Annotated in this window: 205 protein-coding genes, 7 tRNA genes and 1 riboswitch (1 of these 213 cut by a window edge); of the genes, 105 read left to right on the top strand and 107 right to left on the bottom strand. The window is 69.3% G+C overall.

Going from position 1 to position 230686, the window contains the following annotated elements; genetic code table 11:
- The 11 genes from ROY82_04670 to ROY82_04620 all read left to right on the top strand — a co-directional run.
- A protein-coding gene (locus ROY82_04670) for an alpha/beta hydrolase (protein MDT3681760.1) crosses the window boundary here: on the top strand, positions 1 to 263 show its end. It extends 643 nt beyond the left edge of the window; the window shows 263 of its 906 coding nt (coding positions 644–906); its start codon lies off the left edge, out of view; its stop codon occupies positions 261 to 263.
- Between the two features lie 58 nt (positions 264 to 321).
- Positions 322 to 798: a YqeG family HAD IIIA-type phosphatase gene (locus ROY82_04665; protein MDT3681759.1), complete on the top strand. Its 477-nt coding sequence runs from the start codon at positions 322 to 324 to the stop codon at positions 796 to 798.
- 2 nt (positions 799 to 800) lie between these two features.
- On the top strand, positions 801 to 3458 hold the full coding sequence (locus ROY82_04660; protein MDT3681758.1) for an ATPase, T2SS/T4P/T4SS family: 2658 nt from the start codon (positions 801 to 803) through the stop codon (positions 3456 to 3458).
- A gap of 79 nt (positions 3459 to 3537) precedes the next feature.
- Positions 3538 to 4740, top strand: a complete 1203-nt coding sequence (locus tag ROY82_04655) for a type IV pilus twitching motility protein PilT (GenBank protein MDT3681757.1) — start codon at positions 3538 to 3540, stop codon at positions 4738 to 4740.
- A 281-nt stretch (positions 4741 to 5021) separates the two neighbouring features.
- Positions 5022 to 6449, top strand: a complete 1428-nt coding sequence (gene leuC, locus ROY82_04650; protein ID MDT3681756.1) for a 3-isopropylmalate dehydratase large subunit — start codon at positions 5022 to 5024, stop codon at positions 6447 to 6449.
- Positions 6450 to 7049 (top strand): 3-isopropylmalate dehydratase small subunit, encoded by a 600-nt coding sequence (gene leuD, locus ROY82_04645; GenBank protein ID MDT3681755.1) that lies wholly within the window; start codon positions 6450 to 6452, stop codon positions 7047 to 7049.
- Positions 7046 to 8119, top strand: a complete 1074-nt coding sequence (leuB, locus tag ROY82_04640; GenBank protein MDT3681754.1) for a 3-isopropylmalate dehydrogenase — start codon at positions 7046 to 7048, stop codon at positions 8117 to 8119. The genes leuD and leuB overlap by 4 nt, the downstream gene beginning before the upstream one ends.
- A 52-nt stretch (positions 8120 to 8171) precedes the next feature.
- Complete coding sequence (ilvD, locus tag ROY82_04635) at positions 8172 to 9866, top strand: dihydroxy-acid dehydratase (GenBank protein ID MDT3681753.1); 1695 nt, start codon at positions 8172 to 8174, stop codon at positions 9864 to 9866.
- Between the two features lie 28 nt (positions 9867 to 9894).
- A complete protein-coding gene (locus tag ROY82_04630) occupies positions 9895 to 10665 on the top strand; it encodes a ThuA domain-containing protein (GenBank protein ID MDT3681752.1) in 771 nt (256 codons plus the stop codon).
- Positions 10662 to 11687 (top strand): Gfo/Idh/MocA family oxidoreductase, encoded by a 1026-nt coding sequence (locus ROY82_04625; GenBank protein ID MDT3681751.1) that lies wholly within the window; start codon positions 10662 to 10664, stop codon positions 11685 to 11687. The genes ROY82_04630 and ROY82_04625 overlap by 4 nt, the downstream gene beginning before the upstream one ends.
- Positions 11688 to 11697: 10 nt before the next feature.
- A complete protein-coding gene (locus tag ROY82_04620; protein ID MDT3681750.1) occupies positions 11698 to 12081 on the top strand; it encodes a metallopeptidase family protein in 384 nt (127 codons plus the stop codon).
- An 85-nt stretch (positions 12082 to 12166) separates the two neighbouring features.
- Here the strand turns inward: ROY82_04620 and ROY82_04615 are convergent, their stop codons facing one another.
- The 3 genes from ROY82_04615 to ROY82_04605 are packed head-to-tail and all read right to left on the bottom strand — an operon-like array spanning position 12167 to position 14367.
- Positions 12167 to 13063, bottom strand: a complete 897-nt coding sequence (locus ROY82_04615; protein ID MDT3681749.1) for a hypothetical protein — start codon at positions 13061 to 13063, stop codon at positions 12167 to 12169.
- A 30-nt stretch (positions 13064 to 13093) separates the two neighbouring features.
- Complete coding sequence (gene ispD, locus ROY82_04610; protein ID MDT3681748.1) at positions 13094 to 13762, bottom strand: 2-C-methyl-D-erythritol 4-phosphate cytidylyltransferase; 669 nt, start codon at positions 13760 to 13762, stop codon at positions 13094 to 13096.
- The gene (locus ROY82_04605; GenBank protein ID MDT3681747.1) at positions 13759 to 14367 is read right to left on the bottom strand and encodes a UbiX family flavin prenyltransferase; all 609 of its coding nucleotides are present in this window, start codon (positions 14365 to 14367) and stop codon (positions 13759 to 13761) included. The genes ispD and ROY82_04605 overlap by 4 nt, the downstream gene beginning before the upstream one ends.
- Positions 14368 to 14456: 89 nt before the next feature.
- Here ROY82_04605 and ROY82_04600 point away from each other — a divergent pair, with 89 nt between their 5' ends.
- Positions 14457 to 14741, top strand: coding sequence for a PspC domain-containing protein (locus tag ROY82_04600; protein MDT3681746.1), 285 nt, complete (start codon positions 14457 to 14459; stop codon positions 14739 to 14741).
- Between the two features lie 26 nt (positions 14742 to 14767).
- Here ROY82_04600 and ROY82_04595 read toward each other — a convergent pair whose 3' ends face one another.
- Positions 14768 to 16525, bottom strand: a complete 1758-nt coding sequence (locus tag ROY82_04595) for an E3 binding domain-containing protein (protein ID MDT3681745.1) — start codon at positions 16523 to 16525, stop codon at positions 14768 to 14770.
- Positions 16526 to 16700: 175 nt separating this feature from the next.
- Entirely contained in the window at positions 16701 to 17987 is a 1287-nt protein-coding gene (locus ROY82_04590) for a PASTA domain-containing protein (protein MDT3681744.1), read from the bottom strand.
- 133 nt (positions 17988 to 18120) lie between these two features.
- Between ROY82_04590 and ROY82_04585 the strand changes: the two genes are divergently transcribed.
- Positions 18121 to 18747 (top strand): hypothetical protein, encoded by a 627-nt coding sequence (locus tag ROY82_04585; GenBank protein MDT3681743.1) that lies wholly within the window; start codon positions 18121 to 18123, stop codon positions 18745 to 18747.
- On the opposite strand, the gene ROY82_04580 is transcribed toward ROY82_04585, so the two are convergent.
- The 11 genes from ROY82_04580 to ROY82_04530 form a co-directional block, all read right to left on the bottom strand.
- On the bottom strand, positions 18748 to 19278 hold the full coding sequence (locus ROY82_04580; GenBank protein MDT3681742.1) for a DUF5698 domain-containing protein: 531 nt from the start codon (positions 19276 to 19278) through the stop codon (positions 18748 to 18750).
- The gene (locus tag ROY82_04575; GenBank protein MDT3681741.1) at positions 19275 to 20174 is read right to left on the bottom strand and encodes an ROK family protein; all 900 of its coding nucleotides are present in this window, start codon (positions 20172 to 20174) and stop codon (positions 19275 to 19277) included. Before ROY82_04575 ends, ROY82_04580 begins: the two co-directional genes overlap by 4 nt.
- Positions 20175 to 21368: an acetate/propionate family kinase gene (locus tag ROY82_04570; GenBank protein ID MDT3681740.1), complete on the bottom strand. Its 1194-nt coding sequence runs from the start codon at positions 21366 to 21368 to the stop codon at positions 20175 to 20177.
- A complete protein-coding gene (locus ROY82_04565; protein MDT3681739.1) occupies positions 21365 to 22096 on the bottom strand; it encodes a metallophosphoesterase in 732 nt (243 codons plus the stop codon). The genes ROY82_04570 and ROY82_04565 overlap by 4 nt, the downstream gene beginning before the upstream one ends.
- Positions 22097 to 22162: 66 nt before the next feature.
- Complete coding sequence (gene folK, locus ROY82_04560) at positions 22163 to 22666, bottom strand: 2-amino-4-hydroxy-6-hydroxymethyldihydropteridine diphosphokinase (GenBank protein MDT3681738.1); 504 nt, start codon at positions 22664 to 22666, stop codon at positions 22163 to 22165.
- Positions 22659 to 23111, bottom strand: coding sequence for a dihydroneopterin aldolase (folB, locus tag ROY82_04555; GenBank protein MDT3681737.1), 453 nt, complete (start codon positions 23109 to 23111; stop codon positions 22659 to 22661). The genes folK and folB overlap by 8 nt, the downstream gene beginning before the upstream one ends.
- Entirely contained in the window at positions 23108 to 23986 is an 879-nt protein-coding gene (folP, locus tag ROY82_04550; GenBank protein ID MDT3681736.1) for a dihydropteroate synthase, read from the bottom strand. Before folP ends, folB begins: the two co-directional genes overlap by 4 nt.
- Positions 23983 to 25176 (bottom strand): UDP-N-acetylglucosamine 2-epimerase (non-hydrolyzing), encoded by a 1194-nt coding sequence (gene wecB / locus ROY82_04545; protein ID MDT3681735.1) that lies wholly within the window; start codon positions 25174 to 25176, stop codon positions 23983 to 23985. Before wecB ends, folP begins: the two co-directional genes overlap by 4 nt.
- A complete protein-coding gene (locus ROY82_04540; GenBank protein ID MDT3681734.1) occupies positions 25173 to 26273 on the bottom strand; it encodes an MraY family glycosyltransferase in 1101 nt (366 codons plus the stop codon). The genes wecB and ROY82_04540 overlap by 4 nt, the downstream gene beginning before the upstream one ends.
- Positions 26274 to 26351: 78 nt before the next feature.
- Complete coding sequence (gene upp, locus ROY82_04535; GenBank protein MDT3681733.1) at positions 26352 to 26996, bottom strand: uracil phosphoribosyltransferase; 645 nt, start codon at positions 26994 to 26996, stop codon at positions 26352 to 26354.
- Between the two features lie 79 nt (positions 26997 to 27075).
- Positions 27076 to 27166, bottom strand: a tRNA-Ser gene (locus ROY82_04530).
- A gap of 149 nt (positions 27167 to 27315) precedes the next feature.
- On the opposite strand from ROY82_04530, the gene ROY82_04525 reads away from it, so the two are divergent.
- Positions 27316 to 27389, top strand: a tRNA-Gln gene (locus ROY82_04525).
- 74 nt (positions 27390 to 27463) lie between these two features.
- Positions 27464 to 27537 (top strand) — tRNA-Gln (locus tag ROY82_04520).
- An 11-nt stretch (positions 27538 to 27548) separates the two neighbouring features.
- Here ROY82_04520 and ROY82_04515 read toward each other — a convergent pair.
- Together ROY82_04515 and ROY82_04510 are read right to left on the bottom strand one after the other, a co-directional pair.
- Positions 27549 to 28430 carry a 3-hydroxyacyl-CoA dehydrogenase family protein gene (locus ROY82_04515; protein MDT3681732.1) on the bottom strand — a complete coding sequence of 294 codons (882 nt, stop codon included), beginning with the start codon at positions 28428 to 28430 and terminating at the stop codon, positions 27549 to 27551.
- A 109-nt stretch (positions 28431 to 28539) separates the two neighbouring features.
- A complete protein-coding gene (locus ROY82_04510; GenBank protein MDT3681731.1) occupies positions 28540 to 29340 on the bottom strand; it encodes a class I SAM-dependent methyltransferase in 801 nt (266 codons plus the stop codon).
- 315 nt (positions 29341 to 29655) lie between these two features.
- On the opposite strand from ROY82_04510, the gene ROY82_04505 reads away from it, so the two are divergent.
- Complete coding sequence (locus ROY82_04505; GenBank protein ID MDT3681730.1) at positions 29656 to 30972, top strand: aspartate aminotransferase family protein; 1317 nt, start codon at positions 29656 to 29658, stop codon at positions 30970 to 30972.
- Positions 30973 to 31064: 92 nt separating this feature from the next.
- Here ROY82_04505 and ROY82_04500 read toward each other — a convergent pair whose 3' ends face one another.
- Complete coding sequence (locus ROY82_04500) at positions 31065 to 31940, bottom strand: sulfurtransferase (GenBank protein MDT3681729.1); 876 nt, start codon at positions 31938 to 31940, stop codon at positions 31065 to 31067.
- A gap of 97 nt (positions 31941 to 32037) precedes the next feature.
- Between ROY82_04500 and rpe the strand changes: the two genes are divergently transcribed.
- A complete protein-coding gene (gene rpe / locus ROY82_04495; protein MDT3681728.1) occupies positions 32038 to 32709 on the top strand; it encodes a ribulose-phosphate 3-epimerase in 672 nt (223 codons plus the stop codon).
- A gap of 124 nt (positions 32710 to 32833) precedes the next feature.
- Here the strand turns inward: rpe and ROY82_04490 are convergent, their stop codons facing one another.
- The 3 genes from ROY82_04490 to ROY82_04480 all read right to left on the bottom strand — a co-directional run bounded on the left by ROY82_04490 (position 32834) and on the right by ROY82_04480 (position 35333).
- Positions 32834 to 33787 (bottom strand): acetyl-CoA carboxylase carboxyltransferase subunit alpha, encoded by a 954-nt coding sequence (locus ROY82_04490; protein ID MDT3681727.1) that lies wholly within the window; start codon positions 33785 to 33787, stop codon positions 32834 to 32836.
- Positions 33771 to 34658 (bottom strand): acetyl-CoA carboxylase, carboxyltransferase subunit beta, encoded by an 888-nt coding sequence (gene accD / locus ROY82_04485; protein ID MDT3681726.1) that lies wholly within the window; start codon positions 34656 to 34658, stop codon positions 33771 to 33773. Before accD ends, ROY82_04490 begins: the two co-directional genes overlap by 17 nt.
- Before the next feature lie 132 nt (positions 34659 to 34790).
- Positions 34791 to 35333, bottom strand: a complete 543-nt coding sequence (locus tag ROY82_04480) for a polymer-forming cytoskeletal protein (GenBank protein ID MDT3681725.1) — start codon at positions 35331 to 35333, stop codon at positions 34791 to 34793.
- A 78-nt stretch (positions 35334 to 35411) separates the two neighbouring features.
- Between ROY82_04480 and ROY82_04475 the strand changes: the two genes are divergently transcribed.
- Together ROY82_04475 and nrdR are read left to right on the top strand one after the other, a co-directional pair.
- On the top strand, positions 35412 to 36656 hold the full coding sequence (locus ROY82_04475; protein ID MDT3681724.1) for an SDR family NAD(P)-dependent oxidoreductase: 1245 nt from the start codon (positions 35412 to 35414) through the stop codon (positions 36654 to 36656).
- A gap of 6 nt (positions 36657 to 36662) precedes the next feature.
- Entirely contained in the window at positions 36663 to 37121 is a 459-nt protein-coding gene (gene nrdR, locus ROY82_04470; GenBank protein ID MDT3681723.1) for a transcriptional regulator NrdR, read from the top strand.
- A gap of 60 nt (positions 37122 to 37181) precedes the next feature.
- Here the strand turns inward: nrdR and ROY82_04465 are convergent, their stop codons facing one another.
- The 5 genes from ROY82_04465 to ROY82_04445 form a co-directional block, all read right to left on the bottom strand.
- Entirely contained in the window at positions 37182 to 40070 is a 2889-nt protein-coding gene (locus ROY82_04465; GenBank protein MDT3681722.1) for an SMC family ATPase, read from the bottom strand.
- Positions 40067 to 41227 carry an exonuclease SbcCD subunit D C-terminal domain-containing protein gene (locus ROY82_04460; GenBank protein ID MDT3681721.1) on the bottom strand — a complete coding sequence of 387 codons (1161 nt, stop codon included), beginning with the start codon at positions 41225 to 41227 and terminating at the stop codon, positions 40067 to 40069. Before ROY82_04460 ends, ROY82_04465 begins: the two co-directional genes overlap by 4 nt.
- Before the next feature lie 113 nt (positions 41228 to 41340).
- Complete coding sequence (locus ROY82_04455) at positions 41341 to 43293, bottom strand: ATP-binding protein (protein ID MDT3681720.1); 1953 nt, start codon at positions 43291 to 43293, stop codon at positions 41341 to 41343.
- Entirely contained in the window at positions 43286 to 44380 is a 1095-nt protein-coding gene (locus ROY82_04450) for a hypothetical protein (GenBank protein MDT3681719.1), read from the bottom strand. Before ROY82_04450 ends, ROY82_04455 begins: the two co-directional genes overlap by 8 nt.
- Entirely contained in the window at positions 44377 to 46770 is a 2394-nt protein-coding gene (locus ROY82_04445) for a penicillin acylase family protein (GenBank protein ID MDT3681718.1), read from the bottom strand. Before ROY82_04445 ends, ROY82_04450 begins: the two co-directional genes overlap by 4 nt.
- Before the next feature lie 202 nt (positions 46771 to 46972).
- On the opposite strand from ROY82_04445, the gene rplM reads away from it, so the two are divergent.
- The 8 genes from rplM to fba all read left to right on the top strand — a co-directional run bounded on the left by rplM (position 46973) and on the right by fba (position 53340).
- Entirely contained in the window at positions 46973 to 47398 is a 426-nt protein-coding gene (gene rplM / locus ROY82_04440; GenBank protein MDT3681717.1) for a 50S ribosomal protein L13, read from the top strand.
- Positions 47398 to 47784 carry a 30S ribosomal protein S9 gene (gene rpsI / locus ROY82_04435; GenBank protein MDT3681716.1) on the top strand — a complete coding sequence of 129 codons (387 nt, stop codon included), beginning with the start codon at positions 47398 to 47400 and terminating at the stop codon, positions 47782 to 47784. The genes rplM and rpsI overlap by 1 nt, the downstream gene beginning before the upstream one ends.
- 133 nt (positions 47785 to 47917) lie before the next feature.
- The gene (locus ROY82_04430; GenBank protein ID MDT3681715.1) at positions 47918 to 48721 is read left to right on the top strand and encodes an undecaprenyl-diphosphate phosphatase; all 804 of its coding nucleotides are present in this window, start codon (positions 47918 to 47920) and stop codon (positions 48719 to 48721) included.
- Between the two features lie 96 nt (positions 48722 to 48817).
- Entirely contained in the window at positions 48818 to 50392 is a 1575-nt protein-coding gene (gene gltX, locus ROY82_04425; protein MDT3681714.1) for a glutamate--tRNA ligase, read from the top strand.
- Entirely contained in the window at positions 50389 to 51321 is a 933-nt protein-coding gene (ftsY, locus tag ROY82_04420) for a signal recognition particle-docking protein FtsY (GenBank protein ID MDT3681713.1), read from the top strand. The genes gltX and ftsY overlap by 4 nt, the downstream gene beginning before the upstream one ends.
- 10 nt (positions 51322 to 51331) lie before the next feature.
- Positions 51332 to 52099 (top strand): futalosine hydrolase, encoded by a 768-nt coding sequence (gene mqnB, locus ROY82_04415; GenBank protein MDT3681712.1) that lies wholly within the window; start codon positions 51332 to 51334, stop codon positions 52097 to 52099.
- Positions 52099 to 52392, top strand: coding sequence for a hypothetical protein (locus ROY82_04410; GenBank protein ID MDT3681711.1), 294 nt, complete (start codon positions 52099 to 52101; stop codon positions 52390 to 52392). The genes mqnB and ROY82_04410 overlap by 1 nt, the downstream gene beginning before the upstream one ends.
- Before the next feature lie 24 nt (positions 52393 to 52416).
- Positions 52417 to 53340: a class II fructose-1,6-bisphosphate aldolase gene (fba, locus tag ROY82_04405; GenBank protein ID MDT3681710.1), complete on the top strand. Its 924-nt coding sequence runs from the start codon at positions 52417 to 52419 to the stop codon at positions 53338 to 53340.
- Between the two features lie 55 nt (positions 53341 to 53395).
- Here the strand turns inward: fba and ROY82_04400 are convergent, their stop codons facing one another.
- The 3 genes from ROY82_04400 to ROY82_04390 form a co-directional block, all read right to left on the bottom strand.
- The gene (locus tag ROY82_04400; protein MDT3681709.1) at positions 53396 to 54976 is read right to left on the bottom strand and encodes an NFACT RNA binding domain-containing protein; all 1581 of its coding nucleotides are present in this window, start codon (positions 54974 to 54976) and stop codon (positions 53396 to 53398) included.
- Between the two features lie 28 nt (positions 54977 to 55004).
- Positions 55005 to 56447 (bottom strand): hypothetical protein, encoded by a 1443-nt coding sequence (locus tag ROY82_04395; GenBank protein MDT3681708.1) that lies wholly within the window; start codon positions 56445 to 56447, stop codon positions 55005 to 55007.
- A gap of 62 nt (positions 56448 to 56509) precedes the next feature.
- Positions 56510 to 57265, bottom strand: a complete 756-nt coding sequence (locus ROY82_04390) for a PIG-L deacetylase family protein (protein ID MDT3681707.1) — start codon at positions 57263 to 57265, stop codon at positions 56510 to 56512.
- 138 nt (positions 57266 to 57403) lie between these two features.
- On the opposite strand from ROY82_04390, the gene ROY82_04385 reads away from it, so the two are divergent.
- Positions 57404 to 59116, top strand: a complete 1713-nt coding sequence (locus ROY82_04385) for a SulP family inorganic anion transporter (protein MDT3681706.1) — start codon at positions 57404 to 57406, stop codon at positions 59114 to 59116.
- Between the two features lie 29 nt (positions 59117 to 59145).
- On the opposite strand, the gene clpB is transcribed toward ROY82_04385, so the two are convergent.
- The 4 genes from clpB to ROY82_04365 form a co-directional block, all read right to left on the bottom strand.
- A complete protein-coding gene (gene clpB, locus ROY82_04380; protein ID MDT3681705.1) occupies positions 59146 to 61731 on the bottom strand; it encodes an ATP-dependent chaperone ClpB in 2586 nt (861 codons plus the stop codon).
- 141 nt (positions 61732 to 61872) lie between these two features.
- On the bottom strand, positions 61873 to 63240 hold the full coding sequence (locus tag ROY82_04375; protein ID MDT3681704.1) for an NAD(P)(+) transhydrogenase (Re/Si-specific) subunit beta: 1368 nt from the start codon (positions 63238 to 63240) through the stop codon (positions 61873 to 61875).
- Between the two features lie 7 nt (positions 63241 to 63247).
- A complete protein-coding gene (locus ROY82_04370) occupies positions 63248 to 63523 on the bottom strand; it encodes an NAD(P) transhydrogenase subunit alpha (protein MDT3681703.1) in 276 nt (91 codons plus the stop codon).
- A 5-nt stretch (positions 63524 to 63528) separates the two neighbouring features.
- On the bottom strand, positions 63529 to 64671 hold the full coding sequence (locus tag ROY82_04365) for an NAD(P) transhydrogenase subunit alpha (protein ID MDT3681702.1): 1143 nt from the start codon (positions 64669 to 64671) through the stop codon (positions 63529 to 63531).
- A gap of 92 nt (positions 64672 to 64763) precedes the next feature.
- On the opposite strand from ROY82_04365, the gene pfkA reads away from it, so the two are divergent.
- On the top strand, positions 64764 to 65741 hold the full coding sequence (gene pfkA / locus ROY82_04360; GenBank protein MDT3681701.1) for a 6-phosphofructokinase: 978 nt from the start codon (positions 64764 to 64766) through the stop codon (positions 65739 to 65741).
- Positions 65742 to 65810: 69 nt separating this feature from the next.
- Here pfkA and tyrS read toward each other — a convergent pair whose 3' ends face one another.
- A complete protein-coding gene (gene tyrS / locus ROY82_04355; GenBank protein ID MDT3681700.1) occupies positions 65811 to 67064 on the bottom strand; it encodes a tyrosine--tRNA ligase in 1254 nt (417 codons plus the stop codon).
- A gap of 156 nt (positions 67065 to 67220) precedes the next feature.
- On the opposite strand from tyrS, the gene gnd reads away from it, so the two are divergent.
- The 3 genes from gnd to rocF are packed head-to-tail and all read left to right on the top strand — an operon-like array spanning position 67221 to position 70600.
- On the top strand, positions 67221 to 68123 hold the full coding sequence (gene gnd, locus ROY82_04350) for a decarboxylating 6-phosphogluconate dehydrogenase (GenBank protein MDT3681699.1): 903 nt from the start codon (positions 67221 to 67223) through the stop codon (positions 68121 to 68123).
- Entirely contained in the window at positions 68123 to 69664 is a 1542-nt protein-coding gene (gene zwf / locus ROY82_04345; GenBank protein ID MDT3681698.1) for a glucose-6-phosphate dehydrogenase, read from the top strand. The genes gnd and zwf overlap by 1 nt, the downstream gene beginning before the upstream one ends.
- 42 nt (positions 69665 to 69706) lie before the next feature.
- Positions 69707 to 70600, top strand: a complete 894-nt coding sequence (gene rocF, locus ROY82_04340; protein MDT3681697.1) for an arginase — start codon at positions 69707 to 69709, stop codon at positions 70598 to 70600.
- An 18-nt stretch (positions 70601 to 70618) separates the two neighbouring features.
- Here the strand turns inward: rocF and ROY82_04335 are convergent, their stop codons facing one another.
- A complete protein-coding gene (locus ROY82_04335) occupies positions 70619 to 71551 on the bottom strand; it encodes a patatin-like phospholipase family protein (protein MDT3681696.1) in 933 nt (310 codons plus the stop codon).
- An 86-nt stretch (positions 71552 to 71637) separates the two neighbouring features.
- On the opposite strand from ROY82_04335, the gene ROY82_04330 reads away from it, so the two are divergent.
- Together ROY82_04330 and ROY82_04325 are read left to right on the top strand one after the other, a co-directional pair.
- Entirely contained in the window at positions 71638 to 72531 is an 894-nt protein-coding gene (locus ROY82_04330; protein ID MDT3681695.1) for a glycosyltransferase family 2 protein, read from the top strand.
- Between the two features lie 2 nt (positions 72532 to 72533).
- On the top strand, positions 72534 to 73349 hold the full coding sequence (locus tag ROY82_04325; protein ID MDT3681694.1) for a hypothetical protein: 816 nt from the start codon (positions 72534 to 72536) through the stop codon (positions 73347 to 73349).
- A gap of 2 nt (positions 73350 to 73351) precedes the next feature.
- Here ROY82_04325 and ROY82_04320 read toward each other — a convergent pair whose 3' ends face one another.
- Entirely contained in the window at positions 73352 to 74320 is a 969-nt protein-coding gene (locus ROY82_04320) for a histidine kinase dimerization/phospho-acceptor domain-containing protein (GenBank protein MDT3681693.1), read from the bottom strand.
- Complete coding sequence (locus ROY82_04315; GenBank protein MDT3681692.1) at positions 74321 to 74989, bottom strand: response regulator transcription factor; 669 nt, start codon at positions 74987 to 74989, stop codon at positions 74321 to 74323.
- A gap of 182 nt (positions 74990 to 75171) precedes the next feature.
- Between ROY82_04315 and phoU the strand changes: the two genes are divergently transcribed.
- From phoU to gatC, 8 genes are all read left to right on the top strand, one after another.
- The gene (gene phoU, locus ROY82_04310) at positions 75172 to 75825 is read left to right on the top strand and encodes a phosphate signaling complex protein PhoU (GenBank protein ID MDT3681691.1); all 654 of its coding nucleotides are present in this window, start codon (positions 75172 to 75174) and stop codon (positions 75823 to 75825) included.
- Positions 75826 to 75896: 71 nt separating this feature from the next.
- Positions 75897 to 76799: an N-acetylmuramoyl-L-alanine amidase gene (locus ROY82_04305; protein ID MDT3681690.1), complete on the top strand. Its 903-nt coding sequence runs from the start codon at positions 75897 to 75899 to the stop codon at positions 76797 to 76799.
- Between the two features lie 12 nt (positions 76800 to 76811).
- Complete coding sequence (locus ROY82_04300; protein ID MDT3681689.1) at positions 76812 to 77225, top strand: FixH family protein; 414 nt, start codon at positions 76812 to 76814, stop codon at positions 77223 to 77225.
- Complete coding sequence (locus ROY82_04295; protein MDT3681688.1) at positions 77222 to 78766, top strand: hypothetical protein; 1545 nt, start codon at positions 77222 to 77224, stop codon at positions 78764 to 78766. Before ROY82_04300 ends, ROY82_04295 begins: the two co-directional genes overlap by 4 nt.
- On the top strand, positions 78763 to 79662 hold the full coding sequence (locus ROY82_04290; GenBank protein MDT3681687.1) for a M15 family metallopeptidase: 900 nt from the start codon (positions 78763 to 78765) through the stop codon (positions 79660 to 79662). The genes ROY82_04295 and ROY82_04290 overlap by 4 nt, the downstream gene beginning before the upstream one ends.
- Positions 79652 to 80338, top strand: coding sequence for a hypothetical protein (locus tag ROY82_04285; GenBank protein ID MDT3681686.1), 687 nt, complete (start codon positions 79652 to 79654; stop codon positions 80336 to 80338). Before ROY82_04290 ends, ROY82_04285 begins: the two co-directional genes overlap by 11 nt.
- The gene (locus ROY82_04280) at positions 80335 to 81066 is read left to right on the top strand and encodes a DUF554 domain-containing protein (GenBank protein ID MDT3681685.1); all 732 of its coding nucleotides are present in this window, start codon (positions 80335 to 80337) and stop codon (positions 81064 to 81066) included. Before ROY82_04285 ends, ROY82_04280 begins: the two co-directional genes overlap by 4 nt.
- 20 nt (positions 81067 to 81086) lie before the next feature.
- Complete coding sequence (gene gatC / locus ROY82_04275; protein MDT3681684.1) at positions 81087 to 81380, top strand: Asp-tRNA(Asn)/Glu-tRNA(Gln) amidotransferase subunit GatC; 294 nt, start codon at positions 81087 to 81089, stop codon at positions 81378 to 81380.
- Between the two features lie 79 nt (positions 81381 to 81459).
- Here gatC and serS read toward each other — a convergent pair whose 3' ends face one another.
- Positions 81460 to 82740, bottom strand: coding sequence for a serine--tRNA ligase (gene serS, locus ROY82_04270; protein MDT3681683.1), 1281 nt, complete (start codon positions 82738 to 82740; stop codon positions 81460 to 81462).
- 138 nt (positions 82741 to 82878) lie between these two features.
- Here serS and ROY82_04265 point away from each other — a divergent pair, with 138 nt between their 5' ends.
- From ROY82_04265 to ROY82_04255, 3 genes are read left to right on the top strand one after another with little or no spacing between them, the layout of a single operon-like run.
- On the top strand, positions 82879 to 83973 hold the full coding sequence (locus ROY82_04265) for an HD domain-containing protein (protein ID MDT3681682.1): 1095 nt from the start codon (positions 82879 to 82881) through the stop codon (positions 83971 to 83973).
- Between the two features lie 49 nt (positions 83974 to 84022).
- Positions 84023 to 84727, top strand: coding sequence for a DUF3108 domain-containing protein (locus ROY82_04260; GenBank protein MDT3681681.1), 705 nt, complete (start codon positions 84023 to 84025; stop codon positions 84725 to 84727).
- 14 nt (positions 84728 to 84741) lie between these two features.
- A complete protein-coding gene (locus ROY82_04255) occupies positions 84742 to 86163 on the top strand; it encodes a Mur ligase family protein (GenBank protein ID MDT3681680.1) in 1422 nt (473 codons plus the stop codon).
- A gap of 32 nt (positions 86164 to 86195) precedes the next feature.
- Here ROY82_04255 and ROY82_04250 read toward each other — a convergent pair whose 3' ends face one another.
- From ROY82_04250 to ROY82_04175, 16 genes are all read right to left on the bottom strand, one after another.
- Positions 86196 to 87362: a PilT/PilU family type 4a pilus ATPase gene (locus ROY82_04250; protein ID MDT3681679.1), complete on the bottom strand. Its 1167-nt coding sequence runs from the start codon at positions 87360 to 87362 to the stop codon at positions 86196 to 86198.
- 93 nt (positions 87363 to 87455) lie between these two features.
- The gene (locus tag ROY82_04245) at positions 87456 to 88241 is read right to left on the bottom strand and encodes an amino acid ABC transporter ATP-binding protein (GenBank protein MDT3681678.1); all 786 of its coding nucleotides are present in this window, start codon (positions 88239 to 88241) and stop codon (positions 87456 to 87458) included.
- A 34-nt stretch (positions 88242 to 88275) separates the two neighbouring features.
- Positions 88276 to 89493, bottom strand: a complete 1218-nt coding sequence (locus ROY82_04240; protein MDT3681677.1) for an amino acid ABC transporter permease — start codon at positions 89491 to 89493, stop codon at positions 88276 to 88278.
- A 1-nt stretch (position 89494) separates the two neighbouring features.
- Entirely contained in the window at positions 89495 to 91306 is a 1812-nt protein-coding gene (locus ROY82_04235; GenBank protein ID MDT3681676.1) for an ABC transporter permease subunit, read from the bottom strand.
- Between the two features lie 161 nt (positions 91307 to 91467).
- Positions 91468 to 92493, bottom strand: coding sequence for an amino acid ABC transporter substrate-binding protein (locus tag ROY82_04230; GenBank protein ID MDT3681675.1), 1026 nt, complete (start codon positions 92491 to 92493; stop codon positions 91468 to 91470).
- Positions 92494 to 92746: 253 nt separating this feature from the next.
- On the bottom strand, positions 92747 to 93382 hold the full coding sequence (locus tag ROY82_04225) for a V-type ATP synthase subunit D (protein MDT3681674.1): 636 nt from the start codon (positions 93380 to 93382) through the stop codon (positions 92747 to 92749).
- 17 nt (positions 93383 to 93399) lie between these two features.
- Positions 93400 to 94824, bottom strand: coding sequence for a V-type ATP synthase subunit B (locus ROY82_04220; protein MDT3681673.1), 1425 nt, complete (start codon positions 94822 to 94824; stop codon positions 93400 to 93402).
- 13 nt (positions 94825 to 94837) lie between these two features.
- Positions 94838 to 96577, bottom strand: a complete 1740-nt coding sequence (locus tag ROY82_04215; protein ID MDT3681672.1) for a V-type ATP synthase subunit A — start codon at positions 96575 to 96577, stop codon at positions 94838 to 94840.
- 15 nt (positions 96578 to 96592) lie between these two features.
- Positions 96593 to 96919 carry a V-type ATP synthase subunit F gene (locus ROY82_04210; protein MDT3681671.1) on the bottom strand — a complete coding sequence of 109 codons (327 nt, stop codon included), beginning with the start codon at positions 96917 to 96919 and terminating at the stop codon, positions 96593 to 96595.
- Positions 96912 to 97940 carry a V-type ATPase subunit gene (locus ROY82_04205; GenBank protein ID MDT3681670.1) on the bottom strand — a complete coding sequence of 343 codons (1029 nt, stop codon included), beginning with the start codon at positions 97938 to 97940 and terminating at the stop codon, positions 96912 to 96914. The genes ROY82_04210 and ROY82_04205 overlap by 8 nt, the downstream gene beginning before the upstream one ends.
- 6 nt (positions 97941 to 97946) lie before the next feature.
- Positions 97947 to 98537, bottom strand: coding sequence for a V-type ATP synthase subunit E (locus tag ROY82_04200; GenBank protein ID MDT3681669.1), 591 nt, complete (start codon positions 98535 to 98537; stop codon positions 97947 to 97949).
- 2 nt (positions 98538 to 98539) lie between these two features.
- Positions 98540 to 98851, bottom strand: coding sequence for a V-type ATP synthase subunit K (locus ROY82_04195; GenBank protein ID MDT3681668.1), 312 nt, complete (start codon positions 98849 to 98851; stop codon positions 98540 to 98542).
- Positions 98851 to 100839 carry a hypothetical protein gene (locus ROY82_04190; GenBank protein ID MDT3681667.1) on the bottom strand — a complete coding sequence of 663 codons (1989 nt, stop codon included), beginning with the start codon at positions 100837 to 100839 and terminating at the stop codon, positions 98851 to 98853. The genes ROY82_04195 and ROY82_04190 overlap by 1 nt, the downstream gene beginning before the upstream one ends.
- The gene (locus ROY82_04185) at positions 100836 to 101156 is read right to left on the bottom strand and encodes a V-type ATPase subunit subunit G family protein (protein ID MDT3681666.1); all 321 of its coding nucleotides are present in this window, start codon (positions 101154 to 101156) and stop codon (positions 100836 to 100838) included. Before ROY82_04185 ends, ROY82_04190 begins: the two co-directional genes overlap by 4 nt.
- Before the next feature lie 226 nt (positions 101157 to 101382).
- The gene (dnaG, locus tag ROY82_04180) at positions 101383 to 103221 is read right to left on the bottom strand and encodes a DNA primase (protein MDT3681665.1); all 1839 of its coding nucleotides are present in this window, start codon (positions 103219 to 103221) and stop codon (positions 101383 to 101385) included.
- Between the two features lie 55 nt (positions 103222 to 103276).
- Positions 103277 to 103825: a phosphoribosyltransferase family protein gene (locus ROY82_04175; GenBank protein ID MDT3681664.1), complete on the bottom strand. Its 549-nt coding sequence runs from the start codon at positions 103823 to 103825 to the stop codon at positions 103277 to 103279.
- A 184-nt stretch (positions 103826 to 104009) separates the two neighbouring features.
- Between ROY82_04175 and ruvB the strand changes: the two genes are divergently transcribed.
- The 5 genes from ruvB to ROY82_04150 all read left to right on the top strand — a co-directional run bounded on the left by ruvB (position 104010) and on the right by ROY82_04150 (position 109832).
- A complete protein-coding gene (gene ruvB / locus ROY82_04170; GenBank protein ID MDT3681663.1) occupies positions 104010 to 105023 on the top strand; it encodes a Holliday junction branch migration DNA helicase RuvB in 1014 nt (337 codons plus the stop codon).
- Positions 105024 to 105049: 26 nt separating this feature from the next.
- The gene (locus tag ROY82_04165; protein ID MDT3681662.1) at positions 105050 to 106126 is read left to right on the top strand and encodes a response regulator; all 1077 of its coding nucleotides are present in this window, start codon (positions 105050 to 105052) and stop codon (positions 106124 to 106126) included.
- A 274-nt stretch (positions 106127 to 106400) separates the two neighbouring features.
- Positions 106401 to 107675: an ABC transporter substrate-binding protein gene (locus tag ROY82_04160; protein MDT3681661.1), complete on the top strand. Its 1275-nt coding sequence runs from the start codon at positions 106401 to 106403 to the stop codon at positions 107673 to 107675.
- Between the two features lie 133 nt (positions 107676 to 107808).
- A complete protein-coding gene (locus ROY82_04155; GenBank protein MDT3681660.1) occupies positions 107809 to 108957 on the top strand; it encodes a sugar ABC transporter permease in 1149 nt (382 codons plus the stop codon).
- Positions 108954 to 109832 carry a carbohydrate ABC transporter permease gene (locus ROY82_04150; protein MDT3681659.1) on the top strand — a complete coding sequence of 293 codons (879 nt, stop codon included), beginning with the start codon at positions 108954 to 108956 and terminating at the stop codon, positions 109830 to 109832. Before ROY82_04155 ends, ROY82_04150 begins: the two co-directional genes overlap by 4 nt.
- 7 nt (positions 109833 to 109839) lie before the next feature.
- Here the strand turns inward: ROY82_04150 and ROY82_04145 are convergent, their stop codons facing one another.
- Complete coding sequence (locus ROY82_04145; GenBank protein MDT3681658.1) at positions 109840 to 111804, bottom strand: acetoacetate--CoA ligase; 1965 nt, start codon at positions 111802 to 111804, stop codon at positions 109840 to 109842.
- A gap of 81 nt (positions 111805 to 111885) precedes the next feature.
- On the opposite strand from ROY82_04145, the gene ROY82_04140 reads away from it, so the two are divergent.
- The 8 genes from ROY82_04140 to ROY82_04105 all read left to right on the top strand — a co-directional run bounded on the left by ROY82_04140 (position 111886) and on the right by ROY82_04105 (position 121984).
- A complete protein-coding gene (locus ROY82_04140) occupies positions 111886 to 113784 on the top strand; it encodes an ABC transporter transmembrane domain-containing protein (protein MDT3681657.1) in 1899 nt (632 codons plus the stop codon).
- A gap of 46 nt (positions 113785 to 113830) precedes the next feature.
- Entirely contained in the window at positions 113831 to 115909 is a 2079-nt protein-coding gene (uvrB, locus tag ROY82_04135; protein ID MDT3681656.1) for an excinuclease ABC subunit UvrB, read from the top strand.
- A 185-nt stretch (positions 115910 to 116094) separates the two neighbouring features.
- Positions 116095 to 117585 carry a hypothetical protein gene (locus ROY82_04130; protein MDT3681655.1) on the top strand — a complete coding sequence of 497 codons (1491 nt, stop codon included), beginning with the start codon at positions 116095 to 116097 and terminating at the stop codon, positions 117583 to 117585.
- Positions 117586 to 117653: 68 nt separating this feature from the next.
- Positions 117654 to 118145, top strand: coding sequence for a CarD family transcriptional regulator (locus tag ROY82_04125; GenBank protein ID MDT3681654.1), 492 nt, complete (start codon positions 117654 to 117656; stop codon positions 118143 to 118145).
- The gene (gene rsmA / locus ROY82_04120; protein ID MDT3681653.1) at positions 118142 to 119041 is read left to right on the top strand and encodes a 16S rRNA (adenine(1518)-N(6)/adenine(1519)-N(6))-dimethyltransferase RsmA; all 900 of its coding nucleotides are present in this window, start codon (positions 118142 to 118144) and stop codon (positions 119039 to 119041) included. Before ROY82_04125 ends, rsmA begins: the two co-directional genes overlap by 4 nt.
- 66 nt (positions 119042 to 119107) lie before the next feature.
- Positions 119108 to 120058 (top strand): carbohydrate kinase family protein, encoded by a 951-nt coding sequence (locus ROY82_04115; protein MDT3681652.1) that lies wholly within the window; start codon positions 119108 to 119110, stop codon positions 120056 to 120058.
- A complete protein-coding gene (locus ROY82_04110; protein MDT3681651.1) occupies positions 120045 to 121109 on the top strand; it encodes a S41 family peptidase in 1065 nt (354 codons plus the stop codon). The genes ROY82_04115 and ROY82_04110 overlap by 14 nt, the downstream gene beginning before the upstream one ends.
- Entirely contained in the window at positions 121106 to 121984 is an 879-nt protein-coding gene (locus ROY82_04105) for an MBL fold metallo-hydrolase (GenBank protein ID MDT3681650.1), read from the top strand. The genes ROY82_04110 and ROY82_04105 overlap by 4 nt, the downstream gene beginning before the upstream one ends.
- An 82-nt stretch (positions 121985 to 122066) precedes the next feature.
- Here ROY82_04105 and thrC read toward each other — a convergent pair whose 3' ends face one another.
- Positions 122067 to 123371, bottom strand: a complete 1305-nt coding sequence (gene thrC, locus ROY82_04100) for a threonine synthase (GenBank protein MDT3681649.1) — start codon at positions 123369 to 123371, stop codon at positions 122067 to 122069.
- Positions 123368 to 124420, bottom strand: a complete 1053-nt coding sequence (locus tag ROY82_04095; protein MDT3681648.1) for a homoserine dehydrogenase — start codon at positions 124418 to 124420, stop codon at positions 123368 to 123370. Before ROY82_04095 ends, thrC begins: the two co-directional genes overlap by 4 nt.
- A gap of 83 nt (positions 124421 to 124503) precedes the next feature.
- Here ROY82_04095 and ychF point away from each other — a divergent pair, with 83 nt between their 5' ends.
- Together ychF and ROY82_04085 are read left to right on the top strand one after the other, a co-directional pair.
- Positions 124504 to 125589: a redox-regulated ATPase YchF gene (ychF, locus tag ROY82_04090; GenBank protein ID MDT3681647.1), complete on the top strand. Its 1086-nt coding sequence runs from the start codon at positions 124504 to 124506 to the stop codon at positions 125587 to 125589.
- 144 nt (positions 125590 to 125733) lie between these two features.
- Positions 125734 to 126345, top strand: coding sequence for a cyclic nucleotide-binding domain-containing protein (locus tag ROY82_04085; protein ID MDT3681646.1), 612 nt, complete (start codon positions 125734 to 125736; stop codon positions 126343 to 126345).
- On the opposite strand, the gene ROY82_04080 is transcribed toward ROY82_04085, so the two are convergent.
- Complete coding sequence (locus tag ROY82_04080) at positions 126342 to 128981, bottom strand: POTRA domain-containing protein (GenBank protein ID MDT3681645.1); 2640 nt, start codon at positions 128979 to 128981, stop codon at positions 126342 to 126344. The genes ROY82_04085 and ROY82_04080 overlap by 4 nt on opposite strands.
- 117 nt (positions 128982 to 129098) lie before the next feature.
- Here ROY82_04080 and ROY82_04075 point away from each other — a divergent pair, with 117 nt between their 5' ends.
- Together ROY82_04075 and ROY82_04070 are read left to right on the top strand one after the other, a co-directional pair.
- Positions 129099 to 129950, top strand: coding sequence for a purine-nucleoside phosphorylase (locus ROY82_04075; protein ID MDT3681644.1), 852 nt, complete (start codon positions 129099 to 129101; stop codon positions 129948 to 129950).
- A 55-nt stretch (positions 129951 to 130005) separates the two neighbouring features.
- Positions 130006 to 130515, top strand: a complete 510-nt coding sequence (locus tag ROY82_04070) for a DivIVA domain-containing protein (GenBank protein MDT3681643.1) — start codon at positions 130006 to 130008, stop codon at positions 130513 to 130515.
- A 121-nt stretch (positions 130516 to 130636) separates the two neighbouring features.
- Here ROY82_04070 and ROY82_04065 read toward each other — a convergent pair whose 3' ends face one another.
- Both ROY82_04065 and ROY82_04060 read right to left on the bottom strand, forming a co-directional pair.
- Positions 130637 to 131095: an SUF system NifU family Fe-S cluster assembly protein gene (locus ROY82_04065; GenBank protein ID MDT3681642.1), complete on the bottom strand. Its 459-nt coding sequence runs from the start codon at positions 131093 to 131095 to the stop codon at positions 130637 to 130639.
- The gene (locus ROY82_04060) at positions 131092 to 132327 is read right to left on the bottom strand and encodes a cysteine desulfurase (protein ID MDT3681641.1); all 1236 of its coding nucleotides are present in this window, start codon (positions 132325 to 132327) and stop codon (positions 131092 to 131094) included. Before ROY82_04060 ends, ROY82_04065 begins: the two co-directional genes overlap by 4 nt.
- 87 nt (positions 132328 to 132414) lie before the next feature.
- Here ROY82_04060 and recF point away from each other — a divergent pair, with 87 nt between their 5' ends.
- Genes recF through gpmI form a run of 3 tightly spaced genes read left to right on the top strand, consistent with a single transcriptional unit; the run spans position 132415 to position 136011 of the window.
- On the top strand, positions 132415 to 133479 hold the full coding sequence (gene recF, locus ROY82_04055) for a DNA replication and repair protein RecF (protein MDT3681640.1): 1065 nt from the start codon (positions 132415 to 132417) through the stop codon (positions 133477 to 133479).
- Positions 133472 to 134395 carry a DUF721 domain-containing protein gene (locus ROY82_04050; GenBank protein ID MDT3681639.1) on the top strand — a complete coding sequence of 308 codons (924 nt, stop codon included), beginning with the start codon at positions 133472 to 133474 and terminating at the stop codon, positions 134393 to 134395. The genes recF and ROY82_04050 overlap by 8 nt, the downstream gene beginning before the upstream one ends.
- Positions 134396 to 134454: 59 nt before the next feature.
- Positions 134455 to 136011, top strand: a complete 1557-nt coding sequence (gene gpmI / locus ROY82_04045; protein ID MDT3681638.1) for a 2,3-bisphosphoglycerate-independent phosphoglycerate mutase — start codon at positions 134455 to 134457, stop codon at positions 136009 to 136011.
- Positions 136012 to 136077: 66 nt separating this feature from the next.
- On the opposite strand, the gene ROY82_04040 is transcribed toward gpmI, so the two are convergent.
- The 4 genes from ROY82_04040 to ROY82_04025 form a co-directional block, all read right to left on the bottom strand.
- Positions 136078 to 137352 carry an alkaline phosphatase family protein gene (locus ROY82_04040; protein ID MDT3681637.1) on the bottom strand — a complete coding sequence of 425 codons (1275 nt, stop codon included), beginning with the start codon at positions 137350 to 137352 and terminating at the stop codon, positions 136078 to 136080.
- 114 nt (positions 137353 to 137466) lie between these two features.
- Positions 137467 to 139104 carry a chaperonin GroEL gene (gene groL, locus ROY82_04035; GenBank protein ID MDT3681636.1) on the bottom strand — a complete coding sequence of 546 codons (1638 nt, stop codon included), beginning with the start codon at positions 139102 to 139104 and terminating at the stop codon, positions 137467 to 137469.
- Between the two features lie 69 nt (positions 139105 to 139173).
- Entirely contained in the window at positions 139174 to 139476 is a 303-nt protein-coding gene (groES, locus tag ROY82_04030; protein MDT3681635.1) for a co-chaperone GroES, read from the bottom strand.
- 192 nt (positions 139477 to 139668) lie between these two features.
- Complete coding sequence (locus ROY82_04025; protein MDT3681634.1) at positions 139669 to 139995, bottom strand: FUN14 domain-containing protein; 327 nt, start codon at positions 139993 to 139995, stop codon at positions 139669 to 139671.
- Between the two features lie 120 nt (positions 139996 to 140115).
- On the opposite strand from ROY82_04025, the gene ROY82_04020 reads away from it, so the two are divergent.
- From ROY82_04020 to ROY82_03995, 6 genes are all read left to right on the top strand, one after another.
- Positions 140116 to 141045, top strand: a complete 930-nt coding sequence (locus ROY82_04020; protein ID MDT3681633.1) for a pseudouridine-5'-phosphate glycosidase — start codon at positions 140116 to 140118, stop codon at positions 141043 to 141045.
- Entirely contained in the window at positions 141042 to 142163 is a 1122-nt protein-coding gene (locus ROY82_04015) for a DUF4115 domain-containing protein (protein MDT3681632.1), read from the top strand. Before ROY82_04020 ends, ROY82_04015 begins: the two co-directional genes overlap by 4 nt.
- Before the next feature lie 22 nt (positions 142164 to 142185).
- Positions 142186 to 143364, top strand: a complete 1179-nt coding sequence (locus ROY82_04010) for an ABC transporter permease (GenBank protein ID MDT3681631.1) — start codon at positions 142186 to 142188, stop codon at positions 143362 to 143364.
- Positions 143365 to 143471: 107 nt separating this feature from the next.
- On the top strand, positions 143472 to 145262 hold the full coding sequence (locus tag ROY82_04005; protein MDT3681630.1) for a DUF2207 domain-containing protein: 1791 nt from the start codon (positions 143472 to 143474) through the stop codon (positions 145260 to 145262).
- 19 nt (positions 145263 to 145281) lie between these two features.
- Positions 145282 to 146004 (top strand): ABC transporter ATP-binding protein, encoded by a 723-nt coding sequence (locus ROY82_04000; protein MDT3681629.1) that lies wholly within the window; start codon positions 145282 to 145284, stop codon positions 146002 to 146004.
- A complete protein-coding gene (locus tag ROY82_03995; protein MDT3681628.1) occupies positions 146001 to 146414 on the top strand; it encodes a DUF423 domain-containing protein in 414 nt (137 codons plus the stop codon). The genes ROY82_04000 and ROY82_03995 overlap by 4 nt, the downstream gene beginning before the upstream one ends.
- Here ROY82_03995 and ROY82_03990 read toward each other — a convergent pair.
- On the bottom strand, positions 146406 to 147827 hold the full coding sequence (locus tag ROY82_03990; protein ID MDT3681627.1) for a GH1 family beta-glucosidase: 1422 nt from the start codon (positions 147825 to 147827) through the stop codon (positions 146406 to 146408). The two genes, ROY82_03995 and ROY82_03990, sit on opposite strands and share 9 nt — an antisense overlap.
- 145 nt (positions 147828 to 147972) lie before the next feature.
- On the opposite strand from ROY82_03990, the gene ROY82_03985 reads away from it, so the two are divergent.
- Positions 147973 to 148866: a DMT family transporter gene (locus tag ROY82_03985; protein ID MDT3681626.1), complete on the top strand. Its 894-nt coding sequence runs from the start codon at positions 147973 to 147975 to the stop codon at positions 148864 to 148866.
- A gap of 310 nt (positions 148867 to 149176) precedes the next feature.
- Positions 149177 to 149683, top strand: a complete 507-nt coding sequence (locus ROY82_03980) for a CarD family transcriptional regulator (protein MDT3681625.1) — start codon at positions 149177 to 149179, stop codon at positions 149681 to 149683.
- Positions 149684 to 149721: 38 nt separating this feature from the next.
- Here ROY82_03980 and ROY82_03975 read toward each other — a convergent pair whose 3' ends face one another.
- From ROY82_03975 to ROY82_03905, 15 genes are all read right to left on the bottom strand, one after another.
- The gene (locus ROY82_03975; GenBank protein ID MDT3681624.1) at positions 149722 to 150105 is read right to left on the bottom strand and encodes a hypothetical protein; all 384 of its coding nucleotides are present in this window, start codon (positions 150103 to 150105) and stop codon (positions 149722 to 149724) included.
- Between the two features lie 148 nt (positions 150106 to 150253).
- Positions 150254 to 154870 carry a DNA-directed RNA polymerase subunit beta' gene (locus ROY82_03970; GenBank protein ID MDT3681623.1) on the bottom strand — a complete coding sequence of 1539 codons (4617 nt, stop codon included), beginning with the start codon at positions 154868 to 154870 and terminating at the stop codon, positions 150254 to 150256.
- A 41-nt stretch (positions 154871 to 154911) separates the two neighbouring features.
- Entirely contained in the window at positions 154912 to 158289 is a 3378-nt protein-coding gene (locus tag ROY82_03965) for a DNA-directed RNA polymerase subunit beta (GenBank protein MDT3681622.1), read from the bottom strand.
- A gap of 524 nt (positions 158290 to 158813) precedes the next feature.
- Positions 158814 to 159197 (bottom strand): 50S ribosomal protein L7/L12, encoded by a 384-nt coding sequence (gene rplL / locus ROY82_03960; protein ID MDT3681621.1) that lies wholly within the window; start codon positions 159195 to 159197, stop codon positions 158814 to 158816.
- 2 nt (positions 159198 to 159199) lie between these two features.
- Positions 159200 to 159733: a 50S ribosomal protein L10 gene (gene rplJ, locus ROY82_03955; protein MDT3681620.1), complete on the bottom strand. Its 534-nt coding sequence runs from the start codon at positions 159731 to 159733 to the stop codon at positions 159200 to 159202.
- A 198-nt stretch (positions 159734 to 159931) separates the two neighbouring features.
- The gene (gene rplA / locus ROY82_03950; protein ID MDT3681619.1) at positions 159932 to 160633 is read right to left on the bottom strand and encodes a 50S ribosomal protein L1; all 702 of its coding nucleotides are present in this window, start codon (positions 160631 to 160633) and stop codon (positions 159932 to 159934) included.
- Positions 160633 to 161067 (bottom strand): 50S ribosomal protein L11, encoded by a 435-nt coding sequence (rplK, locus tag ROY82_03945; protein ID MDT3681618.1) that lies wholly within the window; start codon positions 161065 to 161067, stop codon positions 160633 to 160635. The genes rplA and rplK overlap by 1 nt, the downstream gene beginning before the upstream one ends.
- 100 nt (positions 161068 to 161167) lie before the next feature.
- Positions 161168 to 161725 carry a transcription termination/antitermination protein NusG gene (nusG, locus tag ROY82_03940; GenBank protein MDT3681617.1) on the bottom strand — a complete coding sequence of 186 codons (558 nt, stop codon included), beginning with the start codon at positions 161723 to 161725 and terminating at the stop codon, positions 161168 to 161170.
- 85 nt (positions 161726 to 161810) lie between these two features.
- A complete protein-coding gene (secE, locus tag ROY82_03935; protein MDT3681616.1) occupies positions 161811 to 161993 on the bottom strand; it encodes a preprotein translocase subunit SecE in 183 nt (60 codons plus the stop codon).
- Between the two features lie 4 nt (positions 161994 to 161997).
- Positions 161998 to 162162 (bottom strand): 50S ribosomal protein L33, encoded by a 165-nt coding sequence (rpmG, locus tag ROY82_03930; GenBank protein ID MDT3681615.1) that lies wholly within the window; start codon positions 162160 to 162162, stop codon positions 161998 to 162000.
- Positions 162163 to 162354: 192 nt separating this feature from the next.
- On the bottom strand, positions 162355 to 163572 hold the full coding sequence (gene tuf, locus ROY82_03925) for an elongation factor Tu (protein ID MDT3681614.1): 1218 nt from the start codon (positions 163570 to 163572) through the stop codon (positions 162355 to 162357).
- 123 nt (positions 163573 to 163695) lie between these two features.
- Positions 163696 to 163770: transfer RNA gene (locus tag ROY82_03920), tRNA-Thr, on the bottom strand.
- A 67-nt stretch (positions 163771 to 163837) separates the two neighbouring features.
- Positions 163838 to 163913, bottom strand: a tRNA-Gly gene (locus ROY82_03915).
- Between the two features lie 115 nt (positions 163914 to 164028).
- A tRNA-Tyr gene (locus tag ROY82_03910) sits at positions 164029 to 164113 on the bottom strand.
- Between the two features lie 29 nt (positions 164114 to 164142).
- Positions 164143 to 164218, bottom strand: a tRNA-Thr gene (locus ROY82_03905).
- Between the two features lie 218 nt (positions 164219 to 164436).
- Between ROY82_03905 and ROY82_03900 the strand changes: the two genes are divergently transcribed.
- The 6 genes from ROY82_03900 to ROY82_03875 all read left to right on the top strand — a co-directional run bounded on the left by ROY82_03900 (position 164437) and on the right by ROY82_03875 (position 169100).
- Positions 164437 to 164706, top strand: a complete 270-nt coding sequence (locus ROY82_03900) for a twin-arginine translocase TatA/TatE family subunit (protein ID MDT3681613.1) — start codon at positions 164437 to 164439, stop codon at positions 164704 to 164706.
- A gap of 30 nt (positions 164707 to 164736) precedes the next feature.
- Complete coding sequence (tatC, locus tag ROY82_03895) at positions 164737 to 165471, top strand: twin-arginine translocase subunit TatC (GenBank protein MDT3681612.1); 735 nt, start codon at positions 164737 to 164739, stop codon at positions 165469 to 165471.
- Positions 165434 to 166534 carry a bifunctional 3-deoxy-7-phosphoheptulonate synthase/chorismate mutase gene (locus ROY82_03890; GenBank protein ID MDT3681611.1) on the top strand — a complete coding sequence of 367 codons (1101 nt, stop codon included), beginning with the start codon at positions 165434 to 165436 and terminating at the stop codon, positions 166532 to 166534. The genes tatC and ROY82_03890 overlap by 38 nt, the downstream gene beginning before the upstream one ends.
- Before the next feature lie 15 nt (positions 166535 to 166549).
- Positions 166550 to 167560, top strand: a complete 1011-nt coding sequence (locus tag ROY82_03885) for a 4Fe-4S binding protein (GenBank protein ID MDT3681610.1) — start codon at positions 166550 to 166552, stop codon at positions 167558 to 167560.
- Between the two features lie 75 nt (positions 167561 to 167635).
- Positions 167636 to 167878: a hypothetical protein gene (locus ROY82_03880; GenBank protein MDT3681609.1), complete on the top strand. Its 243-nt coding sequence runs from the start codon at positions 167636 to 167638 to the stop codon at positions 167876 to 167878.
- A gap of 31 nt (positions 167879 to 167909) precedes the next feature.
- On the top strand, positions 167910 to 169100 hold the full coding sequence (locus tag ROY82_03875; GenBank protein MDT3681608.1) for an acyl-CoA dehydrogenase family protein: 1191 nt from the start codon (positions 167910 to 167912) through the stop codon (positions 169098 to 169100).
- A gap of 37 nt (positions 169101 to 169137) precedes the next feature.
- On the opposite strand, the gene ROY82_03870 is transcribed toward ROY82_03875, so the two are convergent.
- The 4 genes from ROY82_03870 to ROY82_03855 form a co-directional block, all read right to left on the bottom strand.
- The gene (locus tag ROY82_03870) at positions 169138 to 169728 is read right to left on the bottom strand and encodes a hypothetical protein (GenBank protein ID MDT3681607.1); all 591 of its coding nucleotides are present in this window, start codon (positions 169726 to 169728) and stop codon (positions 169138 to 169140) included.
- A gap of 155 nt (positions 169729 to 169883) precedes the next feature.
- Positions 169884 to 170201, bottom strand: a complete 318-nt coding sequence (locus ROY82_03865) for a hypothetical protein (protein MDT3681606.1) — start codon at positions 170199 to 170201, stop codon at positions 169884 to 169886.
- Between the two features lie 4 nt (positions 170202 to 170205).
- Positions 170206 to 171087, bottom strand: a complete 882-nt coding sequence (locus ROY82_03860; GenBank protein MDT3681605.1) for a hypothetical protein — start codon at positions 171085 to 171087, stop codon at positions 170206 to 170208.
- 19 nt (positions 171088 to 171106) lie between these two features.
- A complete protein-coding gene (locus tag ROY82_03855; protein MDT3681604.1) occupies positions 171107 to 173425 on the bottom strand; it encodes a DUF1998 domain-containing protein in 2319 nt (772 codons plus the stop codon).
- 113 nt (positions 173426 to 173538) lie between these two features.
- Between ROY82_03855 and ROY82_03850 the strand changes: the two genes are divergently transcribed.
- The 3 genes from ROY82_03850 to ROY82_03840 all read left to right on the top strand — a co-directional run bounded on the left by ROY82_03850 (position 173539) and on the right by ROY82_03840 (position 177278).
- Positions 173539 to 174753: a glycosyltransferase gene (locus tag ROY82_03850; protein ID MDT3681603.1), complete on the top strand. Its 1215-nt coding sequence runs from the start codon at positions 173539 to 173541 to the stop codon at positions 174751 to 174753.
- A 145-nt stretch (positions 174754 to 174898) separates the two neighbouring features.
- A complete protein-coding gene (locus ROY82_03845) occupies positions 174899 to 176110 on the top strand; it encodes an NAD-dependent epimerase/dehydratase family protein (GenBank protein MDT3681602.1) in 1212 nt (403 codons plus the stop codon).
- A 22-nt stretch (positions 176111 to 176132) separates the two neighbouring features.
- On the top strand, positions 176133 to 177278 hold the full coding sequence (locus ROY82_03840; protein ID MDT3681601.1) for a glycosyltransferase: 1146 nt from the start codon (positions 176133 to 176135) through the stop codon (positions 177276 to 177278).
- A gap of 19 nt (positions 177279 to 177297) precedes the next feature.
- On the opposite strand, the gene ROY82_03835 is transcribed toward ROY82_03840, so the two are convergent.
- The 3 genes from ROY82_03835 to ROY82_03825 are packed head-to-tail and all read right to left on the bottom strand — an operon-like array spanning position 177298 to position 180012.
- Positions 177298 to 178074 carry an ABC transporter ATP-binding protein gene (locus ROY82_03835; protein MDT3681600.1) on the bottom strand — a complete coding sequence of 259 codons (777 nt, stop codon included), beginning with the start codon at positions 178072 to 178074 and terminating at the stop codon, positions 177298 to 177300.
- Positions 178071 to 179114 carry an iron ABC transporter permease gene (locus ROY82_03830; protein ID MDT3681599.1) on the bottom strand — a complete coding sequence of 348 codons (1044 nt, stop codon included), beginning with the start codon at positions 179112 to 179114 and terminating at the stop codon, positions 178071 to 178073. Before ROY82_03830 ends, ROY82_03835 begins: the two co-directional genes overlap by 4 nt.
- A gap of 13 nt (positions 179115 to 179127) precedes the next feature.
- Positions 179128 to 180012 carry an ABC transporter substrate-binding protein gene (locus tag ROY82_03825; GenBank protein ID MDT3681598.1) on the bottom strand — a complete coding sequence of 295 codons (885 nt, stop codon included), beginning with the start codon at positions 180010 to 180012 and terminating at the stop codon, positions 179128 to 179130.
- 98 nt (positions 180013 to 180110) lie between these two features.
- Positions 180111 to 180249: riboswitch (cobalamin riboswitch) on the bottom strand.
- 35 nt (positions 180250 to 180284) lie between these two features.
- On the opposite strand from ROY82_03825, the gene zapE reads away from it, so the two are divergent.
- Positions 180285 to 181388, top strand: coding sequence for a cell division protein ZapE (zapE, locus tag ROY82_03820; GenBank protein ID MDT3681597.1), 1104 nt, complete (start codon positions 180285 to 180287; stop codon positions 181386 to 181388).
- Here the strand turns inward: zapE and ROY82_03815 are convergent.
- Genes ROY82_03815 through aroA form a run of 4 tightly spaced genes read right to left on the bottom strand, consistent with a single transcriptional unit; the run spans position 181385 to position 185446 of the window.
- Positions 181385 to 182557, bottom strand: a complete 1173-nt coding sequence (locus ROY82_03815; protein ID MDT3681596.1) for a lipid-A-disaccharide synthase-related protein — start codon at positions 182555 to 182557, stop codon at positions 181385 to 181387. The two genes, zapE and ROY82_03815, sit on opposite strands and share 4 nt — an antisense overlap.
- A complete protein-coding gene (locus ROY82_03810) occupies positions 182554 to 183438 on the bottom strand; it encodes an NAD(+)/NADH kinase (protein ID MDT3681595.1) in 885 nt (294 codons plus the stop codon). Before ROY82_03810 ends, ROY82_03815 begins: the two co-directional genes overlap by 4 nt.
- Positions 183435 to 184142, bottom strand: coding sequence for a (d)CMP kinase (cmk, locus tag ROY82_03805; protein MDT3681594.1), 708 nt, complete (start codon positions 184140 to 184142; stop codon positions 183435 to 183437). Before cmk ends, ROY82_03810 begins: the two co-directional genes overlap by 4 nt.
- Positions 184139 to 185446, bottom strand: a complete 1308-nt coding sequence (gene aroA / locus ROY82_03800) for a 3-phosphoshikimate 1-carboxyvinyltransferase (GenBank protein MDT3681593.1) — start codon at positions 185444 to 185446, stop codon at positions 184139 to 184141. Before aroA ends, cmk begins: the two co-directional genes overlap by 4 nt.
- Positions 185447 to 185547: 101 nt before the next feature.
- On the opposite strand from aroA, the gene ROY82_03795 reads away from it, so the two are divergent.
- Positions 185548 to 185979, top strand: coding sequence for a SufE family protein (locus tag ROY82_03795; protein MDT3681592.1), 432 nt, complete (start codon positions 185548 to 185550; stop codon positions 185977 to 185979).
- Between the two features lie 88 nt (positions 185980 to 186067).
- Positions 186068 to 186286, top strand: coding sequence for a 50S ribosomal protein L31 (gene rpmE, locus ROY82_03790; GenBank protein MDT3681591.1), 219 nt, complete (start codon positions 186068 to 186070; stop codon positions 186284 to 186286).
- Positions 186287 to 186393: 107 nt separating this feature from the next.
- Here rpmE and ROY82_03785 read toward each other — a convergent pair whose 3' ends face one another.
- The gene (locus ROY82_03785; GenBank protein ID MDT3681590.1) at positions 186394 to 188211 is read right to left on the bottom strand and encodes a GAF domain-containing sensor histidine kinase; all 1818 of its coding nucleotides are present in this window, start codon (positions 188209 to 188211) and stop codon (positions 186394 to 186396) included.
- A 156-nt stretch (positions 188212 to 188367) separates the two neighbouring features.
- On the opposite strand from ROY82_03785, the gene ROY82_03780 reads away from it, so the two are divergent.
- Complete coding sequence (locus tag ROY82_03780; GenBank protein ID MDT3681589.1) at positions 188368 to 189723, top strand: TraB/GumN family protein; 1356 nt, start codon at positions 188368 to 188370, stop codon at positions 189721 to 189723.
- Between the two features lie 34 nt (positions 189724 to 189757).
- Here the strand turns inward: ROY82_03780 and ROY82_03775 are convergent, their stop codons facing one another.
- From ROY82_03775 to gmk, 4 genes are all read right to left on the bottom strand, one after another.
- Positions 189758 to 192085 (bottom strand): tetratricopeptide repeat protein, encoded by a 2328-nt coding sequence (locus ROY82_03775; GenBank protein ID MDT3681588.1) that lies wholly within the window; start codon positions 192083 to 192085, stop codon positions 189758 to 189760.
- Between the two features lie 60 nt (positions 192086 to 192145).
- Positions 192146 to 192604: an arginine repressor gene (gene argR, locus ROY82_03770; protein MDT3681587.1), complete on the bottom strand. Its 459-nt coding sequence runs from the start codon at positions 192602 to 192604 to the stop codon at positions 192146 to 192148.
- Positions 192605 to 192709: 105 nt separating this feature from the next.
- The gene (locus ROY82_03765; GenBank protein MDT3681586.1) at positions 192710 to 193015 is read right to left on the bottom strand and encodes a DNA-directed RNA polymerase subunit omega; all 306 of its coding nucleotides are present in this window, start codon (positions 193013 to 193015) and stop codon (positions 192710 to 192712) included.
- A 121-nt stretch (positions 193016 to 193136) separates the two neighbouring features.
- Complete coding sequence (gene gmk, locus ROY82_03760) at positions 193137 to 193820, bottom strand: guanylate kinase (protein ID MDT3681585.1); 684 nt, start codon at positions 193818 to 193820, stop codon at positions 193137 to 193139.
- 241 nt (positions 193821 to 194061) lie between these two features.
- On the opposite strand from gmk, the gene ROY82_03755 reads away from it, so the two are divergent.
- The 5 genes from ROY82_03755 to ROY82_03735 are packed head-to-tail and all read left to right on the top strand — an operon-like array spanning position 194062 to position 200138.
- Complete coding sequence (locus tag ROY82_03755; protein MDT3681584.1) at positions 194062 to 195759, top strand: CTP synthase; 1698 nt, start codon at positions 194062 to 194064, stop codon at positions 195757 to 195759.
- Entirely contained in the window at positions 195756 to 196397 is a 642-nt protein-coding gene (gene udk, locus ROY82_03750) for a uridine kinase (protein MDT3681583.1), read from the top strand. Before ROY82_03755 ends, udk begins: the two co-directional genes overlap by 4 nt.
- Positions 196394 to 198256, top strand: coding sequence for a DUF5693 family protein (locus ROY82_03745; protein MDT3681582.1), 1863 nt, complete (start codon positions 196394 to 196396; stop codon positions 198254 to 198256). Before udk ends, ROY82_03745 begins: the two co-directional genes overlap by 4 nt.
- An 8-nt stretch (positions 198257 to 198264) precedes the next feature.
- Positions 198265 to 199275 (top strand): polysaccharide pyruvyl transferase CsaB, encoded by a 1011-nt coding sequence (gene csaB, locus ROY82_03740; protein MDT3681581.1) that lies wholly within the window; start codon positions 198265 to 198267, stop codon positions 199273 to 199275.
- A 44-nt stretch (positions 199276 to 199319) separates the two neighbouring features.
- The gene (locus tag ROY82_03735; protein ID MDT3681580.1) at positions 199320 to 200138 is read left to right on the top strand and encodes a tetratricopeptide repeat protein; all 819 of its coding nucleotides are present in this window, start codon (positions 199320 to 199322) and stop codon (positions 200136 to 200138) included.
- 169 nt (positions 200139 to 200307) lie between these two features.
- On the opposite strand, the gene ROY82_03730 is transcribed toward ROY82_03735, so the two are convergent.
- Entirely contained in the window at positions 200308 to 201558 is a 1251-nt protein-coding gene (locus ROY82_03730; GenBank protein MDT3681579.1) for a VWA domain-containing protein, read from the bottom strand.
- Positions 201559 to 201610: 52 nt separating this feature from the next.
- Positions 201611 to 203107, bottom strand: coding sequence for a magnesium chelatase (locus ROY82_03725; GenBank protein MDT3681578.1), 1497 nt, complete (start codon positions 203105 to 203107; stop codon positions 201611 to 201613).
- Positions 203108 to 203361: 254 nt separating this feature from the next.
- On the opposite strand from ROY82_03725, the gene ROY82_03720 reads away from it, so the two are divergent.
- From ROY82_03720 to pth, 6 genes are all read left to right on the top strand, one after another.
- A complete protein-coding gene (locus tag ROY82_03720; GenBank protein MDT3681577.1) occupies positions 203362 to 204789 on the top strand; it encodes a CinA family nicotinamide mononucleotide deamidase-related protein in 1428 nt (475 codons plus the stop codon).
- A 109-nt stretch (positions 204790 to 204898) separates the two neighbouring features.
- Entirely contained in the window at positions 204899 to 205942 is a 1044-nt protein-coding gene (gene recA, locus ROY82_03715; protein ID MDT3681576.1) for a recombinase RecA, read from the top strand.
- On the top strand, positions 205939 to 207612 hold the full coding sequence (gene rny, locus ROY82_03710) for a ribonuclease Y (GenBank protein MDT3681575.1): 1674 nt from the start codon (positions 205939 to 205941) through the stop codon (positions 207610 to 207612). The genes recA and rny overlap by 4 nt, the downstream gene beginning before the upstream one ends.
- A 234-nt stretch (positions 207613 to 207846) precedes the next feature.
- Entirely contained in the window at positions 207847 to 208791 is a 945-nt protein-coding gene (locus ROY82_03705; protein ID MDT3681574.1) for a ribose-phosphate pyrophosphokinase, read from the top strand.
- A gap of 94 nt (positions 208792 to 208885) precedes the next feature.
- The gene (locus ROY82_03700) at positions 208886 to 209509 is read left to right on the top strand and encodes a 50S ribosomal protein L25 (protein ID MDT3681573.1); all 624 of its coding nucleotides are present in this window, start codon (positions 208886 to 208888) and stop codon (positions 209507 to 209509) included.
- A complete protein-coding gene (pth, locus tag ROY82_03695; GenBank protein MDT3681572.1) occupies positions 209506 to 210129 on the top strand; it encodes an aminoacyl-tRNA hydrolase in 624 nt (207 codons plus the stop codon). The genes ROY82_03700 and pth overlap by 4 nt, the downstream gene beginning before the upstream one ends.
- A gap of 4 nt (positions 210130 to 210133) precedes the next feature.
- Here pth and pstB read toward each other — a convergent pair whose 3' ends face one another.
- Genes pstB through ROY82_03675 form a run of 4 tightly spaced genes read right to left on the bottom strand, consistent with a single transcriptional unit; the run spans position 210134 to position 214154 of the window.
- Complete coding sequence (gene pstB, locus ROY82_03690) at positions 210134 to 210940, bottom strand: phosphate ABC transporter ATP-binding protein PstB (protein ID MDT3681571.1); 807 nt, start codon at positions 210938 to 210940, stop codon at positions 210134 to 210136.
- Between the two features lie 35 nt (positions 210941 to 210975).
- Positions 210976 to 212169: a phosphate ABC transporter permease PstA gene (gene pstA, locus ROY82_03685; GenBank protein MDT3681570.1), complete on the bottom strand. Its 1194-nt coding sequence runs from the start codon at positions 212167 to 212169 to the stop codon at positions 210976 to 210978.
- On the bottom strand, positions 212166 to 213116 hold the full coding sequence (pstC, locus tag ROY82_03680; protein MDT3681569.1) for a phosphate ABC transporter permease subunit PstC: 951 nt from the start codon (positions 213114 to 213116) through the stop codon (positions 212166 to 212168). The genes pstA and pstC overlap by 4 nt, the downstream gene beginning before the upstream one ends.
- Before the next feature lie 57 nt (positions 213117 to 213173).
- The gene (locus ROY82_03675) at positions 213174 to 214154 is read right to left on the bottom strand and encodes a PstS family phosphate ABC transporter substrate-binding protein (protein ID MDT3681568.1); all 981 of its coding nucleotides are present in this window, start codon (positions 214152 to 214154) and stop codon (positions 213174 to 213176) included.
- 108 nt (positions 214155 to 214262) lie between these two features.
- Between ROY82_03675 and hutU the strand changes: the two genes are divergently transcribed.
- Both hutU and hutI read left to right on the top strand, forming a co-directional pair.
- Complete coding sequence (hutU, locus tag ROY82_03670) at positions 214263 to 215945, top strand: urocanate hydratase (GenBank protein ID MDT3681567.1); 1683 nt, start codon at positions 214263 to 214265, stop codon at positions 215943 to 215945.
- Between the two features lie 36 nt (positions 215946 to 215981).
- On the top strand, positions 215982 to 217196 hold the full coding sequence (hutI, locus tag ROY82_03665) for an imidazolonepropionase (GenBank protein MDT3681566.1): 1215 nt from the start codon (positions 215982 to 215984) through the stop codon (positions 217194 to 217196).
- A 179-nt stretch (positions 217197 to 217375) separates the two neighbouring features.
- Here hutI and ROY82_03660 read toward each other — a convergent pair whose 3' ends face one another.
- The 4 genes from ROY82_03660 to ROY82_03645 all read right to left on the bottom strand — a co-directional run bounded on the left by ROY82_03660 (position 217376) and on the right by ROY82_03645 (position 224038).
- Positions 217376 to 218338 (bottom strand): arginase family protein, encoded by a 963-nt coding sequence (locus ROY82_03660; GenBank protein MDT3681565.1) that lies wholly within the window; start codon positions 218336 to 218338, stop codon positions 217376 to 217378.
- Positions 218335 to 219879: a histidine ammonia-lyase gene (gene hutH, locus ROY82_03655; protein MDT3681564.1), complete on the bottom strand. Its 1545-nt coding sequence runs from the start codon at positions 219877 to 219879 to the stop codon at positions 218335 to 218337. The genes ROY82_03660 and hutH overlap by 4 nt, the downstream gene beginning before the upstream one ends.
- 3 nt (positions 219880 to 219882) lie before the next feature.
- Positions 219883 to 222540, bottom strand: a complete 2658-nt coding sequence (locus ROY82_03650; protein MDT3681563.1) for a valine--tRNA ligase — start codon at positions 222538 to 222540, stop codon at positions 219883 to 219885.
- 442 nt (positions 222541 to 222982) lie between these two features.
- Complete coding sequence (locus ROY82_03645) at positions 222983 to 224038, bottom strand: Mrp/NBP35 family ATP-binding protein (GenBank protein MDT3681562.1); 1056 nt, start codon at positions 224036 to 224038, stop codon at positions 222983 to 222985.
- 143 nt (positions 224039 to 224181) lie between these two features.
- Between ROY82_03645 and ROY82_03640 the strand changes: the two genes are divergently transcribed.
- The 6 genes from ROY82_03640 to ROY82_03615 form a co-directional block, all read left to right on the top strand.
- Positions 224182 to 225678 carry a hypothetical protein gene (locus ROY82_03640; GenBank protein MDT3681561.1) on the top strand — a complete coding sequence of 499 codons (1497 nt, stop codon included), beginning with the start codon at positions 224182 to 224184 and terminating at the stop codon, positions 225676 to 225678.
- Positions 225679 to 225709: 31 nt separating this feature from the next.
- Positions 225710 to 227245: a glutamine-hydrolyzing GMP synthase gene (gene guaA, locus ROY82_03635; protein ID MDT3681560.1), complete on the top strand. Its 1536-nt coding sequence runs from the start codon at positions 225710 to 225712 to the stop codon at positions 227243 to 227245.
- Positions 227246 to 227262: 17 nt separating this feature from the next.
- On the top strand, positions 227263 to 227724 hold the full coding sequence (locus ROY82_03630) for an EVE domain-containing protein (protein ID MDT3681559.1): 462 nt from the start codon (positions 227263 to 227265) through the stop codon (positions 227722 to 227724).
- Positions 227725 to 227779: 55 nt separating this feature from the next.
- Positions 227780 to 228739 carry a DeoR family transcriptional regulator gene (locus tag ROY82_03625; protein ID MDT3681558.1) on the top strand — a complete coding sequence of 320 codons (960 nt, stop codon included), beginning with the start codon at positions 227780 to 227782 and terminating at the stop codon, positions 228737 to 228739.
- A 100-nt stretch (positions 228740 to 228839) separates the two neighbouring features.
- A complete protein-coding gene (locus ROY82_03620; GenBank protein MDT3681557.1) occupies positions 228840 to 229751 on the top strand; it encodes a hypothetical protein in 912 nt (303 codons plus the stop codon).
- Positions 229748 to 230686, top strand: a 939-nt coding sequence (locus tag ROY82_03615; protein MDT3681556.1) for a hypothetical protein, incomplete at its 3' end; no start/stop codon positions are given. The genes ROY82_03620 and ROY82_03615, both read left to right, overlap by 4 nt.

Below are 230686 nucleotides of genomic sequence, written 5' to 3'. Positions count from 1 at the left end.
CCCAGGAAGAGGACGACAGCGACGCGGTGTGGGGCCTCGAGGTGCTGTCGAGCCTGAAGGAGCTGGCCCGGGCGGGCACCAAGGTCGTGATACTCGCCGGCAGGTTGGACGCGACCTCCTACCCGGAACAAGTAGAGGCCGCGCTGGAGGACCTCCCGGACGCGCTCTTCAGCGCGCTTGACGCCGGGCATTACCCGTGGCTCGACGACCCGGAGACCTTCACCGACGTGCTGCGCCAGTCGCTGACGCACGCCACGTCGTGACGCCGCGCGCGTGAGTTCTTACTCTCCCCGCCCCCGTGGCGCATGCTACGCTCCCCGCGTGTTGCAACCCGACGCCCGAGTAACCTCGGTTCACGAGGTGACCCCGGCGTGGCTGGCCTCTCGAGGCATTCGAGGACTGCTGGTCGACCTCGACGACACGCTCCTTCCCGCCGCGGCCCAAGGCGTCGAGGACAGCGTTTACGAGTGGCTCGAAAGTCTGGTCGGCGCGGGAGTGAGAGTGGCCATCTTGTCCAACGGTGAGAGAGCAAGGGTGGGGGCGGTCGCGGAGCGGGCCGGAGTCCCGGCGCTGGCGTTGGCGGGGAAGCCGTTCCGTTACGCCTTCAGGCGCGCCCTGAGGCTCCTCGACCTGCCGCCCGGGCACGTCGCCATGCTGGGAGACCAACTGTTCACCGACGTCCTGGGCGCCAAGAGCGCGGGTCTCCTCGCCGTACTGGTCGAGCCGCTGTCGCCGGGTAAGCTTCCTCATACGCGCCTAGCGCGACGACTGGAAAGATGGGTGTTGAAGGAGAGATGAGCGTGGCCGTGCTATCGATCGGTGACAAGAGGCTCGGAGCCGTGTTGCTCGAGCGCGGTTACGTCACCGACGACGCCCTGCAGCAAGCGATCAGCCGCCACGGTGAGGTGGGTGGCCGGCTCGCCGACATCCTGGTGGACCTGGGTGTGCTTTCCGAGCAGCGCATCGCTCGCGCCGTTGAGGAATCGATCGGGATCCCGCTGGTCACCCTGCCGCGCGTCGACATCATGTCCGACGCCCTAGCGAAGGTGCCGGCCGACCTGGCGGCGGAGCTCCGCGCCGTGCCGTTCGCCATCGATCAGGACCGCCTGCGCGTAGCGTTCGTGGACCCGCTGGACGCCTTAGCCATCGAGGAGGTCGAGGACGCGTCGGGTTGCCTGGTGGAGCCTTACCTGGCCCTCAAGAAGGAGATGCAGTGGGCGCTCTCCACCTACTACCCCGAACTCGGCCTCGAGCCGCCGGTGGACCTCGAGGTGGATCCCGCCCAACGCCTTGGCAACCTGGCCGTAGGGGCGGGACTGCTGACCCCGGCACAACTCACGGAGGCCATCGACGAGCAACAGCGCACCGGCGGCCTGCTCGGGCGCATCCTGGTCGCGAAGGACCTCCTGACCGAGGAACAGCTCACGCGCCTGCTCGCCGACCAGTACCAGATCCCGTTCGTCGCGGAGCTGTCCGACGAGCCCATCAGCGATCGGCTCGCCGCCAAGCTCCTGAGGCTCGACGCCGTGCAGTTCTCGGCGGTCCCTTACCGCCTCGACGGCGAGAACCTCGTCGTGGCCATCGCCGACCCACGCCGCATGGCGGACGTCGAGTCGATCGTCTCGGGCGAGGTGTCGTTCGTGGCGGCTTCTGGACCCGCAGTGCAGTCGCGGATCGACGAGATGTACGCCCAGGACCAGGGTCGCCTGGGTGAGACGCTGCTGCAGAACCGGCGCCTCAAGCGCGAGCAACTGCGCCGCGCGCTCGAGGAGCAAGCCAAGCTCGGCCGCATCAAGCCGCTGGGCGAGATCCTGGTGGACCTGGGTTATGTGACCCAGACCGACGTCGACGAGGCGCTCAACAAGCAGCGCTCCGGCGGCGGGCGCCTCGAGGACACCCTGGTGCAGTCCGGCAAGATCAGCCCCGACATGCTGGCGCGGAGTCTGGCCATGCAGCTCGGCTTCGAGTTCATCGAGGAGAACGCCCTCATCGACGCCTACGCCGTCAGCCTCGTGCCGGAGCCGACGGCGCGGCGCTACACCGCCATGCCGGTTCGCCTGGAAGGCGAAGTGCTGGTGGTGGCCATGAAGGACCCCCGCCACGTCTTCGCCCTCGACGACATCCACTTGATAACGGGTCGCGAGATCCGCCCCGCCGTGGCCACCGAGGAGTCGCTCACGCGCATGCTCAACCGGTTCTACCGGGAGGGCACCGACATGGACGAGCTCGCGAAGGCCGTCGTCGAGGAGGTCGGCGCCGGCAGCGTGCAGGAGGACGAGGACACCAGCGCGATCGACGACAACGCGCTGGTCAAGGTCGTCAACAACATCATCCGCGAAGCCGTCCTGAACGACATCTCCGACATCCACATCGAGCCCAGGCCCGACAAGGTGATCGTGCGCGTGCGCAAGGACGGCTCGCTGCGCGAGTACATGACGATGCCCAAGGTGACGGCGCCCGCGCTCGCCTCGCGCATCAAGATCATGGGCGGCCTCAACATCGCCGAGCGGCGCCTGCCGCAAGACGGTCGCGTTCGGTTCAAAGACCGCAACCTCGAGGTCGACCTGCGCCTCTCGACCCTGCCCACCGTCTACGGCGAGAAGTCGGTGATGCGTATCTTGCGCAAGGCCGCCGACATCCCGGAGATCGAGCAGCTGGGCTTCGCCGACTACAACTACCAGCGCTTCACGGACGTGATCCAGAAGCCCTACGGCATGTTCCTCATCACCGGGCCGACCGGCTCGGGCAAGTCGTACACGACGTTCTCCGTCTTGAAGCGCCTGGCGACGCCCGACGTGAACGTGACCACCATCGAGGACCCGGTGGAGTACGAGATCCCGGGCATCAACCAGACGCAGGTGAACACCAAGGCGGGCCTCGACTTCGCGCGTGCCCTGCGCTCCTTCCTGCGCCAGGACCCCGACATCATCATGGTCGGTGAGATCCGCGACCACGAGACCGCCAAGATCTCGATGGAGGCCGCCCTCACCGGCCACCTCCTCATCGCCACGCTGCACACCAACGACTCCGCCGGCGCCATCACCCGGCTGCAGGAGATGGGCATAGAGCCTTTCAACGTGTCGGCGTCGCTCATCGGGGTGCTGGCCCAGCGCCTCGTGAGGCGCGTGTGCCGCGACTGCAAGGTGGCGTCCTCCGCGGACCCCGACGTCCTCAGGCGCCTGGGGCTGAGCGAACGCGAGATGGCAGGCAAGAGCCTCTACCGCGGCGTCGGCTGCGACAAGTGCGGCGGCAGCGGCTACAACGGGCGTTACGCCATCCACGAGCTGCTCGTCGTGGACGACGAGCTCGAGAAGGCGATCGTGCGCGAGGCCTCGGCGCAGGAACTGCGCGACCTGGCCATCAAGCGCGGCATGAAGACGCTCCGCGACGACGGCATCAACAAGGCGTTCGAGGGGATCACGACGCTCGAAGAGGTGCTCGCACGTACCGCCGAGTGACGCTTTGCAACGTGGCGGACCGGGCCCTATGCGCGGCCGTCGCCTGGGGCCGAGCGATCGGCTGAGAGGACGATAGAGAATGGCAGACCAGATTCGCTCGACCCAGATCCAGGCCGACATCGTCGACCTGCTGAAGCTCGCCATCGAGAGGCGCGCCTCCGACCTGCTCCTGACCGTGGGACTCCCGCCCATGCTGCGGCTCGACGGCGAGTGGCGCCCCACCGAGTACGAGGTGCTCACGACGACCATGACCCGGCGCCTCATGTACGCGCTGATGGACGAGAAGAAGCAGAGGAACTTCGAGGAACGCAAGGACCTCGACTTCTCCTTCAGCCTCTCCGGGCACGGCCGCTTCCGCGTGAACGTGTTCATGCAGCGGGGGTCGGTCGGCGGCGTCATGCGCACCATCGCGGACGAGGTCCTCACCTTCGCCGACCTCGGCCTGCCCGACGAGGTGGGCGCCATCGCGCGGCTCCCACGCGGGCTCGTGCTCGTGACCGGACCGACCGGCTCCGGCAAGTCGACGACCCTGGCGACCATGCTCAACCTCATCAACGACGAGTACTCCAAGCACATCGTGACGATCGAGGACCCCATCGAGTTCTTCCACCGCCACAAGACGTCAATCGTCAACCAGCGCGAGGTGGGTGAGGACACGGCCAACTTCGGAGCGGCCCTCAGGAGCGTGTTGCGTCAGGCGCCAGACGTGATCCTCGTCGGCGAGATGCGGGACTACGAGACCATCGGCGCCGCGGTGACCGCGGCCGAGACGGGCCACCTGGTGCTAGGGACCCTGCACACCAACACCGCGGCCGAAGCCATCGACCGCATCATCGACGTCTTCCCCGAGGCCCAACAGTCGCAGGTGCGCGTGCAGCTCGCGAACAACCTCCAAGCCATCCTCACCCAGCAGCTCCTCCCCCGCAACAGCGGCGACGGCCGCGCGTTGGCGTACGAGTTCCTCATCGCCACGCCGGGCATCCGCAACCTGATCCGCGAGGGCAAGACTCACCAGATCCCCGCCCAGATCCAGATGGGCGGAGCCATCGGCATGCTGACGATGGACGCCTGCCTGGCCGAGCTGCACCTGCGGAAGGTCATCTCCTTCGAGACCGGCCTCGCGCGCTCGGTGGACGCGAAGGAGTTCGAGCGTCTCATCACGACGGGCGGCCAGGCGCAGGGTGCCAGCGCGCCGCAGACCGCCCAACGCGCCGTCCCTCCCGCCTCGACGGGCGGCTCTCGCGGCGGCACACCGCCCGTGGGGCGCAGCGGTCGCGGCTGACGACCCTCCTCGCGCCAACCACCTGCTTGTTGACTGACGCGGCCCACGCTCATATACTTCGCCGCATGATGCGTTCGGGCGATCACCCCAGCTGCGTGAGGCGCCGCCTGGCGTTCATCCAAGGGCGCGCCGTGGTGCTCCTACCCCGGCGGGAGGCGTGAGCCGACGTTGAGCCGGCGCCCCGCGCGGCGCCACCACTCGAGCGTTTCACGACCCCCGGCTCAACCTGCGGCCGGGGGTCGTTCAGTTCCCTCAAGGCGGGTCGGTACCGGAAAGGTCTTATGAGTCAAACCAGCAGCCTCTTCGACAAGGTCTGGGAATCACACACGGTAGGCAAGTTGCGTAACGGGCAGGACCAGCTGTTCATCGACACCCACCTGATCCACGAGGTGACGAGCCCGCAGGCCTTCGGCATGCTCGCCGACCTCGGGGTGGGCGTGCTGATGCCCGAACGGACGTTCGCCACGGTCGATCACATCGTCCCGACCCACACGCGCGTCGAGCCGTTCGCCGACCCGCTCGCCGCCGCCATGATCGCCGAGTTGCGCAAGAACACGGCAGCGCACGACGTCACGTTCTTCGACATCGGCGGGGGCAAACAGGGCATCGTGCACATGGTGGGCCCCGAGCAGGGGATCACGCAACCGGGAACCACGATCGCCTGCGGTGACTCCCACACGAGCACTCACGGTGCCTTCGGCGCCATAGCGTTCGGCATCGGCACCTCGCAGGTGCGGGACGTGCTCGCCACCCAGACGTTGGCGATGAGCAAGCCCAAGCTGCGGCGCATCGAGGTGAACGGCCGCCTAAGGCCGGGCGTCTACGCGAAGGACGTCATCTTGCACATCATCCGCACCTTGGGCGTCAAGGGCGGCATCGGGTACGCCTACGAGTACGGCGGCACGACGTTCGACGCCATGACCATGGAGGAGCGGATGACCGTCTGCAACATGTCGATCGAGGGTGGGGCGCGGTGCGGCTACGTGAACCCCGACGCGACGACCTTCGCCTACCTGGAGGGGCGCCCGTACGCGCCCAAGGGTGCCGACTGGGACAGGGCGGTGGAGCGCTGGCAAGGCCTGGCGTCGGGACCCGATTGCCACTACGACGACGTCGTCGTCTTCGACGCCGCCGACGTCCCGCCCACCGTCACGTGGGGCCTCAACCCCGGCCAGGCCATCGCCGTGGACGAGCTCATCCCCACCGTCGAGGGCGCACCCGAGCACGACAAGGCCGGCGTCGCCGAGGCCCTGGCCCACATGAAGCTCGAGGGTGGCACGCCCATCAAGGGCACCAGGGTCGACGTGGCTTTCTTCGGTTCCTGCACCAACGCGCGTGTTTCCGACTTCGTGGAGGTCGCCAGGCTCATCGCGGGGCACAAGGTGCAACCGCACGTCAGGGCCATCGCGGTGCCCGGCTCACACCTCGTGAAGCTCGAGTGCGAGCGCCTCGGCGTCGACAAGGTGCTCGAGGACGCCGGCTTCGAGTGGCGTGAGGCCGGCTGCAGCATGTGCCTGGCCATGAACCCCGACAAGCTCGAGGGCGACGAACTCTGCGCGTCTTCAAGCAACCGCAACTTCAAGGGGCGTCAGGGCTCGCCGACCGGCCGCACCGTGCTGATGAGCCCCGTCATGGTGGCCGCGGCCGCCGTCACCGGCATGATCTCGGACGCCCGCGAAGTGTTCGGCACGCCGAAGGCGGTGGCGTGAGTGGCGCTCACACCGGTGACCGAGGCGCGCGGAACCGCCGTTGCCCTGATGGCCAACGACATCGACACGGACCGCATCATCCCGGCACGCTTCCTCAAGGCGGTGACCTTCGACGGCCTGGGCGACGCCCTCTTCATCGACGAGCGCTATGACGAGGCCGGTAACAGCAAGCACCATCCGCTCGACGACCCGCGCCACGCCGGCGCCGCGATCATCGTCACCGGCGACAACTTCGGCTGCGGTTCGAGCCGCGAGCACGCGCCGCAATCCATCCAGCGCGCTGGGTTCCGGGGCATCATCGCCGGCTCCTTCGCGGAGATCTTCTTCGGCAACGCGACCACCCTCGGCCTCGTCTGCGCCGTCGTGGGCGAAGCGGACCGCAAGGAGATCGCCGCCACCGTGACCGCCGACCCGAAGGCCGAGGTCGTGATCGACGTGGACAAGCAGGAAGTGCGCGTGGCGGGCCGGACGTACGCGGCGACGATCCGCGAGACGGCGCGCGAGGCCCTGCTGACCGGCTACTGGGACCCGATCGGCGAGCTATTGGAGCGCGTGCAAGGCGTGAAGGACCTCGCCCGCGGACTGGGGCACGCAGTATGAGCTTCAAGATCGCGGTGTTGCCGGGCGACTTCATCGGGCCCGAGGTGATAGACGCGGCGCTCGAATGCCTGGAGGCCCTGGCGACCGAACACGGGCTCGGCTTCGAGTTCGAGCGCCTTCCGTTCGGTGGCAGCGCCATCGAAAGCCACGGTGAGCCGCTGCCGCAGGTCACTCGCGCCGCCGCCGCGAAAGCGGACGCGGTGCTCATGGGCTCGGCGGGTGGGCCCGTGGGCGATCACCCCTGGAACCGGCTGCCCCGCGAGAAGCGCGTGGAGTCCGGGATCCTCGCGCTGCGCCGTCACTTGCAGGTGTTCGCGAACCTGCGTCCCGTGCGCGTCTTCGAGGGCCTCGAGCGCCTCTCGCCCCTGCGCGCGGAGCGCGCCCGCGGCACCGACCTGTTGATCATCAGGGAGCTCACGGGAGGCATCTACTTCGGCAAGCCGTCGTCGGTGGAGCAAGACCGCGGCGTGAGCACCATGGTCTACGAGCGCTACGAGGTCGAGCGCATCGCCCGCGTGGCCTTCGAGACCGCCCGCCAGCGACGGGGCCGGGTGACCAACGTCGACAAGGCGAACGTCCTCGACGTCTCGCAGTTCTGGCGCGACGTGGTGGTGAGCCTTCACGAGCGCGAGTTCAGCGACGTGGAACTCGACCACCTGTACGTCGACAACGCGGCCATGCAGATCGTGCGCGACCCCCGGGCGTTCGACGTCTTGGTGATGGGCAACCTCTTCGGCGACATCCTGTCGGACCTCGCCGCCGTCATCCCCGGGTCGCTGGGGTTGCTGCCCTCCGCGAGCCTGGGCGGCGCAGTTGGCCTGTACGAGCCCGTGCACGGCAGCGCTCCCGACATAGCGGGCCGGGGCCTGGCGAACCCGGTGGGCGCCATCCTCTCGGCGGCGATGATGTTGCGCTACGGCCTGGGCCAGAGCGCGGCCGCAGACGACCTGGAGCGCGCGGTCCAACTCGCGTTGGCCGACGATCCGACGGTCGACCTGGGCGGAACCAGGACCACCGCCGCGTTCACGGCCGCCGTGATCGAGAAGGTGGGGGCGAAGGCGCAAGCTTGAGCGCGGAACGGCGCGGTGGGCGGTTATACAATGCGTCAACGAAGGAGCAACCATGCCAACAGTCAAAGATCCCGTGAAGAAGCGGCGCCGCAGCGCCGTGGTGACCGAAGGCGACCAGCGCTCACCCAACCGCGCCATGTTGCGGGCGGTCGGGTTCGAGGACGCCGACTTCGGCAAGCCGATCATCGGGATAGCCAACGGGCACAGCACCATCACGCCCTGCAACTCGGGCCTGGGTGAGCTCTCGGCCGCGGCCGAGGCCGCGATCAAGGCCGCGGGCGGCATGCCGCAGATGTTCGGCACCATCACCATCTCCGACGGCATCTCGATGGGCACGGAGGGCATGAAGTGCTCGCTCGTCTCCCGCGAGGTGATCGCCGACAGCATCGAGACGGTCGGCCGCGGCCAGAGCATGGACGGCATGTTGGCGGTGGGCGGCTGCGACAAGAACATGCCGGGCGCGCTGATCGCCCTGGCGCGCCTCGACGTGCCGAGCATCTTCGTCTACGGCGGCACCATCAAGCCCGGCCACCTGAACGGTGAGGACCTGACGATCGTCAGCGTCTTCGAGGCGGTTGGCGCGCGCGCCGCCGGCCGCATGGACCTGCCGACCTTCCAGGCCGTGGAGCGCGCCGCCTGCCCCGGCCCCGGCTCGTGCGGCGGCATGTACACGGCGAACACCATGTCGTCTGCCATAGAAGCCATGGGCATGAGCCTGCCCAACTCGAGCACCATGGCCGCCGTGGACGAGGAGAAGCGCGTAAGCGCGGCGGAGAGTGGGCGCGCGCTGCTGAAGCTCATCGAGCTCGAGCTGACGCCGCGCCGGATCATGACGCGCGAGGCCTTCGAGAACGCCATCCGCGTGATCATGGCGGTGGGCGGCAGCACCAACGCGGTCTTGCACCTCCTCGCCATCGCGCATGCCATGGACGTTCCCCTCACCATCGACGACTTCGAGAGGCTCCGCACGACCACGCCCGTGCTCTGCGACCTGAAGCCTTCGGGCCACTACGTGGCCACGGACCTTCACGCCGTCGGGGGCATCCCGCTCGTCATGAAGATGCTGCTGGAGGCGGGGCTACTTCACGGCGACTGCATTACTTGCACCGGCAAGACCGTTGCAGAGAACCTCGCCGGGGTGAGCGCTTCGCCGCCCGCCGGCCAGGACGTGGTGCACCCGTTCGACCGTCCCCTCTACCCCCACGGTCACCTGAACGTCCTGCGCGGCAACCTCGCACCTGAGGGCGCCGTGGCCAAGACCACCGGCCTCAGCCACACGAGGATCAGCGGTCCGGCCAGGGTCTTCGAGAGCGAGGAGGAGTGCCTGAGCGCGATCCTCGGCGACGAGATCAGGGCGGGCGACGTCATCGTCATCCGTTACGAGGGCCCCAGGGGCGGCCCGGGGATGCGCGAGATGCTCGCCCCCACCAGCGCCATAATCGGGCGCGGCCTGGCCGATTCGGTGGGCCTCATAACCGACGGGCGCTTCTCCGGGGGCACCTACGGCTTCGTGGTCGGCCACGTCGCGCCCGAGGCAGCGGTCGGCGGCCCCATCGCGCTGGTTCGAGAGGGCGACATCATCACCATCGACTCGGAGCACAACCTCATCCAGCTGGAGGTCGACGAGGCGGAGCTGGCGAGGCGCCGCGCCGCCTGGGTCCCACCGACGCCCCGCTACCAACGGGGCGTGCTGGCCAAGTACGCCAAACAGGTCTCGAGCGCGTCACTAGGGGCCGTCACGGACTGAGCCCACCGCCCCGGGCCTAGGGAGTTCCATGCGGGTCACGATCTTCAACGAGTACTTGCACGAGCTAGAGAACGACGTCGTGCACGACATCTACCCCGAGGGGATCCACGCCACCCTCGCCGAGGCCGTCACGCGGCTCACGGGCGCCGAGGTACGAAGCGCCACGCTGCGCCAGCAGGAGCACGGCCTCTCGCAAGAAGTCATCGACGCCACCGACGTCCTGCTCTGGTGGGGCCACAAGGCGCACGAAGAGGTCGCCGACGAGGTGGTCGACCGCGTCCAGCGCGCCGTTCTCGGGGGCATGGGCCTCGTGGTCCTGCACTCCGCCCACTACTCCAAGCCGTTCAAGCGCCTCATGGGCACCAACGCCTCGCTCAAGTGGCGCGAGGCCGACGAGAAGGAGCGCCTCTGGAACCTGCAGCCCGCGCATCCCATCCTGGCCGGGATCCCCGACTACTTCGAGCTGCCCCGCGAGGAGATGTACGGCGAGCGCTTCGACGTCCCCGACCCTGACGAGCTCCTCATGCTCTCCTGGTTCCAGGGGGGCGAGGTGTTCCGCAGTCTCGCCACCTGGCGGCGCGGTCACGGCACGGTCGTCTACTTCCGGCCGGGCCACGAGACCTACCCCACCTACCACGACCCGAACGTGCAGCGGATAGTCGCCAACGCGGCAGCCTACGCCGCCGCCCGGATCAGGAAGCCGGATACGGGTAGCCCGGAGACGAGCCCCATAGAGCAAGTGCCGAACCCGGGCAAGGAGAACGTACTCAGCGCCACCACGGCCAAGCGGGAAGAGTGAACCGCCCGCTGCGCGCCGCCATCCTCGGCACCGGCGACATCTCCGCAAGCCACTACAAGGGCTACCTCGCCGCCGGCGTTGACGTCGTCGCGTTGTGCGACACGGCGCCGGCCGCGCTGGCGGCCCGGGCCGCCGCCTGGGGCGTCGGGCGCACCTATACCGACTTCCAGAAGATGTTCGAGGACGGCGGTTTCGAGCTGGTCAGCATCGCCGCCCCGACCTCCGTTCACCATCCCGCCACGCTGGCCGCCGCGGCCGCCGGCGTGCACGTTCTCGTCGAGAAGCCGATGGCGCTCGACATCCGGCTTGCCGATGAGATGATCGAGGCGTGCCACGCCGCGGGCGTGGTCCTGATGGTCGATCATCAACTACGCTCGAGCGGCCCGGCGCGCAAGGCGCGGGAGTTGATAGCCGCCGGTGTCATCGGCAGGGTCACTCACGTCCGCTTGCGGCAGGCCCACGACTGGAGCGGCCTCGGCGTGCGCCCTTCGTTCAGGACGAAAGCCTCGGCCGGTGGCGGCACGCTGCTCGACAACGGCTGCCACCTCGCCGACCTGGCCCGCTTCTTCGGTGGCACCATCAACGAGGTCTTCGCCCGCGTCGCCACCCTCAAGTACGACGTCGAGGTAGAGGACACCGCGCACGTGAGCATGCTCTACGAGGGCGGCACGCTCGGCGTGCTGGAGGCCGCCTGGACGGCGACCGGCTGGGAGGAGGGCTTCTGGGTGTACGGCACCGAGGGGGCCCTCGAGTGCACGAACCGGTACGGCGCTCAGAACCTGAGGCATGCCTACCGCGGCTCGCCCGGGACGGACTTCAGCCACACCGACCTCACCACGTTCGAGTTCAGCGGCGCACCGACGCACACCCGGCACGTGCTCGCGTTCGTGGCGGCCGTTCGCGGCGAGGCCCCGGTCGCGTGCAGCGGCGAGGACGGCCGCGAAGCGGTGCGCATCATCCTCGCGTCCTACGCCAGCAGCGAGCGCAACCTGCCCGTGACGCTCGCCGACTTCACGGGGTGAGGGTGCGGCCTTGAGCTTCGAGGAGTTCCAGGGGCTGATCGCCGAGATGGTCGACGAGATCCCGGCCGAGTTCCTCCGCGGCTTGAGCGGCGTCCACGTGCTCGAGGAGGCCCTCGTCGAACCCGACTACGACGACGTCTACCGGATGGGCGAGTACCTCGACCCCGGCGTCCAGGACTTCCTCGGGCCGGGTGAGGGCCTGGGGCGCCACGTCGCGCTCTATTACGGCTCCTTCGCCGCGCTGGCCGCCAGCGACCCGGGCTTCGACTGGGAGGACGAGGCTTGGGAGACGCTGACGCACGAGCTCAGGCATCACGTCGAGTCGTTGGCGGGCGAGGACTGGCTGATCCAAGACGACGAGTTCAGGGCGCAGGACTTCCCGAAACGCAACTGACTCCGCAACAGCGAGGACGCGCCTCACCTAGGACGCGCCTCAGCGAGGACCCGCCACAGCGTGAACCGGCCTGAGCGTGGACCCGCTACAGCGTTGCAGTCGCGGCAACCCACCAACCCGGCTCGGCGGACCGCAGGGCGGCCGCGATGGCCGCCGCGTGCTCGGCGCCCTGCGCCACCCCGAAGCAGGTCGGTCCGCTCCCCGACATGAGGACGCCCTTGAGGCCGGCGTCTCGCAGGTGGGCGAGCACGGCGCGCAACTCCGGATGGCTTCTCAGCACGCCCGGTTGCAGCCCGTTGGGCCAGCGTGGCTCCTCGCCCGCCGCCAGGCGCTCGAGCGAGCGTTCGAACCGTAGCCGCGGCGTGAAACCGATCAGGTTGGCGTAGGCGTCGGCGGCGCTGACGCCGAATCCGGGGTTCACCAGCACGAGGTGGAGGCGTGGGACGTCCAGCTCGAAGAGCCGCTCGCCGCGCCCCTTGGCCAACGCGGCCCGTGCCGTCCCCAGCATGAAGGGCACGTCGGACCCGAGCTTGGCGGCCACCCCGGCCACGTCGACGGCAGCCGGGAGCAGTCGAGCGAGGACCCTGAGCACGGCGCCGGCATCCGCGGAGCCCCCACCGAGCCCGGCGGCCACCGGTACGCGCTTGAGGAGCTTCAGCGCGACTCTCACGGGAGCGGCGGCGCCGTCCGCCTCGCGCCGCGCGCGGAGGTACCGGGCGGCCGCCCCGTGAGCCAGGTTCTCTTCTCCCTCGGCCAGCGCGACGGCTGGCAGCTCCAGCGCCAGCTCCACGTCGAGCTCCACGTGGTCCGCGGCGGCTTCCTCGACCAGCACGGTGAGCTCGTCGGCCAGCCCGACCCGCACCATGGCCGTCTCGACCTCGTGGAAGCCGTCGCCCCTGAGCGCCAGCACGGCCAGACCAAGGTTCACCTTGCCGTGGGCCGCTTCCGTCAGGGCCCCCGGAAACCCGCCGCCGGAACTCACGAGCCGACCACGGTCACCGAACGACCACGCTCACGAGCCGACCGCTCGCTCCGCGCGCCACAGTTCGAGGAGGGCGAGGCCCAGCTTCAGGTCGTCCGGGGTCGTCAGCTTGTGCAGCAGTGGGCTGCCCTCTACCAGCTCGACTCCGACGCCGAGCCGGCGCACGAGCGCCGCGTCGTCGGTGGCCTCGACGCCCGCCGCCGCCGCCGACTCGTGGGCGCGCACCAGCAGCTCCCGTGCGAACCCCTGCGGGGTCTGGATCACCCTCAGCCCCTCCCGGGGCAGGGGCGTTCCGTCGGCGACGTAGACGATGGTGTCGTGAACCCTCAGGGCCGCGGTGGCCGCCCCCGTCTCTTGGGCGGCCGCCAAGACCCGCTCCAGGGCGGCGCGGGGCAGGAACGGCCGGGCGGCGTCGTGCACCAAGACCGTCTCCGCCCGCGTGGCCGTCACCAGCAGGCGAACGGTGGCTTGCCTGGACTCGGCGCCCTCGATCACCCGCACGTCGCGGCCAACGAGCTCGCGCGCCTGCGCGGCCGCCCCGGCGGGCACGGCCACCACCACTTCGTCGACGGCGCCCCGAAGCGCCGCCACGGCGTGCTCGAGCAGGGTCGCGTCTCCCAGTCTTACGAACGCCTTGGGGCCGCGCCCCAGCCGGACGCCCGACCCGGCCGCCGGGACCAGCGCAGCAACACGGGTCACGGATCGTCGCTCCCCCAGCGCGGCGCGCGGTCGTTGTCGATGCCGAGCCGGTCGAGGGCGCGGCTCGTGATCCCTCCAACTAACTCGACCAGGGAACCGGGGCGATGGTAGAACCCAGGCGCGGCGGGGAGGATGACGGCGCCGGCGTCGTGCGCGGCAAGCATGTTGATCAACATCGGGCGCGAGTAAGGCGCCTCTCGCACCACCAGGACGAGCGGACGCCGCTCTTTCAGGGTCACGTGAGCCGCCCGCGTGATCAGCGTGTCGGCGTGTCCGTGGGCGACCCTTGCAAGCGTCCCGGCACTGCACGGCACCACCACCATGCCAAGCGTAGGGTGGCTGCCCGAAGCTATCGACGCGCCCACGTCGGAGTCCTTGAGAACGAGGTCCGCCTGCTCGATGAGCGCCTGCGCGCCGCCGTCGAGCTCGGTCGGCAGCACGCGCTTGGCGCCGCCGCTTATCACCAGTGCCGTAGGCACGCCTAGGCGTTTCAGCGTGCGCAGCATGTCGAGCGCGTACAACATGCCGCTGGCGCCGCTGACGCCGACGATCACGCGCCGCGGCCGGCCGGGTTCCGGCAGCTGGGTCCCCGTGTCGCTTGTCACGCCCACAAGGCTAACCCGAGCGCGCGTATACTCACGCCGTGGGTGCGTCGCCGAACCCGGCGTCTGACCCCGAAGCGGAGGCGAACAGAGTGCCAACGTTGAGACCAGACGGGCTCACACACGACCAGCGCCGCGCCCGGCGCCCGGCGACCGACAAGCCGTTGAGACGCAGCCGCGAGCACCGCTTGATCGGCGGAGTATGCGGGGGCATCGCGGAGTTCGTGAACGCCGATCCGCGCACGGTCAGGTTTGTCTACTTGCTCTCGGCATTGCCGTCCTTGGGCTTCACGCTCGTCGGCTACTTCCTGCTCTGGCTACTGATCCCCGGCGCGCCGGCCGGCAGCACCGCGGAGTCGGCCGAAGCGGCGGGCTGACCCGTCAGACGAGCAGCCTGACGGCCTCAGACCAGCAATCTCACTGGGGACGTGAGTAGTTCGGCCACGCGGGCCAGTAGGCGCGCTCCCTGATCCAACGGCAGGCTGCCCGTGAGGGCGAGGGTGCTGCGGTAGCCGCCAACCTCGGAATCGTAGAGTATCCGCCCTAGCGTCACGCTCGGGGCCCCGACGTCGAGGAACGCCTCGTCGACGTCCAGCATGCTGAGGTCGACGGCGACCAGCGCCACCTCGTCCTCTTCCATGCCGGCGCCTTCGAGCTCTCGCACCAGTTCGACGAACGCCATGCTCGCGGCTCCGTCCACGCGCCGGAGCATGATGCCCGCCTGGATCTCCGCCAGGGCGACCTCACCGCCGGTCAGGCCAACGTCATGCGCCGCCTTGGCCGCCGCACGTACGAGGAAGGGCGCCACGCTCAGCGGCCCGTCCTGTCCGAGTTCCAGGCCCGCCGCCAGCTGCGCGGCGGCCAGGGCGCTCAGGTCGACGTTCCGCCGCAGCAGGTTGGGAGTGTGGACGAGTGGCAGTGCCGGGGCAACCTGCTCTCGCGCGTCGAGATCGGCCTCCCCCACGCCCAGCTCGTCGAACGTCTCGACTTCTGTCTGGTCGAGCGGTTCGCTCCAAGGCTCGCCGACCCCGGTGGTGCCGTACGGACCTTCGTCGCCGGCGGCCGCGGTGCCGGCGGCGGAGAACTCGCCGGCCTCAAGCGTTTCAGGGGCCGTGGCCGGGTCGTCGGGCTCGAACGACGCAGCGCTCGGCGCCGGATCCTCGGCCTCGAACACCTCGGCACTCGGCACGTGATCCTCGGACTCGGACACCTCGGCGCTCGGCATGTGGGCTTCGAACTCCGACACCTCGGCACTAGGCACCGAAACGTCGGTCCCCAACTGCTCACCGCTCAGCTCCGAGCCTGCGGGCGCCGGCTCCTGGGCTGCAGCCGAGCCTCCGGGCTCGAACATGGCGGCACCAACGCTGGACCCGTCCTGCACCTCGCCGTCCTCCCACAGGTCGGGGGCGTCGAGCGGGACCGGCTCGTAAGGTTCGGAGTCGAGCCGCAGTTCGCTGCCGCCCCAGGCGGGAGCCGGCTCCTCCGGCGCATCCACCTGGGCGCCCCCATCCGAGTAGTCGTGAAGGGCTTCGCTTGGCTCGGCAGTCTCGTCGGCCTCGGCGCCAGCCGTAGCAAACGGAGAGTCGCCCGGTACTTCGCCCGCCGGGATGGACGGCTCGTCGCCCGGCGCGCCTTCGTCCAGGTCGTCATCCGACACCAACAGCAGGTCGTCGTCCAGGTCCGGGGTCACGAGCCCTTCGTCGTGAACGCTGATGGGTTCGGAGGGGAAACCGTCCTGCTCTACTCGCACGTCCCCGCCGTCCTCCGTCTCACCCGCACCGAACCCGGCGGGCGCCTCGACGTCGTCGTCATCGTCGTCGAAGAGGAACACGTCGTCGCCCAACTCGGCGACCTGCGCCGCCGCCTCGGCAGCAACCTCGCCGCCGGACGCTCCGCTGGACACGCTCTCCTGCGGCGTGACCGCCCTCGAGTAGTTGCCCACGGAGTCGGCCCCTACTTCAGTCCAGGCCTCCATGCCCTCCGGCAGTGGCTCCGGGGTGGGGTCTACCGCCTCCTCCCCCGCCATCACTCGGGCGAGGTAATCGAGGACGTCGCGTTCCACAACGCGACCGTCGGGACCCGTACCCTTCAGGCTCTGCCAGGCGACGTTGTTCTGTTCGGCGAGGCGTCGGGCGAGGTTCGAGATATCGGGTTGGCTCACGGGTGATCCTCCACTGCGGAAGAGCTGATTCCGGTGGCCTGAACGCGCGACACGGTACCGACAGGCCTGCGCATGATGGAACCGAGTATAGCCCGAGCCAAACTGCCGAGCGTCTGGAATATTCCCACACCGCGGCCCCCCGCCATGGACGCCAGGTTCGGGTACGGCATCGCGCTCAGGGGCGCCACGCCTGGAAGAACACGTCGTCTATGAACGTTTGGAGCATGGCTTCCTGGCCGTGAACGAGCACGGAGGTGGTGACGCTCTGCCCCGCACCCACGCGCCTGTCGAGCACCACCCGCTCACCCTCGTCGTCGGTCACCACGAGCTTCAGTTGGTAGGGCCGATCGAGAAGGCGCTTGACACCCATGTTGGTGGGGTCGAACGTGAAGGGCACGAGGCGGCTGCCGTCCGCCGCCGAGTCGGCGCCACCCGGCGCCGGCGAGGGACGAACGGGCGTCCTCAGGTCGGGCCCGGTCTGTGGGCCCGTGGGGAACAGGTCGGGAAACGCGTTGGCGGGAGGAGCGCCGTTGACGGTAAGGAATACCGGGGTGCCCGGCACCGTGTAGCCGTCGGGCTGGGCGGCTATCACACCCTCGGGCTGCTCCGGATCGGTCACGTAAGTGACGGTACCCACCCTCAGCTGCGCCGCCGTCAGCGCGAGCTGCGCGCGCCACTGTGGCATGCCCACCACGTCCGGCACCTGGATGGCGGTGGCGGTAGACAGCGAGTAGTGAAGCAGCACCGGCGTGCCCGGCGGCACCGCTGCGCCCGCGGGGGGCTCCATCGCCACCACGGCCCGTGGCCGATCGAACGACACGCTCGAGGCCAGCGTCTCCACCCTGCCGAAACCCAGTCGCTGAAGCTGCTGCACGGCGGCATCGAGGTCGGTTCCGAGCAAGTCCGGGAGTTCCACCGCGGCACGCTCCGGCCCCGAGCTGACCACGAGGCTCAGGGTCCCGCCCTCGGCTAGGCGCTGCCCTCCGGCCGGTGCTTGGCCGATGACGGTGCCGGCGGTCCTATCGCTGTGCTGATACTCCGTCGTGCCCAGTGGGAGGTTCAACTCGGACGCGCGCGCTACGGCGGTCCTCTCCGTCATGCCGCTGAGGTCGGGGAGCACTGCCGCTGCGGGGGGAGTGTTGACCCCCAGGTGGATGGACCGCAGGCGCTTGACTATGGCCCCGGCCTGGGGCGACTGGGAGGTGACCGTACCCGCCGCTACGCCCTCGACATGTTCCACGAACGCCACCGGCTCGAAGCCGTGCGAGCGCAAGACCTTGGTGGCCGCTTCGTACTGCATGCCGACCAGATCGGGAAGCACCTCCTCGCCCACCGCGAAGTAGCGCGATGCGTCGAGCACCACGAAGGCGGCGAGGACCAGCAGCACGAGCCCGGAAACCAGTAGCCAGCCCCAAGCGCGGCGGCTGGGGGCCGGATTCGTGGTCGCGGAGGCCGTGCTCACGCAGGAACTCTATCACGGCCCCGCACCGGCTCATGAGCCCTGGATAGCGTGTCCGACAGCACCTTTCGCCCACCGCCGCGGCCATCGGGCAGGCCACCCGCGTCCCCGGCTGGTTCCGGGGCTAGCATTAGGCATGCGAGACGCCCACAGCGTGATCCCGGTCGGAACGTTGCGCCACTTGGCGAAGGTGGAGGTGGAGTCCGAGTGGGAACTCGCCACCCTGGCCCGCCTGTTGGAGTTGGGCTTCGCCTGGGAGGGGCTGGCGTTACCAGCTAGCTTCGAGGAAGGCTTCTACCGCCTCAACAACCTGCCGCACCAGTTGCGGGCGCTCTACGTTGGGCTCGATCTCTCCGATCCGGACGAGGACATCGTCGAGGAGGCCGAGCCGGCAGCCGTGAGCCTGCTGGCGCAGTCGTACCTCCTCGATGAGAACGTCGATCTCCTCTACGACTCCCTCGGCTGGAGCGGCCGAAGCATGGTGAGACGGCCGGGGGCGGGGCGCGGGCGCGAGGTGGTGGGGCGCCGGGGGGCGCTACTCGCGGTAAAGCGCGTGTACCAGGACGACTGGGGCATGGACGCCGTCATGGCCAGGCTGGCCCTCCACGGCCGGCTGGGGCTCGACGCGCGGCCCGTGCTCGTCACGCCCGGACCCGAGCGGCCCGACGAGGACCTGACGGTCCGCGCCTCGCGCGCCCTGGGCGCCTCGCTCACCGCGTTCGTGGGGCCGAGCGGCGCACTGACGCGGATCGCCCCTGCTTGACTACTTGCGGATCCGCTGCGCCGGCACGGCTTGCACCGGCGTGGTCGTCTCGAAGGTCACGAACGCGGACGGGTTCACCTCTTGCAGCAGCTTGAGCACCTCAGGGATCTTGCGGCGTGGGATGACCGAGAACGCGACGCTCACGTCGCCGTCGCGCCCTCGCGCGTTCAGCAGTGTGACGTAGTGGCCTGCGCTGCGCAGGCTGTCCTCGACGGGAGGGGTATCGATGGGCGTGACCACCCGGACGATCGATTCCCCGATGGCCAGCCACCGCTCGACGCTCACGCCGAGCATGGTGCCCGTGGCGTAACCGGCCGCGTAGGCGAGGAACTTGACGGGCGAGTCCAGGTTCGCCAGGACCTGTGCGGCCGCGATCAGCCACACGAGCGACTCGAAGAAGCCGAAGAGGCCCGCCAAGCGCCTCTGGCCACGGACGAGGAAGCCGATGCGCAGCGTCCCGAGCGACACGTCCACTATGCGAAGCGAGAAGATCAGCAGGGCCGCCAGCACCAGGCTCACGGTTTCGCTCATGCGTGCCCCGCGAGTTCCCTGGCCGCCACCGCCGCGGCGCCGATGACGCCTGCGTCGCCCCCGAGGCTGGCCGTCCTGAACAGCGGAAGGGGATAGCCTTCGAGGTAATGCTCGGCCGCTGCGCGCACCTTGCCGAGGTAATACTCGCCCACGCGCGTGATGCCGCCGCCCAGCACGAAGCCCTCCGGGTCGATGATCTTGACCAGGTTGGCGAGCCCGATGCCCGTGAAGAACGCCGCGTTCTCGATGATGCCGAGGGCCTTGGGCTCCCCGGCGCGAGCGCGCTTGAAGAGTTCTCGCGTGTCCATCTCCACCCCGTAGGCGTACGTGGCGTCACGCGCCATGGAACGCCCGGCCGCGATGGCCTCCAGGCTGCCGGTGTGACCGTCGCCCCCCATGGGACCCCCGACCAGCATGGTCATGTGGCCGATCTCCCCTGCCAGGCTGTTGGCGCCCCTCACGACGCGGTCGCCTATGAAGATGCCGCCGCCTATGCCGGTGGAGATGGTGACGTAGATGCTCGAATCGAGCTCGCGGGCGGCCCCGTAAAGGTGCTCCGCGTAACCCGCCGCGTTCGCGTCGTTCTCGAGCACGACCGTCATCTTCAGGCTCCGCTCCAGTTCGTCCACCAGCGGGGCGTCGCGCATGCCGGCGATGTTGGGGGCGAAGAGTATCCGCCGCCGTGAGCGGTCCATGGGACCCGGCGAGCCGATGCCGGCGCCCGCCACCTCGTGGCCGCGCGCCAGCAACTCCTTGGCGGTACCGACGAGGGCGGCAACGACGTCCTCAAAGCCGGTTTGCGGCGTGTCGACCCTCACCGAATCGAGCACCTTGCCCCCCTCGACGGCCGCCGTGAGGATCTTCGTTCCGCCAAGGTCGAGTCCTAAAGTCACCATTCAGTTCTCCTCGTCGCCGTGACCGTTGACTGCGGCCCGCGCGGCGTTCGCGATCATGAGTTCCTCGTCGGTCTTCACGACGAGCACTGACACGCCCGACCCGTCGGCGCTGATGCGCGAGTCGGCACGGGCGTTGCGTTCCTCGTCGACGGTGATGCCCAAGAAGCCCAGTCCGCTCAACGAGGCCGAGCGCGCCCACGACGAGTTCTCCCCGACCCCGCCGGTGAAGACGACCGCGTCGAGCCCGCCCATGGCGGCCGCGAACGCGCCGATGGTCTTGCGGATACGATAAGCGAACACTTCCAGCGCCGCGGAGGCCCCCTCTTCGCCCGCCTCAGCCGCGGCCGTCACGTCGCGCAGGTCGTTCGAGATGCCCGACATGCCCTTGAGCCCCGATTCGCTGTTGAGCAGCGTGTCGACCTGCTCGGTGCTCAGCCCGTTGCGCAGCAGATAGAGCACTATGCCGGGGTCTATGTCTCCGCTGCGGGTACCCATCAGCAGGCCCTCCATGGGTGTGAAGCCCATGGTCGTGTCTACCGACACGCCCCTGTCCACCGCCGCCGCACTGGCGCCGTTGCCCAGGTGGAGCGTGACGATACGGAGTTCGGCGCGGCGCTTGCCGAGGAGTAGGGCGGCGCGGCGCGAGACGTAGTCGTGGCTGGGTCCGTGGAAACCGTAACGACGGACGCCGCGGGCGTACGCGTACTCGAGCGGCAGCCCGTAGAGGTATGCGTGACGCGGCAGTCTCGCGTGAAAGGCCGTGTCGAATACCGCCACGTGGGGCACGTCGGGCATGGCGCGGCGCGCGGCCCGCAGCGCCGCCAGGTTGCCGGGGTTGTGCAGCGGCGCCAGGGCGGCCAGTTCGGCGATCGCCTCCTCCACCTCCGCCGTGACGATGGTCGCCCTCACGAACCGCGTGCCACCGTGAACGACGCGGTGCCCGACGACTCGCGGTGCGAACCCCGGAACGAAGCGCCTATACATGTCCAGCGCGAACTCGAAGGCCGCGTCGTGGCGCTCCAGGCGGAGCCGCTCCAGCAGCGCGAACGACGCCGTGACGGTGCTCGGCCCACCGATCCGCTCCACCTGCAGCGACTCCCCTGAGGGCCACAACTTGGTCTTCAGGCTCGAGCTACCGGCGTTGACGACGAGGATCTGCTGGGCGGGGCCGCCGGCGGGCAACGGGCTGCTCACGCTCGTGCGCCAGGCGCCGCTACGGCGCCTGGGACGCCCAGGTCGGCCACGAGACGCGGCCGGAACTTGAGGGCGTCGGCGGCCACGAAGTGCACCGCGACGGCGCCCAGGTTGCGGATGATGCCTTCGGGCTGCTCGCCATGTACGTGGCCGAAAACGAGCGCGTCGGGCGCCGCCTCCTCGATCAGTCCCGTGAGTTCGTTGGGCTGGAGGCGGGAGTTGGTGGGTGGAAAGTGCAGCATCACCACGCGGTACCTTCCTTCGAGCTTGGCGGCGTGAGCCAGCGACAGGCGCAGGCGCTCGACCTCGCGGTCGTAGATCTTCTGGTCTTGCGGCGTGAAGCCGGGGCTGCCGGGGCAGACCCAGCCGCGGGTGCCGGCCACCACCACGCCCCCGACCTCCATGGCGTCGTTCTGCAGTGCCCACATCCCAGCGGGGAGCGCGCTGCGGAGCCGGCTGATCGAGGGCCACCAGTAATCGTGGTTGCCGCGTAGCAGGATCTTCTTGCCGGGCAGGTCGGCCAGGTCCTGCAGGTCGAGCATGGCCTCGTCGAGGCGCATGGCCCACGAGATGTCTCCGGGCACCAGGACGAGGTCTTCCTCGCCGACCGTCTCCCGCCAGCCCTCGAAGAAGGCCTGCGGGTGGCCGGCCCAGCCCGGACCGAAGATGTCCATCGGCTTGGGCCGGGCGCGTGAGAGGTGGGGGTCGGCGATAGCGAACAGGCGCATCGGTCGCCCAGTGTACCCGTGCCGGCCGTACGGTCGAGAGGTACAGCCGTGCCGTGACCAGCGCGCCTACCAGGCCTCGTGCGAGCGCCGCACGCCGTCTTTCACGCTGGCGAGGGCGTCGGTTGCCCGCCGACCGGTCAACGGGTGGCGCCACGTGGGCTCGACGTCGAGCAGCGGTGCCAGCACGAACGCGCGCTCCTCTATGCGCGGGTGGGGCAGCCTGACCCCGTCATGGCGTAAGGCGCCCGCCACGTCCAGCAGGTCGAGGTCGATGACGCGCGGTCCCCACCGCTCACGCCGCACGCGGCCGAGCTCCTCCTCGATGGCAAGGAGTTCCGACAGCAGTGCGGCCTCGCGCCCCAGCCAGTCGCCGGCAGCCAGGGCCACGACGGCGTTGAGGTAGGGCGGTTGGCCTGCCGGGCCACCCTGGGCGGCGCTCTCGTACAGGTGAGAGCGCGCCAGTACCGGCGCCAGGCGCGAAAGCCGGGACGCGGCCTCCCGAAGCTGCGCCGCGGGGTCGCCGAGGTTCGCGCCGAGCGCGACGAACGCCTTTGGGCTCGTGTCACTCATCCGCCGCGGGCTCCCCGCCGCCGGCCGGCGCCGTTTGCCCCCCGCCACCTGACTCCCGCGCCTCGGACCGGCTCCTGAACACCTCGACGTAGACGTCGCGGAACACGCCGGGCAGCGGCGCGTGCGGCTTGTGCACCCTTACACGAACGGCGTCGACGAGGGCCTCTTCGGTGAGCAGCAGGGTCGCGATGTGATGGGCGAGCGCCTCGATCAGCTTGTACCGGCGCCCCGTCACGGCGCTCCCGACGAGTGCGTAAACGCGTCCGTAGTCGACGGTGTGCCTGATGGAGTCGGTGCCCGAGAGGCCGAGGACGAGCTCGACGTCGACCAGGAAGCGCGCCCCTAGCTTGCCCTCCTCCTCGTGGACCCCGTGGTAGCCGAAGAACTCCATGCCGCTCAGGACTATGCGGTCGTCTCCCCGTGGACGTTCGGCGTCTTGGTTCATGTGCGCCGCTCCCCCGGGCCTGCGGCCAGGATGGCGCTCCACACCGCGAGGGCGTGCGCGTGCGCCGCCACGTCGTGAACGCGCAGAAGTGCGGCGCCGTTGGCCGCGGCCCAGAGGTGGGCGCCCAGGCTGCCGGGCACGCGCGCCGCGGGCAGTTCCTCGCCCGTGATGGAGCCGATGAAGGCCTTGCGGGACGCTCCCACCATCAGCGGGGGAGCGTGGGCCGCCAACCTGTCGGTGGCCCTCAGCAGCGCTAGGTTGTGGCCCAGGTTCTTCCCGAAGCCGATGCCGGGGTCGATGACTACGCTGGGCACGCCGGCCTGCAGCGCCGCGCCGGCTCGCTCGAGCAAGAACGCCTCGACCTCGCCCACCACGTCCCGGTACTCGGGGGCCGCCTGCATGGTGCGGGGTTCCCCGCGCATGTGGACTACTATCGCCGGTGCGCCCGCGTCGGCGCAGACTCGTGTCATGTCCGGGTCGGTGAGGCCCCCGACGTCGTTCACGATGACGGCGCCGGCCTTGAGGGCGGCGGCGGCCACTCGCGGTTTGCGCGTGTCGACGCTCACCACCACCCCCTCGCCGGCTAGGGCCTCCACCACGCCGAGCACTCGGCACAGCTCCTCTCGCTCGTCGACGCCGCTGGCGCCGGGGCGCGTGGACTCGCCGCCGACGTCGACGATGAGCGCGCCTTCGGCCTGCAACCGCAGTCCGGCGGCTACCGCCTCGGCGGTGCCCGCATGCTCACCGGCGTCGCTGAAGCTGTCGGGGGTGACGTTCAGGACCCCGACGAGCGCCGGCCCGCGCCAGTCGAGCGATCCGCGCCCGCCCGCAAGGGCCGGCCCGAAACGGAGCTGGTGTAAAGCTTCCCAAGTCACGAATCAGCGACCTCTGCGCCGTAGACCCAGTCGGCGGGCCTCTCCGCCAGCCCGAAGCGCCACGCCACCGCCGTTGCGATGCGCCCCGCGGCGCGACCGTCCCCGTACGGGTTCGGCCTCTGGCGCATACGCTCCAGTTCAGCCGGGTCGCCAAGCAGCTCTTCGAGGCCGGAGCGCACGCGCGAGGGGTCGTTGCCGATGAGCCTGATCACCCCTGCTTCCACCCCTTCCGGGCGTTCCGTCACGTTGCGCAGTACGGCGACGGGAACGCCGAGGGCCGCGCCCTCCTCCTGCAGGCCGCCCGAGTCGGTGACGATGAGCTCGGAGGCGGACATCAGCGCGATCATCTCCCGGTAGTCGTACGGCTCGGCGAGAACCACGTTCGAGACCCCGCCGAGGGCGGGAGTGACCGCCTCTCTCACGGCAGGGTTGAGGTGAACGGGGTACACGAACCGGAGCCGCGGGTGCGCCCGGGCCACGGCCGCCAGGGCCCCCGCCAGGGCGGCCATCACCGGCAGGTTCTCGCGTCGGTGCATGGTGAGCGTCACGAACGGGCCCGTGCCAAGGCCAGGCGGCAGAGCGGCGCCCGCGCTCATGAAGCGCACGGCGTCGACCGCGGTGTTGCCCGTCACGACCATCCGGTCCTCCGTCTTGCCCTCTGCCAGGAGGTTGCGCCTCGCTAGTGCGGTGGGCGGCAGGTCCATGTCGGTCACGACGTCCGTCAGGCGGCGGTTCGCCTCCTCCGGGAAGGGCTGGCCCAGGTCGAACGAGCGCAGTCCGGCCTCGACGTGCGCTACGGGGATCCCGACCAGGAAGGCCGCCAGCGCCACCGCGAAGGTGGTGGTGGTGTCGCCATGCACGAGGACGTAGTCGGCGCGGAGCCGCTCCAACGCCGCGGCGGCGGCGGGCACGATGCGCCCGATGAGGTCGGTGAGGCTCTGGCGGCGGGTCATGACGCGCAGGTCGGTGTCGGGCGCGATGCCGAACGCAGTCAGCGAGTCGGCGAGCTGCTCCTTGTGCTGCCCCGTCACCAGCGTCAGGGCCTCCAGGCCGGGCATGCCCCGCAACGCGGCTACCACCGGCGCCATCTTGTTCGCCTCGGGTCGGGTCCCGAAGGCCGACACCACCCGGGGGCGCGCCCCGTGGGGGCTCAGCGCCGCGCCCTCCGGGGGCGCTGCGGCGGGCCTCACGCCGCCGACCCGGCGTGCCGGATCTCGGCGAGCCGCAGTAGCGATACGGCGGCGATGGCCCCCACCGTCAGCACGAGCGTGACCAGCGTCAGCACGGGCGGCGTCCGCGATAGCAACATGCCGGCAACGCCAAGGGCGAGCGTTGCCGCCCACAAGAGGATCACCGTGAGGCGCTTGGAGCCCGAGCGCTCACGGATGATGTCGTGGATGTGGTCGTTGGACGCCAGCGCCGGCGAGGACCCGCGCCTGAGGCGCCTGACAGTCACCTGGGTGATGTTCAGGACCGGCAGCGCGAGCACCAAGATTGGCGCCACCACCGAGATGGCGGCGGTCACCTTCAGGGCTCCCAACACGCTCACGGCCGCCAGGACGTAGCCGAGCAGGTAGGCGCCGGAGTCGCCCATGATGATCAGGGCGGGCCCGAAGTTGTAACGCAGGAAGCCGAGCGCCGAACCCGCAAGGGCGGCCAGCAGGAGCACGGCGGCGCCGCGGTCGTCGAACTGAAGCGCCACGGCTAGGAGGCTCATGCTCGAGATGGCGGCGATCCCTGACGACAGGCCGTCGAGGCCGTCGATGAAGTTGAAGGCGTTGGTGAACCCGACCACCCAGAGGATCGTCACGAGCACCGACATGGTCTCCGGGATGAAGAGGAACGAGCCCGAGCCGAAGTAGTCGGTGACGAAGCCGATGCGCACGCCGTTCACGACGAGGATGCCTGCGGCCACCACCTGCGTGGCCAGGCGGAGCGGAGGCGGCACCTCCCACATGTCGTCGATGAAACCGACGAGCGTCATCAGCGCGCCGCCCAGCGCGGTCGCGAGGAGCTCGACCCGGTAGTCGTTTATGAGTTGCGGCGCCACCAGGCTGCCCGCCAGTACGGCCAGGAGGAACCCCCCCAGGATGGCGATGCCGCCGATGTTCGGCAGGCGGCCGGCGTGCTGCCGGACTCCGCCCCCGTGCGCGCCGCCGCCGGCCTGAACCGCCCCGATCCGCAGCGCGAACTCCCGCACCCGCGGCACGAGCCAGAGAACGGCGCCGAACGCGACTAGGAAGGAGGCCGAGGCCAGAGGGATGAAAGCCAGGAGGGTGCCGCGCACGTCTCTCAGTCTACTTGCGGCCGTAAGGCGCTCATGAGCAACCGATGACCGGTGCCCGCCGGCGGCCGCAGCCGCGGCTCAGCGGGTGCCGTAGAGTCGGTCGCCGGCGTCGCCCAGCCCCGGAACGATGTAGCCGTGCTCGTTCAACCGCTCGTCCTGCGCGGCGATGATGATGTCGACGTCCGGATGCGCCGTCCGGATCACCTTTATCCCCTCGGGAGCCGCGATGATGCAGAGGAGGCGGATGCGCGTAGCGCCCTTCTCCTTGAGGAGCTGGATGGCAGCGGCCGCGCTACCGCCGGTCGCGAGCATGGGGTCGAGCAAGAACACGTCGCGCTCGCCGACGTCGCTCGGCAACTTCGAGTAGTACTGCACCGGCTTGAGGGACTCGGGGTCCCGGTAGAGCCCGATGTGGCCCACCCTGGCCGTCGGCATGAGGCTCAAGATGCCGTCGACCATCACCAAACCGGCGCGGAGGATGCCGATGAGCGCCAGCTTCTTACCGGCCAGCCGCTGCACTCTCGCTACGGCCACCGGCGTCTCGACCGTGGCCTCCTCGAGCTCGAGATCGCGCATGGCGTCGTAGGCCATCAGCATCGAGAGTTCCTGGCACAGGGCGCGGAACTCGCGTACGCTCGTCTCCTTGTCCCTAAGGATCGAGAGCTTATGCAACACGAGCGGGTGATCGACTATCGTGACGGCCATCGCCAGGTCCTTTCGCAACTCGGGGGCCACGTGGAGCGGCCACAGCGGCCCTGCCCGGTTGGCACGAAAAGGGCCGCCCTAGAAGGCGGCCCAGCTATGGCGGAGAGGGTGGGATTCGAACCCACGGTGCAGCGAAGCCACACAACGGTTTTCGAGACCGTCCCATTCAACCACTCTGGCACCTCTCCGGACGCGCGGGAAGGGCTGAAGACGCCTCACCCGAAGCGCGAGAAGTATACCGTAATGGTGACTAGCGAGGGGGAGGGGCGGGGCGCTGCTCCCTTGACGTGCCCCTCCGGGTTGCATACACTCCCAGTTGCGCCTTGGGCAGCCGTGGTGGCCCATCGTCTAACGGCAGGACAACGGATTCTGGTTCCGTCGGTCTAGGTTCGAATCCTAGTGGGCCAGCCAAACGCACCACACCGAGCAGCACCCCCGCTGGCGGCCAGGCCAGCGACCTGAGCGCGCACCGCAGTCACGGACGTTGGCCCATCGTCTAATGGCAGGACACCCGGTTTTGGTCCGGTCGGTCGGAGTTCGAATCTCTGTGGGCCAGCCACAGCGCCTCCCCTAGGGGAGGCGCTCTCCCTTGGACGCCGCTCTGCCCGAGTAGTCGTAGAAGCCGCGACCGGACTTCCGGCCCAGGTGTCCCGCCTCGACCAGTTTGCGCAACGTCTGCGGCGCCAGGAAGCGCTCGCCTATCGCCCCCCGCATGGAATCGGCTATCAGGAGCATGGTGTCGAGCCCGATGTAGTCGGACAGCTCCAGCGGGCCCATGGGGTGATTGAGCCCGAGCTTCACGGCCGTGTCGATGTCCTCCGCCGACGCCACGCCTTCCTCCAGCATCCTCACGCCCTCGAGGAGCAACGCCGCCAGGGCGCGGGTGGTCACGAACCCCTGCCTGTCCTTCACCGTGACCGTCGTCTTGTCGCAGGCCGCGGCCAGCGCGTGAGCGGCGGCGAGCGTGGCGTCGGACGTGTGTACGCCCCTCACCACCTCGACCAACGCCATGCGTTCCGGCGGGTTGAACCAGTGCATGCCCACGACCTTGTCGGGGCGGCCGGTGGCGCCCGCGATAGCCGTCACCGACAGCTCGCTCGTGTTGCTCGCCAGCACCGCGTGGGCGGGAGCCAGCCTGTCGAGCCTGCCGAAGATCTCGCGCTTGAGTTCGAGTACCTCCGGCACGGCCTCTATCACGAAGTCTGCGTCGGTGACAGCAACCTCGAGGTCGGTGGTCGTCAGCAGCCGCCCGGCGGCAACGGCCTCGTGAGCGCGCTTGCTCGCCCTCGTCCGGGCCTGGCCCAGGGCCTCCTCGCGCGTGTCGTAGAGGCTGACGCGGTGACCGGCGACCAGGAGCACGCTGGCTATCCCGGCACCCATGGTCCCGCCGCCGATCACCGCCACGCGGGGCGCCCTCGTGCGCTCGCCGCTCGCTTCGGTCTCGTCCAACATAGGGTTCACTCCGTTCATGGGGCGTCCACCGCGCACGGACCACGAGCCCCGCCCCTGCCGCCGGGGCACGGACCGGGGCGCCGGCGGCGCGGCGCCCATATCTCCCACCCTACCCGGGCGCGGGGGCGTAAAGGTCGTAGCGCACGGTGCGGCCGCGCAGGCTGCCGCTGGGCTCCTGCCCTCCCAACGCGCCCGCCCTGAGAGGCCTCTTCACCACCACGCGGCGACGCGCGAACGCGCGGGCGGCCTCGAGGAGTTCCGCTTCCTCCCCCGCCGCGGCGCCGGTTCCGTGCTCCAAGTGGGCTCGCAACGTGGCCATCCCCTTGTTAGGCAGCGCAGCCTTGGAGGCCTCGGGGAACATGGGGTCCAAGTAGACGATCCCGGCGGGCTCCCCGGCGGCGAGGTAATCACGCGCGTCGGTCACGTGGAGGGTGACGCGCCTCGCAGAGTCTGCCGCGGCGCGCCCGAACTGCCCCGCCATGGCCCTCGCGATGGCGTCCTCGAGCAGGGCGCCGAGCAGCGGCTCGCGTTCGAGCATGACCACGGGGTGGCCCAGGGAGGCCAAATGGAAGCCGTCGGCGCCCAAGCCCGCCGTTGCGTCCACCACGCTGGGTGCGCCGCCGGGCGTCCGGCTCAGGGCCGCGCGCGCCAGCAGGTCCCGGCCGGGCCGGGTCGGGGCCAGCAACTCGGCGACGGCAGCCACCACGCGCGCGCCGCCGGGTGCCAGCAGCGCCAGGCCCGCTGGCCCCACCTCGAGAACGAGTCCCCCGTGGCCCTTGCCGGCCGCTCCAAGGCTTAGCGGGGCGCCCAGGCGCCTTGCCCACTCCTTCGCCGCCGTCTCCGTCGCCCCGGTCGCTGCAGTCACCGCGAACGCGTGGGGCGGGGACATGTCGTCAACCCCCGGCTTCACGCCTAAGATGCTACCCCCGTCCTTGCGGCGCGGCTCGGGTCCTCGCTCCCCGTCCTTGCGGCGCGGCGCGGGTCCTCGCTCCCCGTCCTTGCGGCGCGGCGCGGGTCCTCGCTCCCCGTCCTTGCGGCGCGCCTCAGGTCCTCGCTCCGCGTTCACGCAACGCCGCCCGGGCCGGCCCTTAGTGCTACGATTCAACGGACGCAGGGCGACTGGGATTACGAATCCAAGCAGTCAAGGCCCGCTGACTTTGGATGCTTTCGAATACCAAGCGAATCCCCTAAGCATCACAAGTCGCGATCGAGGGAGGTTCGGAACATGAGCCACAAGGAACTACAAGCACGCCGCCAGGCCGCCGTCACGCGCGCCGCTCAGAGCGTGCACCCCATCTACCCGGTTCGTGGCGAGGGCAGCTACGTCTGGGACGCCGACGGCAAGAAGTACCTGGACTTCTCGGCCGGCATCGCGGTCATGAACCTCGGCCACTCGCACCCCAAGGTGCTGGCGGCCGTCAAGCGCTCGGTCGACGAGTTCCAGCACCTCTGCTTCGCCGTGGGCATGCACCCCTCCTACATCGAGCTGGCCGAGCGGCTCAACGCCATCGCTCCGGGCCCCACCCCGAAGAAGACCTTCCTGGTGAACTCAGGCGCCGAAGCGGTCGAGAACACCGTCAAGATCGCCCGCGCCTACACCAAGCGGGCCGGCATCGTCGCGTTCACGCACGCGTTCCACGGCCGCACCTACATGGCCATGTCGCTCACGAACAAGGCCAACCCGTACAAGACGGGCTTCGTGATGCGCGCCGCCGAGGTCTACCGCGCCGAGTACCCGTATCACTTCCGCAACCCCTGGGGCGCCAAGACCCCGGAGGAGACCGGCGAGGCTGCCCTCAAGGCGCTCAAGAACCAGGTCAAGTACACCATCGGCGAGAGCGAGGTGGCCGCGTTCCTGATCGAACCCGAGGCGGGCGAGGGCGGCTTCATCCCTGCCCCGCGCAACTTCCTGGCAGGGCTTCGCAAGTACGCCGACGAGATCGGCGCGCTCTGGATCGACGACGAGGTGCAGACGGGCATCGGCCGTACCGGCAAGACGTGGGCGGTGGATCACTACGGGCTCGAGCCCGACCTCATCGCCTCCGCCAAGGGCCTGGGCTCCGGCTTCCCGATCGCCGCGGTCGTCGGCAAGGCGCACATCATGGACTCGCTGAACCCGGGAATGCTCGGCACCACCTTCGGGGGCAACCCCACCAGTTGCGCCGCGGCCCTGGCGACCTTGGACGTCATGGCGCAAGAGAACATCCCGGAGAAGGCGGCGCGCCTCGGCGAGGTCGCCCGAGCGCGCCTCGACGCCCTGAAGGAGCGCTACGCCGCCATCGGCGAGGTGCGCGGACTCGGCATCATGCTCGGCATCGAGTTCGTGGGTGAGGACGGCATCACTCCCGACCCCAAGACGGTGGATGCGCTTCTCGTAGAGGCGCGGAACCAGGGGCTCATCCTCCTCTCGACGGGCACCTACGGCAACGTCATCCGCCTGCTGCCACCCCTCACCATGACCGAGGACGAACTCCTCGCCGGCCTCGAGATCGTCGAGGACGCCCTCGCGAAGGTCCTTCAGGACAAGGCCGTCGTCGCCTGAGTCTTGCGGCAAACGAGTGAGTCGTTCGGAGCGCGCGAACCGTCACAGGTTCGCGCGCTCTGCCTTATCCGGCGCTCTGCTTGATTCGGTCCTCAGGGTTCCCGGCCCTGCTTGATCGGCACGCCCACCATGTTCCCCCACTCCGTCCAGGAACCGTCGTAGTTGCGCACGCGGGGGTATCCGAGCAGGTACTTGAGCACGAACCAGGTATGGCTGGAGCGCTCCGCTATCCGGCAGTAGGCCACCACGTCGTGGTGGCGCAATACCCCAGCCCCGGCATACAGGCTCTCGAGCTCCTCGGCGCTCTTGAAGGTGCCGTCCGGGTTGGCCGCGAGCGCCCACGGCACGTTGGCGGCCCCGGGGATGTGACCACCGCGAAGCGCGCCCTCTTGCGGGTAGTCGGCCATGTGCAGCTTCTCCCCCGTGTACTCGGGCTCGCTGCGGACGTCCACCAGCGAACCGGTGCCGTGGGTGACCTCGAGTAGGTGTTTCATGACGTCCGGCGCGAAGGCCCTGATCGACGCGTCCCTATACGGCACGGCGTAGTTGCCACGCGGCACGCTCGGCACGGTGGTCTCGAGCTTGCGCCCCTCGGCGACCCACTTCTGTCTGCCGCCGTCCATGAGGCGCACGTCGGCGTGGCCGTTGTACTTGAAGAACCAGAAGGCGTAGGCCGCCCACCAGTTGGACTTGTCGCCATAAAGGACGACGGTGGTGTCGTTGCTGACGCCCTTGGCCTCCATCAGCGAGGCGAAGCCTTCGGGCCCGATGAAGTCGCGCACGTCTGCCCGCTGAAGTTCCGTCAACCAGTCGAGCTTCAGGGCGCCGGGAACGTGCCCCCGGTCGTACAGCAAGACGTCCTCGTCGACCTCGAAGATGCGTAGGGCGCTGTCTTGGGGATGCGCGTCCACCCAATCGGTACTCACAAGGGCCTCTGGGTGGGCGTAGGGAAGCGGCTCGTTACCCATGCACTTCCTCCTTCGCCCGCATGCTAACCGTGGCCGCCCGGAAGGCGTCGCTCACAGGTGCCCGAAGCGCGGTGGTGGGCAAGGCTATACTCGCGAGGTGGCAAAGGTTCAGCTCGCCCCATCCATCCTCTCCGCCGACTTCTCGCGCCTGGGCGAGGCCGTGGCAGCGGTCGCCGCTGCAGGCGCGGACCTCGTGCACGTCGACGTCATGGACGGGCACTTCGTGCCGAACATCACCATCGGTCCGGCCGTCGTGGCGGCGGTCAAGCGCAACAGCGAACTGCCGCTGGACGTGCACCTGATGATCTCGGAGCCCGAACGCTACGTGACCGACTTCGTGGAGGCGGGCGCGAGCATCCTGACCGTCCACGCCGAGGCCACCCACCACCTGCACCGGCTGCTGGGGCAGGTGCGTGAGGCGGGGGCCAAGGTCGGGCTGGCGCTCAACCCACTCACCCCGCTCGACGTGCTGGAAGGCGCGCTTCCGTACCTGGACGTGGCCCTGGTCATGAGCGTGAACCCGGGCTTCGGCGGGCAGTCCTTCATCCCAGCGTCGACCCCACGGGTCGAGGCCGTCAGGCGCATGCGAGACCGCATGAACCCCAACTGCCTCATCGAGGTGGACGGCGGCGTGAACGTCAAGACTGCGCCCCTGGTGGCCGCGGCCGGCGCCGACGTGCTGGTGGCCGGCAGCGCCGTGTTCGGTGGTCACGGCACGGTGGCGGAGAACGTGGCCGCGCTGCGTGCGGCCGTGGAGCCCCAGGCCTGAAGCGCCTACGGCCTGAATCGCCCTAGGCCGTGAGGCGGCGCCGAGGGTCTTCTTAGACTTAGGGTCTTCTTAGACTTAGACGGATCACATCCGAGGGATCTTTTCGACGGTTCTCTTCGAGGCTTCAGGCGACCGCCTGGAAACTCCCCAATGACCTGAAGCGGCGGTAGCGCGAGTCGAGCAGTTGCTCGGGCGTCAGTGGCGCCAGCAGAGCCAGTTCCTCGATCAGGGCCTGCTTCACGAGTTCCATGGCCGCGTCGCGGTTGTTGTGAGCGGCGCCGAGCGGCTCGGCGATGACGCGGTCGACGACGCCCAGAGCCATCAGGTCCCGGGCCGTGATGCGTAACGCCTCGGCGGCCTTCTCGGCCTCGCCCGCGTCACGCCAGAGGATCGCCGCGCAGGACTCGGGGCTGATGACCGAGTAGATGGCGTTCTCGAGAATCAACACCCTGTTGGCCACCCCGATGGCAAGGGCGCCACCGGAGCCACCTTCCCCTATCACCACGCTAACGGCCGGCACTTTCAGGCGCGCCATGCGCTGGATGCTCTCGGCGATGACCCACGCCTGTCCCTGCTCCTCGGCGGCCAGCCCGGGGTACGCGCCCGGCGTGTCGATCAGCGAGATGACGGGCAGCCGGAACTTGTCGGCCAGGTCGAACATGCGCATGGCCTTGCGGTAACCGCTCGGGTGGCTCATGCCGAAGTTCCGGTGGATGTTCTCCTTCGTGTCGCGGCCCTTCTGCTGGGCGATGACGACCACGCTGGACCCGCCCAGGCGCGCAAGCCCCGTGACGATGGCGGGGTCGTCGCCCAGGTTGCGGTCGCCGTGAAGCTCCACGAAGCCCTCGAAGGCGTGCTGCAGGTAATCGAGACCCGTCGGCCGGCCGGGGGCACGAGCCACCTGGACCCGCTGCCAGCGCGTGAGGTTGTCGTAGGTCTCGCGCTTGAGGCCGTCGAGGCGGCCCTGCAGCGCCTCGATCTCGCTGCCCAGGTCGATCTCCTGCTGGCCGGCGTAGGCCCGCATGTCGCGGATCTTCGCCTCTAGTTCGTCGATCGGCCTCTCAAACGGCAGCGACACTGGCCACCCCCTTCTCGGGCTCGGGAAGGCTCCCACGCAGCAGCATCAGCACCTCGGCGATGCGCCCCTTGAGCGCCCGGCGGTCGACGACATCGTCGACCATGCCCTTCTGGAGGAGGAACTCCGCGCGCTGGAAGCCCTCCGGCAGGTCTTGGCGGATCGTCTGCTGTATGACTCGCGGTCCTGCGAACGAGATGAGTGCGCCGGGCTCCGCGAAGATGATGTCGCCCAGGGTCGCGAACGAGGCCGTGACACCGCCCGTCGTGGGGTCGGTCAGGACGCTCACGTAAGGCAGGTGCTTACGCGCCAACCCCTCGAGCGCCACGGTGGTCTTGGCCATCTGCATGAGGGAGAGCGCCCCTTCTTGCATACGGGCGCCACCCGACGCCGTGATCGCGACGAACGCCCGCCCCTCGTCGGTAGCGCGCTCGGCGGCGCGGGCTATCTCCTCGCCTACGACCGACCCCATGGAGCCGGCCATGAAGAAGAAGTCCATGACTACGAGCGCCACGGGCTGGCCGCTCAGGAGCGCGGCGCCCGTCACGATGGCGTCGGGCCGGCCCTGCTTCTCGCGGGCAGCCTCGAGGCGTTCCGTGTACGGCTTCGCGTCGACGAACTCGAGCGGGTCCAGCGGTTCGATGTCCCCGGACCAAGGCACGAAGGAGTCGTCGTCGGCCAGGAGCGCGATGCGCGCCTCCACCGGCATGCGGTAATGGTGGCCGCACTCGGGGCAGATGTAGGTGTTGGCAACGAGGTCCTTGCGGTAGATCTGGGCGTTGCAGCTCTCACACTTGAGCCAGAGGCCCGCCGGGCTGTTGTCGTCCTCTTTCTTGGTGGGGCGGTTCCGGCGGAACCAACGCTCAAGCGCCATCGTCACTCCTCGACCCCGGTGGAGCCTCAGTCGACGTGAGGAAACGGTCGTGCACGCCGCATGATAGCAGCCCTGCAGGGGCGTTCGGCCCAAGCGCCCCTCGGAGTGGCGCGGATTCCGGCAGCAACGGCGCTAGCTCGACTCCAGCTCGCCGACCGGTTGCGCCGTCCGGGCGGGGGCCTCCGGCTCGTCGACCGGGCCCGCCGGGGGCTCGTCGACCGGGCCCGCCGGGGGCTCGTCGGCGCGTGGTGGTGCGGTTGTCGCCTCCCGCCGCCGCCCGCCGGACTCCGGGGCCGCGCCTGCTCCAGCGTCGCCCGTCATCTCGCTCCGGCCCGTGAAGCGCGCGCCATCTTCGATGTCGAGAGCTGCGGCCTTCACGTCCCCCACGAGCTCACCGCCCTTCCAGATCTCGACCTTACCGCTGACGACGAGTTGCCCGGCCCTCACAAGGCCGATGATCTTCACCTCGTCCGCTTCCAGCCTCTCGGCCTCCACCGTCCCGGACTCCGCCACTTCCAGCACGCCGGTCACGCGGACGTTTCCCCGCACCTTCCCGTGCACGCGCACGCGGCCCTTCGCGACCAGCTCGCCGGTCAGGACGGTGTCTTGGTGGATGTAGGTGAAGGGTTCTCGGGCCGGCGCCGGTTCGGTTTCGGGGTTGCGTCGTCTGAACATCTGGCCTCCTTGTCGGCCAACTTCGCCGTGTCTTGCGCATCGGTTGAGGGTACCCTTGGTGCGTCGTATCCTACGGCAATGGAAAGCGCGAAGGTCGTCCTCGTCACCAACGTCGGCATGGGTTACGGCCGCGCCGTCGCGTTGGCGTACGGGCGGGCCAAGTACCACGTCGTCTGCGCGGACCGCGACGTGGACCTGGCCGCCAAGACCGCCGCCGAGGTCGAGGAGCTCGGCGGCCAAGCGATTCCCATCCAAGCAGACATGACGACGCAGATGGACGTCCTCGCGTCGTATCACAAGGTGATGGAGATCTTCGGGGCCCTGGGCGGCGTGGTCCACCTCGCCTCGCACGTGAGCACCACGCCGTTCGAAGACCTCGCGGAGGCGGAGTTCTTCGAGTTGCTGGCCGAGAACGTACGCTCCACCTACCTGGCGATGAAGGCCGCGGCACGCCTGTTGAGCGGCGGTTGGGTGGTGGTGGTGGCGCCGCCGGCGCTGGACTCCGTGCAGATGCACACCGTGCAGGGCGCGCTGAAGCAGATGGTGGTCGGCTTCAGCCACCGTTTCGCGTACCCGCGCGTGAACCTCGTCATACCCTCGCGGTCCCCGTCCGACCCCCGCCACGACCAGGCGCTGGTCCGGACCGTGCGCTTCCTGGGCTCACCGGAGGCGACGGGTGTGAGCGGGCAGGTCGTCGACGTGGAGCTGCCGCAACCGCCCCGGGTGGCCGAGAACCTCCTTCCCGAGGTGCTGGCCGCACTCGACGAATCGGCACGGCAGTCGGACGACGACCCCTTCGGCGGTTGGGGCGCCGCTGACGACGAGCTCGAGGACACCAACACCCTCCTGGGCGCGCCGGGGCTCAGGCGGCCGGGCCGCCCGGTCCGCGAGTTCGAGGCGGACGACTACGCAGACGAACAAGGACGTTCCGGCAATGGTCGCCAGGCGCACGGCTATCCCGGTTTCGGGCCCGGCGAAGGTTCGGATTCAGGGCTCGGGTTCGGCCCGGGCCACGAGCCGGAAACCGGCCTCGGCCCCTACGCCGGCGGGCCCGACGACGGGCCCGACGACAGCCTCGAGGACGAAGCGGATGACGACTCGGATTACTGGGCCTCCGAGATGGGCCTGCCCGAGGGTCCCGCCCTCAGGCACCTGGTGGCCGAGGAGGGCGGCGGCTCGTACGCCTCGGACCAGGAGACCGCGAACGACCTTTACGGCGACCTCAGGCGACTCGACGGCCTCGGCCTCGAAGGCGACGACCCCGCGCGCGAGGGCGACGCGGGAGACCAGCGCTGGCCCGGTAGCCGGCGCCGGCTACCCTGATCCGCCATGAGGTGCCCGTACTGTTCCGCCGAGGACACGCGCGTCATCAACTCGCGGCCGTCCGACGAGGGCGCGGCCATCAGGCGGCGGCGGGAGTGCGTGGCCTGCTCGCGCCGCTTCACCACCTACGAGCGCGCCCAGTTCGAGGCGCTCATGGTGCGCAAGCGCTCCGGCCGGCTGGAGGCGTTCAACCCCGACAAGCTCTTGGATAAGCTGCGCATAGCCTGCAACAAGCGGCCGGTGAGCGAGAAGCAGTTGCGCGAGTTCGCTTACTCGTTCGAGGACGAGACGGGCACACCCGAGATCGCCAGCGAGGAGATCGGCGGGCGCGTCCTGCAGTTCTTGCAAGACGCGGACAGCGTCTCTTACATCCGATTCCTGAGCGTCTACGGCGACTTCGAGTCGGTGGACCGCTTCATCGAGGAGATACGAGACCTCGAGGACAGAGGCGGCGCCAAGAACTGAGCCCGCGATGGCGCTTCCCGCAGCCCCGTGAGCAGCCCCCCGAGCTGCCCGCCAGGTGACTCAGGCGTCCCAGGCCACGGTCGAGCCGCCCTGGCCCTTCGTCACCACCAGCCTCGCGGGCAGGCGTTCGCTGAGTTCGGGGACGTGCGTGATGACGCCCACCATGCGCCCCTCGCTGGTCAACGACTCGAGGACCGTGGTCACGCTCTCCAAGGTGGCCCGGTCCAAGGTGCCGAAGCCCTCGTCGAGGAACAGCGCGCCGAGCGCGGCGTTGCCGGCGAGCGTGTCGGATAGCGCCAGCGCCAGGCCGAGGCTCGCGACGAAGCTCTCGCCCCCCGACAGGGTCCTGGCGCTGCGCAGCTCGCCGCCCGCCCAGGCGTCGGCGACGAGGTAATCGCCGTCGAGCAGGTGAAGGTCGAAGCGCCCGTCCGTGACGCTGCGGATGATGGCCGAGGCGCGCCGCGCCAGCCGCTGCTGCACCCGCGTCATCAAGTACTCCTGGAAGCGGTCGCTTCGCAGGTCGAGGGCGAGCTGCTTGTGGATCTCCGCCTGGCCGCGCTGCGCGGCCAGGTCGCTGCTCAGTTGCCTCTTGCGCTCCAGGCGTTCCGCGGCCGTTGCCAACCGGTCCTCCACGGTGGCCAGTTCTGCCGCCAGCTCCGTGCGCCGCTCGCGTGCCTCCTCCAACTCCTGCCCCAGCCTTTCCGCCAGGCCGATCGGGCCGAGTCGTTCCGGGTCGGGCAGCAGGGGTTGCTTCGCCAACTCGGCCCGGAGCTCCACCTCCGAGCGCTGGGCGGTGTTGAGTTCCTGCCTGTGCTCGCCCACGCGGACGGCAAGCTCCTCCATCCGCTGCTCGCCACGCACCGCGGCGCGCGCCTCGGCGAGGTCGGCGAAGCCCCCGGCGGCCGCGGCCGTTGCCACGGCGGCGGCCGCGGCCTGGGCGTCGCTGCGCGCCTGAGTGGCGCGGCTCGCCGCGTTGTCGCGGTCGGCGGCGGCACGCGCCGCCAGGCGTTCGGCCTGGGCGAGTCTGGACGCGGCCGCCTCCAGCGCCGCCCTGGTTCCCGCCAGGCCGCTCTTCAGCACCTCGGCATACTCTTCAGGCTCGAACGCCGCCGGGTCGGCGACGACCACTCCGGCCGCCCCCAGGAAGTCGAGGATCGCCCGCGCGTGAGCGGCCAGCGCTTCCAGGCGCGCACCCCTCAGTGCCTCCTCGACGCGTTTCACATCGAGCTCGCCGGCGGAACCCGCGGAACCCAGCGCACCCTGTAACCGCTCGACCGCCTCCGCTCGCGCCTCGGCGGCGGCCTCGGCGGCGGCGATCGCCTCGGAAACGGCTGTACCCGCGGCCTCGTGCCTCGCCTTGGCGCCCTCGAGGTCGGCTCTCGCCTGGCTGTAGGCGGTCCTGGCCTCGTTCAGCCGGGCTTCCGCCGCCTTGGCGGCCTCCTCGGCGGCAGCCACCTCCGAAAGCTCTCCTGCCTCCGCCAACGCGGTCACGACGTTGCCGCAAACTGGGCAGGGATCGCCAACGTGGACGTGCGCCCTGACAGTGGCCGCGGCGTCTTCGCGCAGCGCCGCATGGTGAGCCGCGGTGAGCCGTGCCGCCTCGGCCTGCAGTTGCGTGCCCTCCCGGGTCCGCCGCTCGAGGTCGCTGGTGAGTGCCGCCACGCGCGTGAGGGCGGCCGCCTCGGCCTTCTTGGCCGCTGCCAGGCGCCGCTCCGCCGCCTCCATGGCGGCCACCACGCGGACCAGCGCCGGCAGTTGCCCCTCGGCTACCTGTAGGGCGTTCCACGCGTCCTCGTCGAGCCAGCCGGCACGCGCCGCGCCGGGGGCGAGCTCCAGCCCGCCGCCCAACGTGCGCAACCGGGCGAGGGCGGGCGCCACTTCCTGCAACGCGGCCAACTCGCGCTCAATGAGCGGCGCCCGCTGCTCCAGCAGGGCCCGCGCCGCTTCGACCTCGCGGTTCGCCGCCTCGGCCTCCGCGGCGCGCGCGGTTGCGTCGGCCGCCGCGCGTTCGAGTTCCGCCGCGGCCACCAGGGCGCGCTCTTCGGCCTTGGCCTGCGCGTTGATGGCGGGCGTCAACATGTGCGCGCGGCGCGCCGCCTCCAGCTCGGCGTCCAGCGCCGCCACGGTCGGCGCCGCTGCAGTCAGCCTCTCGAGGCGGAGGCTCAGGGCGTCGAGCGCACGCTCCAACCTGGCGCGCTCCCTGGCCACGGCCAGCGACCGTTCCCGCTCCAGCAGGGCGGCGCCCGACTCCTTGGCCGCCGCCTCGAGCTCGAGCTTTCGGTCCTGGAGCGACCGGACCGCCGCCGCGCTCACCTCCTTGTAGTCCTCCTCGAGCCGCGTATTGAGGGCACCGGCCACCGCCTCGGCCTCGCGGCCGAGCCTGCTCGCCAGCTCACGCACGCGCTCCACCCTGTCGAGCCCGAGCAGCGCGACGAGCAGGCGGCGCCGCTCACCGGCATCGCCACGCAGGAACTCGTCGAAGGCTCCCTGGGGGAGGAGGACGGCGCGGGTGAATCCCGAGTAGTCGAGGCCGACGATCTCCTCGATGAGCCTGTTCGCCTCGCGCACCCGCTCGCTCTCTGGCAACTGCTGCCACCCACCGGTGGCGACCGCGTTCACGTCGGCTTTCTCTACCCGTACTTCCGTCGCCACCCCGGAAGGCTTGCGCTGCGCGGCCCGCGTCACCCGGAACAGGCCGCGAGCGGCGCGGAAGGTGAGCTGCACGAACATCGCGGTGGCTCCAGGGCTCAACAACGATTCCAGGCCGCGGCCGCCGAGCCTTGGCGTCTGGCCGTACAGGGCGTACGTGATGGCGTCGAGGAGCGTGGACTTGCCGGCGCCGGTGGGCCCGGTGACGGCGAACAGCTCCACTTCGGAGGCGCTCCAATCGATGACGGCCCGCTGCCGGTAGCAGGTGAAGCCCTCGAGTTCGAGCTTGACGGGCGTCAAGGCGTGACCTCGTCGTGCAGCTTCTCGAACAGCTTCACGAGCTCGTCTTGCCCCTGGTCGCCGCGTTCGGTTCGGAGGTACTCGCGGAAGGAGTCCACCAATGAGAGGGCCTCCAAGTCGAACGCCTCGTCGTCCTCCTCCTCGCCGGGCAGCTGCTGCTCGACCAGCAGCAGGTTGGGAAGGTCCTGCTGCAGCCGCTCCTTGAGCCCCGGGCGTGGCCGCTGCAAACGCACGACGAGCTTGAGCCAGCCGTCGAAACTCGCCAGCTCTAGGACGCGCCGTTCGAGCTCTTCCTCCGAGGCGACGACGCGCTTGAGCGGCTTGCCGGCCGCCAGCTGGTGCAGGCGGTACTCCGTCGGGCGGCCGGCCGCCAACTCCGCGAGCACCACGCTGCGGGCGTCGCCGGCCTCGCCGAAGTCGAGCTGCAGGAGGCTCCCGGGGTAGCGCGCCTTGTTCTCGGCCAGGCCCTGCACCGCCTGCGGCTTGTGGATGTGGCCGAGGGCGGCGTAGGAGACGGCTTCGGGCACTATCGACGCCGGGACCGTGTACGCGTTCGTGCTGTGGAACACGTACTCGGAGTTGGCGAGCGTGGCGCCCTCGAACGTCGTGTGCATGAGCAGCAGGTTGACGGAGCTGCCGTCCATGTCTCCCGTCAAGTTGTCGACCAGCTTGCGCATGACCTGGCGGTACTGGTCGTGCTGTTCGCCCGGGCCCCACTCGATCAGGTTGGCGGCAGCGATCATGCGGCGCTCGGATAGGAACGGTAACGCCGCCACCCTCACGCGCTCGCCACCGAGGTCCAGCTCGAACGCGCCGCCGGCGCCGGCGGGCCGGTAGGCTCCCACCACGTGCACGTTGGCGAGCCGCAGCACGCTCCCCACGGCGTCCAGCCGCTGCGGTGAGTCGTGGTTGCCGGCGATGACCACGCTGGGGATGCCGGCGCCCGAGACCTCGAGGAAGAAGTCGTAGACGGCCTCCTCGGCCGCCGCGCTGGGGTTGCGGTTGTCGTAGACGTCTCCGGCGACGACCACGAGGTCCACCGCCTCGACCTTGGCCAGCTCGGCGACCTCGGACAGGGCAGCGCGCACCTCGGCCGTGCGGTCGACGCCGTGAAGGTTCCGCCCGGCATGCCAGTCGGCCGTATGGAGCAGCTTCATGCCGGTAAGTGTAAGCGGGGGCCGCGGCAACTAGTGACGCGGGCCGCGGGCGCGGCAACTAGTGACGCGGGCCGCGGGCGCGGCAACTAGTGACGCGGGCCGCGGGCGCTGGCTTAGAGCAGCAGGCCGCCTGCCTCCTCGTCGCTCACGCGCGTGTCGCGTTCCTCGGCCCGCGTGGCCCACGCCGGGAACGGGAACGTGACGAGTACCGGGGTGGGCACGTCGGGCTGGTGCAGGATCATCGTCCCCGGCGCCAGGATGGTGGTCCGCGCCCTGGTGGAGGCGGGCATGAAGCGGTACTCGGACCGCTCGGCCTCGGCGGCGTCGAGCCGACCGGCCACGCGCACGGCGGCGTTGCCCACGATCCGCCGCTCGACCTCGCTGGCCGTCTGCTGGGCGCCTATCAGGATGACGCCTAGGCTGCGGCCGCGCTCCGCGATGTCGAGCAAGACGTCCTTGATCGGGCTCGAGCCCTCGGCCGGCGCGTACTTGTTGAGCTCGTCCAAGACGACGAACAGCTTGCCCCTGTGCCCCGCCTCCTTGGCAGCGAACAGGCCCCGCAGCGTGACGCCCACCACGAACATCTGCGCCAGGGGCGCCAACTGGTGGATGTCGATCACGTGCACCTGCTTCTGCGAACCCAGCACGTCGAGGCGAGCCGCCTCCAGCGCACGGGCGCCGAGGTCGCCGCGGATGAGCCTGGAAAGGTGCTTCTGGGCGCCGCGCAGGCGGCGGATGAACGCCTCGCGCGTGCCGCGCGACTGCCGGGCCGTCCAGCTCGGGTCGCCGCCGCTGCGTTCCCCGCCCCGCTCCACGTCGCCATCGTCGGCCCCCTCGTCCAGGAGCTTGAACTGCAGGTAGTCGACGAGTTCAGCGAAAGTCGTCAACTTCTGCCCGGAACCGCTCGCGGAGGCGGCGCCAAGGGCCTCGAACGTCAGTCCCTCCGCCTCGTCGATGCGTTGCGCCGACTTCTCGGCGCGCGCGCGCCTGGAGGCGTCGTCCCCGGGCAGTCGCTCGGGCACCTCCAGGGCGGCGGCCGTGCCCCCCTGAGCGCGGGCCAGCTGATGGAGGCGCTCCTCCACGTGCTGCAGCAAGAACTCCAGTTGCGACATGCTGCTCACGTCGGCGAACGCGAAGGGCAGCATGCGCTCGAGGCAGAACTGGCGGAGGGTCCACACGAACGGGCTAACGCCGTCGCGCTGCTGCACGTCGGCCACGAGCGTGCCCCCCGGCGTGGCCTGCGGTGGGGCGTGAAGCGCGCAGCTCTCGAAGGGGCCCGCGTGCAGCCCGAGTGCTTCGTAACGGCCCCTGGAGGCGCCGTTGCGGCTCATCCACTGCGCCTCCTCCTCCGCCACCCGCCGGTTGGGTTGGTCGATGAAGAGCAGGTCTTCACCCTTGACGTTGAACACGACCGCCCGGGCCGAGCCCGGGTCCTTGAGGAGTGGCTTGCCGTCGCGGCCCGACCGGTCGTGGAACAGCGAGTAGAGCAGGAAGAGGGCGTAGCTCGTCTTGGTGGCCACGCCCGAGATGCCCGAGATGTTGACGTGAGCGCCGCGGGTGCCGTCGACGAAGTCGAGGTTCAGGTAGGCAGGGTCGCCGCTGCGCAGCAGCCCGGCGCCGAGGCGGGCGGACATGCCGTCGACGTAGAGCGCCCGCTCCAACGCCTCACCGGTAGCCGCTAGCACGGGGTCGCCCGGCGCCGGCGGCAGGAACTCCTCGGGCTCGAGGCGCGTGACCAGCACGTGCGCGGCGTAGCTCTCGGCTGCCGGCATGAGGCCCTCGGCCACGAGGTTCGTGTCGCCCTCGAACTGCAGCCCCTCGTGCCGCCGCCTCACCTGGTCGACGACGCCGTAGAACGTAACCCCCCGCCCCCCAGGAAGGGTCGGTTGGCCGCCGACCGCTTCGCCCGCCACGCCGGGGTCCGGTTCGGTGGGGTCGGCGGTGCGGACCATGACGACGTCATCGAGCCGCACCTTGCGGCCCGGCTGAACCACGAACCAGAACGCCACCGGCGTCGCGTCCTCGGTGCCGAGCACGCGTCCGAGCGGCGCGGACCGCTCAGGCATGAGCCGCCACCCCCTCGGCCAGCGCCACCTCGATGCGGCGGCGCAGCAGGGGCGCACTGCCAAGCCGGCGGCGCAGCGTCTCCTCCAACGCGTGCACGGGCAGCAGTTGTTGCGGCGCGCGGGGGTCCTGGTGCGCGCGCGTGCCGAAGCGGGGTAGGTGCTCCGCGCTCCAGTCGGCCACGCCCTGCGCGGCGGCCAACAGCTCAGCGGGCCGCTCGCCGGCGTGGGCCTGGAGGCGCACGCTGCCGGCCAGCGAGTGAAGCCACGGGCGCGGGTCGCGCAAGCGCACGTACCACTCGAAGCGCGCGTTGCCGCCCTGCCCCACCAGGTAGATGGGCGAACGCTCGCCCTCCTCCAGCCGCTTTACCACCTCGAAGGCGGCCCCCGGCAGGCGCTGGCGCTGCACGGTCTTCAGGTAACCCACGACGCGCGCGTCGGCGCCGACGAAGGGGCGGGGGCCGTCGCAGATCAGGATGGAGGTGCCGCCCCTTGGATCCGCGCCGTCCACCTCGGCCATGCGGATGCGGAGGTTCGACGCGAGCCGGCCCTCGGCCTCGCGCATGAGCCGCTGCAGGTGCTCCACCGGGGCCTGGTAGTCGGTGCCGGCGGCCGCTACGGCCCGGTAGCGCAGCGGCGCGGCGCCGGCACCGCTGGGGATCTCGAGGTCCGGTTCGACCAGCTCGTCGGTGGCGATCACGCACCAGCGCTCGATGATGGGCTCGCCCACGAAGCGCGCGGGCGCCTCGCCTGCGAGCCGGCACTCGACCGCGCCGACGGCGCAGCCACCGAGGGCGGCGAACACCTGGCGGTCGCCTTCGAGCATGCCCCGCGCCTCCACGCGCCTGACGCCGTCCAGGAACAGGGCGCGGCCGATGCGCGTGGGTGCGGCGGGCCGGAGCCCGCGCCAGTCGCCAAGGGGAAGCTCGACCGACACCGCCGCGTCGGTGAGCGTCGCGCCGTCGTCGGGTCCGGGATCGTCGACTCCTGGGTCGCCGCCGTCCTGGAGAGATCCGGCGTGCCCCACGCCCCACGGCTCCAGCCTCAGCCGCCGGCGTGGACCGCTCGTCGCCTCGCCGGGCCCGGTCACTGCCCCGGTTGCAAGCGCAGCGTGCCGACGGCGCCCTTCTCGGCTTCACCACGCGTCATCCGCATGGGGATCATGTCGCCCTGCTGCCACCTGTCCATGAAGTCGCGGTAGCGCCTCGAGAGGAGGTTGCCCGACTGGCCCGTGCCGTGGATGAACCAGCCGCCGCCGCCGGCGAGGTCGTAGACGGCGCGGTAGCCCGGTCCGTGGGTCTGGTCGAAGTTGCCGAACTTCAGGCCGTAACCGGCAGCGTCGACGCTGAAGCCGTCGCCGCCGTTCGGCACCCGCAGGTTGGCGATGGGTGCCAAGGGCGTGCTGCCCAACACCGCGTGCTCCTGAACCGCCTGGTGCGCCTTGCCCCAGTTCCACTTCGAGGTGTCGGCCCCGAAGGCGGCGACCAGTTCGGTCCAGGCGGAGTCGAGCGCGAGCGCCGCCATCTGCTCGCAGGTCTCTATGCCGGGGGTGTTCTTGTCGTCGCACCAGTCGGGCTCGCCCGCCAAGATGGCGCGCGTGAGGTCGGGGCGTAGGTTGAAGAAGCTCGAGGTCACGTCGCCCAGGTCGTCCTGGTAGAGCGAGTACGCGAACCGCCGGTACCAGGCGGCGAAGGCCAGTGGTGCCGGCGAGCCCATGACCATGTCGCCGTCGAAGCCCACGAGCATGGCCTGGAGCTTCTTGGCCCCGTCGGTGGCGGCCGGAGCGTTCTGCGCCAGCGGGACGAACTCGCGGGCCATCAGCGACACCTGGTCGAGTTGAGTGGCGACCGAGTAATCGACGGTGGCCCGCTCCTGGCCGTCGAGCAGCGCGTTGATGCGCTCGGCGCGGTACGGAGCCGTCCAGTCGCGCGTCAGGTAGTAGGGATAGTCCTCCGGCACCACGCGCTGGTTGGCGGTGACGATGCGGCCGCTGGCGGGCTGGATCACGTGCGGCAGCGCGTCGAACGGCACCTGGCCGATCCAGTCACCCTCGCCCGTCCAGCCGCGCGTGGGCACGGCGCCGATGCCGCCGGCACGGATCGGCACGTGGGCCGGGGCGTAGTAGGCGACAACGCCGTCCACGTCCGCGTAGACGATGTTCTGCATGGGCGCCACGAAGAGCTCGAGCGCGTCTTCGAACTCGCCCCAGCTGGTGGCCGTGTTCATCCCGAGCACGCTTTCGATGGTGCGGTCGCCCGGCGCCAGCGCGGTCCAGGAGAACGCCAGGACCTCGTCCGGGCCGCCGAGGGGACCGCCGGCGACCTCTCTCGAGCGCGAGTCGACGTCGGAGATCACGGGTCCGTGACGCGTGCTGCGAACCTGCACGACGACGTCATCCTGGCCCTTCACCTTGATGACCTCCTGGCGCGTGGTGAACGGTTCGGAGCCGTCGGGGGTCAGGTAGCGCCCCGCGTCGCTGGGGTCGAGCCTCTCGAGGAACAGGTCCTGCACGTCGGCGCCGTTGTTGGTGAAGCCCCAGGCGTGACGGTCGGTGCGTCCGAGCAGCACGGCCGGGGTGCCGGGCAGCGTCGCCCCCATGACGTTGACACCGGGAGCGACGAGGTGCGCGAAGTACCAGAGCGACGGGGCCTGCAGGCTGAGGTGCGGGTCGTTGGCCAGGATGGGCTTGCCGGTCGCGGTGACGTCGCCCGAGAGCACCCAGTTGTTGGAGCCGTAGCCGTCGGGCTTCGGCGGGCCCGCGAGCTCGAGGAGCGCCGTCACGTCGAGGTCCCTCAGGTACTCGGCCGCGCCCTCCGGCACCACTACCGTGGCGGCGTCGTCGTAGCCGGGCCAGAGTTCGGCGATCATGGCGCTCACGTCGGCGGGCGCCAGCTGCTTGACGAGCTGGGCGCGGAGCAGCTCGTCGCTCCAGTTGTCACCCAGGTCCCAGGCCATCATCTTCGCCCAGACGAGCACGTCCACGGGCTCGAACGGCGCGGGTTCGAAGCCGAGCAGCAGGAACTCGACGGGCAACGCGCCCCGCCGCTGGGCGAGGTAGGCGTTGATGCCCGCCACGTAAGCGTCGATGAGGCCGCGCGCTTCGGGCGACAGGGCCTCCAGACCGCTCTCCGCCGCCTGCTCGATGCCGAGCGTCCTGATGAAGCGGTCGGTGGACACCGTGGCCTCACCGATCACCTCGGACAGGCGTCCACTACCCACGCGGCGCTGGAACTCCATCTGCCACAGCCGGTCCTGGGCGTGAACGAAGCCGAGCCCGAAGACGGCGTCGGCGTGGCTGCTCGCGTAGATGTGAGGCACGGCGTCGGCGTCCCTTACGATCTCGACGGGGCCTTCGAGTCCCTTTACCCTCACCTCGCCCGAGACCTTGGGCAACGACGTGCGGAGATAGAAGTACCCGCCGGCCACCAAGACGACGACGAGCAGGAGGAGAACCAGGACGACGCGACCTAACAACCTCATAGTCTCACCCCGTGAAGTCGGGCCTGGAGCGAAGCAGGATCAGGACCCGGATTGGCAGTGTCGCCATCTTAGCGGAGACCCGGCTGATGGCGGCGCGAGGCGGCGGCCTGTACAGGGCGCGCCGCCCCGTGGTAGAGTCCCCTTTGGCATGTTGCTTTTGCCACGTCGATAACCGGCAAAGCTTCGCAAGGACGTGACTAACGTGAAGACTTACTTTCCAACCGAGCCCAACAACGACTGGGTCGTCATCGATGCGGCCGGTCAGCGCGTGGGCCGGCTCGCAACGCAGATCGCCTCCCTGTTGAAGGGTAAGCACAAGCCCAGCTACACGCCCAACCAGCCCGGCGGCGACTTCGTCATCGTGGTCAACGCCGAGAAGGTGCAGTTCACGGGCAACAAGCTGGATCAGAAGGTCTACCGCCGCTACACGGGCTACCAGGGTGGCCTGAGGGAGACCACGGCGCGGGAGATGCTCGACAAGCATCCCGTTCGAGTTCTCGAGCACGCGGTGTGGGGCATGTTGCCCAAGACCCGCATGGGGCGCCGCCTCATCCGCCGCCTCAAGGTCTACGCCGGCGAGGCTCACCCGCACGAGGCGCAGCAGCCCAGGAAGATGGAGTTGGCTTGATGGAGCAGTTCTACGGTACCGGTCGCCGCAAGGAGGCCGTGGCCCGGGTGTTCTTACGCCCCGGTAACGGTCGCATCTCGGTCAACGGCCGCGAGTTCCAGGAGTACTTCCGCGGCATCCTGGCCGGCGTGCAGGCGCTGGAACCACTGAAGGACACCAACACCGCGGGTCGTTACGACGCCTACATCACCGTCAAGGGTGGCGGTCCGAGCGGTCAAGCCGACGCCATCAAGCTCGGCGTTGCCCGGGCGCTACTCAAGATCGACCCCAATTACCGCCCCGTCCTGAAGGACAAGGGCCACCTCACGCGCGACGCGCGCATCGTCGAGCGCAAGCTCTACGGCCTCAAGAAGGCCCGCAAGGCTCCGCAGTACAGCAAGCGCTGACCGCCGAAGGGTGAGACGCTGTCCAGCCCTGACTCGACACCGAAAGCGAGGCGCTCCGGCAGCGTCTCGCTTCTCTTTTCGCCACCCACCGCTCGCGTGAGGCGCGCGCGGTGGACATGAAGCGGGCCGCCACTTGACCGTCATCCAAGCCACCTTACTCGGCATCGTTCAGGGCCTCACGGAGTTCCTCCCCGTGTCGAGTTCGGGCCACCTGGTTCTGGCCCACTACTTCCTGGGTTGGGGCGACTCGTTGGAGCTATGGGTCGACATCGCGACCAACACCGGCACCCTGCTGGCCGTGCTGGTCTACCTGCGGCGCGACGTGGGGGCGGCCGTCACGGGGTTCGCGCGCGGCCTGGGCTCGGCCGAAGCGCGCCAGGAACCCGGCTGGCACCTCGCCCTCCTCGTCCTGGCCGGCAGCGTCCCGACGGTCATCCTGGCGCTCCTACTCAAGCCCGTGTTCGAGCGCCTTAACGCGCCGCTGCCCGTCGCCATCGCGCTCGCCGTCACCGGACTCATCCTCTGGTTCGCACCCCGCGAGGGCGGCAAGCACGCGGTGCGCAAGGTCACCTTCCTGGACGCGCTCGTGGCGGGGGTGGCTCAGGGCCTGGCCGTCGTCCCGGGCATCTCGCGCAGCGGCTCCACCATCTCGGCGCTACTCTGGCGCGGCGTCGACAAGGACTTAGCGCCCAGGCTCTCCTTCCTCCTCTACTTGGTCGTCTCCTTCGGGGTGGCCGTGGTCGGCGCCAAGGACGTGTTGGCCGCCGACATCGAACTGGCACCCCTCGCCGCCATGTTGGTGTCATCGTTCGCGGTCGGTTACCTCGCGCTGCGCGTCGTGTTCGCACTCCTGCGCCGGGGCCGATTCCGCGTCTTCTCGCCCTACCTGTGGGCGCTCTCGGCCTTCACGCTCGTCTACCTCGCCTTCGCCGGTTGAGCCCCGCGGGCCGCTGGAAATCACGCGGTGGACGGCGGCCAACGACGTTTCGCCTGGCAGGTGCCGGGCTATGATGCCCAGATAGGAGGCGCCTCCATGGAAGTCGTCACCAGGATCGCACCCTCGCCGACCGGAGACCCTCACGTCGGCACCGCCTACGTCGGACTCTTCAACTACGTCTTCGCCCGGCGGCACGGTGGGCGCTTCATCTTCCGCCTCGAGGACACGGACCGGCAACGCTACCAAGAGGGAGCGGAGGCCAGGATCCTCGAGATGTTCGAGTGGCTGGGCATAGAGCCCGACGAGAGCCCCGAGAAGGGCGGCCCTAACGGGCCTTACCGGCAGAGCGAGCGCCTGGAGACCTACCAAACCCTCGTGGCCACGCTGCTCGAGGGCGGCCGGGCCTACAGGGCCTTCGAGACCCCCGAGGAGCTAGACGAGATGCGCGTCAACCAGCGGCGCCTCGGCAAGCCGCTGGGTTACGACGGGCGTGGTCGCGGCATGCCGGCGGCCGAGCAGGCCCGGCGGCATGAGGCAGGCGAGCCGAACGTGGTGCGCCTGCAGACGCCGGACGACGGCTCGACCACGTTCGAAGACCGCCTTCGCGGCGACGTCACCATTCCGAACAGCGAGATCCGCGACCCGGTGCTGCTCAAGAGCGACGGTTATCCTACCTACCACCTCGCCAACGTCATCGACGATCACCTGATGGGCGTCACCCACGTCATCCGGGCCGAGGAGTGGGTGACGAGCACACCCATCCACGTGCTCCTCTACCAGGCCTTCGGCTGGCGGCTGCCCGAGTTCATCCACTTGCCGCTGCTGCGTAACCCCGACCACAGCAAGGTGAGCAAACGCAAGCTCGACACCTCTGTGGACTCGTACCGCCGGCAGGGGTACTTGCCGGAGGCGCTGCTCAACTTCCTGGCCAACATGGGGTGGAGCATGCCCGACGGGCGCGAGTATTTCAGCGTCGCGGACATGACCCGGGAGTTCGACATCGATCGCGTGTCGCTAGGAGGGCCGGTCTTCGACCTCAAGCGGCTGCGCAACTTCAACGCCAAGTACCTCCGCGACATCCTGCCACTCGAGGACGTGGCGCAGCGCGTGCGGCCGCTGCTCGAGGACGAGGGCTACTTGTGCGACGACGAGGACTACCTGCTCGACGTCGTCGACGTCCTGCGTCCGCGGGCCGAAACGCTGGGCGAGCTCGTGGACCAGGCGCGTTACTTCTTCACCGGCACGCTGCGCTACGACGAGCCGGCGCGCAAGCAGCTGGCGGCGGGCCAGTCCTTCTTGCAAGACGTCGAGCGCGAGCTCTCGATGCTCGAGTTCTTCGACTACGACGGCGTGGACGACATGCTCCGCGACTACGTGCAGGAGCAGGCCGTGCCCATGGGCAAGGTCCTCATGCCCCTACGTGCCGCCCTCACCGGCACCACGCAAGCGCCGGGCGTTACGGACCTGATCGTCATCCTCGGCAAGCGCGAGTCGTTGAAGCGCATCGGCCAGGCCCTCACCTTCATCGATGCCGGCCTGCCGGACGACGATCCCCAGCGCCTCGTCGAGGAGGAGCGTGCCCGCAAGGCCGCCGCCGAGGAGGCCAAGAAGAGCCGGGTGAAGAGTCACGGCGCACCGGTGCAGGCCGCGAACAAGGGCGGCGCCCAGTGAGTTGGTTCGACAGGCTCCGAGAGGGCCTGGGCCGCACCCGCGCGGCCACGTTCGGCGGCAAGGGCGCCGCCTGGGAGATGGACTGGGAGGACCTCGAGATGGCGCTGATCGGCGCCGACGTCGGCGCCAAGCTGGCCGCCACCGTCGTGGCGGAAGCGAAAGCGGAACGCGACCGCGGGACCTCGTTCAGAGAGGCGCTCGAGAAGGCCCTCCTCGATCAGCTGGAGCCGGACCGCATGCGCCAGAAGTTGCGGCGCGTCGGGTTCGCCCTCGACGTGACGCGCAAGGTCGTTGCGCCCGACGGCAAGGTCGTCATGATCGTCGGGGTCAACGGCGTGGGCAAGACGACGACCATCGCCAAGCTCGGCAACTACTACCGCTCGCACGGCCGCAGCGTCATGTTCGCGGCGGGCGACACCTTCCGCGCGGCCGGCAGCGCGCAGTTGGCCGTGTGGGGCGAGCGCCTCGGCATCCCGACCGTCACGGGCCCGGATGGCGGCGACCCCGGCGCCGTCGCGTTCGATGCGGCGCAGCAACGCAAGGCGCGCGGCACCGACCTGCTCCTGGTCGACACCGCCGGCCGCCTGCACACCAAGCACAACCTCATGGAGGAACTCAAGAAGGTGAAGCGGGTCATCGCCAAGGCGGACCCGGGGGAGCCGCGTGACACCTGGTTGGTGCTCGACGCCGTGACCGGCCAGAACGGCCTCGAGCAAGCCCGCAAGTTCCATGACGCCGTCACCCTGACGGGCGTCGTGGTCACCAAGCTCGACGGCACCGCCAAGGGTGGCATCCTGCTGCCCATCACGCGCGAGTTGGGCATCCCCATCAAGTTCATCGGCGTCGGCGAGGCCCAAGACGATCTCCAGCCTTACGACGCCGCCGCCTTCGTGCGTGCCCTGCTCGACATGCCGCCCGTGGCGGCCTGAGGTCCTGGCGGTGAGTTCTCCCGCCCCTGCCCACGGCCGCGGCGACGAAGCGGGCGTGAACGTCCTCGTCCTCGCGGCCACCCGGGGCGAGTTGGGCCCGCTGGAGGCGGCGCTCGAGGGCGGCGCGGCAACGACCGTGCCCGGCCGGCCGGTGCCGTGGTGGAACCGCGAACGGGGTCGGCTCGCCGGGGTCGAGGTAGTGCTGGGGACGACCGGTGTGGGCAAGGTCAACGCGGCGGCCGCCACCGCCATCGCACTGACCGAGCTGAGGCCGCGTCACCTGCTGCTGGTGGGGATCGGCGGCGCCTACCCGGGCACCGGACCGGAGCCGGGCCAGGTGGCGACGGCGGCCAGCGAGACCCACGTGGATAGCGGCGTGGGCCACGGCGCCGGCTGGGAGGGCCTGGACGCCATAGGCTTCCCGCTGCTGACGACGGACCCGCCGACCTACAACCGGCTCTGGTTCGATCAACGCTTCGTGGGCCGGCTGGCCGGCGCCCTGAACATAGCCGCCGTGCCGTTCGCAACGAGCGAGGCGGTGACGGCCGACGACGACCACGCGCGCTGGCTCGCCCAACGGCACGGCGTGGCCATCGAGTCGATGGAGGGCGGCGCCGTGGCTCAGGTGGCGCTGGCGTTCGGCGTGCCGATGGTGGAGATCAGGGGCGTCAGCAACGTCGTCGGCGAGCGTGACAAGAGCAGGTGGCAGGTGAAAGCGGCCATAACGAACGCCTGTGACGCCGCCCTGCGGGCCGTCGAGCTCCTGGCGGGCGGCTGATGGACCTCCTCGCCGCGGTGCCGGTCTGGGCCTACTTCGTCCTGCTCCTCCTCACGTACGTGGTCACGCACATCCTCACGTTCGACCCTGGGCGCCTGTTGCCCAAGCGCCGCGCGTTCATCGGCCGCCTGGGTTCGGCCGTGTTGCTGGTGCTGGCACTCGTGTTCTTCCAGCGCGACGACCCGGTCACCCTACTGCTGTCTCTGTCCCTGGCAGTCGCCGGTGGCTTCGTGGGCGGACGCTCGACGCTGCCACCGGCGGGCCGGGGCTCCGGCCGCAAGAGCGACGAGTAGGCCTGCTGAAAGTAGAATCGGCGCATGGGACTAGTCACCGGCCTGGAGATCCTCGCTACCGCACGCGCCGCCGGCTACGGCGTGGGCGCGTTCAACACCAACAACCTCGAGATGACGCAAGCGATCATCGAAGCGGCGGAGGAGCTCCGCAGCCCCGTCATCGTCGCCATGTCGGAGGGAGCCCTCAAGTACGGCGGGCCCGGCCTCCCGGAGATCGTCAAGTACTTCGCCGGTAAGGCGAGCGTTCCCGTTGCCATCCACCTCGATCACGGCTCCAGTTACGCGTCGTGCCTGCGCGCCATCCGCATGGGTTTCACGTCGGTGATGATCGACATGTCGCACCTGGACGAGGCCGCGAACGTGGCCGAGACCCGCCGCGTGGTCGAGGCGGCTCACGCGGTCGGGGTGACGGTAGAGGCGGAGATCGGGCGCCTGGTCGGCATCGAGGAGCACATCGAAGTCACCGCCGAAGAGGCAGCCCTCACCCGTCCGGACGAGGCGCAGCGCTTCGTGGCCGAGAGCGGCGTCGACTATCTGGCCGTGGCCATCGGTACGTCGCACGGCGCCTACAAGGGCAAGGGGCGGCCGTTCATCGACCACGCCCGCATCAGGGCAATAGCGGAGCTGGTGCAGGCTCCGCTCGTCATGCACGGCGCCTCCGGGGTGCCGGCCGAGCTGGTGACGCGGTTCCGCGCCGCCGGTGGGGTGATCGGCGACGCCAGCGGGATCCACGAGGACGACGTGCGGCAGGCCGTGACCGAGGGCATCGCGAAGATCAACACCGACACCGACTTGCGCCTGGCGTTCACGGCGAGCGTGCGGGAGGTGCTCAGGGACAGGGTGGAGGAGTTCGACCCCCGCAAGATACTCGGGCCGGCGCGCGAGCAGATGAAGCGCGTCGTGGCCGACCGGATGCGGGTATTCGGCTCGGCCGGCAAGGCCGGCTGAAGGCCTTCTGGGATCGCCTGAACCGGGCGGCAACGGCGGGCCGCGGCAGTGGCCCTCAGCCCCTCGCGCCCGCGTCGTCACGCGCGGGCGCCACCACCACCGTGCGGTGGTGCGCGAAGTTGACGGCCCCCGGCGCCCCACCCTTGGGCCGCCAGACGTTCTTGCGCTCGGTATAGTCGACGGCCACGCGGTCCTCGCGTCCGGCCTCCGAGTGGCCGGCCGCCAGCCTCGCTGCGAACAGCACCGTGTCGAACGGGACTTCCTTGCCGCCGGAGCGCACCACCACGTGCGAGCCCCGGTAACCCTGGGCGTGGAACCACAGGTCGCGGCTGCGCGCGACCCCGAACGTCACCTTGTCGTTGTCGCGGGCATTGCGGCCGACCACCACCTCGAAGCCGTGCGGGCCCTGGAACCTGATGCCCGGCACGGCTGAACGCCTGTCGGCCTGGGCGGCGCCGCTCTCGGCCGCTTGCAGCCTGGCACGCACCTCCCCGGCAGGCAGCGTGGCCGCGGCCTCGAGCGCCGCTTGGGCGGCAGCGGCCGCCGCCTCCAGTGCCGGCAGTTCGCGCAGGGCCCGCTGTGCCCGCGCCGCGCGCCTGCGGGCCTGGTCGTAGCGGGCTCTGGCGTTGCCGGCGGCGTCGAGCCGTGGGTCCAGCGTCAGCGTCTCCTCCGTACCGTCGAAGCCCGGGAGCGTGACCTGCTCGGCCCCGGCCGGCACGGCCGCCGCCCGCGCCAGGAGGAGGTCGCCCTGGCGCCGCAGCTCGCCTGCCTCCTCACCGGCCGAGACGGCGGTCACGGCGTCGGACACCTTGCGCCTGGCCAGCCTGAGCTCCTTCTTCAGCAGCCGCTCCAGCTTGTCGAGGGCCAACGTCTGACGCTCCTCGCGGGCCGCGTTCATGGGGTCGAGCACTCCGCCCCAGCGTGCCAGGAAGGCGCTCGGCCGCTGCGCCGCCTCCGCGACCAGGTGCGCCGCGTGCGCCAGCGCGTCGCCGTCCAGCTTCGTGTCGGCGGCCACGCCATCGGCCGCGGCGGCGGCCTTGAGGGCCGCCGTGAGTTCGGGCCCGACGCCGTCGACCACACTCGCCACCTGGGCGAGCCGGCTCCCGCGCAGCGCCGCGGCGATGGACTCCAAGGGGGCGCCGATCGGGTCGAGTTTGCTGTAAGGCGGCGGCGGCCGGTAGTCGAGGCCGACCCTGAGCTCGCGGTAACGATTGCGGTCGGCGAGAACCTGGCGCTCCACCCCGATCATCCTGCCGCCCTCGACGAGGACCAGGTTGGAGTTCCTGCCGGTAAGCTCCGCCACCAGCTCGACGCCCGGCACCGGCACGAACCCCTCGGACGTCCCGAAGGTCAGCCTGAGCACGCGATCGCGCGCCGGTTGGGTAGCGGCCAGGAGCGGGCCCACCGCCCGCGAGGCGAGCTGCTGCTGGAACGGCGTGCGCGGCTTGAGCGCCTCCGGCGCGCCCTCCTTCAACGCCAGGTAGGGACGCGGCGGCCGGCTACCCAACCACAGGGAGCGCCCCTCGAGGAGCGGTAGCACGGCCGTGCGGTCGTCGGGGAAACGCCAGGCCAGCCGCTCCGCCGGCAGCAGCGGCGCCAGTGCCCGCAGCTGCTCCGCGATGAGAAGGCCTTCCATCAGCTCACGGCCACTGTAATTCTCGGGGTCAGTTCAGCACGCGCTCGAAGCCGCCCAGGCGGCTCTTGGCATCGTCGACGTACTGCTTGAGCGGCAGGTACCACTCGCTGCCCGCCTCCGTGTGCTCGAGCGCCGCGCGCGCATGCTGGAGGACGCGCGCCACGTAACCGTCGCCCATCTGGGCGTAGACGTCGGCGAGCATCTGCTGCGCGGCCACCCAGAAAGGGTCGCCGGTCTGGCTGGCGCTGAGCGCCTGTTCGTACCAGGCGGCGGCGTCCTCGAGGTGGTAGTACTCGAACGCGACGCTGCCGAGGGTGATGCAAGCGGGAGCGGTGGCCCCCAGCTCGAGGGCTTCTTGTGCGAGGGTCCGTGCCGAGTCGAGCTCGCCGCAGCGCAGGCGAACGTCGGCCAGGTCGGCCAGCGCGTCCGCGCGGTGCGAGTAGGTGGGATCGGTGACGACCTCGCCGAGCAGCGCACCTGCCTCCTCCAGCCGGTCGCACTCGATGAGTGCGTAGGCCGCCTCGTGCTGCGTGAAGGCCCTGTGTTCGGCCGGGACGTTGGCGAGCGCCCTCTCGAAGGCCACGGTGGCCTCCTCGGGTCGACCCGCCGCGCTGAGGGCCTGGGCGGTGGCGAACGCCACGCTGTAGGTGGCGCCGCCGAGCTCAGCGTCGGCCGACGCCGCCTCGCGCAGGTGCTCGAGGGCGAGGTTGGGGTTGTCGAGGTCGAGGTGCGCGCGGCCTTGCAGGTAGTGGTAGACGGCGAGTTCCTCCGCCTGTAGAGCCGTGGCTTCCACGGCGGCCAGGTTTTCGAGGGCTTCCTCGGTGCGGAAGAGCTCTACGAGCGCACCCGCCAGGCTCAAACGCTCGGCGTCGCGCTCCAGTTCCGGCGCCAGCTGGACGGAGCGCGCGAACGCGTCGGCGGCGCCCTCCCACTCACCCAGGGCCTCGCTGCACTGCCCGACGAGGGACCAGCGGCGCCACTCCAGGTAGGCGGGCAGGGCGCCCTCTTCGATCGCCCTTAGGCGGCGCCCGGCGCTCTTGGCGGCGTCGACGGCGAACAGGGCGGCGGCGGCGTGATACGAGGCCACGGCGTCGAAGGCGTCCGACGGGCCGCCCCCGGGAACCTCGGGCGGCCTCTCCGGCACGTCCTTGAGCCCGCGTTTGACGTCGCTTAGCGCGGCACCGCGGTAGGCCGCGAACTCCCAGAAGAGCGCGCGGTATAGGGGGTGCGAGCCGAGCTTCGGATCGGTGCTCACCGCGCTGCGCAGCGCGGGTTGGCCGTTCCCCAAGCCCTCGTCACCGTAGAGCGCGTACACCTCCGCGAGTTGGAGCCACATGGGACCCTGGTTACCCCGAGCGCCACCACGCTTCACGGCACTTTCGAGCACCGCGAAGGCCACCTCGTACTGGCCCTTGGCCAGGGCCTCGTGAGCGGGTGCCAGGTCCGGCGCGCGTTGACGCCTGAATAGCATGAGCAACGCTACCACGGACTAGCGTCCACCACGCAGAAGATGCCACACGCGAGCGGCCTCCCTCAGAGGAAGCTGACGTGCTCCACCTCGGCACCGGCGGCCACCGGAGGGTGTGCGCGGTGGAAGGTCTCCTCCAGCAACCGGCCGGGCGAGTTGCGCATGAACCCGAGGACGGACAGGGCCTGCGTCTCGTGGCAACCCATGGCGGCGAGCTTGGGCTCGAGCTCGCCGCCCACGAGGGCGGCATGCGTGGGCGCGAGGTAGCGCCCGTGCATCTCGCTCTCGCTCAAGAACCCGGGCCGCTGGGGGCCCTCGAAGCGCCTTGCGCTCGCGAAGTAGTAGAGCCGCTCCGGCTTGACGTCGGCCGCGTTGAACGCACCTATGGCGAGGCGATGGGTGAGGCAATGGTCGGGGTGCCCATTGGACCCGTTGGGTGGGAAGGTGAGCAGCGCCCGAGGCCTGGTGCGGTTCATCACGGCGAGGACTTCGGCGAGCAGCTCAGCGAAATCAAGGCCGGCGAGGCCCGGATGTTCCGCCAGGCCGCGATCCGCGTCGGGGACGTAGTCTTGGTGGTCGAGGATGGTCACGTCCTGAACACCAAGGACGGCCAGCGACGCGCGCAGCTCCTTCTCACGCCTGTCGGCCAGCTCCGAGCGCGCGCAGAGCCCAAGGGTCCGGCCGGCGGCGCCACGGGTGAGCGTTAGAGTGGCGGTGCGCCCGGCGGCCGCCGTGCGTGCCAGGATACCTGCCGAGCCGAACACCTCGTCGTCGGGGTGCGGGACGACGAGGAGTAGGTCAGTGAGGAAGTCGGTGCTCATCCGTCAACGTTACCGCCTCCCCGGCGCCGCAGCGGAAGCGCCAGTGGTCTTGCCGTAACGGGCGCACGGGAGCATCATCGTTGACGGAGCTGTGCGGGTCTCGCGCCCTGGCGCGCGGACCCCGATAAGGAGACATCGGTGCAGACGACAACCTCCAGGCGAAGCGCAACGCTCGGGCGCGTGCTCAAGTTCCTCCCGAGGCCCGGGGACTACAGACCGAAGTACGTGCGGGTGGACGTCCTCGCGGGTATCACGGTCGCCTTCGTCGCGCTGCCGTTGGCTCTCGGGTTCGGGGTGACGGCGGGGGTCGGCGCGACGGCGGGTATCGTCACCGCGATCGTCGCCGGCGTGGTGGCCTCGTTCTTCGGCGGCTCCAACTTCCAGGTCACGGGCCCGACGGGCGCCATGACGGCCGTGCTGCTTCCCATCGTCGCGCACCATGGGCCAGGAGCGCTACCGATCCTGGGGATCGGCGCCGGGCTCGTGCTGCTCGTGCTCGCGTTCGCCGGCGTCGGCAGCTACGTGAGGTTTATCCCGTGGCCGGTCGTGACGGGCTTCACCAACGGCATCGCCGCCATCATCTTCTTGCAGCAGCTTCCGAACGTGCTCGGCGTGAAGGCGCCGCACGGGGAGAGCATCGTGCTCATCGCTTACCAGACCGCGCGCGAGTTCGTGGCCGCCCCGCAGATCCTGCCCATACTCCTGGCGCTCATCACCATCGTGGCGATGCTCGCCTGGGGGCGCGTTCCGGCTCTCTCCTTCATACCCGCCAGCATGGCCGCGCTCGTGCTGGTCACGCTCGTGTCGCTCATGCCCGCCTTCCTCGACGTTGCCCGCATCGGCGAGATCCCCAGGTCGCTTCCCATGCCCAAGCTGCCCGACCTCGCGCTGGCGGGGGCGTGGGTCGAGCTGTCGAGGGCCGCCGTCGCCGTGGCCGTCCTGGCGGCGCTGGAGAGCCTGCTCTGCGCCGTGGTCGCCGACGGCATGACGGTCGGCGAGAAGCACGACCCGGACCGCGAGCTGTTCGGCCAGGGCCTGGGGAACATCGCATCGGGGCTGTTCGGCGGTCTCCCCTCCACCGCGGCCCTCGCGCGCACCGCGGTCAACGTGCGCTCGGGCGCGCGCACGCGCCTCGCAGGCATAGTCCACGGCCTGACGCTCCTGGTCGTGATCCTCTTCCTCGCGCCGCTCGCCTCGCAGATCCCGCTGGCCGTCCTCGGCGGCATCCTCATGGTCGTCGCGGTGCGGATGGTCGAGCGCGAGGCCGCCTCGCTAATCATGCGCAGCACCAAGTCGGACGCGTTCGTGCTGCTACTGACCATGACGGTCACCATCTTGTTCGACCTCATCCTCGCCATCGAGGTCGGGCTGGTGGCCGCCGCGATCTTGTTCATCGTGCGCATGAGCAACATGTTCACCGTCGACCCGATAAAGCTCGCGGGCGACGGGCCGCACCGCGACTCCGACGAGGACGTCGAGGCCGAGCAGCGGCTGCTTGAAAAGCACGTCATCGCCTACCGCGTCGACGGGCCCGTCTTCTTCGGCGCCGCCGAGCGCTTCATCGACCAGCTCGTGAAAGTCGACAAGGGCATCAAGGTGGTGGTCTTGCGTCTGAAGCGCGTGCCCGTCATGGACGCCACGGGCGTGACCGCGCTGCGGGCGATCCACGATAGGCTCTCGCGCCGCGGCATCGCGTTGCTCATCTCCGGACTCCAGCCTCAACCCAAGGCCCTGCTGAAGCGCATGGGCGTCTACGAGGAGATCACCCGCGACGGCGCGGCCGACTTCGTGACGACGGAGCTGGCCATCGAGGTAGCGCGCGAACGGCAGCTTGCCAGGCAGTCCGGCTGACCAGCCAGGGGGCGGACCGGGCCTGCCCCTCAGTTCGCCGGCGCCAGTTCGCGCACCTCGAACCTGAACGGCGCACCGGGCTCGAGGCCCGGTTCCACCTCGACCGTATCGCCATCCGCTATGCGCCCGGCGAGGATCTCGCGGGCGAGCGGGGTCTCGAGGTAGTCCCTCACGGCCCGCTTCAGGGGGCGGGCGCCGAAGACCGGGTCGAAACCGACGCGGGCCAGCTCGTCGAGGGCCGCCTCCGAGAGCGCCAGCGTTATCCGGCGCTCGTCGAGCCGGTGCTGCAAGCGCTCGACCTGCAAGGTCGCGATCGTGCGGATCTGCCCCTGGTCGAGGGCGTGGAAGACGATGACCTCGTCCACGCGGTTCAAGAACTCGGGCCGGAAGTGGTTGCGCAACTCAGCGACCACCGTGGTCTTGAGCGTCTCGTGATCGGCGCCCAGCCTGCCGGCTTCGAGGATCTGCGGCGAGCCGATGTTGCTCGTCATTATGACCACCGTGTTGCGGAAGTCGACGGTGCGCCCCTGAGCGTCGGTGAGACGGCCGTCGTCGAGCACCTGCAACAGCGTGTTGAACACGTCCACGTGGGCCTTCTCTATCTCGTCCAAGAGGATCACCGAGTAGGGCTGGCGGCGGACGGCCTCGGTGAGTTGGCCGCCCTCCTCGTAGCCGACGTAGCCGGGAGGGGCGCCTATCAGCTTGGCGACGTTGTGGCGCTCCATGTACTCCGACATGTCGAGTCGGATCAGCTTGTCTTCGCTGTCGAAGAGCTGGGCGGCCAGGGCCTTGGCGGTCTCGGTCTTGCCGACACCGGTGGGGCCCAAGAAGATGAAGGACCCGATCGGGCGGTTGGGGTCCGCGAGCCCGGCGCGGGAGCGGCGGATGGCGTCCGCCACCGCCGTGATGGCCTCGTCCTGACCGACCACGCGCACGTGCAGTTCGTCCTCGAGTCGGAGGAGCTTCTCGCGCTCGCCCTCCAACAGCCGTGCCACCGGGATGCGCGTGGCGCGCGCCACGACCTGCGCCACCTCCTCCTCACCTACCTCGAGGCGCACGTAGCGCGCGTCGTCGAGCTTCTCGGCGAGGCGCTTGACCTCCGCCTCCAGCTTCGGCAGCTCGCCGTAGCGGAGCTTGGCGGCGGTGGCGAGGTCGTAGTCGCGTTCGGCTGCCTCGATCTGGGTGCGCACGCGGTCGAGCTCCTCCTGGTCCGCGCGCCACTCCTCGAGCACGCCCCGCTCGGCCTCCCAGTCGGCCTGGGCCTGGCCGATCTGATCGGCGATCACCTTCAACTCCTCCTCGATGCGCAGGATGCGCGCCGCGGAGTCCGGGTCGGACTCGCGCTTCACCGCCTCGTGCTCTATCTCGAGTTGCAGCTTGCGGCGCCGCAGGTCGTCGATCTCCTCGGGAAGCGAGTCGAGCTGAACGCGGATGCGGCTGGCGGCCTCGTCGATCAGGTCGATGGCCGAGTCGGGCAGGCGCCGATCGGAGATGTAGCGGTGCGCCATGGTGGCGGCCGCGATGATGGCCACGTCGGTGATGCCGACGCCGTGGTGCACCTCGTACTTATCCTTGATGCCGCGGAGGATGGAGATGGTCTCCTCCACCGTGGGCTCGTCCACGAAGATGGGCTGGAACCGCCGCTCCAGGGCGGCATCCTTCTCGATGGTGCGGTACTCCTCCAGCGTGGTGGCGCCGATCATGCGCAGCTCGCCGCGCGCCAACGACGGCTTCAGCATGTTCCCGGCGTCGACGGCCCCCTCGGCCTTGCCGGCGCCGACGATCGTGTGCAGCTCGTCGATGAACAAGACGATGTCGCCGGCCGACCTGGCGGTCTCCTCGATGACCGCCTTGAGCCGCTCCTCGAACTCACCCCGGTACTTGGCCCCAGCAAGGAGGCTGCCCATGTCGAGCTGGACTATGCGCTTGTTCTGCAGCCCTTGCGGCACGTCCTTGTTGACGATGCGAAGCGCCAGCCCCTCGGCGATGGCGGTCTTGCCGACGCCGGGCTCGCCTATCAGCACCGGGTTGTTCTTGGTCCGGCGCAGGAGGATCTGCACGGCGCGGCGGATCTCCTCGTCGCGCCCTATGACGGGGTCGAGCTTGCCCTCGCGAGCGCGCTGCGTGAGGTCTATGCCGTAGGTCTCGAGCGCCTCGAAGGTGCTCTCGGCGGTGCGGCTGTCCACGTTCTGGCCGCCCCTTATGGCCTTGGCGGCCTCCTCGAGCGCCCTGGCGGGAGGCAGCGCGTCGAGTTCCTTGCCGGCCGTGTCGCGCAACGCGACGAGGAGCGTGTCGGCCGCGACGAAGGCGTCCTGCCACTCCTTGGCCAACTCCTCCGCCCGCGTGAACGCGTTGCCGAGCACGGGGCTCATGAACTGTCCGTCGGCCCCGCTCACGACGGGAAGTTTGGCGAGGCCCGCGTCTATCGTCGCCCGCGCGGCCTCGGGGTCCGCCCCCGCGCGTTCTACGACGCGGCTCGGGAGCCCGGAGGGATCGGCGAGCAGCGAGGCCGCCAGGTGCAGCGGGCCTACTTGCTGGTTCTGGCGGGTGCGCGCCACCTGTTGGGCGCTAGCGACGAGTTGAAGCGCGGCCTCGGTGAAGCGTTCGGCATCCATGCGACGATGATAGTGACTTGAGTCTCTTGTTGTCAACTTTTCTTATCACGTCAAGCGCCGGTGGCGTTCGAGGCCCGAGATGACACTCGGCGCCACCTTCTTGGGTGGCGCCGAGGAGCGCGCATTACGGAACCGCGGGGCTCAGGCGTCCTTGAACTCCGCCACGAGCGCGCCCAGCGTCGCCTTGGCGTCGCCGAAGAGCATGCGCGTGTTGGGCTTGTAGAAGAGCGGGTTCTCCACGCCGGAGAAGCCCGGGTTCATCGAGCGCTTGAGCACGAAGCAGGTGCGGGCCATGTCGACGTTGATGATGGGCATGCCGTATAGGGGGCTACCCTCGTCTTCGCGCGCGGCCGGGTTGACGACGTCGTTGGCGCCGATGACCACGGCCACGTCGACCATCTCCATCGTCGGGTTCACGTCCTCGGGCTCCACCAGCTGCTCGTACGGCACGTTCGCCTCGGCCAGCAGCACGTTCATGTGGCCGGGCATCCGACCGGCAACCGGGTGGATGACGTAGCGCACCTCGGCGCCGTTCTTCTCGAGGAGGTCGGCAAGCTCCTTGACCACGTGCTGGGCCTGCGCCACGGCCATACCGTAACCGGGCACGAAGATCACGTTCGAGGCCGCCTCGAGGACGTAGTAGGCGTCGTCGGCGGTCATCGCCTTGACCTCGCCCTCCACCGGACCGCTGGAGGAAGTCGTCACCGCGCCGAAGCCGCTGAACAGCACGTTCGCCAGCGACCGGTTCATGGCCTTGCACATGATCTGGGTGAGGATGATGCCCGAGGCGCCGACCAGGGAGCCCGCCACCACCAACACCGTGTTGCCGATGGCGAAGCCGGCCGCCGCGCCCGCGATGCCGGAGTAGCTGTTGAGCAGCGAGATGACTATGGGCATGTCGGCGCCACCGATGGGCAGCACCGCCAGCACCCCGAGCGCCAGCCCGAGCACGAGGAAGATGAGCAGCAAGGCGTAGCTCGAGCCGGGGAACAGCACGAAGAGCACGCCCAGGATAAGCGTGGCGCCGAGGATGGCCGCGTTGGCGAGTTGCTGCGCCGAGAACAGGATGGGCTTGCCGGGCATCTTCTCGGAGAGCTTGGCCCAGGCCATCGCCGAGCCCGTCGTCGTCACCGCGCCCACCACGACGGCCACGAAGATCGAGATGGCCGTCACCGGGTCGGCGTGCGGGTTGCGGATGTACTCGTTCCAGCCCACCAGCATGGACGCGAGGCCGCCCGAGCCGTTCAGCAGGGCGACCATCTCGGGCATGGCCGTCATCTTCACGGTGCGCGCTATGAAAACGCCGATGGCCGTGCCGACGATCAGGCCGATGATGATGTAGGTGTAATCGAGCCCCGCCAGGAAGAGCGTCGCCACCACGGCGATGAGCATCGCGGTGGCCGAGATCATGTTGCCGCGCCGCGCCGTCTGGGCGCGGCCCAGCATCTTGAGGCCGAAGATGAACAGCGCGGCAGCCACCAGGTATGCGAGTTGGATCAACGTCGTCACGGCCGTCTCACTTGTCCTTGTCGCCGGCGCGGAACATGCCCAGCATGCGGTCGGTCACCAGGTAGCCGCCGACGATGTTGACGGTGGCCGCGATGATGGCCAGGAGCGCGAGCACGGTGCCGAGCGTGCCCTCCACCGCCGTGGCGGCGAGGGCGGCCACGATGGTGATGCCTGAGATGGCGTTGGAGCCCGACATCAGCGGCGTGTGCAGCTGCGACGGCACCTTGTTGATGAGCTCGAAGCCCAAGAAGACGGAGAGTACGAAGGCAAGTAGGAGCAGCATGACGGTCAACCTTCCCCGAGCGCGGTGCGCACCCGAGCGTCGCGGATCTCACCGTTGGCGATGAGCAGGCACGCGCCCACGACGTCGTCTTCCACGTCGAGGCGCAGGGTCTTGGCTTCTTTGTCCCAGGCGTGCTCGAGGAGCAGGTACAAGTTGTTGGCGTAGACCTGACTGGCGTCCTTGGCCACCTCGGCGGGCATGTTGGCGAGGCCGACGATGCGCACGCCGTTGGCGGTGACGACCTCCTCGCCCGAACTGGAACCCTCCACGTTGCCCCCGGTGCTGGCGGCGAGATCGACGATTACGCTGCCGGCGCGCATGCCTGCGACCATGTCGGCGCTGATGATGACAGGCGCCCGCCGGCCGAACACCTGGGCCGTCGTGACGATGACGTCGGAGCCGGCGCAGACCTTGGCCATCTGCTTGCGCTGCGACTCGAGCTGTTCGGCCGTCATCTCCTTCGCGTAGCCCTGCTCCGTCTGGCCCGTGTCGCCGACGTCTATCTCGACGAACCTGGCGCCCAGCGACTGCACCTGCTCCTTGACGACCGGCCGCGTGTCGTAGGCCTCCACCCTGGCGCCAAGGCGCTTGGCGGTGGCTATCGCTTGCAGCCCGGCGACGCCCGCTCCCACCACGAACACGCGCGCCGGCGGGATGGTGCCGGCGGGCGTGCTCATCATGGGGAACGCCTTGACCGAGCGCTCCGCTGCCAGGATCACGGCGGCGTAGCCGGCAAGGCTGGCCTGGCTCGAGAGCGCGTCCATCTTCTGCGCGTAGGTCGTGCGCGGGATGAGCTCCATGCAGAGCGCATCTACGCCCTTGGCGGCCAGGGCGCGCACCAGGTCGTGGTTGAAGAACGGGTCGAGGAATCCGGCCACCCGCGCCCCTCGCTTCAGGCCCTCGACCGTTTCCAGCGCCGGCGGCTGCACCGCGAGGAACAAGTCGGCCGCTTCCAGCAGCTTGCCACGGTCGGGCTCGAAGGTGGCGCCGGCCTTGGCGTACTCCTCGTCACCGAAGTAGGAACTCGCGCCCACTCCGGGCTCCAAGGTGACAGTGGCGCCCAGCTTCACGAGCTTGTCGGCCACCTGAGGGGTGATGGGAGTTCTCCGCTCACCGCTTACGGTTTCCTTCAACGCGACGATATTCATACGTCGTTCATCTTTGCACGTACGTAACGCGCGGCGCCCGGGGCACCCGTCCCTGTGAGAAGCACGAACTGGCGGGGCTATACTCGGTGCTCGTGAACGTCGTCAAACATATCGCCGTGCTTACCAGCGGGGGGGACGCGCCGGGCATGAACGCCGCCATCCGCGCGGTCGTTCGTACGGCCGTCCACGGCGACATCAGGGTCAGCGGCATCCAGCGCGGTTTCGAGGGCCTCGTCGAGGACGACATGGCCGAACTCGGCCCGCGCGCGGTGGCCAACATCTTGCAGCGTGGGGGCACCGTCTTGCGCACGGCGCGCTGTGAGGCGTTCTACACCCCCGAAGGCCGGGCGGTGGCGGCCGACACCTTGAGGCGCCACGCCGTCGACGGGCTCGTCGTCATCGGCGGCGACGGCAGCTTCAGGGGCGCTCAACTCATCCATGAGGAGCAGGGGGTCGCCACCGTCGGCATCCCGGCGACCATCGACAACGACATCAACGGCACCGACGTCTCCATCGGCTTCAGCACCGCGCTGGACGTGGCGCTCGACGCCGTCGACCGCCTGCGCGACACGGCCGCCAGTCACGACCGCCTCTTCCTCATCGAGGTGATGGGGCGCCGCGCCGGCCACATCGCCCTGGCCGTGGGGGTGGCCGGGGGCGCCGAGGTGATCCTCGTACCCGAAGCGCCCGTCGGGTCGGACGAGGTGGTCGACCTCCTCCAGCGGGCGGAGGAGCGGGGCAAGACGTCCAGCATCGTCGTGGTGGCGGAGGGGGCGTTCGACGGCGGTGCGGTCGGCCTGCAGAAGGCCATCGAGGACTCGTGCGGCTACGACGTGCGCACCGTCATCCTGGGCCACACGCAGCGCGGCGGCAGCCCGAACGCCCGCGACCGCGTCCTCGCTTCGCGTCTCGGCTACCACTCCGTGCGCACGCTGGTCGCCGGCCACCGGGGCGTGATGGTGGGCACCAACAGGCGCGAGGTCGTCAAGATCCCGTTCATGGAGCTCGAAAAGTACCCGAAGGACATAGACCGCGAACTCCTCGAGATCGCCTACGTCCTCGCCGTCTGAGGTCGAGAAGCCCTCGCAGAGCGGGGCCCTAAGCGCAGGTTGCGCCCCCGGGACCGCGCCGGGTGGGGCTCACGCCCGGCGCACCCTCACGAACGCGTCCTTGCCACGCTGGAGCACGACGGGCTGCTCGAGGCCCAAGCGCGCCTGTGGATCGGTCACGGGCTGCCCGTCGAGGCGCAAGCCGCGGTTCGAGACGAGGCGGCGCGCCTCGCCATTGGACGCCGCCAGCCCGGCTAGGACGGCCAGGCGGAGAACCCCCACGCCGCCCTCGTCGAACTCGTCGGCGGCCACGGCCACCTCGGTCACGTCATCCGGAATGTGGCCCTTGGCAACCTCGTCGTAGCGCCGTTCCGCCGGGCCCACCTGATCGGCACCGTGATAGATGCTCACGAGGGCCCTGGCGAAGGTGCGGTGGGCTCCCACCGGGTCCGCAGCGAGCTGGGCGCGCACCACCTCCGGATCGAGATCGGTGCACAGCTCGGCGTACTGCACCAGCAGCGGATCCGTGACCTGCATCGCCTTCTTGAACATGACCTCGGGCGGCCCCGCGATGCCGATGTAGTTGCCGAGCGACTTCGACATCTTCTCGGACCCGTCGAGCCCCACCAACAGGGGCGTCGTGAGGGCCACCTGCGGCTCCTGGCCGTAGGCGCGCTGCACGTCGCGGCCGACCAGCAGGTTGAAGAGCTGGTCGGTGCCTCCCAGTTCGACGTCCGCCCGGATCGCCACCGAGTCGTAGGCCTGCGCCAGCGGGTAGAGGAACTCGTGCACCGAGATGGGCACGCCGCTCTGGAACCGCTTCGTGAAGTCGTCGCGCTCCAGCATCCGCGCCACCGTGTAGTTGGAGGCGAGCCGGACCACGTCGGCGAAGCCGAGGGGCTCCAGCCACTCGCTGTTGTGCCTGATCTCGAGCTTGTCGGGGTCGGTGTCGAGGATCCGCGTGGCCTGCGCCACGTAGGTCTCGCCGTTGCGGCGCGTCTCCTCGAGCGTGAGGACGGGACGCGTCTTGTTGCGGCCCGAAGGGTCGCCGATCATGCCCGTGAAGTCGCCGACGATGAGCACCACCTTGTGCCCAAGGTCCTGGAACTGGCGCAGCTTGCGGAGCACCACGGCGTGGCCGACGTGCAGGTCGGCGCTGGAAGGGTCGACCCCCAGCTTGGCGCGCAGCTGCCGACCCTCCTCGGCCGCCAGCTTCAGCTTCTCCTCGAGCCCGCCCGCGGGCACGATCTGCTCGGCGCCACGCTGCAGTAGTTCGAGTGCCGCGGCATGCGGGTTCGCTACCTGCTCACCTGCCCCGTCCACGGTCCCTGTTTCGAGCTTCACTCGTGCCTCCACCCTCGGTGAGGTGTCGCGCGGCTCGGTGCGCCGCTAAAGCGTCCCCCACGAGACCGGCGTGCGTCAACGGCGCGCAGTTTATCACGCTCCCCTGCTAGCATCAAAGGCGGTGCGCGCCGGGAAGGGCGCGCTAGGAGGTACCTCATGGAACTCGCGATCGTCGGACTTGGACGTATGGGCGCCGACATGAGTCGCCGGCTGATGCAGGGCGGACACGCACCCGTGGTGACGGACCTGGCCGCTGCGCCGGTCCAGGAACTCGTAGAGGAAGGCGCCCGCGGCGCAGCGAGCGTGGCCGAGGCCGTTGCTCAGCTGAAGGCCCCGCGCGTGGTGTGGTGCATGGTGCCCTCGGGCGACGCCACCGAGCAGGTGGTCCAGCAGGCCCTCTCCGCACTCTCGCCCGGGGACGTCCTCGTCGACGGCGCCAACTCCAACTGGGAGGACTCGCAGCGCCGCGCCGCCCAGGCCGAGAAGGCGGGCGTGTTGTGGCTCGATGCCGGCGTCTCGGGCGGCGTGTGGGGGCTCGAAGAAGGCTACTGCCTGATGGTCGGCGGTAAAGACGAGGCGTTCGAGATCGCCAAACCCATCCTCGAGACGCTCGCCCCCGAGGGGGGGCTGGCCCATGTCGGCCCAGAGGGCACCGGTCACTTCGTCAAGATGATCCATAACGGCATCGAGTACGGCATGCTGCAGGCGTACGGCGAGGGGTTCGAGGCGCTGGCCACGTACCCGCATCACGACCTCGACCTGCCGGCCATAGCCGACCTGTGGGGCCACGGGGCCGTCGTGCGGTCGTGGCTGCTGGAGCTCCTCGCGCACGCCCTTCACGACGACCCGCGCCTGGAGCACCTCGAGGGCTACGTGGCCGACAGCGGCATGGGTCGTTGGACCGTCGACTTCGCCGTGGCCAACGCCGTCCCGATGCCGGCGGTGACGGCCGCCCTCTACGCGCGCTTCGCCAGCCGCGAGAAGGACGCCTTCTCGAACAGGGCCATAGCGGCGCTGCGCCACCAGTTCGGCGGCCACAAGACCAAGAAGGCCGGCTGATGAGCAGCGCCGCGAAGGGCGAGCCTGACGCCAGAAGGAGGGAGCGCCTGGCGGAACCGGGAGCGCCGGACACGGTGGCGCTCTCCCGGCCCGCTCCCGCCTGCGCGTTCGTGATCTTCGGCGTCACCGGCGACCTGACCGCCCGCAAGCTGATCCCCGCCCTCTATCAGCTCCACGTCAAGGGCGAGCTCAACGAGCACAGCGTCATCATCGGCCATGCCCGCCGCGACCTGACGGACGACGGCATGCGCGACCTGCTGGGGCAGGAGATCGCCAAGGAACTGCCGGACATCGACCAAGCCGCCTGGGACGCCCTGGCGTCTCGCATGACCTACGTCCAGGGCGATTACCAGAGCGACGACGGCTTCGTGAAGCTAGCGGCAAAGCTGCACGATCTGGACCTGCCCGGAACCGTGTTCTACATGGCAACGCCTCCAGAGGTCTACAGCCGCATAGCCAGGTCGCTCGAGGAGGCCGGGCTGACCAAGCCCGCCTCCGACGGCAAGTTCACGCGGCTGGTCGTAGAGAAGCCCTTCGGCGAGGACGAGGACTCGGCCAAGGCGCTGAACGCCGAGCTGCTGAAGCACTTCGACGAGAAGCAGATCTACCGGATCGACCACTACCTGGCGAAGGAGACCGCCCAGAACCTGGGCGTCTTGCGCTTCGCGAACACCATGTTCGAGCCCATCTGGAACAACCGGTTCATAGACCACGTTCAGATAACGATGATCGAGCCGATGGGCGTCGAGGGCCGCGGCGAGTTCTACGAGGCCGCCGGGGTACTCCGCGACGTCTTCCAGAACCACCTCCTGCAGCTCCTCGCGCTCGTGGCCATGGAGCCGCCCGTCCGGTTCGACGCGCGCAACGTGCGCGACGAGAAGGTCAAGCTCTTCAGCGCGGTTGCCTGCCCTCACCCCGAGTCAACCGTTCTGGGCCAGTACGTCAGCGGCAACGGCATGGTGGGTTACAGGCAGGAGCCGGAGGTCGACCCCAGCTCCAAGCAGGCCACGTTCGCCGCCATGCAGCTCAACGTCGAGAACTGGCGTTGGGCCGGAGTGCCCTTCTACCTGCGCTCCGGCAAGCGCCTCGAGGCCAAGGCGAGCGAGATAGTGCTGCAGTACAAGGCGCCCCCGCACGTGCCCTTCAAGCTGTCGGCTCCCGTCAACACGGACCGGCTCGTCTTGCGCATCGTCCCGAACGAGGGCATGACCATCCGCTTCAACGGCAAGCGGCCGGGGCAGCGGGTCGAGCTGGACCGGATCGGCCTCGACTTCACCTATCAGACCAGCTTCGAGGGCAGCGTCCCGGAGGCCTACGAGACGCTCCTGCTCGACGTCATGGAGGGCGACCCGACGCTGTTCATGCGTGCCGACGAGGTCGAGGCGCAGTGGCGGATAATCGACCCGATCATCGATTACATCGACTTCCGCAAACCCACGCCCGAGTTCTACGAGGCGGGGGGCATGGGTCCGCACGCCGCCTACGCGCTCCTCGAGGAAGCCGGCCGGAGTTGGAAGCGGCCCGCCGGCGTCAAGCGCTGACCGGGCCCGTGCTTGCGGGGCGCCCATGCTAGCGTGACCCACATGCGGAAAGTCAAAGTATTGGGCGTGCCCATGGACTTAGGAGCGGGCCGCCGCGGTGTAGACATGGGCCCGAGCGCCCTGCGCCTCGCCCGATTGGCCCCGGCCCTGCGGGAGTTGAGCCTCGAGGTCGTCGACCTGGGCAACGTCGACACGCCGCTCGCCGAGGCCTCCGAGCACCTACCGTCCCTGGCCGGGCCGCACCACGCGGACGCGATAGCCGCCACGTGCACCACCGTTCTGCGCACGCTGAGGGGCCTGCCGGCCAGCGACTTCGTGGTCACGCTCGGTGGCGATCACTCGATCAGCATGGGCACGGTGGCGGGGCTCAGCCACGGTCACGACACCGGCCTCCTATGGGTCGACGCCCACGCCGACATCAACACCCCGGCCACCAGCCCGTCGGGCAACGTCCATGGCATGCCGGTGGCACACCTGCTGGGGCTGGGCGACGAACGCTTCACGTCCATGTGGGGCGGTGGGGCCGTGGTCAGACCCGAGCACGTGGTCTACTTCGGGCTTCGCAGCGTGGATCCCGGCGAACGCCAGCTCCTGGCGGAACTCGGCGTCACGGCCTTCACGATGAAGGACGTCGACCTGCACGGCGTCGCGTACCTGGCGTCCGCGGCCCTGGAACAGCTGGGGCGCCTGGAGCGCCTCCACGTGTCCTTCGACGCCGATGCCCTCGACCCGAGCATCGCGCCCGGGGTCGGGACCCCCGAGCCCGGCGGCCTCTCGTACCGCGAGGCGCACCTGCTCATGGAACTGCTGGCCGACTCCGAGCGGGTGACGAGCCTCGACCTGGTCGAGGTCAACCCCATCGTCGACAGGGCCAACGAGACGGCCGCCATCTTGGTGGAGATGGCGGCCAGCTTGCTGGGTAAGCGGATCCTCTGACCGTGCCCGAGCGCGGGCTCAGACTTGCGCCATGGCGAGTTGCAGCGTGGGCATCAGTCGGCTCAGCGCCGCGTCGCCGGCGCGGATGGCCTCACCCGCGCGGTTGAAGTTCAGCCAGTGGATGGGCGGCCGGGTGTGCACCTCGAAATGCCGGCAGGTCTGCCCTTCTGGCTCCGGGTCGTGGTTCTCTCCGCCTGCAACCGCCCAACCGCCGGCCGCGAAGGCCAGGGCCCGGCCCAGGCGCCCGAAGGCACCCTTCGGAGTCGCGCTTGCTGCACGCGACTGCCAGCGCTGAGCGCCGTCCGAGGCGAGGATGCGCCGCGCCAGCCGGATGGCGCTGGAGTCGGCCGCCTCCATGCCCGCGCCGATGCCGATGGCTACGTCTACCTCGAGATCGTCGAGCGTGCTCAGCGGCACCGGCGAACCGATGCCGCCATCGATGAGCCGCCGACCGTCCACGATCGCGGGGGCGAAGACTCCTGGGATAGCAGTGCTGGCGCGCAGGGCGAGCGCCAGCGGGCCGCGCTGCAGGAGAACGGTCTCCCCCGAATCGATGTCGGTGGTGACGACCACCAGGCGCTTCTGTAGGTCGTCGAAGTCACGGCCCTCCAGCAAGCGGTCGAAGAACGCCTCGAGGCGCCTGCCGCGGAACAGGGCCGCTCGGTGAAGGCCGAAGTCGGCCACGTAGGGAAACACGTCGCGCCTGCGCATGGCCTCGGCCTGCTCGAGGAGCTCGGGCAGGGGCCTGCCGGTGGCGTAGAGCGCGCCGACGACCGCCCCGAAGCTGGTGCCGGCGATGACGTCGGGAACGAGGCCGTTGCGCTCCAGGCTGGCTAGGGCGCCTAAGTGAGCGTAACCGCGGGCGCTGCCGCCGCCGAGCGCCACGCCCAGGCGAGGGGGGCGATCGAGGAGCTCGCGCGAGGAGCGGTGGAGAGGGTCGGGACTTGGCACGAAGCATGTTACTTCCTCGCGCATGAGACGCATGTGCCGCCGCGAGGCGGCGGTGACGGCCGTCCGCTCGTGGCATGCTGTTCAGCATGGCTGAAACGCGCCTGGCGGTAGCGGTCGTCAACTACCGCACGCCCAAGCTGACGCTCGAGTGCCTGGGCCTCGTGCTGGCGGCCGCCCCGCATGCCGACGTGAGGCTGGTCGACACGGACCCTACCGCTACGTTCGAGCGCGAGATCGCGGTCGCCTACGGGGCGGTCACCTACGTGCCGTGTGCCAACCACTCCTACGCCCATGCGGTGAACACGGGCCTGGCCGACGCGGACACCGATTACCTGGCGCTGATGAACGCCGACGTCATGGTGAGCGCGCGCACGTTCACCGACCTGACGGGTGCGCTGGCGAGTGACCCGGGCGCCGGCGCCGCCGGGCCACTGCCCAAGGACGAGAGCGGAAGACCGCAGTCCCTCGGGGTCTGGTACGGGCGGCACTACCGGGCCCTGGCCCGCCGCGCTCAGGCCACCCGCGGTTCGAGAGGGCCGGCGAGCGTGGTGGTGCCCTGGCTGTCGGGCTGCTTGCACCTGATCAGGCGCGCCGATTGGCTCGCGCTGGGAGGCTACGACGAGACCTTCCGCTTCTGGAACGAGGACCTGGACTTCGGCCTCCGGCTGGCCGCGACCGGGCGCCACAGCCTCCTGGTCGACTCGCCCGTGGTGCACCTGGGTGGCAGCTCCACGCCTGCTCACCCCGCGTTCGGCGTCGAGGGGCGACGGGGCGGGCTGATCGTCGGTCGGCGTCACTACCCGGCCGCTCTCTACGCGTTGCAGCGCGGGTTGGTCGGCCTCGAGGCGGCCGGCCGCAGCGTCCTGGGGCGAAGCCCCGGCGAGCGGGCGGCCCAGGCGGAGCTCCTGCGCATGGCGCGCACGGGCGACCTGAGCACCAGCCCGTTCGGTGCGACCCTCGACGACAGGCCCGAATGGTGATCATGATCGGCAGCGAACCGCTCACCTGGCAACGGTTGGCGGCCGACCCCGTGGTCTTCTACTCGGCCTGCGCCGGACTCCTGCTCGCCCTCGTCTCCCTCGTCACCGGACTACTGCGCGGTGACGTGCTGGTCCTCTTCCGTCCACGCCTGGCGTTACGCGTGCTCGGCGCCGTGCTGCTCGGCTTCCTACTCGCCGTTGCGGCGGAGTGGCTCGGTGGCGCCGCCACGGCGCACTGGCCCGCAGGACTGCTCCGCGCCCTCGCCCGCGTGCCGCTCTACGTGGTCGCGCTCGCGTTCGGCCCCAGCGTGGGGCTGTTCGCCGGGGCGCTCTTCGCGGCGGCGACTGCCGGTGGCGAGTTCCCGGGGCCGGCAGAGGCCCTCTTCGCCTTCGAGCTGGTCGTGCTGGGCTGGCTCGCCATCTACCCGTCGCCACGCCTGGCACGTTGGGCCGGTCCCTTCGACATGGTGATGGCGCGGACACTGACGTGGGGCACCGGCGGGGTCGCGTGGCTCACGCTGCGTGACGGTGAGGTGAGCCTCGCCGGCCTGGTCGAGTCCAGCAGTCGCTGGCCGTGGGGGTTGTTGGTGGCGGCCGTCGCGCTTTACCTGATCGCACCCCGCTGGTACGGCGCTGCCTTCCCGCACTCGCGCATCGCGCCCGATACCAAGAGCGCCCTGGGGCGCCGTGACCCACGCGCAACCCTCGCTCCTCCGGCGCCAGACGACGTCTTCCTGACGAGCGAGCGGCAGCGGCCCCCGCGCAAGCGCGGCGAGCTCCCGGTTCCGCACTTCAGGCATGAGGACCCCAACGGCTGAATTCAGCCGCGGGGCGGCAACGGAAGGGACACTCCGAAGGCGTTGCCACGGGCGGCCGCTCCCGGTGCCGGGTAAGGTCCGCCCCACGCCTCGCCGCCCCAGCGCTTCGCGATCGAGCTGACGATATGCAGGCCGAGCCCGGCGCCCCTGGCCTTGGAGCCACCCTGGGCGTGCGGCGCGAACAGCCCCGGGACGACAGCGGCAGCCAGCGGTGGCCCGTCGTCGCGGATCTCCAGGCGCCCCACGCCGCCGTCACGCCAGGCGGCGACCACCACGCGCCCCCCAGCCGGACCGTGCACGGCGGCGTTCTCGAGGAGGTTGACGATCACTTGCAGCAACTTGTCCTCGTCCACCCAAGCCACCAGGTCGCCGACCTCGGTGGTGACGGTCGCGCCACTTAGCTGCAACTGCGGTTGCATGAGGGTGATGGCGCGGCTCACGACCGGCGCCACCGGAACGCTGCGCTCGCGCGGCGGCCGCGCCTCGACGGTGAGGTCGTCCAGCAGCCGCGTGAGGCGCTCCGCTTCCGAGCGGGCGCGGGCGAGGAAACGGCGCGCCTCCCCGGCCGTCGGTCCGGGAGCGCCGCTGGAGCCGGCCTCGAGGGCCTCGATCACGCCCCTCATGGTGCTGACCGGCGTGCGCAGCTCGTGCGAGAGGACGGCGAGCAGTTCACGGGCGGCCTCCTGCTCGCCTCTCAACTCCGTCTTGTCGTGAAGGATCAGGCCGAACGGCGTGACCGTGACGGCCACGGTGCGCGTGCGCAGGTGCAGTTCGCCGCTCGAACCAGAGCGCCACATCTCTTCGAGTCGGTGGTCGCGCAGCACGGATATGGCCACCGCCCCCCGGGCCCTCACCGGGTCTACGTCGAGGAGGGCGGCGGCGGCGCGGTTCAGTTCGAGCACCCGGTCGCCCTCCAGCAGCACGACGCCCTCCGTGAGGAAGTCCCACCAGCCCGTTCCAGTGCGCTCCACTCAGCGCTCCTCGAGGTCGCCCAGGCGATAGCCGAGCCCGCGGACCGTCACGACCACCTCATCGGCGGTGGCTCTGCGCAGTTGGGCGACGTGCTGATCGACGGTGCGGCCGGTGCCCTCGAACTCAGGGCCCCAGACCCTGTCCAGGAGCTCGAAGCGGTCGTAGACGCGCCCCGGGTTGGCCGCGAGGAAGCGCAGGAGCTCGAACTCCCGCCGCGTCAGGTCGCACTTCTCGCCGCGCCACGACGCCTCACGGGCGTCGAGATCGACGACCAACGCACCGACCACCACGCGCCTCGCCGGCTCGACGCGCCGCAGCAACGCCCTGACGCGGGCCACGAACTCGGCGGCGGAGAACGGCTTGGTGAGGTAGTCGTCGGCGCCCGCTTCGAGCCCCTCGACGCGCTCCGCCTCACGCGCCCGCGCCGTGAGCATGAGCACCGGCAGCTTGGCGGCGGCGGACGTCCGCAGGCGGCGGAGGAAGCTCAACCCGCTCTCGTCGGGAAGCATCCAGTCGAGCACGACGAGCGACGCCGTGGGGACGCTCTCCCACCCGGCGCTCGCGGTCGCGGCCTCGCTGACCCGGAAGCCGGCGGCGGCGAGGTGGAAGGCGATCACCTCACGCAAGGCATCGTCGTCCTCTATCACCAAGACGACGGAGCTGCTCACGCGAGACCCGTTCTCGCCAGAGGTTGGGCGGCCCTCGGGGCCTTGCGCCACATGCCGCCATTCTAGCGGCGGCATGTGGCGCTCAGCGGTCGCGCTGGACCCCTCGCTGCTGAGTTCCCGGGCGCGGCCCGCTGCCGGCTCGCCCCCAGGCGCCCCCGCGACGCGCTACGCTTGGGAGCCAGATGACGGACTCGACAGCCACGCCACTCGAACTCGACCTCCAGGCGATAACCGGCGACCTCGTGCGCATGCTGAGCCTCGTTCGCGAGAGTTGCGAGTGGGCCCGGCGGGCCCTCATCGAGGCCGAGCCCGGCGCGGCGGCGCACTGCGCCAAGTTGGACGCCGAGATCGACGCCATCCAGGCGAGCCTCGAGATGCGGATCCTTACCGTCATCGCGCGGCGCCAGCCGGCGGCCCGCGACCTGCGTTTCCTCGGGGCCGCGCTGCAGGCCCTCGCCGACATCGAGCGCGCCGGCGATTACGCGGAGCACGTCGCCTCGGTGGGCGAGCGCTTGGCTCAGCAGCCTCCGATAAAGAAGTACCTCGACATGCAGCGGATCTTCGAGGTGCTGTTCGTCATGATCGACACCACCACGAAGGCCTTCGCCGAGGGCGACGCGGCGGCGGCCAGGCGCGCCCACGCGCTCGACTCGGAGATCGACGACCTCTACGACCAGATACAGCGCGAACTCCTCACCTACATGCTGGCGGACACGAGCACGATCGGCCGCGCCAGCGACCTGGCGGCTGTGGCGCGGTACCTGGAGCGCCTCGGCGATCACCTCGAGAACGTGAACGAGCACATCATCTTCTGGCTCGAGGCCGTCCGCTTGTGACGTTTCGCACGCCGCCGGTGCGTGGAGCGTCGCTGCTTGAGCGGACCCCTGCCGCTGGGTAGCATCGACGCGTGCAAGGTGACGGCGACGAACCCAGATGGCACCGAGAGCCTGGCGAGGACCCGCCGGAGGTAGCCGCAGAGCGTGGGCGGCGCAGGCGGCGCCGGTTGCTGGGCCGCGGGTTCCTGGTGGCGTTGGTGGTGCTACTTGGCCTCAACGTGAGGGCCGCCGTCGACGGCACCGGTGGTGGGGTCGTGGGGGCCGTCGGCGGCGGCCTGAGCGCGGGCTGGCACCGCCTCGAACGCGCCCTGCCCCGTTCGCACTACGTGCGCGTGTACCGCGCCGGGCCCATCCGCTGGCTCGCCAACCGGCTAAGGGGGCCCGTGCGCATCGGCCTGCAGGTCGGCCACCTGGCAGCGGGCTCCCAGCCGGCCGAGCTCGCCAACCTCCGCTACAGCACGGGCGCTCACTATGAGGGCCTTGACGAGGTGGACGTCAACGCCGCCGTCGTCGAGGCCCTGGCCGCGCGGTTGCGGGCGCGGGGCGCCGAAGTCGACGTACTGCCCGCCACCATCCCGCCGGGCTACCGCGCTGACCTGGTGCTCTCGGTCCACGCCGACGCGAACTCCGACGCCTCCAGGAACGGCTACAAGAGCGCGCACTTCTGGCCCGCACGCAACGCCGGCGAGGCACTGCTGAAGCTGAGCGTCGACCGTGCGGTCTTCGCCCTCACCGGGCTGCGTGACGATGACGCCAACGTCTCCGGCAACATGTTCGAGTACTACGCCTTCGACGACCGGCGCTTCAGGCACGCCGTGGCCCCGCGCACGCCCGCACTGCTGGTCGAGCTCGGTTACCTGTCCAACCCCGGCGACCGGCGCCTGCTCACCGCTCCCGACAGCCTGGCGGCCGCGCTCGAGGCCGGCGCCCTAGCGTACCTTCGAACCGTCGGACGCGTCCCAGAGGCGTGGTAGTCTGCGGGACCGATGCGCAAGCGTTCGTCCCCGGCCGCCCCGTACCTGTTCAGCACCCTCACACTACTGGCAGCGTTCATGATCACGGCCTGCCGGCCGCCGGAGGCCAAGCCCAGCAGCAGCTCGAGCCTGGCCGTCGCGGTGCGCCTGGACGGCGCGCCCACGGTGGGTGCGGTGCCCGTGGTGGTGGAGCTTACCGGTCCCGCCGGCCCGGTGACGGGCGCCACGGTCAAGGTCACGGGCGACATGACGCACGCCGGCATGCAACCGGTGCTCATCACCGCGGCCGAAGTAGGCGAGGGCACCTACCGGGCGGGTGACTTCGAGTTCAGCATGGCTGGTGATTGGATCATCACGGTCGACGTCACCACCGCTTCCGGCGCGAGGGCGCGTGGGGAGCTCTTCACGACCGTAGCCTCGCGGTGACCACGCGGGCGGGTCACGGCACGTCCCCGGCCCGCGCCGGCGGGCCGTTCGTGGACCAGCCACGTGGCCTCGACCTGTTCCGCCTGCCGGGCCTCAGGCGGTTGGCACGCTGGAAGTACGGCCGGCTGGTCTTCCAGCTGCCCCTCCTCGTGTTGGTGCTCTTCGTGATCGTCGACGGGCTGACCGGGCGGCAACTGGCGCCTCGCAACGTGGCCACGACGGCCACCTGGCTGCATTACCGGGGGCTCGTCGTGCTGGCGCTCGCCCTGTTCGGGAACGCGTTCTGCGCCGCCTGCCCGCTGATGCTCACGCGGGGGGCGTCGCGCGGCCTCAAGCGCCTGCTGGGCCACTCCCTTACCTTCCCGCGCTTCTTGCGCAACAAGTGGTTGGTGCTGGGGATCACCCTGGTCTACTTCATCACCTACGAGGCCTTCGACCTTTGGGCCTCCCCGTGGCTGACGGCGTGGCTCGTGATTGGTTACTTCGGTGCCGCACTGGTCGTCGACACACTGTTCCCAGCCGGCACCTTCTGCCGTTACGTGTGCCCGCTGGGGAACTTCAACTTCGCCTTGAGCACCGTGTCGCCCACGCAAGTGGTGGCCGTCGACCCCGACGTCTGCCGCGCCTGTGCACATAAACCGTGCCTGCACGGCCGCGAGACCTACGAGACGGCGCCCGCTGGGGCCGGCAGGGCGGCCTTCATCCCCCTCGCCGAGATAACCGCGCCCAACGGCACCGGCTTCTTCCCCGGCTGTGAAAGCGACCTCCTGGTACCGACCATCACCTCCAACCTCGACTGCACCTACTGCTTCAACTGCGTCAGGGCCTGCCCGTACGACAACGTGGCCCTGAGCGTCCGGGCCCCCGGCCGCGAACTGTCGAAAGAGCCGTGGGCAAAGCGCTTCGGCCTCCCGGCAACCGCGCTCGGCGTCTTGCTCACTATCTGGGGCGTGGTCAACGCCCTGGCGATGATCACGCCCTTCTACGCGTTCGCCGCGCGTCTCGCAGACCTACTGGGCACGCGCAACGAGTTCTTGCTCCTGAGCGCCGTGTACCTGCTGGCCACGTTGCTGGGTACCGGGTTGACCCTGGGCGCGGCGGTGCTCGCCGATAGGCTCGGCGGCAAGCGAACGAGCGCCGTCACGGCGGTGAAACGCTGGGGTTACGTGACCCTGGCCCTCGGCTTCGGCTTCTGGGGCGCTCACTACGTCTTCCACTTCCTGACGGGCGCGCTCAGTGCGGTGCCAGTGTTCCAGCACTTCTTCGAGTATCGCGGCTTCGCCCTGGATCCCAACTGGCGGCTCGCGCAGATGGTGCCCACGCGCTGGCTCTTCCCCATCCAGGCCGGGATCGGCGCGCTCTACATGTCCCTGGGGCTCGTGACGGCCGTGCGCATCGCGCGCCGCGATTTCGGCGCCCGCAACTGGGTGCTGGCCATGTGGCCCATGGCCCTGTACGTTCTAGCGTTCACGGCGCTCCAACTCCTCATCCTGGCGCAGCCGATGGAGATGCGCGGCACGGTGCTCGGACCCTTACCGTGAAGAAGAGGGTGCGCCGCGCCGCGGGCTTGACGCTCATCGCGCTGGTCGCCGTCTGGGCGGTGCTGGCCGCCGGGCCGCGCGAAGGCGACAGCGCGGGCGCCGTCGGGGCCCGAGGAACCCCCGAGGCCACTGACCCCGGACCCTTAGGGTCAGCGGCCCCAGCGTCCGCCGCGACCGCCCACGCGCCCGCACCCAAGCCGCCGCCCGAGGAGGACCCACCGATGAGCCCTGCAGCGCAGCCACCGGCGCTCCCGAGTTGCGCGGTTGCCGACGAGCCTGCGCCTCGCGCCGCCTTGGACGAGTGGCGTTACACGGTGCTCGACACCCGTTTCATGCTTCCCGCCGACTACGCACCCCCCGACCTGGTGGACCTGGCCACGGCGCTGGACGGCGTTGCGCCCTACGTCGCGCCCAAGGGCGCTAGGCTGCGGGCCGTCCTGGTAACTGACCTCGTCCTGCTCGTCAGGGCGGCCGAGGCCGCCGGGGCGCCGCTCGAGATCCAGTCCGCCTATCGTTCCTACGAGTATCAGCGCACGGTCTTCGACGGTTGGGTCGCCAGGGACGGCTACGACGCCGCCCTCAGGTCGAGCGCCCGCGCCGGGCACTCCGAGCACCAGCTCGGCACGGTATTCGACGTCAAGTCCCGCGGTGGTCCACCGCCCTGGGACTTGGACGACTGGGCGAGTACCCCGGAGGGCGCCTGGATGGCCGCCAACGCCTGGCACTTCGGCTTCGTGATGAGCTACCCGCCGGGCAAGGAGAACGTGACGTGTTACGTGTACGAGCCGTGGCACTACCGCTACCTCGGGCGCGAGCTCGCCGCCGCCGTCCACGCGTCGGGGCTCGCGCCGCGCGAGTACCTGTGGAACCTACTGGTGGCGGCAGATGACGACTGAGCGGCCACGCCGGCCGGGCCACGCTGCGCGGCCCGTTGGCAAGGCATTGGCGTTGGGCCTCCTGATCATCTGGCCGGCGCTGCTCCAGGCCGCCGGCGCCCACGCCACGCTCGTGATCGGTAACCTGCAGTTCTCGCCCGATCCCCCGTTGCCCGGCGCACAGCTCGAGATCCGCCTGCGCCTCGAGGACACCCTCCTCACACCGGTGGAGAAGGCGCACGTGCGCATCGAGCTGCGCGACGTCGACGTCGGGGAGCCCGGAGTGCCGGCGAGCGCGGTCGGCAGCGAAGCGACCGAGTTCCTGAGCACCGAGCCCCTCGTGAGTTCGGGGCGCTTCTCGGAGGCACCTGTCAAGGGCACCTACCTGGGCCGCATAACGGCGCCGGCGGCCGGCGCGTACACGCTGAGCGTGCGCGACACCACGTTCATGGACGAGGAGGCCGTCGCGAACGTCTCACTCGTGGTGGGCGGTGCGCCCAACGGCGTAATCGACTTCGTACTGCCGCCGACCCCGATCGGGCCCAAGTCGCTCTCGACCTGGCTCGTGTGGTTGGTCGGTCTGCCGCTGCTCGTTGGTGTGATCACCACCTTACTGGTGCTGCGGAAGACGCCGGCCGAGGGCGAGCCGAGCGAGGGCGAGCCGAGCGAGCGGAAGGGCGAGGAGACCGGCGGGTGACGCTCTTCGAGCAGACGTGGGGCACCCTCCTGAACATCGCGACGGTGCTCGTGGGTTCCGCCATCGGCCTCGCGCTCCAGGGCAAACTGCCCCCTCGCGTGACCGAGGCCGTCATGCAGGCCATCGGGCTCGTCACCCTCTACATCGGCGTGGCGAACGCCTTCGACCTCGGGAAGGTGACCGAACCTCCCGGCGTGATCGTCGGCCTGATGGCCCTGGCCGTGGGGGCGGCCCTGGGCGAGTGGTGGCGCATAGAGCCCGCCCTGGAGCGTTTCGGTGACGTCTTGAAGCGTCGACTGCGCGGCCGTGGGCGCTTCACGGAAGGCTTCGTGGCGGCCTCGCTCCTCTTCTGCGTGGGGCCGCTGGCGCTACTGGGCAGCGTGCAGAACGGGCTGACCGGCGAGGCGGGGTTCCTGGTCCTGAAGTCGTCGCTGGACGGCTTCTCGGCACTCGCGCTCGCCACCAGCCTCGGCTTCGGCGTGGCGGCGTCCACGCTCGTGATCCTCGTCTACCAGGGCGGGCTGTCACTGGCCGCGGGCGCCTTCGCGAGCCTCGTCCCGAACCCGGCGGCCGACCCGCGCGTGCTGCTGGTGAACGGGGTGGGCGGTCTCATGATCGTCGCGCTGGGGCTCGGGCTCCTCGAGATCAAGCGCCTGAAGGTCGCCGCCATGTTGCCCGCCCTGCCGCTGGCGATACTCTTCTACTGGGTGGCGGGCCTGTTCTGGTGAGCGTGCTAGCATCTCGGGACGTGAAAGCGCGCGACGAACGGGTGGAGCACCTCCAGCGACTGGCACGCCTCGAGCTCGGGCCGGGCGAGGCCGAGGCGGTCTCCGCGGACCTCGAACTGCTCATCGGCTACCTCGAGAGGCTGCAGGCCGTGGACGTGGAGGGGGAGCCCGAGTGGACGCCTCCCTTGGCCCCCACGAGGGCGTTACGGTCCGACGTGGTCGCCCCGTCACTGGACACCTCGGTGGCGTTGGGCCTGGCGCCGAACGTACAGGACGGCTTCTTCAGGGTGCCGCGCACCGTCGACGACGACTGAGCGCTGAACACCAAGCGCTGGATCACCACGACCGCGGGCGATGGCAAGACCGCTGAGGGTCGAAGATGGCGACTTGGCGCTACGGCAAGAGGTCGGTTCCCAGGTAGGGCCTGAGCGGCTCGGGCACGCGTACGCTGCCGTCTTCCTCCTGGTACGTCTCGACCAGCGCCGCTATGGTGCGGGGGAACGCCAACGCGCTGCCGTTCAGCGTGTGCACCGCCTCGGTCTTGCCCTTGCCCGCGGCGCCGCCCGGCCGCGCGCGCGTCTTGAGCCGCGTCGCCTGGAACGCCTCCATGTTGCTCACGCTCGAGACCTCCAGCCAGCGCTCCTGACCGGGGCTCCAGAGCTCGAGGTCGTACGTCTTGGCCTGGGTGAACCCCATGTCTCCCGTGCAGAGCAGCAGGCGCCGGTACGGCAGGCCGAGCCCCTCGATCAGGCCCTCCGCCTGGCGCGTCATCTCCTCCAAAGCGTCGTAGGAAGCCGAGGGCGCCACGAACTGCACCATCTCCACCTTGTCGAACTGGTGGATCCGGTTCAGCCCGCGGACGTCCTTGCCGTGGCTGCCGGCCTCGCGGCGGAAGCACGGCGTGAACGCCGTGTACTTGATGGGCAGCGACTCGAGCGCCAGGATGTCGTCGCGGTGCAGGTTCGTGACCGGCACCTCCGAGGTGGGGATGAGGAAGAAGCCGTCGGTGACCTCGTACATCTGCCCTTCCTTGTCGGGGAGCTGGCCGGTGCCCATCGCCGACGCGGCGTTCACCATCAGCGGCGGCGCGACCTCGACGTAACCGGCAGCGACCAGGGTGTCGAGGAAGTAGCTGCGCAGCGCCCTCACGAGCCGCGAACCGACGCCCTTGAAGACCGGGAAGCCGGCACCTGTGACCTTCACGCCGGCCTCGAAGTCGACCCAGCCGCGAGCGCTCAGCAGCTCCCAGTGCGGCTTGGGCGCGAAGTCGAACTCGCGCTTCGCTCCCCACTCCTTGACGACGACGCTGTCGTGCTCGCTCTCACCGTAGGGAACGCTCTCATGCGGCGGGTTCGGGATCTCGCGCAGGAGCTCGTCGAGTTGGGCCTGAAGCGAGCGTTCGCGGTCCTCCAACCGCTTCACGTCGGCCGACAGGGCGGCCATGGCGGCCATCGACTCGTCGGCATCGGCTCCCTCGCGCTTCAGCCGGCCCACGAGCCGGGCGCCCGCGTTCCGTTCCGCCTGCAGCTCCTCGAGCTCGCGCTTCATGACCCTGAACTCCTCATCCAGCACGAGGAGCCGGTCGAGCTTCTCCAGTGCGTCGGGCATCCGTTTGGCTTCTATGGCGCGCCGCACGGCCGCCGCATTCTCTCGTATGAACCGCAGCTCGAGCATGCCGGCCATTCTAACGAGGCTCGGGTGCCGACCGAGCAGATGACCAGTTCCTCGCACCGCGCCCGACCGGCGTGCGGTTATGCTCGACGAACGTTCCGGGCGAACCGTGGTCCAAGCCCGCCCGACGATAGGTGAGAAGTGTTCAAACGCTTGTTCGCGACCGATGCCCGCGCCCCCGCGCCCGACGCCCTCAGCGTGAGCGAGGGGCTGACCCGCGCCCGCGGCGCCAAAGCCCAGGCGGAGGAAGTCTTGAAGGCGCTCAAGAACGCCCTCGCCGGCGACGTTCGCGGCTACGTCGTGGCCGGCGACGACACGGCGGGCTACCACTTCGAGGCGCAGGTGGGCTACGACGACGCTCTGCTCGACCTTCCCGCCGGCAACGGCCCGTGGCGCAGCGTAGGGCCACGAGTGGTCCCGAACCTGGTGGCGGAGCTCTTCACCAGCAACGACCCCGAGGCGCGTGCCAACTACGGCGACCTGGGGATGCGTGGGGCCACCACTGCTCTCGTCGTGCCGGTCGTCGGCCGTTACGAGCGGCATGGCGCCCTGGTCTTACAGCGCCACGGGAGCCCCGCCTTCAACGACGACGACGTCAAGCTGGCCGCCCGCTGGGCCGCGGTCCTAGGTGACGCCCACGGCCAGGCGCTCGAGTTGCGGATGGCGAAGCTCAGCCTCGTGCAGTTCACGCGGGCGTTCGTGCAGGCGTTCGAGTCGTCGGACTTCGCGCAGCTTGGGCACGGCGAGCGCGTCACGGCCTACGCCCTGGCCATGGGCAGGGCGATGGGCCTGTCGAGGGCGCGGCTGGCCGACCTCTACTTCGCCGCCATGCTCCACGACATCGGCAAGCTGGGCAACGGACTGGACCCCAGCATCGAGGATCTGGAGCACCCTCAACGCGGCGCCAACATGGTGGCCGTCTCCGAGCTGCTGGCGCCGGCGGCGGAGGGCGTCAGGCACCACCACGAGGCGTGGGACGGGACCGGCTTCCCCGACGGCCTGCGCAAGGAGGACATCCCGCTGCTGGCGAGGATAGTGGCGGTGGCCGACACGTTCGACCTGCTCAGCAGCGAGCGCGGCCAGGCCCTCCCGCTGCGCGACGTCGAGAAGGCGCTCGAGGCCCACTCCGGCAAGAGCCTCGACCCGGCCATCGTCTCGCTACTGATGAACGTACTGAGGCAGGGGCGCAACACCCAGGAACTGAGTCGGTTGAACGACGACGACTTGCCGTTCTAGGCACGTGGGCTACTCCGGTAGCTCCCGCGCCGGGTGGTAGATTAGCGCCATGTCGGTCGAGGTCATGAGCTTTCGCCTCACGTACCGCGGGAAGCCCGCCGGCACGCAAGTTCTCAAGACCGAGGAACAGGGCAGGCACGCGCAGCTCGAGGGGCGCTCGCAGTTCTCCGGGCCGCTCGGGAACGCGACGGTCGTCCAGCGCAGCCGCAGCCACGCGCAGCACTTCTTCTCGCTGAGGTACTTGGAAGAGACGCAGGAGCGCAACGACAACCGCGCCTTCGACGTCACCTTCGACGCCCAGACCGGGCTCGTCACGGCCGCTAAGGGCTCCAAGGACCAGGCCAGCATGCCTTACGTCCTGCCGTTCCGCGACCCGCTCGGCCTGCTACGCGAGCTGCGCAGCATGGACGAGCCGACCGAGCCGGCGGAGGTCCCGATGCTCGGCAAGAACGTGAGCGTGCAGTTCGCGGGTACGGTCGAGCTCGACACGGCGCTCGGCAAGAAGCGCGCCCGCGCGTACCTGTTGCATCCGGGGCAGAGCGTCGTATACGTGGACGTAGAGGCGCCTCACTACATCCTCAAGCTCACGCAACGCCTGGCCGAGGGGCATGTCGACGCCCTGCTGGTGCGCGTCGCGAGCGAGGGCCCACTGGAGCCCTTCGGCGCCGCGGGCGGGCAACGCCGCTCGCGGGGAGGCAGGGGCAAGGGCGAGCGGTCGTCCAAGCGCCGTCCCCGCAGACGCCGCCGCAGCTGAGCAGACCGGTGGTGGTGAGCGCGGCGCGGCAACTCTCCCAGGATCACGCTGCCGCGCTCGCCTGGCTGTTCTCACGCACGCGGGCCGGCGCGCCGCGCGGCGACGAGCGCGCCCGCCGTCTCCTCGGCGCCATGGGCCTGGCGGCCCCGCGCCAGACGGCCGTCGTCGTCGGCACCAACGGCAAGGGCAGCGTGACGACGATGATGGCTCGGGGCCTGAGCGCGGCCGGCAGGCGCACCGGCCGCTTCCTCTCCCCCCACGTGGAGGAGTTCGGCGAGCGCGTCGCGGTTGACGGCGTGCCGCTCGACCCGGCGGCGGTGATCCGGTTCGTGCAGGCCGCGAAGCGCTTGAGCGACGAGTGGCCGTTCGGGGAGGAGACCCGCCCGGCGTTCTTCGATTGGACCCTGGCACTGGCGTTGACGGAGTTCGAACGCACCGGCGTCGAGAGTTGCGTCCTCGAGGCCGGCGTCGGGGGCCTCGATGACGCCACCCACGCCACCCAGCCCGTAGCCCTCACCGTGCTCACGAACGTCGACCTCGATCACATGGAAGTGCTCGGCCCCACCCTCGAGCTGATCGCTCGCTCCAAGGCAGGGGCCTTCCGGGAGGGCGTGCCCGTGGTGTGCGGGGCCACGCAGCCCGGCGTCGTGGCGATCGCCGCGGAGGTCGCCGAGTCGCTCGGCGCTCCCTTCTACCTCGACCCGTTCACGCAGCCGGACCTTCCGGACGCGCCCCTCGGGTCGTCGCCGACGGGCCTCTTCGCGCTGCCGGCCGAGATCGAGCTGGCGCTGCGCGCCGGAGCGTCGCAGGGGGTGGCGAAGCGCCACGCCAACCGCCGGGCCAACGCCCGGCTGGCGGCCGCGGCTTTGCGGCTCCTGGGCGTAGACGAGGCCGCCGTGGCCGCCGGGCTGAGGGCGCCGGCCCTGCCCGGACGCCTTGAGCGCTTCCGGGTCGCGGGTCCCCATGGCCGCGACGTCATGGTGGTCCTGGACGGGGCGCACGACCCCGCGGCCGCAGCGCGCCTCGCGCTCGAGGTACAGCCCGGGTACGTTCTCCTCTTCGGTGCGCTGGCGCGCAAGCAGGGCGCGCTGGTGCTCGAGCGCCTGCTGGTGGGCGCCGCAGCCGTGCTGGTCACCGAGGCCGCCCCCGGCGAAGGGGCGGCGTGGACGCCGGCGGGCAGCACCTTCGTTGCAGACACAGCCGCGGCGCTCGATGCCGCCATCGCCACCGCCGCCGAGCAGGGAGGCACCGCCACCACCCAGGGAGGCGACGGCGCCCAGCAGGGAGGTGACGACGCCGCTACCGTGCTGGTCGCCGGGTCGCTCTACCTCGCCGGGCTGGTGAGGCCGCTGTTGAGGGCGCGCGGAACGCGCCTGGCCGACCCGTGGGAGCTGGCCCCAGGCCAGGCTCCTGCAGGCCAGGCTCCTGCAGGCTAGGCTCCTGCAGGCTAGGCTCCTGCAGGCTGGGCTCAGCGCTGTAAACCGCCCCTCGACTTGTGGATGCCGGCGACGTCGCCGAGCTCGTCCATCCCGATGCCGCCCTGCCGCTGCGTGACCATGAGCCGGAACTCGTGGGGGCTGGTGGCCGTGAAGGTGGCGTCGTCCATGGCGATGCGCCCCGCCAGGTAGAGCTCGACCAAGTGTTGATCGAAGGTCTGCATGCCACGCAGGTTGTCCTGCATGAGCGCCTCCTTGATGAGGGGGGTCTTCTCCTCGTCCTTGATGTAGTCACGGATCAGGGGCGTGTTCACGAGGACCTCGAGGGCGAGCACGCGGCCCGACCCGTCGGCGCGGGAGAGGAGCCGCTGGCTGAGGATGCCCAGCAGCGACTCGGCCAACAGGATCCTGATCTGGTCGCGCTCGTGCGGCGGGAAGAAGTCGATGATGCGGTTGACCGTGCGGATGGAGTCGAGCGTGTGCAGCGTGCTGAACACCAGGTGGCCGGTCTGTGCGGCGGAGATGGCCGCCTCGACCGTCTCCTTGTCGCGCATCTCGCCGACCATGATGACGTCGGGATCCTGGCGCATGGCGAACTTCAGCGCCCCGACGAAGTCGGCCGTGTCCAGTCCGATCTCGCGCTGGATCACGAGGCTCTTCTGGTTGCGGTGCAGGACCTCGATGGGGTCCTCGATGGTGATGATGTTCCGCGCGAAGCGCCGGTTGATGAAGTCGACCATCGCGGCCAGCGTGGTGGTCTTCCCGGAGCCCGTGGGGCCCGTTACGAGCACCAGTCCGCGCGGCTGGCTCGCCAGGTCGGTGACGACGCCGCCCGGCAGTCCCAACGACTCGAAGCTGGGGATGGCGTCGCGGATCACGCGCATGACGACCCCGACCGAGCCGCGTTGGCGCAAGACGTTGCAGCGGAACCGGGCCACGTTGGGGATCGTGAACGCGAAGTCGACCTCGTGGCGGTGGCGGAAGAGCTCGCGCTGCGACTCGCTCATCATGGCGAGGGCGATCTGCTCCGTCTGCTCCGGGGTGAGCGTGGGCACGCCCTCGAACGGGTAAAGCTCCCCCTCCACGCGCATGTAGGGCGGCGCCCCAGCCTGGAGATGGATGTCCGAGGCCCCCTTCGCCACGATGTTGCGCAGCACGTCTGCGATGCGGATGCCACGACTACCGGCAGCGTCGGTCACCGGGACCCACCTCCTGTCACTGGTCTCATGACCCTAGTCTAGGTTTTCCGCGCGCAAGGCCGGTGTGATGAACTGCTCGGCGAGACGTCGGCGTCACAGGATCTTCGAGAGGAACGCGCGCGTCCGGTCCTCCCGCGGCTTCTCGAAGAAGTGGTCGGGCGGGCCTACCTCGACGATCTGGCCGGCGTCCATGAAGATGACGCGGTCGCCCACCTCGCGCGCGAAGCCCATCTCGTGCGTGACGACGACCATCGTCATCCCCTCCTTCGCGAGGTTGACCATGACCTGGAGCACCTCGCCGATGACCTCGGGGTCGAGTGCGCTGGTCGGCTCGTCGAAGAGCATGACCTTGGGCTCCATGGTGAGCGAGCGCGCGATCGCCACGCGCTGCTGCTGGCCGCCTGAGAGCTGGCCCGGGAACTTGTTCGCCTGCTCCGGGATGCCCACCTTGTCGAGGAAGTAACGCGCCCTCTCCTCGGCCTTGGACTTCTTCCACTTCCGCACGCGGATGGGAGCCAGCGTGATGTTGTCGATCACCGTGAGGTGCGGGAACAGGTTGAAGGACTGGAAGACCATGCCGGTCTCGCGCCGGATCTGGTCTATGGCGCGCACGTCGTCGGTCAGCTCCACCCCGTCGACGACGATCTTGCCCTGCTGATGCTCCTCGAGCCGGTTGATGCAGCGTATGAGCGTCGACTTGCCCGAGCCCGAAGGCCCGATGATGACGACCACCTCGCCGCGGTTGACGGACATGGAGATGTCCTTGAGCGCGTGGAACTCGCCGTACCACTTGTTGAGACCCTCGATGTCGATGATCTGCTCACCGGAAGTCGGCGCATCGGCGCGCACCGTCGTTGACGCATTGGACACGTCGGTCACGTGTTACCTCCCTCGTTGGATGCTGTTGTAGCGCTCATCGCTCCCCGACGCCGAGCCTGCGCTCGAGTTGCCGACTGGCTATCGACATGCGGTAGGCGAAGAAGAAGTAGATGGCCGCGATGAACAAGAACACTTCGAGTTTGACGCCCCCCGTAACGAGGAGTGCCTCCGGCTGAACCGAAACGATGTCGCCCACCTTGAAGAAGTCGATGAGGCCGACGATGAAGACGAGCGAGGTGTCCTTGAAGAGCCCGATGGCCTGGCCGACGATGGCCGGTATCACCGCGCGCAGGGCCTGGGGCAAGACGATGAGCAGCATCGTCTGCCAACCAGACAGGCCGAGCGCTCTCGCTGCCTCGCTCTGGCCGCGCGGCACCGCCTGGAGGCCGCCGCGAACGTTCTCCGCCATGTAGGCGGCCGAGAACAGCGTGATGGCCACGTAGGCGCGCATGATGGCCGGTAGCGCCTGCGCGTCGACGTTCAGGATCAGGGGAAGCAGCAGTGACGCGATGAAGAGCCACATGATCAGCGGCGCGCCACGGACGACCTCGATGAAGCCGATGCAGATGTACTTGATGGCCGGCAGCTTGCTGTTGCGCCCCAGGGCCAGCGCGATGCCTAGGGGGAAGCTTGGCACGATGCCGGTGAAGAGGATGAGCGTGAGCAGGAAACCGCCCCAGTCGCGCACGGGCACCTTGGTCAGCGGACCGGCGCCGGACACGCCGGCGAGCACCAGGTAGCCCAACACGAGCCAGGCGCCCCAGGCCCATGGAAGCTGTTTGGTCGTGCTCCGCGGCCAGCGCGCGCCGAGCAGGTAGCCGATGCCGCCCAGGACCACCGTCATGGGCCACAAGTAGCGCACGGAAGGCCAGAAGATGATGGCCACGATGGAGACCAGCGCGAGGAAGCCCTGCAGGGCCACGAAGGCGCTGCCGACGATCGACTTGCGCCCCCCGGCACCCGCCATGACGCCCATCAGGCCCATCATGACCCCGACGGCTAGTAGCGGTCGCCAGAGGAACTCCATGGGGTAGCGGTACACGCCGAAGAGCTTCATGTTGCGCCAGACCTGACCCCAGGACGCCTCTACGAAGATGAACATGACCAGGTTGTAGGCGGCCCAGGCGACGATGGCGGCCGACAAGATGGTGAGCACCGAGTTGAAGGGACCGTCGAAGAGGTTGTGGCGCAACCAGTAACTGAAGCCCCGCGTCTTTACGGGTGGCTGGCGGGGAGGGATCATGCCGGTCATATCAGCGCTCCACGATGGCCAACCGCGCGTTGACCTGGTTGAGGACCACGGAGAAGGCGAGGCTGATGCTCAGGTAGGCGCCGACGAGCAGCAGGGCGATGGGGATGGCGGCGCCGGTCTGGTTGCTGATGACGCTGGCGATGACGAAGAGTTCCGCGTAACCGGCCAGGGCGGCTAGCGACGAGTTCTTGGTGAGGTTCAGGTACTGGCTGATCATGGGTGGCAGCACGATGCGCATGGCCTGCGGGAAGATGATGAGCGTGAACGTCTGATACCCGGAGAGGCCGATGGCGCGCGCGGCCTCCCGCTGGCCCTTGGGCACGGCGAGGATGCCGCCGCGCACGATCTCGGCGATGAAGGCCGAAGTGTAGATCACGAGCGCGAGGAGCAGCGCCAGGTAGTTGACCGTGAAGCGCATGCCGCCCTCGTAGTTGGTCACCGGCACGTACACCCGGCTCCAGACGAGCGCGCCCACGGGCAGGATCTCAGTTTCCGCGGTGAGGTTGGCCTTCTCCACCTCGGCCGCCTGCGGCCCGAAGGCCGAGAAGCGCGTGCCAGGTCGCGGCAGGCCGCTCTGGCCCGTGTCGGCTTGCTGCGCCACCGCGGCCGCCTTGAAGAGGGGCGTCCGCACCTGACCGTCGCGGTCCGAGACGAGCGTGCGGTGGAAGTCGGTGAGCGTCATCACCACCGACACGCCGCCGTAACCGCGGCCCGTCTCGGGATCGATGTCCTCACCCGGGTCGAGCTTGTCGTTGCCGTTGCGGTCGGCGTAGACGGCGCCGATGGAGGGGTAGTCGGTGAACGCCAGCTTCAGGCCCTTCTCCTCCGCCGCCGCTGGGTCGGCGAACGCCACGTCGAACGACGACGCCTCGTCCTTGCCTATCAGCGGGAAGCGGACGGTGCCGGGAACGACCTTGCGGCTCTCGACCAGGTTCTGGCTGGTGGTGGTCAGCGTTGCTTCCGGCAGCGTGATGGTCACGGGAACGAAGGCGGCCGCCCGGCTCTTGCCGTCTTCGACGAAGGCCGTCGTGCCGCGTCCGCGGTCGGCCTCGAAGGTGAACTCGAGGTTGTCGGGCACGCTCGGATTCACGTAGCTCAGCCCTAGGCCGACCCCGGCCACGAGCAGGAACGTCACGACCGGGTAGGGCCAGACGCGGCCCACGACGTCGAGGCGCCTGAGCCGGTTGCGGCGCCAGAGTGCGGCCAAGACCGCCAGTAAGACGCCGGCGATGAGGTATGGGATCCACGTGGAGAAGCGATACGTCGGGTAGAGCGCGGGGAACGCCAGCCCGATGTTCGACAGCAAGATACCGCCCGGCAGCGACGTGGGGTCGCTGATGCGCGGCGGGAAAGGCAGCAAGATAGCCGAGTACCAGAAGACGATCTGGACGGCGAGGGGGATGTTGCGCAGAACCTCGATATAGACGCTGGCGATGTTGCGGGTGAGCCAGTTGGTGGAAAGCCGCATGACGCCGAACAGCACGCCCAGGAAAGTAGCTACGACCACGCCGACGACGGCGACCTTCAGCGTGTTGAGGAAGCCGATGAGCAGTGCCCTGCCGTAGGTGTCGGTGACCTCGTACGGGATGGGCCGCTCGGCGATGGGGATGCCCGCGGGCTTCGTGAGGAACGAGAAGTCCGCCGGCAGATTCGCCGCGGCGAGGGCCGTGACGACGTTGTTCACCAGCACACCGATGCCGGCCACGATGGCGAGGACGAAGATTATCTGCGCCAGCAGGCCTATGACCTTGACGTTGCGCCAGAACGGCACGCTCGTCTCTTTGGAGCGGCGCGGCAGTTGTGCGTCTACCATCGGTTCGCTTCCCTGGTGCTAGGTTTCGGTTCGGTCATGATTCGTTGGTGCTCGATCAACGCTGGTGCTCGGTCAACGATGCCGGTGACAATCAAAGGACCGCGGGGCCCGCGCGAGCGTTTCAAGCTGCGCGCGCGGGCGCCGCGGTTACCTAGCCGGCCTTAGTTGAAGGGGTAGCCGTAGATGAGGCCGCCCTCGTAGTACTGAGCGTTGAGGCCACGGTCGAGCCCGAACACCGAGCCGGCGCCCAGGTTGCGCTCGAACATCTCGCCGTAGTTACCCACGGCCTTGATGGCCTGGTAGAAGGCGTCGGCGCTCAGGCCGAAGGCCTGCACGTAGCTCTCGGAGCCGGGGGCGCCCAGGAGGCGCAGGATCTGCGGGTCCTTGGCGCTGATCAGCATCTCGTCGACGTTGGCCTGCGTGACGCCGTACTCCTCGGCGTTGAAGAGGGCGAAGACGGTCCAGGTGACGACGTCGAACCACTGGTCATCGCCGTGGAGGACGGCCGGCCCGAGGGGCTCCTTCGAGATGACGATCGGGAGGATCTTGTGATCGTCCGGCTGGCGGAGGCTCAGCTGGTAGGAGACGAGGCCCGAGGTGTCGGTGGTCCAACCGTCGCACTGGCCGTCGTCGTAGGCCTTGATGAGCACCGGGGCGGTCTCGAAGATGACCGGCGTGAACTGCACGCCGAGGCCGGCGAGGGTGGTGCCCAAGTTGGTCTCGGTCGTGGTGCCGGACTGCACGCAGATGGAGCGGCCCTCGAAGTCTTGGAGGTTGTTGATGCCGGAGTCCTTGCGCACCATGAAACCCTGGCCGTCGTAGTAGGTGGTGGGGGCGAAGTTGGCGCCCCAGTCGGTGTCGCGGCTGCTCGTGCGGGTGGTGTTGCGGATCAGCACGTCGATCTCGCCCGACTGGAGGGCCGTGGGGCGCTCGCCTGCGGTGAGGGGACGGTAGACGACCTTGGAGGCGTCGCCGAAGACGGCCGCGGCGATGGCCTTGCAGAAGTCGATGTCGAAGCCCTGGTAGTTACCTTGGGCATCGGGAACGCCGAAGCCCGCGAGCGAGGAGTTGACGCCGCAGCGGAGCTCGCCACGGTCCTTGATGGCCTGGAGTCGGCCCTCAGCGAATACGGCACTGGCACCAACCAATAGGGCTAGCGCGACGAGGATACGGATGGTTCTAACCATGAATCCACCTTCCTGGGGTCAAGCGAGAACTAGATTTTCGACTCCCCTACCAAGGGAGTTTGGAGGGGTCCAACGAACTTTATCCGGAACCCCATGGTCCTGTCAAAGAACGTGGCGAGGCGCCACCGTCGCCAGGCGGGTCGGTACGTCCAGATCGGCAGCCAAAAAACCGGGAGCGCCCAGCGAAGGGCGCTCCTCGTACCTGAACCGATCACGACGGCCGACTCAATCGGCACTACACCGGCGCGAGAGTTCAGGCCCTCGCCTCGTTGCGCGCTTCGAGCTTCGCCTTGATGCGCTTGAGGGTCGTGACTTCCTCCAGCGCGCGCTGCTCGAGCACGGACTGGATGTGGCGGATCTCGTAGTTGATCCCGGGGATGACCAGCTGTTCGAGCGCGTTCACGCGCCGGTTGGTCTTCTTGATCTCTTCGCCGATCTTGCGCAGCCGCGTCTCCGTGGCCGCCACCGTGGCGAGGGCCTCCACCAGCTTGCGGAACTGGCGTGCGGCCTCGAGGGTGGAGGCGCCGGCCCCCACGGGGGAGAACGGCAGCGCGTCGTCGAAGGTCGGGGGCTGCACGAGCGGGACCTTCACGCCGAAGATGTTCTCCATCTTGAGCTCGATCTCGAGGTGCTTCTCCTGGGCAAGCGCCAGGCTGCCGACCGCCTCCGGGCCGTCCCAGGCGTTCGCGAGGAAGAGGGCGAAGTACGCCTCGCGGCTCGCCCGGGTAAGCTCGCGACGGGCCTCGAGCGACGACTTGACGAGCGCGAAGAACTCGCCGACCAGCGCGTCTCGCTTGCGCTTGAGCAGGTCTGCCCCGCGGATGGCGAGCTTGACCTGGTCGCGCCTCTGCAGGAGGTTCGATCTGGTCGGGGCGATGTTCTCAGCCATGGCCTACCTCCTCCGTCTCAGATCCTGTCCTGGCGCAGCGTGCCCCACAGCTCGTCCATCTTGGCCCCGTAGTACTTGTCGATCTGGTCGTTGGCGAGGCGCGTCAGTTCGCTCTTCGGGAGCCGCGACAGGATGGCCCAGGCGATGGCGAGCGAATCCTCGATGGAGCGGTTCTCCCCGCCCTGGTTGATGAAGCGGCGCTCGAACTCGTCGGCGAACGCGAGGTAGAGCTTGTCGTTCTCCGAGAGCGCGTCCTCCCCCGTGATGGCCACGAGGCGCCTGAGGTCGAGGCCGTTGGCGTAGGCGGCCTGGAGCTGGTCGGCCACGTTCTTGTGGTCCTTGCGCGTCTTGCCCTCGCCGATGCCGTTGTTCATCAGTCGGCTGAGGGAAGGCCCCGGGTTGATGGGCGGGTAGACGCCCTTGTTGTGAAGCGGCCGCGCCAGGTAGATCTGGCCCTCGGTGATGTAGCCCGTGAGGTCTGGGATGGGGTGGGTGACGTCGTCGTCGGGCATGGTGAGGATGGGCAGCTGGGTGATGGAGCCCTTGAGCCCCTCGACCACGCCGGCGCGTTCGTAGATGGACGCCAGGTCCGTGTACATGTAGCCGGGGTAACCGCGGCGTCCGGGGATCTCCTCGCGCGCCCCGCCGATCTCGCGGAGGGCCTCGCAGTAGTTGGTCATGTCGGTGAGGATGACCAGCACGTGGTAGCCGTGCTCGAACGCCAGGTACTCGGCGGCGGTGAGGGCCATCTTCGGGGTGAGGAGCCGCTCCACCGCCGGGTCGTCCGCCTTGTTCAGGAATAGGACCGAGCGCGCCAGCGCGCCCGTGCGCTCGAACTCCTGGGTGAAGAACGTCAGCTCGCGCTGCGTGACGCCCATGGCCGCGAACACCACGGCGAACTCGGTGTCCTCGCCGATGACGGTGGCCTGCCGCGCGATCTGCGCCGCCAGTTCGTTGGCGGGGAGGCCGGAGCCCGAGAAGATGGGCAGCTTCTGGCCACGCACGAGGCTGATGAGGGTGTCGATGGTGGAGATGCCCGTCTGGATGAACTCCTCGGGCTTGCTGCGCGCGACGGGGTTGATGGGGGCCCCGCCGATGGGAAGGCGTTCGTCGGCGATCACGGGCGGCAGGCCGTCGATGGGGTTGCCGGCGCCGTTGAAGCGCCGACCGATCATCTCGCGGGCCACGCCGAGGCGCGCGACGTTCTCGACCAGGCTGACCGTGGTGCTCGACAGGTCGATGCCGGAGGTCTCCTCGAAGACCTGCAGCACCGTGTACTCCTTGGAGACCTCGATGACCTGGCCGCCGCGCAGGCGGCCCGTTCCGTCCTCGATCTGGACGATGGCGTTGTACGAGAGGTCGGGGGCGTTCTGCAGGAACAGTAGAGGCCCCGAGACGTAGCTGACCTCGCTGTAGACCTTCTTGAGTAAGTTGCTGCTCATCTCTCTCCTAGCCTCACGCGGGGACCGCGAAGCCCTTGTCGAGCTCGGTCAAGACGGCGCTGCGGTAGTCGGGGAACTCGTCCTCGGCCACGTAGCGAGACCGCTGGATCTTCTCGATCACGGGGTTCTTCAGGATGTCGTCGACGGTGGCACCGGCCTCCAGGGCGGCCTTGGCCTGGTCGTAGAGGCGCAGCATCATCGTGAGCATGCCGTAGGCCTTGGTCATCGAGCACGCGGCGTCGACGGGGTCGAAGCCGTTCTGCTGCAAGAAGTCCTGACGCAGGATGCGGCCGGCTTCGATGACGAGGCGCTCCTGGTCCTGAAGCGCGTCCGGGCCGACCAGCTGCACGACCTCCTGAAGGTCGCTCTCCTGCTGCAGCAGGGTCACGGCGCGGTCGCGCTGCTCCGGGTAGTCCTCGGCGACGTTGGCGCGGTACCACTCCTCGATGATGGGCGTGAAGAGGGAGTAGGAGCGGTTCCAGTTGATGGCCGGGAAGTGCCGGCGGCGCGCCAGCGACGCATCGAGCGCCCAGAAGCAGCCCGTGATGCGCAGGGTTGCCTGCGTGACCGGTTCCGAGAAGTCGCCGCCCGCCGGGCTGACGGCGCCGATGATGGAGACGGCCGCTTCGTCGCCCGCGAGGGTCGTGACGCGGCCGCCGCGTTCGTAGAAGGCAGCCAGGCGCGACGAGAGGTACGGCGGGTAACCTTCCTCGGCGGGCATCTCCTCGAGGCGCGAGGAGATCTCGCGCAGCGCCTCGGCCCAGCGGCTGGTGGAATCGGCCATGATCGACACGGAGTAGCCCTGGTCGCGGAAGTACTCGCCGAGGGTGATCCCCGTGTAGATGGACGCTTCGCGCGCCGCCACCGGCATGTTGGAGGTGTTGGCGATGAGCACCGTGCGCTGCATGAGCGGGTCGCCGCTCTTGGGGTCGACGAGCTCGGGGAACTCGACGAGCACGTCAGTCATCTCGTTACCGCGCTCGCCGCAGCCCACGTAGACCACGATGTCGGCGTTGCCGTACTTGGCGATCGACTGCTGCGTGACCGTCTTGCCAGAGCCGAACGGCCCGGGGATGGCGGCGGTGCCGCCCATGGTGAGCGGGAAGAGCACGTCGAGGATGCGCATGCCGGTGAGGAAGGGCGTGACCGGGTCGAGTTTCTTGGCCACCGGACGCGGTTGGCGCACGGGCCAGGCGTGATACATCTTCAGCTCGGTGCCGTCCTCCAGCGTCACGACGGCGGTGTCGACCGTGTAGTCTCCGGCCGCGACGACGCTCTTGACCACGCCGGAGGTGGTCGGTGGCACGAGGATCTTGTGCGTGAACTGGAACTCGGGCACGGTGCCGAGCACGTGACCGGGTTCGACCTTGTCGCCGACCTTGACGCCGGGCGTGAAGCTCCACTTGGCATCGCGCGAGAGCGAGTTGACGATGATGCCGCGCGTGATGTAGGTGCCAGAGGCCTCGCGGATCTTGTCGAGCGGGCGCTGGATGCCGTCGAAGATGCCGTTGAGCATCCCGGGCCCCAGTTCCACTGCTAGGGGTAGGCCGGTCGAGGTCACGTGCTCGCCGACGGTGAGGCCGGCGGTGTCCTCGTACACCTGGACGAACGCCGTGTCGTGATCCAGTCGGATTATCTCGCCGATCAGGTTCTCGTTGCCCACGCGCACGATGTCGTACATGCGCGCGCCCATCATGCCTTCGGCGATGACGGCGGGGCCCGAGATGCGTTGAATCTTGCCTTCGATGGCCATTTATCGTTTCTCCCGCTATTCCAACTTGATGTCGAAGCCGATGGCGCTTCGCACCAGGTCCTTGATGTAGGTGACGGCGTCGTCGCCGGCGCCGAACGCGGCGCCCAGGCTGGGCACGCTGAGGAGCACCGGCAGGTCGCGGCCGCGCATGGCGCGCTCGCTGACCTTCACGGGGTCGTGGATGAGCCCCTCGTCGACCACCACCAGTCCGTAGGCGTCGTCGTGGATGATCTCTTCCAAGGCGTGGACTGCGTCCTCGGGGACGCTCTCGCGCACCTCTACGCCGGCCAGCCGGTAGCCGATGGCTGTCTCCGCGTCGGTCAGGACGAGCAACTTAGGCATGTGCCAGCTCCCGTTCGAGCGTCTCGCGTGGGACGCCGTAGAACTTGCCCCGCGCGAGGAGGCGCAGCTGCGCCGCCTCGGCCTCTTTCCGGCGCAAGTAGTCGACGACCACGCCGATGTTCAGTGGGGCAAGCGAGAGGCGGTGCGCGCTTGCGTCGAGGACCTTGCGGATCTCGGCCTCCGCGGCGCCCAGGCCGCTCTCGCCGGCAGCAGCGGCGGCGACGGCGGCGAACGACCCGCCTGCCAGCACGCCAAGAGCGGCGCCCTCGGGGTCGTTGACGATGGCGTCGAAGGCAGCGCGCTTGATCTCGTGCCCCCCGCGGATGAACAGGTCGGCGGCCGCTTGGGGGGCCCTGCCGCGGATCTTGAGGGCCGTGCGCAGGTTGGCGGCGTCCACCTCGAGTTGCAGGTAGCGCTTGAGCGCCTTGGGCACGTCGGCGGCGTCGGCGCGCGAGAGGATGGCCGCGTAGTAAGCCTGGTCGAGCGCCACTTCGAGCGCGTAGAGGTCGGGGTCGCTCTGATAGCGGCGAGCCGCCCTTACGAAGGCCGAAGTCACTTCGCTGCGCGCGACGGCCAGGACCTGCGCGGCCGCGGCCATGTCGCTGGCCATGGCGGCCTGCTCGAGCAGGCTGGGCCGCAACTCACCGGCGGGGAACAGCGAGCCCTCGATCTCCTCCAGGCCCTTCCCCGCGTGCTTGCCCCGGGCTATGGCCTTCACGTTGGCCAGGTCGAACCGCATGAGGAGCAGGCCGATGAGTTCCCGGGGTTGCCCGTCCGAGAAGGTCAAGAGGCTATGCGCCGTGTGGTAGACGTTCCTGGCCACGGCGTGGTCCACGGCGGCCAGGCCGGTGCTACGCGCCTGCGCCTCTTCCAACTCTTTGACGTACGGGGTCTGTGCCAGGCTGGAGGTGAAGGCGCGAAAATCGCTGGCGTCGAGCGCCGCTTGATAGAAGGGTGGGCCCAGGAGCTTCGCCCTCATCCCGCGCACGCGCGCGTTGATGTAGCCGTAATCACTGGACATGCGCCCTCAACCTGCCTTGGCGCCGAAGAGCGCCGTCGAGACCTCCGAGGCAAGCTCACCGCGCAACGCCTCGAGCCGACCGTAGAGGGTGTTCGCGATGACGCTGCGGTTGGCGGTGCGCAGGCGCATGCCGCCCTTGACGTCAGCGGCCGTTTCGACCGGGACGGTGAGGCCGGCGGCCGCAACGGCCTTCTCGGCGAGTTCCCGGTCCTGTGGACCGACGATGACGGCCTGCAGTGATTGCGTGCCCGCTGCCGCGACCGCTTCGCTCAGGAGCTTCGAGAACACGGGAGCGTACTCTTCCGGATCGCTGAGCAGCTTGTCGAGCTTGTCGCGCGCCGCCGCGAAGACGCTCTCGACCCCGTCGTGCTGGGCCCTGAGGCGCAACGCGGACGCTTCCAGCTGCGCGGCCGACTTCGCGCGCACCAGGGCCGCTTCGCCCTGCGCCTTCGCGGCGCGCGCGTGGCTGGCCGTCAAGGTCTCGACCTCCGTCTTCGCGTTCGCGATCATCTCCGAGGCGCGACTTTGCGCCTCGGAGATGATCGTCTCGATTTCCGAGCTCGCCTCTTGCTCGAGGAGAGCCGAAAGCTCAGCCACGCTTACCCGCCGATCTGGTTGTTCAGGAAGAACGCGATGACGAAGCCGAAGATGATGAGCGTTTCGGGGATCACGAGGTAGATCAGGATCTGTCCGAAGGCCTCGGGGCGCTCGGCGAGCAGACCCGCGCCGGCGCTGCCGATGGCGGCCTGGGCGATGCCCACGGCGATCGCGGCAAGGCCGATGGCGAGGCCGGCGCCGAGGGCGATGAGGCCCGCCCCGAGCCCGGGGCCGCTGACCGACTGGGCGAAGGCGACTGCACCGAAGAGGGCGAAGAGGGAGATTGCCGAGAGAACGCGAACTGCCTTGATCATCACTTTCCTCCTAGTAGCTTGAACGGTCTATACGGTCGGCCGCTCTCGTCGTAGTAGCCGAACTTGGTGAAGAACTCGACATACTGCAAACGCAGAGGCTGCAGTGCATGTCCGATGATCGTGAGGGCCAGCGCCAACAGGTGGATCGTCAACCCGAGGGCGATACCCAGGATGGGGCCGAGGATGGGCAGCGTGCCGCCTATCGCGAAGCCCAGGTCGGTGACCAGGTTGGCCACCAGAGCGGCGGACAGACCCACCGCGAAGAGTCGCAGGAAACTGAGGATGTTGCCGGAGTTGGAGATGAGCTCGACGAGCATCAGGGGCATCTTGGCCAACACGGCGTTTATCAGGAACACGAGCAGCAGTACCCCGACGATGCCCAAGACCAGGGGGCCCACCGAGTCGTTGAGGAACGCCCAGGCGAAGATCACGATGCCGATCAGGCCCGAGGCCATCCCGACGCCCTCGAAGACGTGTTTCATGTCTTGGTGCCTGAAGCCGAAGACGATGCGGATCAACCAGCCGCCCACGACCTGCAGCACGCCGAAGGCGATTGTGAGGAGCAAGAGGGGCGTGAAGACCTCGATGCGCAGCAGCGGGACGTTGATGAGGCCGTAACCCACCTCGTGATGCGCCGTCGTGTAGAAGATCGGCCGGCCCGCCGGGAAGCGCTCGAGGAAGTTCCCGAGGAACTCGCCGTACACGAAGCCCCAGGCGAACGCCCAAGCGGCGCACCAGAAGATGACGGTGCTGATGGGCTTGAGGGCCTGCGCCGGAACGACGATGTTCAACGGACCCATGTCGAGCTTCTTGCCCGCCTCGCCACGTTTGCGCAGCAGCCAGGCGATGACGGCGAACAAGATGGCGAAGCCCATGTCGCCGACGACCAGGCCGAAGTAGAGCGGGAAGAACACGGCGAGGGTCCACGACGGGTCGAAGCTGCCGTACTTGGGCGGCGCGAAGAGCGCCAGCAGGCCCGTGAACGGTCGTACCCAGGCCGCGTTCTCGAACTTGACGGGCACCTTCTCGTCGTGGTGGACGTCCGCCTCGCGGGTCTCGACGATGATGTCGCCACCGAACTGCTTACTAAGCGACGCCACCACGTTGGGTCGGTCGGCGCTGGGCACCCAACCTAGCAGCGCGAAGCCGTAGCGGCCCTCCGCCAGGTCCTGGTAGCGCGCGTAGCGCTCCTGATGGTTGCGTGCGGCGCGGTCGAGTGAAGCGAGGCGCGCACCGTGCTGCGCCCCGATCTTGCGGAGGTCGGCGCCGATGTTCTCGAGCCGTTGCGGCAGTACGCGCGCACGCTCCTCCATCATGTGGGCGGCCTTGGCAACGCCGAGACCGGCGTACTTGTCGGGCAGCACGATCTCCGAAACGCCCTGCTTGGCGAGCGCGCTGCGCAAGTCGGCCAGTAAGCGGCGCAGGGTCACCGTGGCGACCAGGCGGCCGTTGCGGTAGGGGCGGCTCGCGAACATGACGGCCCCGCCCAGGGCCTCCGTCACGACCGGCTCCAGCGTCTCCAGCCCGCCCTCCTCGATGAAGAAGCCGACGCCGGCAAGGTACCTGGCGTCGTCGAGGGGGCCCAGCAGGGGTGCGAGGTCACGAAGTAGGGGTAGGTAGCTGTGGATGAGCTCGAGCTCGTCGCTCAACTCGCCGCGCTCCGCCACCAGCCGGTCCACCTGCTCGGCGACTTCCGAAAGGTCGCGTTCGATGGCCGCTGGATCCGAGCCGACCTCCACGCGCGCTTGCGATTCGGGGTCTACTTGGAGCTGGCCGATGAGGTACGCAGAACGCGCCACCAGTCGGTCCCAGCTCTCCTTGGCCTCCAGGTCCGCGCCTTCCAGTCTCAGTCGGCGGATGGAATCTTGCGTGGAGTCGGGGTTGAGCGTCTCGACCTGCACCACACCCAGGTTCTGAAGGCTGATCAGGACTTCCTTGGCGCGGCTGCGCCTACCGACCACCAACACCTGGTCCATCGTGGCGATCATGGCAAGACCTTCTCCAGCACCATGGTAGCGGCGCGGCCCGCGTTGTTGTTGGCCTTGTCGTTGAGCAACCCGGCGGCGTCGCGTGCGTTATGCAAGATCTCGTTGCGTGCGGCCTCGGCCTGCTTGGTCGCGGCCTCGAGGTCGCTCTTGGCCGCGCCCTCCGCCCGCGCCTTGCCCTCGGCGACGAGTTTGGCAGCGTCCGCCGCCGCCTGTTCGACGATCGCCTTGGCCTTGGCCTTGGCCTCCTCCACCTTACGTACCAGGTTCTTCTCCTGGGTCACGAGGTCTTGGAGCAGTCGTTCTCCTCGAGCTTCCAAGCGGCCCTCCTTCCGTCACACTGCAGCACCGGCACCAAGTATCGGGCCTGATGTCGTGGGAAACGTTCGTTGCGAGTACCTACACAGAAGGCGCCGCCGCGTGGTGAACCACGCCCCTGACGCGTTTCTGCCCAAACATACCAAGGCATCATGGGGGTGTCAATCAAGGACATTCGTCCCGACCGCGACGATGTGCCCGCCAGAGGCCGGACGCTCTCGGGGCCGGTCAACCCCTCTTCTTACGTTGCTTCGTGTACGCCTCCGGCACCCTCAAGCGGCGTTCCGCGTCGCGCGCCGCGAGAACCCCCTGAATCTCCTGCAGTTCATCATAAAGCTCGGCCAGGCCCGCCTCTCCCGCATCGGCGTCCGTCAGCCCGGCCGCCAGCTCGGCCCTGCGCGCCAGCAAGCGCGCCCTCCCGGCCTCCTTCTGCTCCTCGAGGAGCACCTCTCGTAATCGCGACATGGTCTTGACGAGCTGCACCTCGATGTCGATGCGGCCGTCTTCCTCGCCATCGGCCCGCAGCAGTCGTTCGAGCACGACCGCCCCCTCGTCGAGCCGTTGATAGTTCGCGAGGACCGCCCCAGCGTCGTAGTCGAACTCCGAGCAGTAGCGCGCGAAGTCGACGAGCGCCGAACCGGCGCCGTGAGCGGGGACCCCGCCCATCACCCGCTCCAGCCTCTCCCTCAGCCGGCGCGGCTCCATCAGTAGCAGGGCCACCGCTTCGAGCTCCAGCCTTCGCGCCTGGCCTAGTTCGAGGCGCTGGCGCCTCAGACCCTTCATCTCGGTCGTCGACGGAGCGCGACGGGCTTTGCCGGCCAACCAGTCATCCAAGCGCGCACCGTCGATCTTCAGGTGTTCGATCACGAGCCTGCGCATCTCGGTCGCCACCGGATCGAACACCCCCCGCGGCCGCAACACGCCCTGCAACTCCTCCAGCACCGAACGTTGGCCCTCGACGCTGGCGGGGTCGTAGCGTTCGAGTACGCGGCGGAAGCGGAACTCGACCTCGTTCACGCCCTGCGACAGGGCGGCCTGGAACTCGCTCAGGTGCCCGCCAAGCACCGCCTCGGCCGGGTCCTTGCCGAACGGTATCGTTACCGCGCTCACGACGAACCTGCGCCCCACCGCCTGGTCGAGCCCCGCCAACACGGCTCGCTGCCCGGCCTCGTCGGCGTCGAACGCCAGCTTGACGGAGTGGACGTCGAGCCGCGCCAGGGCGTCGCCCTGCTCGGCGGTGAGGGTCGCCCCGAGCGCTGCCACGGCGTTCTTCATGCCCGCCTGGTGCAGGGCCATGACGTCCATGTAACCCTCGACCACCAGCACCTCGCCCGAGCGCCTGATCTCCGAGCGCGCCTTGTCGAGGCCGTAGAGGAGCCCGCCCTTGTTGAAGAGCTCCGACTCGGGGCTGTTCAGGTACTTAGGCATCGAGTCGTCGAGCACGCGCCCCGCGAAGCCGACCAGCCGAGAGAGGCCGTCGCGGATCGGGAACACGATGCGCTCCCTGAAGCGGTCGTAGCGCCTGCCGCGTTCGTTCTCGATCACGAGGCCCAGCGTCACCAGGTCGGCCTCGCGCACGCCCTTGCCGAGCGCATGTCGTAGCAGGCCGTCCCAGCCGGCCGGAGCGAACCCGACCTCGAAGGCGTCCACCGTCTCCGTGGCGATGCCGCGTCCGCGGAGGTAATCGAGTGGCGCTCCCTCCAGGTGCGTGCGGAAGTACTCGAGGGCGAGCTGGTTGACGTCGTAGAGGTCGCGGCGGTGCGGTTCCTTGCGGCCGGCCGGCTCCACCTCGACCCCGGCCCTGGCGCCCAACAAGCGCAGCGCATCGGGAAAGCTCAGCGCCTGGGTGTTCATCACGAAGTCGAAGACGTCGCCCTTGGCGTGGCAGCCGAAGCAGTAGTAGAACCCGCGGTCCACGTGGACGTGGAAGCTCGGCGTCTTCTCGGCATGGAACGGGCACAGCCCCTTGAGCTGACCCCTCCCCGCGGGCTTGAGCGCCACCACCTCTCCGACGACGTCGGCCAGGTTCAGGCGGTCCTTGATCAGTTCCTTGGCGTCACCGGCCATCACCCGAACTCCTGACTCACCTTGGCCACCAGGTTACGCCCGGCGCTGGTCCGGGTCAGTCATGCGCGCCCTGCTCCGCCGGGTAGAGCGGCAGGTGCCCAAGCGCTATCACGTCCTCGCGCTCGGATCCCTCCGTGAAGACGACCATGGTGGCCACGACCTCCGCGCCGACCTCTTCCAAGATGCCGATCAGACCGTTGAGGGTCCCGCCCGTGGAGACGACGTCGTCCACTATGGCAACGCGCTTGCCGCGCAACTTATGCAGGTCGGCCCCGTCTATCACGAGGAGCTGGGGCTTGCCTGTCGTGATTGACATGACGGACCTCGTGATCGAATCGACCATGTAGGGTTTCTCGGTCTTGCGGGCCACCACGTACGGCAGGCCACTCCGGACGCTCATGGCGTGCGCCAGCGGCACGGCCTTCACCTCGGGCGTGACCAGCGTCTGGACGCCGTGCGGCAGACGCCTCACCAACTCGTCAGCGGCTGCCTCGGTGAGCGCGGTGTCGCCCAAGAGGTTGAGCAGCGCGACGGACACGGCTCCGACGTTGACGACCTTCAGCTCGCGCTCCTGGTCTCCCACGCGAACCCGGTGGCTTTGCATAATCATGCCTCCTGAGGAGGCGCCCTAGTAGGCGCCGGCCTCGAGTCCCGGCCGCGCTCGGTGCGCCGCGGCCGGTCGGTGCGGGACCCTTCCGCGGTGCGGGCCCCTGGACGGCCCATACACTACCGCAGTGTGCTCCCGCACGGTTCTTGGGCCAACCGGGGCGCGTGGTACGCTCGTGCCCGTGGAGGAAGTGCACCTGAGGCCCGCCTCGCTGGCGGATTACGTCGGCCAGACGCGGCTCAAGCGGAAGCTCGAGGTCTACCTCGAGGCCGCCCGCGACCGCCGCGAGGCGCTCGACCACGTCCTGCTCTACGGACCGCCCGGCCTCGGGAAGACCACGCTGGCGCACATCATCGCCGCCGAGCTGGGCGTGGGCATCCGCGTGACCTCGGGTCCGGCCATCGAGAAGCCCGGGGACCTGGCTGCCATCCTCACCAACTCGCTCGAACCCGGTGACGTCCTCTTCATCGACGAGATCCACCGCCTGGGCCGAGTGGCCGAGGAGCACCTCTATCCTGCCATGGAGGAGTTCAAGATCGACATCGTGCTGGGCCAGGGGCCCGCCGCCCGCTCCATCCGGCTGGAGCTCCCACGGTTCACCCTGATCGGCGCCACCACGAGGCCGGGCCTCATCACGGGGCCGCTCCGCAGCCGCTTCGGGATCCTCGAGCACCTCGACTACTATTCCGATGCGGAACTCGCCACGTCCGTCAGGCACGACGCCCAGCGGCTCGGATACAAGCTGAGCGACGACGCGGCGCTCGAGATCGGCCAGCGCTCGCGGGGCACCATGCGCATCGCCAAGCGCCTGCTGCGCCGCGTACGCGACTACGCGCAGGTGGCCGGCGACGAGGCCATCGACCTGGCCCGCGCCAAGCATGCGCTGGACGCCCTCGACATCGACGACGCGGGCCTGGACCGCCGCGACCGCGCCATCCTCGGCGCACTGGTGGAACGCTTCGCCGGCGGCCCGGTCGGGCTCGACACGCTCGCTACCGCCGTCTCGGAGGACCGGGCCACGCTGGAGGAAGTGTACGAACCGTTCCTCATCCAGCGGGGCCTGCTCATGCGCACCCAGCGCGGTCGCATGGCCACGCCGGCCACCTACCGCCACCTCGGCCTTCCCGTGCCGGTCGGAACCCTCGGCGAGGCGCCCCTGTTCGGTGAAGGCGCCGCCCCCGAGCGGCAAGCTTGACGCGGGGGTGAGCGCCGGATGGACAGGTGGGTGAACGCCGGATGATCAGCGGCAGCCTGAAGAGCGTTCCGCTGGGTGACGTGTTCCAGCTGGTGGCCATGAGCCAGAAGACGGGCCTCTTGACGGTCGAACGCGGGGGCGCCCGCGCGCGCATCTACTTCGACCAGGGCCGCGTGGCGTACGCGCACATGACTTCGGGTGCCCACCTCGGCGAGATGCTCGTGCGCCTCGACCTCCTCACCGCCCGCGAAGTACAGGAGATCCTCATGGATCAGCAGCGCGAGAACCCGGGGACCCTCCTGGGGCGCGTTGCCGTGGAGAAGGGCATCCTCGCCGAAGCGGACCTGGCGCGGGCCGTGGAGGCACAGGCGTTCGACGTGATCACCGAGTTGCTGTCATGGTCCGATGGCGCGTTCGAGTTCGGCGAGGTGACGGCGAACGCCTCTCAGGTACCTTTGGGTCATGGCTTCGACGCCGCAATGCTCCTCATGCGCGTCGTCCAAGGTCTCGAGGCGTTCAAGGAGCATGGCGCGCCACCGGACGCCGTCTACGCGCGCCTGGGCGACCCGACCCTCGTCGACCTGCCGGACGGCGCCTGGGAGGTCCTCGGTCAGGTGGACGGCCGGCGCTCGGCGCGGACCATCGCGGCCGAGCTCGACATGCCGGAACGCAGGGCCCTGGCCGTGCTGGGGGAACTCGAGACCCTGGGCGTGGTCGAGCGGTCGCCGTACCCGGCCGACGAGCCCGTCGTGCTCGTCGTCACCGCGAGCGGCGCACTCGACAGGCTCATCAAACTGGCGCTCCAGCGGACGGGCCTTCGCACCGCCCGTGTTGCCGACTTCGCCAGCGTGTTCGAGGGCATCAACGAGCACCATCCTCGCGCGCTGGTGCTGGACGATGACGGCTCGGCCTGGGACTTCGTGCGGGCGCTGCGCAAGAGCGCTCAGCAGGGGCATCTTCCCGTACTCGTGCTGGTTGAGAAGGAGCCGCGGGGCTCGTTGTTCAGGCCCCTGCCCAAGGCCGACTGGCTCGTCAAGCCTTTCCACGAACTCAAGCTCCAACAAGAGGTCACCAAGCTCGTCGGCGACCCCAAGCACGCCTGAGGCCGAGGGCCCACGACTGTCGGCCCCATGAGGCGCCGGCCTCCTCACGTCTCATTAAGTGTGGGCGTGACGCGGGTGTAACTTGGTGGTGACGCCTGCAGGAAGGCGCTTCCGGCACCGCTGGTATACTGCCCGGCAACGCGACTTCGTGCGGTGGTACGGAACATCAGCTTCAGGTAGGGACCCGTCCCTCCCACTCGCCCCGTGGCAGTCGCGTGTATGGTCGGCGCGCCGCCGCTTCTTCGCGGTAGCGCCGAAGAGAGAGGTGACATTCGTGAGGAAACTTCTCAGTCTCCTGTTCGCCGTGTTGGTCATGGGCGCAGTAGCCAGCGCTCAGACAGTGATAACAGTGGCTGCGGGGGCCGTCGGGCAGGAGCTCGAGCTCACCAAGGCCGCGGCGGACCGCTACATGAAGGCCCATCCCGACGTCACCGTCAAAGTGCTCGAGACGCCGGACCTTACCGACAACCGCCTCGCCCTGTACCTGCAGATGTTCGAAGCCAAGTCCTCGGACGTGGACGTGTTCCAGATCGACGTCATCTGGCCCGGCGACCTCGCCGAGCACTTCGTCGACCTGTACGACTACGGCGCCCGCGACGTGATCGATCAGCACTTCCCCGCCATAGTGCAGAACAACACCGTCGACGGACGCCTCGTCGGGATCCCGTGGTTCACTGACGCCGGGCTCCTCTACTACCGCACCGACCTCCTCGAGAAGTACGGCTTCGATGGCCCGCCCAAGACGTGGGACGAGCTCACCAGTATGGCGCAGAAGATCCAGGACGGTGAGCGCCAGGCCGGTAATCCCGACTTCTGGGGCTTCGTCTGGCAGGGCAACTCCTACGAGGGCCTCACCTGTGACGCCGAGGAATGGGTCGCTTCTTACGGCGGCGGCACCATCGTGAGCCCGGAGGGCGTCATCACCATCAACAACCCCAACGCCATCGCCGCGATCACCGAAGCGGCCTCCTGGGTGGGCACCATCTCCCCCAACGGCGTCACCAGCTTCGGCGAGGAAGAAGCCCGCAACATGTGGCAGGCGGGCAACGCGGCGTTCATGCGCAACTGGCCCTACGCCTACAGCTTGGGCAACGCCAAGGACAGCGTCATCGCCGGTAAGTTCGACGTGAGCCCACTCCCCGCCGGCCCCAACGGCAAGCCCGCCGCCACGCTCGGCGGTTGGCAGCTCGCCGTCTCCAAGTACAGCAAGGATCCCGCGGCCGCGGCGGATGTGGCGCTCTTCCTCGCGTCCCCGGCCGAACAGAAGATCAGGGCGATAGAGGGCTCACTCAACCCAACCATCATGTCCCTCTACAAGGACCCTGACGTGCTCAAGGCCGTGCCGTTCTTCGGCTCCTTGTACGACGTGTTCACGAACGCGGTCGCGCGCCCCTCGACCGTCACGGCGCCCAACTACGCGGCCGTGTCGCGCGCCTTCTACACGGCCGTGCATAGCGTGCTGACCGGGAAGACCACCGCAGCCGACGCCGTCGCGGAAGCCGAGGCCGACATCGAGGACATCACGGGCTTCCCCACCGGCCAACCATAAGGCCGGGGCCCGCTAGCTCTGACGGCCGGGGCCACGCGCGAACCGCGCTGGCCCCGGCCACTGGGTACGTCTATCGGCCTCGCCCTTCGCCGGCGGGGCCGTTCGCTTACGTGGAGTAATGGACGGAGGACCGATGAGCGACGCCAACGAGTCGCCGGCGCCCTCTCCCAACGATGGGGGGCCACCCGGGAAACGAGCGGCGCCGGGCCAGGGGCGCGGCACCACCAAGAGCGGCAGTTCGCGCCTGGTACGCATGGAACGCCGCACCGCTTATATCTTGCTGCTGCCGACGTTCGTCATCCTGGCCCTGATAGCGGCCTACCCCTTCGGACAGGTCGTCTACTCGAGCCTCACGAACGCCAAATTCGCCAGCTCCGAACCCACGAGTTTCGTGGGCTTGGAGAACTACCACACGCTGTTCGCGTTCACCGTCAAGCGGCTCCCCCCAAGGCTTGACGAGTCGGGTGCCCCGGTAATACTCGACGGCAAGACCCAGTACGAGTCGCCCCTCAAGATCCTCCCGCGTTCCCCCGTTCGCTTCAAGCAGGTGTTCCAGTTCGACCTCTTCGGCAACCGATACGTGTTGGGCGCCCTCTCGGCCGAGTTCATCCGGGCAGTGTGGGACACGCTGGTCTTCACCATCGTCGCCGTGGCGCTCGAAACCGTGCTCGGGATGGTGATAGCCCTGACCCTCTCCAGCAACTTCCGCGGCCGCGGCGCAATGCGTGCGGCCATGCTCGTGCCGTGGGCGGTCATCACGGTCGTCTCGGCCCGGATCTGGGAGTGGATGCTCCAACCCAGCCGCGCGGGGCTGTTCAACGCCCTGGCTTCTTACCTGGGCATAGGCGACGGCCACACGGACTTCTTCGGCAACCCCCGCCTGCAACTCCCCAGCATGATCATCATGGACGTCTGGAAGACCACGCCCTTCATGGCACTCTTGCTATTGGCCGGACTCGCCACCATCCCCGCGGAGTTCTTCGAGGCGGCTAAGGTCGACGGCGCCGGGCCCCTAAAGCGCTTCTTCCGCATCACGCTTCCCCTCCTCACGCCTACCCTCGCGGTGGCGCTCATCTTCCGCACTCTCGACTCCCTGCGCGTGTTCGACATCTTCCAGGTCGTGCTCGGCAACCAGCGCTACTCCATGGCGAGCTACGCGCAGGACATGCTCATCAGCCGGCGCGACATGGGCTTGTCGTCCGCGGCGTCGGTGACCATCTTCATCATCATCTTCGTCTTCGCGCTGCTCTACGTCCGCTCCATGAAGGTTGATACCCAATGACCGCCTCCGCCGAACGCGCCAGGCGCCACCGGACCCGGGCGCTGCAGCGCGCCGTGGGCCGGTTCTTCTTCTGGTTGCTCATCATCGTGCTGTTCGTTTATCTGATGTTCCCGTTCTACTGGGCGCTCGTCTCCGCGCTCAAGTCGCAGGCGGAACTCATCCAGCCGCCGGCCACCCTCTGGCCGGCGAAGCCGGTGCTAACGAACTTCCGCTCAGTGCTGTCCAACGACACCTTCGTCCGGGCACTGGGCGTATCGACGATCGTGGCCAGCAGCGTGACCATCCTTTCGCTCCTGGTGGGCTCTTTCGCCGGCTACGCCCTTGGCAAGATGCGTTTCAGGGGCAGGGGCGCGTCCTTGTACGTCATCCTCGCCATGACGATGTTCCCGCAGATCGCCGTGCTGGCGGGCCTCTACGCCGTCATCCGCCTGCTCAACATGCCCGCCGTTCCAAGCATGATCCTCTCCTACATGCTCTTCACCCTGCCGTTCACCGTCTGGGTCCTCACCTCGTTCTTCAAGGGGCTGCCCGACTCCCTACTGCAGGCGGCGCAGGTGGACGGCGCCACGCTCTTCCAGGCGTTCCGCTACGTGCTCCTCCCCCTGACCGCACCGGCTCTCGTAACCACCGGCCTGCTCGCGTTCATCCAGGCGTGGAACGAGTACCTGTTCGCACTCACGTTCACCGTGATCGACCCTCCGGCTCGCACGGTGCCAGTGGCCATTGCGCTGTTCACCGGCGAGGTCGCCCGTCAGGAGCCGTTCGGCGAGATCATGGCGGCCGCAGTGATCGTGACGATCCCCCTGGTCGTGCTCGTGCTGATCTTCCAACAGCGCATCGTGGCCGGGCTGACCGCCGGCGCCGTGAAGGGCTGATCGGGCCTCAGCCTGCGTGGAGCCGCTGCAGGCGCTCGGCGATCTGGTCGAGCGCCTGCGGATTGGCCACGACCTCGCGGTTCGTCATGGGCCGGCCGTTCACCAAGCGGCTGACGGCCAGTTCCATGGTCTTCCCGGAACGCGTCCTGGGCAGTTCAGGCACGTCGATGATCCTCTTGGGCACGTGGCGTGGCGACGTGGACTCGCGGATGACCCTTCGGATGCGCGCCTCGAGCGCCTCGTCGAGCACGGCCCCTCCTCGCAGCACCACCAGTAGCCAGACTTCCTGATCGTCCTCAAGGCGCCGCGCCACCGCGACCGCCTCGGCTACTTCCCGCACCGCCTCCAGCGGCCGGTAGATCTCGGCGGTGCCGATGCGCACCCCGCCCGGGTTGAGGGTGGCGTCGGACCGCCCGTAGACGACGATGCCGCCATGAGCGGTGCGCTCCACGAGGTCGCCGTGCCGCCACACGCCCGGGTACTGCTCGAAATAGGCGGCGCGGTAGCGTGAGAAGTCCGGATCGGCCAGGAACCGAAGCGGCATGGAGGGGAGCGGGGAGCCGCAGACGAGCTCGCCCGGCTCGCCGGTCACGTCGTTGCCCGACTCGTCGAACACCCTCAGATCGACCCCGAGCCCCGGGCCTTGGATCTCGCCCGCGTATACGGGCAACGTGGGCACGCCGAGCATGAAGCAGCTCACGATGTCGGTGCCGCCCGAGATGCTGGCCAGGTGCAGGTCCTGCTTCACGGCCTCGTACACGTACTCGAAACCGTGCGGCGAGAGCGGCGACCCGGTGGACGCCAGCGTGCGCAGCGCGCTCAGGTCACAGGCGTCGCCTGGGCTCAGGCCTTGGCGCGAGAGTTCTTGGATGAAGCGGGCGCTGGTGCCGAAGAACGTGACGCCGAGGCGCTCGGCGAGCCTGAAGGTCACCAGCGGGTCGGGCCAGGCCGGAGAACCGTCGAAGAGCACGATGGTGGCGCCGGACGCCAGCGCCGAGACCAGCCAGTTCCACATCATCCAACCGGTGGTCGTGAAGTAGTAGACGACGTCGCCGGGACCGATGTCCGAGTGAAGCGCGTGCTCCTTACGGTGCGTGAGAAGGGCGCCGCCGGCGCGGTGGACCATCGCCTTCGGGGCGCCCGTGGTGCCCGAGCTGTAGAGCACGTAGAGGGGGTGGTCGAACGGCAGTGCGGTGAACTCGAGCGGCCCGGCCGCTCCGGCTAGCCACTCGTCCCACGTCGGCGCACCCGCCAACCGTGGCCCCTCCCCGGGGTAGACCAGCTCCACAGTCTGCACCAGCGTCTTGAGGCGGCGGCGCAAGGCGGCAACCGTCTCGCTCCTGTCCATCAGCTTGCCACCGTAGCGGTAAGCACCGGAAGCGACGAGCACCTTGGGGCCGACCTGCTCGAAGCGGGCGGCCGCGGCCTCGGCGCCGAAGTCGGGCGAGCACGACGTGAAGACGGCTCCCAGGGAGGCGCAGGCCAGGAGGGTGATCACGGCCTCGGGCAGGTTGGCGGCGAAGGCCGCCACCGCGTCCCCCTCACCCACCCCGGCCGCCAGCAGGGCGGCGCGCGTCCTCGCCGTGGCGTCGCGCAACTCGGGCCAAGTCAGGCTCGTTTCGCCCCCGCCCTCCACGGCCGAGACGATGGCGACAGCGTCGGCTGCAACACCCCGCGGGTGAAGCAGGGCCTCGGCGTAGTTGAGGGTGCCGCCCTCGAACCACCGCGTATGGGGCATTGGATCAGTGGACCGCACGGTGGCGGCGCGGCTTCGGAACGGCAGTTCCAGCTTCTCGGCAAGGAGTCCCCAGAACTCGTCCGGCCGTGCCACGCTCCAGGCGTGCAGTGCGGCGTAGTCGGGCAGCGAGGCCGCGGTGGCGCGCTCCGCGGCCAGCCGGAACGCCTCCATGGCGCTCGCCGCTACCCGGGCGCGTGGTGGGGTCCAGAGCGGTTCGCTCGCTGCGCGGCTCATCTCCTGGGGTTCTCCTCCTGGTCGAGGCTCGGCCGACTCGCGTGGGCCACGGAAGACTTAGGCGTCAGTGTACCCTTGGGCATGTTCTCCAGGCGCAGGAGTCGCACCCCGGCGCGGGTCCGGGCCCCGGCACGCCCCGAGGATCCGGCGCGACCGGGGGTACCCACGCCACCGGGCGCGACCGGCCGCCGCTCCGTGACGCGCGACGACCTGGCCCAGCTGCGCCGCACACTCTCGTTCCTGAGGCCCCACCGGGGCGCGCTCGTGGGCGGCATGGTGGCAGTTGCGTTCGCCGGCATCCTCGCCCTCGTCTTCCCCCTCCTGATACGTGACCTGCTCAACACCGCCTTCGCCCCCGGCTCGGCGGCAGGACTGGCCCTCTCCGAGCTGAACCGGGTCGCTCTCCTGTTGGTCGGACTCATGTTAGCTCAGGCGGTTTTCAACTACCTGCGCATGTACCTCCTCGGGCGCGTCGGAGAGGCGGTGGTCGCCGACATGCGTTCCCGGGTGTTCGGGCACCTGCTGGCGCTGTCCGTGCGCTTCTTCGAGGACCGCAAGACCGGTGAGATCACGTCGCGGCTTACGGCCGACATCGCCACCTTGCAAGGCGCCGTCTCCTTGCAGTTGGCGCAGTTCGTCAATCAGGGAGTGACGCTGGTCGGGGGGCTGGTCGTGCTGCTCGTCCTCGACTGGCGCCTTACCCTGCTCATGCTGGCGGTCATTCCCGCCCTGGTGGTCGCGGCCGCCTTCTTCAGCCGCGGGATCCGCAGGTCGAGCACGGCGTTCCAGGACGATCTGGCCGCCGCGAACGCCGCCGCCGAAGAGGCCATAACGTCCATCCGGGTCGTGAAGTCGTTCACCGCCGAGGGCTGGGAGAGGCGGCGTTACGGGGACCTCGTCGCGCGCTCGTTCCAGAGCGCGCTGATCCGCGTGAAGCTGCGCGCGCTGTTCGTTCCCGCGGTCATCCTCGGCATGTCCGGCGGGCTGGCGCTGGTGCTGTGGTACGGCGGACGCCTCGCCGTGTCGGGCGCGCTGCAGAGCGGCGACCTCGTCGCCTTCTTGCTGATCACAGTGTTCGTCGCGAGCAGCATCGGCACCTTCACCGACCTCTGGACCCAACTGCAGCAGGCGGCCGGGGCCTCCAAGCGGATCTTCGAACTGCTCGACGAGGAGAGCGACCTCCCCGAACCGGAGCGGCCGGTCAAGCTGGAGAGCGTGAGGGGCGAGGTGCGCTTCGAGGACGTGTCGTTCGACTACGGCCGCGGCGCCGAGGCCGTCCTCGAGAACGTGAGTCTGGTTGCCCGGCCGGGCGAGGTCGTGGCGCTGGTCGGCCCGAGCGGCGCGGGCAAGAGCACGTTGGTCAGCCTGGTGTCACGCTTCTTCGACGTGACCTCTGGGCGGGTCACGCTCGACGGCGTCGACGTGCGAGACCTGGCCACCGCCGACCTGCGCGCCCTGATAGGCCTGGTGCCGCAGGAGACCCAACTCTTCTCGGGCTCGATCATGGAGAACGTCCGCTACGGGCGCCCCAGCGCCACGGACGACGAGGTGAAGGCGGCGGCCAGGGCGGCCAACGCCGACGGCTTCGTGGCGGGACTGCCGCGCGGGTACGACACGCAGGTCGGCGAGCGAGGGGTGATGCTTTCGGGCGGCCAAAGGCAACGGCTCGCCATCGCTCGCGCGCTGCTCAAGGACCCGCGCATCCTCATTCTGGACGAGGCCACGAGCTCGCTCGACAGCGAGTCGGAGGCCCTGGTGCAGGCCGCGCTGGACGTGCTGATGCGGGGGCGAACGACCTTCGTCATAGCGCACCGCCTGGCCACCGTCAGGAAGGCCGATCGGATACTCGTGTTGGACGCGGGCACCGTCGTGGAAAGCGGCACCCACGAGGAACTCCTGGCGGCCGGGGGCCTCTACGCCGACCTCTACGAACTGCAGTTCAAGGGTGACGCCACCCACGCCGTCCCGGTGGCGCCGTAGCGCCCCGCCCCGCGCCATCACTACCTGCCGAGTACAATGTTGGGTCATGCCCCTCACGGTCCACTCCCCCTACACGCCAAAAGGCGATCAGCCCGAGGCCATCGCCGGGTTGGTCGAGGGGCTGGGTGACGGGCTCCGGTTCCAGACGCTCCTCGGAGCCACCGGTACCGGCAAGACCTACACGATGGCCAAGGTCATCGAGGAACTGCAGCGGCCCGCGCTCGTGCTCGCTCCCAACAAGGTCTTGACGGCGCAACTGGCGTCGGAGTTCCGCGACTTCTTCCCCGACGCGGCCGTCGAGTTCTTCATCTCTTACTACGACTACTACCAGCCCGAGGCCTACGTGCCGTCACGGGACCTCTTCATCGAGAAGGACGCCAACATCAACATGGAGCTCGAGCGGCTCAGGCACTCCACCACGCGCTCGCTGCTGACCCGGCGCGACGTCATCGTCGTGGCGTCGGTCTCCGCCATCTACGGCTTGGGTTCGCCCGAGGAGTACGAGAAGCTCCACCTCTTGCTCCAGGTGGGTAAGAAGCTCTCTCGCGACGAGATCCTCGCGACGCTGGTGCGCCAGCAGTACGAGCGCAACGACGTGGAGCTCGCGGCCGGCCGCTTCCGGGCCCGCGGCGACGTCGTCGAGGTGTGGGCGGCCTACGAGGAACGGCCCCTGCGCATCGAGTTATGGGGCGACGAGGTCGACCGCCTCACGATGATCGACCCGGTCACGGGCGAGGAGCTGGCCGAGCTCGACAACGCCATGGTCTTCCCCGCCAAACACTACGTGACCCCTTTCGACAAGCTGGCGCCCGCCGTGGAGGAGATCGAACACGACCTCACCGAGCGCCTGGCGTTCTTCGAGGCTACCGGCAAACTCCTGGAGGCGCAGCGGCTCAAGGAGCGCACCAGGTACGACCTCGAGATGCTGCGCACGCTCGGCTACTGCTCGGGGATCGAGAACTACTCGCGCTACCTGGAGCGGCGGCCCCCCGGCAGCACGCCCGGCACGCTTCTCGACTACTTCCCCGACGATTACGTGACGTTCCTCGACGAGTCACACGTGATGCTGCCGCAGGTCAGGGGCATGTTCAACGGCGACAGGGCCCGCAAGCAGACGTTGGTCGACTACGGCTTCCGGCTCCCGGCGGCCCTCGACAACCGCCCGCTGACCGAGGAGGAGTTCCTCGCCAAGGTCGGGCAGGTCGTGTTCGTGAGCGCCACGCCGACCGAGCGCGAGACGGGGATGTCGGGCCAGGTCGTGGAGCAGGTGATCCGCCCCACGGGTCTCGTCGATCCCCAGGTCACGGTCAAGCCGAGCAAGGGCCAGATCGACGACCTGCTCTTCGTGATCAGGGAGCGCGCGAAGAAGAAGGAGCGCGTGCTCATCACGACCCTTACCAAGCGCATGGCCGAGGACCTGACCGAGTACTTCGCCACGCAGGGTGTGCGGGTGAGGTACATGCACTCCGACATCGACGCGGTGGAGCGGCAGGTCATCATCCGCGACCTGCGGCTCGGGCACTTCGACGTCCTCGTTGGCATCAACCTCCTCCGCGAGGGACTGGACCTGCCGGAGGTCAGCCTGGTGGCCATCCTCGACGCCGACAAGACGGGCTTCTTGCGCAGCGCTCGCTCACTGATCCAGACGATCGGCCGTGCGGCCCGGAACGTGAACGGCGAGGTGTTCCTGTACGCCGACGAGGTGAGCGACGCCATGCGCTCGGCCATCGACGAGACGAGCCGTCGCCGCAACAAGCAGCTGGCCTATAACGAGCTCCACGGCATCACGCCCGAGTCGGTGCGCAAGCGCGTCCACGACGTCATCAGGGGCACCGAGGAGGAGGTCGAGGAGGCCGCGGCCGACCTCGACCCGTGGGAGCGCGAACTCGTCTTCGACGATGCGCGGCAGGAGCTGGCTACGCTGGAGATGGAGATGTGGGAGGCGTCCGAAGGCCTCGACTTCGAGCGGGCGGCGGCAGTCCGTGACAGGATCCGCGAACTCGAGGCCAGGCTGCAAGGGCGCGAAGTACTCATCCCGACCATACCGGGCCAGGCGCAGCGCACGGGCGTCGGCGCGTCCGCTTCGACCGCGTCCGGCCGTGCGGGGCGCAAGGCGCGGGCCTGAGCGCCCGAAAGCAGGCGGCGGTGGCAGGAGTGCGAGGACGGAGCTTTCTTGAACCCTGAGCTGGCGACCCGCCCCGCGGCTGGCTTCTGTTCGCGCTGTTCGCCCTTTGGCTGCAGCTGCCTGGCCTGGGGTTGGCACAACCCTTCGCCGCCGACGGCGGCTGGGCGCGGCCGTACGCGCTTCCCTTGGATCGGCCCGTGGCGGGGGTGGGCGTTGCCGTCACCACTACGGGAGCGACCGTCGTGTGGGCCGACGGGCAGGGCGTTTGGGCCATGAGCGTGAACGCCTCGGCCGCCGGGGGGCCGGCCACCGGGGCCCCAGCCCTGCTTGCGGAAGCCACCAACGTGCGAAGCATCAGCGCCGGCGAGGTGCAAGGCGAGCTGGCCGTGGCGTGGGCCGAGCGCGACCGCACCACCGGCCGCTATCACCACCACGCCTTGTGGGGCTCCCGGATCATCGACCTGCTGGTCGACCCGCTCGACGTCGACTTCCAGTTCGTCGACCTGGGCGGCACCGCCTACGCAGCGGCCACCCTCAGGCGCGGCGGCGTGGCGCAGCTCACGCTCCTGCCCCTGAACGGCGGCGCCCCGGTGGTGGTCCATAACACGCCGCTCTCGGTGCGTGGGGTGACTTACGCAGAGGCGGACGATGGCCTGTGGCTGGGCTGGCTCGAGGGCAAGACGGTGCGCACCGAGTTCGGCGTGAAGGCCGAGTGGAAGGCCTATGCCGCGTTCCTGACAGGCACGCATCCCGTGGCGGCCCCGCTCGAGCTGGGCAGCGCGGACGTTACCGACGAGCGGCAGCGGGCGGTCGTCGCGATAGCCCCCGGCGGCGCCATCGCCCTGTGGACCGATGAGGAGGGGAGCCTGCGCCTCGCCGACCTGGCGGCGCCGGGCGCGCCAGGAGTAGCCCCGGGGCTCGCAAGGGTGAGCGCCGGCGCCGCCGGCTACAGCGGCCGCCCGCTGGCGGCAGCCTGGCCATACGTCTATTGGACCGAGGCGGCCAGCTTCAAGCGCCTCGACGCGAGCGTGCTGTTCGCCGCGGGCGAGGCGACGCCCACGAACGTGCTCTGGTCACCCGTCACCGTCGAGGGTGCGGCGTTCGGCCGCGGCGAGGTCTCGTCCCGTGCTCTGGACGTCATCGCCTGGTACGGCCGGGCTGCCGGCGGGGTAGTCGAGATCTACACCAGTGACGACGGCGCACCGATGCACCTGACCGTGCCCGACAGGCTCGCCAAACTCATGAAGTGGAACCCCTGGTTCATCTGGGAGCAGGCGATCGGCCAGGCGCTGACGGCACTCCTCATCGGGGTCCTGGGCGTCCTGGTGACCATCCCTTACCTGTTGATCGTAACGCAGCTCGCCGCCCGGCGACGGCGGCGCCGAGCTGGAGGGCGTTCGCGCGGCATGCTTCTGGGGGCCATACCGGTCGCCGCGGCAAGCCTCGGGTTGGCACTGGCCGGCGTGTACGGTCACGTGGCACCCCTGGCGTCGGCCGCCACCGTGGCGCTTGCCTTGGCGTTGGGTATGGCGACCGCCTACCTGGTCACCCTCAGGGGAGACCGGGAACCGCAGACCACCATGTTGCTTGCGGGCGCTTTCACCGTCTTCGGCAGCATGGCCGTCTGGTCTTTCCTGACCTACCCGGACTGGGCGCCGCTGGTCGGTCTGGCCTGAGCCGAAGGCCGGTTACGGTGCCCCACGTGCGGCTGGGGCGGCTGACGCCCGTGTTAGGCTTACCCGGCATGAAGTTCGAAGTGGGTGACCACGTCGTTTACCCGTCCCAGGGAGCTGGGGTGGTGGCCGAACGGACCTCGAGGGTGGTGCTCGGAGAGACTCACGAGTACCTCAAGGTCGTATTCGCGAGAGGCGACATGGAAGTGCTCGTGCCCATCAAGAAGGGGCAGGAAGTCGGGCTGCGTCACACCGTGAGCAAGGACGAGGTGGAGCGGCTGCTTCAGTCGATCGCCCGCGCCGACCTCACCCTCCCGGCCCAATGGCCGCCCCGGTTCCGTGCCGAACAGGACATCCTCGCCGGCGGCAGCGCCTACGACCTCGCCCGCCTGATAGGCGTCTTGGCCAAGCGCGACGCGGAGAAGGGCCTGGCCGCCACGGAGCGCGAGGTGCTCGACAACGCTCGGACCATGCTGGGCAGCGAGCTGGCGGTGGTGTTGGAGCTGAGCCTCGAGGAAGCCGACGAGGTGCTCCGCGAAGCCATGAGTGTCCACACCGTGTGACCGAAGGACCAGCCGCGCAGGACCACGAGCCTACGGGCGCCCGCGCACGCGTCAAGGAGTTGCTCGAGCGGCACGGGCTCAGGGCCGACAAGTCCCTGGGGCAGAACTTCCTGGTCGACACCGCCGCGCTGCGTAGCATCGTCTCGGCAGCGGAACTCATCCCCGGCGAGGCCGTCCTCGAAGTCGGCCCCGGGTTGGGCGTGCTCACCCGCGCGTTGCTCGACGCCGGTGCCCGCGTCACCAGCGTCGAGCTGGACGGACGCCTCCTGCCCGTGCTGGAGGAGGAGTTCGCGGCCGAGCTCGGGGGGGCGTCCGGCCGCCTGACCCTCGTGCATGGGGACGCCCTGCGCTTCGACCTGGCGGCGTTGCCCGAGCGCTCCAAGCTCGTAGCCAACCTGCCCTACAACGTGGCCACCCCCATCGTGGCGCGAGCGCTCGAGTCCGGGCGCTTCTCGCGCCTGGTGTTCCTGGCCCAGCGGGAGGTGGGCGAGCGTCTGGGCGCGAGGCCGGGCACGCCCGAGTACGGCGCACTCTCGCTGTTGGTGGCCCACTTCGGCAGGGCCCGAATAGTGAGAAGCGTTCCGCCCGGCGCCTTCGTGCCTCCCCCGAAGGTCACGTCGGCGATAGTGCGCATCGACACCGACCCCACGGCCGTTCCGAACCCGCAGCTCTTCGCGCTCATCCGCACCGGGTTCGCGCACCGGCGGAAGACCCTGGTCAAGAACCTGCGGCTCGCCGGCGTGGACCGCGAGCTGGCCGAGGCGGCAGTGGTGGCGGTGGCAGGCGACCCCAGGGTGCGCGCCGAAGCGCTGGACCTGCCGGCCTTCGTCGCCCTGGCGGCGGCCCTAGGGCCCTGTGCTACGACTGCTCATGAAAGGGTGAGTATACTGCCCTAAGCAAAAGTAAATCCCCGGCCAGGGGCACCGAGCGGCCCGGTCACGCCGGTAGGAGTTAGAGAGCGCATGGCCCACTTCTTCGTGGTTGGCGACGCCACCGTCGACCAGATGTATTTCGTCGACGACTTTCCGGAGCACGGGGGTGAGGTCGCTGCCCTGAGGGCGGTGATGCAGCCGGGCGGTTCGGGGGGCACCGTGGCGACGGTCCTCGCCCGCCTCGGCAACCGCACGTGCATCGCCACCAGGGTGGGCACGGGGCCTTTCTCCGAGCTGACCCTACGCAACATCGTTGCGGCGGGAGTCGATACCCGGCTCATTCAGAAAGATGCCGACCTCCAAACCAGTTCCATCTTGCTGATCGTCACTCCTGACGCCCAACGCACCATGATCAGCGCGGCCGGTGCCAGCCGCCAGCTGGATTCGGCCGAGCTGCGAGAGGCCGACGTGGCCGCCTGTGACGCGCTCGTAATGAGTGCCTACAGCCTCATCGGTGGCCCGCAGAAGGAGTACGCCCTGCAGTCGCTGGCGTACGCCCGCAAACACAAGTTGACGACCTTCGTCGACCTCGGGACGGGCGCGGTCAGCGCCCTCAAGGGCCGCCTGGTGCCGGCCCTGGCAGGCGTCGACTACTGGCTGATGAACGAGCGCGAGCTGTACATGCTCACGGGCCGCTCCTCCATCTCCGAGGCGGTTCACGACCTGCGCGACCAGGGCATCGAGCAGATCGTCGTGAAGGTCGGGGCCATGGGGTCGATAGTCATCAACTCGGACATCAACGAGCTCGTCGAGGCGCACGAGGTGGACGGCGTGGTGGACTCCACGGGCGCGGGCGACTACTACACTGCCGCCTTCGCTCACGCCATCATGGCCGGTCACGACATGTACTCGGCAGCCCGCTTCGGCAACGTCGCCGGGGCCCTCAACACCACCATGGTCGGGGCCCAGAGCCTCGTCCTGGACGAGGCCACGCTGCAGCGCCACGCGGGGGCGGGCGTACTGACAGATGCCCCGGCCTGACCCTTCGGCCACGCACGGGCGCGGTCTGCCGTGGGCCCTGCCGGCCCTCGTCCTTCTGCTGGTCATCGCCTTCCAGGGCGTCGCGGCAGCGCAGTCCGACAGCTACGGCCGGCGTTTCGATACCGCTTGGAACCTGGTCGAGAACCGTTACTGGGACTTGGGGCGCACGGGCGTCGACTGGGCGGCGGCGTACGGCGAGTACCGGCCGCGCGCGCTGGCGGCGCGTGACGATGGCGCCTTCTACGCCGTCCTCGAGGAGATGTACTCGCTACTGAACGACCACCACTCGGTGTTCGTGCCACCCGACAAGGTCGCCGAGGTGCGCGCCATGTACGGCGACCTGCCCTGCATCATGGTCCTGGGCGACGGCGCCGGTGGGCCGCTGCCCGCCGCGAGGCGCGAACTGGTGGGCGGCTTCGTTGGCGCCGCGACCGTGGGACGAGCCGGCAGCGGGCCGCTGGAGGGCGGCGGCCGGCTGGCCAACGTGACTTACGACCTCATGGCGAGCGGCGTCGGCTACGTCCGGTTGCCCGACCTGGCGACCGACGGCGCCGCCGCGGCGGTGCGCTCGTCCGTGACGGCCCTCCAAGACGCCGGCGCGTGGTCCTTGGTGCTGGACCTGCGCGGCAACCCCGGCGGGCGCCTCGTGACCATGATGCAAGTGGCCGGCGTGTTCACGCGGGGCTTCTTGTGGCGCGCCATCACGAACTGGTCGCTGCCCATGCCGTACCCCGCGATCGGCCTGTCGCAGACGGACCTACCACTGGCGGTCCTCATCGACCGCGACGTCAACAGCGCGGCCGAGGGCCTGGCCGGCGCCCTGCAGCTGCGGGGCCGGGCCGTCGTGGTCGGCGAGCGCAGCGCCGGCAACGTGGAGGCGCTCCTGCCGTTCTGCTTGCGCGACGGGTCACAAGCCTGGATAGCCACGGGCGTTCTCGCGCCCATCGGGGGCCCGACGTGGGAGGGCCGCGGCGTGGTGCCCGACGTGGCGGTAGACCCCGACGAGGCCCTGGGTGCCGCCGTCGACTACCTGGAGCAGCGAAGGCCTTGACGCCACAAGATCACCTCGAGCGCGTGTCTGCGCACGTCTGGCGTGTCCAGCTACCTTGCGACACGCTGCCGCCTTACGACCACGTGAACGCCTACGTGGTGGCGCAGGGCGGCGTGGCCCTGGTCATCGACCCCGGCTCGGACCGCCCCGAGGTTCAGTCCTTGCTGCAAGCCGCCCTCGAGGAGGCCCAGGCGCGGCTGGTTAAGGGCATCGCCCTGACCCACACTCATCCGGATCACGTCGACGGTGTGCCCCGTCTCCTGCAGTTCGAGGTCGGCCGCAACGGCCAGGCCCCGCCCGTGTTCGTCCACGCGTCGGAGGCCGGCAACCTGCCCAAGGCCTGGAAGGTCACGCTGCTGCCCTACGATCGGGTCTTGACGGTGGGCGACGTGACCGTGACGGCGCTTCACACGCCAGGGCACAGTCCGGGGCACCTCTCTTTCGTGGTCGGGGCCCCGGACGGCGACGAGGTCGAGGCCGCCCTGGTTGGCGACCTGGCGGCAGCGACCGGCTCGGTGTGGGTCGGCCTCCCCGAGGGCGACGTCAGCGCCTACCTGTCGAGCCTGGAGCGCGTGGCCGCGATCGGGGCTCCCGTGCTGGGTCCGGGCCACGGCGCCCTCATCACGGAGCCCGAAGCGCGCCTCGGGGAACTGGCGGCCCACCGGCTCGACCGGGAAGCGCAGATATTGGCTGCCCTCGAGGAGGGCAGCGCCGACGCGGCGGTGATCACGCGCCGCGTCTACCCCGACCATCCGGAGGCGGTGCTCGCCATGGCGGAGCGGAGCGTTCTAGCGCACCTCGTCAAGCTCATGCGTGAGATGAAGGTCGTGCACTTGGGCAGCGACGAGCGTGGGCCGTACGCCCTGAGGCGCTGAGAAAGCCACACCGCAAGCCAGACGGCTAGGGGGCCGGCAGGCGCCGCCGGGCGCGCCGCGCCGGACGCGTTGGCGCCCTCCCTCAATCGACCCAGTCGAGTAGCGCGGCCCGCAAGCCGGCCGGGCGCGCCGCCAGTGACTCGACGCGCTTGGGGGCGTCGGTGAAGCGGCGCAGGTTGGCGGGCGCGGCCGGCCGCCTGCCCGTCGCTTCCAGCACGGCCTCCGGGAACTTGGCCGGGTGCGCCGTCGCCAGCACCATGGCGGGCGCCCGGCGCTCGCCGGGTGCCGCCGCGGCGCGGAGCCGCGCCAGGGCCTCCAGCCCCACCGCCGTGTGCGGGCAGACGAGGTAGCCGTCCTGTTCCGCCGTGACCCGCATGCGTTCGAGCGTAGCGGCGTCTCCTACCCGGCAGCCGCGGACGCGCGCCCGTAGGTCGTCGCCGAGCCACGAGAACAGGCGCTCGAAGTTCGACGGCGCCCCGACGTCCATTGCCGTCGAGGGGGTGGCCACGCTGGCGTCGAAGGCGTAGGCGTCGGCCTCGCGCGCCAGGTAGCGTGGGAAGAAGTCGTTGCGGTTGTGTGCCGCGAGGAACCCGGCGGTCTTCAGCCCCGTCTCGGCCGCCAGCAGGCCGGCCGTGAGGTTGCCGAGGTTGCCGCTGGGCACGACGACCTCGAGGGGCGTCGTGACGCCGAGCTCCTCCCAGACGCGCGCCGATCCCCACAGGTAGTAGAGGGACTGCGGTAGCAGCCGCCCGATGTTGATCGAATTGGCGGACGACAAGTTGACACCGGCCAGGGCGGGATCCGCGAGCGCCGCCTTGACCAGCGCCTGACAGTCGTCGAAGGTCCCCTCCACCCTGAACGCCCGCACGCCCTGGCGGCTTGCCGTGAGTTGCGCTTCCTGCACGGGGCTGACCCCGCCGGCGGGATAGAGCACGGCGACTCGTACCCTCTTCAGGCCGGCGAACGCATCGGCCACGGCGCTACCGGTGTCGCCCGACGTGGCGACGAGGATGGTCAGGCGCTCGTCGCGGCCGATCAGTGCCGCCTCCATGGCGCGCGCCAGTGAGCGGGCCCCCACGTCCTTGAAGGCCGCGGTGGGGCCATGGAACAGTTCCAGCACGAAAACGTCGTCCGTCAGGCGCTTGACCGGCCAGGGGAAGTCGAGGCCCCCGGCCACCGCAGCCGCGGCCTCGGCGCCCATGTACGCGCCGAGCACGGAGCGCGCCAGCTCCGCGGGGCTCTTCGCGGCCTCCCACCCCAAGGGCAGGGGCGGCAGCCGCGTCGGCCAGTACAGTCCGCCGTCGGGCGCGAGCCCCGCCAGCATGGCCTCGTCGAACGTGACGTCCGCAGCACCTTCGACGGCGCGGGTGCTCCTGTAGAGGATCACAGCTCCTCCACCCCGTCGCCCGAGTCCGCCGGGGAGTCGGGCACGGGGGCGGCCTCCCACAGGGGCCTCGGTCCGCTGACGCCGGCAGCGGCGGCGAGCAGGTCGGCGAGAACGCCGCTCGCCGTGGCGCCCCCGCCCGCGCCGGCGCCCCTCACCAGGACCTCCCCGACAGGGTCTCCTCTGTAGAGCAGCGTGTTGGAACCGCCCAACGTGAGGAGCGGGTGCCCCTCTGGGAGCGAGACGGGGCGCACCCGCGCCTCCCAACTCCCTGCCACGGCCACCACGCTCCCCACCAGCCGCACCCGGCGCCCGCGGTCCGCCTGGGCGGCGAGCAGGGAGGCGGTAAGGCCGTCGATGCCCCGGGTGTTGGCGCGAACCGCGGGCCAGGTCAGGCCCGGGTCGAAGGCCAGGCGGCCGAGCACGGCCAGCTTGTGCGCGGCGTCGACCCCGGCCACGTCCAGGGTGGGGTCGGCCTCCGCGTAGCCGAGCCGCTGCGCTTCGGCCAGCGCCGCACCGAACTCGGCACCTTCGTCCATCATGCTCGAGATGACGTTGCAAGTGCCGTTCAGGACCGCGTGGAGGCTCAGGGGCGTGGAACCCCGGAGGGCGCCGGCGAGCACCCCCACCGCCGGCGTGCCGGCCATGACCGCCGCCTCGAAGTAGACGCGACCCTGGGTCATGTGCGGCAAGTACTCATGCCACCTTTCGGCGAGCGCCGCCTTGTTGGCGGTTACGAGGCGCTTGCCGGCTGCCAGCTGCGCCAGCGAGAGGTCCGCGGCGACGTCCGTTCCGCCGGCGACCTCCACGACGACGTCGGCGCCCGACAAGACGCCCTCGTCGGTCGTGACGAGTTCCCGCCACTCCCGAAAGTCGCGCGGCTTCGAGGCGTCGCGAACCAGGACGCCCACCACCTCGAACTCGGGGCGGCGGCGCAGGAGTCGCATGAGCCCCCCGCCAACGGTCCCCGCTCCCAGCAACGCCACGCGCGTCGGCGCGGCACTCCCGCCGGGTCCCTTCTGGTAGATTGCTTGTTCGTAAGTGGCAGCCATGTCGGGGCGCACTCTATCACTTGAGTAGACCGTCCCAGACGGGCGTGCCGGCCGCCGACGGTGGCGGCCCCGCTAGGAGTCACATGCTCGCCATCGGAATCGTCGGCTTGCCCAACGTGGGCAAGAGCACCCTCTTCAACGCCATCACCAAGGCCGGCGTCGAGGCCGCCAACTACCCGTTCGCCACCATAGACAAGAACGTGGGCGTGGTGAGCGTGCCCGACGAGCGTCTGGCCGTGTTGCAGCGCCTGTACGTGAAGGGAGACCGCGTGCCACCAGTGGTGCCCGCGCATGTCGAGTTCGTGGACATCGCCGGGCTGGTGCGTGGGGCCCACAAGGGCGAGGGGCTCGGCAACCAGTTCCTGTCGCACATCCGCGAGGTCGCGGCCATCGCTCACGTCGTCCGCTGTTTCGAGGACGACAACGTCGTTCACGTCGCGGGGAAGGTCGATCCCCTCGCGGACATCGAGGTTATCGATACCGAGCTGATCCTCGCCGACATCGGCACGCTGGAACGGCGCCTCGAGAGGTTGCGGCGCAGCGCCAAGGGCAACCCCGACGACGCCGCCCTGGTGGAACCCCTCGAACGGCTCCTGGCGGAGCTGAACGGCGGCACCCTCGCTCGAAGGGCCGGCATCGAGGTGCCCCCCGATCTCGGGCTCCTGACCACCAAGCCGGTCATCTACGTCTGCAACGTGGCCGAGTCCGACGCGCTACGCGGCAACCGGTTCGTGGAGGCGGTGAAGCAGCACGCCGCGCGCGAGGGTGCCGACGTCGTCGTGATCTCGGCGCGCATCGAGGAGGAACTCGCCCAGCTCGAGCCCGACGAGGCGCAGGCGTTCCTCGCCGACATGGGGCTGGAGAAGCCCGGGCTCGAACGCCTCATCCGCACCGGTTACCACACCCTCGGGCTGCTGACCTTCCTCACCGCCGGCGAGAAGGAGGTGCGGGCCTGGACCGTCACGGCGGGAAGCAAGGCGCCGCAGGCCGCCGGCGCCATCCACTCCGATTTCGAGCGCGGCTTCATCCGCGCCGAGGTCGTGAGCTACGACGAGCTGGTGCAGGCCGGCAGCATCGCCAACGCACGTGCCAAAGGCAAGCTGCGGGTGGAGGGCCGGGAGTACGTGGTCCAGGACGGCGACGTGATGAACTTCCTCTTCAACGTCTAGGGGGGCGCGCCACCGTCCGTGAGCCACGAGCCACCCGCCGCGCCGGTCGGGGTCTATCCTCGTAGTCACGAGTCGACCGTGGGCCGGGTGACCGCTCGCCACGGGAGCGCAACCCGCGGCCTACTCCCAGGGAGAGGCGACGACTTGACCGCAGCCATACACACACCAGAGGCGCCCGCCCGGACCCGCCAGTTCGGCGCCGGGGAAGTGGTGCTCTATCCGGGCGCCGCGGACGATCTCTACCAGGTGAACGCCGGCCTGGTGCGCCTGCACACCGTCGACGACGACGGCTTCGGTGCGACGCTCAGGTACGTCAAGCCCGGCGGGTACTTCGGCGAGGAGGCCCTGACCGGCAAACAGCGCCGGTACTTCGCCGACGCCATCACCGACTCGACCGTCCTGGCGTTCGACGCGAGGCAACTGGGCCCCGCCGAGGTGCGGGCGGTAGCGGTGGACCTGGCGTTGGCCATGGACCGCATGAACCGCTCGCTGCTGCGCCTGGCGGGCAAGCCCCTCAAGGCCCGCGTGGCGGCGGAGTTGCTGGAGCTCTCCGACTCGGCGCTTGCTGTGCGCTCGCCAGATGGCGTCCCGACCATCCGCATGACCCACGACGAACTGGCGGCGGCCGTCGGCTCCGTACGCGAGACGGTGACGAAGGTCATCGGCGAACTGGTGCGCTCGGGCGCGTTGAAGGCCGGTTACGCGAAGCTCACCATCTGTGACGCCCGGCTGCTGGCGGAGATCGCCGGCCCCTAGAAGACCGGGCCGACGCGGAAGCTGAACACGCCCGTCGGGTGCTTCTCGCTGAAGGCGTAGTCCATGCGGATGGCCGGGAGTATGAGCCCCCCGAACCCCAGGTTGACCTGCACGCCCAGCCCGGCCCCGGCGAAGACGGGAGTCGCGTACTCGGCGAAGCCGGGCACGCTCGACGACCAGCCCACGTCGACGAACGCCAGGCCGATCACCGTCTGGGTGGCCACCGTCGACAGGCCGAAGTCGTAGCGATACTCGAACGAGGTGGTGGCGTAGGTGCGCGCGAGGTCGAAGTCCTCCAGCGTGTAGCCGCGGATCTGGGTGGCGACGTCGTTGGTGCGGCCAACCGTGAAACGCTTGGACGCGGGGTACACGCCGCCGAACTGGTGGCCCACGTCGAGGCGGACGGCGAAGACGTGGCTCTTGTCCTGGATCTCCGCCGGCATGAGGTCCGAGAGCCGCGCGTACGCGCGGATGCCGCCCGACACCTGCTCGTACATGTAGCCGGTGCGCACACCGCCGGCGAGCAGGTCGTTGCCGAAGCCAACGCCCACTGCGCCGTAGGCCGACAGGCCGTCGGCCGGGAAGTTCGTGTCGCTGCGCGAGTCGTAGGTGACCCGCGCCCCCGTGAACGCCGACAGGCCGCTGGTGGGCAGGTAGGCTGCCGCGAAGGTGCTGGGCACCGAGCAGTTCGTGGGGTTCTGCACCTTGCCGCCCTCGATCTTACAGTCGCCGACCGGGGGCTCGAGCTTGTAGTCGTTGTAGGCGCCGTTCGCGCTTACGAGCAGGTAGGTGTCCGCGGCTATCGGCCTGCCGACGCTGAAACCCAACCCGCTGGAGCGGACGGTGTACTCGCCGACGCGCACGCGGTTCTCCGGCAGGTCGGCCAGCCCCGGGTAGAGGATCGAGGTCTGGTTGCCCGCGCTCAACGGGTTGTTGTTGTTGACCACGCTGAAGAGCGAGACGTTGATCGCGGTGGGCACGTCCTGGAAGTCGAGCGCGTCGACGTAGAGCCACGGTATCGAGTAGCTCACGCGCCCGCCCAGCATGATGCCGATGTCGGTGTTGAGCACGTCGACCTCCGCGCCCACCGTGTGGGCGAGGCCGAGGAAGTTCTTCTCGGAGTAGGAGAGGCTGCCCGAGAAGCCCGTGTCGGTGGCGTACTGGGCGGCCGGCCTCAGCTCCCCCGTCTGGCGCTTCGCGGCCGTGATGACCACGAGCGCCTCGTCTTGGGCCTCGGCCGGCTCCAGGGCGTAGTTCTGCACGTCGACGACGCCCAGCGCGGCCACCTGCCTCAGGCCCTCGACGATCTGCTTGTCGGAGACCACCGACCCGACCTTGGGCAGGTAACGGGTGATGACCGTGTCCCTCGTCGAGCTGGGTTCGCCCTCGTAGCGGACCTCGTAACCAGCGATCCTGAGCTCGGTGATGCGCTGGACGTAGGTGCCGTCGTCGTAGGAGAAGTCCGGGCGCGTCACGACCCGGTAGCCGGCGGCCTGGTAGGCGCGCACGATTCTCTGGAAATCCTCCTGCGCGAGCACCGAGGTGAAGGTGTCGCCGACCTGGAGCTCGAGGAGTTTGACGATGTTCGCGGTTGACAACACCGTGTTGCCCTCGATCACGATCTCGTCCACGGTCCCTGCCGTCTCGGGTGCGCCCAGGCGGAAGGTCACGCGCACGCCGCCGCTTGGCGAGACGGCGGCCTGCAGCTGCACGTCGGACGAGCGCCCGCGGGCCAGGCGCTTGACCTCCGCCAGCAGGTCGTCGTAATTGAAGAGGTCGCCGGGCTTGATCTTCAGCTCTCCCGGGTCGACGCCCAGGGCGGTGGTGTCGATGGAGGCGATCTTCAGCTCCAGGACGCGCACGGTGAGTACGCCGCGCTCGAGGCTGGTCGTGCTGGTGTCGACCCCGCTGCCCCTGAATCCCAGGTTCCAGTAGCGGGTGCTGACGGCCTGCACGGTGTCGGCGTAGAGCTTCGGGTCGAACTCCCCGGCGCGCTCGAGGCCCTGGAAGAGCGCGTCCAGGTCGGCGTCCGTCAACACCGTGTTGCCCTCGAACTCCACCTTCTCGACCGCCGCGGCCTCGTCGACGGTGTAGGTGAGCCTGACGGGAACGTCGGCGGCGCTGGTCGCGAGGTCCGGGGCCGGTGTCACGTCGAGTTCGACGTCGACGTCGAACGGGAAGCCCGCCTGGCGGTACTGCTGCCGGATGGTCTCCTTGGCCTCTTCCGCGCGCGTCGTGTTGTACACGCGTCCGGGCTCGAGGAGGTTGGTCACGCGCAGTGCCTCCAGCAGGGAGTCGGACGGGACGGTCGCGTTGCCTTCGAACTCGATCTCGCCCACCCGCGGGTTCTCCACCACGGTGATCACGAGGATGGGGCCCGCCGGCGACGACTCGAACGCTAGCGTGACGGACTCGAACGTGCCGAGGCTGTAGATGCGGTTGCGCTCCGCCTCGAGGTCGACGGACGCGGCGGGCGTGCCGACGCGCGCGGTGATGATGGTGCGGACGATGTCTGCGTAGGTGGTGGTGCCGGTCACGCGCACCTCCACTATCTTGCCCTGCACGTTGCCCTGTCCATAGGCGACGAGTGGTGCGACCAGTAGGAGCAAGGCTGCGAACAGGTGCTTTGACGACATGCGAGCAGTTTACCGGAGCGTTGGTGAGAGGACTAAGGGCGCCCCACACCGAGCGTGCGAGCAGGCAAGCCGCGCCGGCCGGCTGGGGGCGTGCATGGTCGTGGTTATGATTCACGCATGAGCGACTCCGACATACCCGCCAAGGTGCCCGTGGGCGACGCGCGAGCCGTGGCGCTCACCACCGAGGCCGTGAGGCGCGTCACCGACATCGTGCCGGAACTTGCCCTCGTCTTGGGTTCGGGCTTGGGGCCGCTGGCCGAGGAGATCGAGGAAGCTACCGCCATCGACTACGCCGACCTGCCGGGGATGCCCGTATCCACGGCGCCGGGGCACGCCGGCCGCCTGGTCTTGGGGCACCTGGCGGGCCGGACCGTCGTGGCGATGCAGGGGCGCGTTCATCCCTACGAGGGCTTCAGCGCGCAGGAGTGCTCGTTCCCGGTGGCCGTCATGCACGCCCTCGGCGCGCGCGGCCTGGTCGTCACCAACGCCTGTGGCGGGCTCGACCCCGCCTTCGAGGCCGGGGACCTGATGCTCCAGCTCGACTACGTCAACGCCACGGGCCGGAACCCGTTGATCGGCCCGAACGACGACGAACGCTACCCCCGGTTCCCCGTCATGTTCGACTGCTACGACCCCGGCTACGTGCGCACGGCGCGGCGCGTGGCGCTGTCGGAGGGCATACCGCTACGCGAGGGCGTGTACCTCGCCATCACCGGCCCGTCCTACGCGAGCCGCGCGGAGCTGCGCGCCTACCGCACCCTCGGGGCCGACGCCATCGGGATGTCGACCGTGTTCGAGGTCATCAGGGCGCGCCACCTGGGCATGAGGGTACTGGGCATCTCGACCGTCACCGACATGGCCCTTCCCGACCGCAACGAGCATGCGACCGGCGACGAGGTGCTCGCCGTGGCGGCCCGCACGGGCGCCACCTTCCGGCGCCTGGTGCGCGCCGTGCTGCCGGAGCTATGAGACGGGCGGGCCCGGCGGCGCTCCGGTGCCCTTCCCGGCCCGGCGGGCTTCGCGGATGAGCAGGCTCTCCCCCATCGACATCCAGCACGCCGAGTTCAGCCGGCGCGTGGGCGGTTACGACCGAGGCGAGGTGCGAGCCTTCCTCGAACGGCTCTCGCTGGACGTGGAGGAGTCGTTGCGCGAGGCGCAGGCGTTGCGCCGGCGCCTGGCGGAGGCCGAGGAGGAGCTGGGCAAGCTCCGCGGCGCCGAGGCGGAGCTGCAGAACGCCGTCATGGCCGCGGACCGCATCGCGCTCGAGCTGAAGGAGAACGCCAAGCGGGAGGCCCAACTCGTGCTGGAGGAGGCGGAGCGCATGCGCCGGTCGCGCCTGGCCGACGTGGAGGCCGAACTCGTGAGGGCGCGCGCCGAGCTCGACCTGGTCACCCGGCAACGGCTGCTGTTCAAGGCGCAGTTCCGCGCGCTGCTGGCGTCGTACGAGGCGGCATTAGCCGCCGGCGACCCGCAGACCGACGCGGCAACGGCGGACCCGGAGGACGCCCTGCTGGACGATTCCGTGAACTCGTGAGCGTCCTGGGTTCTTGAGCGTCCGGGGGTCCGGCCCGCACGGCGGCCGCGTGGTGGTCGAACTTATCCGGTCGGCCACCGTTTGGTCGTCTGGCCCGCCCGCCGGTCCACGCCGTGGCCGTTCAACCCGCTGGCTCCGCCGGGTCCGTCGCCCCGTTCGCGTCCAGCCTGGCCAGGGCCTCGTCCAGCGTCTTCCATGGCAGCAGGGCGCACTTGACGCGCGCCGGCAACTTGGCGACGCCCGTGAAGACCTGCAGGTCACCCAGCTCCAGCCCCGGCTTCTCACCCCGGACGAGTCGTTGGAAGGCCGCCGAGAGTTCGGCCGCGTGGTGCCGCGTGCCGCCGGTCACAGCCTGGCTCATGAGGCTGGCGGCCGCCTGCGAGATGGCGCAGCCCTCGCCCTCGAAGCTCACCGCTATGCCCTCGCCGTCCGTTGCCTTGAGGTAGAGGGTCAGCTCGTCGCCGCAGCTCGGATTGATGCCTTCTTGCACGACGTCGGCCCCGGCCAGCTCGCCGTGGTGGCGGGGCCTTCTGTAATGCTCGAGGATCAGGTCCTGGTAGAGCTCGTCGAGAAGGCTCAAGCGCGAACCCCGAACCTCTCGACCACCTCGGCCACCAGCGCCACGAAGCGCTCGACCTCCTCGAACGTCGTGTACAGGTAGAAACTCGCCCGCGCGCTGGCTGCCGCACCGAGCACCTTGCCGAGCGGTTGCGCACAGTGATGGCCCGCGCGGACCGCCACGCCTTGCAGGTCCAGGGCGGTGGCGACGTCGTGGGCGTGCAAGCCGTCGACGTTGAACGTCACGATGCCCGCCCTGTCGGGGCCGCGGGGGCCGTACAGGGTGACGCCGGGCACGTCGTCCAGGAGCGCCAGGGCGCGCTTCAACAGCGCGCGGTCGTGCCGCTCGATGGCGGCCATGCCGACGGCCTCAAGGTAGTCGACGGCGGCCGCCATCCCGATGGCCTCGGCCACGCTCGGGGTCCCGGCCTCGAAACGCGCCGGGATCTCGGCGTAAGTGCTGTCTTGCAGCGTCACCCGGCGGATCATCTCGCCGCCGCCGAGGAAGGGCGGCATGGCCCCGAGTATCTCGGGCCGCGCCCAAAGGGCGCCGATGCCGGTGGGGCCCAGCATCTTGTGGCCGGAGAAGGCGTAGAAGTCGCAGCCGAGCTCCTCGACGTCGACGCTCAGGTGCGGGGCGCCCTGCGCCCCGTCCACCAGGAGCAACGCCCCGGCGTCGTGCGCCACTCGGGCTATCTCCGCCACCGGGTTGATGGCGCCAAGGACGTTGCTCATGTGGAAGGTCGAGACGAGGCGCGTGCGCTCGGTAACGCCGGCGCGCAGCGCGTCCATGTCGAGGCGTTGCTCCGCCGTGAGGGGCACGGGCTTGATGACGATGCCGAGGTCGCGCTTGAGGAAGTGCCAGGGCACCAGGTTGGCGTGGTGCTCGGCCACGCTGACGACCACCTCATCGCCCGCGCGCAGGTTGGCGCGGCCCCAACTGGCGGCCACCAGGTTGATGGCCTCGGTCGTGTTGCGCGTGAAGACGAGCGAACGGGCGTCGGGGGCGCCGATGAAACGCGCGACGCGCTCGCGCGCCGCCTCGTATGCGTCCGTCGCCTCGGTGGCCAGGGTGTGGGCACCGCGGTGGACGTTCGCGTGGTGCATCTCGTAGTAGTCGCGCATGGCGTCCAATACCTGGGTGGGGCGTTGGCTGGACGCGGCACTGTCGAGGTAGGCGAGGGGGTGGCCGTTCACTTCGCGGCCCAGGATCGGGAAGTCGCGCCGGATCGCCGCGACGTCGATGTCGCTCATCGCGTCGAGTGTAGCACCGGCCTGGACGCCGCTCCCGTCTAGGGCGACCGAGTCCGGGGTGCGTCCGAGCGGCGGTACACTCGTGGGGTGCGACTCCTGACGCTGGCGCAGCTCAACTTCCGGAACCTGCGGGACTCGCGGCTCGAGTTCCCCGCCGGGGTAGTGGCGGTGGTGGGCCGCAACGCGACCGGCAAGAGCAACCTGCTGGCGGCCGCGTACCTCGGGTGCACGGGCGAGGTCGTGGGCGGCAAACTGGTGCGCCAGGTCCGCCTCGGGGAGGAAGAGGCCTACGTGGCGGCCGAGGTGGAGCACGACGAGGGCGTCTCGCGCATCGAGGTCGGCCTGGCGCCCGGCAGGAAGCTGCTGAAGGTGGACGGCCAGCAGGCTCGAACCATGGACGTGGCGCGCGTGGTGAGCGCCGTGCTGCTCACGCCCGAGGACGCCGACCTGATCCACGGGCCGCCGAGCGGCAGGCGCGGCTACTTGGACGGCCTGCTCTCGAAGCTGTCGGCCCGCTACTCCTCCTTGCACCGCGAGTACTTGCGGGTGCTGGAACAGCGCAACGCGCTCCTGCGCGCCGGCGACCTGGGCCCCACGTTCGGCGTCTGGAGCGAGCGCTTCGCGCTGCTCGGCAGCGAGATCGACGCCCTACGCGACCGCGCCATCACGCGCCTGGCCCCGCTCGCGGCCGCCGTGTACCGCGAGGTTGCGGGCGACGCCGGTTCGGACCTGCGGGTGAGTCTGCGACGCTCCTACGCCGAGGCGGGTCTGGCCGAGGCGCTGAGCGCCAGCGCGCGCACGGAGCTGGCGCGTGCCCAGACCGTGGTGGGCCCCCACCGCGACGACCTCTACCTCGAGCTGGGGGGCGTCAGCCTTCACGAGTACGGCTCGCGGGGCGAGGCCCGCACCGCGGCCCTCGCGTTGCGCGTGGCCGAGTACCGCATCCTGGGCGAGAAGCACGCCGAGCCCCCCGTGCTGCTGATAGACGACTTCACGGCCGAGCTCGACTCGGCGCGGCGCGAGTACCTCCTGACCTTGGCGGGCGCGACGCCACAAGCGTTCGTGTCGGGCACGGAGCCGCCGCCCCGCTTCGACTACCGGCTCGACATGGTGGCCGGCCGGGCGACGGCCCCGGGGGTCGGCCGTGCGTGAGCGGCATGTGGCCGAGCTCCTCGACGAGGTCTTCAGGCGCGGCGGCCTGAAGCGCGGCGTGAGGCGAGCCGAGGCGGTCCTCCTGTGGCGGCGCCTCGTGGGCCCCGAACTGGCCGCCTTCAGCGCCGCCAAGGTGCTGCGGGACGGCGTCTTGTACGTCAACGTCTCCGATTCCGAGACGGCCATGCACCTGAGCATGGAGCGCCTGAAGTTCCTGAGCGCCTACCGGGACCGTTACGGCGTCAAGGACGTGCGAGAGATCCGCTTCCAGGTCGGCAGGTTGCGGGACGAGGAGGAGGCCGTCCAGGGCGCCTCCAAGCTGCCCGCACCGGACCCGGTCGAGCTGCGGAGGCTGACGGCGTCGCTCGAGGAGCTCGCCCTGCCGCAGGACCTGCAGCGTGTGGCCGTCGAGGCGGGCCGTGGCCTGTTGGCCCTCCAGGCCGCGAGGCGTGAACTGGGTTGGGCCGCGTGCCCCACCTGCGGCGCGCTGCACGATGGCGCCGTGCGAAGCGACACGCAGCGCGAGGCCGCCCTTCGGGAGGCCGGCCGGGCAGATCAAGAGGTGGAGCTCGGGCGGGTGCTCTGCCAGGCGTGCGCTCGCTACGCCCGGGAGGGCAGGGTGCGAGACGCGGCCCGGAGGTTGCGCACGGCGCCCCTCAGCACCTTCGACTCGCTGTCGGAGGAGGAGCACGCCGTCGCTCGCTTCCTGGCGGGCAGGGACCTCGACTCCACGCTGGCGTCGCTCCTTGCCGCTACGGTGGCGGATCCCCGCCTCGCCCGGCAGCTGGCCGGAGCGGCGCGCGTTCGCCTTGCCCTGGCGCACGGCCGCCCGCCCGGGAGTTTCACCGCCGAAGACCTGCGGAACCTCGACCCGCGCATAGCCAACGTGCTCTCGCTCGCCGGCGAGGACGAGTGAGTACCTTGCCACACGATGTCGAAGGCGGGCCTCGCCGGCCGCCGTTTGGAGCCTGACCCATGACCAAGCCCGTTGCACTCATCATCCTCGACGGTTTCGGACTGGCGCCCGCCGGGTCCGGGAACGCCGTCGCCCTTGCCGCCACGCCGGTGTTCGACGCCATCTGGCGACAGCGCCCGCACACGCGACTGAGCGCCTCCGGGCTCGCCGTAGGGTTGCCCGAGGGCCAGATGGGCAACAGCGAGGTGGGGCACCTCAACCTGGGCGCGGGCCGCGTCGTGAAGCAGAGCCTCACGTACATCCGGGACCTGATCGCTGACGGCTCGTTCTTCGAGAACGAGGTGCTGTTGCGCACCTTCGGCGCGGCGCGTGGGCACACCCTGCACCTGCTGGGCCTGGTCAGTGACGGCGGCGTGCACTCCGACCTGCGTCACCTGCTCGCCCTCGTCGACCTGGCCGTTGCCCAGGGGCTCGAGCGCGTGCGGGTGCACGCCTTCACCGATGGCCGCGACTCGCCGCCCGACGGCGGCCGTGACTACCTGAGCACGCTCGAGGAGAAGCTCGCCGCTGCGCGGGAGGCGGGCTGCGACGCGCGGGTAGCCAGCGTCTGCGGCCGCTACTACGCCATGGACCGCGACAAGCGTTGGGAGCGCACCAAGCTGGCTTACGACCTGGTCGTCTGTGCCCAGGGCGAGCACGTCGAGGCCACGGCGGTCGGGGCCGTCATGGCGGCGTACGCCCGCGGCGAGACGGACGAGTTCGTGCGCCCCACCGTGGTGCGCGAAGAGGGCGCCGCGCCGGACGATGGCGCCGTCCAGCCCGGCGACGCCGCCGTGTTCTTCAACTTTCGCACCGACCGGGCCAGGCAGCTGAGCCACGCGCTGCTCGGCGGCCCGGATTGGAGCGAGTTCGAGCGCTGCCGGGCGCCCAAGATCGTCTTCGCGTCGCTCATGGAGTACGACAAGGAGCTCCATGCGCCGTACGCGTTCGCCGTGCCTCCGGTCGACGAGACGCTCCCCCAGGTGCTGGCGCAGGCGGGCCTGCGGCAGTACCACACGGCCGAGACGGAGAAGTACGCCCACGTGACCTACTTCTTCGACGCTCAGCGCGAGGTGCCTTACGCGGGCGAGGAGCGGGTGATGGTGCCCTCACCCAAGGTCGCCACGTACGACCTTCAGCCCGAGATGAGCGCTCCTGAGTTGACGGCCAAGACCGTGGCGCGACTGCGTGAGCACGACGACGACTTCGTTCTGATCAACTTCGCCAACCCCGACATGGTGGGGCACACGGGCGTGCTGGAGGCCGCCGTGGCGGCGTGCGAGGCGGCGGACGCCGGACTGGGCGCGGTGCTCGCGGGCGTGCTGGCGAGGGGCGGCGCCGCCATCGTGCTGGCGGACCACGGCAACGCCGAGAAGATGCTCGATGCCGACGGGAGTCCTTACACCGCCCACACGACGAACCCCGTGCCGTGCGTGCTCGTCTCGGACGACCCCGCCCTGGCCGGCGTGGCGCTCAGAGGCGGCGGCGTGCTCGGGGACGTCGCGCCCACGGTGTTGGACCTGTTGGGGGTGCCGCAGCCGAGCGCCATGACGGGCAAGTCGTTGCTCGAGCGTTAGCCTCTCGCGAGCGCCGCCCCTCGCACTAGCGCCAGGTCATCGCGGGCGCCGGCCCTCGCACGAGCGCTAGCCGGCGTCCAGCGGCAGCGCTATGAGCGGCACGAGCATCTCGTCGGCCGTCAGCGACCCGTGCATGCCGCGTGGCGCGCCGTCGGCCCGCTTGTCCCACAGGCTGGCGCCGCCCCGGGCGAGCAGCACGACGTCGCCCACGCGCTGCACGGCTTCGGGGTGAAGGTGGGCCGGGTCGCCGTAGAGCCCGGCGGCCAGGGCCTCGTCTCCGCGGAGGACCCTGAAGCGCGCCCCCAGCGCAGCTCGGGCAGCCGCCAGCAGCTCCTCGACCTCCCCGGCCCGCGCGTAGAGGTAGACGTGGCGCGGCTCGCCGCCCTCGCGCCAGGCCAAGTGCCGGGTCACGTCGGGCAGTTCGTCGAGGTACGCGGCCTCCTTGGCGGGTACCTGGTGGTGACCGTGATCCGCCGTGATCAGCACCAGCGTTCCGTTGCGGGCCCTTGGCGACAGCCCCTCGAGCGTGCGCAGCAGTCCCGCGGCGAACGCCTCGAGCAGTGGCGCGTACGTCGGGGTCGCCGGACCGTCGCGGTGCATGAGCGAATCGAAGTCCGGGAAGTAGGCGAACGTGTAACCGCGCCGGCCGGCCGCTTCCTCGAGCTGGGCGGCTAGCCGGGCGAGCATGTCGACCCAACCGATGTAGCCGTCCACGCGGGCGCCCGCGCTCTGGACGCGGGAGAGGGGGCTGCGAGCCAGATCGGCCGGATGGAGCGTGGTGCTGTGCACCCCGGCCGCGGACAGCACCTGGTAGATGGTGGGCGTCGGCAGCGCCTCCTCGGGTGACAGGCCCCAAGCCTCGAGGTCGCCCCTGCCGTGGCCGCGGCCCCAGGCGGGCTGCCAGAAGAGCATGTTGGCCACCAGCCCCAAGCGGGGCATCAGCTGGGTGAAGCCGAGGAAGCCCGTCTCGGCCGGGGAGGCCCCGTTAGCGGCCAGGACGGTGGTGGCGACGCACGTAGTGGACGGGGCAACGGTGGTGATGGGTTCGCCCAGCTCCTTGGCGCCGCCGAACCGCAGCAGCTCGGCGAACCCGCGGTCGTCGCTCGCCAGCTGCTCCTTCAGCCGCGCGTACCCGAGGCCGTCCACGAGGAGCAGCACGACCCTCTCGTAACGCTCGGCAAGGTCAGGCAGGGTGAGCCACCGGGAGCGCCAGCCGTCGTCGACGCCCAAGAGGTGGCCGACGGTCGCGGGGACGCTCGTGAGCGAGCGCCCGCCGACGTAGGGCGCGACGAGGTCGGGGCCGAGGAGCGCCTCCAGGTCGCCGAAAGCTGGGCCGGCCATTCCCGACTGTACTGCAGGGCGAGCGCGCCGAGGCCCCTTACGAGAAGGCGCCCCGGGAGCTGTCCCGGGGCGCCCGACGAGCGGCCTGTGAACTGGTCGCTGGCCTGGGGTGGTCTAGAAGTCCATCCCGCCCATGTCGCCGCCCGGCATCTGCGGCGTCTTGTCGTCCTTCTCGGGGCGCTCGGCGACCACGACCTCGGTCGTGAGGAGCAGGGCGCCGATGGAGGCGGCGTTCTGCAGCGCCGTGCGCGTCACCTTGGCGGGGTCCACGATGCCGGCCTTGAACATGTCGGGGACGTAGCTGTCGGTGGCGGCGTCGTAGCCGTACTTGCCGTCGTTCTTGGCGAGGATGGCGTGCACCACGACGCTGCCCTCGGCGCCGGCGTTCGCCGCGATCTGGCGGGTCGGCTCTTCGAGAGCGCGCAGCAAGATGCTCGCGCCGGTGCGCTCGTCACCCTCTAGCGTCTCGAGGAGCTTCTTGACGTCCGTGGTGGCGTGGATGAGGGTAACGCCGCCGCCGGCGACGATGCCTTCCTCGACGGCCGAGCGGGCGGTCGAGAGGGCGTCCTCGTAGCGGTGCTTCTTCTCCTTGAGTTCCGTCTCGGTGGCCGCGCCCACGCGGATGACCGCGACGCCGCCCGACAGCTTGGCGAGGCGCTCCTGGAGCTTCTCGCGGGCGTAGTCGGAGTCGGTGTGCTCGAGCTCGGCCTTGATGCCCTTGATGCGCTCCTGGATGGTCTCGGTGCTGCCGAGGCCCTCGATGATGGTGGTCTCGTCCTTGCTGCTGCGGACGCGCTTGGCGCGGCCGAGCTGGTTGAGGCGCACGTTCTCGAGCTTGTGGCCCAGTTCCTCGCTGATGACCTCGCCGCCGGTCACCGCGGCGATGTCGCGCAGCATCTCCTTGCGGCGGTCGCCGAAGCCCGGCGCCTTGACGGCCGAGATGTTGAGCGTGCCGCGCAGGCGGTTCACGACCAACGTAGCGAGCGCTTCGCCCTCGATGTCCTCGGCGATGATCAGGAGCGGCTTGCCCGTCTGCGCAACCTGCTCGAGAACCGGGAGCAGGTCCTTGAGTGCGCTGATCTTCTTCTCGTGGATGAGGATGTAGGGGTCTTCGAGGACCGCCTCCATGGCGTCGGAGTCGGTGATGAAGTAGGCGCTGACGTAGCCCTTGTCGAACTGCATGCCCTCGACGAAGTCGAGCTCCGTCTCCATGGTCTTGGACTCTTCGACGGTGATGACGCCGTCGCGGCCGACCTTGTCCATGGCGTTCGAGATCTGCGTGCCGACCTCGGGATCGTTGGCGGAGATGGAGGCGACTTCGGCCACGGACTTGCTGTCCTCGACCGCCTTCGACATGCTGTGGATGCCTGCGACGACCACCTCTACGGCCTTGTCGATGCCGCGCTTGAGCGCCAGCGGGTTGGCGCCGGCGGCGACGTTGCGGAGGCCCTCGTGGACGATCGACTGGCCGAGCACGGTGGCAGTGGTGGTGCCGTCACCGGTGATCTCGTTCGTCTTGCTGGCGATCTCGATCAGGAGCTTGGCGCCGATGTTCTCGATCGGATCGGCAAGCTCGATCTCCTTGGCGACGGTGACCCCGTCCTTGGTGATGGTGGGACCACCGAACTTCTTCTCCAGGACCACGTTGCGGCCCTTGGGGCCGAGGGTCACCTTGACGGCGTTGGCGACGGCGGTAACGCCGCGCTCGAGCGCGCGACGGGCGTCTTCCTTGAAGATCAGGTCCTTAGCCATGTTCTCTCCGTTCTCTGTGCGGTTTCGGTACTACGTTGTCGGGTGTCCGTTGCGGTTTCTTGGTCGTCTTTATTCGAGGACGGCGTGGATGTCGCGCTGGCTCAGGATCATCAGCTCCTGGCCGCCCAACTCGACCTCCGTGCCGCCATACTTGGCGAAGAGAACGGTGTCGCCGGGCTTGACTTCCATGGGTTCGCGGCTGCCGTTGTCCATGAGCTTGCCGGTGCCGACGGCGATGACCTTGCCGCGCTGGCTCTTCTCCTTGGCGCTGTCGGGCAGCACGATGCCGCTGACGGTGGTCTGCGGCTCGTCGATGACTTCCACCACGACCTTGTCGCCCAGCGGCCTGAGGTTCTGCTTCTTGTCTGCCATGGGTTCCTCCGTTTTCGTTCGGGACTTGTTATTGGCAGTCTCGCCATGCGAGTGCCAAACGTCCACATGGTATCCGTGGCACGAGCGAAGTGTCAAGCGAACTCAATCAAGGTCCTTGAGCGCAGCAGACTCAGGTCATCTGCACTGGGTCCGCTGACTCTCCGGAGCCGGCGGCGTCCGCCAGAGGCGGCCTCAGCCGCGCTTGATGCCGATGACCACCGCGGGAACGAAGGCGGCGGCGAACGGGATGTTGTAGGCGAGCACGCTCAACAGGCTGCGCCACGCCCGCTCCAGTGAGCTCGTCTCGAGGAGGGGGTCCACCGACGCCTGCACCGCGCCCCAGTCGACCGTCACGAAGCCCGACCACGCCAGCAGCTGAATGGCGACGAACAGGAGGCCGAGGGCCAGGGCCACGAGCTTACCGACCTTCTTGAGCGCGAAACCCGCCACGAAGCCGGCCACCGCCCCGAATGCGATCTGCTGGAGCCAAGGGAATACCGTGGACAGCTCGACGTTCACCGCCGGATTTTACCATGCGTGGCGGCGCCGCCCGTGTGGCGCGACTCCGCGATGGCATGCGCTCCGCAGCGGCACCGGGGCCCGGCCAGCGCCTCACCGCGCTGCGGTAACATCGACGGCGTGAGCGTAACTGGACCTGTCCGCACCTCGCCTGACGTGGCCGCCGCGCTGGCACGAGGCGCTGCCGTCGTGGCCCTCGAGTCCACCGTCGTCACTCACGGCCTCCCGAGGCCCCAGAACCTGGAGCTGGCGCGGCGCCTCGAGGAAGTGGTGCGAGAGGCGGGCGCCGTTCCCGCCACGGTAGCCGTACTGGCGGGCGAGATCCGGGTCGGGCTCACGCCAGCAGGTCTCGAGCGGCTCGCCTCCGGCGCAGCCGACAAGGCGTCGCTCTGGAACCTCGCCGCACTGGTCGCCGGCAAGCGCGACGCCGGCACCACCGTCGCCACGACGCTCTACGCCGCCCACTCAGCGGGCATCAAGGTCTTTGCCACCGGCGGTATCGGCGGCGTTCATGACGCGCCGTTCGACGAGTCGGCCGACCTCGTGGCGCTCGGCAGGTACCCACTACTCACCGTGTGCGCCGGGCCGAAGAGCATCCTCGACGCCGCGGCGACCACGGAGCGCCTCGAGACGCTCGGCGTACCCGTCGTGGGCTACCGCTCGCAGCACCTCGCCGGCTTCGTGGTCCCGGAGACCGACATCCCCCTCCCGGCCAGGGTCGAGACCCCCGAGGAGGCCGCCGCGGTGCTCAGGTCGCAGGAGGCACTCGGCCTCAGCGCCGGCGTGATCATCAGCAACCCCGTCAGCGCCGGGCTCTCTCGCGAGGAGTTCGACGGCTGGTTGAGTCGCGCCCGCCAGGCCGCCGCGAGCAAGCACGTGCGCGGCCGCGACACCACCCCCTATCTCCTCGCAGCTCTCGCCGAACTCTCGGAGGGTGACACGTTGAAGGTGAACCTCAGGCTCCTCGAGGAGAACGCCCGCTTGGCTGCGCGCATCGCGCTGGCCTACTCGGCCGCCATGCCACCCTCAGCGGCGGGAGTCGCGCCATGACGCAGGGCCAGGACCCACGAGAGAGCATGGGCGGAAACGCTCGCCTTGGCGGGCTCGACGAGTTGGGCGCCCTGCTCAGGCAGGCGCGCTCCTCGAAGGGGCTCGAGCTGGGCGACGTCGCCGAGCTGACGCACGTGCGCCGCGAGTACCTCAAGGCCCTGGAAGAGGGAAGGTACGACGACCTTCCCGAGGACGTCTATACGCGCAACTTCGTGCGCCTCTTCGCCCAGGCGGTCGGCGTGTCCGAAGCACAGGCCCTCGAGGTGTACCAGCGCGAGCGGCAGCGCGCCGGCGGGCTCACCACCCTGGAGGAACGCCTCGACAAGGAACGGCGCGGCGAGCCCCCGCCCAAACCGCATCGGCGCCCTGGCGGCGGCGGTGGCTTCCGCCTCAACCCAGCCGTGCCGACCGTCCTACTGGTCGTCGCCCTCGTGGCGCTCGCAGTGTGGGGTTACAACGCGCTCTTCTTCAGGGCCGGGCGGGTGCCCACGACTCCCGCCGCCTCGCCCCCCGGCGTGACCGCCCCACCCACCACGGAGGCGCCGCCGCCCGGTGGGCTCGCGGCCCCGGTCGCCGGGAGCCTCGAGCAGAGCGACCTCCCGGTCGGCGGCACGGTGTTGCTCGACGTCCTGACGGACCCGCCCGGCGCCAGGGTCGCCGTCGACGGGTTCATGCTTCCCGGCCTCACGCCCATCCGGGCGGCGCCGGTGACGGCTCGCGCCAACCGCACGCTACGCGTCAACTTGGACGGCTACGAGCCGGTCGAGCAGAACATCGACCTCAGCGAGGACCGCACCATCGAGCTGGACCTAAGACCCGTCACGGCGGCTGCCGGCGAAACGACGCCGGTGCCTCAAGCCCAGCCCGTCGCCAGCGGCGAGATCGTCATCCACGTGGTGGCCAAGAGCTGGCTCGAGGTCTACCGCGGGACGGTGCGCAACGAGGGCGAGCGCCTCGTCTACACCAACGCGGAGCCGGGCCAAACCTACCGCTTCTCGCTGCCCGTCTACGTTCATGCGGGCAACGCGGCGGGTGTCGAGCTCACGCTCGCGGGCGGCGCGCCGTTCACCATGGGCTCCTCCGGCGCCGTGGTGGGTCGCGCCTTCCCGGCGCAGTGACCCTGCCGCGATCGGCGCGCGCATGAGGGCGGGCACCGGCCCCGCCATGACCGGCACCCTGGCCGCTGCTTCTCTCAGGCAGAGGCCCCTGCGGACTTTCCTCACGGCCCTGGGCATAGCCGTCGCCGTTGCCGGCGCGGTCGTGTTCCTGTCGCTCGGGGAGGGCATCAGGAGCGTCTTCAGTGATCAGCTCGCGAACTTAGGGCCCGACATCCAGGTCACCTTCGGCCCTGCGTCGGGCGACTTCTTCCCCACCAGCCCCGACCTGCCAGCTCACTACCTGGGCGACCTGCAGGCGGCCGCCGACGAGCTCGGCATCCGGCTGGCGGTGCCCACGCTCCTCTACTTGCGCGGAGGCCTCAGCCCCAGCCAGTCGTACATCTTCGAGGGCCTGCCGGCCGACGTCGACTTATCGGACCTGTTCTTCGGCGCCGAGGCGCGAGAGGGCCGGCTCCTCACCGCCGCGGACGAGGGCCAGGGGGTCGCCGTCGTCGGGGCGAGCGCCGCCGAACGTGGCCGCCTCACGCTCGGCTCGACGTTGCGGCTCAACCCGAACGTGAGCCTCGAGGTCGTGGGTGTGGTCAGCGCGAACGGCGGTCTGCTCGACAACGTCATCGTGGCGCCCCTGACTACGCTGCAGCGCGCGATGGGCGTGACCGATCGGTACAGCCTGATAGCCGTCTCCAGCGTCAAGCCCGAGCGGGCCGCGGAGGTGGCCGCGGCCATCCAGCAGAAGTTCCCCGAACTGGGCGCCCAGACGCGCTCCGAGCTCTTCGAGCAGGTGAGCACCAGCCTCAAGGTCTCCGACGTCGTGCGCTTGGGGATCAGCGCCATCGCGCTCATCGTCGGGGCCATCGCCGTGGCCAACACCGTCATGATGAGCGTCTTCGAGCGAACGCGGGAGTTCGCCGTCATCCGCGCGGTAGGCGCCCGGCCACGCTTCCTGTTCGGGCTGGTCCTCACCGAGTCGCTGCTCCTGTCGCTGGCGGGCGCCGCGGTCGGCGTGGCCATCGGGCGCGCGGGCGTCTACTTCGTGAACCGCGTGGCCTACGACTACGTCGGGCTGCACGTGGCCCTCGTGACGCCCAGGCTGGTCGGCTTCGCCGTGCTGGTGGCCCTCGTCATGGGCCTCTCGTCGGGCCTGTTACCGGCCGCGAGGGCGTCGCGGATCCCGATCGCGGAGGCACTGGCGCGCGAGTGAGAGGGCGCCCGCGCGCGTGCCCTTCAGGTGAAGCGGCGCTCGGGCCACGCCCGAGTTATGAGCTTCGTCGCGCCGCGAAAGGGCTAGCGGTGCTTTAATGTGTCCCCATGCCACGTAAGCGTTCATATAGCCCACGGCTGGTCCTCCTCTGCCTCGCCCTGCTAGCGGGATCCGCTGCCGCGCAGAGCTACGAGTGGCGCGACGTGGTTCAGAAGGTGACCATAGGAGCGGACGACAGCGTCTTGGTGGACGACACCCGCACCCTCACCACCGACGGCAACTTCGGCGAAGCGTTCGTCTGCGTCCACCTCGAGGACGGCCAGAAGCTCACGCTGCTGGAGGGCTCGGGGGCCCTGGGCCCCGGCCCGGAGGCAACGGCCTACCAGCAACCCTGCGCCGACGGAACGCGGGGAACGGAGGTCGTGGTGAGGAACGCCACGCGCGTGCGGGAGCGGCGGGTGCGCTTCGTGTACCGCCTGAACGGGGTGCTCGATTACCGCAGCGACGTGGTTCAGTGGTACTGGCAGATCCTCGAGCAGGACCACCCACCGGTGCGCGGCTACAGCCTGAGCGTCACCGCCCCCGGCCCGAGCCCCGAACCCTACGACGCCTACGTCCACCGGTTCGCCAACCCGGAACTCCCCACGGTCAGCTTGAGCGAGGACCGGAGCAGGCTGAGCGTCGCCTTCGACCGCATCCCGGAAGGCGACGGCGTGGAGATCCGCTACCTGATGGACCCCGCGCTGTTCGAGACGAAGGGCACGAGGCCGGGGATGGAAGAGTTCCTCCTGGACGAGGCGAAGGTCGCGCGCGTGCAGACGCTCCTCCAGGTCAGGCGCTCGCCGTGGTGGGCCCTGATCCCCGCCGGGCTCCTGCTGCTCACCGCGCCTGGCGCAATGGGAGCCTACAGGCGCTACGGGCGCGAGCCGCGCATCGAGACGATGAAGTACCCGTTCGAACCGCCCTCGAGCCTACCGCCGGCGGCCGTCACCTCGATCATGTCGCAGCGGCCGAACCATTCCGCCATGGGTCCCGCCTTCCACGCCACGATCATGGACCTCATGCGGCGGGGCTACGGCGAGTTCGCCTCCAGCGGCAAGCGGCTGAAGGACTTCGCCATCGACCTGAAACTCGAAGCCGACTCGAGCACGCTGCTGCCCTTCGAGGAGAACGTCCTCGGCTACCTCAAGAGGGCCGCCCGCCCAGGCTCTCCCGACAAGCTGTCGGGCGCCGAACTGAAGGCTTATTCCCAACGCCACGCCTCGAGCTTCATGGCGAAGTGGGCGCCGGCCGTGCGCTCCTGGCTCGAGGCAACCACGGGCGGCCCGCTCACGACGGAGGAGAGCCGCAAGGCCGCCAAGAAGTGGTCCGGTCGCATGTTCCTCGCCCTCCTGGTGGGGATCGCGCTGGCCTTCTTCGTCAGCGGCCCCGCCAGGGTCTGGGTGATCGCCTTCGACATCGTCATCGCCATCGCGGCATTGGCGGCCTCCAACGCCATCATCTCGTGGCGGCCCGACATCGCGGAGGAGGTTTACGGCTGGCGCGGCTTCAAGCGCACCCTCACCGACTACACGCGCATGAAGGACGCCCCGCCCGACTTCTTCAAGCTGTGGGACGTCTACTACTGTTACGCCGCCGCCCTCGGGGTCGCGGAGCAGTACCTGCGCACACTAGGCAAGGCCGCGCCCCTGGCCGGCGTCGACGAGCGGACCCTGACGAGCCAGGCCGTCTGGCTCAGCGGCGGCAACGTCGCCAACCTCTCCAGCATGAGCGCGCTCAGCCAGTCGATCAGCAGCCTCTCCTCCGCGCTCAGTTCCGCGTCGGCTTCGGCCTCGTCGGGGGGTTCCTCGAGCGGCGGGGGTGGGGGCGGCGGCGGCGGTTCGTCCGGTGGCCGCTGAACGCGGTTAGCATGTGAGGGTGTTGCGCGCCGTCCAACTCACCAAGACCTACGTCACGCCGGCGGGCACGGTTGCCGCCCTCACTGCCGTGGACGCCGAGTTCCGGCCCGGGACGCTGACGACCATCGTCGGGCCCTCGGGTTCGGGCAAGTCGACGCTGCTCAACCTGCTGGCGGGCTTCGACACGCCGACCTCCGGCGACGTCCTCTTGGGAGGGAGCTCGCTGGCGTCCTTGAGCGAGCGAGGCCGCGCCCAGCTGAGGCTCCACCGCTTCGGGTTCGTGTTCCAATCGTTCAACCTCGTGGCGGTCCTGAGCGCCTGGCAGAACGTGGCCTTCCCTCTCGGCCTGGCAGGCGTCGACGCGGGCGCCAGACGTGCCAAGGCGACCGCGCTGCTTGCGCGCTTCGGGCTGGAGCAGCGCGCCGATCACCTGCCCGCCAAGCTGTCGGGTGGCGAGCGCCAGCGGGTGGGCTTAGCCCGCGCCCTCGTCAACGACCCCGACGTGGTCTTCGCGGACGAGCCCACGGGCAACCTCGACAGCCGCAGCGGCAAGGCCGTCCTCGCGGCGCTGCGTGAGGTGGCCGCCGAGGGGCGCACGGTCATCGTCGTTACCCACGACCTGAGCATCGCGGACAAGGCGGATGCCGTGTTGGAGTTACTCGACGGAATGGTGGTGGGCGCGCGGGGGGAGGCGACCGCCCCGGTTCCTGTTACTGCGGCCGCGGGAGGTACGGGAGCGTGAGCACGCGATCGCCCTCACACACCAAGGACCCGGTCGGGAGCAGCCACGCCCGCACCGCCGCCGTGTGGGGCGCAGCGCTGGTAGGACTGGGCGTGATGCTCGGGGCGTTCGGGGCCCACACCTTGACGGACCTCGTGAGCGAGGCCCGGCTGGCGACCTTCGAGACGGGCGTGAGGTACCAGGTCTACCAGGGTCTCGGTCTGCTGGCGCTGGCGGCACTATCGCAACGCGGCGCCCTGGCCGCGCGCTCGGCGCCGTTCCTCATCGCCGGTACCGTGGTCTTCTCGGGTTCGCTCTACGCGCTCGTGGCCGGCGCCCCGGGGTGGTTCGGGGCCGTAGCGCCCGCGGGTGGGGTGCTGATGATAGTGGGCTGGATCCTCGCCGCGTGGCACCTCGCCCGCTCAGCCTAAGGCGCCGCTCCCGAACACCCGCCGCAGGTAGTGGAAGGAGGCCTTGGGCGTGCGCTCAAGGGTCTCCCGGTCCAGGGCCACGCAACCGAACCTGCGCGTGAACCCGTCGCCCCACTCGAAGTTGTCGACAAGCGTCCAGGCCAGGTAACCCCTGACGTCGCAGCCCGCCTCCAGCGCGGCTGCCACGCCTCGGATGTAGCGGGCGAAGTAGGCCACGCGCGAGGCGTCGTCCACGGTGCCGTTCCGGACAGGCGGGTCCTCGTACGCCGCACCGTTCTCCGTGATCACCACCGGCGGGTTGCCGTACGCGCTCTTGAGTTCCAGCAGCGTCCGGGTGAGGGCCTCGGGGGCGACCCGCCAGCCCATCTGCGTGGCCTCGGTGCCCGCCCCCGGTGGCACGAGTTCGAGGCCGAGGGGGCCCCGGCCGAGGCGCACGCGCTGAAGCGTGTAGTGGTTGACGCCCAGGAGGTCGACGCGCTGCCGCATGGTCTCCTCGTCGCCCGCTCGCAGCAGGGCCTCGAAGAAACCCGCCATCGCGGCGGGGTACCTGCCCAGCAGGAGCGGGTCGAGGCTCGCCCGGTTGTAGGCGGCGTCGGCCAGGCTGGCGGCGGCGACGTCTTCCTCCCGCGGTTCGGTTCCGGGCTCTGCCGCGGGCAGGACCGGTTGCAGCGAAACGACCGACCCGAGCCGGAAACCGGCGTCCAGCGCCCGGAGCCGCGCGATGCCCTTGCCGACGGCCAGGTTCTGGTGGTGGATGGCCGCCAGGTAGGCGCTCAGGTCGCTGACGCCCGGCGCGTGCTGCCCCGTGAGGTGGCCCAGCAGCGCGTGCACGTTCGGCTCGTTGAGCATGAGGAAGGTCCGAACCCGGTCACCGAGGCGCCCCGCCACCGCCGCCGCGTAGTCGGCGAAGTAGTCGGCACAGTCGCGCGACGTCCAGCCACCGCGGTCCTGCAGGGCCTGAGGCAGGTCCCAGTGGTAGAGGCAGATCCACGGCTCGATGCCGGCGGCCAGCAGCGAATCGACGAGGCGCTCGTAGAAGTCGACGCCCGCCGGCGCCGGTCGGCCCCGCCCGGAGGGCAACCAGCGTGGCCACGACACGGAGAAGCGGTAGACGCGCGCGCCCAACTCGCGCATCAGCCCGACGTCCTCGCGGTAACGCTCGTAGTGTCCGGTCGCCACCGCACCGGTGGAGCCGTCAACGACGGCGCCGGGACGGGTAACGAAACGGTCCCAGATGGACTCGCCCCTGCCGCCCACTTGGGTCGCGCCCTCGATCTGGTACGCCGAACTCGACACGCCCCACAGGAAATCGTCAGGAAAGTCGCCCACGTATCGCTCCTCGCGGGTGGCGCCCGCCATGCGGCCGGCCGAGCTGCGCCCGCCATGCAGCGCCCGCCATGCAGCGCCCGCCATGCAGCGCCCGCCTTGCAGCGCCAACCTTGCCTTATACCGCCCGTCGTGCCCTGCGCCGCCTACGGCACAACGCGCCGCGCGTAGAGCATGGCATATCCAGCTCGGGGCCGGGGCTACCTGCTCACGCCGGGGTAGCATCTCGCGCATGGCCACGGAGGCACCCGGCTCTTCCGCGCCGCCCAGAAAGGTGTGGGCGGTGTTGGGCGTCGCGCTGCTGGCGGTCTCGTTCGCGTCGATCTTCATCCGCTGGGCGGACGCTCCGGGCGTGGTGGTCGCCTTCTACCGCATGGCCCTGGCAGGCATCCTCATGGCGCCGCTGACGAGGGCCGGGCTTCGCAGGACCCCGCCCAACGCCCGGGCATGGCGCGCCAGCCTGCTAGCAGGCCTCATGCTGGCCGTCCACTTCGCGGCGTGGATCACGTCCCTCAGCTACACGACCGTCGCGGCTAGCGTGTCCCTGCTCGCCTCCACGCCCCTTTGGGTCGTCCTCTTCGCCTGGACCTTCCAGCGGCGGCCGCCCAGCGCCGCACAGCTGACCGGCGTACTGGTCGCCGTCGGGGGCGCCGCGGTCGTGGGCTACGGCGACTTGGCGGGCGGCCCGCAGCCGCTCGTCGGCGACCTGCTCGCCCTCGTCGGAGCCGCGGCCGCGGGCGCGTACCTGCTCTTCGGGCGCCAGGCGCAGGCCAGCGGGATGGGTCTGCAGGCCTACGCGGGCACGGCCTACGCCGTGGCGGCGCTGGTACTGGCGCCGATGCCCCTGCTCGTCGGTGCGCCTTACCTGGGCTACCCGTTGTCGACCTACCTCTTCATCGCCTTGCTGGCGCTGATCCCCCAACTGGTGGGGCACACGGGCATCAACTACGCGGCCAAGCACTTGGACCCGACGCTGGTGGCGTCCACGCTCCTCACCGAACCCGTCGCGTCGGGGCTGCTCGCCCTGATCATCTTCAGTGAGCGACCGAGTCTGGCGACCATCGTCGGGGCCGCCATCCTGCTCGCCGGGATAGCGATCGCGGTGCGCGCCGCCCCGCAGCGCTGAAGGGTTCCAGCGGCCGACGCTCCGGCTCGCGGCGGCCAGGGAGCCCGGCGCAAGGTCTCCCCACCTCGTGCAAAAAGCCACGATTCCTGCTACCATATATGGCGTGCTTGGATATGTCGGAGATCACCTTACTCACCGACCACAAGCCCTCTCACCCAAGTTCCCGCCACCAATCGCCGCGCCAGTGCCTCACTGGAAAGCGGCCGGCGTCGGGCCGGGGGACGAGGCCGAACGAACGATAGCTTGCGAATCCGATTGACCACGCCGACCAGCGCGTGCCACGTGCACGCTTCGAAGGGAGCCAGCTGCTTTGAAAGACCAGGGGAAGACGTTCAAGATGGGTGACCAGGTCGTCCTACCGCCGTACGGCGTCGGGATCGTCGCCGGCACTACCGAGCGCGCCGTTGGAGGCGCCAACCAGAAGTACTACCAGGTCGAGTTCCCCAACGGAACGTCTCGCGCGTACGTGCCAGTCGCCGCTCCGCAGGGTGCCGGACTGCGCGCCGCCCTCACCAAGGACGAGGTTCAGAACGTCCTCGAACGGCTGCAGAACGGCCGCATCACGCTGCCCAAGCAGTGGGCCGCCCGCCACCGCAAGGTGACCGACCTGCTCACCACCGGTGACCCCTACCAGATCGCCACCTTGGCTAGCGAACTGCGCCGCTGGGACCTCGAGCGCGGGCTGCCCGACCTCGACCGCCAGGCCTACAGGCGCGCCTTGCGGCTCCTGGCGGGCGAGATCAGCGCGGTGTTGGGCATCAGCCATCAAGATGCTCGCGTCCTGATGGACGCCGGCGAGGAAGACGAACTCAACTAGTCCCGGCCACCGGGATGGTAGTAGCGCGCGCCGCGGCCTCAACCGCGGCGCGCTTCCTTGTGCTCCAGCCAGCGCAAGGCTATGGCGTAGGCGGCGAAGTCATCGACCAGCACGGGAGGGCTCAGCATCCCCCGCGGCACGAACCGCGCCAGCCCCCTGGGAGGGTTGGCGGCGTAGTAGAGCTCGCGCCCCTCGAGGGAGGTGCCCTCCTCCTCCACCAGCTCGGCGCCGAGGCCCCTGCTCGCCAACGCCGCGATCACTGCGGCACTACCCGTGCCGTCGCCGACTAGGATGGTGGCGCCGTCCGGCAGTTCCAGCGCGGCCAACGCGGCCGGCTCGATCACGAGGCCACGCTCCAACAGGCCGGCCTCGGTCACGAAGGCCACGCCCAGGTTCTTGCCAGGATCGAAAGCGACTATCATCTTCCCGCCCAAGCGTAGCAGGGCCCGCACCACGCGGCGACTGGAACCGGAACGCCCCGCGACCCCCTGATGGGGTCGCGGGGCGCAGAGGCTATCGGGCCCCGGGACGCGGACTAGACCGGGTCACCGGCCGCGTTGCCGCTCCGGGTCAGTTGGCCGCGTCGGGCTGCGGCGCTCCCTCGCCGGCGGCGGGGCGCACCACCTGAGCGGCGTGCTCCACGGGGCGCGGCGCGCTCGCGAGCTTCTCCAGCGAGCGCTCGTCCGCCACGCGCGTGCCACGGATGGCGGCCAGGCCGGTGCCCGCGGGCACCAGGCGACCGAGGATGACGTTCTCCTTCATGCCGACCAGGTCGTCGACCTTGCCCGCCAGGGCGGCCTCGGTGAGAACGTGGGTGGTGTGCTGGAACGACGCCGCCGACAACCAGCTCTTGGTCGAAAGCGAGGCCTTGGTGATGCCCAGCAGCAGGGGCTTCCAGGACGCGGGCGTCTTGCCCTCGGCGAGAAGTGACTCGTTGACTTCTTGGACGTCGAAGTGCTCGACCGTCTGCCCCTCGAGGAACTTGCTGTCACCGGCGTCGTCGATCTCGACGTACTTGAGCATCTGCCGGACGATGACCTCGATGTGCTTGTCGTGGACGCTCACGCCCTGGCCGCGGTAGACCTTCTGGATCTCGTCGACCAGGTACTGCTGCACGGCGCCGGGGCCGCGCGACTCCAGCAGGTCGTGGGGGTTCACGCTGCCGCGGGTGAGCGGCTGGCCGGCGACGACCGCGTCGCCCGTGTTGACGAGCACGCGCAGGTTGCGGTCCACGCGGTAGGCGCGGGAGAACTCGCCGTCCTCGCTCGTGACGGTGATCTGGAGGCGTTCCTTGTCTTCGTCGTCCTCGATGGCCACCACGCCGTCGAGTTCGGCGATGATCGCCTTGACCTTCGGCTTGCGGGCCTCCACCAGCTCGATCACGCGCGGGAGACCCTGCGTGATGTCGGCGCCGGTGGCGATGCCGCCCGTGTGGAACGTGCGCATGGTGAGCTGAGTGCCGGGCTCGCCGATCGACTCGGCCGCTATGACGCCGACGGCCTCGCCAAGGCTGACCTCGCGCATCATCGACATGTCGAGGCCGTAGCACTTGCGGCATACGCCCGCGCGGGTCTGGCAGGTGAGCGGGCTCCGAACGGCCACGCTGCGCAACTCAGGACGCTCGGCCATGGCCTTGACGATGGCGTCCACGTCCTCCTTGTATAGGAGCGCCCCGGCCTGCAGGGTGCGCCCTCCAACGTCGAGGTCGAGGGCCAACCTGCGGCCGTAGAGGCTCATGTCGATCTGGCTCTTGGGCCTTGCCCGCTCGCCCTCGTAGAGGCCGATGGTCTCGAAGTCGGCGCTGCCACAGTCGTCCTCGCGGACGACGACCTCGTGGGCCACGTCGACCAGCTTACGGGTCAGGTAGCCGGAGTCGGCCGTTCGCAGCGCCGTGTCGGCACCGCCCTTACGGGCGCCGTGCGTCGAGATGAAGTACTCGAGGACGTCGAGTCCCTCGCGGAAGTTCGCGCGGATGGGCAGTTCGATGGTCTCGCCCGACGGGTTGGCCATCAGGCCCCGCATGCCGGCCAGCTGGCGGATCTGCTGGGGGTTGCCACGCGCGCCCGACTGGGCCATTACGAAGAGCGGGTTGAACGGCATGTTCGTCTGGAAGTTCTCGAACACCGCGTCCTTCACCTTCTCGGTCGTGTCGTTCCACAGGCGCACGACCTGTTGGTAACGCTCGGAGTCGGTGAGGAAGCCGCGCTGGAAGGCGGAGTTGATCTTCTCCAGCTTCTCCTCTGCCTCGGCGAGCAGCACTTTCTTCTTGGGTGGGATGGCGACGTCGTCGATGCCGATGGTGATGCCGGAGGTGGTCGAGAGCTCGAACCCGTACTGCTTGAGGCCGTCAAGCAGGGCCGCCGTCCGCTCGACGCCGAGCCGCTTGTAGGTCTCGACGACCAGGTCGCGCAGGGCGCCGCGCTCGTAGACCGTGTCGTAGCGCAGAAGGTCACGCGGCACGTCGCCGCCGGCCTCGAGGGTCTCCTTGACCATGCGGGCGAACAGGAGCCGGCCGGGGCTCGTCTCGAGCACCTCGCCGTCGACGCGGGTCGTGACCACGTCCTGCATGTCGATGCGGTGCTGGTCGACTGCCAGGAGCGCCTCGTCGACGTTGCCGAAGCGGTAGACGATGCGACCGATGCTCGTGCTCTTGCCGGCCACTTCGATGCGCGAGTTCAGGTCGACCTCGCCCTTGTCGAAGGCGGCGATGGCGGCGGCCTCGTCGGCGAACTCGGCGCCGATGCCGCGGTGCCCCGTGTGGAGCTGAGTGAGGACGTAGAGGCCAAGGATGATGTCGCGGGTGGCCTGGACGTTGGGGTTGCCGTGCGCGGGGCTCAGGAGGTTGTGGCTGGAGAGCATCTGCAGCCGCGCCTCGGACTGGGCGTAGACGGACAGCGGCACGTGGATCGCCATCTGGTCGCCGTCGAAGTCGGCGTTGAACGCCTCGCACACGAGCGGGTGGAGCTGGATGGCCTGGCCTTCGACCAGCACCGGCTCGAAGGCCTGGATGCCGAGGCGGTGCAACGTCGGGGCGCGGTTGAGCAGCACCACGCGGTCCTGGATGACCTCCTCGAGGGCGTCCCAGACCTCGTCCCTCGCGTCGCGGTAGCGCTCGAGCATCTTGCGGGCGCTCTTGATGTTCGAGACGATGCCGCGCTCCTCGAGCTTCTTGAAGAGGAACGGCTTGAACAGTTCGAGGGCCATGCGCTTGGGCACGCCGCACTGGTGCAGCTCAAGCTGCGGGCCGACGACTATGACCGACCGGCCCGAGTAGTCGACGCGCTTGCCGAGCAGGTTCTGGCGGAAGCGGCCCTGCTTGCCGCCGAGCAGGTCGGTGAGGGAGCGGAGGGGGCGGTCGGAGCCGGGGTGCACGACCGCGCTGCCGCGCCGGCCGTTGTCGATGAGCGCGTCGACGGCCTCTTGCAGCATGCGCTTCTCGTTGCGCACGATCATCTCGGGCGCCCCCTGCTGCATGAGCTTCTTGAGGCGGTTGTTGCGGTTGATCAGGCGGCGGTAGAGGTCGTTGAGGTCGGAGGTCGCGAAGCGGCCACCCTCGACCTGCACCATGGGCCGCAGGCTCGGCGGCATGATGGGCACCGCTTCGAGGATCATCCAGGCCGGCTTGTTCTCGCCGTCGCTCGTGCCCGACTGGAGGAACGCGCGGGTGATCTCCAGGCGCTTGCGTGCCTTGGCGCGCTTGTGGCGGCTCTGGGAGGTCATCTCCTCCTCGAGCTCGCTCTCGAGGGCCTTCAGGTCGATGGCCTCGAGGAGCTCCCTGATCGCTTCGGCGCCCATCTTGGCCTCGAAGTCGTAGCTCTCGATGACGCGCACCTGGCGGCGCACCAGGTCGATCTCGACGCGACCCTCGATATCGGACTTGATCCGGCCGTCGTCGGCGAGGTCGTCGCCGCGGCGGACGCGGTCGCCGTTCACCACGATGGGTTCGTCCTCGTAGGCGTACACGCGGGCGCGCGACACGACGATACTTGCCGGGTGGGACAGCCGCACGGTGCCGGACGCGGCCGCCGTGATCTCCTGGGCGGCGTCGATGGCGCCCACTACCTTCTCGCCCGGGCGGACGGTGGCGCCGTCGCCGACGAGGACGTGCATGGTCGGGTTCGTCTCGTGAGCCTCGGTGCGGTCCCACTCGACCTTGAGCGTGACGGTGACGTTGGTGCCCTTGGCCTTGCTCGTGCGCAGGGAGGCGGAAGCCGCCTGCGGCAACGTGAGCGTAGTGCCGGCCTTGGCGCGGGCCAGCTCCGCGCCGGCCTCCACGAACTCGCCGCCGGCCACGAGCGGCTCGCAGCCGGTGGGGAGCAGGTACGAGGCGATCACCTCTTCGGTGTCGACGTCGTGGATGGCGAGGATGCCGCCGCTCTCACCTATCGGTAGGAGCTCGACCACGCCTTCCGCTTCGCCGGTCACCACCAGGTCGCCCGCGAGCTCGGCGAGCGGCTGCCCGCCCGCGTAGCTCTCCTCCTCGATCCATTCCTTCTTGCCGAGGACGATGCGCGCGTCGCGCGACTCCTGGTATTCCAGCGTTATCCGCCGGGGGAAGCGGTACTGCGCGATGCCCGCGATCTTGGCCTTCACGCCCTTGGCGAGCTGCTGGCCGGGCTCGACCGCCTCACCGTCACCGACGACGGCGTCCTCACCGCCGGAGACCGAGTAGGTCTCCTGCTGGCCGTAACGCAACTGCCGGTACTCGTCGTCGCTCAGCAGGTCGCCCCGCTTGAGCGGCCGGCCGTCCGGGAGCCGCGCGTCCTGAGGGTCCGTCACGATGTACTTGGCGAAGTAGAGGACCTGCTCGAGTTGGGCGGTGGACAAGTTGAGCAGTCCACCGATCTTGTTGGGGATGTCCTTGACGTACCAGATGTGCGCGCAAGGGGTCGCGAGCTCGATGTGCCCCATGCGGTAGCGGCGCACGGTGGCGCGAGTTACCTCCACCCCGCAGCGCTCGCACGTCTTGCCCGCGAAGCGCTGGCCGCGGTACTTGCCGCACGAGCACTCCCAGTCCTTCTCGGGTCCGAACACGCGCTCGTCGAACAGGCCGTCGCGCTCCGGCTTGAGCGTGCGGTAATTGATGGTCTCGGGCTTGGTGATCTCCCCGTAACTCCAGTCGCGGATGCGCTTGGGCGAGGCGATCTGGATCTTGACTTGCGTGAACTCGCGAGGCTGTTCCTTCACTCGCGGGCCGTCGCGGAAGCTGTGTTGTCTGATTTGGTCGCTCACCAGTGCCGTCCTGTCTCGTCGAAGATGCTCACGGGTCTGTCGTCGGCGTCTAGTACCGTCACGTCCAGTCCGAGGGAGTGGAGTTCCTTCACCAGCACCTTGAACGACTCGGGGATGGTCGGCTCGAGGACGTCGTTCCCCTTGACGATCGCCTCGTAAGCGGCGTTGCGGCCGTCGATGTCGTCGGACTTGATGGTCAGCATCTCCTGCAGAGTGAAGGCGGCTCCATGGGCCTTGAGGGCCCAGACTTCCATCTCACCCAAGCGCTGGCCGCCGAACTGCGCCTTGCCTCCGAGCGGCTGCTGGGTGATCAGGGAGTAGGGGCCGGTGGAGCGGGCGTGCATCTTGTCCTCGACCATGTGATAGAGCTTCATGATGTACATGATCCCGACCACGATGGGGGCGTCGATGGCCTCCCCCGTGCGGCCGTCGAAGAGCACCGACTTGCCCGAGCGGGCGAGGGCGTGGTGCGCCTCGGTGGCGGTCAGCTCGCGGTCGATGATGCCGAGCTTGCCCGCGCGCCGGTATACCTCCAGCTCGCGCTGGTCGTTGCCGAAGCCGGCGGCCACGTCCTCGTCCGTCTCCTTGTTGGCGGCGGACTCGAGGAGGTCCTTGATCTCCTCCTCGCGCGCGCCGTCGAAGACGGGCGTCACGTACGAAACGCCGTGCTTCAGGGCCGCCAACCCCAAGTGGGTCTCGAGGATCTGGCCAAGGTTCATGCGCGAGGGGACGCCGAGGGGGTTGAAGACCATGTCGACGGGGGTGCCGTCGGCGAGGAACGGCATGTCCTCGGGGGCGAATATCTTGGCGACGACGCCCTTGTTCCCGTGGCGGTTCGCCAGCTTGTCACCCTCGATCAGGCGGCGCTTCTGCGCCACGTAGACGCGCACCATCTCCTGAACGCCCGGTTTGAGTTCCACCCCGTGATCGCCCTTGCGGAAGCGGACGGTGCGCAGCACGATGCCGCCGTCGCCCGGCGGGACCTTGAGCGAGGTGTCCTTGACCTCCTTGGCCTTCTCGCCGAAGATCGAGCGCAGCAGGCGTTCCTCGGGCGTCGGGTCCTTCTCGCCCTTGAAGCTGGTGTGGCCGACGAGGATGTCCCCCTGGCGCACCTCTGCGCCGATGCGCACGACGCCGTCCTCGTCGAGGTCGCGCAGCGCTGCTTCGGACAGGCCCGGGATGTCGCGGGTGATCTTCTCGGGGCCGAGCTTGGTGTCGCGCGCTTCCTTCTCGAACTTCTCGATGTGGACGCTCGTGAAGGCGTCGCTGCGAACGAGGTTCTCCGACAACACGATGGCGTCCTCGAAGTTGTAACCGTCGAAGGGCATGAGCGCGACGAGCACGTTCTGGCCCAGCGCCAGGCGCCCCACGTCCGAGGCGGGACCGTCGGCGATCGCCTGGTCGACGACCACCTTGTCGCCGAGGCCGACGACGGGCCGCTGGTTCAGGTTGGTGTTCTGGTTGGAACGCTGGAAGCGGGTGAGCAGGTACTCGCGCTCGATGCCCTTCGCGTTCTCGGTGACGATGCGGTTCGCGTCGACGTACGTGACGGTGCCGGCCTCGGTGGCCAGGACGACGGTCCCGGAGTCACGCGAGACGCGCTCCTCCACGCCCGTGCCGACGAACGGCGCCTGCGCCCTTATGAGCGGAACGGCCTGGGATTGCATGTTCGAACCCATGAGCGCGCGGTTGGCGTCGTCGTGCTCGAGGAACGGTATGAGCGACGTGGGGACCGAAATTATCTGCTTCGGCGACACGTCCATGAAGTCGACCTGATCGGCGCTGAGGAACACGGCGTCGCCCAGCTTGCGGGCCACTATCGTCTCGGTGGCGAACGTGCCGTCGTCGTTCAGCGGCGTGTTCGCCTGCGCGATGAGGACCTTGTCCTCGTCGTGCGCATCGATGTACACGACCTCGTCGGTAACACGTCCTTTCACGACACGCCGGTAAGGCGCCTCGATGAAGCCGAGCTTGTTCACCTGGGCGAAGCTCGCGAGTGAGGTGATGAGGCCGATGTTGGCGCCTTCCGGCGTCTCGATCGGGCAGATGCGACCGTAGTGCGTGCGGTGAACGTCGCGGACGTCGAAGCCGGCCCGTTCGCGCGTGAGGCCGCCCGGCCCGAGGGCCGAGATGCGGCGCTTGTGGCGCAACTCGGAGAGCGGGTTCACCTGATCCTTGAACTGACTGAGCTGGCTGCGGCCGAAGAACTCGCGAAGCGCCGCCACGATCGGGCGGCTGTTGACCAGTTTCTGCGGCGTGGCAGCGTCGGGGTTGCCCAGGAGCATGCGCTCGCGCACGCCCCGCGCCATGCGGCCAAGGCCGACGCGGATCTGGTCGGCAACGAGTTCCCCGACGGTCCGGATGCGGCGGTTCCCCAGGTGGTCGATGTCGTCGCCCTCGTAACCCTCGTCGCCGGACTGAAGCCTCACGAGGTACTGCAGGGTGGGAACGAGACCGAAGTCGACGAAACGCCCATCCTCGAAGCCCAACAGGGTGTTGGACTCGAAGTCGAGGGAGAGCTTGGTGTTCATCTTGAAGCGGCCCGCGTCGCCGAGGTCGTAGCGCCGCGCGTCGGCCAGCAGGCCGACCAGGTACTGCGTCGCCTTCTCGACCTTCGGAGGATCGCCCGGGCGCAGCAGCGTGAACAGGCGCAGCAGCGCCTCGTCCGAGCCGATGTCCGCAGCGCCCTCCGACTCGAGGGTTGCGTCTATCACGCTTTCGTGGCCCGCGAAGAGTTCGCGGATGCTGACGTCGCCGTAGCCGAGGACGCGCAGGAGGAGGGTGAACGGGAACTTGCGCTTGTTCACCTTCATCCACAACACCCCGGAGTTGTCGAACTCCACCTCGATCCAGGGGCCGCGCTTCGGCATGGGGATGATGCTCGCCGTGTAGCGCATCACGTTCGCGGTCGTCAGGGAGCCGGTGAAGTAGACGCCAGGGCTGCGGTGGATCTGCGAGACGATCACGCGGTCGGCGCCGTTGATGATGAAGGAGCCGTCGTCGGTCATGAGCGGTAGGTCGCCCAGGAAGACCTCGTCCTCCTTGATCAGCCCCGTGTCTTTGTGAACGAGCTGCAGCTTGGCGAAGAGGCCCGCCTGATAGGTGAGGTCCTTCTCGCGGCACTCCTCGGGGTCGTACTCGGGCTCGTCGAGCCTGTACTCGAGGAAGTCGAGGACGAGGTCGGTCTGCCGGCCGCGCTCGGTCTCGTCGATGGGGAACACCTCGCGGAAGGCCGCCTGCAGTCCGACGTTGTCACGCTCGTGAGAGGCCCGCCCACGTTGCAGCAGGTTGTCGTACGAGGTGATCTGGATGTTGGTCAGGTTCGGTAGTTCGATGACTTCCTTGATCCTGCCGAAGTTCCGGATCTCGCGCATCTTCATCCCTTCGTTGTCAGCCGGGTCTGGCGATCGGTGCGCAGCGCCCCGGCGCTTCTGCCGCGGCGCGCGTCTCGCGCCGACCGGCCTCCGCTACCTGGGCGTTGCATGTTCGGGTGGGTCTGTGAGTAATATGCGTTTACGACTCCTGGGCCGCCCGGTACCCGTCTGGTACGAGGAGCGGAGGGAGCGCGAGTCGACACGAAGTCACCGCGCGGCCGCGTGGGCCCTCGCGTTGTGCGTTCGGTCATCAAGATAGGTTTCCGCAGGTCAATCGTCTGGCCTCCCGGCGACCATCTACTCTAGCAGTGCTTTCTTGCAAGGCCGGTAGCGTCCACCCCTCCGCCACCTGACTCTCTCGCCTTAACTTGCCCTTCTCTCTTGCTGGGAACTTCTTGTGCCCCTAGGGGCGGCGCGTGACGAAGCGTCCGCGCCGCCGCGAAGGGTCATGCCGCTCGCGCGGCATCGCATCCTGGCGCCCAGTGGAAACGACCGGCCCGGTGGCCGACCGACTCCAGGTGAGCCTAGCTGACCTCGACTTCGGCGCCTGCGGCTTCGAGCTTGGCCTTCACTTCGGCGGCCTCTTCCTTGCTGACCGCTTCCCTGACGACCCCGCCGGCCTCTACCAGGTCCTTGGCTTCCTTGAGCCCGAGGCTGGTGATGGCGCGGACCTCCTTGATGACGCTGAGCTTCTTCTCGCCGGTGGTGGACTTGATGGTGACGTTGAACTCCGTCTGCTCCTCCACGGCCTCGGCGGCGGCGGCGGGGCCCGCCATCATCATGCCCATGGGCATGGCGGCAGCCGCCTCGACGCCCCACGTCTCCTTGAGGGTGTCTACCAGGTCCACTAGCTCGAGCACGGTCAAACCACCGAGCTGATCGATCAAAGCCTGTTTATCGAAAGCCATCTTCAGTTACCTCCATCTTTCATCTTGTCTGCGTAGTTGTTCATCACGGTGACCAGGTTCCGCTGCGGACCTTCGAGCAGGCCCACGAGTTGCTGGAGCGGCGCTGCAAGAACGCCGACCAACTGGCTCTGGATCTGCTGCTTCGAAGGTAGCTTGGCGATGCGCACTAGCGCGTCCTCGCCGAGAACGCTCCCCTCCAGACGACCACCCTTGGATCTGGGCAGGTCTCTCGGGTGAGCCTTCGCGAACTCGGTGATGGCCTTTGCGGGCGCCACCACCTCGTCGCCGACGAGGACCAGGGCCGTTGGCCCTTGCAACGTCGCCTCGAACCCCTCGATGCCTTGCTCCTTGAGCACGACGTTGATGAGGGTGTTCTTGGCGACGAGGATCCTCCCGCCGGCTTCGCGCACGGCTGCGCGGAGTCGGCCTAGATCGCCGGCGGAGAGTCCCTGGTAGTCCACCAGGAAGAACGTCTTGGCGTCACCGAGCTGCTCTCGCAGCATGGAAACTGCCGCTTCGTTCCTGGGGTTTGCCATGGAAACCTTCCTAATTACTCACGAACTTTGTTCGGGGGTATGCCCTCGAACGTGCCGCGAAGCGCGTGCTGCAGTCCTCCCGTCGGAACCAACCTTCGGAATCTGCCTAACGCCTCGGCAGGATCTTTAAGCCTGGCGGCCCCTGCTGTCTCCAACGCCAGAGGTGCTTAGCTCGCGCTGCGCACCGGGATGCTTAGCTCATGCCTCGCTCGCGCCGCCGAGCGCTACGCGCACGCTGGGGCCCATGGTCGAGGTCAGGTGGATGGTGCGAAGGTACTGCCCGCGCGCGGACTCCGGCTTGGCCGACTCCACGGCGCTGCGCAGGGCGGCGAAGTTCTCCGCGAGTTGCGCGGCCTCGAAGCTCGCCTTGCCGATGGGTGCGTGCACGACGCCGGTCTTGTCGGCGCGGAACTCGATCTGGCCCGCCTTGAGCGCGCGCACTATGCCGCCGATGTCGGTGCCGACCGTGCCCGCCTTGGGGTTCGGCAGCAGGCCCCTGGGGCCCAGCACGCGTCCCAGCTTCGAGCCGATGGCGGCCATCATGTCGGGAGTTGCGACGACCGCGTCGAAGTCCATCCACCCGCCCAGGATGCGCTCGATGACCTCGGTGCCCCCTACGAAGTCGGCGCCCGCGGCCTCCGCCTCGGTTACGGCGTCACCCTGGGTGACGGCCAGGACCCGCACGCTCTTACCGGTGCCGTGCGGCAGCGCGACGGTCGCGCGGACGTTCTGATCGGACTTGCGGGGGTCGATGCCGAGACGGAAGTGCGCCTCGACCGTCTCGTCGAACTTGGCACTCGCCAGGTCCTTGACGAGAGCGGCGGCTTCCGCGACCGAGTACGTGCGGTCACGATCCACCTTCTCAGCGAGCTTACGGTAACGCTTCCCATGCTGTGCCATCAGCCGGGCTGCCCTTCGACGGTGACGCCCATGGAGCGCGCGGTGCCGGCGATGATCTTGGCGGCGGCCAGCTCGTCGGTGGCGTTGAGGTCGGCCATCTTGGCCTTGCCGATCTCGATGCACTGCGCCCAGCTGAGCTTGCCGACCTTCTCCTTGTTGGCAACGGGCGAGCCCTTGCCGACGCCGGCCGCCTTCTTGATCAGGTAGCTGGCGGGCGAGGTCTTGGTGATGAACGAGAAGGAGCGGTCGGCGAAGATGGTGATCTCGACCGGCACGATGGCGCCCGACTGGCTGGCAGTGGCCGCGTTGTACTCCTTCACGAACTGCATGATGTTGGCGCCGTACTGGCCCAACGCCGGGCCTACGGGCGGCGCCGGTGTGGCGGCCCCAGCTTGAAGCTGAAGCTTCACTATGCCGGCAATCTTCTTGGCCATGGTTCCTCCTTTGGCTCCCCCACGCACATGGCGAGGCGCGGGGTGCAGACGCGCGGTTGTCTAAGGCGCTTGATCCGTCAGCCGCCGAGCGGCAGCCGGCTCAGGCGCGCATGACCTGAGAGAAGTCGAGCTCGACGGGCGTCTCGCGGCCGAAGATGGACACGAGAACCTTCACCTTGCCGCGCTCGGGGTTGACCTCGGAGACGACGCCCGTGAAATCGGCGAAAGGACCCGCCGTGACCTGGACCATGTCGCCGACGTTGAACGTGATCCGCACCCTCGGGGCCTCGCGTTGCCCGGTGACGCCGATGGAGGTGAGCATGCGGGCCTCCTCGTCGGGCGAGAGCGGCACGGCGTGCGTGGCGGTTCCCACGAAACCGGTGACGCCGGGCGTGTAGCGCACTACCTCCCACGCCTCGTTGGGCTCGTCCGGGTTGTCGCCCAGGTCCATCTGCACGAAGATGTACCCCGGAAACAACTTCCGGACGGTCTCCTTCTTCTTGCCCCCACCGATGTGCTCCATCGTGGTCTCGACGGGCACGACGACCTGGTATATGGACTCGGCCATGCCGAGCGACTGCGCCCGGCTGAGGATGTTCTCCTTGGCTTTCTCTTCGTGTCCAACGTACGTGTGGACGGCGTACCACTCGATGCTCATGCGATGTCCTTTGGTTGCTGCCGAGCCGTCTGCGCTAGTGCGCCCGAGTGAACGGAGCGTGCGCCCGGCACTCGGCTGAGCCGACTCAGGTGATCAGACCCAGCAGGTTGCCTAGCGTGAGGTCGGCGACGAACAAGAAGAGCGCCGTGATGACGACGAACAGCAGGGTCGCCTGGGTCGCCTGGATGACTTCCTTACGCGACGGCCACGTGACGCGGCCCAGTTCGGCGCGCGAGTTCCTGAGGTAGCGGATGAAGCCCTTGAACACGGGGTTAGACCTTCACCTCTTTGTGAACGGTGTGCTTCCGGTCCCAGGGGCAGTACTTCTTGAGCTCGATCTTGCCCTGCGTGTTGCGCCGGTTCTTGTGCGAGGCGTAGTTGCGACGCTTGCACTCTGTGCACTCCAGAAGAAACTTGATTCGAACGTCACTGGCCATGCTGGCCTCCCAATCAGACCACGTAGCGTAACAGATTATCGAAGGCCAAGTCCAGGGGTGTGCCCTGGTTCGGTAGGTACCGGAGGCCGAGGATCTCGCCCAGCCGTTTCGCGTCCACCGCCTTGAAGGCGCGGCAGTGGACCCAAGCACGGCGCTTGCGGTCGGCGGTCGCGCCGCCCCGCGATTAGGGGTCTACTTGACGACGGTCGTCACGACACCCGCACCCACCGTACGACCACCCTCACGAATCGCAAACCGCAACCCCTCCTCCATCGCAATCGGCTTGATCAACTCAACCGACAACTCAACATTATCCCCAGGCATAACCATCTCCACCCCACCCGGCAAAGACACCACACCCGTCACATCAGTCGTCCGAAAATAAAACTGCGGACGATAACCAGAGAAAAAAGCAGAATGACGACCACCCTCCTCCTTCCTCAAAATGTACACACTCGCACCAAACACCGTATGCGGCGTAATCGAACCCGGCCGAGCCAACACCTGACCCCGCTCAACATCATCACGCCCCACACCCCGCAACAAAACCCCCACATTATCCCCAGCCATCCCCGAATCCAACGTCTTCCTATGCATCTCCACACCCGTCACGACACTCTTACGAGTATCAGACAACCCCACGATCTCAACCTCATCCCCCGTCCTCACCACACCCCGCTCAATACGACCAGTCGCCACCGTCCCACGACCCGTAATCGTAAACACATCCTCCACCGGCATCAAAAACGCCTTATCCACATCCCGCACCGGCGTCGGAATATAAGCATCAACCGCATCCAACAACTCCCACACCCCATCAACCCAAACATTCTCACCACGCGGCAACTTAGGCGACGCCACCAACGCCTCCAACGCCCGCAACGCCGACCCCCTCACCACCGGCAAATCATCCCCCGGAAACTCATACGCAGACAGAAGCTCACGCACCTCCATCTCCACCAACTCCAACAACTCCACATCCTCAACCATGTCAACCTTATTCAAAAACACCACAATAAACGGCACACCCACCTGACGCGCCAACACAATATGCTCACGCGTCTGCGGCATCGGACCATCAGCAGCCGACACCACCAAAATCGCACCATCCATCTGCGCCGCACCCGTAATCATATTCTTCACATAATCCGCATGCCCCGGACAATCAACATGCGAATAATGCCGCGCCGCAGTCTGATACTCAACATGCGAAGTATTAATCGTAATACCCCGAGCCCGCTCCTCCGGCGCCTTATCAATCGCATCATAAGACTGCACCTCAACCGAAGCATCAGCCGAACCCGCAGTAAACGTAATCGCCGCCGTCAACGTCGTCTTCCCATGATCAACATGACCAATCGTCCCAACATTCACATGCGGCTTCGTACGCTCAAAAACACCCTTAGCCATGATCCCGACTCCTTTTCGCGGCCCTCCTGACTGGAGAGACCAGCAACGTCCTGCCGTGACAGCCGGAGGGAGCCGCAGGGCGCTAAGCACGCTCGCGACTCTCCCCGGCACGCCGACTAGTTTTGGAGCTCGTGGACAGGATTGAACTGTCGACCTCTCCCTTACCAAGGGAGTGCTCTACCACTGAGCTACACGAGCCGAACGCAGCCGGAGGCTGCACTTGCTTCGGCCACAACCGCCTCACCCGGGGGCGCGGCGGTTGCACTGGAGCGGGAGACGGGATTCGAACCCGCGACATTCAGCTTGGGAAGCTGACGCTCTACCAACTGAGCTACTCCCGCGCCCTCGGGACCGAACTCACGGCGATCGGTCCTCGCGGTTCGCTTGTCCTTAGGCGGTGGGCGACTGGCGCACCCCCTAAGTTCGGCTGCCGGCGGTCACCTCGACCTATGCGGCTGGTGGGCAGGGCTGGATTTGAACCAGCGTAGGCTAAGCCAACGGATTTACAGTCCGTCCCCTTTAACCACTCGGGCACCTACCCGCGCCTTCGCACTTCCCTCGGCCTGCAGTTGGAGCCACCCATCGGAATCGAACCGACAACCTTCCGATTACAAGTCGGGTGCTCTACCGATTGAGCTAGGGTGGCAGCCACGCCGCGAACCCGGATAGGTAAGCTAGCACGCGCCGCATAACCTGTCAACTGACGTCCAGGACGCGCCTACTGGACATCCGAAGGGGCCGCTGCGCCGCCTTTCCGGGCGCCAAGGGCGGCCGCTCCAAGGCCGGCGAAGCAAGCGTAGTCCGCGGTCACACCCGCTGGGGCGCCCGAGTTGCTACCATGCCATTGTTTGGAGGCGGTCACTGATGGGAAGGATAGGCCCCGTAGGTATTCCGGAACTACTGATCATCCTCGCCTTGGTGTTGCTCATCTTCGGACCCAAGCGCCTGCCCGAGATGGCCAAGGGCCTGGGTCAGTCCGTACGCGAGTTCCGCAAGGGGATCCGCGACATGAAGAAGGACTTCGACGACGACGGCGAAGGCGACAAGCCCAAGGCCGCACCGGTATCCGCGGCCAGCGTCCCGGCGCCCGAGGCGCACGTGCCGGCATCGGAACATAGCTCTGGTCAAGCCTGACCTCGGCAGCCGGAGCGGGCCCGAGCGGCTGTGACACTCATAGAACATTTCGAAGAGCTGCGCAAGCGGCTCTTCATCGGCTTGATCGGCTGGCTGGTGGGTTCGAGCGTCGCCTTCGCGTTCCGCTTCGAAGTCCTCGACTGGCTGAAGGCGCCCCTGCCGGAAAGCATGACCCTCAACTACTTCACCGTGCTCGAGCCGTTCACGGTGTCCATGCAGATTGCGGCGTTCTTCGGGCTGGTCCTCTCCTTCCCGATAATCCTGGGGCAGGTATGGGGCTTCGTCGCCCCGGGCCTCTACGCCGAGGAGCGGCGCTACGCAGTGCCGTTCATCTTCTTCGCCGCGCTCGCCTTCGCGAGCGGGGTGGCGTTCTCGTACTACGTCGTGCTGCCGTTCAGCATCCCCATCCTGCTCTCGTTCCTGGGTGGCGAGGCCCAGGGGCTCCTGTCGATCGGACAGTACATCTCCACCCTGCTCATGCTCATGGCCATGTTCGGCCTGATGTTCGAGATGCCCGTGATGGGGTTCCTGCTCGCGCGCATCGGGATCCTCCGCCACGAGCCCCTCGTTCGCACCCGTCGTTGGGCGATCGTCATCGGTGTTGCCGCCGCGGCGGTCATCACGCCCACCGGCGACCCCTTCAACCTGGCCCTCGTGGCCGTCCCGCTGGTCGTGCTCTACGAGCTCACGATCTGGGTAGTGCGCTTCTCAGAGCGTAGGATGCTTCATGCAAGAGAAGATCCAGAGCCTACGGGCCCATATTGACGAACTGAACCTACAGATCTTGGGGCTCCTCTCGCGGCGGGCAACGGTGGCCGCCGAGATAGGTAGCCTGCAGAGCGCCATGGGCTCGTCCCAGTACGACCCGGTGCGCGAGCAAGCGATGCTCGACGCGCTGGTGGCGGCGAACGAGGGCCCCTTCGACGCCGCCACCATCAAGAGCCTCTTCAAACAGGTCTTCCAGGCCAGCATGCAGCAGAGCCAGCGCCAGGAGAAGCGGGCCTACCTCACGTCCCGCGCCGCCCATCAGGCCGACACGGTGGTCGAGGTGCGCGGCGTGCCGATCGGCTCCAGGCACGCTCCCGTCCTGATAGCGGGGCCTTGCGCCATCGAGTCGGAGGAGCAGGTCGAGGCGGTGGCCGCGCGGGTCGCTTCGCGTGGCGTGCAGCTCTTCAGGGGCGGCGCCTACAAGCCGCGGACGGACCCCTACTCCTTCCAGGGGCTGGGCAAGGAGGGGCTGGCGTTGGGCAGGGCCGCTTGCGACAAGCACGACCTGGCTTTCGTGAGCGAGGTCATGACCCCCACCGACGTGCCGCTCTTCGAGGAGTTCGTGGACCTGCTGCAGATCGGGGCCCGCAACATGCAGAACTACGACCTGCTTCGCGCGGTGGGCCGAAGCAGCAAGCCCGTCCTCCTCAAGCGCGGCTTGTCGGCCACCATCGAGGAGTGGCTCATGGCGGCCGAGTACCTGCTCAGCGCGGGGAACGGCAACGTGATCCTGTGCGAGCGTGGCATAAGGACCTTCGAGCAGTACACGCGCAACACTCTCGACGTCTCGGCCGTGGCCCTGGCCAAGCTCGAGAGCCACCTCCCCGTGCTCGTCGACGTCACGCATTCCGCCGGCCGTCGCGACCTCCTCGTCGCGTTGACCAAGGCAGGCCTGGCCGTTGGCGCCGACGGCATCATGATCGAGGTGCATCCGAACCCCGGCGTGGCGCTCTCCGACCAGAAGCAGCAGATCGACTTCGAGACGTTCGATCACTACCTGGAAGACACGGGCTATCACTCCAAGCTGAGCGAGAAGCGCGTCGAGCTTTACGGGTTCTAGCGGAAGGGGAAGCAGTTGGCTGGCCTGGATGACCTCTTCTCGTTCGTTCTCCGCGCGGTAGAGGTCACGCCGACCTACGTAGAGGAGCGTTGCCTGGTAGTTCGCAGCGGCAAGGACGCCTGCAGCGCCTGCCTCGACGCGTGCCCGCACGACGCCATAACGATAAGCACCAGGGTGGAGCTCGACGCCGTCGACTGCACCGGCTGCGGCCTCTGCATCCGCGCCTGCCCGAGCGAGGCGCTCGCCGACCCGGTCAGGCTCGAGCCGGCGCCCGCCCTGCGTTGTAGCGTGGTGGCCGGCGACGCCCCAAGCGTGCGCTGCCTGGCGCAGCTCTCGGGCCCCGACCTCGTGCGCCTTGCCGGCCCCAGCGAGTCGGTCACCCTCGCGCGCTCCGAGTGCGCCGGCTGCAAGGTCGGCGGCGCCGGCGTACCGGAGGCGCTGGCCGAGTCCGTTACGGACGCGAAGGCCCTACTGGCGTTACATGGCCGCGAGTTGCACGTGAACGTCCAGCAAGTGAAGCGGCTCGACGCGCCCGTGGCACAAGCCCGCGTGAGCCGCCGAGCGCTGCTTGGCGGAGGGGTTCGCAAGGCGGCCCAGGGAGTGGCGGGGGCGATTGCGCCGCTAGAGGCCTGGTTACCCGCCGAGGGTACCGCGGGCGGACCGGTGGAGGAAGCCGAGCCGCCGCCCGAGGCGGCAAGGCGCTACCGCATCGTGGCGGCCAGCGAGCCGGAGCCCCACGCCCTCGTGCCGTGGAGCCTGCCGCGAGTCGCGGACGGCTGCATCCTGTGCCCCGCCTGCACCCGCGCCTGCCCCACGAACGCCCTCTCGCGCGACTTCAGCGGCCCCCAGGGCGCCCTCATGCTCGACCCCGACCTGTGCGTCGGTTGCGCCGCGTGCGTCCCCGCGTGCCCCGTGAACGTCATGAGCATGGACGACGAGGTCACCTGGCAGGAGCTCTCCGGCGGCAAGACCGTGGCGTTCCGCGCGGGCGCAGACCGCCTGGGAACCGGCGCCCTCCCCCGCTGAGGCGCCCCCACGTCCGAGCCCCCACTCGGCTACTTGCGGGACTATTCTAACGGGGCCAGGGCGTAGACTTACGGCATGACCGTAAACGCTTGGGTACTCGAAGCGGTCGAGGAGGGTTCCCCCAAGGGGGTGACCCTGCGCAACGTGCAGTCGTACATAGACGAGCACCACTTCGAGGAACTCGCGGTGGATACTCTCGAGGCCGCGCTGGCTTCCCTGCTGGCGGCGGGTAAGGTTACGCTCGAGGGCGAGCGGTACTACCCCGCCAGGCGTACCTCGAAAGAGGACGCCATGAAGCAGCTCTTCCGGGACGGTTGATCAGCAGCCGTTCCCGACAAGGAGGCGGTCGATGACGACCCCGATAGCCAGCGGCAGCGCCCTGTCGCTGACAGACTTCTACGACGTCGACTCGTTGCACAGCCACGAAGAGCGCATGATCCAAGGCAGCGTTCGCGAGTACGTGCGCTCCGAGATCCTCCCTCAGATCGGCGGTTGGTGGCTAGAAGGCGTCTTCCCGACCGACCTCGCTCGGCGTTTCGGAGACCTCGGCGCGCTCGGGGTGACGCTTCCCGAACGCTACGGTGGCGCGGGAGCCTCGTACACGGCCTACGGGCTCGTGTGCAAGGAGGTCGAGTACGTCGACTCCGGCCTGCGCTCCTTCGTCAGCGTACAGTCGAGCCTGGTCATGTTCCCGATAGGCGCGTACGCTACCGACGAGATCAAGGAGAAGTGGCTTCCGCTGCTCGCCAGCGGCGAGGCCGTCGGCTGCTTCGGGCTCACCGAACCGGACGCCGGTTCCGATCCTGGCGCCATGCGCACGCGCTGCCGCAAGGTGGGCGACGAGTGGGTGATCATGGGCGTCAAGCGCTGGATCACCAGTGGGTCCCGCGCCGACGTCGCCATCGTGTGGGCCAAGGACGAGGACTCCGGCAAGGTCCTGGGGTTCGTCGTCGAGACCGACAGGCCGGGCTTCGAGGCCGTCGACATCAAGACCAAGGCGTCGATGCGGGCCTCGGTGACGAGCGAGCTCTACCTGGACGAGGTGACCGTGCCCGCGGGCAACCAGCTGCAGGTCAGCGGCCTGAAGGGCCCCCTGTCGTGCCTCAACCAGGCACGCTTCGGCATCGCGTTCGGGGTGGTCGGCGCCGCACAAGCGTGCTTCGACGAGGCCACGGCGTACGTCTCGGACCGCCCCGCGTTCGGCGAACCGCTCGCCGCCAAGCAGCTCGTTCAGTCTCGGCTCGCCGACATGCTGTCGGAGATCACCAAGGCGAACCTCCTCTCCTACCGCCTGGGCCGGTTGAAGGAGGAGGGCAAGGACCACCCGTCGCGGGTCTCGCTGGCCAAGCGCGACAACTGCCGCAGCGCCCTTGGTGTGGCCAGGGCAGCGCGCGACATGCTTGGTGGCAACGGCATCACGACCGAGTACGCCGCCATCCGTCACATGCTGAACCTCGAGACGGTGGCGACCTACGAGGGGACCGACGCGGTGCACACTCTGGTGCTCGGGCGCGAGATCACGGGCATCAACGCGTTCTAGCCCCCCGACCTGCTCCCCTCCTGAAACGAGGGCGGTGTCAGCGCGCCTCTATCAGGCGCATCGAGGTCGAATCGCCCTCGTCACCGTAGCGGCTGAAGCAGGGGAACGGCAGACCCTCGGCCAGGCCGAACTCCATGACGGAGTCCTCGTCCTCGAGCTCGAGCCTCACGACGACGCATTCCAGGCCGGCATGGGTCTCCGTGCGGTCCATGTAGACGGTGCCGATGCCCTCCTTGACGATGGGCTCGCTCCGGACGTGGATGTCTTCGCCCCCCAGCAGGAACGGCATCATGAACGCGGCCGGTCCGTAGAAGGTGAGGAAGGGCCCGAACATGAGCATCGCGCCCGCTCCCCCGCCCATGAACCCATCGGCGAGCTCGTCCGCCTCCACCCCGGTGGTCGTCACGGTCGTCACCGAGGTCGTGTCGTAGGTGCCGCCGACCTGCTTGTAGGAGTACTCGACTCGCAACGTCACTCCTGGCCCGAGGGAATCGCTTTCCATCTCGAACACGTAATGGTGGTCGCCCTCCGGGAAGGTGGTGTCCTCCCAGGAGAAAGCAGCCGCCACGCCTGCGAGCGCGAGCACGCAGAGCGCCATGGCTAGGGAGGAGAAACGGGAACGGTTCAAGATGTGCCTCCTGTTGTGGTGTGTTGTGGCACGCTGCGTTGGGACGAAGGCGGCCTCGGCACAAGTTAGCCCGAAATCCACACCAACGCAGATAAGATTTCCGATACTTTCGACACGCCCTCGGCGGGCGCAGCCGAGCAGGCCGCGCTCAGCGCTCACATCGCGATGAGGCGGGCGACCAGCAGGACCCCGGCGAGCATGCCGGCGCGCAGCAGGTGGTAGGGCCACACCACCTTGCCGATGACCAGCAGGGCGTTCAGGAAGGAGGCGACGTAACCCAGGACCGCGCCCGCCAGGAGGATCCACCAAGCCAAGCCGTCTCGAAAACCGTAGGCGACCAGGGCGACCATCAGGATCATCGCCGACAGGAGGAAGAGCCGCGCGACTACGGGCTTGCGCCGGCTGACCGCCCACGCTCCGAAGGCATTCACCAGGACCAGCGCCAGCGCCACCACCATCAGCACGACGTGCACGAGGTCAGTCTAGCCGGGGATCCATCAAGGTGTCGACAAGGTCGCGATCGGCCAGGAGCTCTTGCAGCGTGACCACCTCGAACGGCTTATGCGCGCCGCGACCGACGCGCCGCGCCAGCCAGGCGTCGGAACCCGAACCCTCGTCGACCACGAGGCGCAGCAGGCTGACGGCCGATCTGCGGCCCAGCATCCTGGCCGCACCCAGCACCTCCGCATCGCTATCGACGAGCCGCGCGTCCTCCCGCAGGCCCTCCTCGCGGAGTTCCTCCGGGTCGAGACGGTGTTGGCCGACCACGTGCTCACCCGGGCGGCTAGCCAGTTTCTCCAGTGCGTCGGTCACCAACCACGGCTGGCCGAGAAGCGCGACCGTACGTGTTTGGCCGGGGAGGCGGACCAGGTTCGGCGCTGCTACCCTGGGCGCCCGGGCGTACGGGCGCGTGCGGTCGAGGGCCCGGCGCACGAGCGCGGCGTCATGGAGCTGGGCCTGCATGAACTCGAAGGCGAGTGACTCGACCGACTCGTCGAACCAACTTGGAACGGCGGTGAGCGCCTGCATGCCCGGCAGCGTCGAGCGCAGGCTGCCCCCGAAGTCCATCACCCACGGATCCTGCCCCGCGCCGCGCGCCACTCGCGTCTCGCGTACGAGGCGCGGAACCACCAGGGCGTCGCAGTCCGCGAGCACCAGGGCCTGGGCGGCGGCCACGCGGAACGCCAGGGCGGGTACATGCGCCAGCTCCGGGGCGACGAGGCGCTCCCTGACCGCGCCCGGGTCCGCGAACACCGCGGTCAGCCCAGCGGACTCGACCAGCGCCTGCCAGAAGTGGCCGTAGCGGCGCCAGTTGAGTTGAGTGACGAAGCCCACCCGCACGAGCTGAGAGTCTAGCATCAGCGCCTCAGGAGCCCACCTAGGCCTCTGCAGCCACGGTGGCCGCCTTGGCTCTTGCGAGCGCCGCCTGAAGGGCGCGTGCCAGTTGCGCGGCGGCGTCCTTGTCGAGGAACTGGTTCCCGTTGCCGCACTTCGGCGACAGCACGCAGCGGGGGCAGCCGCCCTGGCACGGGCAGCGCTCGAGGAGCTGGGCGGCGGCCTCGAGCCACGAACCGAACACGGCCGCGCCCGCCCGCGCGTAGCCCACGCCGCCGGGGTGCCCGTCGTAGATGAAGACGGTCGGCTTCAGCGTACCGGGGTAGGTCGGGTAGGAGACGCCGCCCACGTCGGCGCGCTCGCACAGCACGAACGCGGGCAGCAGGCCAATGAGGCAGTGCTCCAGGGCGTGTAGCGCTGCAGGCAAATCAGCGGGAGCGGGGCCTCCGGGGAGGTCGACGGCCTCGAACCACAGCGCCTGCGTGTCGTAGGAGAGCTGCGGCAGGTCGAGTGCCCGCTCGTCGAGGATGGCCTCGCTGAAGTAGCGCTTGCACACGAAACCGGTGACCGTGTTGGTGACGCGCACCCGCCCGACGTGGACCCCGCGCGGCGAGTCCCCGAGCACGCCCGCCTGAGCCGCGTGCGCCGGCAACGGGCCCAGCACCTCGATCTCGGTCTCGGACCTCGGCTGCGTGTAGTAGTCCTCGATGTGAGGCAGGAGCCGGGCGACCCCGGCCCTCAGGTCGAGCTGGGCAACCAGGTACTGCTCGCCCCGGTGCAGGTAGACGGCACCGGGGTGGAGTTCCCGTAGCGCCGTGCCGAGGTCCGAGACCCCTAACGTGCGGCCGAGCCCGTCCTTGAGCCTGATCCGCTTCCCACCGCCGCCTCGCAGCTCGACACGCCTGTGAGGGTAGCGCCGAAGGCTGACGTAAGCGCCGTTGCCCAACCTCGCCAGGCCCTCTACCCCGTCCAGTTCCAGCCACGGTGCGACCAGCGGGTCCCCGGCGAGGAGCGGCGCCTCCGCGGCGGCGCAGACCACGTGCCGCGGGTGCAAGACATCGTTGAAGGGGTCGGCGACGGCGTCCTCCACGGGACCGTCGACGAGGGCGTCCGGATGCGTCAGGTAGTACTCGTCCAGGGGGTCGGCGCCGGGGATCAGTAGGGTGAGGGAGCGACCGCCGGCCCGGCCCGCACGCCCGGAGCGCTGCCACATGGCCATCTTGGATCCCGGGTAGCCGACCAGCACGACCGCGTCCACGCCACCGACGTCGATGCCGAGTTCCAGCGCGCTCGTGCTCGTCAGCACCGTCACGGCGTCCGAGCGGAACGAGTCCTCCAGGGAGCGGCGCGCCTCGGGGGTGTAACCCGCGCGGTAGCTCTCGACGAGTCCGGCCTGTTCCTCCCCCAGCAGGCCCACCGCGTAACGCCGCACCAGCTCCGCGCCCTTGCGCGAGTTGCAGAAGAAGATGCTCTTCACGCCCGCCCTGACGAACTCCGCGGCAAGCGACGCAGCCTCCGAGTTTGGCGACCGTCGCCTCTCCCCGCCGTTCTGCGCGGGCGCGCCCTTCACGGTGGGCGGCTGCCAGATGACGAACTCCCTGGCGCCCTGCGGCGCCCGGTCCTCGCCGATCAGCTCGAAGTGCCGGCCCACCAACCGCTGCGCATGCTCTGCCGGGTTACCGATCGTCGCCGAGGCGGCGATGACTCGAGGGTCGGCGCCGTAACCCCGGGCGATCCGCAGGAGCCGCCGCACCACGTTGGCCACGTGCGAGCCGAGCACTCCCCGGTAGGCGTGCAGCTCGTCGAGCACGAGGTACTCGAGCGCGCCAAGGAAGCGGGCCCAGGCGGCGTGGTGCGGCAGGATCCCGTAATGCAGCATGTCGGGGTTGGTCAGGAGGGCGCCGGCCCCGGCCCTGACCCCGGCGCGGCGCTCGGCGGCCGTGTCGCCGTCGTACAAGGCGACGCCAACCTCATCCAGCTCGGCGCCCATCGCGGCCGCCAGGCCCCGCAGTTTGAGGAGCTGGTCGGCGGCAAGCGCCTTCGTGGGGTAGAGGAGTAGGCTGGTCGCGCCCCGCTCCAGGGCGTCCAGCACGGGCAGTTGGAACGACAAGGACTTGCCCGAGGCCGTCGCCGTGGCCACCACCACGTCGCGGCCGGCCCCCACGGCCTCCAATGCCCGGGCCTGGTGCGCGTAAGGCCTGATGCCCGCGCGGCCCAGCAGCGGCGCGAACGGGCCCGAGTAGTCGTCCTCCACCGCACCCTTGCGCGGCGGGAAGAAGTGGTACGAGGCGACCTGCCCCTCGTAGCCGGGCAGCTGGGTCAGGAAGGCATGGAAGCTCGCTTGTGGGTCCTTGACCACCACCTTGGAAGCGTACCTTCGAGCGCGGTGCCAAGCAGTCGCGGACGCCGGACCCAGAACCCTCGGTGACCGGTGTTAGGATTCGGCCAAAGTCCGCCTAGGAGACCGGGAAGCCCGTGCAGACTGCACTTATCACCATCTTGTACCTCGCCGAGCTGCCGTACCTGTTCCTCATGGTCATGGTCGTCGTCGGCGCCCTGCGGCGCCAGCGCGTCGGACGCACGTCGGCTACGCCCAGCGTCAGCGTGATCCTGCCCGCCCGCGACGAGGGTCCGACGCTGCCGCGAACCCTCGCCTCGCTGGCCGCCCAGCGCTACTCGGGCCGGCTCGAGTTCGTGGTGGTGGACGACCGTTCCCGGGACGACACGCGAGAAGTGATCGAACGCTTCGCGGCCTCCGACGAGCGCTTCAAGCTCGTGAGCGTCCAGCGGCCCAGTCGCAGGCTTGCGCCGAAGGTGAACGCCGTGGACCACGGCATCAGGGCCTCGAGCGGCGAGCTGATCGTGGCCACCGACGCCGACTGCGTCCACGACCCGAACTGGGTTGCCGGCATGGCGTCTTACTTCGTCGACGACGTGGTGATGGTGGCCGGTTACGTTTCCACCAGCCGGCCCGGCGAGGCGAGGACACTGCTGCAGCGCTTCGAGTCCGTCGACTGGTTCACGCTCATGCTCGTTTCGAGGAGCCTCACCCGCTTCGGGTTGAAGTACGCCAGTAGCGCCAACAACCTCGCCTACCGTCGTTCGGCCTTCGACGCCGTGGGCGGGTTCGGCGCGGCCGGCAGGGCCCCGAGCGGCGACGAGGACCTCCTTACCCAGAAGCTGGGCGCCCTCCCCGGCGCCAGGCTCGCCTTCGCGGACGCCCTGGAGTGCCGCGTAGTCACCACCGGCGTCAAGACCGCGCCCGACCTCGTCAGGCAGCGGCGCAGGTGGGTGAGCCGCTACCATCACGTCCTGCACTACCACCTCGGGTTCCTGGCCGGGATCGCCGTGCTGGGCCTGCAGAGTGTGCTGTTGACGGCGGCGGCCTTGCTGTCCCTGCTGGTGCCCGGGATCCTTCCCTGGGTCCTCGGAGTCTGGGGCGTGAAGGTCGCCATCGAGTTCGTCGGCATGGGCGTCGGCACGCGCCAGTGGGGGCGGCGCGACCTCTGGGGGTTCACCACGCTCTGGTGGTCGCTGCTGCACCCCCTCTTCATCGCGCTGGCCGTGATCGGCTCCTTCCTGAAACCGAGCGCCTGGCATGCGGGTGCCGACGGCTACCGCACGCGCTTCTTCCAGCGGCGCCTGCGCGAGTTCAGGCGCCGGGTGAAAGAAGGCGCCGTCCGACCTTGAGGCCCGGCCGGGCCGCGGTGGCGACGGCGCCCGCGTTCCGACGTCGCGTGCGGGCGCCAGGCCGCGGCACCGGCCGGTGCTACACTGAGCGCTACTTGCGTGCCTACCGGCCTGGCCTAGTTGGCGCGCTTCCCGGAGGCAGAACATGAAGGTCATCATCCTTGGCGGAGACGGCTTCTGCGGCTGGCCAACCAGCCTGCACCTGAGCAACTTGGGGCACGACGTCCTGATCGTCGACAACCTCTCCAGGCGCAACATCGACAACGAGCTGGAGGCCGGGAGCCTCACCCCCATACAACCCATGGGCGTTCGGATCGCCGCCTGGAAGGAGCGGACGGGCAAGGTCATCCGCTTCGTCAACTTGGACGTGGCCCAGGACTACGCCGGCCTGCTCGCCCTGATCGAAGCCGAGCACCCGGACGCCGTGGTGCACTTCGCCGAGCAGCGCGCCGCGCCCTACTCCATGAAGAACAGCCGCAACAAGCGCTACACGGTCGACAACAACGTCAACGCCACCAACAACCTGCTGGCGGCGGTGGTGGAGAGCGGCCAGGACATCCACCTGGCGCACCTGGGCACCATGGGCGTTTACGGCTACGGCACCGCGGGCATGAAGATCCCCGAGGGTTACCTCAAGGTCGAGGTCACGACCGACGACGGTAAGAGGGTGCCGCAGGAGTTCCTCTACCCCACCAACCCCGGCAGCATCTACCACATGACCAAGTCGCTCGATCAGATCCTGTTCGCGTACTACGCGAAGAACGACCGGTTGCGCATCACGGACCTGCATCAGGGCATCGTCTGGGGCACGAACACCCCCGAGACCAACCTCGACGAGCGCCTCATAAACCGGTTCGACTACGACGGCGATTACGGCACCGTCCTCAACCGCTTCCTGATGCAAGGTGCCGTGGGGTTCCCGCTGACGGTGCACGGCACGGGCGGGCAGACCCGGGCGTTCATCCACATCACCGACACCGTGAAGTGCGTGCAGCTCGCCCTCGAGAATCCGCCGCAGCGCGGCGACCGGGTGAAGATCCTCAACCAGATGACCGAGACCCACCGCGTGCGCGACCTGGCCACGCTCGTGGCCAAGCTCACGGGCACCAAGGTGGCCCACACGCCCAACCCCCGGCGCGAGGACGCAGAGAACGAGCTCTTCGTGCGCAACGACCTGTTCTTGAGCCTGGGGCTGGAACCCACCACCCTGGAGGAGGGGCTGCTCACGGAGGTGACCGAGGTGGCCCACAAGTACGCGGACAGGGCCGACCTGTCGAAGATCCCGGCCACGAGCACCTGGACGCGGGAGAACCAGCCGGGAGACCCAGCGCTGGTCGAGCCGGAAGCGGTCGGCTAGGCCTGACCGGCCCGGCGACGGCATGAAGATCGCGCTCTTCACCGAGGTCTTCCTGCCGAAGGTCGACGGGGTGGTCACGCGCATAACGCGCACCCTCGAACAGTTCGCGGTCCTGGGCCACGAGGTCCTCGTCTTCGCGCCGCACGACCCACCCGAGTCTTACGCGGGCCACCGCATCGTGCGGGTTCCGGCCCTACCGTTCAGGCCGTGGTACCCGGAGCTGTTCCTCGGCCTTCCTCGTCCCAGGCTGGGCCGCGAACTCGACCGTTTCCAGCCGGACGTCGTTCACGTCGTCAATCCGGTCGTGTTGGGGCTGTGGGGAACGGCCCTGGCGAAGCAGCGCAACCTGCCCCTGCTGGCGAGCTACCACACCGACATCACGCAGTACGCGCTGCACCTGAAGCTGCCCATCCTCCAGCAGCCCTCGCGGCGCTTCCTTCGCGACGTCCACAACCAGGCGCACGTGAACCTCTGCACGAGCGTCCCCATGGTGAAGTCGGCGCGGGCCTTGGGGATACGCCGCGTGCGCCTCTGGCCGAAGGCGGTGGACACGGACCTCTTCCGCCCCGAGCGCCGGACCAAAGCCATGCGTGAGCGCCTCACGGACGGGAACCCCGAGGCTCCCCTGATGACCTACGTGGGTCGCCTGTCGTTCGAGAAGCGCCTCGACTGGCTGCTCGGACCGGTGACGCAGCTACCCGGGGTGCGCCTGGCCCTCGTGGGCTCCGGACCGGCCGAGGCCGAGCTGAAGCGGCGCTTCAAGGGCACCAACACCGTCTTCACCGGCTACATGGGTGGCCTCGAGCTTGCCGCCGCCTACGCCAGCTCGGACGTCTTCGCGTTCCCCTCCGACACGGAGACGCTCGGCTTCGTCGCCATGGAGGCCATGGCCTCGGGCGTGCCGGCCGTGGGCGCCCGCGCCGGCGGCATCCCGGACGTCATCCAGGACGGGGAGAACGGCTTCCTCTTCACGCCCGGGGACTTGGGCGACCTGACGCAGAAACTGCGGACGCTGCTCTTCGATCCCGCCACCCGCAAGCGCATGGGCGCGAGGGCGCGGGCCGACATGCAACGCTTCGGCTGGCAAGCGGCCACGGAGGCGATGGTGGACTTCTACGACCTGGCCATCAAGGTGCGTCACCGCTTCGACCCGCCTAGCGTCTACTGAACCTCACGCGAGGCCTATGTTAGAAGCGCGGCACGATCACGGGTACTTCGCCGTGCCTAAGGACGTCGACCTTGGCCCTGAACACCCGCTCCACGGTGCCGGGTTGCAGCACCTCACCTGGCGCCCCCTGTGCCACCACGGCTCCCCCCGCGAGCAGCGCGAGCCGGTCGCAACTCCGCGCGGCCAGGTTGAGGTCGTGGATGACGAGCATCACGCCCACCCCGGCTGCAGCCTGGGCGCGCGCGTAGCGCAACAGGTCCACCTGGTAGCGCAGGTCGAGGTGGCTGGTGGGTTCGTCGAGCAGCAGGTAACTCGGCTCTTGCGCGACGGCGCGGGCGAACACGACGCGCTGCCGCTCGCCGCCCGAGAGCGTCTCCACGAAGCGCTCGGCGAAGGCGGTCGTCTCGGTCACCGCCATGGCGTGCTCCACCGCCTCCTCGTCGCCGCTACGGAACGTGCCGAAGAGCCCCAGGTGAGGCGCGCGGCCCATGGCCACCACCTCACGGACGCTGAAGCCCTCGGGGACCTCCGGGGCCTGGGCCACGAGCGCGACCTCGCGGGCGAGCCCCAGGCGGGAGAACCTGGTCAGCGGCACCCCGTCGAGCAGGGCCACGCCCGCGCTGGGCCGCACCATGCGCGTGAGGACCCGCAGCAGGGTGCTCTTGCCGGCGCCGTTGGGCCCGACCACGCCCACCACCTCACCCGGGGCCACGCCCAGGCTCACCGAGTCCAGCGCCTTGGCACCTCCCCTGCCGTACTCCACCGAGACGCCGTCGAGCTCCAGGCCTGCCCTCACGCCGGCCCTCCCCGGCGCCGCAACAACCACAAGAAGAACGGGCCACCGACCAAGGAGGTGACGACGCCGACCGGCACCTCGACGGGCGCGATCACCATGCGCGCGAGTAGGTCGGCCAGGACCATGAACGCGGCCCCCCAGAGCGCGGCGACGGGCAGGAGCCGGGCGTGCGGCCGCCCGAGCGCGAGGCGCGCCGCGTGCGGCACGATAAGGCCCACGAAGCCGATGACCCCCGCCACGCTGACGGCGGCCGCGGTCACGAGGGTCGCGACCCCCAACAGCAGGAGTTTCATGCGCTCCACGTTCAAGCCGAGCAACGCGGCGCCCTCTTCCCCTAGCTGCAGCAGGTCGAGCGCGCGAGCGAAGGCGCCGACAAGGAGCATGGCCGGGAGCGCGAAGAGCGCCATCATGCCGACCCGGTGCCAGCTGGAGAAGCCGAAGCCGCCCAGCAGCCACGAGAGGATCCCGGCGGCCTGTTCCCGCGCGGCCACGAGGAGAAAAGAGGTTCCGGCGGTGAACAGCGATCCGACCACCACGCCGGCCAGGATGAGCCGGACGGTAGGCACCGCGCCGCCCTGCCTGGCGAGGAAGAGCACGAGTGATACCGTGACAAGCGCGAAGGCGAACGCCACCAGCGGCGCCCCGAGGCGCGCCAGCAGCGGGACCGAGGCGCCGAGCGACATGACCAGGACGGCCCCGAAGCCGGCTCCACTCGCCGTACCGATGAGGTACGGCTCGGCGAGCGGGTTGCGGAACACTCCCTGGAACACCGTCCCCGCCAGCGCCAGGGCGGCGCCGACGACGGCGGCGAGGACGACCCGAGGGAACCGCAGCTGCCAGACGACGCGGTCGAGGGCCTGCAACGAGTCGCCCCGCAGGCCTTTGAGAGCCGCTCGGGCGACCTCGGCTGGTCCCACACTGACGCTGCCCAGGCCGACGGCCACGATCATGACCGCCAGCAACGCCACCACCGAGGCGCTCAACACCCAGGCCAACCGCGGCCTGACGCGCCGCCGACGAGGCTCCGCCGCTACGGTCATGCGTCCCCGCTACTCAGAACTTGTCGGGGTGGAAGAGGGTCGCGAGCAGTCTCACGGCCTGACCGAGGCGCGGGCCTGAGCGGCTGAGGATGTCCGCCTGGTCGACGTCCAGCTCGTAAACGCGGCCGGCCGTCACGGCCCGCAGACCGCCCCAACCGGGCCTCGCGGCCACGTCGGCGACCGACACACCGAAGGGGGCGTCGGTCAAGACGATGACCTGGGGGTCCTGCAGGACCACGAACTCGGGGTCGACCTGCGGGAAGTCGCCCATGGCGGCTGTGACGATGTTCGTGCCGCCGGCGGCCGACACCAACTCACCCATGAACGAGCCTGGTCCGACCGAGTACGGGGTGGGATCGAGCTCCACGAAGACGGTCGGGGCGCTGACGCCTCGCAGCACGGCGGCCACCCCGGCGATCTCGCCCTGCAGCCGCCCCACGAGCACGGCCGCCTGGGCCTCACGGTCCAGCATGGTGCCGAGGGTGCTCAAGAAGGCGTAGGTTTCGGCCACGGTCTGGGGCGAGCCCGCGTAGACGGGCACGCCCAAGCGGGCCAGGCTCTCCTGCAGTCCGCCGTACTCGTCCACCAGCACGAGGTCGGGTTCCAGGGCGACGATCGCCTCCAGGTCGGGGGCGAACCCGTCCCCGAGGCCGGGCAGGGCGCTCACGGCCGCGGGGTAGTTGCTGGCACGGTCCACTCCCACCAGCGACTCGCAAGCGCCGAGCGCGCACACGCTCTCGGTGTGGCTGGGCAGCATGCTCACCACGCGAGCGGGCGCCGCGTTCAGGGTCAGCTCGTGACCCAGTTCGTCGACCACCGTGAGCGGGTACGACGAGGCGAACACGGCGCCCACCTGCAAGAACAGGGCGACGACGGGAACTAGCAGGCGCCTAGACATGTGGCTCTCCTTCGGCCTGCGTGGTTGAGGGGATGCTATCCGAGGCGATGGTCGTGCCCCTGCGGGCCTTCGACCCTACCTCCCTCGTCCGCGCAAGGGGTGCAGTGAGGTTCGCTCGTCGGTGTTCGGACTCGTCGACCCGGCGGCTGCAGCTGGGCGACTTACCGTTGCGGGACAGTGCCGGGTTCTCACCGGCTTCCCCGACTTGGCGACCGCCCGCACTCTACGGCCGGCTTCGGTGGCTGTCAAACCAGGATGGTAGGCTCCCGTGCGTGACGCAGTTGTTGAGGGTCGACCAACTTCTGCCGCCGGCCCCGCCTTCTCTCAAGGACCTGCGGCCCCCGCGCCGCTTCGCGGGAGTCGCGTTCGAGACGTACGAGCCACAGCACCCCACCCAGGCGGCCGCCCGCGACCTCCTGCGCGAGTTCGTCCTGGGGCGGCCCTGGCGGCATCGTCCGCGGGCCGCGGCAAGGCAGCGGGCGTCCAGGCACCATGCGCCAAGCTGGTGGCCCTGGCCCCTCGCCAAGGCGGAGCCCGGCGCCGGCCTCTACCTCGACGGCGGCTTCGGCGTGGGCAAGACCCACCTGCTGGCGGCCACGTACGCCGCGGCCGACACGCCGCACAAGCGCTACCTGAGCTTCCAGGAACTCGTCTACCTGATCGGCGCTATGGGCATGCAGGCCGCGCATACCGAGTTCGCCGACTCCGAGCTGCTCTGCATCGACGAGTTCGAACTCGACGACCCCGGCAACACCCTCATCGTGAAGACGTTCCTGGCCGCGCGCTTCGCGGCCGGCACGGCGGTCGTGACGACCTCGAACACGCCGCCGGAGGCCCAGGGCCAGGGGCGCTTCAACGCCGACGACTTCCGGCGCGAGATCCAGTCGCTGGCCGCCTCGTTCCAGGTGGTGCCGGTGGACGGCCCCGACTTCCGCGAGCGCACCAGGCGCGGCGAGTGGTTGACGGAGGCCGAGCTGGTCAGGCGAGAGCGCGACGAGGCGGCGCCCGGACCGCGCCTCTCGCTCACGTGGCACGAACTGCTGGAGTTGCTACGGAGCATCCACCCGACGCGCGTCGGCGGGGTACTGGCACAGGTGGGCAGCATCTACCTCCACGGCGTGGAACGCCTGGCGTCGCAGAACGATGCGCTGCGCTTCGTCCACTTCATCGACAAGGCCTACGACCGCCAGGTGGTCTTGCGCGCCAGCGGTGAGGGGCCGCTCATGGACGTCTTCGACGTGGCCTACCGCGAGGGCGCGTACGCCAAGAAGCATCACCGCTGCCTCTCGCGCTTGGCCGAGTTGCTGGGCGAGGGCGCACCCGAGGCCGGCGGGCCCGGGAGGGCGCCAGCCCTGGAAGTGGCGGCCTCCCGCTAGGCGCCACCCTCCAACCACCCCTCCAGGTCGCGTGCCAGGGCGGCGCTCGCTCCGGCGGGCCCCATGCGCTCGGCGCCCGCAAGGCGGGCATTCTCGTGCGCCACCGGGTCGTGCCACAGGCGCACGAGGGCCGCCGCTACCTTCTCGGGCGCAGGCTCGCAGGTCGTCACTCCTCCCCCCAGGAGGCGCGCCTGATTGGCCACGAACTCCGCCGTGTAATCGGGCGGCAGCGGGAACACCAGCAGTGGCAACCCCACGCCCACCGCCTGCTCGTTGGCGGTGCCGGCCGTGCCCAGCGCCACGTCGGCGCTCCGGAGCACTCCGGCGAACCTGTCGCTCACCCACCAGAGGCGGGTGGCGCCGCGGCGCCAGGCGGCGACCACGCCCGGGGTATCGACCACGTCGGCCTCCCAACCGGGTGGCGGGGCGGGGCAAGGGCCCAACGTCCATGCCACCAGGGCGAGCGCGCCCGGCACGCGTTCGATGGCCGCGATCATGAGCGCGACGCTGCGCACCGCGTACGGGCGGCTGCCGGGGAGCAGCGCCACCCTGGGCCCCGCCGGCGACGCTTCGGCGCCTTCCAAGGGCGCCGCGTCGAGGCCGTCCATCATGGGGTTCCCAAGGTACGCGGCGCGAGTGACTCCGAGTTCGCGCAGCCTGGCCGCCGTCGCCACGTCGCGCGCGTACACCCTGTCGGCTCGCCGCATGAGTAGGAGTTCCGGCGCGCGGAACGATTCCATGAACCAGCGGCCCGCGGAGCCGCCCCGGTGAGCGTGATGCACCGACACCAAGGTCTGCAGCACGCGCCGGGGAGAGCGGACCAGGCCGGCCATGAGTTGTGCGTAGAAGTCTCCCACCACGAACACCGCGCGGGGCCTGGCCCTGGCGAGCCAGTAGGCCTGCTTCAGCGTGAGCCCGATGAGCCCCGCTCGCAGGTCGGCCCACAAGTAGCGCCAACCGTGCAGCGTCACGCCCCCCGAGGGCAGTGCGCGCCGGGGGCCCACCAACGTCGCGCCCGCGTCGGCGAGCGCCCTGCCCTCGCCGACGATGGGCAGGGCCTCCACGCGCAGCCCGGGGGAGCGCGCCAGCAGCGCTTCTATCACGCGCCCTGCCACGACGTCCTCGCCGTGCCCGTTGGCGACGACCAAGAGCGCCTCGCTACGGTTCATGTCTCTGGCAGTGGTGGGAGCGGGCCCTCGCCCCAGGCGAGCTTGTGGCGCAAGACGTCGAACGCGGTGCGTCTGCCCGTCGAGACGAGGCAGAGGCCTCGCGGCGCCGCGGTCACGAGGAGGGTGTCTCCGACCTCGAGGTCGACCCGCTCCTGGCCGTCGATCACCATGGCTATCTCGTCCGACCTGGTCAGGACCTCGAGCCCGATCTCGGCCGAGCCGGGCAGCACGATCGGCCGGTTGGTGAGGCTGTGTGGCGCGACAGGCGTGACCACGAGGGCGCGGAGCCCGTGATCGATGATGGGGCCGCCGAGGGAGAGGGAGTACGCCGTGGAGCCGACCGGGGTGGAGACGACGAGGCCGTCGGCCCTGTACTCGGTCGCGTAGGCGCCGTCGACTCGCATGCGGACGCGCACGAGGCGCGTCATGACCCCTTGGGAGAGCATGACGTCGTTGAGCGCGTGCCACACGCCGGGCCGGCCCTTGATCCTGACTTCGAGCATCATCTTCTCGCGGATCGGCCAGGCCGGGGCGCGTTCGGAGGTCGCGTAGGCCAACGCCTCCTCCGCGCCGAACTCGGCCAGGAACCCCAGCTTGCCCAGGTTGACCCCCATGAGGGGCACTTCGAGTCCGGCCAGGCGCCGGGCCGCTGCCAGCAGTGTGCCGTCGCCGCCGACCGACACGGCGAGGTCCGACAGCTTCGCCCGCGGTTCCAGCCGACCCGTACCCACGAAATCGTAGATCACGGTCGCTCCCGCGCGCTCGAGGAGCTCGCCGAGTTCGCGCGCCAACGGGTGCGCCTCGGGCTTGTGCTTGGTGCTGGCGATCACGACGAGCCTCAACTCGGGGGCCGCCATGGTGAAGTGGCGCGACTCGCTCAAGTGTTGACCGTCCTGGCGGGTAGCACGCGGAGGACGGCCGTCAGCACCTGCTCCACGACCTCCACCAAGGTCAACGGGCCCGTGTCGATGACCACGGCGTCGGCGGCGGGCACGGATTGGCGCTTGTCGCGCTCGTCTCGCCTCGAGAGTTCGGTCGCGATGGCCTCCACGCCCGTCGAACGCTCCCCGGCGCGTCGCTTCGCCCGCACGGCGGGATCGGCGGTGAGGTAGAATTTCGCCAACGCGCCGGGGAACACGCTCGTCCCCATGTCGCGTCCGTCGATGACGAAGGAGCCGCCCATCTCACGCAAGCGGTCGTTGACCCAGGCGCGAACCCGCGGGTGCTTGGCTACTACCGACACGCTCGCGTCGACCGCGTCGGTATGCAGCTCGTCGGTCACGTCGCGCCAATCGACGGTGACGCGGTTACCGCCCGCTTCCGGGTGCAGCCGCACGTCTTGTTCCGCGAGCAGCGCGAGTATCGCGCCCTCGTCGGCTACGTCGATCCCCTGCCTCAAGGCCACTAGGGTCGCGCCGCGGTATAGCAAGCCGCTCGACACGTAGGCTATGCCCAGCCGCTGCGCCAACAGCTTCGCGGCACTCGACTTCCCGGAAGCGGCGGGGCCGTCGATGGTGATCACCACGCGAGCCCCGGGCTGAGCGTCGAAGCCGCCGCTAGACCCCGCCGGGCCGCCGACCGTCACGCCAGCCGACCCGAAAGGAAGGCAAGGAAGTCATCGAAGAACCTCGGGTAGGTCTTGGAGACGCAGCCAGGGTTCTCGATGAGCACGTTGGGTAGACGGGCACCGGCCACGGCCAGCGACATCGCCATGCGGTGGTCGCCGTAGGTCTCGAGGATCACGGGGGCCTCCGGGGCGCTTACCAGCGGGTGAACGAGAAGCTCGTCGACGCCCTCGTCGACCCTGGCACCCAGCCGCGACAGTTCGCTGGCCATCGCCGCCAAGCGGTCGGTCTCCTTGATCCGCAAGTTGCCGACGTTAGTGATCCGCACCGGAGCGTCGGCGAACAGCGCCACGACCGCGAGCGTCTGGGCCTGATCGGGCATGTCGTTGAGGTCGAAGGTCTGACCCCCCCGCAGGCGACCACCGCGGGGTCCGCGCACGGTGACGTGTTCGGCGCTCCGCTCCACCTCGCACCCCATCTGCTCCAACACGTCAGCCAGCCGCGCGTCGCCCTGGCGCGTGTCGCGGCCGAGGTTCTCGATGCGCGCCCGCCCGCCCGAGACGGCGGCGGCCGCCCAGAAGTAGCCGGCGGCCATGGCGTCACCCTCCACGGGGTAGTCGCGGGCCTCGTAGCGCGACGGCACGACATGGAACGAACGGTAGCCCTCGCGCTGCACGCTGACCCCGAACCTGCGCATCAGGTCGAGTGTCATGTCGATGAACGGCTTCGACAGCAGCTCGCCGTCCACCTGCAGCGTCAGCGGGCCGCGAGCATACGGTGCCGCGAGCAGCAACCCGGAAAGGAACTGCGAACTGCGATCGCCCCGCACCCGCAGGGTGCCGCCGGCAAGGCCGCGTGCGGCGATCACCACGGGCGGGCAACCGTTCCCGGCCTCGCTGCGGGCATGGCCGCCGAGCTCGTTGATGGCGTCAATCGTCTCCTGGATGGGGCGTTCGCGCATGCGCGCGTTGCCGTCCAGGCGGAACTCGCCGTGCCCGAGCGCCACTACGGCCGCCAGGAAGCGGAGGCTCGTGCCCGAAAGGCGCAGGTCCAGCTGGGCGGACCTGGCCGGCAGCGTGCCGCCGGCGCCCTGCACCCGTAGTTCGTCGGCGACGGCTTCCACTCGAACGCCGAGGCGTCCGAGCGCGCGGAGCATGACCTCGGAATCCTCGGCGACGAGCGCCCCGCGGATGGTGGTGACGCCGTCGGCCAGGGCGGCCACGACGAGGGCCCTGTTGGTCAGGCTCTTCGAGCCGGGCACGCGGAGCGCGCCACGCGCGGCACCCTGAGGTCCTACGTTCACGGTCGGCGGGAGGCGCAACATCAGCAGCGCCAGGATACACCGCCGTTATTTGTAGGCCGTCGCCCTTAGCCTCCCGCTGCTGCGCCGCCGTCTCACCTGCGGCTCCCTGTTACTCTATCTGGGTGAGTGTTCCGAGCAGACTGCAAGCCATCATCGACGAGTTCAGTGGGGCGCCGAAGGGGCTGCGGCTCCCACTGCTCCTGGAGTACGCGGACCGACTCCCACCCTTGCCGGCCGGCATGGCGAACGACCTCGAGCGGGTTCACGAGTGTCAAACCCCTCTCTTCCTCAAGGCCGAGGTCGTACCGCCCGCCCGCGTCAAGCTGTACTTCGATGCTCCCGAGGAAGCGCCCACCACGCGCGGATTCGCTTCGGTGGTCCGCACCGGGCTGGAGGGAGCCACCGTCGACGAGGTCCTCGGACTGGAGGACGACTTCTATCGGGAGATGGGGCTGGCGGAGCTCATCTCGCCCATGCGCCTGCGCGGCATGGGGGCCATAGTCGGGCGCGTCAAGCGTCAGCTGATCAAGTTCGGTGAGGGGCCGGGTGCTTGAGCGTGTAGGGCCTTCGAACCTGGCGGGGCCGCGCGTGCTAACATCACAAGGTTGACGATACCGGGCCGAGCCCGTGGAGGATTTAGCGATGAGGAAGAACATTCACCCGAAGATGGTGGCCTGTAAGGTCATCTGCGACGGTCAAGTGGTAATGGAGACCTACAGCACGAAGCCGGAGCTGCACGTAGACGTGTGGTCGGGCAACCACCCGTTCTACACCGGTGAACAGCGTTTCATCGACACGGAGGGCCGGGTCGAGAAGTTCCAGAAGCGCTTCGGCGACTCTTACCGCCGCACCAACAAGTAGTACCCGACACTAGAACAGCGGGCCGCCCGACCACCGGAGCGTGCCCCGAGGGCGGCGCAGATCGCTTGAGCGCCGCCCGTTCTCGTGCTGCCGCGCGCCCCGGATCATCAGCCCGGTATGGCGGCCGAGATGGTGGTGCCGTTGCCGGCGCCCGAGACTACTTCGAGGCGGCCACCGCGGGCCTCGACCCGCTCTCGCATCTGCTTGAGGCCGATGCCCCCGGCGCTGGTGACGCGGTCGCCAACGGCCTGCGGATCGAAGCCCTGGCCGTCGTCCCTGACCGCTACGAACGCCATGCCGTCGGCGGCGGTGCCCAGCTCGACCTCGACGACCCCGGCCTTCGCGTGTTTGGCCACGTTGTGCATGGCTTCCTGGAAGATCCGGAAGAGCACCGCCTCCTGCTTCACGGAAAGCGTCGGAAGGTCGCCTATCGTGACGTGCACCTTGATATCGTTCTGCTGCCCGAAATCGAGGACGTAGCGGCGCACCGTCTCGACGAAACCGTAGCGTTCCAGATCGACCGGCCTCAACGCGAAGATCGAGCGTCTCAACTCCTTGATGGTCTCACGGACGGTCTCGCGTGCCTGCTCCAGCGCCTCTACCGCCTTCTGCGGGTTCTTCGACATCAGCTTGTCGGCCAGCCCGAGCTTCAACAGCGTGAAGGCGAGGAGCTGGGCGACGCCGTCGTGGATCTCCCGCGCTATGCGCGCGCGCTCCTCCGCGATGGCGAGCTCCTCGGAGTGAAGGTAAGCCGCCGCGTTGCTCACGGCGAGGCTCACCTGAGAGGCGAGGAGGCCTAGGAACGGGATGGAGCTGCGCTCGAAGTGGTTCTCCTCCGGGTGCGAGAGCACGATGACCCCCAGGAGTCGGTCGTCGCTCGTGAGGGGCAGGGCCACGGCGCTGCCCGCCTCCTTCAGAAGCGGTCCGGCGCCCCGGCGCTCCGCGTCGCTCAGGCTCTCCATCATCCTGGGTTCGCGCTGGAGCGCGACGCGCCCCACCACGCCCTCCCCCACCTTCCACGAAGGCGGCGGACCCGTCCGGTCGATGCCCGTGCTGGCGCGTAGCTGCAACAGCGATTCCTCGTCCAACAGGAACACGCCGCCGGCCGGAGCCGCCACCCGGGCGGTGATCTCCTTGAGCACGGCGTCGAGCAGCCGCTCCAGGTTGCCCTCGGCGCGCAGTCGGCGGTCGACCTCGATGAGGGTCAGCAGGTCGCGCATGCGCAACCGAGTGGCCTCGGCCACGGCCGCGAACTGCGACGCCAGGATGCCCAGGGCTTCCCGACTGCTCGGGCCCGGCTCGGCCTCGTAGTAGGCGTGTAGGGAGCCCTCCGGCCTGCCGCCCCACGAGAGGGGCGCGCTCAGGACCACCAGGTGCTCGCCGGCCACGCCGTGGAACTCGCCCTCCACGAAGGTGTCGGCCTCCGCGGCGCTCGCTCGAAGCTGACGATCGCGGCTCAACGAGTCCGCCTCCAACACGGGTGTGAGGCCCACGCCTTGCGAGGCGCCGAACTCGGCCGGGCCGACCACCAGTCCCACCGCCACGGCGCCGGTGACTTTCGCGACGCCCCGGGCGGCCACGGCGATGGTGCCCTCGAGGTCCGGGGCGGCGGCGTAGCGCAGCGTGACGTCTTGGATGGCGCTTAGCAGCTCGTGGCTCGCCCTGAGCTCTTCGTAGAGGCGCGCCAGGTCGGCCTGAGCGCGTTCGCGCTCCCGCGCTCCCCGGGCTATCCAGTTGAGGGTCACGTACGTGGCGAGTGGTCCCAGGACGCCGTAGAAGAGCAGCGGTGCCCAGAACCGGAACGTCGGCCCGCCCCGGGGTAACACCGCCAGTTGGTAGACGATCACCACGCCCACGATCGCCAACGGCAACCACAGCCGGGCCAGCCGCACCTGCCCCGACAGGCTCCCGTTGGGTTTTCGCAATGGTCCCTCCATGCCACCGTTCATGTGACTGCCGAAGTGGAGGGGGCGGCTCGTTCGCGGGGGAGCGATCTCATGCCCCGATTCTAGTCGGGGCGGTCCGCCTGCGCTGCGGGTAGCCCCGCGGCGGGAACGGCCGCCTGAGGGTAGACTTCGGGCATGCGAGATGAGTCTAGCGCCGCCGACGACGCTCCCGAGACGACCTCCTCCGCCGGGGGCGACGGGGCGGACGAACGGGCCGGCGAAGTGCCCGGCGGAACGCCCGGGGCCACGGCCGGAGCCGGCCCGGCCACCGAGCCGCCCACCGAGGCCGAGTTACGTGCGCTGGCGGGCGACCAGCCGCTTGATTTCGTGACGCAAGGGGGCGTGCGCTACACGCTGTTGGGCACGGCTCACGTCTCGAAGTCCAGCGCCGCCGCCGTCACGGACATGATCGAGGGGGGCCGGTTCGACGCCGTCGCCATCGAGCTCGACGCGGGTCGCTACCGCGCACTCACCGATCCCGACGCGTACTCCAAGATGGACCTGTTCAAGGTCCTGCGGGAGGGTAAGGCGGCGATGCTCGCCGTCAACCTCGCCCTTTCCGCCTTCCAGCAGCGGATGGCAGAGCAGTTCGGGGTGGAGCCCGGAGCGGAGATGAAGGCCGCCATCAAGGCAGCCGGGCAGAGGAATCTCCCCGTCTTGCTGGTCGATCGCGATATCGGGGTGACCCTGAGGCGCGTATACGCCAACGTGCCCTGGTGGCAGAGGATCACGCTGTTCGGCGGCCTGCTAGCGTCGGCGTTCAGCACCGAGAAGATCTCCGAGGAGGACATCGAGGCCCTGAAGGAAGGCGACATCCTCGAATCTACCTTCACCGAGTTCGCGGCGAAGAGCGAAAAGATCTACCGGCCGCTCATCGCCGAGCGCGACGAGTACATGGTCTCGAAGCTCCTCCAGCAGGGGCCGGGGCACAAGGATGTCCTCGTCGTGATGGGCGCGGGTCACCTCAAGGGCGTCGCTGCCGGGCTGCGGGAGCCGGAGGCGGGCGCCGCCGATGCCAGCGCCCGCCTGGAGGCCGTGCCGCCGCCCAGCAAGGTCGCGAAGGCGCTTCCCTGGGTGATCGTAGCCATCATCGTCGCCGGGTTCGTGGTCGGCTTCTCGCGCAGTGCCGACGTCGGCCTGACGCTGCTGACGGATTGGACCCTCATCCACCTGGTGCTGAGCGCCGTCGGCGCCACGATAGCGCTCGCGCACCCCCTCACGATCCTGGTGGCCGCCGCGGCCTCGCCCTTCACGGCCCTCAACCCGCTGATCGGCGTGGGCTTCGTCGCCGCCGGTACGGAGTTATGGCTGAGGAGGCCCAACGTCGGCGACTTCGAGGCGCTGAGGCACGACGTCACCAAGGTCTCCGGTTGGTGGCGCAACCGTGCGGCGCGCGTCCTCCTGGTCTTCATCCTCACGACCTTGGGCTCCGCGTCCGGCACCTACATAGCGGGCTTTCGCATCTTCCACCGCCTCTTCGGCACCGGCTGAGGCTAGCGCCGGGCGGCCTACACCGGCCGTCGGGTCACTCCTTGGTGGGAGCTCCGTCCAGCGCCCACTGAGCGTAGCCGTCGACGAAGACGAAGCGGTAATCGCTGACACCGCTCGCGATCAAGTAGGCGAGGTAGTCCTCCACGTCCTCGGCCGTACTCGTGCTGAACAGCTCCCCACCCGTGAGTCCAGCGAAGCGGCCGTCCGTCACCGTCGGCAGCGCCGACTCGGCGGCCGCGGCGCCGGAGGCCAGTTCCTCCAGGAGGCTCGAGACGAGCCGTCCTGGCGCCCCGAGGTCCTTGACGCTGTAGAGGGGGGTGGAGGTGCTCAGGGACGTCATCACCACGCCGCGGCTCAGGAGTTGGCGCAGCGTGTCGGGGAGCCCGTCCACCTCGAGCGAGGTCGAGTCTTCGACGTGCGTGCCGTCGATGCCGTCGACCGTGACCGCCAGCGTGTAAGTTCCGGCGGAGGCGTCCTCCGGGACGTCTATGCCGAGCGAGTCGATGACGTAGCCGACGGCGCCACTCGGCACCACGATCTCGCCGCTCGCCGTCGCCGTCGCCTTGCCGCCCGGGTCGGTGAGGGTAAGGGTGACGTTCAGCTTGTTGGGGAGCTGCTCGCCCGGGGTGCTCACCTCGAAAACGGGAAACACGCGGTCGCCCGGGTGGAAGGGCTCCGCTTCGGGGCCGCGGACCCCCAGCCTGGGCACCACCTTGCCCAGGATCTCGAGGGGCGGGGGCGGCGCATCGAGCGCCACCAAGCGCTCACGCGCGGCGCTCACGAAGTCTGCGTAGTCCCCTGCCGCCCCGGCCAGGCGCACGAAAGTGCGGAGCTGCCTCCGGGCATCGTCGCGGCGGCCCTCGGCGTCGTAGAGGTAGCCGAGCGAGTAGTGGACCGCCACCACGGCCCCGGGGTGTTCCTGCACGGCCTTCTCCAGGTCCTTAACGGCCTCGTCGTCGACGCCCGGGTCGAGGCCGATGGCGCGGTCGTACGCCTCGATGGCCTGCGTCAGTCGACCCGTCACGCTGTACACGAGGCCGAGGTTGTAGCGCGCGATGTACTGGTTGGCGTCGAGCTCCACGGCTCGGTTCGAGGCCTCCTCGCTTCGGTCCAAGAAGCCGAGCAGGTAGTACGCCCAGCCGAGGTTGGTCCAGTAGAGGTCGGACTCGGGGTCGAGCTCCACGGCCGGCAGTAGCGCCTCTGCCGCCGCCAGGGCGTCGCCCCGGTCGAACGCGAGGAAGGACAGACGCTCGAAGGGGTACGTCAGGAACGGCGCTGCGCGAGTGAGCGCGTTCAACGCGGCAGTCTCGCGGGCGGGGTCCTGCGCCATCTGAGCGACGATGGACGCGCCTAGCAGCGCGGCGGCACCTTCCGTCACGGAGTCGACCTTGGCCAACGCCGCATCGGTGTCGCCTTGCGCCCACGCCAGCGACGCATCTAGCGCCCGGCCGTAGCCGTACGAGCCGGTGGCCGTTACCGTCTGCAGGTCGCTCGCGGCGGTGGCGTAATCGCCGACGCTGGCGGCCAGCACCGCGGCCCACGCTCCCGCGACGGGCAGACCCGTGTCGTTGACGATCGCTTGGAACGCCCCGTACGAGGCGTCGGCGTCGAAAGAGTCCACTCCGAGGCTTAGGAGCGCCCTGCGCAGCCGGCGCGTGGTGGAGGCGAGGTCGTCCGCGGACGCGAGGTCGGCAGCGGCGACGAGGTCCTCCTCCAGGCGCAGGCCGCGCGCGGGCAGCTCACCGCTGGGGACGCTGGCCAATAGCGAGGCGGCGTCATCGGTCAGCCCGCCGCTGGCGTAAACGAGCGCCGTCATGTAGGTCGCGTACGCCCCGTCCAGGGGGGGCGAATCGGGTGGTGTGGGAGAGACAGGGCCGGCGAACGCCTTGGCGACCACGCGCGCTGCCAGCGCAACGATCCGATCACGTCTGCCGTGCGGCTCTTCCACCGTGGCGTTGGTGACGCCACCCGGGCCCGCCACCACGAGTTCCAGGCGGTAGCTGTCATCCAGCACCAGCACGCGGCCCGACACCGCGACGTCCACTCCTAGACCGCCCCGGAGCAGGTCCGGACCGGCGGGACCGTACATCGGGTCGGCGCCGATCACGCGCGTCAGGCCGATGAAGCCTCCACTAGCCATGACGGGTGGGACGGCGCCGGCCGCGACCTCCGGGCCGATCACGACGTCCATGCCGCCGAACGACGCGGCCAGCTCGCTGGATATGGCCATGCCGAGCAACGGGTCGTCGCTCGCGAAGGGGTGGACCGCGAGGGACGCCGCCGAGGCGGCGGTGAATGGCGCGACCGCCACGGCGATGGCGGCGAATAAAGCATGCAACAAACGTCGGTTGGGACGGGGCATCTGTTCCTCCAGAGTGCCCCAGGCTAGCACGCCCCCATGAGCCGGGAACCAGGCCAGGCCTCAGTTGAGCAGGCGCTCGAAGCCTTCCAAGAGGGACTCTGCGGCAGCGACCGTACGCGCCACGACCAGGATGGCGTTCTGCCCGGCGAGCGTCCCGACGATCTCCTCGCGCTCGAGCTTGTCGATCACGAAGGCCACGCCCGAGGCGTGACCCTCGTCGGTGCTGATGACGATGATGTTCTCGCCGCGGTCTAAGTGCCGCACGAACAGCCGGAAGCGGTCACTCAGCTCACGCTCGACGTCCACTTGCATGACCATCGGCGTGGCGCTGTAGCGATGGCGGCCGCGGCCGGAGGGGACCCGCACCAACCGCAGCTCGCTCACGTCGCGGCTGACGGTCGCCTGCGTGACATTTATGCCGCTCTGAGCGAGTCTCTCTGCTATCTCGGCTTGGGTCGAGATGAACTCGTTCTCGACCAGTTCAGCGATGAGGCGTTGACGGTATTCTTTGCTCGCCATGCATAATCATCCTAGCATCCGGCAACATATCCGACGCTGGACAAGGGAAGTTGGCTAGGAGCGCTAGGAGCGCAAGGCGGGCGGGCGTGAGCGCGGCGTCGGCCCTCAGTCTTCCTCGTCGTCGTCGAACGGCGTGGCGCTCAGAGTGCTTATCGGGTCGGGCCTGCGAACCTCGACGAGGCGCTTGAACTCCTCTGCGGGGGGCAGGTCGTCGCCCCACTTGATGCCCGCGTCCGTCTCGAGTTCCTTCATGGCGACCGTCACGCTGTTCTCCAGGTTGGACAGCGTCCCGGGCTCGAGCACCGTCGGGATCCCCATCTTGAGCTGCGCGGCGCGCCTGGCGACGATCATCGATAGCCGGTAACGCGAGTCGGTGAGCGCGATGAGTTTGTCGTAACCTTCTTGAGCCATTGGGTCCTCCAAGCGCGGCGTGGGCCGCGGCGGCGTTCAGAATCACGGGTACGGGCCGGCCGGCGCCCGCGACGACCTCGGATGTTACCGCGAACCACGCAGCGGCGGGGTGAGTCGGGCGTCAGCCGCCGGTAGCCGACCCGGTGCGCAGGAACTCCGCAATGTGCTCGTCGGTCACCCGCTTGGCTCGGGCCCGCTCAGCGCGGATCACCGACTCGAACTCGAGGACGGCCCGCGGCAAGTCGTCGTTGACTATGAAGTAGTCGAACTCCCGCACTGCACGGATCTCTTCCCTGGCCCGCGCCAGCCGCTTCTGGATCTTCTCCTCGCTGTCGGTGCCGCGGCCCCTCAAGCGCCGCTCGAGCTCTTGCAGCGAGGGTGGGACGATGAACAGCATGACCGCTTCCGGCATCCGCTGCTTGACCTGCCGCGCTCCGGCCAGCTCGAGTTCCAAGAGCACGTCCTGTCCCCGGTCGAGGGCCTCGCGGACGGCCGCCTCCGGCGTGCCGTAGTAGTCGCCCACGTAATCCGCGTACTCGAGCAGCGCCTTCTCGGCGATCATGCGCTCGAAGGCCTCCCTGGTCAGGAAGTAGTACTGGACCCCGTTCTCCTCTCCGGGGCGGCGTCCGCGGGTGGTCGCCGAGATGGAGTAGTACACGTTGGCCAAGAAGGGCGCGGCAGCGGTCCGGATGGTGTCCTTCCCCACGCCGGAAGCGCCGGTCATCACGAAGAGTATCCCGGGCGGTTGCCCGCCGGCCGCGCCACCGGCGCGTGGCTCGGCCACCTCGTTCTCGTCCTGGTTCACCAGCAGCCGGAGCCTCCTCGACGAACGTCCACCGTCAGCGCGATCGCATCGAACGTTAGCGTAAGCGCCTCGCACCTGAGCACGTCCGCGCCACGAGCGCCAGCGCCTACGCCTCGAGCTTCTGCGCCTCCGCGCCTCGAAACGCGGTCGGGCGCGACTCTACCATGCGTGGCCCTGACGCCTCTTCCCTGACTGGCACGAGCAGCACGGATGCTAGCATTGAGTCCCGAGAAGGTGAGCCATGAACCGTAAGTACATCTTCGTGACCGGTGGGGTGGTCTCCAGCCTTGGGAAGGGCATCACGACCTCGAGCATCGGGGCGTTACTCCGTGCGCGCGGCTACCGGGTGACGGCCGTGAAGATAGACCCGTACGTGAACGTGGACGCGGGGACCATGCGGCCTTACGAGCATGGCGAAGTCTTCGTCACCGACGACGGCGCCGAGACCGACCTCGACATCGGCACCTACGAGCGCTTCCTCGACGTCGACCTCGGCCGCGAGAACAACGTCACCACCGGGCAGGTGTACCTGAGCGTCATCGAGCAGGAGCGCCGCGGCGCCTACCTCTCGCAGACGGTCCAGGTCATTCCGCACGTGACCGACGAGATAAAGCGGCGCATCTTCGCGGCGGGCGACGCCGCCGACGCCGAACTCGTCTTGGTGGAGGTCGGCGGAACGGTGGGCGACATCGAGTCGCTGCCGTTCCTCGAGGCCATCCGGCAGATCCGCTTCGAGCAGGGGCGCGAGAACACGCTCTACATCCACGTGACCCTCGTGCCGTACCTCGGCACCAGCGAGGAGCACAAGACGAAACCGACCCAGCACTCGGTCGCCACGCTGCGCGGCGTGGGCATCCAACCCGATGCACTGGTCCTGCGCTCACAGCAGGCGGTGCCCGAGGGCGGGAGGCACAAGATCGCGCTGTTCTCGAACGTCGAGGAGGCCGCGGTATTCAACGCGTACGACGCCGACTACGTCTACGCCGTGCCCGAGATGCTCGAACAGCAGGGCGTCGGCCGTTTCATCGAGGAGATGCTTCACCTGGAGAAGGTCACGCCGGAGCTGCGCGCCTGGCAAGAGGCGGTGCGCGTGCTGCGCCAGCCTCAAAGGCACGTCAGCATCGCGGTGGTCGGCAAGTACGTGGCCATGCCCGACGCCTACCTCAGCCTCATGGAAGCCCTCAAGCACGCCGGCACCGCGAACCACGCGGCCGTGGACATCCACTGGGTCAACGCGGAGGACCTGGTCGACGCCGAGGTCGAGAGGCTGGCGGACTTCGACGGCATCCTGGTGCCGGGCGGCTTCGGCGTCAGGGGCATAGAGGGCAAGGTTCGTGCCGCCCGGGTGGCACGTGAACGGCTCGTCCCCTACCTGGGCATATGCCTCGGCATGCAGGTCGCGGTCATCGAGTTCGCGCGCCACGTCGCCGGGTTGTCCGGCGCCAACTCGACCGAGTTCGACCAGTACACGCCGGAGCCGGTGATAGACCTGATGCCGGAGCAGCTCGAAGTGGCCGGCATGGGCGGCACCATGCGACTGGGCAGCTGGCCGATGGAGGTAGTCGCCGACAGCCTGGTTGGCCGCCTCTACGCCGAGTCGGGCGCCCAGTTGCCGACGGTGTACGAACGCCACCGGCACCGCTACGAGGTGAACCCCGCGTACGTCGACCGCCTCGTGGCCGCCGGGCTGGTGGTCGGCGGCGTGACTCCCGGGATGGCCGGCCGTGGGCGCGGCCTCGTCGAATCCATCGAGCTGAGGGGCCACCCGTTCTTCCTCGGCCTGCAGTCGCACCCCGAGTTCAAGTCGCGCCTGATGCGGCCGAGCCCGCCCTTCACGGGCTTCATCAGGGCCGCCGTCGAGCGCTCCTCGGCACTCGGCGAGCCTGCCGTCGACCACGGTGCGGCAACGAGCGCCACCCCGAACAGCGCCATCCGATGAGCGCCGGCCCGCTGGTCATCGGTCTCGCCGGGGGCACCGGCTCGGGGAAGACCACGGTCGCCAAGGCGCTCTTGGCGGCGGCCGGCGACGGCAACGCCCTGCTGCTCCCACAGGACGCCTATTACCGCGCGCAGGGAGACCTGCCTTTCGAGGCTCGCGTGCTGACCAACTACGACGAGCCGAGCGCCTTCGATTCGGAGCTGCTGGTGCGCCACGTAGACCAGCTCAAAGCGGGCAACGCCGTTGCCCGGCCCGTGTACGACTTCCAGGTCCACGACCGCGCGGCCGAGACGGTGAGGTTGGAGCCCGCGCCTGTCATCATCGTCGAAGGGATCCTCGTCCTCCACGACCAGCACCTCCGTGAACGCATGGGGCTCAAGGTGTTCATCGATGCACCGCCCGACGAGCGCTTCATCCGGCGCCTGGAGCGCGACGTCGCCGAACGCGGGCGCAGCGCTCAGGCGGTCATCGATCAGTACCGCCGGACGGTGAAACCCATGCATGACCTCTTCGTCGAGCCCACGAAGCAGTATGCCGACCTCGTCTTGCCGGAGGGCGGAAAGAACCGCGTCGCCCTCGAAGTCCTTTTCGATCACATCGACGGCTACCTCAGGCGGCGCCGGCGCGGTGAGGCTTGAGCCCCACCGGTTTCAGGAGCTCGAGGCTCGACCAGGCGCTCTGGCTGGTGGTTCTCCTGGCGCTGGTCCCGGCCGCCGTGCTAGGGCTACGCAGGGTGGCCGCCGAGGGCAGCCGCGAGCAGGTCGCCGTCGTCATGGACGAGCAGGCGCTGGCCGTCCAGGGGAGCATGGTCGGGCTCACGAGCCTGGAGCTCGGGAGGCGCTATCAAGCGTTAGGGTTGCCCGGCGTGGCGCTTTACGAGGACACCATCGAGACGCTGGCGTCGAAGGGCTACGCCGCAACCCTGCTCGGCTCCGAGCTGAAGGCCCAACTGGTGGCTGCCGGCGAGGCGCCGCCGCCCATCCCGTCGAACGCGACACTGGTGACGGCGCTGGCGCCGGGGGCCCTCGACCGCCTGATCGCCAAGAACGTGCCTCCCGCGCGCTCGTTCGAACTGAACGGCCGCACCTGGTACTTGTGGCCAGGTAGTGTCAAGCCGACACTACCGGCCGGTCCGGACGAGGCCCAGGTGCGCCTGTGGAAGAGCGCCGGGTTCGACGTGGCGTACAGGCCGCGCAACGGTCCCTACTCCCTGGTGGGCGTGGGTGCGGACTTCCCCCCGGAGGCCAGCTACATAGTGCACGCCGGCACGCAGGTCGCGGGGTGGCCGTTCGGCTTGGACGAGCTCGTCGCCGCCTCGCAGGGCTTCTACACGGCCGTGATCGAGGGCAGCCCGCAGAACGGCATGGCCGAGATAGCGAACAAGGTCCCCACCGTCAGGCTCCTCAGCTTCAACCAGGACTACGTGGACCGCCGCCTGCGCCCCGGCGACCTGGTCGAGAAGTACTTGCTGGGAGTCGAGGAGCGCAACGTGCGGCTGCTCTACCTGCGTCCCTACACGACCGTGGAACTGGGCGACCCGATCGCCAACACGGAGAAGCTGGTGTCTGCCCTGATCCCCGCCCTGCGGGCGCACGGCTACGACGTCGGTCCGCTCGAGAGCCTGGGCACCACCTACCGGACCAACGCCTGGCTGCGGGGCCTGGCGGCCCTAGGCGTTCTCGCGGGCGCACTCCTGTTGGCGCGCCGCTTCCCCTCGCCCTGGGGCGCAGTGGCGCTCGGTCTGGTGCTCCTGGCGTGTCTGTTCTTCGCGGGCGCCAGGTGGGACGCGCTGGCGCTCCTCGCCGCCCTCGTCTTCCCTGCGCTCGGGTACCTCACGTTCAAGGAGCGCTTGCCGGCCATCCTCGGGGCCACCGCGGTGAGCCTCGCCGGCGCGCTGCTGCTGGCGGCGGTCGGCAGCGAGCGCGAGACCCTGCTCGCCATCAGGCCCTTCTCGGGCGTGGGCCTCACTCTGCTTGCGCCCCCGCTCATCTTCCTGGCCGCCTACCTGTTGCGGCTGCACCGGCCCGTCGTGTGGATCAAGCGCCTGCTCACCACCAACCTCACGTTCGGCCACGTGGCCTTGGGCCTCGTCGCCCTAACCGCCGTCGGGTTGGTGCTGCTGCGCCGCGGCAACGACCCGGTGATCGGTGTCAGCCAGTTCGAGCTGACGCTGCGCTCGCTGCTGGGAGAGTTCGTGGCGCGGCCTCGCTTCAAGGAGCTGCTCGGGCACCCTGCGGCGCTGGTGGCGCTGGCGCTGCCCGGCTGGCCAGTGTGGTTGCGCGCCCCGTTGCTCACGGCGGGGGTGGTGGCGCAGGCCAGCATCCTCAACTCGTTCAGCCACTACCACACACCGCTGCTCATCTCGCTCGAACGCACCGGCGTGGCGCTGCTGGTGGGGCTGGTCATCGGCGCCGTGCTCGCGCCACTCGCTGCCCTCCTCACGCGCCTCGTGAGGCGCTGGTTGCAAGGGGCCGAGGACGATCTATCACATGCTTGAGTGCCCACGTGCGCGTCCTGCTTAGCGGCTACTACGGCGCGGGTAACGTCGGGGACGAGGCGCTCCTGGCGGGCCTGGTGAGCGGGCTGCGAGAACGTGGCTTCGAGCCCGTCGTGCTGTCCGCCGATCCGCGGGCCACGCGGGAGCTCCACGGTGTCCGGTCGTTCGACCGCGTGTCCGGCCTCCTGCCCGCGCTCTTGCGAAGCGGGGCGCTCGTGTCCGGTGGCGGGGGGCTGCTTCAGGACGTGACCAGCTCCCGCAGCCTCGACTACTACCTGGGCGTGGTGCGCCTGGCCAGGCGGCTCGGCAAGCGCGTCGTCTTGTACGGGCAATCGTTGGGGCCGCTGAGCACTGCCGGGTTGGGGCGGACGGCGGCTGCCCTGAGGGGCCTGCCGGTGGCGGTTCGCGATCAGGAGTCCTTGGCGCTCGCCGGCACCTTGAACCTGTCGGCCGTGCTGGTGGCGGATCCTGCCTTGCTGCTCGACGTACCGCCCGACCTGCCCGGCCGCGACCCCAGCGGTCCGGTGGTCCTGGTGCCCCGGTCGGGTCAGGACGTCCTCAACTCCGCCCTCGAGACCCTCGCGCTGCAACTGAGGGAGGACGGCACGCCGCTCGCGGCGACGGCGCTTCACCCGCAGCAGGACTCGCCCGCGGTAGACCGACTGGTACGTCTGGTGCCCGGCTTGGACGTCAGGGACGCGACGACGCCCGCCTTGGCGCTGCGCGCCGTCTCCGGCGCGCGCTACGTGGTTTCCGTGCGGCTGCACGGTTGCATCCTGGCTGCACGGGCGGGAGTCGGCTTCGCCGGGCTGTCTTACGACCCGAAGGTGCGCGGCTTCCTGGCTCAGGCCGCGGCGCCGTCGTTCCAGCGGCCCGTCGACCAGAAGTCGCTCGTGAACCTCGTGAGAACGTCACCACCCATGGAGGTCCACGCCATCGACCACCTGACGCGCCTCGCCTCCGAAGGTCTCGATTGGCTGGCCGACGTTCTGGGCCCCGAGCGGACCGCGGGGGCGTAGGGAACACCACGCGTTCTCACCCAGACGTGAGTTACCCTTACGCCGTGCACGAGGAACGTCTCGATCGACGCCCTGGCCCGCGGGGCTCTGGCGACCGCGCCGCCTGGCGCGCCTTGGCGCTGGTCGCGCTGCTGCTCGTGGCGGCGGTTGCCACGGCTCAGGAGAACGAGTTCACGCAGATGAGCGACCTGCTCGAGCAGGGCTATTACAACTCCGCCGCGCGGCTGAACGGTCCCGAACTCGTGGCCCGATACCCCGACAGTGGTCGCGCGCACTTCCTGTACGCGCGCGCGCTGTACCTGACCGGTAACCTAACGGGCGCGCTCACGGAACTCGACAGGGCCGTGGCCATTGACGGTGAGTCCGACCCGGCCGTGGTCAACCTGCAGGGCCTGCTTCGGGCCGCCAACGGCGATCCTGCGGGTGCCCTGCGGGCCTTGCAGAACGCTTTCCTCAGGAGCCGCGATTACCAGTTCGCCATGGACTGGGGGCGCGTGGCGTGGCAGGCCGCGCGTTATGACGAGGCCATCGCGGCTTTCGACGCGGCCGCGACGACGGACGAGGGTCGCTCGAAACTCTGGCCCTACGTCGACAAGGGGCGGCTCCTGGTGTTCACCGACCGGCTGCCAGAAGCCATCACCGCCTTCAACGCGGCCATAGACGTGTTCGAGGCCACGGACCCGGGCGAGGCGCGCCCGGGGAGCCCCGCCTACGTGGAGGCGTACTACCGCCTGGGTGAGGCCTACGAGCGCCTCGGCGAGATCGACCGGGCAGAGGTCAACTACCGCGCGGCCAAGACGGCCGATCCCAACTACGCGCCGGCTATCCAGGCGCTGGACAGGCTGTCGCGCTCGTTCGAGTGAACCGGTGCCGACGCCTTGCGCCATGCCCCCGCGACCGCGTCGGGATCCAGATGACCAGCTTGGTGCGCCCCGGACACGCCCGAAAGATCAGTTGACCAGCTTGGTGCGCCTCGGACACGCCCGAAGGATCAGTTGACCAGCTTGGTGCGCCCCGGACACGCCCGAAGGATCAGTTGACCAGCTTGGTGCGCCTCGATTGGTAGTCGAGCAGCACGTAGCGGCCGATCGTGTGGGGCGTCGTGAAGTACGCCTTCCCTTGGGTCATGGCGCTGACGCGCTGTACGAACGCCACCAGCTCCGGGTCGCGCGCCAGCATGAACGTGTTGATCTGGATGCCGTGCCGGCGGCAGGAGTTGACCTCGCGGAGCGTTTCGCCTAGGACGAGCGGGTCGAGGCCGTAGGCGTTGCGGTAGAGGCGGCCGTCTGGGAGGGTGATGGCGGAGGGCTTCCCGTCCGTGATCATCACTATCTGCTTCATCTCCTTGTTCTGCCGCATGAGGAGGCGCTGGGCAAGCCGCAAGCCTTGAGCCGTGTTGGTGTGATACGGACCCACCTGCGACCGCGCGAGGCGCCCGAGCGGGATCTCCTCCGCCCCGTTATGGAAGAGCACGAACTTGACGGTGTCACCCCGGTATTGGGTGCGGATCAGGTGCGCCAGGGCGAGCGCCACCTGTTTGGCGGGGGTGAAGCGGTCCTCGCCGTAGAGGATCATCGAGTGGCTGCAGTCGAGCATGACGACGGTGGCCGCCGACGAGTGGAACTCCGACTCCTGCACCACGAGGTCGTCCTCCTGCAGGTCGAGGCTTCCCGCGTGCAGGCCCCGAGCGGCGGCGTGCCCGAGGGTGGCCGGCACGTCCAGGTTGAGCGTGTCGCCGAACCTGTACTCCTTCGTGGCGCCGATCGTCTCCACCCCGGTGGTCGAGAAGCGCGTGTCGTGAGCGCCAATGCTCGACCTGCCGGCTCCTCCCAGCACGTCGTGTAGCGTCTTGTAACCGAGGAAATCGATGGCCTTGTCGGTGAGCTCGAACTTCACCTGCCCGGGGTCGGGGCTTTCGCCGTTGGCGCCCGCCGTCCCGCTTGGTTCGGTGGGGTCCTCGCCCGTGGGCATCGTGCGTACGTAGCCCTCTTGGCCAAGTCGCTGGGCCAGCCGGCGCGCCGCTTCACCCAGCTCGCTGTTCATCCAGTTCTCGGAGTTGAGCGCCGCTTCGACGACGTCTTCACTCACCAGCGCGTTCTCGATCAGCGCCTGCGCGATCGCCTCGTAGAGTTCCTGGAGAGACTGCTGATAGTCGGGGTCGGGATCGTACGGGTTGCGCTCGAAACCCGACTGCATGAGGCGGTCTTGGAGCATGCGCATGAGGTCGGCCATGTCGAGGTCGTCAAGGCCCCCTTCATACTTGGAGTAGCGGACTACTGCCATTGGCCTCACCTCCTCCGCGCGCCGGACGCCAGGGCGCCGGCCGGGTTATGCCTCAGTTCCACCGGGGCCTGGTCGAGGGTTCCCGGCTCTCGGGCGCGGAGTAGCCGAACTCCTCGCTACGGCCTATCAACTTCCGGGCGTGGAGCCCTTCCAGGATGAACTCGGCCGTGACCACCACCAGATCGTCGGTGCCCTCCGCGGAGTGTAGAGGTTCCGAGGCCGCCACGCTGTCGGCCAACGAGAGCAGCCCCGGCACACCGGCCAGCTGACCCTGCCACTCGCCACTCGCCGTGTCTGCCCGCAAACGCAGGTTGTTACCCTCCTCGAAGTACTCGACGACTTCCGATGCGTCCAGGCCGGCGGCCCGCCGCGCGTACACCTGACCTATCGCCCGGTGCACGATCTCGCGCGCCACGTTCTCGGACCCCTTGAGTTCGCCCTCGTACTCGAGCTCGATCTTGCCCGTCACCGCCGGTAAGGCCTTGTAAAGGTCCGATATGCGGGCCATGCCCGGTCCTCCCACCGACAACGCGCGCTGCTCGGCGTTACTGACGACGTTCTCCAGCAGGCTGATGGGCAGGCGTTGCGAGACGCCGGAGTGCTTGTCGACGCGCGAATCGATCCGCGCCTGGAACGCCACCTCCTCTACCGCCTCGGCAACGAAGGTGGGCACGACCACGCCCTCCTCGCGCTCGGTCCAGGCCTCCTGGCTGGTGATGGCCATGCCCTCTTCGACGCTGACCGGATAGTGGGTCCGCACCTCGCTGCCTATACGGTCCTTCAGGGGCGTGATGATCTTGCCGCGCGCGGTGTAGTCCTCTGGATTAGCGCTGAAGACGAGCAGAAGGTCCAGCGGGAGGCGCATGGGGTAGCCCTTGATCTGAACGTCGCCCTCCTGCATGACGTTGAAGAGTGCGACCTGGACCTTACCCGCGAGGTCGGGCAGTTCGTTGATGGCGAATAGGCCGCGGTTGGCCCGCGGCAGCAGGCCGAAATGCACGGCGCGCTCGTCTCCGAGCCGGGTTCCGAGCTTGGCGGCCTTGATCGGGTCGATATCGCCAACGATGTCCGCGACCGTGGTGTCCGGGGTGGCAAGCTTCTCGACGTAGCGCTGATCGCGTTGGAGCCATTCGATGGGCGTGTCGTCGCCCTGGCGCTCGAGGACCTCTCGGCCTTCCACTGACATGGGCGCGAAGGGATCGTCACGCAACTCCGTGCCCGCGATGTAGGGCACCTCCGGGTCGAGGAAGGTTACGAGCTGGCGCAGGATCCGCGTCTTGGCCTGGCCACGGAGCCCGAGAAGGATGAAGTGATGCCGGCTGAGCAGGGCGTTGACGATGGCGGGAACCACGGTGTCTTGATAGCCGAGCACTCCCTCGAAGAGGGGTTGGCCCCGCTGCAGGGCGGCCACGAGGTTGGCGCGGATCTCGTCTCTCACACTGCGCCCAGCGAGCCTTTCCCACTTGGTGCCGCGCAGCTCCGCCAGCGTCGTCGCGGGCCTGGGGTGCGTGCTGGACGTACTATCTGCGATGAACGGGGAGCTTGCCATGGGTAATGCTAGCACCGGCCGATGAGCCGTTCGCCGCCGGGCAGGACATCTGCCTAGGACTTCTAGGCTAAGCGCGCACCGAGGGTCACCCGGCTACACCAAAAGTCTGACCCTGCGTGGGGGAACGCAGGGTCAAAGAGAGGAGATGGTGGAGGGCCTAGGCCCTCTCCCGGTTCCTAGGGGGGAGGAACCGCCTCAACCTTACTACATAGGCGGACACCTGTCATCTGTTGTTACCCCTGGTATCGTCTCTCATGAAAGCCATCCGCAGCGCGGAAGTCATCGCCGTTGGTACGGAGCTGTTGCTCGGCGAGATCGTCGACACCAACAGCGCTCGCGTGGCCGCCGACCTGGCGGCGATCGGGGTCGACGTCTACTGGTCGCAGCGCGTCGGCGACAACCTGGAGCGCATCGCACAAGCACTCTCGGGCGCGCTCGGCCGCAGCGACCTGGTCGTCCTGACCGGCGGCCTCGGCCCCACGGACGACGACGTCACCCGCGACGCGATAGCAGGCGTGTTGGGCGAGGAGCAGCACGTCGACCCCACGCTGGAAGCGTGGCTGCGGCAGCGCTTCGCGGGCCGCGGCCGTCACATGCCCGAGTCGAACCTCAGGCAGGCCCGCCTCATCCCTTCCGCCGAGGTGCTCCCCAACCCGATCGGAACGGCTCCGGGCTGGCTCGCGCGCGTCACGCGTGGCGCATCGGTCCGTTACATCGTCACGTTGCCGGGGCCGCCTCGCGAACTGGAGAGGATGTGGAAGGTCGAGGCCCTCCCCCGGCTCCCGCTGCCCAGCAGCAAGCTCTTCGTACACACGTTCAAGACGATCGGCGTGGGCGAATCGACGGTGGCCGAGGCCCTCGGCGCGCTCACCATGCAGGCCAATCCGAGCGTGGCCACCTACGCCAAGGCCGACGGCGTCCACGTGCGCGTGGCCGCGAAGGCCGACGACGCCGAGCACGCTTTGATGCTCGCGAAACCAACCATGAACGCGGTCGCCGCAGCGTTGGGCGACAGCGTGTGGGGAACCAACGGCGACGATCTCCCCAGCCTCGTGCTGGCCCTGCTGCGTGCCCGCGGACAACGCGTCGCCATAGCGGAGGGCGCCACGGGCGGAGTGCTTACCGGTTACCTGGTCGGCGCCGACGACGGCACCGACCCGCTCGCCCGGCCCAAGAACCTCGCGGGAAGCCCGAGCGTGGCCCCGGACCGATCAGGGGCCATAAGGGGCAGCGTGATAGCATGCGACGTGGAAACCATGAGAGCGCTCGGGGTACACACTCGACTCCTTCAGCGACTGCCTTACGAGGCCGTCGAGCTCGTGGCCGCGCTCGCGGCTGCGGTCAGAGCGTTCTTCAAGGCTGACATCGGCATCGCCAACCTGGGACCCTGCGTTCCGGTCCTGGCGGCGCCCTCGAACTTGGATTTCGACGCACGCAGCGCCGCTGACGTTGACACCGACTCCGGAGCGCCGCCCCCACCGGGCAGTGTTTCCGGGGCGTCGAACGTCGTCGGCGGCCGACCGGTTGAGGAAGAACGCCTGATGACGAAGGTAGTTATCGCGATTGCTAGTGACTCCGGAACTTCCGTGAAGCACCTCGACTTGCCACCACTTGGCGGGCCTTGGCAACGCGAAAGGACCGCTTTCACCAGCCTCCACCTCATCCGGTCCGCGTTGCGCTGACGACCGTTCGGTGATGGGGCCCGGCAGGGTCCGGCCACCGGCGGCGGCGCGACCACAGGGGTAGGCCCATCACGGGCCCACTCCTCACCGGATGGAGGATTGCGAGACCATGGAAGACGAGCGCAAGAAGGCCTTGGAGTCCGCTTTGTTGCAGATCGAGCGGCAGTTTGGTCGTGGGGCGATCATGCGGTTGGGGGCTGAGCCGGTTGGGGTGTTGGGGTCTGGGGTTATTTCGACTGGGTCTTTGAGTGTGGATGTGGCGTTGGGGGTTGGGGGTTTGCCGCGGGGGCGGGTGGTGGAGGTGTATGGGCCGGAGTCGGGGGGTAAGACGACTTTGGCTTTGCATGTGGTGGCTGAGGCGCAGGCGGCTGGTGGGGTGGCGGCGTTCGTGGATGCTGAGCATGCGTTGGATCCGGCTTATGCGGCGGCGTTGGGGGTGGACGTTGATGAGTTGTTGGTGTCGCAGCCGGATACGGGTGAGCAGGCGTTGGAGATCGTGGAGTTGTTGGTGCGGTCGGGGGCGGTGGATGTGGTGGTGGTGGATAGTGTGGCGGCGTTGACGCCGCGGGCTGAGATCGAGGGTGAGATGGGGGATGCGCATGTGGGGTTGCAGGCGCGGTTGATGTCGCAGGCGCTCAGGAAGTTGACGGGGGTGTTGTCGAAGTCGCGGACGACGGCGATTTTCATCAATCAGATCCGGGAGAAGATCGGGGTGATGTATGGGAATCCGGAGACGACGCCGGGGGGTAGGGCGCTTAAGTTTTATGCGAGTGTGCGGCTTGAGGTGAGGCGTAAGGGGGATGTGAAGGTGGGGGTCGAGCGGGTGGGTAATCGGGTGCGGGTGAAGGTGACGAAGAACAAGGTGGCGCCGCCTTTTCGTGAGGCGGAGGTGGACATCGTGTTCGGTAAGGGGTTCGATAAGTTGGGGGATCTGGTGGCGGTGGCGAGTGATCTTGGGATCGTGGTTAAGAGCGGGTCGTGGTTCTCGTATGGGGACACGCGGTTGGGTCAGGGTAAGGAGCGGGCGGTGGAGTTCATCGCTGCTAATCCCGAGCTGATCGGTGAGATCCGCGGCAAGGTCATGGACGCCCTCAAACTCGGAGGCAAGACCGGCACCAGTAGTGAAGGCGAACTCGAGGAAGGTGCCCTGTGAACGGATCTGTCACCTACGTCTTGCTACTCCTTCTTGGCCTGCTCATCGGCGCGGTCGGCATGTACCTGCTGCGCAAGCGCAGCGACCAGAACGCGGAGGCCGAGGCTCAGCGCCTGGTGGCCGCCCGCTTGTCCGAGGCCGAGCGGGCCGCCCGCGACATCACCGACGAGGCGAAGCGGACCATCGAGTCCGAACTCGCCCGGGCGCGCCAGACCTGGACCGAGGAGGAAGCCGGCAAGCGCCGCCGGCTCGAAGACGAGCTGGCGCACGTCCGCGAGACGGCCAAGGCCACTTCGGAGCGCGCCCTCGCCGAGATCGAGCGCGACCGCGAGGCGGCCCGAGAAGCCCGCGACGAGGCGCGCCGCGACCGCGAACGCCTGGAACAGCAGGAGGAACGCCTCAACCGCCGCAGCGAGCAGCAGGACGCCCGCGCGCTGCGCCTCGACGAGGCCGAGGAACGCCTCAACCAACGCAACGCCGAGCTGGTCACGCGCGAAGAAGGCATCGAGGCGCGCGAGGCGGCCGCCCTGGCGCAACTGCACGAGATCGCGCAGCTGAGCCGCGAGCAGGCCACCCAGATGATCCTCGACAAGCTCGACAGCGAGCTCGACCGCGAGAAGGCCGTGCGCATCCGCGGCGCGCTCGAACGTGCCGACGCCGAGTCCCGCAAGCGCTCACAGGACATCCTCGCCCAGGCGATCCAGCGCAGCGCCTCCGAGGTCTCGGCCGCGATCAGCGTCTCCGTCGTGCCCATCCCGAGTGACGCCATGAAGGGCCGCATCATCGGCCGTGAGGGGCGCAACATCCGCGCCTTCGAGGCGCTCACCGGCGTCGACCTCATCATCGACGACACGCCCGAGGCGGTCTTGCTGTCGAGCTTCAACCCCATGCGCCGCGAGGTCGCGCAGCTCGCCCTCTCCGAGCTAGTGACCGACGGCCGCATCCACCCGGCCCGCATCGAGGAGGTCGTGCACAAGGCGCAGCAAGAGATGCAGACCTACATCCGCGAGCGGGGCGACGAGGCCGCCCTCGAGGCGAACGTCGTCGGGCTCAAGCCCGGCCTCGTCCAACTGCTGGGGCGCATGCAGTTCCGCACTAGCTACGGCCAGAACATCCTCAAGCACTCGGTGCAGGTAGCGCACCTGAGCGGCATCATCGCGGCGGAGCTCGGCCTCGACGAGGCGATGGCGCGCCGCGCGGGCCTCTTGCACGACATCGGCAAGTCGATAGACCGGGAGATCGAGGGCACCCACACGGAGATCGGGGCGAACCTCGGTCGGCGCTTCGGGGAGCCGAAGGAAGTCATCGACGCCATCCTCAACCACCACGAGCTCGATCACGCCGAGACCCTCTTCCCCATCATCGTCAACGCCGCCGACGCCGTCTCCGCGGCCAGGCCCGGGGCGCGCCGCGAGACGCTCGAGAGTTACATCAAGCGCTTGGAGGGGCTGGAGACCATCGCCACCAGCTTCCCGGGCGTCGACAGCGCCTTCGCCATCCAGGCCGGTCGCGAGCTGCGCATCATCGTGCAGCCCGAACGCGTCGACGACGCCACGGCCGTGCTGCTGGCGCGCGACGTCGCCAACCGCATCGAGCAGGACATGGAGTACCCCGGGCAGGTGCAGGTCACGGTGGTGCGCGAATCGCGCGCCGTGGAGTACGCCCGCTGAGCTTGGGTAGCCGGCCGGCCGTCGGCCCTCGATCAGCCGGCGGCCGCGAACGACCGAGCTCACCTGGGTATACTTCCCCTGGCCGCACGAGGGGCGCCCCACCGGGGGCGCTACACCCCGGCCCTAGTCCCCTGCGAGGTGTTCCGTGACGCTTCTAACCCGTAACCAGCCCGCGCTTTGCCATGGCACGGCAGCTCCAGGAGCACTTGACCAGCCGCACCAGGGTGGTCGTCAGTGAGGGGCGGCGAGGACGTGAAGCTCTTCAGCGGCAACGCCACGCAGGCGCTCGCGCAGGCCGTGGCCAAACACCTGGGCGGCCGGCTGGCGCACGGAACGGTAACGCAGTTCCCCGACGGCGAGACGCGCATCTCAATCGACGAAAGCGCTCGGGGCGGCGACTGCTACATCATCCAGTCGACCTGCGCGCCGGTCAACCACCACCTCATGGAACTGCTCGTACTGATCGACGCGCTCAGGCGCGCCTCCGCGTGGCGCATCAACGCCGTCATCCCGTACTTCGGCTACGCCCGCCAGGACAAGAAGATGCAGGCCCGAGAGCCGATCACGGCCAAACTCGTCGCCAACCTCCTCGAAACGGCCGGTGCCGACCGCGTCATCACGGTCGACCTCCACGCGGGCCAGATCCAGGGCTTCTTCGACGTGCCCGTCGATCACCTCACCGCCCTCACCATCCTGGGCGAGAACCTAAAGGGCACGGACCTCACCGACAGCGTGGTCGTATCGCCGGACGTCGGCCGGGCGACCGAGGCTCGCCGCCTCGCGAACCTCCTCGACCTCCCGCTGGTGATGCTCTACAAGCGCCGCACCAGCCCCACCGAGACCGAGGTCACTCACGTGATCGGCGAGGTCGAGGGCAAGAGGCCGATCATCATGGACGACATGATTTCGACCGCCGGCACCATGCGCCGTGGCATAGAGGCGCTGCTCGAACTCGGCGCACAGCCCGACGTGCGGGTAACCGCGACGCATGCCGTCTTCACCCCGCCGGCCATGGAGCGCCTCGACCACCCGGCGATCACCGGCATCTACGTCACCGACACCATCCCGCTCGTCGAAACGAGCGACAAGATCCACGTGCTGAGCGTGGCGCCGCTCCTGGCACAGGCGATCCGCAACGTACACGATCACGTATCGGTAAGCTCTCTCTTCGCCAGCTGACTGCACCGTCACACCTTTACAGCCATGGCCGTCACCTAGTATCGTCACTAGTTGCAAGCGCGTCGCCTAGAGTGCCATGCGCACCGGAGGAACCATGAGAATCAACGCCGAGAAGCGCGTGCCGGGCACGGCCGCGCACTTGAGACGCGCCGGGAAGCTCCCAGCCATCGTCTACAACAGGGAACTCAACGAAGCCATCACCGTAGACCTGCGGGCCTTCGACAAGGCCTTCCGGTCCCAGGGCACCTCGAGCCTGATCGACCTCGTGATCGACGGCGAGTCGCGCTCGGTGCTCGTCAAGCAGGTGCAGATGGACAAGCGCCGGCGCGAGCCCATGCACGTCGACTTCTACGCGATCACCGCCGGCCAGCTCCTCGAGGTCAACGTGCCCATCGAGTTCGTCGGCACCCCCGTGGGCGTCCGCGAGGGCGGCCTGCTCGACGTCCAGCGGCGTGAAGTGCGCATCTCGGTGCTGCCGCAGAACATCCCCAACCACGTCACGCTCGACGTTAGTGGCCTCGACATCGGCGACAGCCTTCACATCGGCGCCATCGTCGCCAACCTGCCGGCCGAGGCCGAGGTCCTGGACGACCTCGACCTCGCGCTCGTCGCCGTGGTCCCGCCACGAGTCGCCGAGGAGGATGAGACCGAGGCCGCCGAGGAGACCGTCGAACCCGAAGTCATCGGCGCTGCTCCCGAGGAGCCGGAAGAGGATTGAGCCTCGCGGCGGACCAAGGGTCGCCGGGCGTCACCTTCAAGCTGGTCGTGGGCCTGGGCAATCCCGGCCCCCGTTACTCAGGAACCCGGCACAACGCCGGGTTCCTTGTCGTCGATGAGCTCGCTCGGCGTCACGGCGCGAACTTCAGGCAGGGGCGCGTGGCGGCCACCGCCAAGCTCCCGCCCGGGACCCTGGCCGCCGGGGCCCTTCTGCTCCTCAAACCGCTTAGCTTCATGAACCGCTCCGGAAGTCCGGTGCAGGCCGCCATGACGCGCGGGAACATCCGGCCGTCCGAGACCATCGTGGTGCACGACGACATCGACCTACCCCTCGGTAAGCTGCGGGTGCGAGTCGGCGGCACGAGCGGCGGCCAGCGGGGAGTAGCCGACATCACCCGCGCGGTCGGCACCGACTTCGTCAGGGTGAAGGTGGGCGTCGGCCGCCCGCCGGATGGTTGGCAGGTGGAGAACTGGGTGCTCAGCCGTTTCACGGCAGGCGAGGCGCCGCTCGTCGGGCTCGTCGTGGCGACGGCCGCCGACGCGGTCGAGTTGACCGTTCGCCACGGGGCGCCGGAGGCCATGAACGCGGTCAACGGGTTGGACCTCTCGCTTCCCGACTGAAGCCTCAACCGAAACGGCCCGAGACGTAGCGCTCCGTCAACTCGTGCTTCGGTGCCGTGAACATCTGGTCGGTGGGGCCCTCTTCCACCAGCCTGCCCAGGTGCATGAACGCCGTCCGGTCCGACACGCGGCCCGCCTGCTGCATGTTGTGCGTCACGATGAGCACCGTGTAGCGCCCCGTGAGCTCCCCTATGAGCCGCTCGATCCTGTCGGTGGCGATCGGGTCGAGAGCGCTTGTCGGCTCGTCCATGAGGAGCACCTGGGGTTCCGTCGCCAGGGCGCGGGCGATGCATAGCCGCTGCTGCTGCCCGCCCGACAGGCCGAACGCGGATCCGTCCAGCTTGCCTTTCACCTCGTCCCAGAGCGCCGCGTCCCGCAATGCGCGCTCGACGACCCCGTCGAGGCCCCCGCGGCGACCGGCGAGCCGCGGCCCGAAGGCGACGTTGTCGTAGATGGACTTCGGGAACGGGTTGGGTTTCTGGAACACCATGCCCACCCTCCTTCGCACCTCGACCGGGTCCACCCCTGCGCCGTAGAGTTCCTCGCCCTCGTACCGCACGCGCCCTTCGGTCCTGACCCCCTCGACCAGGTCGTTCATGCGGTTGATGCTGCGCAGCAGCGTGCTCTTCCCGCAACCGGACGCACCGATGAGCGCCGTGACCTGATGCCGCGGCACGGTGAGCGACACGTTGTCGAGGGCCTTGAATGACCCGTACCAGAGGCCGAAGGAGTCGATCTCGACCACGGCGTCCGCCGGCGGCACTCTCTGCGTGCGAACCGTCACGTGATCCTCCGGTAGCGCTCCGCTCACGCGGTCTCCTTCCCCTGAGGGGCCGCTGGCGCCGCTCACGCCTGCCGCCCGAACACTCGGCGCAGCCGGAACGCGACCCCGTAGAACAGCACCAGCACTGCGAGCATGACCACTATCCCAGCCGACGCGGCGTGGGCGAACTCGGGCTTGTTCTCACCCACCCACGAGTAGATCTGCAGTGGGAGCACGGTGTACTCGGACAGCGGGCCCTTGGGCAGGCCCGGCACGAACACGGCGGCACCCAGCAGCAGCAGCGGGGCGGTCTCGCCGAGCGCGCGCGCCACCGCCAGGATGACGCCGGTAACGATGCCGGAGCGCGCCGCAGGGAGCACCACGCCGAAGGTGACCTGCGACCTGGTGGCCCCCAGCCCGTAGGCGGCCTGCCGCAACGTTGACGGCACGGCCCTGATGGCCTCTCGCGACGCGATGATCACCACCGGGACGACGAGAAGCGAGAGGGTGAGTGCCGCCGAGAGGATGACCGGACCGAGGCGCATGAAGCGCACGAAGACCGACAGACCCAACAGCCCGTAGACGATGCTCGGCACCCCCGCCAGGTTGCGGAGGTTGACCTCCAGCAACCGCGTGAGTCGCGACTCCTGCGAGTACTCCTCCAGGTAGACGGCCGCGGCCACCCCGAGGGGAACCGCTATCAGGATGACCAGGACGATCAGCCAGAGGCTGCCGACCAGGGCGGGGGCCAGGCCGGCCATGGCGGGTGAGCGGGAAGCGCGCCGCGTGAAGAACGAGGCGTCGAGCCAGGGGTTGAGGTAGAGGTGTTGGCCGGACTCCAGTGAGGCCCTGAGCGTCGAGCGCTCGCGTAGCCCACGTGCGAGCGAGAAGTCTGCCACGAGCCTGTCGCGGGTCGTCGAGACGACCCAGCGCAAGGGCCTGCCGTCGACCGACCACATCAGCTCCACCCGGTTGCGAGCCGCGAACTTGCGCCGCTCCTCCGGGTCCGACAAGAGCTCGTCGATCGCCACCGCGGACTCCCCCCGGGCCGCCAGCTCGAGGCGGGCGACCCTCTCCCAGCTGCCCGCCAAGGAGGCCCCCTCCCAGAATGAGAAGCTGACGCCGCTGCCGCGCGGCTCGACCACTTGCCACGACACCGTGTCGGTGAGAACGTCGAAGATCAGCGCCAGGAGGACGGCGAGGCCGAGCAGCGTCGGCACCAGCACGGCCAGGTGAAAGAGCCGGCCCCTGAGACGCCGAGCGCCGGGCGCCGTCACTCGTAGCGCTCCCCGAAGCGCCTGACCAGCGCCTGGGTGGCCAGGTTGAGAAGGAAAGTGATGACGAAGAGCGTGGCGGCGACCGCGTAGAGGGAGCGAACGGCGAGCGAGCCGGCGGGCTGGTCGCCGGTGGCGGCCTGCACTATGAACGAGGTCATCGTCGCGATGGTCTCACGCGGGTCCAGCGTGAGCAAGGGGCGCTGTCCCGCTGCAAGCGTGACGATCATCGTCTCGCCCACCGCGCGCGAGAACGCCAGGATGACCGCGGCGAGGATGCCCGAGAGGGCCGCCGGCACCACCACCTTGAGCGTCACGTCCAGTTTGCTCGCTCCCAGACCGTAGCCCGCCTCGCGCAGCGCCACGGGTACGGCCTGCATGGCGTCGGCGGAGAGGCTCGATATCACCGGCATGATCATGAAGCCCATGACGAGGCCCGCCGATAGGGCGTTGAACAGCTTCAGGCCGGGGATGAAGCTCTGCAGCCAGGGTGTCACGAACAGCAGAGCGAAGTAGCCCAGGACGACGGTGGGGATTCCCGCGAGGAGCTCGAGCGCGCCCTGCAGGCGCCGCCTGACGGCCGGGGCCGCGAACTCGGAGAGGTAGATGGCGCTGCCGATGCCGAGCGGCACCCCCACCAGCATGGCGATCAGCGTGACGAGCAGCGTTCCGCTGAGCAGCGGCGCGATGCCGAAGTGCTTGTCGACGAAGAGCGGCGTCCAGGTGTCCGAGGTGAAGAACTCGACGACGCTCACGAGCGGGTCGCGGAAGAACGCCAGCGTCTCGCGCGCGAGCACGAAGACGACGGCGACGGTCGTGAGAACGGTCACCCACGCGGCGGTGCCCAGTAGCAACCGCACCAACTGCTCGCGGCGCCGCTCCGCCGGGCCCAAAACGAGCCCACGGGCAGCAGGCCGGGCGCGGCCCGCCCCGAGCCCCTTCGCGCTCATGGCACCGTGCCTTCCACGGAGATCGGTCCCCTCCCTGCTCGAGCGCGCGCCCGGTGGCTACTCACGCCGGCGAACGGCCTCGAGCACGCTGTCGCCCGGCTCGAACCCGGCGAACGCCGTACCAGTGATCCCCGCCTCGAAGCGCGCGGCGACCGCTTCGTACACGTCGTCCGGGTAGGCGACGTAGCCGGTGTCGGCGATGAACTCGCGGTTCTCGGGCGCGAGGTAGTACTCGATGAACTCCGCGATTCCGGGCCTCGCGGCGAGCGCGGCGCTGCTCACGTAAACGAAGAGGGGGCGGGAGAGGGGCGAGTAGGCGTTGCTTTCGATGCTGAGCGCGTCGGGCTTCACGCAGCCGGCGCCGGCGTCGACCGCGAGGCTACGCAGCCGGCCGGCGTTCTCGACGTAATACGCGTAGCCGAAGAAGCCGAGAGCGTACTCGTCACCCTCCACCCCCTGAACCAGGACGTTGTCGTCCTCGCTGGGAAAGAAGTCGGTGCGGCTGGCGCCGACCCGGCCGTTGATGGCGTGCGTGAAGAACTCGAAGGTGCCGCTATCGGTCCCGGGCCCGTACAAGGTGATGGGCACAGCGGGAAAACCGTCGCGGACCTGGCTCCAGTACTCGACCTTGGAGCCGGGCTCCCAGATGGCCCGCAACTCGCTCACGGTGAGACACTCGACGAAGTCGTTTCCGGAGTTGACCACCACGGTGAGGGCGTCGGCGGCGACGGGCAGCTCGATGAGGCCGATGCCCCTACTCGCGCACTTCTCGAGTTCGGCCGGCGTGACCACGCGGCTGGCGTCCGCGATGTCCACCTCCCCCGCGCACAACTTGGAGAGGCCCCCTCCCGTGCCCGAGAAGGCCACGGAGACGGGCGTTTCGGGGTGATCGATGCTGAACTCCTCGGCCATGGCCAACGATATCGGGAAGACCGTCGAGGAACCGTCGACACGGATGTTGCCCCGCGCCGCGGCGAGGCCCAAGACGGCGGCGGCGGCTACCACGGCTAGTTTGAGCACGTGCCTGGGGGCGCCCACGACTTCCTCCGGAACCGAGGGTACGAGTCGTGCGTCATGGGTCCGTCATGCGTCCCGCGCCCGGGCGATAATGGCGTGAGGACACTCGCTACCTGCCAGGAGGCTCGCATGCCGTTGGGAACGCCGCCCACGTGGCCCATCCGCGCCCCACGGGGGGCCAAGCGCACCGCCAAGGGCTGGATTCAAGAGGCCGCCAAGCGGATGCTGATGAACAACCTCGACCCCGAGGTCGCCGAGAAGCCGGAGGAGCTGGTCGTGTACGGCGGCCGCGGGCGCGCAGCTCGCGACTGGGCCGCGTACCGGCGGATAGTCGCGACGCTCGACCGGCTCGAGAACGACGAGACGCTCCTGGTGCAGTCGGGCAAGCCCGTCGGGGTCTTCCGCACCACCCACGAAGCGCCGCGCGTGATCTTGGCGAACTCCAACCTGGTGCCCAAGTGGGCGACCTGGGAGGAGTTCGACAGGCTAGATGCCGCGGGGCTCATGATGTACGGCCAGATGACGGCCGGTTCCTGGATCTACATCGGCACTCAGGGGATCTTGCAGGGCACCTTCGAGACGTTCGCCGCGGCCGCTCGCCGCCACTTCGGCGGCACGCTGGCGGGGACGCTGACCGTCACCGCCGGCCTTGGCGGCATGGGCGGCGCGCAACCGCTGGCCGTGACCCTCAACGGCGGGGCGGTGCTGGTCGTGGAGGCCGACGCGCAGCGCATCCGCCGCAGGCTCGAGACGGGTTACCTGGACGAGATGAGCCTCGACCTGCGCACGGCGCTGGCGCGAGTGGAGGAGGCACGAGCGGGGCGGCTCCCACTATCGGTCGGCCTGTTGGGCAACGCCGCGGAGGTCCTCCCCGAACTCGTTCGCCTCGGCGTGAAGGTCGACCTGGTGACGGACCAGACGAGCGCGCACGACCCCATGTACGGCTACCTGCCCGTCGCCGCGCCCGACGAGGACCTGAGCGCCGCGCGCGACGCCGATCCGGTGCGTTACAGAGCGCGCGTGCTGGAGTCCATGGCTCGCCACTGCAGCGCCATCGTCGACCTGGCGCGCAGCGGCGCGGTGGCCTTCGATTACGGGAACAACCTGCGCGCGTTCGCCCAGGAGGGCGGATTCCCCGACGCTTTCTCCTACCCCGGCTTCGTACCGGCGTTCATCCGCGACCAGTTCTGCGAGGGCCGCGGCCCCTTCCGCTGGGTGGCGCTATCGGGCGACCCCGAGGACATCCGCCGCACCGACCGGGCCATGCTCGAGCTCTTCCCCGAGGACGAGGGCTTGCGGCGTTGGCTCACGGAGGGCGTCGACAAGTTCGCGTTCCAAGGGCTGCCGGCGCGCATCTGCTGGCTGGGCTACGGCGAGCGCGACCGGGCCGGCTTGCGCCTCAACGAGATGGTGGCGAAGGGCGAGTTGAAGGCGCCCATCGTGATCGGACGCGATCACCTCGACGCCGGCTCGGTGGCGAGCCCGTACCGCGAGACCGAGGCCATGCGCGACGGTTCGGACGCGGTTGCCGACTGGGCGCTACTCAACTTCGCCCTGAACGCCGTGAGCGGCGCGGGCTGGGTGAGCTTCCACCATGGCGGCGGCGTGGGCATGGGTTACAGCCTGCATGCCGGTCAGGTGTGCGTCGCCGACGGTACGTCTGACGCGGCCGAGCGTATCGGACGCGTGCTCCTCAACGACCCGGGTACGGGCGTGATGCGCCACGCCGACGCCGGTTACCCGGCCGCGATCGAAACGGCCCGGGCGCGCGGCATGGACCTGCCCGGCGTGACGGACGGGGAGAACCTCTGATCAGCGAGGGGAACGCATGAGGAGCGAGGAGAGCACATGAGCGACGCCGCCGCCACTACAGGCACGCTGGTCAAGGGCATCAGCGAGCTGTACACGCCCCACGATGCCGTGCCGAACGCGGCCATGGCCGTGGCGGACGGGCGGGTGGCATGGGTCGGCGCGGAGGCGGCCGTACCGCTACCGTTCGCGGGCTGGCCCGGCGTCGACCTTGGCGGTAACGCGGTCATACCGGGCCTGGTCGACAGCCACACGCACCTGATCTGGGCCGGCGATCGGCTGGAGGAGTACCTGTTGCGGGCCCGCGGCGCAAGCTACGCGGAAATCCTGGCGGCGGGCGGCGGGATCCACGAGACCGTGGCCGCCACCAACGACGCCTCCGAGCCCACGCTGCTCATGCTCGCGAGGCGGCGCGCGGGTGCCTTCCTGCGCGGCGGGGTTACCGCCCTCGAGATCAAGTCGGGCTACGGGCTGAGCACCGAGGGGGAGTTGCGCATGTTGCGCGTGGCGCGCCGCCTGGGCGAGGAGGGCTCCCAACGGGTCACGACCACGCTACTGGCGCACGTGCCCGACAAGCACCTGCCGCGCGGCGACTACCTGGAGCGCTTCTTGAGCGAGACCCTGCCCGAGGCCGCGCGGCTTGGGCTGGCCGATGCCGTCGACGTCTTCTGCGACGAGGGCGCCTTCACCCTGGCCGAGACGCGCCGCATCCTCGAGGCGGCGCTCACCTACGGGTTGAAGGTGAAGGCGCACGCCGAGCAACTCACCCACACGGGCGCGGCACGGCTGGTAGCGGAGCTGGGGGGCGTCTCGGCCGACCACCTGGAGCTGGCTACCGCCGAGGACCTGGCGGCACTCGCCGCTGCCGGCACCGTCGCGACGTTCTTGCCGGTGGCCGCACTGCTGCTCAAGCGCCCGATGCCGGAGATCGCCACGGTGAGGGCCAGTGGTGTGAGGGTGGCGGTGGCGTCGGACCACAACCCGGGCTCCTCCCCGGTGTTCGGGCTGCTGCTCGTCCTACAGCTGGCCGTGGCGATCTGGGGGTTGAGCGTCGAGGAGGCGCTCGTGGCCGGAACCGCCAACGCCGGGCTCGCGCTGGACCGGCCCGAGTGGGGCAACCTCGCCGTGGGGTCCGTCGCCGACTACCTCGTGATCGACTCACCCAAGGCGCTCACTCCGCTCTACACGTGGGGGTCGCCGTCGCTCAAGGAGATGGTCATCGGCGGGCGCACCGTATGGCGCAAGGACGGCTGAGGACCCACACCGGCGTTCGTGGTCCGCGGCCCTCGTGGCGCCCGTCCCTCGTGGCGCCCGGCCCTCGTGGCGCCCGTCCCTCGTGGCGCCCGGCCCTCGTGGCGCCCGGCCTTCGTGGCGCCCGATCATTGTGGCGACCGGCCCTCGTCGCGTCCGGCCTCGGACACTCGCCCAGCTACTTACGCGCCGGACTCGGCACGGACGCGCCACCACGCCTCCAGCGTCTCGGCCAACAGGCGGGCACTCAGGAGGGCGCTGCGCCCCGTGGGGTCGAGTTCCGGGGCCAGCTCCATGAGGTCCACTCCGACCAGCTCGTTGCGCCGCACCGTGGCCACGACGAGGTCTCGCGCCTGTCCGTAGCTGAGGCCCTCGGGCTCGGGGCTGCCAGTGCCCGGCAACTCGGCCGCGTCGAGGGCGTCCACGTCGATGCTCAGGTAGACGTTCTCGCCCTTGGGGAGCCTGTCCACCACGTCGGTGATGGCGGCGTGCACGGCGCGGGCAGCTATCAGTTCGTGGCCCCTGGAGCGCGCAGCCGCGAACGCCTCGGGGTCGGCCCTCACACCGCGCAGCCCCACCACGGTCACGTGGACGAGTTCGGGTAGCGCCTCCACCGCCCGCCGGAACGGGCTCGAGTTGGCCCACCGCGTGGCGTTCCTCGAATCGGAGTAATCCAAGTGGGCGTCCAACTGCACCACGTGCAGCCGACGCACCTCGTCGAAGGCACGCAACAAGGGGTAGCTCACGGAATGATCGCCGCCGACGAAGAGCGGTAGTGCCACGGCGGCCCGCAGCGCCCTGGCCGCGGCGGTGATCCGGTCATGGCTCTCCGCGGTCTCGAGTTGCGCCACGTCGACGTCTCCCGCGTCTACCAGCCGCGCGCCTCCCAGCGAATACGAGTCGGTCTCGAAGTCGTAGTAGCCGGAGGGCGGCACGGCGTACCGTCCGCTAGCGGCGCGCACCGCGGCTGGGGCGAAGCGCGCGCCCGGCCTGAAGCCGACCGCGAAGTCGAAGGGCACGCCCAGTATCCCCACGTCGAAGCGCCCGCCGGTGCGGTGGAGCTCTAGGGCCGGCACGTGGGGCGCCTTGAAGAACGTCGCGGGCCCGGTGAACGGCAGTTCGAGGTGCCGTTCGTCGCCGCTCACGTGAGCACCACGCCCGCCTGCGTGACGGCCGCCAGCAGGCTGCCGTCGACGATGGCACCGTGAACGGCCTCGATGTCGGGCTTCAGGTAGCGGTCGGCGCCCAGGTGCGGGACCCGCGAGCGGAGGTGCCGATGCGCCGCCGCCACGCCCTTCCCCGGCCTGAGCGGCGCCCTGAAGTCCAGGCCCTGCGCCGCCGCCAGCAGCTCGACGGCGAGCACGTAACGGACGTTGGCCAGCACGCTCAGGAGCTTGCGGCTGGCGTGCGCGCCCATCGACACGTGATCCTCCTGGTTGGCGCTGGTCGGGATCGAGTCCACCGAGGCGGGGTGGGCCAGCACCTTGTTCTCGCTCACCAGCGCTGCCGCCAGGTACTGCGCCACCATCAGCCCGGAGTTGAGGCCGCCGTGCTCCGTGAGGAAGCCCGGCAGGTTCGAGAGGGCGGGGTTGACGAGCTGTTCGACGCGCCGCTCCGACACGTTCGCGAGTTCGGCGAGCGCGATGGCCGCGAAGTCGGCGGCCAGCGCCAGCGGCTGGCCGTGGAAGTTGCCCGCACTGATGACCCGCGCCGCTCCCCCCGGCTCGTCCGTGATCACGAGCGGGTTGTCGGTCACCGACCGCAACTCGACGTCCACCACGCTGCGGACGTGCGCCACGGCGTCACGCGAGGCGCCATGCACTTGCGGCACGGCGCGCAACGAGTACGGGTCTTGCACGCGGCCGCAGTCGGCGTGCGAGGCGACCACCTCCGACTCCGCCAGCAACGCCCGCATGTTGGCGGACGTCGTGACGGCCCCGGGGTGCGGGCGCAGGCGCGTGACGGCCTGGTCGAAGGGCGCGTGGCTGCCGAGCAGGGCCTCCACGCTCATGGCGGCGGCTATCTCGGCCACGTTCAGCAGCCTACCCGCGTCCAGCACGGCCAGGCCCAGCAGGGCGGTCATGGCCTGAGTGCCGTTGATGAGCGCCAGGCCCTCCTTCGCCTCGAGCGTGATCGGGCTCAACCCGGCGCGCGTAAGCGCCTCGAGGCCGGGCAGCAACTCGCCGCCCAGCTCCGCCTCTCCCTCGCCGATGAGCACCAGGGCCATGTGAGCGAGGGGCGCGAGGTCGCCCGAGGCGCCGACGCTCCCCTGCGCCGGCACCAGCGGGTGCACTCCGCGCTCGAGCAGGCCGAGCAACGCCTCAACCAGTACGGGCCTCACGCCGGAGGCGCCCAGGGCGAGGGACTGCGCCCGCAGCAGCAGCATCGCGCGCACGACCTCGGTGGAGAGGGGCTCGCCGACGCCGACGGAATGCGACAGGAGCAGGTTGCGCTGCAACTCACGCACGTCCGCCGCGGCGATGCGCGTGGCGGCGAAGCGGCCGAAGCCCGTCGTCACCCCGTAGACGGTCTGGCCCTCTGCCAGCAGGCGCTCCACGAAGCCGCGGTTCTCCTCGAGGCGGGCCCTGACCTGCGCCGGCAGCGTGACCGCACCACCCCCTCGGGCCACGCGCTCGAGCGCCGCCAAGGTCAGTTCCGTCCCGAGCACGAACGGCTCTTCGCTCACCAGCTACCTCCCGTCGACCAGTTGGGCCAGCACGACCCTGGTGCGGGCGCTCACTTCCGCCGCCTCCGCGGCGCGTCGGCGCACCTCGGCCACGACCTCCGCGGGGGCGCTCGCGAGGAACTTCTCGTTCGCAAGCTTGCGCTCGGCGCGCTCCAGCTCGTCCAGCAGCTTCGCCAGGCGCTTCTCGAGCCGCGAGCGGTACTCGTCCAACGCCACCTGGCCGCTCAGCGGCAGCCGCACCTCCAGACCCGGCAGCGTGAGGCTGATGCCCGGACCGCCGGCGGCCGCGGCCAGGTGCGCCCTGGCCAGCCCCTCGAAGACCGCCACCTCGCGCTCGATGAGCGCCGCCCCCTCGCCGCTTACCTCCACGCTCACCCACGCCGTGGGCGACAGGTCGGCCTCGCTGCGCAGGCTGCGCACCGCCCCGACGGCGGCCTGGAGCCGCGCGAAGTCGGCTTCGGCCTCTTCGTCGATCAGGCCTTCGGTGGCGGTGGGCCAGGCCTCGAGGGCGAGTTGCACCTCGTGCCCCAGGCCCTCGTACAGTTCCGAGGTCACGAACGGCATCAGGGGGTGAAGGAGCTTGAGGATCGTCTCCAGCACGTGTTTGAGGGTGGCCCGGGTGCCCGCGCCCTCCGTCTTCAGGGCGGGCTTGCTGGCTTCTAAGTACCAGTCGCAGAACTCCGACCACGTGAAGTCGTACACGAGGCGCGTGGCGGCACCCAGGTCGTAGGCGTCCAGGGCTGCCGTCACGTCACGGACTGTGCGCTGCAAGCGGCTCAAGATCCACCGGTCGGCCAGCCCCTCCGGCACCGCTTCGCCCTCGTCACCCGTCAGGTGGAGCATCGCGAAGCGCGCGGCGTTCCAGAGCTTGGTGGCGTAGTTGCGGCCCATCTCCACGCGGCGATCGTCCCAGCGCACGTCCTGCCCACCAGTGCTCACGTGGCCCATGGCGAAGCGCAGCGCGTCGGCGCCATGCTCCTCGATCACCGCCAGGGGATCGATGCCGTTGCCCTTCGACTTCGACATCTTCTGCCCGTTGGCGTCGAGTACGAGGCCGTGAAGCAGCACGTCGTCGAAGGGCCGCTGGCCCGTGAGCTGGTACGCGACCATCTGCATGCGCGCGACCCAGAAGAACAGGATGTCGTAGCCCGTCACCAGCACGCTCGTCGGGTAGAACTTCTTCAGGTAGGGATCGTCCTCGTCGGGCCACCCGAGGGTGCTGAAGGGCCACAGGTTCGAGGAGAACCAGGTGTCGAACACGTCCTCGTCTTGCACCAGGTTCTTCCCCGCGTAGCGGGGATCCTGCGGGGGGTCGAGGTCGGGGGCGTCCGGCGACGGCACGTAGATGTTGCCTTCCTCGTCGTACCAGGCGGGTATCCGGTGGCCCCACCAGAGCTGGCGGGAGATGGTCCAGTGGCGCATGTTGGCCAACCAGTCCTTGTTCACCTTGAGGTAACGCTCGGGATGAATGCGGATCTCGCCCGCGTCCAGCGCCTCGAGCACCCGCTTGGCCACCGAGTCGGTGTCGTAGAACCACTGTAAAGACAGGATCGGTTCCACGGGCTCACCCGTGCGCTGCGACAGTCCCAGGGCGACCGTGTGGTCGCGGACGCCGCGCAAGTAGCCCTCCGCCTCCAGGCGCCGCGTGACTGCCTCGCGGGCCTCGAAGCGGTCCATGCCGCGGAACTCCTCGGGAACGAGGTCGCCCACCAGCCTCGCGCTCAGGTCCAGGATGCTCGGGTGGGGAAGCCCGTGGCGCTGGCCGATCTCGAAGTCCGTCGGGTCGTGAGCCGGCGTGATCTTGAGCGCCCCGGTGCCGAAGCCCAACTCGACGGCCTCGTCGAGGATGACGGGCACGGAACGCCCGGTCAGCGGGATGATCACGCTCCTGCCCACCAGGGAGGTGGCGCGCGGGTCGCCTGGGTGCAGCGCGACGGCCACGTCGGCGAAGATGGTCTCCGGGCGCACGGTGGCGACGACGAGCTCGCCGCCGCCGTCCTCGAACGGGTAGGCCAGCTCGTAGAGCTTGCCGCGCCTCTCCTCCCGCTCGACCTCGAGGTCCGACAGCACGGTGCGGCTGACGGGATCCCAGTTCACGATGCGCTCGCCGCGGTAGACGAGGCCCGCGTGGTAGAGCTCCACGAACTGCCGCCTCACGGCGCGCGAAAGGCCCTCGTCCAGGGTGAAGCGGGTGCGCGTCCAGTCGGCGCTGGCCCCGAGGCGCTGCAGTTGCTCCAGGATGATGCCGCCGTAGCGCTCCTTCCACTCCCACGTACGCTCGACGAACTGCTCCCGTCCTAGTTCCTGGCGGCTTCCACCCTCCTCGCGGAGCGCGCGCTCGACCACCACCTGCGTGCTGATACCAGCGTGGTCGGTGCCCGGCTGGAAGAGGGTCTCGAACCCCTGCATGCGCTTGAAGCGGATGAGGACGTCGATGATCGTGTTGTCGAACGCATGGCCCAGGTGCAGGTTGCCCGTGACGTTGGGGGGCGGGATGACGATGCAGAAGGGTTCCTTGTCGCTATGGGGGTCCGCCACGAAAGGCTGCTCGGCCCACCTCCGGACCCAGCGCGACTCCAGGGCGGCGGGGTCGTAGCGGCTGGCCAGCTCGGCCGCGGCTTCTCCCTCGAATGGTGCTTCTCTGCTTGGCTCTCGCGTCATGCTCTCCTCCGGCGTTAGCGCCTTGGCGTCCGCCGGGAGGGTAGCAACGCAAAACGGCCCCGCCCGGCTGCTTGCGGACGAGGCTAGGACCCCGCGGTACCACCGCACTTCCCCCCTGCCCGGGGGGCGCTCTGGAAACCGCACTGTCGCGGCGGCCTGCGGGGGCTCTACTGGCCGGCCAAGCAGGGGCGCCGGCTTTCTGCCCCGGGGAGGCCCCGAAGGCCTCTCGGCGGGGGACGTTCGGCACCCGTACCCGGTTCGCGCTCACACCCGGCCACTAGCTCCGGCGCGAACTCTCTGGCGGGTACGGCGGCGCCTACTCTTCCCGCTGGGCGGATGATAGCACCGCGGCCCCTCGAACGGGGCCCACCGCATCGCTAACCCACCGCCGGCCGTTGCAAAGCCGTTGGGCCGCCGGTTACCCGGCCGCCACGCGCGCCCGCTAACCCACCACCGGGAGGGCGTTGACGGACTGGATGCTCACCTGGCCGGCCATCAGGCGCGCCGCGCGGCGCAACTCGATGGCGCTGGGGTCTTCGGGGTCGGCTATCACGAGCGGGGTGCCGCTGTCGCCGCTCTCGCGCAGGGCCCGGGTGATCGGCACCTGCGCCAGCAGGGGCAGGCGCTCGGCCTCGGCCCACCGGGTCGCGCCACCCTCACCGAAGATGTGATCCTTGGTGCCGTCTGGTAGGGCGTAATAGCTCATGTTCTCGATGACCCCGAGGACGGGGATGTGTGTCTTGCGCGCCATGGTGTAGGCGCGGCGCACGTCGACCAACGCCATGTCCTGCGGCGTCGTGACCAGCACCATGCCCGTCACGGGCACGAGCTGGGAGAGCGAGAGCTGCACGTCGCCCGTTCCCGGCGGCAGGTCGATGACCAGGTAGTCGAGCTCGCCCCAGACGGTCTGCTTCAGGAGTTGGGTGAGGGTGCCGTGGAGGATGGGGCCCCGCCAGGTGAGGGCCTGGCCGTCCTCTACCAGGTTGGCTATCGAGATGACCTTCACGCCGTGGTTGCGCAGCGGGAGGATGTGCTTCTCGTCGTCGGCCATCAGGCGCTTGCCCTCGACGCCGTACATCTTTCCCTGGCTGGGACCGTAGATGTCTGCGTCCAGCAGCCCGACTTTGGCGCCCTCCAAGCTCAGCGAGGCGGCAAGGTTGGCCGCGATGGTCGACTTCCCCACCCCGCCCTTGCCCGATCCCACGGCGATGACGTTGCGGATGCCCGGGAGCGGCATCTGTGACGGTCCGCGGACCTTGGAGCCGAACTCGATGTCGAGGTGAACCGCTCCGACGACCTGCTTGACCGCGGCCCGGATGTCGGCCTCGATCTTCGCCTTCAACGGGCACGCGGGAGTCGTCAGCGTGATCTCGAGCCTGACGTTGTCGCCGTCGATGTCGACGGAGTCGACCATTCCCAGCGTGACGAGGTCTTGGTGCAGTTCCGGGTCGTTGACGCCCTTGAGGGCCTCCAGTACGCGTTCTCGGGTGACTTCCATAAGTTGTTCAAGCGTAACAGCGCGCACCCCTACCGGCGTCACGCTGGGTGACGGAGCGCGGTGTGCCGGGCCGCCGAATGGCATGCCGGAGTGGCAACCCGCGCCTTGTGGCGCCCCCGAAGGCTGGCTATACTCACATACGCGTGGACCAAAGCGGGCGTTTTCAGCGCAACCAGGAACTGAGGCACGACGGCCAGGTCGTGACCAGCATGGGAGTGGACGTCGTCACGGGCCTCTCGGTCCTCATCTACGACTTTCCCGGTGAGCCCCTGCTGAGCCAAGGCTCGCTCGACCTGGAGGGCGTCCCGACCGTGCTCGCGTCGTGGACCGAGGGCGAGAAGGGGACGTTGGTGGCGGCCTACCCGAGCGGCTCGACCCTGGTCGCGCCCGGCGAGGCCGTGGTGGACGATCAGTTCGTGCTGCAGACCCTGACCCTGCTGAGGGACGCGGCCCGCAAGGGACTCGCCCACGGCGGCATCGGTCCAGGCCGCTTCCTCCGGGCCGGGAAACGCCTCTACCTGGAGGGTTACGGCGTGCCCTGGCGGGCCGGTACGCCACCAGCGCCGGCGTCAGGCCAGGTGACGCCCAACCCCGCACTCGACGCCGCACTACGGGCCGACCTCACGGACGGCGTGAAGGCGCTGCTCGAGCTAGGCGCACAGGGGATCAGCACTGAGGTGGCCGCCGCGCTGCGCGCCTCGGTGACTGGCAAGAACGCCACCGACGTCGCGGCGCTGCAAGCCACCGTTCGGCGGCTTGCCGGCGGCGCCGTCACGGTCCCGTCCGCGGGCTTCGTCGACATCGTCCTGCCCACCACCCCGGAATCCACGAGCGTCGGGAGGGGGCCGCTCGACCTCGAGTCCCTCGAGTTCACCCCCGTGCCGCGCGCTCCCGAGGCCGGCATCGACTACGACCCGCACGACGTGGCCGGCACCATGGGCGCCTCACCCAGCGTCTCGGCCACTCGGACCGACATGCGCGTCGATCCCGACGAGCTGAAACCGCGGCCTTCCTCACCGCAACCGCCGCCCGGCGCGGCGAAGCGTCAGGAATCACCCCTCGAACCCGACCCCATCACGCTCGTGAGCGATCCCGGCGGCGGCACGTTGAGGACCGGCAAGCCCGACCACAAGGCCTCCGACCCCGGCTTCGTGAAGCACCTGCCGCCCGGCGCCACTTACCGGGCCGGAAGCTTGGACGACGCGCCGCGACCCGCGCCGATACGCATCGACGACGACGCGGACGACCAGGTAAGCCACCGTGCCTGGCGCGGGCCGGGGCTCCTCGTTCTGCTCGTTCTGGTTGTCGCCCTGGGGATCTTCCTGGCACTTCGCGCTCAGCGCAACTCCACGCTGTCGCAGGTGAGCCCGAGCACCGTCAGCCACCTGGTCGACGTGCGGGTGAGCCCCGGCAACCTCCCGCCAGTGAGCCTGGTGGTCGACCGCAGCCCGGACGGCTCGCGCTACGCGCGAGGCACCATAATCGGCACGGTTCCGCGACGCGTCGGTTTCGATGCGGCCGGCACCTGGGTCGTGCACGGTCTGTTCCAGGGGCGCTCCAGCGAGCCCGTCACCCTGCAGGTACCTGACGACACCGTCATCACCGTCGTGTTCCCCGAGACGCCGCCCGAGACCCCGTGACCGCCTAGGCCACCGCCAGCCAGGGAGCCGCATGCCCGAGTCCATCGTGGTCGTCGACTACGGTTCACAGTTCAGCCATCTGATCACCCGCCGCTTGCGCGAGCTGCGCGTGCTCTCCATCCTCGTGCCCGCCGGCAGCTCCCTGGACGAGATCCTTGCCCATGCCCCGGCCGGGGTGATCCTGTCGGGCGGCCCGAACAGCGTCGACGACGTGGGCGCGCCCGGCCTCGCACCAGGGCTCCTCGAGCAGGGTCTCCCCGTCCTGGGAGTGTGTTACGGCATGCAGCTCATGGCCAAGGAACTTGGCGGCGCCGTCGGTACCGGCGGCGTGAAGGAGTACGGCAAGGTGGCGCTCTCTGGCCTCGGCGGGATGCTGTTCGAGGGGGTGGAGGGCGAGTTCATGGCCTGGATGAGCCACGGCGACAGCGTCACGCGGCTGCCCGCGGGCTTCACGGCCACGGCCACCACGGAGAGCGGCGCGCTGGCCGCCATGGAGGACGCCTCCAGGCGGCTCTACGGTCTGCAGTTTCACCCGGAGGTCCGGCACACGCCCAAGGGCATGACGCTGCTGGAGCGCTTCGTCGACGTCACCTCCGTCGCGCGCGACTGGACGCCCGCGGGCATCCTGGACTCGGCGGTGGCGCAGGTGCGCGAGCAGGTCGGCGCCGAACGAGTCCTTCTGGGGATCTCCGGCGGCGTCGACTCGACGACGCTCGGCCTCCTGCTGCACCGGGCCATCGGCGAGCAACTCGTGGCCGTCTTCGTGGATCACGGCCTGCTGCGGCTCGGCGAGGCCCTCGAGGTAGAGGGCGCCCTGCGCGCCCTAGGCGTGAACCTGCACGTGATCGACGCCTCGGCGCGTTTCGTGTCGGCCCTCGCTGGCGTCACCGACCCGGAAACCAAGCGCAAGATAATCGGCCGCGAGTTCATCGAACTCTTCTCGCGCGAGGCGCGCAACCTCCAGGCCGAGGCGGGACCCATCCGCTTCCTGGCGCAGGGCACGCTCTACCCCGACGTCATCGAATCGGCGGGCGTGCCGGGCGCCGCGAACATCAAGTCGCATCACAACGTGGGCGGCCTGCCTGCGGACCTGGAGTTCGAGCTGGTGGAACCCTTCAGGAAGCTGTTCAAGGACGAGGTGCGCGAGGTGGCGGAGCGGCTCGGCCTGCCGCCGCACCTGCGCGACCGCCATCCGTTCCCCGGCCCCGGCCTGGCAGTCCGCATCATCGGTGAGGTGACCAACGAGCGCCTCGACGTCCTCAGGCGCGTGGACGACCTGTTCATCTCGGCCCTGCGCGAGTTCGATCTGTACCACGATACTTGGCAGGCGTTCGCCGTACTCACGCCGCTCAAATCCGTCGGGGTCATGGGCGACGGCCGCACGTACGCCAACACGGTGGCGCTTCGGGCGGTATCCAGCGTGGACGGCATGACGGCGGACTGGACCCGGCTACCGCACGAGTTCCTCGCGACGGTGGCGAACCGCATCGTCAACAAGGTGCCCGAGGTCAACCGGGTCGTGTACGACATCACCAGCAAGCCGCCGGCCACCATCGAGTGGGAGTGAGGCCGATAGACTCGGGCATGGAACGTGCCTGGCTCATGAAATCCGAACCCGACAGCTACGCCTACGCCGACCTCGCGCGCGACGGGCGCACGGCCTGGGACGGGGTGCGCAACTATCAGGCGCGCAACTACATGCGTGACGAAATGCGCGTGGGTGACCTCATCCTTTACTACCACTCGAGCACGAAGGTGCCGGCCGTGGTCGGGCTGGCGCGGGTCGCGTCCGAACCCTATCCGGACCCCACGCAGTTCGACCCGCGAAGCGGCTACCACGACGCCAAGGCCACGCGCGAGGCCCCCCGGTGGTTCCTGGTCGACATCGAGCCCGTGCGGGAGCTGGAGCGCCCGGTGACGCTCGCCGAGATGAAGGCCGACCCCGCACTTGCCGGCATGGCCCTGCTGGCGCGCGGTAACCGCCTCAGCGTGATGCCCGTGGAGCCCGAACACGCGCGGCACGTCCTGGCGCTGGCCGCGGGCTGAGCCGGCGCGGGAAGCCTTACGTCCCCGCCGGACGAGCGGTGGTACCATCGGCATTATGAACGAGCGCCGCGCCCGCGTTCTCGACATGGTGGCGGAAGCGTACATAGCTACCGCGCACCCTGTCGCCTCCGCGCACATCGCCGCGCAGCTGGACGTGAGTCCGGCAACCGTGAGGTACGACTTCGGTTCGCTCGAGAGCGAAGGGTTGTTGCAACAGCCTCACACTTCCGCCGGCCGCATCCCCACGGCACTAGGGTTTCGCATGTACGCCTCCAGCTTCCTGCCGCCCCGGCCGCTCCCCGACGCGCAGCTCGACCAGCTCGACCGCCACTTGAAGGGCGCCGAGGGGGACGGTCTCTTCCACATCGCCTCACGGCTGGCGGCCGAGTTCTCGGGCTACGCGGTCATGGTGCGGCTACCCGCCGACGACACGCTTCAGATCCTCGAGATCCACCTCTCGCAGCTCGCCTCCAACCGGATGCTGGCGGTCGTGGTGCTCGAGAACGGGCTCGTCAGGCAACTCGGCGTGACGGTCGATCCCGTGCCCAGCGAGGACGTCATCGACGACGCCGAGCGCAACCTGCGCCAGCTCTCGCAACCGCTGGGCGAGGTCCCAGCGGCGCTCCTCGACATTGCCAAGCGGGCAGAGGCGGAGCTGGGCAGGACCCTCGTCGCCCTCGCCAAGGCCTGGGACGACCTGCAACCGCCCCGCGTCTTCCGGGAGGGGCTCCACCAGTTGCTGAGCGAACCCGAGGGGGCCGACCCGGCGTTCGTGCGCTCCGCGCTCGAACAGCTCGAGATGGAGGCGCCCGCCCCGGACCACGAGGGGGGTCTCGCGCTCGAACTCGACGACCACGTCGCGCGGGTAGCGTCGACGTTCTCGCTGGGGCGCTCGACCGGCAAGCTCATCCTGGTGGGTCCCTCACGCATGCGCTACCCGAACGCGCTCGCGGTGGCGCACGGACTCGCGGGCGCGCTTGCGCGTCCACGGCCGCGAGACGGGGCGCAACGGTGACTTGAGCGCGCGGCGGCGAGTCGTTGCCCAACGGAATATCTCACAACCCACAGGCCCGTCGCGGCACTATGCTCCGCATCGGGAAGCGGGAAGGAGGGGCATGCCTAACGACGTCTACAAGTACACGCACGAGGCACTATCGGCCCTGGTCTCTCCCCGCGTCGCGTCGACGGTGTTGGACGGGGCCCTGGCGGCCAAGGGCCAGGATCCGAACTCGGTCAGCACGCGCACCATGCGGCATCTGCTCGCTGGGGCGGTGCGCAAGGAACTCAGTGGTTCCTTGCCGAGGTCGGGCCTCACCCGTAGGCTGAAACGCCTGGCGGACGAACTGACGTTACTGCCCAACACGGCGAACCACGCCGAGCCTACCCCCGTGCTCCAGGCACTCATCGCCGAAGCGGACGCCGAACGCGCCCTCGTGAAACTCAGCTCCGAGAGGCTCCCCGCGGTTCCATTGGGCGCCTCACCGGTTTCCCTGGGCGACGCCGGAACCGCCGCACGAGGCTCAGGGGACGCCGTCCTCCCAGCGGCAACCGCGGCGCCGAATCACCTCGTCGCCCTCGCGGGCATGCCGTTCGCTCCTCCCTCCGGGCATGGGCGGCTTCCCGGCCGCGCGCCGGCGCTGCGCTCCCCCGACCGCCGCAGCAAGCCGCCGCACGAGGCTCAGGCGACGCGCAAGGAGATCACGCGCCTGAGCGAGCTCGCTGTCGCTTCAGCGCTCAGGCTCTTCGGCGACATCGAGACGGTCAGGCAGGTAGTCGTCGTGCGGGGCAACGAAGTACTGTTGCACCGGGGCCAAGGCGTCGACCCGGACCACCTGCCGAACCTCGTGCTCAGCTCTCGTGGGCTCTTGGCGCGCTCGGGCAACCTTCGCGCCTTTTCCGTGGAGCGCGCCGCGGGCGTGCTTTTCCTGTTCCCATTCGGTGAGGACTGCGTGGTCGTCGTCACTTTCCCCCACGTGAACATCGGTGCCGTCCTGAACGCGCGCGCCGCTCTTGAGGAGGCTGCATGATCCGGCGTCAACTGACCTTCGCCACCGGTGTTCTGGTGGTGTTCTTCTGCCTGAGTGGGGCCATGGCCCAGGAGGACTCCCTCCTACAACGCTACGACCTCGCCATCGAGAACCTCGAGATCGCCACGGCCAGCGTGCCGACCGACGGCGCCCAGGCGCGCGACGAGCTGGAGCGCGCCCTGAACGCCCTCCTCACGCTCTCTCGCGACGCGACCAGCACCAACCTGGTGCGCGCCATGGAGCGCACCTTCGAGCGCACTCGCGTGGCGGTGGAGAACCAGAGCCACACCGACATGGCGGTCCAGACCGCCGTGCTGGCCGGTGGCTTCAGCCGCCTGGTCATGGACTCCGCGTACCTGAACGCCAGCTCCGGTGACCTGGAGACCGCGCGCAACCGCCTGCTGCACCTCGCCGAACGCCTTGACTTCACGGCCGACGACGTGGCGGCCCTCACCGCCGCCGACGCGGGCCCGGCCCTCAGGTTCGCCTTCGAAGCCGGCGCGGCCGACGCCATCACCACCGAGCTTGCCTCCGCGCAAGACCTCATGGCCAGCGACCAGGACGCCGCCTACGTGAGCCTCGCAAAGGCCTACGGCGAGTCGCTCCTCGTCCAGGATTCGCCGCGGATCGACGCCTCGCTCAACCGTGACCTCGTGGGCGCCGCCCAGGCCGTCGTGAACGAGGACGCCGCAGCCCTGGACGCCGCGGCTAAGAGCGCCACGCTCACCCTCACGAGCCTGGCGAACGCCGCTCGGGCCGGCAGCGAGGGCACTCTAGCGCCGGGAGGGGCCCAGCAGGCACCCGCCCCGGAGTCACTGCCGGAGCTCGCCACGGCCCCCACACCAGCGACCACCGACGAGGCGACGACCGCCGAGGCCGACACGGCCGCGATGGCGGAGGCACCGCAGGCGGCGGAGGCCGCGGAGGCCGCGGAG

This window comes from Truepera sp. (assembly GCA_032027045.1).
Taxonomy (GTDB): Bacteria; Deinococcota; Deinococci; order Deinococcales; family Trueperaceae; genus JAAYYF01.
This window is presented reverse-complemented; position numbering and strand designations above follow the sequence as displayed.

Excerpts from the sequence above, each read along its gene's own strand:
- argR (MDT3681587.1), bottom strand. The coding sequence starts at position 192,604 with ATGGCGAGCAAAGAATACCGTCAACGCCTCATCGCTGAACTGGTCGAG.
- ROY82_03875 (MDT3681608.1), top strand. The coding sequence starts at position 167,910 with ATGACGACCCCGATAGCCAGCGGCAGCGCCCTGTCGCTGACAGACTTC.
- dnaG (MDT3681665.1), bottom strand. The coding sequence starts at position 103,221 with ATGGCCGGTGACGCCAAGGAACTGATCAAGGACCGCCTGAACCTGGCC.
- zwf (MDT3681698.1), top strand. The coding sequence starts at position 68,123 with ATGAGCAGCGCCGCGAAGGGCGAGCCTGACGCCAGAAGGAGGGAGCGC.
- hutU (MDT3681567.1), top strand. The coding sequence starts at position 214,263 with ATGCCGTTGGGAACGCCGCCCACGTGGCCCATCCGCGCCCCACGGGGG.
- rpsI (MDT3681716.1), top strand. The coding sequence starts at position 47,398 with ATGGAGCAGTTCTACGGTACCGGTCGCCGCAAGGAGGCCGTGGCCCGG.
- ROY82_03645 (MDT3681562.1), bottom strand. The coding sequence starts at position 224,038 with ATGGAAGTCACCCGAGAACGCGTACTGGAGGCCCTCAAGGGCGTCAAC.
- ROY82_04585 (MDT3681743.1), top strand. The coding sequence starts at position 18,121 with ATGCGAGACGCCCACAGCGTGATCCCGGTCGGAACGTTGCGCCACTTG.
- ROY82_04480 (MDT3681725.1), bottom strand. The coding sequence starts at position 35,333 with ATGTTCAGACGACGCAACCCCGAAACCGAACCGGCGCCGGCCCGAGAA.
- ROY82_04215 (MDT3681672.1), bottom strand. The coding sequence starts at position 96,577 with ATGGCCATCGAAGGCAAGATTCAACGCATCTCGGGCCCCGCCGTCATC.
- udk (MDT3681583.1), top strand. The coding sequence starts at position 195,756 with ATGAGCGCCGGCCCGCTGGTCATCGGTCTCGCCGGGGGCACCGGCTCG.
- ROY82_04225 (MDT3681674.1), bottom strand. The coding sequence starts at position 93,382 with ATGGCTGAGAACATCGCCCCGACCAGATCGAACCTCCTGCAGAGGCGC.
- nusG (MDT3681617.1), bottom strand. The coding sequence starts at position 161,725 with ATGAGCATCGAGTGGTACGCCGTCCACACGTACGTTGGACACGAAGAG.
- ROY82_03840 (MDT3681601.1), top strand. The coding sequence starts at position 176,133 with ATGAAGATCGCGCTCTTCACCGAGGTCTTCCTGCCGAAGGTCGACGGG.
- ROY82_03730 (MDT3681579.1), bottom strand. The coding sequence starts at position 201,558 with ATGGCAGTAGTCCGCTACTCCAAGTATGAAGGGGGCCTTGACGACCTC.
- ilvD (MDT3681753.1), top strand. The coding sequence starts at position 8,172 with ATGCCAACAGTCAAAGATCCCGTGAAGAAGCGGCGCCGCAGCGCCGTG.
- ROY82_04460 (MDT3681721.1), bottom strand. The coding sequence starts at position 41,227 with ATGAAGCTGCTCCATACGGCCGACTGGCATGCCGGGCGGAACCTTCAC.
- ROY82_04455 (MDT3681720.1), bottom strand. The coding sequence starts at position 43,293 with ATGCCTGAGCGGTCCGCGCCGCTCGGACGCGTGCTCGGCACCGAGGAC.
- ROY82_03815 (MDT3681596.1), bottom strand. The coding sequence starts at position 182,557 with ATGAACCGTAGCGAGGCGCTCTTGGTCGTCGCCAACGGGCACGGCGAG.
- ROY82_04125 (MDT3681654.1), top strand. The coding sequence starts at position 117,654 with ATGAAGTTCGAAGTGGGTGACCACGTCGTTTACCCGTCCCAGGGAGCT.
- ROY82_03725 (MDT3681578.1), bottom strand. The coding sequence starts at position 203,107 with ATGGCAAGCTCCCCGTTCATCGCAGATAGTACGTCCAGCACGCACCCC.
- ROY82_03845 (MDT3681602.1), top strand. The coding sequence starts at position 174,899 with ATGAAGGTCATCATCCTTGGCGGAGACGGCTTCTGCGGCTGGCCAACC.
- ROY82_04190 (MDT3681667.1), bottom strand. The coding sequence starts at position 100,839 with ATGATCGCCACGATGGACCAGGTGTTGGTGGTCGGTAGGCGCAGCCGC.
- ROY82_04145 (MDT3681658.1), bottom strand. The coding sequence starts at position 111,804 with ATGAGCCGCGCAGCGAGCGAACCGCTCTGGACCCCACCACGCGCCCGG.
- phoU (MDT3681691.1), top strand. The coding sequence starts at position 75,172 with ATGACGGACTCGACAGCCACGCCACTCGAACTCGACCTCCAGGCGATA.
- recA (MDT3681576.1), top strand. The coding sequence starts at position 204,899 with ATGGAAGACGAGCGCAAGAAGGCCTTGGAGTCCGCTTTGTTGCAGATC.
- ROY82_03720 (MDT3681577.1), top strand. The coding sequence starts at position 203,362 with ATGAAAGCCATCCGCAGCGCGGAAGTCATCGCCGTTGGTACGGAGCTG.
- ROY82_04630 (MDT3681752.1), top strand. The coding sequence starts at position 9,895 with ATGCGGGTCACGATCTTCAACGAGTACTTGCACGAGCTAGAGAACGAC.
- ROY82_04115 (MDT3681652.1), top strand. The coding sequence starts at position 119,108 with ATGGCCCACTTCTTCGTGGTTGGCGACGCCACCGTCGACCAGATGTAT.
- ROY82_03625 (MDT3681558.1), top strand. The coding sequence starts at position 227,780 with ATGAACGAGCGCCGCGCCCGCGTTCTCGACATGGTGGCGGAAGCGTAC.
- ROY82_04015 (MDT3681632.1), top strand. The coding sequence starts at position 141,042 with ATGACGCAGGGCCAGGACCCACGAGAGAGCATGGGCGGAAACGCTCGC.
- ROY82_04010 (MDT3681631.1), top strand. The coding sequence starts at position 142,186 with ATGAGGGCGGGCACCGGCCCCGCCATGACCGGCACCCTGGCCGCTGCT.
- ROY82_04220 (MDT3681673.1), bottom strand. The coding sequence starts at position 94,824 with ATGAGCAGCAACTTACTCAAGAAGGTCTACAGCGAGGTCAGCTACGTC.
- ROY82_04565 (MDT3681739.1), bottom strand. The coding sequence starts at position 22,096 with ATGCGCCTGTTCGCTATCGCCGACCCCCACCTCTCACGCGCCCGGCCC.
- groL (MDT3681636.1), bottom strand. The coding sequence starts at position 139,104 with ATGGCTAAGGACCTGATCTTCAAGGAAGACGCCCGTCGCGCGCTCGAG.
- rpmE (MDT3681591.1), top strand. The coding sequence starts at position 186,068 with ATGAGGAAGAACATTCACCCGAAGATGGTGGCCTGTAAGGTCATCTGC.
- ROY82_04395 (MDT3681708.1), bottom strand. The coding sequence starts at position 56,447 with ATGCTATTCAGGCGTCAACGCGCGCCGGACCTGGCACCCGCTCACGAG.
- ROY82_04155 (MDT3681660.1), top strand. The coding sequence starts at position 107,809 with ATGAGCGACGCCAACGAGTCGCCGGCGCCCTCTCCCAACGATGGGGGG.
- ROY82_04325 (MDT3681694.1), top strand. The coding sequence starts at position 72,534 with ATGATCGGCAGCGAACCGCTCACCTGGCAACGGTTGGCGGCCGACCCC.
- ROY82_03830 (MDT3681599.1), bottom strand. The coding sequence starts at position 179,114 with ATGACCGTAGCGGCGGAGCCTCGTCGGCGGCGCGTCAGGCCGCGGTTG.
- ROY82_03765 (MDT3681586.1), bottom strand. The coding sequence starts at position 193,015 with ATGGCTCAAGAAGGTTACGACAAACTCATCGCGCTCACCGACTCGCGT.
- gpmI (MDT3681638.1), top strand. The coding sequence starts at position 134,455 with ATGACCAAGCCCGTTGCACTCATCATCCTCGACGGTTTCGGACTGGCG.
- ROY82_04040 (MDT3681637.1), bottom strand. The coding sequence starts at position 137,352 with ATGGCCGGCCCAGCTTTCGGCGACCTGGAGGCGCTCCTCGGCCCCGAC.
- ROY82_03990 (MDT3681627.1), bottom strand. The coding sequence starts at position 147,827 with ATGGCGGGCGCTGCATGGCGGGCGCTGCATGGCGGGCGCAGCTCGGCC.
- ROY82_04140 (MDT3681657.1), top strand. The coding sequence starts at position 111,886 with ATGTTCTCCAGGCGCAGGAGTCGCACCCCGGCGCGGGTCCGGGCCCCG.
- hutI (MDT3681566.1), top strand. The coding sequence starts at position 215,982 with ATGAGCGACGCCGCCGCCACTACAGGCACGCTGGTCAAGGGCATCAGC.
- gnd (MDT3681699.1), top strand. The coding sequence starts at position 67,221 with ATGGAACTCGCGATCGTCGGACTTGGACGTATGGGCGCCGACATGAGT.
- aroA (MDT3681593.1), bottom strand. The coding sequence starts at position 185,446 with ATGTTGCGCCTCCCGCCGACCGTGAACGTAGGACCTCAGGGTGCCGCG.
- uvrB (MDT3681656.1), top strand. The coding sequence starts at position 113,831 with ATGCCCCTCACGGTCCACTCCCCCTACACGCCAAAAGGCGATCAGCCC.
- ROY82_04575 (MDT3681741.1), bottom strand. The coding sequence starts at position 20,174 with ATGGTGACTTTAGGACTCGACCTTGGCGGAACGAAGATCCTCACGGCG.
- ROY82_04110 (MDT3681651.1), top strand. The coding sequence starts at position 120,045 with ATGCCCCGGCCTGACCCTTCGGCCACGCACGGGCGCGGTCTGCCGTGG.
- ROY82_04515 (MDT3681732.1), bottom strand. The coding sequence starts at position 28,430 with ATGTTGGACGAGACCGAAGCGAGCGGCGAGCGCACGAGGGCGCCCCGC.
- accD (MDT3681726.1), bottom strand. The coding sequence starts at position 34,658 with ATGGCGCTTGAGCGTTGGTTCCGCCGGAACCGCCCCACCAAGAAAGAG.
- ROY82_04240 (MDT3681677.1), bottom strand. The coding sequence starts at position 89,493 with ATGACCGGCATGATCCCTCCCCGCCAGCCACCCGTAAAGACGCGGGGC.
- ROY82_04005 (MDT3681630.1), top strand. The coding sequence starts at position 143,472 with ATGCCACGTAAGCGTTCATATAGCCCACGGCTGGTCCTCCTCTGCCTC.
- ROY82_04330 (MDT3681695.1), top strand. The coding sequence starts at position 71,638 with ATGGCTGAAACGCGCCTGGCGGTAGCGGTCGTCAACTACCGCACGCCC.
- ROY82_03700 (MDT3681573.1), top strand. The coding sequence starts at position 208,886 with ATGAGAATCAACGCCGAGAAGCGCGTGCCGGGCACGGCCGCGCACTTG.
- ROY82_04300 (MDT3681689.1), top strand. The coding sequence starts at position 76,812 with ATGCGCAAGCGTTCGTCCCCGGCCGCCCCGTACCTGTTCAGCACCCTC.
- ROY82_04370 (MDT3681703.1), bottom strand. The coding sequence starts at position 63,523 with ATGCTGCTCCTACTTGCCTTCGTACTCTCCGTCTTCTTGGGCTTCGAG.
- ROY82_04095 (MDT3681648.1), bottom strand. The coding sequence starts at position 124,420 with ATGGCTGCCACTTACGAACAAGCAATCTACCAGAAGGGACCCGGCGGG.
- ROY82_04365 (MDT3681702.1), bottom strand. The coding sequence starts at position 64,671 with ATGAATATCGTCGCGTTGAAGGAAACCGTAAGCGGTGAGCGGAGAACT.
- ROY82_04075 (MDT3681644.1), top strand. The coding sequence starts at position 129,099 with ATGAGCGACTCCGACATACCCGCCAAGGTGCCCGTGGGCGACGCGCGA.
- ROY82_03780 (MDT3681589.1), top strand. The coding sequence starts at position 188,368 with ATGCGAGATGAGTCTAGCGCCGCCGACGACGCTCCCGAGACGACCTCC.
- rplJ (MDT3681620.1), bottom strand. The coding sequence starts at position 159,733 with ATGGCAAACCCCAGGAACGAAGCGGCAGTTTCCATGCTGCGAGAGCAG.
- ROY82_03890 (MDT3681611.1), top strand. The coding sequence starts at position 165,434 with ATGCAAGAGAAGATCCAGAGCCTACGGGCCCATATTGACGAACTGAAC.
- rocF (MDT3681697.1), top strand. The coding sequence starts at position 69,707 with ATGCGGAAAGTCAAAGTATTGGGCGTGCCCATGGACTTAGGAGCGGGC.
- ROY82_03825 (MDT3681598.1), bottom strand. The coding sequence starts at position 180,012 with ATGTCTAGGCGCCTGCTAGTTCCCGTCGTCGCCCTGTTCTTGCAGGTG.
- ROY82_03900 (MDT3681613.1), top strand. The coding sequence starts at position 164,437 with ATGGGAAGGATAGGCCCCGTAGGTATTCCGGAACTACTGATCATCCTC.
- ROY82_04505 (MDT3681730.1), top strand. The coding sequence starts at position 29,656 with ATGAGCCACAAGGAACTACAAGCACGCCGCCAGGCCGCCGTCACGCGC.
- folB (MDT3681737.1), bottom strand. The coding sequence starts at position 23,111 with ATGAACCAAGACGCCGAACGTCCACGGGGAGACGACCGCATAGTCCTG.
- ROY82_04260 (MDT3681681.1), top strand. The coding sequence starts at position 84,023 with ATGTCGGTCGAGGTCATGAGCTTTCGCCTCACGTACCGCGGGAAGCCC.
- ROY82_04060 (MDT3681641.1), bottom strand. The coding sequence starts at position 132,327 with ATGAGCGACATCGACGTCGCGGCGATCCGGCGCGACTTCCCGATCCTG.
- ROY82_04235 (MDT3681676.1), bottom strand. The coding sequence starts at position 91,306 with ATGGTAGACGCACAACTGCCGCGCCGCTCCAAAGAGACGAGCGTGCCG.
- ROY82_04175 (MDT3681664.1), bottom strand. The coding sequence starts at position 103,825 with ATGCAAAGCCACCGGGTTCGCGTGGGAGACCAGGAGCGCGAGCTGAAG.
- clpB (MDT3681705.1), bottom strand. The coding sequence starts at position 61,731 with ATGGATGCCGAACGCTTCACCGAGGCCGCGCTTCAACTCGTCGCTAGC.
- leuB (MDT3681754.1), top strand. The coding sequence starts at position 7,046 with ATGAGCTTCAAGATCGCGGTGTTGCCGGGCGACTTCATCGGGCCCGAG.
- ROY82_04210 (MDT3681671.1), bottom strand. The coding sequence starts at position 96,919 with ATGCCTAAGTTGCTCGTCCTGACCGACGCGGAGACAGCCATCGGCTAC.
- serS (MDT3681683.1), bottom strand. The coding sequence starts at position 82,740 with ATGCTCGAGCTGCGGTTCATACGAGAGAATGCGGCGGCCGTGCGGCGC.
- rplL (MDT3681621.1), bottom strand. The coding sequence starts at position 159,197 with ATGGCTTTCGATAAACAGGCTTTGATCGATCAGCTCGGTGGTTTGACC.
- nrdR (MDT3681723.1), top strand. The coding sequence starts at position 36,663 with ATGAGGTGCCCGTACTGTTCCGCCGAGGACACGCGCGTCATCAACTCG.
- ROY82_03985 (MDT3681626.1), top strand. The coding sequence starts at position 147,973 with ATGGCCACGGAGGCACCCGGCTCTTCCGCGCCGCCCAGAAAGGTGTGG.
- ROY82_04390 (MDT3681707.1), bottom strand. The coding sequence starts at position 57,265 with ATGAGCACCGACTTCCTCACTGACCTACTCCTCGTCGTCCCGCACCCC.
- ROY82_03860 (MDT3681605.1), bottom strand. The coding sequence starts at position 171,087 with ATGCTAGACTCTCAGCTCGTGCGGGTGGGCTTCGTCACTCAACTCAAC.
- rpmG (MDT3681615.1), bottom strand. The coding sequence starts at position 162,162 with ATGGCCAGTGACGTTCGAATCAAGTTTCTTCTGGAGTGCACAGAGTGC.
- ROY82_04070 (MDT3681643.1), top strand. The coding sequence starts at position 130,006 with ATGAGCAGGCTCTCCCCCATCGACATCCAGCACGCCGAGTTCAGCCGG.
- tuf (MDT3681614.1), bottom strand. The coding sequence starts at position 163,572 with ATGGCTAAGGGTGTTTTTGAGCGTACGAAGCCGCATGTGAATGTTGGG.
- ROY82_04285 (MDT3681686.1), top strand. The coding sequence starts at position 79,652 with ATGACGACTGAGCGGCCACGCCGGCCGGGCCACGCTGCGCGGCCCGTT.
- ROY82_04580 (MDT3681742.1), bottom strand. The coding sequence starts at position 19,278 with ATGAGCGAAACCGTGAGCCTGGTGCTGGCGGCCCTGCTGATCTTCTCG.
- ROY82_04400 (MDT3681709.1), bottom strand. The coding sequence starts at position 54,976 with ATGGAAGGCCTTCTCATCGCGGAGCAGCTGCGGGCACTGGCGCCGCTG.
- ROY82_04475 (MDT3681724.1), top strand. The coding sequence starts at position 35,412 with ATGGAAAGCGCGAAGGTCGTCCTCGTCACCAACGTCGGCATGGGTTAC.
- ROY82_04410 (MDT3681711.1), top strand. The coding sequence starts at position 52,099 with ATGGACCTCCTCGCCGCGGTGCCGGTCTGGGCCTACTTCGTCCTGCTC.
- ROY82_04445 (MDT3681718.1), bottom strand. The coding sequence starts at position 46,770 with ATGAGGTTGTTAGGTCGCGTCGTCCTGGTTCTCCTCCTGCTCGTCGTC.
- guaA (MDT3681560.1), top strand. The coding sequence starts at position 225,710 with ATGCCCGAGTCCATCGTGGTCGTCGACTACGGTTCACAGTTCAGCCAT.
- ROY82_04230 (MDT3681675.1), bottom strand. The coding sequence starts at position 92,493 with ATGGTTAGAACCATCCGTATCCTCGTCGCGCTAGCCCTATTGGTTGGT.
- folK (MDT3681738.1), bottom strand. The coding sequence starts at position 22,666 with ATGAGTGACACGAGCCCAAAGGCGTTCGTCGCGCTCGGCGCGAACCTC.
- ROY82_03630 (MDT3681559.1), top strand. The coding sequence starts at position 227,263 with ATGGAACGTGCCTGGCTCATGAAATCCGAACCCGACAGCTACGCCTAC.
- ychF (MDT3681647.1), top strand. The coding sequence starts at position 124,504 with ATGCTCGCCATCGGAATCGTCGGCTTGCCCAACGTGGGCAAGAGCACC.
- ROY82_04655 (MDT3681757.1), top strand. The coding sequence starts at position 3,538 with ATGGCAGACCAGATTCGCTCGACCCAGATCCAGGCCGACATCGTCGAC.
- fba (MDT3681710.1), top strand. The coding sequence starts at position 52,417 with ATGGGACTAGTCACCGGCCTGGAGATCCTCGCTACCGCACGCGCCGCC.
- gltX (MDT3681714.1), top strand. The coding sequence starts at position 48,818 with ATGGAAGTCGTCACCAGGATCGCACCCTCGCCGACCGGAGACCCTCAC.
- ROY82_03650 (MDT3681563.1), bottom strand. The coding sequence starts at position 222,540 with ATGACGCGAGAGCCAAGCAGAGAAGCACCATTCGAGGGAGAAGCCGCG.
- ROY82_03965 (MDT3681622.1), bottom strand. The coding sequence starts at position 158,289 with ATGCGCGAGATCCGGAACTTCGGCAGGATCAAGGAAGTCATCGAACTA.
- groES (MDT3681635.1), bottom strand. The coding sequence starts at position 139,476 with ATGGCAGACAAGAAGCAGAACCTCAGGCCGCTGGGCGACAAGGTCGTG.
- ROY82_03975 (MDT3681624.1), bottom strand. The coding sequence starts at position 150,105 with ATGATAGTCGCTTTCGATCCTGGCAAGAACCTGGGCGTGGCCTTCGTG.
- ROY82_03755 (MDT3681584.1), top strand. The coding sequence starts at position 194,062 with ATGAACCGTAAGTACATCTTCGTGACCGGTGGGGTGGTCTCCAGCCTT.
- rplK (MDT3681618.1), bottom strand. The coding sequence starts at position 161,067 with ATGGCCAAGAAGATTGCCGGCATAGTGAAGCTTCAGCTTCAAGCTGGG.
- ROY82_04500 (MDT3681729.1), bottom strand. The coding sequence starts at position 31,940 with ATGGGTAACGAGCCGCTTCCCTACGCCCACCCAGAGGCCCTTGTGAGT.
- ROY82_03880 (MDT3681609.1), top strand. The coding sequence starts at position 167,636 with ATGACCGTAAACGCTTGGGTACTCGAAGCGGTCGAGGAGGGTTCCCCC.
- ROY82_04150 (MDT3681659.1), top strand. The coding sequence starts at position 108,954 with ATGACCGCCTCCGCCGAACGCGCCAGGCGCCACCGGACCCGGGCGCTG.
- leuC (MDT3681756.1), top strand. The coding sequence starts at position 5,022 with ATGAGTCAAACCAGCAGCCTCTTCGACAAGGTCTGGGAATCACACACG.
- rplA (MDT3681619.1), bottom strand. The coding sequence starts at position 160,633 with ATGGCACAGCATGGGAAGCGTTACCGTAAGCTCGCTGAGAAGGTGGAT.
- ROY82_04080 (MDT3681645.1), bottom strand. The coding sequence starts at position 128,981 with ATGTCGTCAAAGCACCTGTTCGCAGCCTTGCTCCTACTGGTCGCACCA.
- ROY82_04195 (MDT3681668.1), bottom strand. The coding sequence starts at position 98,851 with ATGATCAAGGCAGTTCGCGTTCTCTCGGCAATCTCCCTCTTCGCCCTC.
- ROY82_04205 (MDT3681670.1), bottom strand. The coding sequence starts at position 97,940 with ATGTCCAGTGATTACGGCTACATCAACGCGCGCGTGCGCGGGATGAGG.
- pstC (MDT3681569.1), bottom strand. The coding sequence starts at position 213,116 with ATGAGCGCGAAGGGGCTCGGGGCGGGCCGCGCCCGGCCTGCTGCCCGT.
- ROY82_03620 (MDT3681557.1), top strand. The coding sequence starts at position 228,840 with ATGCCTAACGACGTCTACAAGTACACGCACGAGGCACTATCGGCCCTG.
- ROY82_03775 (MDT3681588.1), bottom strand. The coding sequence starts at position 192,085 with ATGCCCCGTCCCAACCGACGTTTGTTGCATGCTTTATTCGCCGCCATC.